At 61.7% G+C, this 221,159-nt stretch carries 234 protein-coding genes, 2 tRNA genes, 1 other RNA gene and 1 riboswitch (1 of these 238 running past the window's edge); of the genes, 109 read left to right on the top strand and 128 right to left on the bottom strand.

The features are described 5' to 3' along the window. The coding region (locus tag BM229_RS08640) for a GTP-binding protein (protein WP_139226272.1) at positions 1–521 on the bottom strand (521 nt) is incomplete at its 3' end. A 163-nt stretch (positions 522–684) separates the two neighbouring features. Then, positions 685–1,263: a hypothetical protein gene (locus tag BM229_RS08645; protein ID WP_243261543.1), complete on the bottom strand. Its 579-nt coding sequence runs from the start codon at positions 1,261–1,263 to the stop codon at positions 685–687. 124 nt (positions 1,264–1,387) lie between these two features. Between BM229_RS08645 and BM229_RS08650 the strand changes: the two genes are divergently transcribed. Continuing rightward, on the top strand, positions 1,388–2,758 hold the full coding sequence (locus BM229_RS08650; RefSeq protein ID WP_093927280.1) for a cytochrome P450: 1,371 nt from the start codon (positions 1,388–1,390) through the stop codon (positions 2,756–2,758). 27 nt (positions 2,759–2,785) lie between these two features. Here BM229_RS08650 and BM229_RS08655 read toward each other — a convergent pair whose 3' ends face one another. Further along, positions 2,786–5,227: a DNA topoisomerase IV subunit A gene (locus BM229_RS08655; RefSeq protein WP_093927281.1), complete on the bottom strand. Its 2,442-nt coding sequence runs from the start codon at positions 5,225–5,227 to the stop codon at positions 2,786–2,788. A 212-nt stretch (positions 5,228–5,439) separates the two neighbouring features. On the opposite strand from BM229_RS08655, the gene BM229_RS08660 reads away from it, so the two are divergent. The 6 genes from BM229_RS08660 (at position 5,440) to BM229_RS08685 (ending at position 9,719) form a co-directional block, all read left to right on the top strand. Beyond that, on the top strand, positions 5,440–6,141 hold the full coding sequence (locus BM229_RS08660) for an SH3 domain-containing protein (protein ID WP_093927282.1): 702 nt from the start codon (positions 5,440–5,442) through the stop codon (positions 6,139–6,141). Between the two features lie 58 nt (positions 6,142–6,199). Then, positions 6,200–7,033, top strand: coding sequence for an SDR family NAD(P)-dependent oxidoreductase (locus BM229_RS08665; protein ID WP_093927283.1), 834 nt, complete (start codon positions 6,200–6,202; stop codon positions 7,031–7,033). 57 nt (positions 7,034–7,090) lie between these two features. Further along, positions 7,091–7,297: a twin transmembrane helix small protein gene (locus BM229_RS08670; protein ID WP_093927284.1), complete on the top strand. Its 207-nt coding sequence runs from the start codon at positions 7,091–7,093 to the stop codon at positions 7,295–7,297. Further along, entirely contained in the window at positions 7,297–7,869 is a 573-nt protein-coding gene (locus BM229_RS08675) for a cob(I)yrinic acid a,c-diamide adenosyltransferase (protein ID WP_093927285.1), read from the top strand. Before BM229_RS08670 ends, BM229_RS08675 begins: the two co-directional genes overlap by 1 nt. 165 nt (positions 7,870–8,034) lie before the next feature. After that, on the top strand, positions 8,035–8,793 hold the full coding sequence (locus BM229_RS08680) for an electron transfer flavoprotein subunit beta/FixA family protein (protein WP_093927286.1): 759 nt from the start codon (positions 8,035–8,037) through the stop codon (positions 8,791–8,793). After that, positions 8,793–9,719 (top strand): electron transfer flavoprotein subunit alpha/FixB family protein, encoded by a 927-nt coding sequence (locus BM229_RS08685; RefSeq protein ID WP_093927287.1) that lies wholly within the window; start codon positions 8,793–8,795, stop codon positions 9,717–9,719. Before BM229_RS08680 ends, BM229_RS08685 begins: the two co-directional genes overlap by 1 nt. Before the next feature lie 78 nt (positions 9,720–9,797). Here the strand turns inward: BM229_RS08685 and BM229_RS08690 are convergent, their stop codons facing one another. Continuing rightward, positions 9,798–10,631 carry a DUF6473 family protein gene (locus tag BM229_RS08690; protein ID WP_093927288.1) on the bottom strand — a complete coding sequence of 278 codons (834 nt, stop codon included), beginning with the start codon at positions 10,629–10,631 and terminating at the stop codon, positions 9,798–9,800. A 157-nt stretch (positions 10,632–10,788) separates the two neighbouring features. Between BM229_RS08690 and BM229_RS08695 the strand changes: the two genes are divergently transcribed. Beyond that, on the top strand, positions 10,789–11,664 hold the full coding sequence (locus BM229_RS08695) for a 3-hydroxybutyryl-CoA dehydrogenase (RefSeq protein ID WP_093927289.1): 876 nt from the start codon (positions 10,789–10,791) through the stop codon (positions 11,662–11,664). Between the two features lie 79 nt (positions 11,665–11,743). Here BM229_RS08695 and BM229_RS08700 read toward each other — a convergent pair whose 3' ends face one another. Genes BM229_RS08700 through BM229_RS08730 form a run of 7 tightly spaced genes read right to left on the bottom strand, consistent with a single transcriptional unit; the run spans position 11,744 to position 17,121 of the window. Further along, entirely contained in the window at positions 11,744–12,628 is an 885-nt protein-coding gene (locus BM229_RS08700) for a lysophospholipid acyltransferase family protein (protein ID WP_208604050.1), read from the bottom strand. Between the two features lie 34 nt (positions 12,629–12,662). Continuing rightward, complete coding sequence (locus tag BM229_RS08705; RefSeq protein ID WP_093927290.1) at positions 12,663–12,932, bottom strand: HPr family phosphocarrier protein; 270 nt, start codon at positions 12,930–12,932, stop codon at positions 12,663–12,665. 16 nt (positions 12,933–12,948) lie between these two features. Further along, positions 12,949–13,341 carry a PTS sugar transporter subunit IIA gene (locus BM229_RS08710; RefSeq protein WP_093927291.1) on the bottom strand — a complete coding sequence of 131 codons (393 nt, stop codon included), beginning with the start codon at positions 13,339–13,341 and terminating at the stop codon, positions 12,949–12,951. Beyond that, the gene (gene rapZ / locus BM229_RS08715; protein WP_093927292.1) at positions 13,338–14,243 is read right to left on the bottom strand and encodes an RNase adapter RapZ; all 906 of its coding nucleotides are present in this window, start codon (positions 14,241–14,243) and stop codon (positions 13,338–13,340) included. Before rapZ ends, BM229_RS08710 begins: the two co-directional genes overlap by 4 nt. Further along, entirely contained in the window at positions 14,240–14,668 is a 429-nt protein-coding gene (locus BM229_RS08720) for an HPr kinase/phosphorylase (protein ID WP_093927293.1), read from the bottom strand. The genes rapZ and BM229_RS08720 overlap by 4 nt, the downstream gene beginning before the upstream one ends. A gap of 20 nt (positions 14,669–14,688) precedes the next feature. Continuing rightward, positions 14,689–16,377: a sensor histidine kinase gene (locus tag BM229_RS08725; protein WP_093927294.1), complete on the bottom strand. Its 1,689-nt coding sequence runs from the start codon at positions 16,375–16,377 to the stop codon at positions 14,689–14,691. A gap of 42 nt (positions 16,378–16,419) precedes the next feature. Further along, positions 16,420–17,121 (bottom strand): response regulator transcription factor, encoded by a 702-nt coding sequence (locus tag BM229_RS08730; RefSeq protein ID WP_093927295.1) that lies wholly within the window; start codon positions 17,119–17,121, stop codon positions 16,420–16,422. Positions 17,122–17,500: 379 nt separating this feature from the next. Here BM229_RS08730 and BM229_RS08735 point away from each other — a divergent pair, with 379 nt between their 5' ends. Further along, on the top strand, positions 17,501–19,099 hold the full coding sequence (locus BM229_RS08735) for a phosphoenolpyruvate carboxykinase (RefSeq protein WP_093927296.1): 1,599 nt from the start codon (positions 17,501–17,503) through the stop codon (positions 19,097–19,099). 75 nt (positions 19,100–19,174) lie between these two features. Here the strand turns inward: BM229_RS08735 and BM229_RS08740 are convergent, their stop codons facing one another. Continuing rightward, positions 19,175–20,083, bottom strand: coding sequence for a LysR family transcriptional regulator (locus BM229_RS08740; RefSeq protein ID WP_244152153.1), 909 nt, complete (start codon positions 20,081–20,083; stop codon positions 19,175–19,177). Between the two features lie 164 nt (positions 20,084–20,247). On the opposite strand from BM229_RS08740, the gene BM229_RS08745 reads away from it, so the two are divergent. Next, the gene (locus BM229_RS08745; protein WP_093927298.1) at positions 20,248–20,604 is read left to right on the top strand and encodes a helix-turn-helix domain-containing protein; all 357 of its coding nucleotides are present in this window, start codon (positions 20,248–20,250) and stop codon (positions 20,602–20,604) included. Positions 20,605–20,721: 117 nt separating this feature from the next. Here the strand turns inward: BM229_RS08745 and BM229_RS08750 are convergent, their stop codons facing one another. The 7 genes from BM229_RS08750 to BM229_RS08780 form a co-directional block, all read right to left on the bottom strand. After that, the gene (locus tag BM229_RS08750; protein ID WP_093927299.1) at positions 20,722–24,177 is read right to left on the bottom strand and encodes a chromosome segregation SMC family protein; all 3,456 of its coding nucleotides are present in this window, start codon (positions 24,175–24,177) and stop codon (positions 20,722–20,724) included. A gap of 159 nt (positions 24,178–24,336) precedes the next feature. Then, the gene (locus tag BM229_RS08755) at positions 24,337–24,627 is read right to left on the bottom strand and encodes a hypothetical protein (RefSeq protein ID WP_093927300.1); all 291 of its coding nucleotides are present in this window, start codon (positions 24,625–24,627) and stop codon (positions 24,337–24,339) included. Between the two features lie 97 nt (positions 24,628–24,724). Continuing rightward, on the bottom strand, positions 24,725–25,285 hold the full coding sequence (locus BM229_RS08760) for a F0F1 ATP synthase subunit B (RefSeq protein WP_093927931.1): 561 nt from the start codon (positions 25,283–25,285) through the stop codon (positions 24,725–24,727). Between the two features lie 15 nt (positions 25,286–25,300). Beyond that, positions 25,301–25,858, bottom strand: coding sequence for a F0F1 ATP synthase subunit B' (locus tag BM229_RS08765; protein ID WP_093927301.1), 558 nt, complete (start codon positions 25,856–25,858; stop codon positions 25,301–25,303). A gap of 90 nt (positions 25,859–25,948) precedes the next feature. Continuing rightward, positions 25,949–26,173 (bottom strand): F0F1 ATP synthase subunit C, encoded by a 225-nt coding sequence (locus tag BM229_RS08770; protein WP_007118046.1) that lies wholly within the window; start codon positions 26,171–26,173, stop codon positions 25,949–25,951. A gap of 64 nt (positions 26,174–26,237) precedes the next feature. Next, positions 26,238–26,999 carry a F0F1 ATP synthase subunit A gene (locus BM229_RS08775; protein WP_067627201.1) on the bottom strand — a complete coding sequence of 254 codons (762 nt, stop codon included), beginning with the start codon at positions 26,997–26,999 and terminating at the stop codon, positions 26,238–26,240. Position 27,000: 1 nt separating this feature from the next. Beyond that, positions 27,001–27,351: an AtpZ/AtpI family protein gene (locus BM229_RS08780; protein ID WP_093927302.1), complete on the bottom strand. Its 351-nt coding sequence runs from the start codon at positions 27,349–27,351 to the stop codon at positions 27,001–27,003. Between the two features lie 240 nt (positions 27,352–27,591). Between BM229_RS08780 and BM229_RS08785 the strand changes: the two genes are divergently transcribed. Beyond that, the gene (locus BM229_RS08785; protein ID WP_067627198.1) at positions 27,592–27,948 is read left to right on the top strand and encodes an ArsR/SmtB family transcription factor; all 357 of its coding nucleotides are present in this window, start codon (positions 27,592–27,594) and stop codon (positions 27,946–27,948) included. A gap of 194 nt (positions 27,949–28,142) precedes the next feature. Here BM229_RS08785 and BM229_RS08790 read toward each other — a convergent pair whose 3' ends face one another. Together BM229_RS08790 and BM229_RS08795 are read right to left on the bottom strand one after the other, a co-directional pair. Then, on the bottom strand, positions 28,143–29,069 hold the full coding sequence (locus tag BM229_RS08790; protein WP_208604051.1) for a DMT family transporter: 927 nt from the start codon (positions 29,067–29,069) through the stop codon (positions 28,143–28,145). Next, on the bottom strand, positions 29,057–29,944 hold the full coding sequence (locus tag BM229_RS08795) for a LysR family transcriptional regulator (protein WP_093927303.1): 888 nt from the start codon (positions 29,942–29,944) through the stop codon (positions 29,057–29,059). Before BM229_RS08795 ends, BM229_RS08790 begins: the two co-directional genes overlap by 13 nt. 126 nt (positions 29,945–30,070) lie before the next feature. Between BM229_RS08795 and BM229_RS08800 the strand changes: the two genes are divergently transcribed. From BM229_RS08800 to rpmE, 12 genes are all read left to right on the top strand, one after another. Beyond that, positions 30,071–30,655, top strand: a complete 585-nt coding sequence (locus tag BM229_RS08800) for an FMN-dependent NADH-azoreductase (protein ID WP_093927304.1) — start codon at positions 30,071–30,073, stop codon at positions 30,653–30,655. A gap of 266 nt (positions 30,656–30,921) precedes the next feature. Next, positions 30,922–32,430 carry a signal recognition particle protein gene (gene ffh / locus BM229_RS08805; protein WP_093927305.1) on the top strand — a complete coding sequence of 503 codons (1,509 nt, stop codon included), beginning with the start codon at positions 30,922–30,924 and terminating at the stop codon, positions 32,428–32,430. Further along, positions 32,427–32,735, top strand: a complete 309-nt coding sequence (locus BM229_RS08810; protein ID WP_093927306.1) for a chorismate mutase — start codon at positions 32,427–32,429, stop codon at positions 32,733–32,735. The genes ffh and BM229_RS08810 overlap by 4 nt, the downstream gene beginning before the upstream one ends. A 43-nt stretch (positions 32,736–32,778) precedes the next feature. Continuing rightward, complete coding sequence (gene rpsP, locus BM229_RS08815) at positions 32,779–33,165, top strand: 30S ribosomal protein S16 (protein ID WP_093927307.1); 387 nt, start codon at positions 32,779–32,781, stop codon at positions 33,163–33,165. 16 nt (positions 33,166–33,181) lie between these two features. Further along, on the top strand, positions 33,182–33,811 hold the full coding sequence (gene bluB / locus BM229_RS08820) for a 5,6-dimethylbenzimidazole synthase (protein WP_093927308.1): 630 nt from the start codon (positions 33,182–33,184) through the stop codon (positions 33,809–33,811). After that, positions 33,811–33,960 (top strand): hypothetical protein, encoded by a 150-nt coding sequence (locus BM229_RS18225; protein ID WP_007118058.1) that lies wholly within the window; start codon positions 33,811–33,813, stop codon positions 33,958–33,960. The genes bluB and BM229_RS18225 overlap by 1 nt, the downstream gene beginning before the upstream one ends. Continuing rightward, positions 33,957–34,484: a ribosome maturation factor RimM gene (rimM, locus tag BM229_RS08825; RefSeq protein ID WP_093927309.1), complete on the top strand. Its 528-nt coding sequence runs from the start codon at positions 33,957–33,959 to the stop codon at positions 34,482–34,484. The genes BM229_RS18225 and rimM overlap by 4 nt, the downstream gene beginning before the upstream one ends. A gap of 15 nt (positions 34,485–34,499) precedes the next feature. Beyond that, on the top strand, positions 34,500–35,291 hold the full coding sequence (locus BM229_RS08830) for a hypothetical protein (protein WP_093927933.1): 792 nt from the start codon (positions 34,500–34,502) through the stop codon (positions 35,289–35,291). Beyond that, entirely contained in the window at positions 35,288–36,076 is a 789-nt protein-coding gene (gene trmD / locus BM229_RS08835) for a tRNA (guanosine(37)-N1)-methyltransferase TrmD (protein WP_093927310.1), read from the top strand. The genes BM229_RS08830 and trmD overlap by 4 nt, the downstream gene beginning before the upstream one ends. Before the next feature lie 59 nt (positions 36,077–36,135). Beyond that, entirely contained in the window at positions 36,136–36,297 is a 162-nt protein-coding gene (locus BM229_RS08840) for a DUF1328 family protein (RefSeq protein WP_082849512.1), read from the top strand. Between the two features lie 250 nt (positions 36,298–36,547). Then, positions 36,548–36,925, top strand: coding sequence for a 50S ribosomal protein L19 (gene rplS, locus BM229_RS08845; protein WP_093927311.1), 378 nt, complete (start codon positions 36,548–36,550; stop codon positions 36,923–36,925). Between the two features lie 11 nt (positions 36,926–36,936). Further along, complete coding sequence (rpmE, locus tag BM229_RS08850; protein ID WP_067262252.1) at positions 36,937–37,158, top strand: 50S ribosomal protein L31; 222 nt, start codon at positions 36,937–36,939, stop codon at positions 37,156–37,158. Between the two features lie 188 nt (positions 37,159–37,346). On the opposite strand, the gene BM229_RS08855 is transcribed toward rpmE, so the two are convergent. After that, complete coding sequence (locus BM229_RS08855; RefSeq protein WP_093927312.1) at positions 37,347–38,030, bottom strand: hypothetical protein; 684 nt, start codon at positions 38,028–38,030, stop codon at positions 37,347–37,349. Between the two features lie 233 nt (positions 38,031–38,263). Here BM229_RS08855 and BM229_RS08860 point away from each other — a divergent pair, with 233 nt between their 5' ends. Beyond that, positions 38,264–39,073, top strand: coding sequence for a division plane positioning ATPase MipZ (locus tag BM229_RS08860; protein WP_093927313.1), 810 nt, complete (start codon positions 38,264–38,266; stop codon positions 39,071–39,073). Between the two features lie 2 nt (positions 39,074–39,075). On the opposite strand, the gene BM229_RS08865 is transcribed toward BM229_RS08860, so the two are convergent. After that, on the bottom strand, positions 39,076–39,960 hold the full coding sequence (locus BM229_RS08865; protein ID WP_093927314.1) for a DMT family transporter: 885 nt from the start codon (positions 39,958–39,960) through the stop codon (positions 39,076–39,078). A 26-nt stretch (positions 39,961–39,986) separates the two neighbouring features. Further along, positions 39,987–40,436: a MarR family winged helix-turn-helix transcriptional regulator gene (locus tag BM229_RS08870; protein ID WP_093927315.1), complete on the bottom strand. Its 450-nt coding sequence runs from the start codon at positions 40,434–40,436 to the stop codon at positions 39,987–39,989. 66 nt (positions 40,437–40,502) lie between these two features. Here BM229_RS08870 and hmgA point away from each other — a divergent pair, with 66 nt between their 5' ends. From hmgA to BM229_RS08905, 7 genes are all read left to right on the top strand, one after another. After that, complete coding sequence (gene hmgA / locus BM229_RS08875; protein WP_093927316.1) at positions 40,503–41,864, top strand: homogentisate 1,2-dioxygenase; 1,362 nt, start codon at positions 40,503–40,505, stop codon at positions 41,862–41,864. Between the two features lie 26 nt (positions 41,865–41,890). Then, positions 41,891–43,144 (top strand): fumarylacetoacetase, encoded by a 1,254-nt coding sequence (gene fahA / locus BM229_RS08880; RefSeq protein WP_093927317.1) that lies wholly within the window; start codon positions 41,891–41,893, stop codon positions 43,142–43,144. Positions 43,145–43,195: 51 nt separating this feature from the next. Beyond that, the gene (locus BM229_RS08885; RefSeq protein WP_093927318.1) at positions 43,196–44,146 is read left to right on the top strand and encodes an MBL fold metallo-hydrolase; all 951 of its coding nucleotides are present in this window, start codon (positions 43,196–43,198) and stop codon (positions 44,144–44,146) included. Further along, a complete protein-coding gene (locus tag BM229_RS08890) occupies positions 44,146–44,400 on the top strand; it encodes a hypothetical protein (protein ID WP_093927319.1) in 255 nt (84 codons plus the stop codon). The genes BM229_RS08885 and BM229_RS08890 overlap by 1 nt, the downstream gene beginning before the upstream one ends. A gap of 10 nt (positions 44,401–44,410) precedes the next feature. Beyond that, the gene (locus BM229_RS08895) at positions 44,411–46,018 is read left to right on the top strand and encodes an FAD-dependent oxidoreductase (RefSeq protein ID WP_093927320.1); all 1,608 of its coding nucleotides are present in this window, start codon (positions 44,411–44,413) and stop codon (positions 46,016–46,018) included. Further along, positions 46,015–46,203: a DUF2783 domain-containing protein gene (locus tag BM229_RS08900; protein WP_093927321.1), complete on the top strand. Its 189-nt coding sequence runs from the start codon at positions 46,015–46,017 to the stop codon at positions 46,201–46,203. Before BM229_RS08895 ends, BM229_RS08900 begins: the two co-directional genes overlap by 4 nt. 235 nt (positions 46,204–46,438) lie before the next feature. Beyond that, a complete protein-coding gene (locus BM229_RS08905; protein WP_093927322.1) occupies positions 46,439–48,118 on the top strand; it encodes an ABC transporter substrate-binding protein in 1,680 nt (559 codons plus the stop codon). Positions 48,119–48,186: 68 nt separating this feature from the next. Here BM229_RS08905 and BM229_RS08910 read toward each other — a convergent pair whose 3' ends face one another. The 7 genes from BM229_RS08910 to clpS all read right to left on the bottom strand — a co-directional run bounded on the left by BM229_RS08910 (position 48,187) and on the right by clpS (position 53,049). Next, positions 48,187–49,122, bottom strand: coding sequence for an acetamidase/formamidase family protein (locus tag BM229_RS08910; protein ID WP_093927323.1), 936 nt, complete (start codon positions 49,120–49,122; stop codon positions 48,187–48,189). After that, positions 49,119–50,087 carry a Gfo/Idh/MocA family protein gene (locus BM229_RS08915; RefSeq protein ID WP_093927324.1) on the bottom strand — a complete coding sequence of 323 codons (969 nt, stop codon included), beginning with the start codon at positions 50,085–50,087 and terminating at the stop codon, positions 49,119–49,121. The genes BM229_RS08910 and BM229_RS08915 overlap by 4 nt, the downstream gene beginning before the upstream one ends. 75 nt (positions 50,088–50,162) lie before the next feature. Further along, entirely contained in the window at positions 50,163–50,594 is a 432-nt protein-coding gene (locus tag BM229_RS08920) for an acyl-CoA thioesterase (RefSeq protein ID WP_093927325.1), read from the bottom strand. A gap of 148 nt (positions 50,595–50,742) precedes the next feature. After that, positions 50,743–50,819, bottom strand: a tRNA-Met gene (locus BM229_RS08925). Positions 50,820–50,908: 89 nt separating this feature from the next. Continuing rightward, positions 50,909–51,709: an SDR family NAD(P)-dependent oxidoreductase gene (locus BM229_RS08930; protein ID WP_093927326.1), complete on the bottom strand. Its 801-nt coding sequence runs from the start codon at positions 51,707–51,709 to the stop codon at positions 50,909–50,911. Between the two features lie 20 nt (positions 51,710–51,729). Next, complete coding sequence (locus BM229_RS08935; RefSeq protein ID WP_093927327.1) at positions 51,730–52,722, bottom strand: class I SAM-dependent methyltransferase; 993 nt, start codon at positions 52,720–52,722, stop codon at positions 51,730–51,732. A 3-nt stretch (positions 52,723–52,725) separates the two neighbouring features. Beyond that, complete coding sequence (gene clpS, locus BM229_RS08940) at positions 52,726–53,049, bottom strand: ATP-dependent Clp protease adapter ClpS (protein ID WP_093927934.1); 324 nt, start codon at positions 53,047–53,049, stop codon at positions 52,726–52,728. 156 nt (positions 53,050–53,205) lie between these two features. On the opposite strand from clpS, the gene BM229_RS08945 reads away from it, so the two are divergent. Then, positions 53,206–53,913, top strand: coding sequence for an HAD family hydrolase (locus BM229_RS08945; protein ID WP_093927328.1), 708 nt, complete (start codon positions 53,206–53,208; stop codon positions 53,911–53,913). Positions 53,914–54,178: 265 nt separating this feature from the next. Beyond that, a complete protein-coding gene (locus BM229_RS08950; RefSeq protein ID WP_093927329.1) occupies positions 54,179–55,639 on the top strand; it encodes a D-alanyl-D-alanine carboxypeptidase family protein in 1,461 nt (486 codons plus the stop codon). A 157-nt stretch (positions 55,640–55,796) separates the two neighbouring features. Here BM229_RS08950 and BM229_RS08955 read toward each other — a convergent pair whose 3' ends face one another. From BM229_RS08955 to BM229_RS08980, 6 genes are all read right to left on the bottom strand, one after another. Further along, entirely contained in the window at positions 55,797–57,377 is a 1,581-nt protein-coding gene (locus BM229_RS08955; RefSeq protein ID WP_093927330.1) for an ABC transporter ATP-binding protein, read from the bottom strand. Next, a complete protein-coding gene (locus BM229_RS08960) occupies positions 57,374–58,480 on the bottom strand; it encodes an ABC transporter permease (protein WP_093927331.1) in 1,107 nt (368 codons plus the stop codon). The genes BM229_RS08955 and BM229_RS08960 overlap by 4 nt, the downstream gene beginning before the upstream one ends. Beyond that, entirely contained in the window at positions 58,480–59,571 is a 1,092-nt protein-coding gene (locus tag BM229_RS08965; RefSeq protein ID WP_093927332.1) for a microcin C ABC transporter permease YejB, read from the bottom strand. The genes BM229_RS08960 and BM229_RS08965 overlap by 1 nt, the downstream gene beginning before the upstream one ends. A 9-nt stretch (positions 59,572–59,580) precedes the next feature. Further along, a complete protein-coding gene (locus BM229_RS08970; RefSeq protein ID WP_093927333.1) occupies positions 59,581–61,512 on the bottom strand; it encodes an extracellular solute-binding protein in 1,932 nt (643 codons plus the stop codon). Positions 61,513–61,652: 140 nt separating this feature from the next. Further along, complete coding sequence (locus tag BM229_RS08975; RefSeq protein WP_093927334.1) at positions 61,653–62,474, bottom strand: alpha/beta fold hydrolase; 822 nt, start codon at positions 62,472–62,474, stop codon at positions 61,653–61,655. A gap of 124 nt (positions 62,475–62,598) precedes the next feature. Further along, positions 62,599–63,099, bottom strand: coding sequence for a c-type cytochrome (locus tag BM229_RS08980; RefSeq protein ID WP_093927335.1), 501 nt, complete (start codon positions 63,097–63,099; stop codon positions 62,599–62,601). A gap of 154 nt (positions 63,100–63,253) precedes the next feature. On the opposite strand from BM229_RS08980, the gene BM229_RS08985 reads away from it, so the two are divergent. Further along, positions 63,254–64,111 (top strand): prephenate dehydratase, encoded by an 858-nt coding sequence (locus BM229_RS08985; protein ID WP_093927336.1) that lies wholly within the window; start codon positions 63,254–63,256, stop codon positions 64,109–64,111. 11 nt (positions 64,112–64,122) lie between these two features. Here the strand turns inward: BM229_RS08985 and BM229_RS08990 are convergent, their stop codons facing one another. Next, on the bottom strand, positions 64,123–64,596 hold the full coding sequence (locus tag BM229_RS08990; RefSeq protein ID WP_093927337.1) for an SRPBCC family protein: 474 nt from the start codon (positions 64,594–64,596) through the stop codon (positions 64,123–64,125). Positions 64,597–64,658: 62 nt separating this feature from the next. Continuing rightward, positions 64,659–65,627, bottom strand: a complete 969-nt coding sequence (nudC, locus tag BM229_RS08995; protein ID WP_093927338.1) for an NAD(+) diphosphatase — start codon at positions 65,625–65,627, stop codon at positions 64,659–64,661. A 155-nt stretch (positions 65,628–65,782) separates the two neighbouring features. Between nudC and BM229_RS09000 the strand changes: the two genes are divergently transcribed. Together BM229_RS09000 and ffs are read left to right on the top strand one after the other, a co-directional pair. Further along, positions 65,783–67,627, top strand: coding sequence for a 5'-nucleotidase C-terminal domain-containing protein (locus BM229_RS09000; protein WP_276326637.1), 1,845 nt, complete (start codon positions 65,783–65,785; stop codon positions 67,625–67,627). Between the two features lie 37 nt (positions 67,628–67,664). After that, positions 67,665–67,762, top strand: an RNA gene (ffs, locus tag BM229_RS09005) — signal recognition particle sRNA small type. Between the two features lie 194 nt (positions 67,763–67,956). Here ffs and ypfJ read toward each other — a convergent pair. After that, positions 67,957–68,790, bottom strand: a complete 834-nt coding sequence (gene ypfJ, locus BM229_RS09010) for a KPN_02809 family neutral zinc metallopeptidase (RefSeq protein WP_093927340.1) — start codon at positions 68,788–68,790, stop codon at positions 67,957–67,959. 62 nt (positions 68,791–68,852) lie between these two features. Between ypfJ and BM229_RS09015 the strand changes: the two genes are divergently transcribed. The 4 genes from BM229_RS09015 to recR all read left to right on the top strand — a co-directional run bounded on the left by BM229_RS09015 (position 68,853) and on the right by recR (position 72,094). Further along, positions 68,853–69,215 (top strand): YidH family protein, encoded by a 363-nt coding sequence (locus tag BM229_RS09015; protein ID WP_093927341.1) that lies wholly within the window; start codon positions 68,853–68,855, stop codon positions 69,213–69,215. A 77-nt stretch (positions 69,216–69,292) separates the two neighbouring features. Then, positions 69,293–71,056 (top strand): DNA polymerase III subunit gamma/tau, encoded by a 1,764-nt coding sequence (locus BM229_RS09020; RefSeq protein WP_093927342.1) that lies wholly within the window; start codon positions 69,293–69,295, stop codon positions 71,054–71,056. A 51-nt stretch (positions 71,057–71,107) separates the two neighbouring features. After that, on the top strand, positions 71,108–71,452 hold the full coding sequence (locus tag BM229_RS09025) for a YbaB/EbfC family nucleoid-associated protein (RefSeq protein ID WP_007118099.1): 345 nt from the start codon (positions 71,108–71,110) through the stop codon (positions 71,450–71,452). 48 nt (positions 71,453–71,500) lie between these two features. Beyond that, complete coding sequence (recR, locus tag BM229_RS09030) at positions 71,501–72,094, top strand: recombination mediator RecR (protein WP_093927343.1); 594 nt, start codon at positions 71,501–71,503, stop codon at positions 72,092–72,094. 91 nt (positions 72,095–72,185) lie between these two features. Here recR and BM229_RS09035 read toward each other — a convergent pair whose 3' ends face one another. The 3 genes from BM229_RS09035 to BM229_RS09045 form a co-directional block, all read right to left on the bottom strand. Then, positions 72,186–73,364 (bottom strand): type III PLP-dependent enzyme, encoded by a 1,179-nt coding sequence (locus BM229_RS09035; protein ID WP_093927344.1) that lies wholly within the window; start codon positions 73,362–73,364, stop codon positions 72,186–72,188. 186 nt (positions 73,365–73,550) lie between these two features. Further along, complete coding sequence (locus tag BM229_RS09040) at positions 73,551–74,672, bottom strand: endonuclease/exonuclease/phosphatase family protein (protein ID WP_093927345.1); 1,122 nt, start codon at positions 74,670–74,672, stop codon at positions 73,551–73,553. 120 nt (positions 74,673–74,792) lie between these two features. Further along, positions 74,793–75,569 carry a DUF1013 domain-containing protein gene (locus BM229_RS09045; protein ID WP_093927346.1) on the bottom strand — a complete coding sequence of 259 codons (777 nt, stop codon included), beginning with the start codon at positions 75,567–75,569 and terminating at the stop codon, positions 74,793–74,795. A gap of 123 nt (positions 75,570–75,692) precedes the next feature. Between BM229_RS09045 and BM229_RS09050 the strand changes: the two genes are divergently transcribed. Beyond that, positions 75,693–76,337 (top strand): ribonuclease T2 family protein, encoded by a 645-nt coding sequence (locus tag BM229_RS09050; protein WP_093927347.1) that lies wholly within the window; start codon positions 75,693–75,695, stop codon positions 76,335–76,337. A gap of 158 nt (positions 76,338–76,495) precedes the next feature. Here BM229_RS09050 and BM229_RS09055 read toward each other — a convergent pair whose 3' ends face one another. Beyond that, a complete protein-coding gene (locus BM229_RS09055; protein WP_093927348.1) occupies positions 76,496–77,506 on the bottom strand; it encodes an NAD(P)H-quinone oxidoreductase in 1,011 nt (336 codons plus the stop codon). A 97-nt stretch (positions 77,507–77,603) separates the two neighbouring features. Between BM229_RS09055 and BM229_RS18050 the strand changes: the two genes are divergently transcribed. Together BM229_RS18050 and BM229_RS09070 are read left to right on the top strand one after the other, a co-directional pair. Beyond that, positions 77,604–78,833, top strand: coding sequence for an AMP-binding protein (locus tag BM229_RS18050; RefSeq protein WP_167360227.1), 1,230 nt, complete (start codon positions 77,604–77,606; stop codon positions 78,831–78,833). Then, the gene (locus BM229_RS09070) at positions 78,830–79,936 is read left to right on the top strand and encodes a thiolase family protein (protein ID WP_093927350.1); all 1,107 of its coding nucleotides are present in this window, start codon (positions 78,830–78,832) and stop codon (positions 79,934–79,936) included. The genes BM229_RS18050 and BM229_RS09070 overlap by 4 nt, the downstream gene beginning before the upstream one ends. Positions 79,937–79,969: 33 nt before the next feature. Here the strand turns inward: BM229_RS09070 and BM229_RS09075 are convergent, their stop codons facing one another. The 4 genes from BM229_RS09075 to BM229_RS09090 form a co-directional block, all read right to left on the bottom strand. Next, entirely contained in the window at positions 79,970–80,515 is a 546-nt protein-coding gene (locus BM229_RS09075) for a biotin transporter BioY (RefSeq protein WP_093927351.1), read from the bottom strand. A 62-nt stretch (positions 80,516–80,577) separates the two neighbouring features. After that, the gene (locus BM229_RS09080; protein ID WP_093927352.1) at positions 80,578–81,174 is read right to left on the bottom strand and encodes an energy-coupling factor transporter transmembrane component T family protein; all 597 of its coding nucleotides are present in this window, start codon (positions 81,172–81,174) and stop codon (positions 80,578–80,580) included. After that, entirely contained in the window at positions 81,149–81,883 is a 735-nt protein-coding gene (locus BM229_RS09085; protein WP_093927353.1) for an energy-coupling factor ABC transporter ATP-binding protein, read from the bottom strand. The genes BM229_RS09080 and BM229_RS09085 overlap by 26 nt, the downstream gene beginning before the upstream one ends. Positions 81,884–81,954: 71 nt before the next feature. Continuing rightward, a complete protein-coding gene (locus tag BM229_RS09090) occupies positions 81,955–82,647 on the bottom strand; it encodes a COQ9 family protein (protein ID WP_093927354.1) in 693 nt (230 codons plus the stop codon). A 110-nt stretch (positions 82,648–82,757) separates the two neighbouring features. Here BM229_RS09090 and rpsU point away from each other — a divergent pair, with 110 nt between their 5' ends. Continuing rightward, positions 82,758–82,964 (top strand): 30S ribosomal protein S21, encoded by a 207-nt coding sequence (gene rpsU / locus BM229_RS09095; protein ID WP_007118112.1) that lies wholly within the window; start codon positions 82,758–82,760, stop codon positions 82,962–82,964. Positions 82,965–83,246: 282 nt separating this feature from the next. Here the strand turns inward: rpsU and BM229_RS09100 are convergent, their stop codons facing one another. Beyond that, the gene (locus tag BM229_RS09100) at positions 83,247–83,705 is read right to left on the bottom strand and encodes an Lrp/AsnC family transcriptional regulator (protein ID WP_093927355.1); all 459 of its coding nucleotides are present in this window, start codon (positions 83,703–83,705) and stop codon (positions 83,247–83,249) included. A gap of 138 nt (positions 83,706–83,843) precedes the next feature. On the opposite strand from BM229_RS09100, the gene ald reads away from it, so the two are divergent. After that, entirely contained in the window at positions 83,844–84,962 is a 1,119-nt protein-coding gene (gene ald, locus BM229_RS09105) for an alanine dehydrogenase (RefSeq protein WP_093927356.1), read from the top strand. Positions 84,963–85,027: 65 nt separating this feature from the next. Here ald and mscL read toward each other — a convergent pair whose 3' ends face one another. From mscL to pheS, 6 genes are all read right to left on the bottom strand, one after another. Next, positions 85,028–85,459, bottom strand: a complete 432-nt coding sequence (gene mscL, locus BM229_RS09110; RefSeq protein WP_093927357.1) for a large conductance mechanosensitive channel protein MscL — start codon at positions 85,457–85,459, stop codon at positions 85,028–85,030. Between the two features lie 126 nt (positions 85,460–85,585). Beyond that, positions 85,586–86,725, bottom strand: a complete 1,140-nt coding sequence (locus BM229_RS09115; protein ID WP_338117465.1) for a histidine kinase dimerization/phosphoacceptor domain -containing protein — start codon at positions 86,723–86,725, stop codon at positions 85,586–85,588. A 159-nt stretch (positions 86,726–86,884) separates the two neighbouring features. Then, the gene (locus BM229_RS09120) at positions 86,885–87,328 is read right to left on the bottom strand and encodes a YtoQ family protein (protein ID WP_093927359.1); all 444 of its coding nucleotides are present in this window, start codon (positions 87,326–87,328) and stop codon (positions 86,885–86,887) included. Positions 87,329–87,345: 17 nt separating this feature from the next. Next, positions 87,346–89,742 (bottom strand): phenylalanine--tRNA ligase subunit beta, encoded by a 2,397-nt coding sequence (pheT, locus tag BM229_RS09125; RefSeq protein ID WP_093927360.1) that lies wholly within the window; start codon positions 89,740–89,742, stop codon positions 87,346–87,348. Between the two features lie 9 nt (positions 89,743–89,751). Continuing rightward, positions 89,752–90,033 carry a YrhK family protein gene (locus BM229_RS09130; RefSeq protein ID WP_093927361.1) on the bottom strand — a complete coding sequence of 94 codons (282 nt, stop codon included), beginning with the start codon at positions 90,031–90,033 and terminating at the stop codon, positions 89,752–89,754. 74 nt (positions 90,034–90,107) lie between these two features. Next, a complete protein-coding gene (pheS, locus tag BM229_RS09135) occupies positions 90,108–91,181 on the bottom strand; it encodes a phenylalanine--tRNA ligase subunit alpha (RefSeq protein WP_093927362.1) in 1,074 nt (357 codons plus the stop codon). A 171-nt stretch (positions 91,182–91,352) separates the two neighbouring features. Here pheS and BM229_RS09140 point away from each other — a divergent pair, with 171 nt between their 5' ends. Then, a complete protein-coding gene (locus BM229_RS09140) occupies positions 91,353–92,027 on the top strand; it encodes a type 1 glutamine amidotransferase domain-containing protein (RefSeq protein ID WP_093927363.1) in 675 nt (224 codons plus the stop codon). Between the two features lie 111 nt (positions 92,028–92,138). Then, positions 92,139–92,351, top strand: a complete 213-nt coding sequence (locus tag BM229_RS09145; protein WP_093927364.1) for a hypothetical protein — start codon at positions 92,139–92,141, stop codon at positions 92,349–92,351. Here the strand turns inward: BM229_RS09145 and BM229_RS09150 are convergent. The 5 genes from BM229_RS09150 to pyk all read right to left on the bottom strand — a co-directional run bounded on the left by BM229_RS09150 (position 92,340) and on the right by pyk (position 96,193). Beyond that, on the bottom strand, positions 92,340–93,536 hold the full coding sequence (locus tag BM229_RS09150; protein ID WP_093927365.1) for a Hint domain-containing protein: 1,197 nt from the start codon (positions 93,534–93,536) through the stop codon (positions 92,340–92,342). The two genes, BM229_RS09145 and BM229_RS09150, sit on opposite strands and share 12 nt — an antisense overlap. A gap of 243 nt (positions 93,537–93,779) precedes the next feature. Beyond that, entirely contained in the window at positions 93,780–94,145 is a 366-nt protein-coding gene (gene rplT, locus BM229_RS09155; protein ID WP_007118124.1) for a 50S ribosomal protein L20, read from the bottom strand. 15 nt (positions 94,146–94,160) lie between these two features. Next, on the bottom strand, positions 94,161–94,361 hold the full coding sequence (rpmI, locus tag BM229_RS09160; RefSeq protein ID WP_067624805.1) for a 50S ribosomal protein L35: 201 nt from the start codon (positions 94,359–94,361) through the stop codon (positions 94,161–94,163). Positions 94,362–94,495: 134 nt separating this feature from the next. Continuing rightward, positions 94,496–94,720 (bottom strand): hypothetical protein, encoded by a 225-nt coding sequence (locus tag BM229_RS09165; protein ID WP_093927366.1) that lies wholly within the window; start codon positions 94,718–94,720, stop codon positions 94,496–94,498. Positions 94,721–94,747: 27 nt separating this feature from the next. Beyond that, positions 94,748–96,193, bottom strand: a complete 1,446-nt coding sequence (gene pyk / locus BM229_RS09170) for a pyruvate kinase (RefSeq protein WP_093927367.1) — start codon at positions 96,191–96,193, stop codon at positions 94,748–94,750. Between the two features lie 152 nt (positions 96,194–96,345). On the opposite strand from pyk, the gene BM229_RS09175 reads away from it, so the two are divergent. After that, entirely contained in the window at positions 96,346–96,657 is a 312-nt protein-coding gene (locus BM229_RS09175; RefSeq protein ID WP_093927368.1) for a DUF1244 domain-containing protein, read from the top strand. Positions 96,658–96,811: 154 nt separating this feature from the next. After that, a complete protein-coding gene (locus BM229_RS09180; RefSeq protein ID WP_093927369.1) occupies positions 96,812–97,822 on the top strand; it encodes a calcium-binding protein in 1,011 nt (336 codons plus the stop codon). Here the strand turns inward: BM229_RS09180 and BM229_RS09185 are convergent. Next, positions 97,819–98,277: a MaoC family dehydratase gene (locus BM229_RS09185; protein WP_093927370.1), complete on the bottom strand. Its 459-nt coding sequence runs from the start codon at positions 98,275–98,277 to the stop codon at positions 97,819–97,821. The two genes, BM229_RS09180 and BM229_RS09185, sit on opposite strands and share 4 nt — an antisense overlap. Before the next feature lie 108 nt (positions 98,278–98,385). Here BM229_RS09185 and BM229_RS09190 point away from each other — a divergent pair, with 108 nt between their 5' ends. Further along, a complete protein-coding gene (locus BM229_RS09190; protein ID WP_093927936.1) occupies positions 98,386–98,829 on the top strand; it encodes a DMT family transporter in 444 nt (147 codons plus the stop codon). 3 nt (positions 98,830–98,832) lie between these two features. Here the strand turns inward: BM229_RS09190 and BM229_RS09195 are convergent, their stop codons facing one another. Genes BM229_RS09195 through dgcN form a run of 3 tightly spaced genes read right to left on the bottom strand, consistent with a single transcriptional unit; the run spans position 98,833 to position 101,665 of the window. Further along, positions 98,833–99,693, bottom strand: coding sequence for a D-amino-acid transaminase (locus BM229_RS09195; protein ID WP_093927371.1), 861 nt, complete (start codon positions 99,691–99,693; stop codon positions 98,833–98,835). 2 nt (positions 99,694–99,695) lie between these two features. Further along, a complete protein-coding gene (dgcA, locus tag BM229_RS09200) occupies positions 99,696–100,661 on the bottom strand; it encodes an N-acetyl-D-Glu racemase DgcA (protein ID WP_093927937.1) in 966 nt (321 codons plus the stop codon). Positions 100,662–100,663: 2 nt separating this feature from the next. Then, on the bottom strand, positions 100,664–101,665 hold the full coding sequence (dgcN, locus tag BM229_RS09205; RefSeq protein WP_093927372.1) for an N-acetyltransferase DgcN: 1,002 nt from the start codon (positions 101,663–101,665) through the stop codon (positions 100,664–100,666). 257 nt (positions 101,666–101,922) lie between these two features. Here dgcN and BM229_RS09210 point away from each other — a divergent pair, with 257 nt between their 5' ends. Further along, on the top strand, positions 101,923–102,882 hold the full coding sequence (locus BM229_RS09210) for an L-malyl-CoA/beta-methylmalyl-CoA lyase (RefSeq protein ID WP_093927373.1): 960 nt from the start codon (positions 101,923–101,925) through the stop codon (positions 102,880–102,882). A 158-nt stretch (positions 102,883–103,040) separates the two neighbouring features. Next, a complete protein-coding gene (locus BM229_RS09215; RefSeq protein WP_093927374.1) occupies positions 103,041–104,003 on the top strand; it encodes an acetyl-CoA carboxylase carboxyltransferase subunit alpha in 963 nt (320 codons plus the stop codon). Here BM229_RS09215 and BM229_RS09220 read toward each other — a convergent pair. Beyond that, positions 104,000–104,446: a GNAT family N-acetyltransferase gene (locus BM229_RS09220; RefSeq protein ID WP_093927375.1), complete on the bottom strand. Its 447-nt coding sequence runs from the start codon at positions 104,444–104,446 to the stop codon at positions 104,000–104,002. The two genes, BM229_RS09215 and BM229_RS09220, sit on opposite strands and share 4 nt — an antisense overlap. A 181-nt stretch (positions 104,447–104,627) precedes the next feature. Next, the gene (locus BM229_RS09225) at positions 104,628–105,278 is read right to left on the bottom strand and encodes a GntR family transcriptional regulator (RefSeq protein ID WP_093927938.1); all 651 of its coding nucleotides are present in this window, start codon (positions 105,276–105,278) and stop codon (positions 104,628–104,630) included. Between the two features lie 125 nt (positions 105,279–105,403). On the opposite strand from BM229_RS09225, the gene BM229_RS09230 reads away from it, so the two are divergent. Then, the gene (locus BM229_RS09230) at positions 105,404–105,697 is read left to right on the top strand and encodes a Dabb family protein (protein ID WP_093927376.1); all 294 of its coding nucleotides are present in this window, start codon (positions 105,404–105,406) and stop codon (positions 105,695–105,697) included. An 8-nt stretch (positions 105,698–105,705) separates the two neighbouring features. Further along, the gene (locus BM229_RS09235; RefSeq protein WP_093927377.1) at positions 105,706–106,827 is read left to right on the top strand and encodes an aminodeoxychorismate synthase component I; all 1,122 of its coding nucleotides are present in this window, start codon (positions 105,706–105,708) and stop codon (positions 106,825–106,827) included. Here the strand turns inward: BM229_RS09235 and BM229_RS09240 are convergent. Then, complete coding sequence (locus BM229_RS09240) at positions 106,824–107,510, bottom strand: M48 family metallopeptidase (RefSeq protein ID WP_093927378.1); 687 nt, start codon at positions 107,508–107,510, stop codon at positions 106,824–106,826. The two genes, BM229_RS09235 and BM229_RS09240, sit on opposite strands and share 4 nt — an antisense overlap. 111 nt (positions 107,511–107,621) lie before the next feature. Between BM229_RS09240 and BM229_RS09245 the strand changes: the two genes are divergently transcribed. After that, a complete protein-coding gene (locus BM229_RS09245; RefSeq protein WP_093927379.1) occupies positions 107,622–107,951 on the top strand; it encodes a TIGR02300 family protein in 330 nt (109 codons plus the stop codon). A gap of 93 nt (positions 107,952–108,044) precedes the next feature. Next, positions 108,045–108,120 (top strand) — tRNA-Ala (locus BM229_RS09250). 295 nt (positions 108,121–108,415) lie between these two features. Here the strand turns inward: BM229_RS09250 and BM229_RS09255 are convergent. Then, positions 108,416–109,180 (bottom strand): sulfite exporter TauE/SafE family protein, encoded by a 765-nt coding sequence (locus tag BM229_RS09255; protein WP_093927939.1) that lies wholly within the window; start codon positions 109,178–109,180, stop codon positions 108,416–108,418. A 142-nt stretch (positions 109,181–109,322) separates the two neighbouring features. Between BM229_RS09255 and BM229_RS09260 the strand changes: the two genes are divergently transcribed. Both BM229_RS09260 and BM229_RS09265 read left to right on the top strand, forming a co-directional pair. Continuing rightward, positions 109,323–111,005: an acyl-CoA dehydrogenase family protein gene (locus BM229_RS09260; protein ID WP_093927380.1), complete on the top strand. Its 1,683-nt coding sequence runs from the start codon at positions 109,323–109,325 to the stop codon at positions 111,003–111,005. Between the two features lie 67 nt (positions 111,006–111,072). Further along, complete coding sequence (locus tag BM229_RS09265; RefSeq protein WP_093927381.1) at positions 111,073–111,465, top strand: META domain-containing protein; 393 nt, start codon at positions 111,073–111,075, stop codon at positions 111,463–111,465. Here the strand turns inward: BM229_RS09265 and recO are convergent. From recO to folK, 12 genes are all read right to left on the bottom strand, one after another. Further along, positions 111,449–112,171, bottom strand: coding sequence for a DNA repair protein RecO (recO, locus tag BM229_RS09270; RefSeq protein WP_093927382.1), 723 nt, complete (start codon positions 112,169–112,171; stop codon positions 111,449–111,451). The two genes, BM229_RS09265 and recO, sit on opposite strands and share 17 nt — an antisense overlap. Continuing rightward, entirely contained in the window at positions 112,171–112,500 is a 330-nt protein-coding gene (locus BM229_RS09275) for a DUF1491 family protein (protein ID WP_093927383.1), read from the bottom strand. The genes recO and BM229_RS09275 overlap by 1 nt, the downstream gene beginning before the upstream one ends. Positions 112,501–112,515: 15 nt before the next feature. Next, positions 112,516–113,424: a GTPase Era gene (gene era / locus BM229_RS09280; protein ID WP_067935569.1), complete on the bottom strand. Its 909-nt coding sequence runs from the start codon at positions 113,422–113,424 to the stop codon at positions 112,516–112,518. Continuing rightward, positions 113,421–114,107: a ribonuclease III gene (rnc, locus tag BM229_RS09285; protein ID WP_093927384.1), complete on the bottom strand. Its 687-nt coding sequence runs from the start codon at positions 114,105–114,107 to the stop codon at positions 113,421–113,423. Before rnc ends, era begins: the two co-directional genes overlap by 4 nt. Beyond that, positions 114,104–114,940, bottom strand: coding sequence for a signal peptidase I (gene lepB, locus BM229_RS09290; RefSeq protein WP_093927385.1), 837 nt, complete (start codon positions 114,938–114,940; stop codon positions 114,104–114,106). The genes rnc and lepB overlap by 4 nt, the downstream gene beginning before the upstream one ends. A 122-nt stretch (positions 114,941–115,062) precedes the next feature. Next, positions 115,063–115,476: a holo-ACP synthase gene (gene acpS / locus BM229_RS09295; protein ID WP_093927386.1), complete on the bottom strand. Its 414-nt coding sequence runs from the start codon at positions 115,474–115,476 to the stop codon at positions 115,063–115,065. Positions 115,477–115,622: 146 nt separating this feature from the next. Further along, complete coding sequence (locus BM229_RS09300; protein WP_093927387.1) at positions 115,623–116,066, bottom strand: PA2169 family four-helix-bundle protein; 444 nt, start codon at positions 116,064–116,066, stop codon at positions 115,623–115,625. A gap of 112 nt (positions 116,067–116,178) precedes the next feature. Continuing rightward, on the bottom strand, positions 116,179–116,931 hold the full coding sequence (locus BM229_RS09305; RefSeq protein WP_093927940.1) for a pyridoxine 5'-phosphate synthase: 753 nt from the start codon (positions 116,929–116,931) through the stop codon (positions 116,179–116,181). A gap of 100 nt (positions 116,932–117,031) precedes the next feature. After that, positions 117,032–117,688 carry a DUF2062 domain-containing protein gene (locus BM229_RS09310; protein WP_093927388.1) on the bottom strand — a complete coding sequence of 219 codons (657 nt, stop codon included), beginning with the start codon at positions 117,686–117,688 and terminating at the stop codon, positions 117,032–117,034. 36 nt (positions 117,689–117,724) lie between these two features. Then, positions 117,725–119,875 carry a RelA/SpoT family protein gene (locus BM229_RS09315; RefSeq protein WP_093927389.1) on the bottom strand — a complete coding sequence of 717 codons (2,151 nt, stop codon included), beginning with the start codon at positions 119,873–119,875 and terminating at the stop codon, positions 117,725–117,727. A 36-nt stretch (positions 119,876–119,911) separates the two neighbouring features. Next, positions 119,912–120,265, bottom strand: coding sequence for a DNA-directed RNA polymerase subunit omega (rpoZ, locus tag BM229_RS09320; protein WP_093738298.1), 354 nt, complete (start codon positions 120,263–120,265; stop codon positions 119,912–119,914). Positions 120,266–120,348: 83 nt separating this feature from the next. Then, positions 120,349–120,936, bottom strand: coding sequence for a 2-amino-4-hydroxy-6-hydroxymethyldihydropteridine diphosphokinase (folK, locus tag BM229_RS09325; protein WP_167360228.1), 588 nt, complete (start codon positions 120,934–120,936; stop codon positions 120,349–120,351). 144 nt (positions 120,937–121,080) lie between these two features. Between folK and BM229_RS09330 the strand changes: the two genes are divergently transcribed. The 5 genes from BM229_RS09330 (at position 121,081) to BM229_RS09350 (ending at position 124,777) form a co-directional block, all read left to right on the top strand. After that, on the top strand, positions 121,081–121,635 hold the full coding sequence (locus BM229_RS09330; protein WP_093927390.1) for a LabA-like NYN domain-containing protein: 555 nt from the start codon (positions 121,081–121,083) through the stop codon (positions 121,633–121,635). Between the two features lie 249 nt (positions 121,636–121,884). After that, on the top strand, positions 121,885–122,625 hold the full coding sequence (locus BM229_RS09335) for a helix-turn-helix transcriptional regulator (RefSeq protein WP_093927391.1): 741 nt from the start codon (positions 121,885–121,887) through the stop codon (positions 122,623–122,625). 61 nt (positions 122,626–122,686) lie between these two features. Then, complete coding sequence (gene ispH, locus BM229_RS09340; protein ID WP_093927392.1) at positions 122,687–123,637, top strand: 4-hydroxy-3-methylbut-2-enyl diphosphate reductase; 951 nt, start codon at positions 122,687–122,689, stop codon at positions 123,635–123,637. 55 nt (positions 123,638–123,692) lie between these two features. After that, positions 123,693–124,157, top strand: a complete 465-nt coding sequence (rnhA, locus tag BM229_RS09345) for a ribonuclease HI (protein WP_093927393.1) — start codon at positions 123,693–123,695, stop codon at positions 124,155–124,157. Then, positions 124,154–124,777, top strand: a complete 624-nt coding sequence (locus tag BM229_RS09350) for a trimeric intracellular cation channel family protein (protein WP_093927394.1) — start codon at positions 124,154–124,156, stop codon at positions 124,775–124,777. The genes rnhA and BM229_RS09350 overlap by 4 nt, the downstream gene beginning before the upstream one ends. Positions 124,778–124,781: 4 nt before the next feature. Here BM229_RS09350 and fmt read toward each other — a convergent pair whose 3' ends face one another. The 4 genes from fmt to def (BM229_RS09370) are packed head-to-tail and all read right to left on the bottom strand — an operon-like array spanning position 124,782 to position 127,238. Beyond that, positions 124,782–125,696, bottom strand: a complete 915-nt coding sequence (fmt, locus tag BM229_RS09355; protein ID WP_093927395.1) for a methionyl-tRNA formyltransferase — start codon at positions 125,694–125,696, stop codon at positions 124,782–124,784. A gap of 35 nt (positions 125,697–125,731) precedes the next feature. Beyond that, on the bottom strand, positions 125,732–126,229 hold the full coding sequence (gene def / locus BM229_RS09360) for a peptide deformylase (protein WP_093927396.1): 498 nt from the start codon (positions 126,227–126,229) through the stop codon (positions 125,732–125,734). Beyond that, positions 126,226–126,723 (bottom strand): peptide deformylase, encoded by a 498-nt coding sequence (def, locus tag BM229_RS09365; RefSeq protein WP_093927397.1) that lies wholly within the window; start codon positions 126,721–126,723, stop codon positions 126,226–126,228. The genes def (BM229_RS09360) and def (BM229_RS09365) overlap by 4 nt, the downstream gene beginning before the upstream one ends. Further along, complete coding sequence (gene def, locus BM229_RS09370; protein WP_067627668.1) at positions 126,720–127,238, bottom strand: peptide deformylase; 519 nt, start codon at positions 127,236–127,238, stop codon at positions 126,720–126,722. Before def (BM229_RS09370) ends, def (BM229_RS09365) begins: the two co-directional genes overlap by 4 nt. Before the next feature lie 96 nt (positions 127,239–127,334). Between def (BM229_RS09370) and BM229_RS09375 the strand changes: the two genes are divergently transcribed. After that, positions 127,335–128,504 carry a MalY/PatB family protein gene (locus BM229_RS09375; protein ID WP_093927398.1) on the top strand — a complete coding sequence of 390 codons (1,170 nt, stop codon included), beginning with the start codon at positions 127,335–127,337 and terminating at the stop codon, positions 128,502–128,504. A 42-nt stretch (positions 128,505–128,546) separates the two neighbouring features. On the opposite strand, the gene BM229_RS09380 is transcribed toward BM229_RS09375, so the two are convergent. After that, a complete protein-coding gene (locus BM229_RS09380; protein ID WP_093927399.1) occupies positions 128,547–128,903 on the bottom strand; it encodes a hypothetical protein in 357 nt (118 codons plus the stop codon). A gap of 173 nt (positions 128,904–129,076) precedes the next feature. Between BM229_RS09380 and BM229_RS09385 the strand changes: the two genes are divergently transcribed. From BM229_RS09385 to mnmH, 7 genes are all read left to right on the top strand, one after another. Continuing rightward, on the top strand, positions 129,077–130,051 hold the full coding sequence (locus tag BM229_RS09385; protein ID WP_093927400.1) for a glutathione S-transferase family protein: 975 nt from the start codon (positions 129,077–129,079) through the stop codon (positions 130,049–130,051). Between the two features lie 90 nt (positions 130,052–130,141). Continuing rightward, complete coding sequence (locus BM229_RS09390; protein WP_093927942.1) at positions 130,142–131,089, top strand: threonine-phosphate decarboxylase; 948 nt, start codon at positions 130,142–130,144, stop codon at positions 131,087–131,089. After that, a complete protein-coding gene (cbiB, locus tag BM229_RS09395; protein ID WP_093927401.1) occupies positions 131,086–131,994 on the top strand; it encodes an adenosylcobinamide-phosphate synthase CbiB in 909 nt (302 codons plus the stop codon). The genes BM229_RS09390 and cbiB overlap by 4 nt, the downstream gene beginning before the upstream one ends. 14 nt (positions 131,995–132,008) lie before the next feature. Then, positions 132,009–133,187 (top strand): lytic murein transglycosylase, encoded by a 1,179-nt coding sequence (locus BM229_RS09400; protein ID WP_093927402.1) that lies wholly within the window; start codon positions 132,009–132,011, stop codon positions 133,185–133,187. Between the two features lie 13 nt (positions 133,188–133,200). Continuing rightward, positions 133,201–133,617: a rhodanese-like domain-containing protein gene (locus BM229_RS09405; RefSeq protein ID WP_093927403.1), complete on the top strand. Its 417-nt coding sequence runs from the start codon at positions 133,201–133,203 to the stop codon at positions 133,615–133,617. 71 nt (positions 133,618–133,688) lie between these two features. Further along, entirely contained in the window at positions 133,689–134,039 is a 351-nt protein-coding gene (locus tag BM229_RS09410) for a RidA family protein (protein ID WP_093927404.1), read from the top strand. Between the two features lie 54 nt (positions 134,040–134,093). Beyond that, positions 134,094–135,149 (top strand): tRNA 2-selenouridine(34) synthase MnmH, encoded by a 1,056-nt coding sequence (gene mnmH / locus BM229_RS09415; protein WP_093927405.1) that lies wholly within the window; start codon positions 134,094–134,096, stop codon positions 135,147–135,149. Here mnmH and selD read toward each other — a convergent pair. After that, the gene (gene selD / locus BM229_RS09420; RefSeq protein WP_420855249.1) at positions 135,133–137,304 is read right to left on the bottom strand and encodes a selenide, water dikinase SelD; all 2,172 of its coding nucleotides are present in this window, start codon (positions 137,302–137,304) and stop codon (positions 135,133–135,135) included. The genes mnmH and selD overlap by 17 nt on opposite strands. A gap of 290 nt (positions 137,305–137,594) precedes the next feature. On the opposite strand from selD, the gene BM229_RS09425 reads away from it, so the two are divergent. The 3 genes from BM229_RS09425 to BM229_RS09435 all read left to right on the top strand — a co-directional run bounded on the left by BM229_RS09425 (position 137,595) and on the right by BM229_RS09435 (position 141,787). Continuing rightward, positions 137,595–139,688 carry a DEAD/DEAH box helicase gene (locus BM229_RS09425; protein WP_093927407.1) on the top strand — a complete coding sequence of 698 codons (2,094 nt, stop codon included), beginning with the start codon at positions 137,595–137,597 and terminating at the stop codon, positions 139,686–139,688. 230 nt (positions 139,689–139,918) lie between these two features. Then, positions 139,919–141,316 carry an aminotransferase family protein gene (locus BM229_RS09430; RefSeq protein WP_093927408.1) on the top strand — a complete coding sequence of 466 codons (1,398 nt, stop codon included), beginning with the start codon at positions 139,919–139,921 and terminating at the stop codon, positions 141,314–141,316. A 207-nt stretch (positions 141,317–141,523) separates the two neighbouring features. Next, positions 141,524–141,787 (top strand): glycine zipper 2TM domain-containing protein, encoded by a 264-nt coding sequence (locus tag BM229_RS09435; protein WP_093927409.1) that lies wholly within the window; start codon positions 141,524–141,526, stop codon positions 141,785–141,787. Positions 141,788–142,037: 250 nt separating this feature from the next. On the opposite strand, the gene nagA is transcribed toward BM229_RS09435, so the two are convergent. Then, entirely contained in the window at positions 142,038–143,168 is a 1,131-nt protein-coding gene (gene nagA / locus BM229_RS09440) for an N-acetylglucosamine-6-phosphate deacetylase (RefSeq protein ID WP_093927410.1), read from the bottom strand. Further along, entirely contained in the window at positions 143,165–144,055 is an 891-nt protein-coding gene (locus BM229_RS09445) for a glucosamine kinase nucleotide-binding domain-containing protein (protein ID WP_093927411.1), read from the bottom strand. Before BM229_RS09445 ends, nagA begins: the two co-directional genes overlap by 4 nt. A 116-nt stretch (positions 144,056–144,171) precedes the next feature. Between BM229_RS09445 and pdxR the strand changes: the two genes are divergently transcribed. The 4 genes from pdxR (at position 144,172) to BM229_RS09465 (ending at position 150,353) form a co-directional block, all read left to right on the top strand. Continuing rightward, on the top strand, positions 144,172–145,635 hold the full coding sequence (pdxR, locus tag BM229_RS09450) for a MocR-like pyridoxine biosynthesis transcription factor PdxR (protein ID WP_093927412.1): 1,464 nt from the start codon (positions 144,172–144,174) through the stop codon (positions 145,633–145,635). Positions 145,636–145,847: 212 nt separating this feature from the next. Beyond that, positions 145,848–148,664 (top strand): molybdopterin oxidoreductase family protein, encoded by a 2,817-nt coding sequence (locus BM229_RS09455; protein ID WP_093927413.1) that lies wholly within the window; start codon positions 145,848–145,850, stop codon positions 148,662–148,664. Positions 148,665–148,713: 49 nt separating this feature from the next. Continuing rightward, the gene (locus BM229_RS09460; protein WP_093927414.1) at positions 148,714–149,478 is read left to right on the top strand and encodes a 4Fe-4S dicluster domain-containing protein; all 765 of its coding nucleotides are present in this window, start codon (positions 148,714–148,716) and stop codon (positions 149,476–149,478) included. Next, complete coding sequence (locus BM229_RS09465) at positions 149,478–150,353, top strand: dimethyl sulfoxide reductase anchor subunit family protein (protein ID WP_093927415.1); 876 nt, start codon at positions 149,478–149,480, stop codon at positions 150,351–150,353. The genes BM229_RS09460 and BM229_RS09465 overlap by 1 nt, the downstream gene beginning before the upstream one ends. Positions 150,354–150,415: 62 nt before the next feature. Here BM229_RS09465 and dapA read toward each other — a convergent pair whose 3' ends face one another. Beyond that, on the bottom strand, positions 150,416–151,291 hold the full coding sequence (gene dapA / locus BM229_RS09470; RefSeq protein ID WP_093927416.1) for a 4-hydroxy-tetrahydrodipicolinate synthase: 876 nt from the start codon (positions 151,289–151,291) through the stop codon (positions 150,416–150,418). 125 nt (positions 151,292–151,416) lie between these two features. Between dapA and BM229_RS09475 the strand changes: the two genes are divergently transcribed. Further along, the gene (locus BM229_RS09475) at positions 151,417–153,381 is read left to right on the top strand and encodes a lytic transglycosylase domain-containing protein (RefSeq protein ID WP_208604052.1); all 1,965 of its coding nucleotides are present in this window, start codon (positions 151,417–151,419) and stop codon (positions 153,379–153,381) included. Here BM229_RS09475 and BM229_RS09480 read toward each other — a convergent pair. Beyond that, on the bottom strand, positions 153,346–154,224 hold the full coding sequence (locus BM229_RS09480; RefSeq protein ID WP_093927417.1) for a DMT family transporter: 879 nt from the start codon (positions 154,222–154,224) through the stop codon (positions 153,346–153,348). The genes BM229_RS09475 and BM229_RS09480 overlap by 36 nt on opposite strands. Then, the gene (mnmC2, locus tag BM229_RS09485) at positions 154,221–154,895 is read right to left on the bottom strand and encodes a tRNA (5-methylaminomethyl-2-thiouridine)(34)-methyltransferase MnmC2 (RefSeq protein WP_093927418.1); all 675 of its coding nucleotides are present in this window, start codon (positions 154,893–154,895) and stop codon (positions 154,221–154,223) included. Before mnmC2 ends, BM229_RS09480 begins: the two co-directional genes overlap by 4 nt. A gap of 58 nt (positions 154,896–154,953) precedes the next feature. On the opposite strand from mnmC2, the gene BM229_RS09490 reads away from it, so the two are divergent. Beyond that, positions 154,954–155,991 carry an NAD(P)/FAD-dependent oxidoreductase gene (locus BM229_RS09490; protein ID WP_208604053.1) on the top strand — a complete coding sequence of 346 codons (1,038 nt, stop codon included), beginning with the start codon at positions 154,954–154,956 and terminating at the stop codon, positions 155,989–155,991. Positions 155,992–156,047: 56 nt separating this feature from the next. On the opposite strand, the gene BM229_RS09495 is transcribed toward BM229_RS09490, so the two are convergent. Beyond that, entirely contained in the window at positions 156,048–156,704 is a 657-nt protein-coding gene (locus BM229_RS09495; protein WP_093927419.1) for a YiaD family glycine zipper/OmpA-like lipoprotein, read from the bottom strand. Positions 156,705–156,836: 132 nt separating this feature from the next. Then, entirely contained in the window at positions 156,837–157,706 is an 870-nt protein-coding gene (locus BM229_RS09500) for a methylated-DNA--[protein]-cysteine S-methyltransferase (RefSeq protein WP_093927420.1), read from the bottom strand. A gap of 109 nt (positions 157,707–157,815) precedes the next feature. On the opposite strand from BM229_RS09500, the gene nth reads away from it, so the two are divergent. The 3 genes from nth to BM229_RS09515 are packed head-to-tail and all read left to right on the top strand — an operon-like array spanning position 157,816 to position 160,039. Next, positions 157,816–158,460 carry an endonuclease III gene (gene nth / locus BM229_RS09505; protein ID WP_093927421.1) on the top strand — a complete coding sequence of 215 codons (645 nt, stop codon included), beginning with the start codon at positions 157,816–157,818 and terminating at the stop codon, positions 158,458–158,460. Then, on the top strand, positions 158,457–159,446 hold the full coding sequence (locus tag BM229_RS09510; RefSeq protein ID WP_093927422.1) for an adenosine kinase: 990 nt from the start codon (positions 158,457–158,459) through the stop codon (positions 159,444–159,446). The genes nth and BM229_RS09510 overlap by 4 nt, the downstream gene beginning before the upstream one ends. Next, complete coding sequence (locus tag BM229_RS09515) at positions 159,446–160,039, top strand: GNAT family N-acetyltransferase (RefSeq protein ID WP_093927423.1); 594 nt, start codon at positions 159,446–159,448, stop codon at positions 160,037–160,039. Before BM229_RS09510 ends, BM229_RS09515 begins: the two co-directional genes overlap by 1 nt. Positions 160,040–160,052: 13 nt before the next feature. Here the strand turns inward: BM229_RS09515 and BM229_RS09520 are convergent, their stop codons facing one another. Both BM229_RS09520 and BM229_RS09525 read right to left on the bottom strand, forming a co-directional pair. Continuing rightward, on the bottom strand, positions 160,053–160,535 hold the full coding sequence (locus BM229_RS09520) for a hypothetical protein (RefSeq protein ID WP_093927424.1): 483 nt from the start codon (positions 160,533–160,535) through the stop codon (positions 160,053–160,055). Then, entirely contained in the window at positions 160,532–161,014 is a 483-nt protein-coding gene (locus BM229_RS09525) for an RNA pyrophosphohydrolase (protein WP_093927425.1), read from the bottom strand. The genes BM229_RS09520 and BM229_RS09525 overlap by 4 nt, the downstream gene beginning before the upstream one ends. 181 nt (positions 161,015–161,195) lie before the next feature. On the opposite strand from BM229_RS09525, the gene BM229_RS09530 reads away from it, so the two are divergent. The 4 genes from BM229_RS09530 to zapE all read left to right on the top strand — a co-directional run bounded on the left by BM229_RS09530 (position 161,196) and on the right by zapE (position 166,443). Then, on the top strand, positions 161,196–163,223 hold the full coding sequence (locus BM229_RS09530) for an NADPH-dependent 2,4-dienoyl-CoA reductase (RefSeq protein WP_093927426.1): 2,028 nt from the start codon (positions 161,196–161,198) through the stop codon (positions 163,221–163,223). Positions 163,224–163,302: 79 nt separating this feature from the next. Next, a complete protein-coding gene (locus BM229_RS09535; RefSeq protein ID WP_093927427.1) occupies positions 163,303–164,244 on the top strand; it encodes a zinc transporter ZntB in 942 nt (313 codons plus the stop codon). A 144-nt stretch (positions 164,245–164,388) separates the two neighbouring features. Next, entirely contained in the window at positions 164,389–165,294 is a 906-nt protein-coding gene (locus BM229_RS09540; RefSeq protein WP_093927428.1) for a LysR family transcriptional regulator, read from the top strand. Positions 165,295–165,384: 90 nt separating this feature from the next. Next, entirely contained in the window at positions 165,385–166,443 is a 1,059-nt protein-coding gene (gene zapE / locus BM229_RS09545; RefSeq protein WP_093927429.1) for a cell division protein ZapE, read from the top strand. 18 nt (positions 166,444–166,461) lie between these two features. Here the strand turns inward: zapE and BM229_RS09550 are convergent, their stop codons facing one another. From BM229_RS09550 to BM229_RS09565, 4 genes are all read right to left on the bottom strand, one after another. Next, entirely contained in the window at positions 166,462–166,647 is a 186-nt protein-coding gene (locus BM229_RS09550; protein WP_093927430.1) for a hypothetical protein, read from the bottom strand. A gap of 95 nt (positions 166,648–166,742) precedes the next feature. Beyond that, positions 166,743–168,014, bottom strand: a complete 1,272-nt coding sequence (locus BM229_RS09555; protein ID WP_093927431.1) for a bifunctional folylpolyglutamate synthase/dihydrofolate synthase — start codon at positions 168,012–168,014, stop codon at positions 166,743–166,745. Next, on the bottom strand, positions 168,011–168,970 hold the full coding sequence (gene accD / locus BM229_RS09560) for an acetyl-CoA carboxylase, carboxyltransferase subunit beta (RefSeq protein ID WP_093927432.1): 960 nt from the start codon (positions 168,968–168,970) through the stop codon (positions 168,011–168,013). The genes BM229_RS09555 and accD overlap by 4 nt, the downstream gene beginning before the upstream one ends. Before the next feature lie 56 nt (positions 168,971–169,026). Further along, positions 169,027–169,926, bottom strand: a complete 900-nt coding sequence (locus BM229_RS09565; RefSeq protein WP_093927433.1) for a CPBP family intramembrane glutamic endopeptidase — start codon at positions 169,924–169,926, stop codon at positions 169,027–169,029. 210 nt (positions 169,927–170,136) lie between these two features. Between BM229_RS09565 and ilvD the strand changes: the two genes are divergently transcribed. The 5 genes from ilvD (at position 170,137) to blaOXA (ending at position 174,576) form a co-directional block, all read left to right on the top strand. After that, a complete protein-coding gene (ilvD, locus tag BM229_RS09570) occupies positions 170,137–171,903 on the top strand; it encodes a dihydroxy-acid dehydratase (RefSeq protein WP_093927434.1) in 1,767 nt (588 codons plus the stop codon). After that, positions 171,884–172,480 (top strand): hypothetical protein, encoded by a 597-nt coding sequence (locus BM229_RS09575; protein WP_093927435.1) that lies wholly within the window; start codon positions 171,884–171,886, stop codon positions 172,478–172,480. The genes ilvD and BM229_RS09575 overlap by 20 nt, the downstream gene beginning before the upstream one ends. A gap of 117 nt (positions 172,481–172,597) precedes the next feature. After that, a complete protein-coding gene (locus BM229_RS09580; RefSeq protein ID WP_093927436.1) occupies positions 172,598–173,371 on the top strand; it encodes a DUF6478 family protein in 774 nt (257 codons plus the stop codon). A 10-nt stretch (positions 173,372–173,381) separates the two neighbouring features. Next, positions 173,382–173,756 carry a hypothetical protein gene (locus BM229_RS09585; protein WP_093927437.1) on the top strand — a complete coding sequence of 125 codons (375 nt, stop codon included), beginning with the start codon at positions 173,382–173,384 and terminating at the stop codon, positions 173,754–173,756. Between the two features lie 31 nt (positions 173,757–173,787). Continuing rightward, positions 173,788–174,576, top strand: a complete 789-nt coding sequence (blaOXA, locus tag BM229_RS09590; protein WP_093927438.1) for a class D beta-lactamase — start codon at positions 173,788–173,790, stop codon at positions 174,574–174,576. A 53-nt stretch (positions 174,577–174,629) separates the two neighbouring features. Here blaOXA and BM229_RS09595 read toward each other — a convergent pair whose 3' ends face one another. Genes BM229_RS09595 through gpmI form a run of 3 tightly spaced genes read right to left on the bottom strand, consistent with a single transcriptional unit; the run spans position 174,630 to position 178,621 of the window. Further along, the gene (locus BM229_RS09595) at positions 174,630–175,967 is read right to left on the bottom strand and encodes a S41 family peptidase (RefSeq protein WP_093927439.1); all 1,338 of its coding nucleotides are present in this window, start codon (positions 175,965–175,967) and stop codon (positions 174,630–174,632) included. A gap of 3 nt (positions 175,968–175,970) precedes the next feature. Beyond that, positions 175,971–177,107, bottom strand: a complete 1,137-nt coding sequence (locus tag BM229_RS09600; protein WP_093927440.1) for a murein hydrolase activator EnvC family protein — start codon at positions 177,105–177,107, stop codon at positions 175,971–175,973. Next, the gene (gpmI, locus tag BM229_RS09605) at positions 177,104–178,621 is read right to left on the bottom strand and encodes a 2,3-bisphosphoglycerate-independent phosphoglycerate mutase (RefSeq protein ID WP_093927441.1); all 1,518 of its coding nucleotides are present in this window, start codon (positions 178,619–178,621) and stop codon (positions 177,104–177,106) included. Before gpmI ends, BM229_RS09600 begins: the two co-directional genes overlap by 4 nt. Positions 178,622–178,789: 168 nt before the next feature. Between gpmI and BM229_RS09610 the strand changes: the two genes are divergently transcribed. The 4 genes from BM229_RS09610 to BM229_RS09625 all read left to right on the top strand — a co-directional run bounded on the left by BM229_RS09610 (position 178,790) and on the right by BM229_RS09625 (position 182,989). Then, positions 178,790–178,969 carry a zinc-finger domain-containing protein gene (locus tag BM229_RS09610; protein WP_067263007.1) on the top strand — a complete coding sequence of 60 codons (180 nt, stop codon included), beginning with the start codon at positions 178,790–178,792 and terminating at the stop codon, positions 178,967–178,969. Positions 178,970–179,091: 122 nt separating this feature from the next. Continuing rightward, positions 179,092–181,890, top strand: a complete 2,799-nt coding sequence (polA, locus tag BM229_RS09615) for a DNA polymerase I (protein ID WP_208604054.1) — start codon at positions 179,092–179,094, stop codon at positions 181,888–181,890. Next, entirely contained in the window at positions 181,890–182,096 is a 207-nt protein-coding gene (locus BM229_RS09620) for a YdeI/OmpD-associated family protein (protein ID WP_093927442.1), read from the top strand. The genes polA and BM229_RS09620 overlap by 1 nt, the downstream gene beginning before the upstream one ends. Before the next feature lie 275 nt (positions 182,097–182,371). Next, positions 182,372–182,989: a glutathione S-transferase gene (locus BM229_RS09625; RefSeq protein WP_093927443.1), complete on the top strand. Its 618-nt coding sequence runs from the start codon at positions 182,372–182,374 to the stop codon at positions 182,987–182,989. On the opposite strand, the gene BM229_RS09630 is transcribed toward BM229_RS09625, so the two are convergent. Both BM229_RS09630 and BM229_RS09635 read right to left on the bottom strand, forming a co-directional pair. Then, positions 182,978–183,742, bottom strand: a complete 765-nt coding sequence (locus BM229_RS09630; RefSeq protein WP_208604055.1) for a hydroxypyruvate isomerase family protein — start codon at positions 183,740–183,742, stop codon at positions 182,978–182,980. The genes BM229_RS09625 and BM229_RS09630 overlap by 12 nt on opposite strands. 18 nt (positions 183,743–183,760) lie before the next feature. Next, entirely contained in the window at positions 183,761–184,336 is a 576-nt protein-coding gene (locus BM229_RS09635; protein ID WP_093927444.1) for a DUF1285 domain-containing protein, read from the bottom strand. A gap of 70 nt (positions 184,337–184,406) precedes the next feature. Between BM229_RS09635 and BM229_RS09640 the strand changes: the two genes are divergently transcribed. From BM229_RS09640 to BM229_RS09655, 4 genes are read left to right on the top strand one after another with little or no spacing between them, the layout of a single operon-like run. Beyond that, the gene (locus tag BM229_RS09640; protein ID WP_093927445.1) at positions 184,407–185,414 is read left to right on the top strand and encodes an AAA family ATPase; all 1,008 of its coding nucleotides are present in this window, start codon (positions 184,407–184,409) and stop codon (positions 185,412–185,414) included. Further along, positions 185,411–186,298, top strand: a complete 888-nt coding sequence (locus tag BM229_RS09645; protein WP_093927446.1) for a DUF58 domain-containing protein — start codon at positions 185,411–185,413, stop codon at positions 186,296–186,298. Before BM229_RS09640 ends, BM229_RS09645 begins: the two co-directional genes overlap by 4 nt. Then, positions 186,295–189,060, top strand: coding sequence for a DUF4159 domain-containing protein (locus BM229_RS09650; RefSeq protein WP_093927447.1), 2,766 nt, complete (start codon positions 186,295–186,297; stop codon positions 189,058–189,060). Before BM229_RS09645 ends, BM229_RS09650 begins: the two co-directional genes overlap by 4 nt. Continuing rightward, positions 189,057–191,099 (top strand): hypothetical protein, encoded by a 2,043-nt coding sequence (locus BM229_RS09655; protein ID WP_093927448.1) that lies wholly within the window; start codon positions 189,057–189,059, stop codon positions 191,097–191,099. The genes BM229_RS09650 and BM229_RS09655 overlap by 4 nt, the downstream gene beginning before the upstream one ends. Here BM229_RS09655 and BM229_RS09660 read toward each other — a convergent pair. The 5 genes from BM229_RS09660 to BM229_RS09680 all read right to left on the bottom strand — a co-directional run bounded on the left by BM229_RS09660 (position 191,096) and on the right by BM229_RS09680 (position 195,945). Beyond that, positions 191,096–191,977, bottom strand: a complete 882-nt coding sequence (locus BM229_RS09660; protein ID WP_093927449.1) for a nickel/cobalt transporter — start codon at positions 191,975–191,977, stop codon at positions 191,096–191,098. The genes BM229_RS09655 and BM229_RS09660 overlap by 4 nt on opposite strands. Then, the gene (locus BM229_RS09665; RefSeq protein ID WP_093927450.1) at positions 191,962–192,612 is read right to left on the bottom strand and encodes a DUF1007 family protein; all 651 of its coding nucleotides are present in this window, start codon (positions 192,610–192,612) and stop codon (positions 191,962–191,964) included. Before BM229_RS09665 ends, BM229_RS09660 begins: the two co-directional genes overlap by 16 nt. 90 nt (positions 192,613–192,702) lie before the next feature. After that, positions 192,703–193,482 (bottom strand): peroxide stress protein YaaA, encoded by a 780-nt coding sequence (gene yaaA, locus BM229_RS09670; protein ID WP_093927451.1) that lies wholly within the window; start codon positions 193,480–193,482, stop codon positions 192,703–192,705. Positions 193,483–193,511: 29 nt separating this feature from the next. Beyond that, positions 193,512–195,557, bottom strand: coding sequence for a DNA helicase RecQ (gene recQ / locus BM229_RS09675; RefSeq protein WP_093927452.1), 2,046 nt, complete (start codon positions 195,555–195,557; stop codon positions 193,512–193,514). A gap of 100 nt (positions 195,558–195,657) precedes the next feature. Continuing rightward, positions 195,658–195,945, bottom strand: coding sequence for a YggT family protein (locus tag BM229_RS09680; protein ID WP_067935215.1), 288 nt, complete (start codon positions 195,943–195,945; stop codon positions 195,658–195,660). A gap of 132 nt (positions 195,946–196,077) precedes the next feature. On the opposite strand from BM229_RS09680, the gene BM229_RS09685 reads away from it, so the two are divergent. From BM229_RS09685 to arfB, 6 genes are all read left to right on the top strand, one after another. Further along, positions 196,078–196,647 (top strand): acyl-CoA thioesterase, encoded by a 570-nt coding sequence (locus BM229_RS09685; protein WP_093927947.1) that lies wholly within the window; start codon positions 196,078–196,080, stop codon positions 196,645–196,647. Between the two features lie 68 nt (positions 196,648–196,715). Beyond that, positions 196,716–198,089: an MFS transporter gene (locus tag BM229_RS09690; RefSeq protein WP_093927453.1), complete on the top strand. Its 1,374-nt coding sequence runs from the start codon at positions 196,716–196,718 to the stop codon at positions 198,087–198,089. After that, on the top strand, positions 198,086–199,030 hold the full coding sequence (gene mepA / locus BM229_RS09695) for a penicillin-insensitive murein endopeptidase (RefSeq protein WP_093927454.1): 945 nt from the start codon (positions 198,086–198,088) through the stop codon (positions 199,028–199,030). Before BM229_RS09690 ends, mepA begins: the two co-directional genes overlap by 4 nt. After that, positions 199,003–199,917, top strand: coding sequence for an esterase-like activity of phytase family protein (locus BM229_RS09700; RefSeq protein WP_093927455.1), 915 nt, complete (start codon positions 199,003–199,005; stop codon positions 199,915–199,917). Before mepA ends, BM229_RS09700 begins: the two co-directional genes overlap by 28 nt. Before the next feature lie 64 nt (positions 199,918–199,981). Then, positions 199,982–200,602: a queuosine precursor transporter gene (locus BM229_RS09705; RefSeq protein WP_093927456.1), complete on the top strand. Its 621-nt coding sequence runs from the start codon at positions 199,982–199,984 to the stop codon at positions 200,600–200,602. Positions 200,603–200,931: 329 nt separating this feature from the next. Beyond that, positions 200,932–201,354 carry an alternative ribosome rescue aminoacyl-tRNA hydrolase ArfB gene (gene arfB / locus BM229_RS09710; protein ID WP_093927457.1) on the top strand — a complete coding sequence of 141 codons (423 nt, stop codon included), beginning with the start codon at positions 200,932–200,934 and terminating at the stop codon, positions 201,352–201,354. Between the two features lie 3 nt (positions 201,355–201,357). Here the strand turns inward: arfB and cobF are convergent, their stop codons facing one another. From cobF to BM229_RS09745, 7 genes are read right to left on the bottom strand one after another with little or no spacing between them, the layout of a single operon-like run. Beyond that, positions 201,358–202,107, bottom strand: coding sequence for a precorrin-6A synthase (deacetylating) (gene cobF / locus BM229_RS09715; protein WP_093927458.1), 750 nt, complete (start codon positions 202,105–202,107; stop codon positions 201,358–201,360). Further along, complete coding sequence (locus BM229_RS09720) at positions 202,104–202,406, bottom strand: DUF1636 domain-containing protein (RefSeq protein WP_093927459.1); 303 nt, start codon at positions 202,404–202,406, stop codon at positions 202,104–202,106. The genes cobF and BM229_RS09720 overlap by 4 nt, the downstream gene beginning before the upstream one ends. After that, positions 202,403–203,128: a uroporphyrinogen-III C-methyltransferase gene (gene cobA, locus BM229_RS09725; protein WP_093927460.1), complete on the bottom strand. Its 726-nt coding sequence runs from the start codon at positions 203,126–203,128 to the stop codon at positions 202,403–202,405. The genes BM229_RS09720 and cobA overlap by 4 nt, the downstream gene beginning before the upstream one ends. Then, complete coding sequence (locus tag BM229_RS09730; protein WP_093927461.1) at positions 203,128–204,450, bottom strand: cobyrinic acid a,c-diamide synthase CobB; 1,323 nt, start codon at positions 204,448–204,450, stop codon at positions 203,128–203,130. The genes cobA and BM229_RS09730 overlap by 1 nt, the downstream gene beginning before the upstream one ends. Further along, entirely contained in the window at positions 204,447–205,232 is a 786-nt protein-coding gene (gene cobM / locus BM229_RS09735; RefSeq protein WP_093927462.1) for a precorrin-4 C(11)-methyltransferase, read from the bottom strand. The genes BM229_RS09730 and cobM overlap by 4 nt, the downstream gene beginning before the upstream one ends. Then, positions 205,229–205,606, bottom strand: a complete 378-nt coding sequence (locus BM229_RS09740) for a cobalamin biosynthesis protein (RefSeq protein WP_093927463.1) — start codon at positions 205,604–205,606, stop codon at positions 205,229–205,231. Before BM229_RS09740 ends, cobM begins: the two co-directional genes overlap by 4 nt. Further along, complete coding sequence (locus tag BM229_RS09745; protein WP_093927464.1) at positions 205,603–206,784, bottom strand: bifunctional cobalt-precorrin-7 (C(5))-methyltransferase/cobalt-precorrin-6B (C(15))-methyltransferase; 1,182 nt, start codon at positions 206,782–206,784, stop codon at positions 205,603–205,605. Before BM229_RS09745 ends, BM229_RS09740 begins: the two co-directional genes overlap by 4 nt. Here BM229_RS09745 and BM229_RS09750 point away from each other — a divergent pair. Next, positions 206,783–207,532, top strand: a complete 750-nt coding sequence (locus BM229_RS09750) for a cobalt-precorrin-6A reductase (protein ID WP_093927948.1) — start codon at positions 206,783–206,785, stop codon at positions 207,530–207,532. The two genes, BM229_RS09745 and BM229_RS09750, sit on opposite strands and share 2 nt — an antisense overlap. Here BM229_RS09750 and cobJ read toward each other — a convergent pair. From cobJ to BM229_RS09800, 10 genes are all read right to left on the bottom strand, one after another. After that, positions 207,508–208,242 (bottom strand): precorrin-3B C(17)-methyltransferase, encoded by a 735-nt coding sequence (cobJ, locus tag BM229_RS09755; protein ID WP_093927465.1) that lies wholly within the window; start codon positions 208,240–208,242, stop codon positions 207,508–207,510. The two genes, BM229_RS09750 and cobJ, sit on opposite strands and share 25 nt — an antisense overlap. Further along, complete coding sequence (gene cobI, locus BM229_RS09760; RefSeq protein ID WP_093927949.1) at positions 208,239–208,970, bottom strand: precorrin-2 C(20)-methyltransferase; 732 nt, start codon at positions 208,968–208,970, stop codon at positions 208,239–208,241. The genes cobJ and cobI overlap by 4 nt, the downstream gene beginning before the upstream one ends. Before the next feature lie 2 nt (positions 208,971–208,972). Next, positions 208,973–209,602 carry a precorrin-8X methylmutase gene (locus tag BM229_RS09765; protein ID WP_093927466.1) on the bottom strand — a complete coding sequence of 210 codons (630 nt, stop codon included), beginning with the start codon at positions 209,600–209,602 and terminating at the stop codon, positions 208,973–208,975. Further along, entirely contained in the window at positions 209,592–210,740 is a 1,149-nt protein-coding gene (gene cobG / locus BM229_RS09770; protein WP_208604056.1) for a precorrin-3B synthase, read from the bottom strand. Before cobG ends, BM229_RS09765 begins: the two co-directional genes overlap by 11 nt. Continuing rightward, positions 210,737–213,979 carry a cobaltochelatase subunit CobN gene (gene cobN, locus BM229_RS09775; protein WP_093927468.1) on the bottom strand — a complete coding sequence of 1,081 codons (3,243 nt, stop codon included), beginning with the start codon at positions 213,977–213,979 and terminating at the stop codon, positions 210,737–210,739. Before cobN ends, cobG begins: the two co-directional genes overlap by 4 nt. Positions 213,980–213,985: 6 nt before the next feature. Then, the gene (gene cobW, locus BM229_RS09780; protein WP_093927469.1) at positions 213,986–215,020 is read right to left on the bottom strand and encodes a cobalamin biosynthesis protein CobW; all 1,035 of its coding nucleotides are present in this window, start codon (positions 215,018–215,020) and stop codon (positions 213,986–213,988) included. Further along, positions 215,017–215,391 carry a DUF1636 family protein gene (locus BM229_RS09785; RefSeq protein ID WP_093927470.1) on the bottom strand — a complete coding sequence of 125 codons (375 nt, stop codon included), beginning with the start codon at positions 215,389–215,391 and terminating at the stop codon, positions 215,017–215,019. The genes cobW and BM229_RS09785 overlap by 4 nt, the downstream gene beginning before the upstream one ends. A gap of 72 nt (positions 215,392–215,463) precedes the next feature. Then, positions 215,464–215,961, bottom strand: a complete 498-nt coding sequence (locus tag BM229_RS09790) for a hypothetical protein (RefSeq protein ID WP_093927471.1) — start codon at positions 215,959–215,961, stop codon at positions 215,464–215,466. Positions 215,962–215,972: 11 nt separating this feature from the next. Beyond that, positions 215,973–216,656: a CbtA family protein gene (locus tag BM229_RS09795; protein WP_093927472.1), complete on the bottom strand. Its 684-nt coding sequence runs from the start codon at positions 216,654–216,656 to the stop codon at positions 215,973–215,975. A gap of 215 nt (positions 216,657–216,871) precedes the next feature. After that, on the bottom strand, positions 216,872–217,042 hold the full coding sequence (locus tag BM229_RS09800; protein WP_082849519.1) for a CbtB domain-containing protein: 171 nt from the start codon (positions 217,040–217,042) through the stop codon (positions 216,872–216,874). A gap of 34 nt (positions 217,043–217,076) precedes the next feature. Continuing rightward, positions 217,077–217,293: riboswitch (cobalamin riboswitch) on the bottom strand. 165 nt (positions 217,294–217,458) lie between these two features. Here BM229_RS09800 and BM229_RS09805 point away from each other — a divergent pair. Next, the gene (locus BM229_RS09805) at positions 217,459–218,469 is read left to right on the top strand and encodes a PAS domain-containing protein (protein ID WP_093927473.1); all 1,011 of its coding nucleotides are present in this window, start codon (positions 217,459–217,461) and stop codon (positions 218,467–218,469) included. A gap of 3 nt (positions 218,470–218,472) precedes the next feature. Here the strand turns inward: BM229_RS09805 and pncB are convergent, their stop codons facing one another. Both pncB and pncA read right to left on the bottom strand, forming a co-directional pair. Next, positions 218,473–219,765: a nicotinate phosphoribosyltransferase gene (gene pncB, locus BM229_RS09810; protein WP_093927474.1), complete on the bottom strand. Its 1,293-nt coding sequence runs from the start codon at positions 219,763–219,765 to the stop codon at positions 218,473–218,475. A 69-nt stretch (positions 219,766–219,834) separates the two neighbouring features. Further along, positions 219,835–220,431 (bottom strand): bifunctional nicotinamidase/pyrazinamidase, encoded by a 597-nt coding sequence (gene pncA / locus BM229_RS09815; RefSeq protein ID WP_093927475.1) that lies wholly within the window; start codon positions 220,429–220,431, stop codon positions 219,835–219,837. A 98-nt stretch (positions 220,432–220,529) separates the two neighbouring features. Between pncA and trhO the strand changes: the two genes are divergently transcribed. Further along, positions 220,530–221,159 carry the 5' portion of an oxygen-dependent tRNA uridine(34) hydroxylase TrhO gene (gene trhO / locus BM229_RS09820; protein ID WP_093927476.1) on the top strand. 270 nt of this gene lie beyond the right edge of the window, so only the first 630 of its 900 coding nucleotides appear in the window; its start codon is at positions 220,530–220,532; its stop codon lies beyond the right edge, outside the window.

Raw genomic sequence — 221,159 nt, forward strand, 5'->3', positions numbered from 1 at the left:
ATCGCCGCCAGAGCGGAACCGGGCACAACGGGGATGTCGTCGCCGGGGTAGTCGTAGGAAGACAGCAACTCGCGGATTTCCATCTCAACCAGCTCAAGCAGCTCTTCGTCGTCGACCTGGTCAACTTTGTTCATGAAGACGACCATGGCGGGGATGCCAACCTGACGGCCGAGCAGGATGTGCTCACGGGTCTGGGGCATCGGGCCGTCGGCCGCGTTCACAACCAAGATCGCGCCGTCCATCTGCGCCGCACCGGTGATCATGTTTTTCACATAGTCAGCGTGGCCGGGGCAGTCGACGTGGGCGTAGTGACGTGCTTCGGTCTCATACTCAACGTGTGCGGTCGAGATGGTGATGCCGCGGGCCTTTTCTTCGGGCGCGCCGTCGATCTGGTCATACGCCTGGAAGTCACCGAAGTACTTAGTGATCGCCGCGGTCAGCGTGGTTTTACCGTGGTCAACGTGGCCGATTGTGCCGATGTTGACGTGTGGCTTGTTACGTTCAAACTTTGCCTTTGCCATGGTGGCGCCCTTTTATTTGAGGGGACCCAACGGGGACCCGAACCCTATCTGGCGGGCGATGTATTGGGTCTGGGCGGTAAAATCAAGCGGGACTTGTGCCTTGGTGCCACTTAAAACCCGCTCTCCCTTGATTGCCGCCCAATTCAAACCGCCATGACCGGGGTTATTTATCCTCTGGCTCCGAGGGGGAAGCCACTGCCCTACCGCCGTTAAACCAGCCCTCTTCGCGGTTTTGTTTCACAAGGTAATTCTCAATCGACTTGGCAGCATTCTGGCTGAGATTCTTCAACTGTTCTTCGGCAGACTTTGTATAGCCCGACCCAACGACCGGCCCCTGATCCAAGGATTCGAACACAGTGATCTGATGCGGCTCGGGGTTCAGCTTCTTGTTCTTGGCGTCATCCCAAACGGTCAGATTAAGGATCAGAATGGATTTCGGCGCAAAGACCAGCGGGACGCCGGGTTGGGCCAACACATAGCCTTCGACGCTGATGCCGAAATGATAGAAGCGCTCCCCATCATAGCGGTCAAACCGCTCGGCGGTGGCGGCCTGAACAGCGGCGGCCAATTCATCCTTACTGACCTCACGGCTCAGCGGGCCTTTTTGAGCCTTGGGGGCGACGACGATATTGTGGTGCAGGTTAAAATCGCCAAGCGGCGTGGGCGCGTCGCCCAAATCAGATGCGCCATTGCAGGCGGCCAGCGTCGCAACAGTCATCAGCACGGCAAGAACACGGATCATTGGCACATCCCCAAGGCGTTAATATCGGCAAAGGGGTAGCCGATGGCCAGAGGCGGCGCAATCATTTGCCGCAGTTGCGCCCCTGCCGCTCCGACCTACCTTGGCAAAGAGTGAGGACATCATCATGACCCAGCCAGAACAATCGCCCGGCCCCCTGCCCGTTCGCGTACCACTTGTCACCGAACCCGTTGGCTTGCTTGGCAGCTTGCAAATGGCGCGGCGCAATGTGCTGAGTATCATCCCCAAGATCGCCACGACCCAGCCCATCGTTTCGGGCAAAACCGGCAAGCGTTGGCACATGGTGATGGATCCCAGTGCTATTCGGGAAATCCTGCTCGACCGGTTAGAGGATTACCCCAAGTCGGACGTGACCAAGAACCTGCTGCGCCCGGCCATCGGGGAATCGCTGTTTATCGCCGAAGGTGCGCATTGGCGCTGGCAACGACGCGCCGCCGCCCCGGTATTTTCGCAACGCAATGTGCGCAACCTTGCCCCGGTGATGTCTCATGCCGCGACCCGCGCAGCCGACCGGATCGCCGCTGCTGGCCCGCGCGCGGTAGATATGCTCGACGAGATGGTCACAACCACCTTTGATGTGATCGGCGATGTAACCTTTTCCGGCGATGGAACCTTTGACCGTGACAAGGTGCATGGCGCGATTGACGATTACATCGCCGAGGCGGGTAAAATCAGCCTGTTCGACATCTTGGGTTTTCCCGCCTGGCTGCCGCGACCGGGGCGGATGATGTCGGGCCAAGCATTAAAGCAGATGAAGGCCATGGCCGACAGCGCCATCGAGGCCCGCGTTGCGCGTGGGCATGAAGGCACGCCCGATTTGCTGGATCTGCTGCTCGAAGGTGTTGACCCCAAGACCAAGCGCAAGATGAATACCGCAGAACTACGTGACAATCTGCTGACCTTCATCGTCGCGGGGCATGAGACCACCGCGCTGACGCTGGCATGGTCGATGTACTTGATGGGTTTTGACCAAGGCATACAGGACCGCGCGCGTGCAGAGGTACAATCGGTGCTACAAGGCCGCGCGTGCACCGGGGAGGACGTGGATCAACTGCCCTTAATCCGAATGATCGTCGACGAAGCACTGCGCCTCTACCCGGCTGCCGGGATCATCTCACGCACGGCGCAAAAGCACGACACGCTTTGCGACCGCGAGATCCGCCCCGGCGACACAGTGATGATCCCGATTTACGCGCTTGGCCGTAACGAACTGCTGTGGGACGTGCCCGACGCCTTCCGGCCCGAGCGTTTTGCCGACCGCAAGGCGATTGACCGCTATGCCCATCTGCCCTTTGGGGATGGCCCGCGCATCTGCATCGGGGCGAGCTTTGCGTTGCAAGAAGCGGTCATCGTTCTTGCCACGCTGCTCGGGCGGTTCAAATTCACCCCGGTGCCGGGCAAAGACCCTGAGCCTGTGATGATCCTGACCCTGCGCCCCGAAGGCGGTGTCTGGATGACGGCAGAGCCGCTGGATTGACCCCACCGCAAAGCGGGGTCAAGCAAATCAGTTGAACTTGTTGTCGCGCGGGAAGCCACGCGGCGCCATCCGGCCAGAACCAGCGCGCTTGCCGGTCCATTCCGCGAGGTCGACCTCTGTGCGGGTTCGCCCTGCGGGGTCTTGCCAGCTTAGCCCCGCCGCACGTTCGAAGGTGGTGGCATCCGAAAGGCCGCCGTCCTTGTACTTTTGCAGGCGAACGCCCTTACCGCGGCCCATTTCAGGCAGCTCATCAAGGCCAAAGACCAGCACTTTGCGGTTCTCGCCCACGGTGGCCACGCTGTCACCCGACACCGGATGACAGACCAGCGCCGCGACACCTTCGCCGCGCACGTTCAGCACCTGTTTACCACTGCGGGTCTGCGCCACGACCTCATCCTCAAGCACGACAAAGCCATCACCCGCTGTGGATGCGACCAGCAGCTTACGCCCCGGCTTGTGAATAAAGAGCGATACGATCTGCACCTCGTTCGGTAGATCGACCATCAGACGCAGCGGCTCTCCCATGCCACGCCCACCGGGCAAATTAGCGGCGGATACGGTGTAAAAGCGCCCGTTCGAGCCAAAGACCAACAAACGATCCGTCGTCTCAGCGTGGAAGATAAAACGAGGGCCATCGCCGTCTTTGAACTTCAATTCGCGGTTCAAGTCGATATGGCCGGTCATCGCACGAATCCAGCCCATTTGAGAGCAGACCACCGTGATCGGCTCACGGTCGATCATCGCCTCGATCGGCACGTCTTCGATTTCGCCCGCAGTCTCAAAGGTCGTCAGTCGCTGGCCGCGTTTGACCCCGTCGATCACCCAGTCCTTGCCGAACTGCTTTTTCGTCGCGCGCAACTGGTCGGCGATTGTGGTCCATTGCAGGTCTTCACTGTCGAGCAGGTCTTCTAGCCCCGCGCGTTCTGACATCAACGTGTCGCGCTCACGTACCAGCGCGTCCTCTTCCAAACGCCGCAATGACCGCAGGCGCATGTTAAGGATTGCCTCGGCCTGCACATCGGACAGTCCGTTTTCGCGGCCCGCATAGCTGTGCGGCACGGCACGGGTGTCACCGCTTTCGGTCAAGACACCGGTTGCCTGTGCTTCGGCATCTGCGATCACCGCCAGCTTGGAGACGTCGACTCCCGCCAGTGGCGAGACATAGGCGCGCTCATCCATGGCACGGGCCAGCGTATCTTGATGCACCCGGCTCCAGTCCTCATACATCAAGGCGGCTTTGGGATCGTCGTCATAACGGATGATCTCAATCACCCGGTCAAGGTTCAAGAAGGCCGTGATCAGGCCCTGCAACACCTCAAGCCGGTGATCGATCTTGTCCATCCGGTGCCGCGAGCGGCGTTGCAGTACCTCGCGCCGGTGGTCGAGGAAAGCGCGCAACACTTCCTTGAGCGAGCAGACCTTGGGCGTCTGCCCGTCGATCAACACGTTCATGTTGAGTGAGAACCGCACCTCAAGATCGGAGTTGCGAAATAGCATCCCCATCAACACTGCCGGATCGACGTTCTTCGACCGGGGCTCGATGATCATGCGAATGTCTTCGGCAGACTCATCGCGAACGTCTGCGAGAATCGGTATCTTCTTGGTCTGGATCAGTTCGGCGATCTTTTCGATCAGCTTGGATTTCTGAACCTGATAAGGAATCTCGGTAACCACGATCTGCCACGCGCCCCGGCCAAGGTCCTCGACCTCCCATCGGCAGCGCAGACGGAATGAACCACGGCCCGTGCGATAAGCATTGGCGATATTTTCCGCAGGTTCTACAATGATCCCGCCCGTGGGAAAATCGGGGCCAGGCACATAGTTCAATAGCGTATCGTCGCGGGCATCCGGCACCTTGATCAGGTGAATGCAAGCATCACAAAGTTCGGCAATGTTATGCGGCGGAATATTGGTCGCCATGCCGACCGCGATCCCCGAAGACCCATTGGCCAACAGATTCGGAAACTGCGCGGGCAGCACGACAGGCTCGGTCAATGTGCCGTCATAGTTCTCGCGATAGTCGACTGCGTTTTCGTTCAGCCCTTCCAGCATGGCCTCGGCCACGGCGGTCATCCGCGCTTCGGTATAGCGCGAGGCAGCGGGATTATCGCCGTCGATGTTGCCGAAGTTACCCTGACCGTCGACCAGCGGATAACGAACGTTAAAATCCTGCGCCAAACGCGCCATCGCATCATAAATCGCGGCATCACCGTGCGGGTGATAGTTACCCATCACGTCACCGGAAATCTTCGCGGACTTACGGAAACCACCTGTGGACGACAGCCGCAGTTCGCGCATCGCAAACAGGATGCGGCGGTGCACCGGCTTCAGCCCATCACGCGCGTCCGGCAATGCACGGTGCATGATGGTTGACAGCGCATAGGTCAGATAGCGTTCCCCCAAGGCGCGGCGCAGCGGCTCGGACAGGTCATTCGGGTCGAGTTCTGGGGGTGTGGTTGTGTCTGACATGACGGGTCTTTTAGCCAAGCCTAGCAGGGCGAGCAAGCGACAGATTCCGCAAGCCTAGTTCTGGAAATATGCCGCTTGCACGGTTTCAAGAGAGAAAAAAGCAATATTTTTGTGCTATGCGGTTTCTTGCCAATTGAAATTGAACCATTCGCGAAGTTTCGCGTTGGTCTTTCAACAGAGACACGATTTTGACAGAAACGGGGAACAGCACAATGAAACGGTTCATCTTTTTGATATTTGGTTTCATGGGCTGGGCTTTCTATGAGATGAGCGGCGGCGCAGATTTCGCACCTGCGGGCGCACAAATGGTAAGCGCCGAAGCCACCGATTCGGCGCTCATTGCCAGCGCGAATGCTGCGGCACCTTCTTCAGACCTTGTTACGGCTGCCGCCGCGAACGCGGCACGCAAAGCTGAAAGCCCGGTCACCCCCTTCGCCCAAAAATCCACAGCGCCCGAACCCGCAGCTACCCGCGTGGCGTTAAACCTGACCACATTGAGCGATCTGCCGCAGGCCAATGACGCCGTGGTGCAAAAGGCTGTTGCCTCACCGGCTGACCGTGCCGGTGCAAAGGTCGTTAAATCCAAGCCGGCGAAGACTTCTGGCGAAATAGTGCAAAATGCATCCTATTCGGTCACAACCACGCAGACGCCCGTTATCCTCCCCAGCCTAATAGATGGCGCTGATAGCGCCGCAACCTATGTAAGCACCACGCAAGCTGAGATCCGCACGGTCAGCGGCACCCGCGTTAATGTCCGCGGTGGGCCCGGCACCAGTTTTGATGTGGTCGGCAAACTAGGCCAAGGAGATGCCGTTGAGGTGATCGAAGACAACGGCGCAGGTTGGGTCCGGTTCCGCAGTGTGGATGGCACAGAAACTGGCTGGATGGCCGACTTCCTGCTCAACAATGGCTAACTTGCCAATCCAATAGCATCGCGCGATGAAGGGCCTTTCAATCGAAGGGCCCCTTTGCATGTCTGCGACCCGTTCCATCCTAATCACTGGCTGTTCCAGCGGCATCGGCTACGCCGCCGCTCATGGCATGCGCACACGGGGCTGGCGGGTTTTCGCAGCCTGTCGGCAACAGGAGGATTGCGACCGCCTCAGCGCCGAAGGTTTCGACGCACCCCGGATCGATTATATCGATGAGGCCAGCATCCAATCTGCCCTCGCCCATGTGCTGGACCAGACGGGCGGTACGCTTGATGCAGTATTCAACAACGGTGCCCACGCCACGCCCGGATTGGTCGAAGACCTGCCCACAGATGCCCTGCGCGAGATATTCGAGGCGAATTTCTTTGGCTGGCACAGCCTGACCCGCGCGGTGATCCCCGTTATGCGCGCACAGGGGCATGGGCGGATCGTGCAATGTTCCTCGGTTCTTGGCATGGTGGCGATGCCGTGGCGCGGGGCGTATAACTCCACTAAATTCGCGCTGGAGGGGCTGACCGATACCCTGCGGCTTGAGATGCGCGGCACGGGGATTGAGTTGATCCTGATCGAACCCGGCCCGGTCACGTCTAAACTGCGTGCCAAGGCAATTCCGCGGTTCGAACGTTGGATCGACTGGCAAAATAGCCCCCGCGCGGCGGAATACGAAGCGACCATGCGCCCCCGGCTCTATGATAACAGCGGCAAGAAAGACCGGTTTGAACTGCCCCCCGAAGCGGTGGTGGCAAAATTGGTTCACGCCGTGGAATCCCCTCGCCCCCGTCCGCGCTATTTCGTCACAACCCCCACCCATATCGCCAATGTTTTGCGGCGCATCCTGCCGACGCGGGCGCTGGATTGGGTCACCAGCCGCTGATTTTGGTTGCGCTACTGCGCCGCGCCTCTACATCTCGGGGCAACGAAAGGACAGCCCATGCCAAATGATCCGTTTTTCGTGATCGTCCTGCTTTCCGTCGTGGCGGTTGCCGTTGTGCTTATGATGGGCCTCGGGGGATTTGCTACGGGGGGCAAGTTCAACAAGCGTAACGCCAACAAGTTGATGCGTTGGCGGATCATCGCGCAGTTTATCGCCGTGCTGCTGATCCTTGCTTATGTCTATCTCCGAGGGGGGACGATCTGATGGTTGTACTGAACAAGATTTACACCCGCACCGGGGATAAGGGCACCACCGCGCTTGGCAACGGTGATCGCGTGGCCAAACACGACGCGCGGGTCGAGGCCTATGGCACCTCGGATGAGTTGAACTGTTTTGTCGGCGTTGCCCGGCTCGAAGCCACCGGCGCCACGGACGAAGCACTGGCTCGCATCCAGAACGACCTTTTTGATCTGGGCGCCGACCTTTGCCGCCCCGATATGGAGGCTGATCGCGATGCGGAATACCCGCCCCTGCGGGTCACCCAAGAACAGGTCGACCGGCTTGAGCGCGAAATCGACGTAATGAATACTGAATTGGAGCCACTGCGCAGCTTCATCCTGCCCGGTGGCCGCGCGCTGGCCGCACATCTGCATGTCTGCCGCACTGTAGCGCGCCGCGCCGAACGGCTGGCAGTGCTGCTGTCGGAACAGACCACAATCAACCCCGCTACCGTCACCTACCTAAACCGTCTAAGCGACTGGTTCTTTGTCGCCGCGCGTATGGCCAACAACGCGGGCCAAGAAGACGTGTTGTGGGTGCCGGGCGCGAACCGTTAAGAAAATAGCGCTAACAGACGAAAAACCGGGAAAACGCCGCGTTCAAAACTGCCTATCTGCCGATTTTGGCCTGTTTTGATCCGATCCGCTTCGTTACACCCGTCTAGAGAATTAGGGAGACCGGGCCAACCAGCCCGCGTCGCAAACTGAGGAGAGAGACCGCTCATGAAGGTACTGGTACCTGTCAAACGCGTGATCGACTATAACGTGAAAGTTCGTGTGAAAGCGGACGGAACGGGTGTTGATCTTGCCAATGTGAAAATGTCGATGAACCCCTTCGACGAAATCGCCGTCGAACAGGCGATTCGTCTGAAAGAAGCCGGTCAGGCTGAAGAGATCGTCGCCGTCTCCATCGGTGTGAAGCAAGCGCAGGAAACCCTGCGCACCGCGCTCGCCATGGGTGCAGACCGCGCGATTCTCGTGGTGGCCTCCGACGATGTCCACAAAGATATCGAACCGCTGGCCGTGGCAAAGATCCTCAAAGCCATCGTCGACGAAGAGCAGCCGGGCCTCGTGCTCTGCGGCAAACAGGCGATCGACAACGACATGAACGCTACCGGCCAAATGCTGTCGGCGCTGATGGGCTGGTCGCAGGCGACATTTGCCTCTGAAATCGCCATCGAAGGCGACAAGGCTAAAGTCACCCGCGAAGTCGACGGCGGCTTGCAGACCATCGAGGTCACCATGCCGACAGTCGTCACTGTCGACCTGCGCCTCAACGAGCCGCGCTACGCTTCGCTGCCGAACATCATGAAAGCCAAGAAAAAGCCGTTGGACGAAAAGACCGCCGAAGATTACGGCGTCGATGTCTCCAACCGCTTGGAAATCGTCAAAACCGTAGAGCCTGCCGAGCGTGCCGCTGGTATCAAGGTCGGTTCGGTTGACGAGCTTGTGGCGAAACTCAAAGAAGTGGGGGCTGTGTAATGGCTGTTCTTCTGATTGCCGAAATCTCCGATGGCGAATTGTCCATGGATGCCACCGCCAAGGCGGTAGCCGCAGCCAAGGCTCTGGGCGACGTGACCGTTCTGGCGGCTGGCAGCTCTGCCGCTGCGGCCGGCGAAGCGGCCTCCAAGATCGACGGCGTGTCCAAGGTGCTGGTCGCCGAAGACCCGATGCTGGGCCACCGACTGGCCGAGGCCACCGCAGCGCTGATCGTATCGCTGGCGGGTGACTATGAGCATATCGTCGCTCCGGCCACCACCGACGCCAAAAACGTGATGCCCCGCGTGGCAGCACTTTTGGACGTCATGGTGATCTCGGATGCTTCCGGTGTTGTCGATGCCGACACATTCGAGCGCCCGATCTATGCCGGTAACGCGGTTCAGACCGTGAAATCCAACGACGCCAAGAAAGTCATCACCTTCCGCACATCGACCTTCGATGCGGCCGGTGAGGGGGGCTCTGCCTCGGTCGAGACCATCTCGGCTGCCGAAAATCCCGGCCTGTCGACATGGGTCGAAGACAAGGTTGCCGAATCCGACCGTCCTGAGCTGACAAGCGCTGGCGTGGTGGTTTCCGGTGGTCGTGGCGTCGGCTCCGAAGAGGACTTCGCGCTGATCGAAAAACTGGCCGACAAACTGGGCGCTGCCGTTGGCGCGTCGCGTGCGGCGGTCGATTCGGGCTATGCGCCGAACGATTGGCAGGTTGGCCAGACCGGCAAAGTTGTCGCCCCCGACCTCTATGTCGCGGTTGGCATCTCGGGTGCGATTCAGCACCTTGCCGGGATGAAAGATTCCAAGATCATCGTTGCGATCAACAAAGACGAAGAATCGCCAATCTTCCAAGTGGCGGACTACGGTCTGGTTGCCGATCTCTTTGATGCCGTGCCTGAGCTGATCGAAAAACTGTAAAGCTCTTCACGTGAAACACCAAAGGCCCGTCAGATTTGGCGGGCCTTTTTTGTTACGGACGCTCCCACCCTGCAGTCTTCAGGACATGTTCTGCAATGCATCGGCCAAAGCAGCGGCAGCGGAGGCATGGGCCATCGGGCCGAGCATCTCTGACGCGGCCTGCACCTCCATCTCGCTTACCACCATCCCAGCGGTGGGTGCGACAGACGGGCATTTGGGGGCAACGACTTCAATCTTAGCGGTCGCATGTTGGGCTACCGCTTCGAACATTTCCCGGGTGACGAAGAGCGGGTCATAGCCCAAGTCCCCCACAGGCTGTTCATCAGTGGCCACCGGCGGGCGGTCGGCTAGCCAAAGCAGCAGCGTCCGTCCTCGGATTTGCCCCAACATCAACCGCATGCGTGCCATCCACGCCTGCTGCAACTCGGTACGCACCGCCTCGAACCGCTCAGGTGAAACCTGCATTAAATGGGTCAGCATGTGGCGATTAAAGTGAAATTCTGAAAAATCCACCTCGCGGTAAATTGTCTGCAACAGGGCCGAAGCGCCGACGAAGCGATCATTCCGGCGCCGATGCACCGAATAGAACCGATTGGTCATATTCTGTGCCCCCATGACCTGAACCACCGTTACATCCGCCTGTGAGGCCGCCTGTGCGACAAAGGGGTCATGGGCGAATGCGTCGATCCCTGCATTGGGAAAGCCAAAATTTACACAAGTCTTTCCTATCGCAGCCTCGACCCGCGCCGGGAAAGGCTGTTCTATGAATTTGCCATAGGTTTCTGTCCCGCCAAGAAAGGCGATGTAAGGCGCCTCCAACCGGCGGCGGGGGCCGCGAAACATCAACTTTGAAGTGCCATAGCGGCACGGTAGATAATCCAGAGGCTCTGGCCCCGGTGCATCATAGGTCATTGAACCCACCTTTATTGTTCACCCAAAGCCAGATTGCACAGGAGGGGCTGCGATTCTCTTAACGGGCAAATTTGCCGATAGATTTCGTAAAGAGCTGCCCTTGCGGCACCCCCGCGACGCGCCCTATTGTGCGCCGAACTCAAGTAAAGGACAGGCCATGGATATCCAGACAATCGGCATCGTGGGCGCAGGGCAAATGGGTAACGGGATTGCCCATGTCATGGCGCTGGCGGGCTATGATGTGCTGCTGAACGATGTCAGCGCCGATGCGCTGGCTAAAGGGATGAAAACCGTCACCGGCAACATGGACCGCCAAGTCAGCCGCGAGAAAATCACCGCCGCCGACCGCGATGCCGCAATGGCGCGGATCACCACAACGCAGACGCTTAGCGACCTAGGCCAGAGCGATTTGGTGATCGAAGCGGCGACGGAGCGGGAGACAGTGAAGCAGGCGATTTTCGAAGACCTGATGCCGCACCTCAAGCCGACAACGATTCTAACGTCGAACACCTCGTCGATCTCTATCACCCGATTGGCCAGCCGCACTGACCGGCCTGAGAAATTCATGGGATTCCACTTCATGAACCCCGTCCCGGTGATGCAATTGGTTGAACTGATCCGCGGCATCGCCACGGATAAGGAGACCTATGACGCCTGCAAAGCCGTGGTGGACCGCTTGGGAAAAACCGCCGCTTCGGCCGAGGATTTCCCTGCGTTCATCGTGAACCGCATTCTGATGCCGATGATCAACGAGGCGGTCTATACGCTTTATGAAGGGGTCGGTAATGTAGAGTCGATCGACAGTTCGATGAAACTGGGCGCGAACCATCCGATGGGCCCGCTGGAACTGGCGGATTTCATCGGTTTGGACACCTGTCTGGCGATTATGAATGTGCTGCATGATGGGCTTGCGGATACGAAATATCGCCCCTGCCCACTGCTGACCAAATATGTCGAAGCCGGTTGGCTGGGTCGCAAGACTCAGCGCGGGTTCTATGATTACCGCGGCGAGAAACCGGTACCGACGCGCTAAACGGGAACGTTGATGGGGGCACTGCCCCCATCACGCCAAAGGCGCGGTTCCCCCGCGGGTATTTTTGAAAGAATGAAGCTTAGTGGGTCAGTGCCAGAGTATGGGCGCGCAGCCACGCCATAAACCCGCGTGGGTCCTCTGCCCAGCGGTCGATCTCTTCCCGGCTGAGGGGATGGCCGACAATTGGGCCTTGGGGTTTGCCGCAGGCATGGGCAATTTCGTGTAGCAGCAGGCCTTGGCGCAGCATCGGGCTGATCTGGTTTGCAATCTGGTAAGCGCGGCTGTTTTGGCCCGGAAAGCGCATCGGCACGACCTGCGCGCCAGACCGGCGGATCATCTTGGCAGTGAAGACATTCCACTCAGCCTCGACCGCCGGGCCCCAGAAGCGTTCAGATGAGGCGACAACCCCTGAAGGAAAAAGCGCGACTACGCCGTCTTCTTTAAGGTGGACCATGGCCTTGGCCCGCATTTCCACGCCCTTGCGCTGTGCGTCGGGGTCATGCGGGAAAGGCACCGGGATCATATAGCTGCCGGCCACCTCGTCGATAGAGGTGAGCAGCGACCGGGTGAGAATGCGGTAATCTGGGCGCACGCGGCCGATTAGATCGGCAAAAATCATGCCGTCGACCATACCGTGAGGGTGATTTGCCACAACGACCACCGGCCCCTTTTTGGGGATACGGTCCAACTGCTCTTGCGGGGTGGTCAGGTCGATCCCCATCGTGTCGAGCGCCGCGCGCCAGAAGGCTTGGCCCGATGGTGTGCCGCGTTGCTCGAACTTGCGGATCAAGCGTAGGATTTTGATTTTTCCGGTAAACAGTTCCATCGCGGAAATGACCCGGGCTTTCCAGGGATCATCAAAGGTTGACGCATAGGAGAGGCTGCGACGGTCGTATTTGGTGAAAGTCACCGTACCGTCGCCTGTCTGAGCCTTATGGGCCGCCATCTTTTGCGCGTCATCCATTTGATCGGAGGATCCTTTTTCCCGCGATGCGGGGTTAGTATCCCTCGCCGAACTTATCCGCCACCAGGGCAGTCAAAGCGTCGGCCAAGGCATCGGCATCGGGACCAGAGGTTTGCACCTCAATCGTGGTGCCACGCGAGGCGCCAAGCATCAACAGCCCCATGATGCTGTCGCCTGAAGCGGACATACCATCCTTGCTGACCTCGGCGCGGGCATCGAAAGCTTCTACCACCTCAACCAATTTGGCGGAGGCGCGCGCGTGCAGGCCTTTTTCGTTTACGATCTTAAGAGAAAATTCGGGCATGACGTCTTGGGGCCTTTTAACCTGCGCTGACATTCTGGCTGTCGATATACTTCTTACCAGCTTCGAGTGCCGCGCGCACGGCATCGGGCACATCCAATTGCCGTGACTTGGCGAGTTTGATCAGCATTGGCAGGTTCGCGCCATAGATAATGCGCCGGTTTTCGGGGCGACATGCCAAGAGGCTGAGGTTTGATGGTGATCCACCAAAAAGATCGGTGACGACCACAACGCCTGCGCCTTGATCCACCGCATCGGCGGCGGCGCAGATCTCGCGTTCTTTATTGGCGCGGTCGTGGTCTGCCTCAATCGCGATGGCGCGCACACCGAATTGGGATCCCACGACATGTTCGATGGCGGCAAGATATTCTTGCGCCAGCCCCCCATGTGCGACGATGACGATCCCGATCACGGCTTGCTTCCTTCACGATGCTGGCGGTCCAGTTCACGGTGCCTAATTGACACCTGCCAGCCCTGCTCTGCAAGGCGCAAAGCGTGGCTTTCCGCCATGGCGACAGAGCGGTGTTGCCCGCCAGTACAGCCAAAGGCGATGGAGATATGGGATTTTCCCTCTTCGCGGTAAGCGGGCAGCAGCAAAAGACTGAGATCGAGAACTTTATCCGCGAAATCCGTGTAACGTTTATCGCCCGCTACATGGGCCGCCACAGCCGCGTCCCGGCCATTGCCGCTGCGCAGTTCAGGCACCCAATAGGGGTTTCGCAAAAAGCGGCAGTCATGCACCACATCGACACCACGGGGCAGACCACGTTTGTAAGAGAAGCTCTGTACCGAAACGGTAAGATGGCGTTGGCCGCCAGGAGCGAACCATTGCTCCACCTCGGCGCGCAACTCATGTACGTTGAGCGTTGTCGTGTCGATCAGAACGTCCGCGCGGGCGCGAATTGCGTGGAGCAATTCTTGTTCTCGGGCGATGCCGTCGGCGGGGCGATCGGCGGGGGCCAGCGGGTGGCGGCGGCGCGTTTCGGAAAAGCGCTGCAACAGTACGTCTGGCGCGCAGTCGAGATAGAGCAGTTCTGCGCTCCACCCCGGTTCGGCAGAGAGGCGGCCCATCAGCTCCAGCACGCCCTCGGTTGAAAAATCACGGTTGCGCGCATCAATGCCCAAGGCCACCGATTGCGCATCGCCGGGTCGGTCGAGCAGCGCAGGCAACAGCCGCAATGGTAGGTTGTCGATCGCCTCAAACCCCGCGTCTTCCAACACATTGAGTGCAGAGGAACGCCCAGCGCCCGAGGGGCCGGTGACAAGGACCAGCCGCCGAGGCGTATGGTCTGTGGAGGGGGTCTGACTGATCAATTCGGTTCTTTCACAGCTGACATATACAGATGAATTGCTGCCGCAAAATGAGCGCTATCGCATTTGTGAAAACAGGGCAATGTGACACCCTGTATCAAGTGGGTATGGCCCTCGGGCAGGCGCCGCTCTTCGGGATGGGCAAGATCAACAGCAAGGGCCAAGGGCACCGGGCCGTGTTCCTCAAGCCGCAAAATTGCCACGTTGCGCGCCTCGATGAGGCCACGAATGTTTTCGGGAACGCTCGCGATTACGTCATCCCCTCTGCGGATTACATCGGTACGGTCATCCGCCACCAGCTTGGCACCGAGGGCGATCAGTTGCAACGCAAGCGCCGATTTGCCAGCGCCCGAAGGGCCAAGGATCAGCACCCCGCGCCCGCCGATGGCCACGCAGCTTGCGTGGAGGTTCTCGCGTTTAATGGTCATTTCTCGGCCTCAAGCCGCGTTTAGGTCGGCAGGCCCACAACGAAACGTGCGCCTAGGGGCTCAGATGTGATGTCAGCTTCGGTTGGGCGAATGTTTTCGGCCCAGATCACGCCGCCATGCGCTTCGACAATCTGTTTGGAGATTGCGAGGCCAAGACCGGAGTTATTGCCAAAATGCTCTTCCGGGCGCTGCGAATAGAAGCGTTTGAAGATCTTGCCAAGGGCCTGTTCGGGGATGCCGGGGCCGGTGTCTTCGACCACGATCAACACGCGATTGGCGCGTTTACGCGCCCAAACGCGGATCGCATCGCCGTCTTCGCAAAAGGAGATCGCGTTGGTGATAAGGTTCACGAAAACCTGCGCAAGGCGCGCTTCAAGCCCATGAACGGTGATCGGCGCGGCAGGCAGATCGGTTATGAAATCAATGCCCTTAGATTTCGCATCTTCACCCAGATACTGGCCAAGATTGCCCAGCATTTGCAGCAGATCGAAGGGCTCTTCCTCTTCCTTGACCAATTCTGAATCAAGCCGTGAAGCATTGGAAATATCGCTAACCAACCGGTCCAGACGCCGTACATCATGTTCAATGACATCAAGCAACTTTTCGCGCTGATCATCGCGTTTGACCATGCGCAGGGTTCCCACAGCAGACCGCAGAGAGGCGAGCGGGTTCTTGATCTCATGGGCCACATCGGCGGCGAATTGTTCGTTGCCATCGATACGGTTGTAGAGCGCCGAAACCATCCCGCGCAACGCGCCGGACAGGCGGCCGATCTCATCGGGGCGTGCGGTCAGATCGGGAATCCGAATGCGGCCTGGGTTCATCTTGCGCGCGTCTTTGTCACGGCCGAGTTCGGCAGCCGCCGACAGGTCAGCCAATGGGTTGGCGATGGTGGACGCCAACACAAGGCTGAGCCCGATCGAGACCAACGTCGCGATGACGAACATCTGCAGCACGCGCTCACGTTCACTGCGCACCAGGCGGTCAATCTCTCCTGCAGCGCTGGCCACGGCGACGACGCCGACCGGGGTATCGCCCTGCATGATTGGCGTCACGACGCTAAACAATGTGCCGCCTTCGATGGCGAGGGTGCCTTCAAGCCGGGTGCCGCCGGATACGCTAGGCGCGACCATGCTGCGGAATTGCTCTTCCAACGGTGGGGTTGCAGCGACTTCTTCAGTACTGAAGGGGGCAGAGACGCGATCCCATAGCCAATTCAGGCCGTCATTGAGCAGGGTCCGCTCCCCTGCCTCTGAAGCGGCGAGCGCTTCGGCTACTGTGAGGCTGCCAGCGGTGCGCGCCACCAGCGTTTCTGCAGGGTCGTAGACAAAGACTTCGATGCCGCCACGCAAATCCAATCCATCAAGCGTGGCGGCCACATCGACACCATCGCCCGTGGTTAGGTTCACCGGCGCGCCTGCGGGAAGCTGCGCTTCGATCACATCGGCAATCAGCTCAGTCTCGGACACCAGCGCCGCGGCACGCTGCATGGCCAGACTGTCACGCGAAGAGTTAAGGTAAAGGATACCCGCAACCAACACGCTAAGCGCAATCAGGTTAAAGGTGATGATCTTGCGCGTTAGCGGCGAGGCACGCAGCGAAAACAGCCCTCGCCGTTCGCGCTTGACCCGAATTTCATCGGGCGCGGCGCTGTCGGGGGTGACCCAATCGTCCCCCAATACAACATCACCGTCCCTACCCACAGCCATGTCCCGCACGAGCTTCCTTTCGACCAGCGTTAACCGCCGGGTTTACTCTTCGTTGTATCTATAGCCGATGCCATAAAGCGTTTCGATCGCCGAGAATTCATCATCGGCGGTGCGCATCTTTTTCCGCAGACGTTTGATGTGGCTGTCGATCGTGCGGTCATCCACATAGACCTGATCATCATAAGCTACGTCCATCAACTGGTCGCGCGATTTCACAAACCCGGGGCGCTGCGCGAGCGCCTGCAACAGCAGGAACTCGGTCACGGTCAGGGACACGTCTTTGCCCTTCCAGCTGACGGCGTGGCGCAGCGGGTCCATCCGCAGTTCGCCGCGCTCCATCACTTTGGTTTCTTCTGTATCGCCAACCTCATTCGTTTCCACCGCATCTTGGCGCCGCAGAAGGGCGCGGATACGTTCGACCAACAGACGCTGGCTGAAGGGTTTTTTGACGTAATCGTCTGCCCCCATACGCAGACCAAGCACTTCGTCGATCTCATCATCCTTGGATGTCAGGAAAATGACCGGCATCGCGGTTTTCTGACGCAACCGTTGCAGCAGATCCATGCCGTCCATGCGGGGCATCTTGATGTCCAGCACCGCCATATCCGGCAGTTTCTTGTTGAATGCGTCCAACGCGGCCTGACCGTCGTTGTAGGTTTCCACTTCGAAGCCTTCAGCTTCAAGAGTCATCGAAACAGATGTCAGGATGTTCCTGTCATCGTCTACCAATGCAATCTTTGACATTGCCCGCTTCCTTATGCTGCTCAATTCGTTCTTATTTTTGGAGTCAGTGATCCCCAATATTAGAGATCGAATCAATCCTTAAGTGCGAATCGTGCCATTGAGATGCACCAATTCGGTCATAATTTGGTTAGGAATGGCTAAATTGCCGCACTTTAATTCCTCACAGATTGATTGAACCCTGCTCTGCAGTCGTCGCATTGGGTCGGGATCTATGCGCATCGAAACAAAGTTTTAGATGGTGGCGCTAACTGTGACAAAGCTGCCTGTTCAACCTTAAAACGCCCGTGTTAAGAGGCTTTCAAGGCCCCCGATGCCCAGGGCAATTGCGCCCGCTCGGACACGTTCTGCGCCGCTCACGCGCTACTACAGGAGACATCACATGACATTTGGACGGGTAAACCCGCAGTTCAGCCTCGAAGATCAACAGATCAGCGGGCTTGGCGATGTCTATTACAACCTGACCGAGCCTGCGCTGGTCGAGGCCGCGTTGAAACGGGGCGAAGGTAATTTGGGCAAGGGCGGTGCGTTCCTTGTTACCACGGGCAAGTTCACGGGCCGGTCACCCAAGGACAAACATGTGGTCAAAACCGACAGCGTGGCCGACAGCATCTGGTGGGAAAACAACGCCGAGATGTCGCCCGAAGGGTTTGACGCATTGTACAAAGACATGGTCGCGCACATGCAGGGCAAAGACTACTTTGTCCAAGACCTCGTCGGGGGCGCGGACCCAAAACACGCGATCAACGTGCGTATGGTAACGGAACTTGCATGGCACGGGCTGTTCATCCGCACAATGCTGCGCCGCCCCGATGCCGAAGCGCTGCAAGACTTCATCGCTGATTTCACCGTCATCAACTGCCCCAGTTTCCAAGCTGACCCGGCCAAGCACAACTGCCGCAGCGAGACCGTTATCGCGATGAACTTCGACCGCAAGATGATCCTCATCGGCGGCACGGAATACGCGGGTGAGAACAAGAAATCTGTCTTCACGCTGCTGAACTACCTATTGCCGGAAAAAGGCATCATGCCGATGCACTGCTCGGCCAACCACGCCACCGGAAACCCCGTTGATACGGCCGTTTTCTTCGGCCTGTCGGGTACTGGTAAAACCACCCTCTCCGCCGACCCCGAGCGCACGCTGATCGGTGATGACGAGCACGGCTGGTCCGACAACGGCACCTTCAACTTTGAAGGCGGTTGCTATGCCAAGACCATTAACCTGAGCCCCGAAGCCGAGCCGGAGATCTACGCGACGACCTCCAAGTTTGGCACGGTGATCGAGAACATGGTCTTCGACCCGAACACATTCGAGCTCGACTTCGACGACGATTCGCTGACTGCCAACATGCGCGCGGCCTATCCGCTGCACTATATCTCTAACGCCAGTGAAAAAGCCGTCGGCGGCCACCCCAAGAACATCATCATGCTGACCTGCGATGCATTCGGCGTTCTGCCTCCGATCGCGCGGCTGAGCCCGGCGCAGGCGATGTACCATTTCCTGTCGGGCTTCACCTCCAAGGTCGCAGGCACCGAGCGTGGCGTGACCGAGCCTGAGCCCACATTCTCCACCTGTTTCGGCGCACCTTTCATGCCCCGCCGACCAGAGGTTTACGGCAACCTTCTGCGTGAAAAGATCGCACAACACGGCGCGACCTGCTGGTTGGTTAACACTGGCTGGACGGGCGGCGCTCATGGCACCGGCTCCCGGATGCCTATCAAAGCCACCCGCGCACTGCTGAGCGCAGCGCTTGAGGGCCGTCTGGCCGACGCCGAGTTCCGCAAAGACCCGAACTTTGGTTTCGATGTGCCTGTTGAAGTGAACGGTGTTGCCGACATCCTGCTTGACCCACGTCGCACATGGGACGATCCGGAATCCTATGACCGTCAGGCGGCCAAATTGGTCAAAATGTTCTCGGACAACTTCGAGCAGTATCTGCCCTATATCGATGACGATGTGAAAGCGGCGGCGATCAACTAATACGCTGCAAACACATTCCAAAAGCAAAGGGCCGCCTCAATGGGCGGCCCTTTTTGCATTAGCCAACGGCATCAACTAACCACCGAAAGTCACCTTCGCATCCAGCGGCATTTCCCGAAGGAAGGTTTCATCCACCCCAACGATATTCACTGATGCGGAACGGTCCACCGCAGCGATCAAGGCAAAGCTCTTGTCAGGATAGCGCCCCGCCATCAGCAAGCGTTTATAGGCCAAAGGCACGGGGGCTCCTCCCTCTTCTCGCGGGATCTGAGTGACCACTTCGTCCAGGCGAACGCCATAGGTCGCCTCAACCTCACGGAAGGGGAAGTTCAACATATTCTCAAACTCCGGCCCGCCGGGAAACAGCTTAAGCGGCCGCCCGATGCTGCTGCGCGCGTTACTCCAGCCCCACCACTGCGTGTAAAACGACTTCTCCCCCACCTCGGTACAAATCCAGCCGTTGGGCGAATCGCGGTAGACCAGCATGTAGGGGCGCATGGCGCGGAATGCTTCGCTTTCCAGTTCCCCTTGGCTCTGTGTCCAAGCCTGAAGCGCGGCTTGCAACATCGGTGACCCACCGTCCCAGATCAGCGACAATGGCTGCTGTTGCTGGTGAAAGCACCAACCGTTCGGCTCTTCATGAGACAGACGCAGCATTCCATCGGCATGGCGGGTTTTACCATCTAGCCACAGCTTGCCTCGATCAAGGATATCGCGTGCTTCCGGCAGCGCCTCTATCCCGACTTTCGTCAGAGAATAGCGCCGGTTCTCGATCGAAAAGAGCGCCGCGCCCATTGTGTCTTCCAGTTGTTGAATATGCCGCCGAACCGTCTGACGCGTGCTGGACAATTGTGCGACCGCATGGCTCAGATTCAAGGTGCTCGCCAGCGTTACAAACGAGCGGATCATTTCGAACAAAAGCGCCGGCGTGGGCTCTTTTTGCCGGGGCTTTGGCGCAGCGTCGACCGGCGCAATATCGGACATATGTTGGTTCATAGGCAAAGCATGGTACATGAATCACCCAACAACGCAACATAATCCATCCACCTAAGGTAAATTGGTTAACACAATTGGGTCAGAACTAGGCAATTGATCCTCAATACATTGACGGTAGTGAATGTAATGCACTCAACCTGAGGTATTTACCCATGTCCCATCCTGTAGACATTCACGTTGGTCGGCGACTCAAGCAAGCCCGCACCCTGCGGCGGCAGTCCCAAACCGACGTTGCGCGTGAACTTAAACTCTCGTTTCAGCAAATCCAAAAGTATGAAATCGGCTCCAACCGGATCGCCGCCAGCCGCCTGCATGAGCTGGCTCGGATACTCGAAGTCACCCCCGGATATTTCTTTGAAGGGCTTGATGATGATACGCCAGAGACCAAGAATGACCCGGCGCTCGATATCGTAAACGCGATTGGCTCCATCAAGGATGACAACGTAAGAGCCCGTATTCTAACGTTTATTGAAGACGTGTCAGGCGTTACGGTCGCCCGCCGGGGCTGATGGCTGCTGCCGCTTCTCGCGCCGACGCACCCGCCGAAGGCGGCAACGAAAGGCGCAGGTTTCACGGCAGGCAGCAGTCACCAAAGCAACAACTCCGGTGTTCGCTTCGAAGCGGCTTCACGCCACCAGCGTTTCAGCTTTCTTAAGGTCGACGGAGACCAACTGGCTCACACCCTGTTCTGCCATGGTTACCCCAAAGAGCCGATCCATCCGCGCCATCGTTACCGCGTGGTGCGTGATGATGAGGAAGCGCGTGTCGGTCTGACGGCACATCTCGTCCAAGAGGTCACAGAATCTGGTCACATTTGCGTCATCAAGCGGCGCATCGACCTCATCCAGCACACAGATCGGCGCTGGATTCGCGAGGAACACGGCAAAGATCAGTGCCATCGCGGTCAATGTCTGCTCCCCACCCGACAGGAGGCTCAGCGTGCTGAGCTTCTTACCCGGAGGCTGGCACATGATCTCCAGCCCGGCTTCCAGCGGATCATCACTTTCGACCATCACAAGGTTCGCTTCGCCACCACCGAAGAGATGGGTGAACAACATCGAGAAGTTCGCGTTCACTTGTTCGAAGGCCGTCAGTAGCCTTTCCCGCCCTTCGCGGTTCAGCCCGGCGATACCGCTTCGCAGGGTCTTGATCGCCTCTTCCAGATCGGCCTTCTCGGCCAGAAGCGCGTCATGCTCTTCGCGAACCTCTTTCGCGTCATCCTCAGCGCGCAGGTTCACCGCCCCCAGCGAATCCCGCTGGCGTTTGTGGCGGTTTACTTCCTCTTCCAATGCTTCGGCTTGGAGGTGCTGCTCCGTACCTAGGTCAAGCGCATCACGTAGTGCTTCGGGGGCAACCTGCCGCTCGTCCTGAATGCGTTCAGCGGCGTGCGACACAGTTTCACGGGCGGCATCGCTGCGCGCTTCGGCCCGCGCACGGGCTTCACGCGCGTCCGAGGCCTGACGTTCAGCGTCACGCTCAGCTTCTGTCGCAGCCTTTAGCGCATTCTCCGCAGCGCCCAGCGTTTCTACCGCACGGGTACGGCGCGTTTCGGCAGCCGTGATCGCGCCCATGAGCTCTTCGCGCTTGGCCGCAATCTCTGCGGGAGCGGCGCTTGCTTGTGAAAGTTCCGCCTCCGAGGCGGTCTTGCGCTCGACCAATTCCGCCGTTCGCTTGCCTGCGGTCTCTAGCCGGTGCCGCCAACCGCTTATCTCTTTCGTCACTTCCTGCGCGCGCCGGACCCGGGATTCGCCCTCTCGGCGCAACTCATCATGAGCAGAGCGGCGCGACATCATGGTGATCCGCGAAGCTTCGACCGCCATGCGAATATCTTCGACCATAGCGCGCGCGGCAGAAAGGTCGTCCAACCCTTCCAGAGTACGCTCGGCGTCGAGTACTTCTGCGCGGGCGGCGATCGCGGCCTCCTCGTGGCGTTTCACCGCAAGGCCGAGGGATTCCAATCGGCTTTGGGCAAGATTTCGATCTGCCTCTGCACGGCTCAGCGCGCGGCCTGCATCAGCGACCTGCCTGTCCGCATCGCGCCGCGCCTCACGGGCACGCTTGTCGGCGTCGGCCTGCTCTGCCAATTGACGCTGTAATGTCTCATGAGCCGCCCGCGCGCCATCGGCACGTTGGCTTGCTTCCTCTAATGCCTGTTTCAATACTTCAAGCCGGTTCAACTGCTGCAGGCGCAGGGCCGCTGCCGATGGCGCGTCTTCGGCCCAAGCGCGGAAGCCGTCCCACCGCCAAAGATCACCCTCGGGCGAAACCAAACGCTGCCCCGGCAACAACTGCGCCTGAAGCTGCGTACCCGCATCGGGATCGACGAGTCCGATCTGGCTCATACGGCGTTCAAGCACCTCAGGCACGGACACATGCTGCGTCAGCGGGGTCACCCCCCCGGGCAGCGGTTGCGCCTCCAGATACCCCGGCAGCACCGACCAGCCGGAAGGCCCATCCGCATCAACCTCAGGCGCGCGCAAATCGTCTGCCAAAGCAGCCCCAAGCGCTTTCTCAAAGCCATGTTCAACCTGCAACCGATCAAGGATCTGCCCGCCCTCGGCGGTATCGCGTTCCACCAACTTCGCCAGCGCCCCAGCTTCCGCCCGCAAGGCGTTGGTTTCGCCCTCCGCCTCTGACCGCTCTGCCCGCGCGTCGGCTTCGCGCGATTGCGTATCGGCGCGGGCTTCCTCGGCGGCCAAAAGGGCGGCATCCGCGGCCGCGGCGGCATCGACGGCCGCCACCTCTGCCTTCTGCGCCGTTGCGAAATCTAACCCGGCCTGATCGAGCGTCGCTTGGCTTTGGGCCACTGCATCGCGGGCTTTGGCGGCCTCTGCTTCCGATTTTTGTAGGGTCTTTCGGCTGTCCTGAAGCAAACGTTCCGCCGAACTGTGACGCGCTGACAACCGGGCGACATCTTCGGTTTGTTGGGCCAAATCCCCCTCGCGGATTTGCAACACGGAAGAGGCCTCACGCGCGGCCTCTCCGGCAGCTTCTAGCGCCTTGTCATGCCCTTCGCCCGCCTTGGCCAATTCCCGCGCTTCCAATTCGAGACGTTCAATCGTTTCCTCGGCGTCGCGGTTCAACCCACCTTCGCGGTCGATATCGCGGGTCAGTTGCGTGATCCGCCCGGATAGCGTTTCGATTAACGCAGCAGCGCGGGATTCCTGTTCGGTCAATGTGTCGCGTTGCGTGGTAAGGCGTTGAAGAACGGCAGCAGAGATCGCCTCTTCTTCGCGCAAAGCGGGCAAAGCGGCTTCTGCCTCTTCGCGCCCTTTGGCGATCTGGCGCACCTGCGCTTCGGCCTCGGCCGCGGACGCGACGCGGGCCCGCAATTCCTCTTCGGATTTGCCGCGTGCATCCTCCGCTTCGCGCCAACGGTGGTAAAGTAGCAGCCCCTCGGCACGGCGCAGTGCTTCGCCGATTTCGCGATAGCGCGCGGCTTGGCGGGCTTGGCGGGCCAGCGTGGCCAATTGGGCAGCAAGCTGTTCGATCACGTCATCGACACGAGCAAGGTTCTGTTCTGCGCCATTCAACTTCAATTCGGCTTCATGCCGGCGTTGATAAAGCCCAGAAATCCCAGCCGCCTCTTCCAAAATACGGCGACGGCTTTTGGGCTTGGCATTGATCAATTCAGCAATCTGCCCCTGTCGCACCAGCGCAGGGCTATGGGCGCCGGTGGACGCATCGGCGAAAAGCATTTGCACATCACGCGCCCGCACGTCTTTGCCATTCACCTTATAGGCACTGCCCACATCGCGGGTGATGCGGCGCACGATCTCTAGTGCGTCTTGTTCGTTAAAGCCCGCAGGCGCCAACCGATCGCTGTTATCCAAATGCAGCGAGACTTCGGCAAAATTGCGCGCCGGGCGCGAGGCGGCCCCGGCAAAGATCACATCTTCCATACCACCGCCACGCATTGCGGTCGGGCGGTTTTCACCCATGACCCACCGCAGTGCTTCAAGCAGGTTGGATTTGCCACAGCCGTTCGGCCCCACAACGCCCGTCAGCCCGTCAGAGATGACGAGGTCGGTCGGGTCCACGAAGCTTTTGAAGCCGGTCAGTCTGAGTTTGGAAAAGCGCAAGTTAGCCCTGCCGTAATTGATTCTTACCTGAGCGGCGAACTTGCCGTTTTGGGAGGGTCCGAGTCAATCAAAAGCCCCAAGGGAAGGGGGGCAATGAGCGGTTATCCACAAGATATTGTCGTCGCGATCAGACGTAGGCCGTCCAAACCGAGCTAGGGCCTAATCACAGTCCAACACACCAATTGCCAATGCCTGATCGCCCAGCACCTCTTTGACATCGCAACCGCTGGCTAGGGCCATTGCCCGGCCTGCCCGCCCCCGGATCGGACCAAACCGCGGGGCATATTGCGCGTTGACGCGCATCGCCTCTGCCCGTTCGCCACGGATCCGCACGTCAAAAACCGATCCATCAACCGTGACCTGTTGGGCGGCTACGCCGCGAAAATCCCGGCTGGGTGCATTGCAGGCCGTCAGCCAGATAGGCATCGTGATGAACAAGAAGAACCGCATGGCTTTAGCCTGCAGTTAGAGGGTTAATAAAACCCTACCATCTAACGAAAAAAGCCCCGGTGAAACCGGGGCTTTCAAAATTCGATGGGGCGCTGGCCTAGTGCAGCTTGGCTTCGACTTGGGCGATGCCATCGTCGATCAGCTTGTTGCCCTGTGCGGCGGTCATCTGCTTGGCGATCACGTCGCGGGCAGCGGCCACAGCAATGGTCACGGCTTGATCGCGGACTTCCTTCACAGCGGCGGCCTCGGCCGAGCTGATCTGGTCCTTCGCGGCGGCCATGCGACGCTCAAGCGATTTGGCCATATCCGCCCGTGCCTGTTCGGCAGCAAGACGGGCGTCTTCCTTGGCAGAAGACACGATACGGTCCGCTTGGTCCTGCACCTCTTTCTGCTTGCGCTCATAGGAAGCGAGCAAAGTCTGCGCTTCTTCACGCAGGGCGCGGGCTTCTTCCAACTCGGTCTTGATGCCGTCGGCGCGTTTGTCGAGCATGCCGATCAACAGCGTCGGCACCTTGAAATAAATCAGGATCCCGAGGAACAGCAGGAAGGCCAGCAGCACGATGAAGTCCGTGTTGCGCAGCGAGAAGAAAGGTCCGGTGGCCGCAAAAGCAGGCGAAGCCACCATGCCAGCGAGCAGGGTCGAAAGTGTCAGGCGCATGGATTTGGTCATGGCTTATCCTTTCATCCGCGCATCGACGGCGGCATCAACGGTTGTAGCATCTGCCGTGCCACCAAGGGCGGCGACAAGCGCTTCTGCGGTGTCCTTGGCAACGGCTTGTACGTTGTCCATGGCGCCCGCGCGAATTTCGGCGATGGCTTTTTCCGATTCCGCCACTTGCGCGGCAATCTCGGCATCGGCCTTGGACATTTCGGCATCCAGATCAGCCTGCATGTCCGCTTTGGCTTGGGCCACGATCTGCTGTGCCTCAGCACGGGCGTCGATCAGGGCCTTGTCATAGGCGGCTTCGGCTTCCTGTGCCTTGACCTTCAGGTCTTCGGCAGCCGCGATGTCATTGGTGATGGTCCCTTGGCGCTCGGCCAGAACCGCACCGATACGAGGCAGAGCCACGCGCGACAGGATCAGGTAGGTGGCGATCAGCGCGAGGATCAGCCAGAAAATCTGGTTGCCCCAGTGATCGAAGTTCAGCTGCGGCATGCCCGGCGTTTCGGCAGCATGGGTCGCAATGCCGGTCGCGTCGGCCAGCCCGTCGCTGGTTGTTACAGTTGCCATCGTGGCTTCTCCTTGGAAACTTTGCCGTTACAGCCGGGCAGACACGGCGATGCGCGCCTGCCCGCTCGTAAGGATTACAGTTCCGAGAGCTTAGACAGCGAACATCAGCAGCAGAGCGACGAGGAACGAGAAGATCCCCAGAGCTTCTGCAAACGCGATGCCGATGAACAGGGTCGCTGTCTGGCTTGCGGCTGCCGATGGGTTGCGCAGTGCGCCGGACAGGAAGTTGGCGGCAACGTTGCCGACACCCAGGGCTGCGATGCCTGTGCCGAGACCTGCGATGCCTGCGCCGATATGTGCGAGTTGACCTTCCATTGGGGTATCTCCTTACGATTGGAAGTTAAAACTTTGACGGGAAGCCCCGCCGTTGTTGGGGTTGTTAGTGTGCGGGGTGCAGCGCGTCCTTGAGGTACACGCATGTCAGGATGGTAAAGACATAGGCCTGGATAAAGGCCACCAGCACTTCGAGACCGTACATCGCGGTAATCGCGAGCACCGACACCGGAGAGATCACTGCGATGGCAGCGAAACCGGCGAAAACTTTGATAACCGCGTGGCCCGCCATGACGTTACCAGCCAGACGAATGGAGTGGCTTACCGGGCGCACGAAGTAGCTGATCAATTCGATGATCGCCAGCACCGGGCGCAGCGCCAGAGGGGCAGAAGACACCCAGAAGAGGCTCAGGAACGCTGCGCCGTTCTTGACGAAGCCCACGACGGTCACGGTGATGAACACGGCCAGCGCCAGCACCACGGTCACCGAGAAATGCGCGGTGGGGGTAAAGGCTGTTGGGATCAGGCCGAGGAAGTTGGCCATCACGATGAACATGAACAGGGTCATGATATAGGGGAAGAACTTCAGCCCCTCTTTGCCGCAGATGTCCTCGACCATCTTGTGGATGAAGCCGTAAGCCAACTCAGCAACCGATTGCATCCGGCCCGGAACGACCGAGCGGCGCGCGCTGCCCAGAACGAGCATCGCGAAAGTGGCCAGAACCGCCAGCGCCATCCAGAAGGTCGCGTTGGTGATGGTGTACCAAGCAACGGAAGCATCATCGCTAAAGAGCGGCGATACGATGAACTGGTCCATCGGGTGGAATTCCAGACCGCCTGTTTCAGCGCCGTTTGTCTCTGTTGCCATCTCAGGCTCCCTCGTCCTTGCCCGAATGGGGCGTATCCTGTTCGGCCGGTTCGGCCTGTTGTTTGCCCTGGATTTCCTCAGCGGTGCGGAGCATCGTCTTCACCCCCGCCGCAAGGCCCAGCATTACAAATAGCACCATGAAGATGGGCAGCGTGCCAAAGAGCACATCAAGCCCGTATCCGATGCCGAAACCGATCCCGAGACCGGCCACAAGTTCGATCACCATCCGCCAAGCCATATTGGCCTGAGAATAATGCTCATCCGCTCGGGGCTTGGGTGCGCCGCGCTGCTTCGCAGCCGCCAGTCTGGCCTCAAGCTGCTCCATCTGCTGCCGTTGGTCCGGGCTGGTCACACCAAAATCCCCTTAGGAATATCTGCTGCGGTGCTACTGTCAGGGCGGGTTAGAGTCAACAACCTTGGGCGCCGCAGGTTTTTCCGCCTTTACAGTAGGTTAGCCGTAGCGAGATGTTGGCGCCCTTGAAACAGCGCCGGCAAATCCCAGTGAAACCGCGCCGGATGCTTATTCAACCCGGTGGTTAAGTTAGCCGCAATGGCCGCTTTCCCACCCCCGCGCCCCGCGCTATGCAGGCACATGACCCAAGACTTAGATCAGGTATTTGCCGCCCTTGCGGACCCCACCCGCCGCGCCATCCTCGCGATGCTGCTGGAGGATGATATGGCCGTGACCGATGTGGCCGAGCCGTTCGAGATGTCGCTGGCCGCGATCTCGAAACATCTGGGCGTGCTGACGGCGGCAGGGCTGATCAGTCAGGAAAAGCGGGGGCGTGTGAAGTGGTGCAAACTGGAACCGGATGCCTTGCGGAATGCGTCGGTCTGGATGCAGGGGTTCGGGCAGTTTGAACCGGTGAACCTTGATGCCTTCGAGCGATTTCTGGAAATCGAACTGCCTGAGACTGCGGAAGGCGTGACGCGCTCAGGGTCTGAGTAGAGAGAGTGATCCCCCCTTGCCACGAGGTAAATAAGACAAGGGGAGGATCAATCGACGGTCAGATGACGCCGAATGCAAAACGCAAAATAGCCAATACCACTACGATCAACCCGATCAGGTAAATAATACTACGCATGGTTGTGTCCTTCACTTTGATTTCACGCCCCAACGCGGGATCACGCGCTCCGGTTCCATCAAATCTGCATCTTTTTGAAATTTTGTGTTTTTTCCGCGCTGTCGTCGCGCAGCAGCAGGTATAGCGCCAGAATGGTCAGTAGAACGCCACCCCAGACCATTCCACCCGGCAGAGCATTGCCAAAGCCCAATTCCCATAGGATCACCCAGCTTGGTGTAAGATAGGTATAGGCCATCACTTTCGCCGAGGGCAGCCGCAGCGCCGCGAATTGCAACAGAACCACCGTGGCCGCCGTGGCAAAGACCGCAACGTATAGAATAGTGATCCAGACCAAGGGGCGAAGCGCACCCCAATCCGTCGCGCGGATATCTTGCCAGCCGTAGAGCCCCAGCAGCACTGTCCCCGCCAGCAGCGTGCCAAAGGTGAACATCACCGCACTTTCACCTCGGTTTAGCCGCCGCACCATCGGGGTATAGAGTGCGTGACTGATGCAGCCGACGAAATAGATCGCCTCCCCCCGGCCGATGTCGAACGCCAACAGCGCCGTGAGGTCGCCGCGAAAGATCACCCAAAGCGCCCCGGCCCCGCCAATCGCCAATGCCAGCGCCATGCGCGGCGTCATGATCTGGCGCATCAAAGCCCATGCAAAGCCCGCCGCCATGACCGGGACGAGGGTAAAGACAGCCGCCGCGGCAACCGGGGGCGCGGTCTTCAACCCTTCAAACATCAGCACGAAATAGAGCGTGAACAGCCCCGCCAGAACGAAATATCGCCAAGGTGCTGCAAAGCCTGCCCGGTTGATATCGCCCCGTCCCCAAGCCAAAGCTCCGACCAATACCGTGGCCAAGGCGAAACGCACGGCGTTCAGCGCCGTCGGCGTGATCTCATTCGCCACCTGCGCCCCGAGCGAGAATGACCCTGCCACCAGCGCCGAAAAACACAGCATCGCCAGATGTCCCTGCGCCGAAGCGCTCAGTCGGGACATGTGACGGCATCCTCGGCATGGTCTTTGAGGAAACGCAGCACCGCCTGCACCTTGCTGGTGCGGTGCAGATCGACATGGGTGACTAGCCACAGCGCGCTGCTCCAGTCAGGGCGCGGGGCATGAATCTCAACCAACTGCGGATCATTGCGCCCCATGGCGGCGGGCAGCCCACCGATCCCTGCCCCGGCCCGCAAGGCGGCCTCCATCGCCGTTCCGCTGGTGCTGCGCCATGTCACGCTTTCCTCAGGCACCGTTGCCCAGAGCCATTTGTGATAGGGCGCGCGACTGTCGCGGTTATCGGCGGCGATGAAGCGGTGCTTGTGGTAGTCCTCCGGCCCCTGCGGAATGCCGAATTGCGCCACGTAATCCCGGCTCGCATAGGCCCCGACCGCAAGTTGCGCATAGGGCTGCACCACATTGTCGGGCTGGTCCGGCGCGGCCCCTGCGCGGATGGCGACATGCGCTTCGCCGTACTCAAGGCGAAACAGTCGATCCCCGATCAGGTAACGCACGACCAACTCAGGGTTCTGGCGCTGGAACTCAGTCAACAATGGCGCCAGTTGCGGGGCAAGGAAATCAAGCGATGTGATCACCAATTCGCCCGACACATCACTGCCACGCCCCTTGATCCGCCCGGCCAACTGGCTGAACTGATCATCCGTGGCCCGCGCCACCCGCAGCAGATCCTCGCCCGCCTCGGTCGCCGTATAACCGCGCGCATGACGCTGGAACAACTTCACGCCAAGCCGCCCTTCCAGCGCGTCGATATGGCGGATCACCGTCGCATGGTGGACTCCCAGAACCTCAGCCGCGCCGCTTACCGTGCCGAGCTGCGCAACCTGATAGGCCGTCCTGATCTCATCCCAATTGTCCATTCACTCACCCTGCCTTCCCGACTTGTGCATTTACGAACATGGTCACGCTCATTCTGGCAGTTGCGTTCGTGAGCACAATGGTCAATTCCATGTCATCAGATTTACCTTGGAACAAGGACCAGCATCATGGCCACTCTGCGCATCGAAACTTCCGTGAACCGCGAGAACTCTGTCACCCGCAAGCTGACAGACCGCATCATTTCCACTCTCGGCGAAAGTGACGTGGTGACCCGCGACATCGCCACCGAACCGCTGCCGCTGATCGATTCCACCTGGGCCAGCGCCCGTGTAAAGCCCGCCGAAGAGCGCACAGCGCTGGATCAAGAAGCCCTCGCCCTGTCAGACGCGCTGGTCGCCGAAGTGCAGGCCGCCGACACCATTGTCATCAGCGCGCCGATCTACAACTTCACCATTCCCGCCTCGCTGAAAGCGTGGATCGACCTGATCGCCCGCGTCGGCGTGACCTTTAACTACACCGCAGAAGGCCCCGTTGGCCTGCTTGAGAACAAGCGCGTGATCGTCGCCTTCGCCTCTGGCGGCACCGGCATCGATTCCGCCGCCGACTTCGCCAGTGGCTACCTGCGCTTTGTGCTGGGCTTCTTGGGCATCACCGATGTGACCTTTGTCGCGGCGGACCAATTGGCCGTTGATGCCGAAGGCACCATCGCCCGCGCCAACGCCCAGATCGACGCGCTGCGCGACGCGGCCTAAGCAGCCTCGCGCTCAGAAACAGCCGCGTCCTGTCACCGGGGCGCGGCTTTGGCTTGGGCTAGCTTTTGCCGCCCGCCCTGCCCGGCTTGACTCGCGCCGCGCCAGCGCGTAAACGCCCCTCAATCTCCGGAAGCATTGCCTTCCGGTCCCGGCATGGCGTCGGGATCGCCCCCAGTCAGCGCGTTGCGCCCACTGGGGCATTTGTGCATTTTCGCGCGCGTCCTTAAATAGGGGCAAGTGCAACCGACCCGAAAGGCCCTGTGCCCATGTTTGAAAATCTCAGCGAACGGCTCTCTGGTGTCTTTGACCGCCTGACCAAACAAGGCGCGCTCAGCGACGAAGATGTCAAAACCGCCCTGCGTGAAGTGCGCGTCGCCCTGCTGGAGGCTGACGTTTCGCTGCCCGTGGCGCGCGATTTCGTCAAAGCGGTACAGGACAAGGCGACCGGCCAAGCGGTGACCAAATCGGTCACGCCCGGCCAGCAGGTTGTGAAGATCGTCCATGACGCGCTGATCGACACGCTGAAAGGCGAAGGCGAACCCGGGGCGCTCAAGATCGACAGCCCGCCCGCCCCGATCCTGATGGTCGGCCTACAGGGCGGTGGTAAGACGACCACCACCGCGAAACTGGCCAAGCGTTTGAAAGAGCGTGACGGCAAGCGCGTGCTGATGGCCTCGCTCGACGTGAACCGCCCGGCGGCGATGGAGCAACTTGCCATCCTCGGCACCCAGATCGGCGTCGACACGCTACCGATCGTCAAGGGCGAAAGCCCCGTCCAGATTGCCAAGCGCGCCAAGACGCAGGCGGGTTTGGGCGGCTATGACGTCTATATGCTCGACACTGCGGGCCGTCTGTCTATCGACGAAGAGTTGATGCAGCAGGTCAAAGCCGTGCGCGACGTGGCCAATCCACGTGAAACATTGCTCGTCGTCGACGGCTTGACCGGCCAAGACGCCGTGCACACCGCCGAGAACTTTGACGAGCGTATCGGCATCACCGGTGTCGTGCTGACCCGGATGGACGGCGATGGCCGTGGCGGTGCGGCTCTCTCGATGCGTGCTGTGACCGGCAAGCCGATCAAGTTCGTCGGTCTTGGCGAAAAGATGGACGCACTTGAGACTTTCGAGCCTGAGCGCATCGCGGGCCGTATCCTCGGCATGGGCGATATCGTCGCGCTGGTCGAAAAGGCCCAAGAAACCATCGAGGCCGAACAGGCCGAGAAGATGATGAAGCGCATGGCCAAGGGTCAGTTCAACATGAACGACCTGAAGATGCAGCTTGAGCAGATGATCAAGATGGGCGGCATGCAGGGCATGATGGGTATGATGCCCGGCATGGGGAAAATGGCGAAACAGGTCGAAGACGCCGGTTTCGACGACAAGATCCTCAAGCAGCAGATCGCCCTGATCCAGTCCATGACCAAGAAAGAGCGCGCCAACCCTGCCCTGCTTCAGGCCAGCCGCAAAAAGCGTATCGCCAAGGGTGCCGGCATGGAGGTCTCCGACCTCAACAAGCTGATGAAGATGCACCGCCAGATGTCCGACATGATGAAGAAGATGGGCAAAATGGGCAAAGGCGGCATGCTCAAGCAGGCCATGAAAGGCATGATGGGCAAGGGCGGCATGCCCGGCGGCATGGACCCCTCCCAGATGGACCCCAAGGCGCTCGAAGCGGCGGCCAAGCAGATGGGCGGCAAGCTGCCCGGCGGTCTGGGCGGCATGGGCGGCGGCATGGGCCTGCCCGGCGGACTCAGCGGTTTCGGGAAAAAGAAATGACCGCGACCGATATGGATACCGCCGCTCGCGCCGCCGAGCTATTGAAAGAGCATCGCGCAAGCATCGACCGGCTCGACGCGATCCTCGTCTATACCCTAGGCGAGCGTTTCAAACACACGCAGGCCGTGGGGAAACTCAAGGCCACACACGACCTTCCCCCGTCCGATCCGGCCCGCGAAGCGGCCCAGATCGAGCGGCTCGAAGATTTGGCGGAAGCAGCGGACCTAGACCCCGCATTCGCCAAGAAGTTCTTGAACTTCATCATCGCCGAAGTCATTCGGCACCACAAAACCCACCAAGAATAGGACGGCCTCCCGTCCCCCCAACCAACCTAAAGGATTACTCACCATGGCTATGAAAATTCGTCTCGCCCGCGGCGGCTCCAAAAAGCGCCCCTTCTACCGTATCGTTGCTGCTGACAGCCGCATGCCGCGCGATGGCCGCTTCATCGAGAAGCTGGGCACATACAACCCGCTGCTGCCCAAAGACAGCGAAGACCGCGTGAAAATGGACGTTGAAAAGATCGAAGCATGGATTGCCAAGGGCGCACAGCCGACCGAGCGCGTTGTCCGCATGCTGGAAGCCGCTGGCGTTCGCGAAAAGACCGAGCGTAACAACCCCAAAAAGGGCACACCGGGCAAGAAAGCCCAAGAGCGCGTGCAGGAAAAAGCCGACAAAGCCGCTGCCGCTGCCGAAGCTGCCAACGCACCTGCCGAAGAAGCTTCCGCAGAATAAGCCGCGAGCGCCCGGCATGGATGCATTCTCTGAAGACTTCCGTGCCGGGCTGCACGACCTGATGCGATGGCGGCGCGACGTGCGCCGCTTTCGCACAGACCCGCTGGACGAGGCACTGGTGCAAACCTGCCTCGACAGCTTTACTCTCGCCCCTTCTGTGGGCCTGTCGGAACCGTGGCGGATCATCCGCGTAACATCCGACACCGCGCGCCAAGCCGCGCTTGAGAATTTCGAAACAGCCAATGCCCGCGCCCTTGCCGGATATGACGGTGACAAGGCCGCACTCTATGCCGGGCTTAAGCTTTCGGGCATGAGCGATGCGCCTGAGCAATTGGCGGTTTACTGTGATGACAGCACCGACAAGGGCAGCGGCCTTGGTGCCGGGACGATGCCTGAGATGCGCCGCTATTCCGTGGTAGGTGCGATCAACTATTTATGGCTCACCGCCCGCGCCCATGGCCTTGGGCTGGGCTGGGTTTCCGTGCTTGACCCTGCGCGGCTGAACCGTGATCTTGCCGTTCCAAAGGACTGGTGGCTGGTGGCCTATCTTTGCATGGGCTGGCCCGAAGACAACAGCCTGACGCCGGAACTGGAAACCAAGGGCTGGGAGACCCGCGCCCCAAGCCTGAAGATCGAGACCCGTTGATGAGAAAACTACTGTTCCTTCTGGCCGTGCTGGTGCTCGGCTTTGTCCTTGGCATCCGCTATGACCGGCAGTTAATGCAGGACGAATGCAAAACCGGTGCCGGGGAATGGACTGGGACGATCTGTGTCAATTCGGAGTTGTTGCAATGAGTGACCAAGACCTGATCTGCGTCGGTGCCATCGCCGGTGCCTACGGCGTGCGCGGCGAAGTCCGCGTGAAAAGCTATTGCGCGGCACCAGAGGATATCGAGACCTACCGCCCGCTTTACACCGAAGACGGCAGCCGGACCTTCAACCTTGCCCTATTGCATCAGGTCAAAAACGGTTTCGCCGCCCGCATTGCCGAAATCACGACGAAAGAAGAGGCCGATGAGAAGCGCGGCCTGTCGCTGTTCGCGGCTCGGGATCAACTGCCAAGCCTGCCGGATGATGAATTCTACCACGCCGATCTGATCGGGCTTGAGGTCTATGATACTGGCGGCACACTGCTGGGGCGGGTGAAGACGGTGCAGAACCACGGGGCGGATGATCTGCTGGAGCTGCAATTGGCGGGCACCTCTGCCACCACCTTCCTGCCCTTCACCAAGGTCGCTGTGCCGACCGTCGATCTTGCCTCGGGCCGGATCGTCGCCGACCCGCCCTTGGGCGTGCTGCCGGATGGCAAGGATGGCTGAGACCGGAGCCGGATGATGCCCCGCCGGATCATCCTGCACCCCGGCTTTCACAAGACCGGGACCAGTTCCCTTCAGGCCATCCTGCGCGCCAACCGCACCGCCTTGAAACCCCATGTCGCGCTGCGCCTGCGCTGGCATATGAAAGACCTGCTGCACGCCACGCGCGGCTATTCCACATGGCGCGATCCGCTCACGCTGTTGAAAGCCGAACATCGGTTCGAGACCCTGCTCGACGGCCTGCCCCAAATGCCGCGCCGCACGCTGATCCTCTCGGCTGAGGAGTTGGCAGGCCACCTGCCGGGCCGGGGCGATCTGGCCGATTACAGCGCCGCACCCGAGTTGCTGGAGATCTTCATCCGCAGCCTGCGCCAGCGTTTTTCCCAAGCCAAGATCATGGTCTACCTCTCCACCCGAGCCCCGGCGGACTGGATCGCCTCGGCCTATTGGGAGCATGTCAAAGCCTCGTCGATGACGCTCGACCTTGCTGACTTTACTGCCCGCTATGCCCCGGCTGCGGACTTGGACGCGATGGTTCAAGAGATCGCCCACCGCCTTCCCTGCCCGGTGCACCATACACGGCTGGAGGATTGCCGCGATCTGCCGCTCGGGCCTGCGGCCCCGCTCCTCGACCTATGTGAGCTACCGCAAGACCTCTTGAAGCAGTTAGCCCTGCCACCGCCCGCAAACCAACGCTTGCCTGCGGATCTTTTGCAGGCTCTGCTTGACGCCAACCGCCAACACGCCGATGACCCCGAGGCGCGCCGCCGCGCCAAGACCGCCCTATTTAAACAGGCAGGAACCGCATGAAACCCACCCGCTCCCATGGTCGCCAAAGCGCACGCCCCAATCTGAAACCTCGTGCCCTGATGCAAGATACGCCCGATTACGCTGATGTCTGGCAGGCGCGGATCGTGACGTTGTTTCCCGACCTCTTTCCCGGTGTGCTGGGCGCCAGCCTGACCGGCAAAGCGTTGCAAGAAGGAAGGTGGCAGCTGCACACCCACGACCTGCGCGATTTTGGCATTGGCAGACACCGCAACGTCGATGACACCCCCGCAGGCGGCGGCGCGGGCATGGTGATGCGCGCTGATGTGGTTGGCCCGGCCTTGGCCCGCGCACAAAGCCATGCGCATGGGCGCTGGCCGATCCTTTATATGTCACCGCGCGGGCGACGGTTCGATCAGGCAATGGCGCGCGATCTGGCCGATTGCGCGGGCGTCACCATGCTCTGCGGGCGGTTTGAGGGCGTGGACGAACGGGTGATCGAGCATTTCGGCATCACCGAGGTGAGCTTGGGCGATTTCGTCATGACGGGCGGCGAATTGGCCGCGCAGGCGATGATTGATGCCACCGTGCGCCTTTTGCCCGGCGTTTTGGGTAATGCCGAGAGTATTGAAGAAGAAAGCCATGCCTCGGGACTGCTGGAACACCCGCAATACACCCGCCCCGCCGAATGGGAGGGGCGCGAGATTCCCCCCGTTCTGATGTCGGGCAACCATGGCGAGATCGCCAAATGGCGGCAGGCGCAGGCCGAAGACCTGACCCGCAGCCGCCGTCCCGACATGTGGGCGGCGCGTGAGAGCAAAGACTAGGCACGCGGAACCCGCCCCCCCGCGATGCGTTGATCCCCCATATTGGAGGGAGAAACCAAATGCTTGAACTTATTCTCATTCTGCTGATCGTCGCGGCCGTCGCGGCACTCTTGGGTTTTGGCCGCGTGTCCGGCGCGGCAATGACCGGGGCGAAGGTGCTGATCGGCATCGTTCTGGTGCTGTTTTTGCTCGTTGTTTTGGGCGTGATCGCGCTGGCCTGAGCTGCTCAGGATCAAGGCGGCACCAACCCCCTTGATCCTGCGACTATTGCCCCCTATACCCCGCTCATCCGGAATCGCTTTGGCGGCTCCGGTGCTTTGCGTTTAGGCGCAAGCGAATAAAGCAATGACGACGATACCTCCGGCGGGGGCCCTGCGATCTTACGATCACGGCGCTGCCTGACAGAACCCGAAGCTCTGGGTCGCGACATAATTTCGTGGAATACCGCGAACATCATAGGAGATAGGTCAGATGAACCTGATCGCAGAGATCGAGGCGGAACAAGTCGCCGAACTGGGGAAAGAGATCCCCGACTTCCGTGCCGGTGATACCATTCGTGTTGGTTTTAAAGTCACCGAAGGCACCCGCACCCGTGTGCAGAACTACGAAGGCGTCTGCATTTCGCGCAAAAATGGCCACGGCATTGCCGGGTCATTCACTGTGCGCAAAATTTCCTTTGGCGAAGGCGTGGAGCGTGTGTTCCCCCTGCATTCGACCAACATCGACAGCATCACCGTTGTTCGCCGTGGCCGCGTGCGTCGCGCCAAGCTGTACTACCTGCGCAGCCGTCGCGGCAAATCCGCACGTATTGTCGAAAACGCTCACTACAAGCCCCGCGCGAACGCATAAAGGACTGGTCGATGAAAACCGATACACATCCCGAATACCACATCATCAACGTCAAGATGACCGACGGCACCGTTGTGGAAATGAAATCGACATGGGGCAAAGAAGGCGACCAGCTGTCGCTCGATATCGACCCTTCCGTGCACCCCGCGTGGACCGGCGGCACTGGCCGCATCATGGACACCGGCGGCCGCGTGTCGAAGTTCAAGAACAAATATGCTGGTCTGGGCTTCTAAACCTTTTCCGTCGTTACGAAAACAAAGGCGCGGCCCCTGCGGGTCGCGCCTTTTGCGTTCTAAAGATCTTGTTGGGATGGGGGCGAGACCGGGCGCTTGGGGCTAAGGTTGTGCACGGTATTTGTGAAAGGATGAATGGAGGGGGGACAGCGTGCGGAATAAAGCAGGCGCGTGTTTGGTTGCGTGGATTACAGGCGGCGTTCTTGCAGGGCGGCTTGGGCGCCAAAACCGTGAAGATGGGACAGCACCGCGCCGTAGGCAATCAGCAGATAGGCCAGAAGTTCAGTTCCTTCTTGGACAGTGGTTTTGACCTGCGGATCATAGGCCGCTCCCATCACTGCTTCCCACAAGGTGCTGGTACCGAAAGTGCGCGAGAAGAACAGCAACAGCACCACGCCAATATAGACAAAGGTGGCAGAACGGGTTTGTAGATGATGCAGCATCGGCAGAAGCGTGGTGCCCCGGTTGCGCCAAGCCACGAAGGTGCCGACCGCCAGCGTCGCAAGCGCGGGATAGAGCCAGAAACCATGCCGGATTCGATCCAGCGCCGCGTCATACTCTCGTAGAAACATGCAGGCAAAGAGGGTTGCCGCCAATGCGAGATAGCCCCGCATCGCAATGTTTTGATAGGCACCCAACACAAAAATGCCCGCGGCGATGGCCAAAAGGGTATTGTGCAGATGCTCGGTAAGGGAGTCTTCGGTGACACCTTCGCCCCATACTGCTGTATCAAGGTAGACAGTGACCGGCACCAGCGCCACCAAAACGCAGACCAGCACCAATTCAGCAAATACCGCGCCCAGCGAGGGCAATACGCCGCGGACGGTGGCAGCTTTGGGGGCACTTGGTTTGCCGGGAGTGTTTTCTACCATTGGGTGCCTCGCCTTAACGCTTGCTTGGGGCCACCCCTGAGGGGCAGCGAAGAGCGGTGGTACACCGCCGGTCCTACCTTGAAAATAGCGTAAATGTACGTGATGTCCAAAAGCGGCAGTGCGGCCACGGTCGGGCGAACTCGCGGCCTCACCACTTTCCAAAGTTGTGAACCCTACATATAGTGCGGTTCAACAATATCCTGCATGAACGGCAGGCGCGAAGGGACAGCAGTATGGCGCATATCATCGTCGTCGGTAACGAAAAGGGCGGCGCAGGCAAATCGACCGTTTCCATGCATGTGGCAACGGCGCTGGCGCGACTTGGGCATAAGGTCAGCGGGTTGGACCTTGACCTGCGGCAACGGACCTTTGGCCGCTATATTGAGAACCGCCGCGATTTCATGCGCGAGTCTGGTCTGACGCTGGCAAGCCCTACTTTGTGTGAGCTACCGGATGTAGAGGCCAGCACCCTACGCCCCGGTGAGAACATGTATGATCACCGTCTAAGCGCCGCCGTGGCGGAACTGGAACCGGACAATGATTTCATCCTGATCGACTGCCCTGGTTCGCACACGCGCCTGAGCCAAGTCGCTCATTCGCTCGCCGATACGCTGATCACCCCGCTAAACGACAGTTTCATTGATTTTGACCTTTTGGCTCATATCGACGCCAATGGGGAAAAGATCACCGGGCCGTCCGTTTATTCCGAAATGGTCTGGAATGCGCGGCAGTTGCGTGCGCAGGCGGGGCTTACCGCCATTGACTGGGTCGTAGTGCGCAACCGTTTGGGTGCGCAGCGCATGGTCAACAAGGAAAAGATGGAGCGGGCGATTGGCAACCTCAGCAAGCGGATCGGATTCCGCACCGCGCCGGGGTTCAATGAGCGTGTGATCTTCCGCGAGCTGTTTCCGCGCGGGTTGACTCTGCTTGACCTCAAAGACATCGGGGTGAAGCAGTTGAACATCTCAAACATCGCCGCGCGGCAAGAACTGCGCGAATTGATCAAGGCGTTGGACCTGCCGGGCGTCACCCCCGACTTTTGAGGTTAGTGATGAGGCAGCGGCGGCACGACACGGCGGCGGCGTGACAGGGCAATGAGGTTCGACAGGAACAGCGCGCCCACGACGATGCCGCCGCCGATCAGCGCGTAGACGCCCGGATCTTCGCCCAGCACCGCCCAGACCAGCAGCGGGGCGAGCACGGATTCCAAAAGCACCAGCAGGCCCACTTCGGCGCTTGAAATATAGCGCGGGCCAAGCGCGATAAGCCCAGCACTGGCCGCCATGAAGATAGCATAGAGCAGCATCTGTGGCAGTTCCTCTACCGGCATCTGCAAAGGTTGTGCCACGGGAAGCAGCGCCAACCCCGCCAGCAGATAGGCCAGCGCAACCGCCGGCACCATGGAGACCGCCCGCGCATGCCGCGCCGCTGTCAGCGCACCCGCAAAGATTGCCGAGATCGCCAATGCCAAGAGATCGCCCGCGCGCGACGCATTTTCGGTCTCGCCTGATCCAAAAGCGATTACTGCCAGCCCGGCGAGCACCGCCGCAATGGTAAAGAACATGCGGCGGGTGATCGGCTCCCCCAAAAAGACCCTACTGTAGATCGCGGCAAAGACTGGGAGGGAGGCAAGGATAAACACCACATTCGCCACCGACGTCAGCCGCACCGCCAGCACGAACCCCACGCCTGCGCATGCGACACCGCCAACATAGATCGCACTGGCCCATCCGGCGCGCCGCAAAGCGCGGAAGGGGGCGGCGCCCTGCGCCAACAACAGCCCCGTGCCAATTGCCAACCCCACCAATGTGACTTTCCAAAAAGCCAGCGTCAGCATCGGCGCATCGATGACCCGCACGAAAAGCGCTTCGGGAACGATGCACATCACCCCGAGAAAGGTGAGCAGGAGGCCTTTGGTTTGATCGGTCATGCGCCATCGGTGGCGTTTTCCGCCGCCTAAGTAAAGCCCCCCGGACCTGCCTCTGATAGTTTGAGCAGCGCCCGCCGCAGCACCTCGGCCTCGGCGGGATCAAGTGCATCCATCAATGCCGCATCATAGCGCCGCGCCACTGCGCGCAGATCGTCATAAGCGGCTTGGCCCTGCCGGGTCAGCGACAGATATTCAACCCGGCGGTCATCCTCATTGCGGGTGCGGTCAACGAAGCGGCGCTCATTCAAACGGTGCACGGCGCGGCTGATCTTGGTTTTATGCATCCGTGCACGCTGGCCGATGTCGCTCGCCGTGAGACGCCCATAGAGCCCAAGATGAAACAGCACCCGCCACTCTGTACGCAGCATGCCGTAGCGATCCTTATAGATCTGCTGAAACTCCAGAGAGGACGCCTCTGCCGCTTGGTTTAGAAGATAGGGCAGGAATTGCTGCAATTGAAATTCGTCAGTTTTCATATCACGCCGCTTGTTAGTTACAAATACAACTATTACAGTTGCAACAGATTCCGCAAGGGGGTGCAGATGACCAACAATTCAAAGCCATCGACGATGACAACCGCGGCCACCACCTCGGGTACGCATCCGGGCTACATGCCCGGTTTCGGAAATGATTTTGAGACAGAGGCCCTGCCCGGCGCACTGCCGCAGGGCATGAACTCCCCGCAGAAATGCAACTACGGGCTTTATGGAGAGCAGCTTTCCGGCACCGCCTTTACCGCACCGTCCCATCAGAACGAGCGTACGTGGTGCTACCGCATCCGTCCTTCCGTCAAACATTCCTCGCGCTACACGCGGATCGACCTGCCCTATTGGAAATCTGCCCCGCATCAGCCGCAGGATGTCACCAGCCTTGGCCAATACCGCTGGGATCCGGTGCCGCATTCCGACGCGCCGCTGACTTGGCTTACCGGCATGCGGACCATGACCACGGCGGGGGATGTGAACACGCAGATCGGCATGGCGAGCCATATCTATCTGGTCACCGACAGTATGGTGGACAGCTATTTCTACTCCGCCGACAGCGAGTTGCTGATCGTCCCGCAGGAAGGCACGCTGCGCTTTTGCACCGAGTTGGGCGTGATGGACATCGCCCCGCAGGAGATCGCCATCATCCCCCGCGGGCTGGTCTACCGTGTCGAAGTGCTTGATGGTCCGGCGCGGGGGTTTGTGTGTGAGAACTATGGCCAGAAGTTCCACCTGCCCGGCCGCGGCCCGATTGGCGCCAACTGCATGGCGAACCCACGTGATTTCAAAACCCCCGTGGCGGCGTTTGAAGACCGCGAGGCGCCCTCGACCGTGACGATCAAATGGTGCGGTCAGTTCCATGAAACCAAGATCGGGCATTCGCCGCTCGACGTGGTGGCTTGGCACGGCAACTACGCCCCGGTGAAATACGACCTGAACACCTATTGCCCGGTGGGCGCGGTGCTGTTTGACCATCCCGACCCGTCGATCTTTACCGTGCTCACCGCGCCCTCGGGCGTCGAAGGCACCGCCAACATCGACTTCGTGCTGTTCCGCGACCGTTGGATGGTGGCCGAAGATACCTTCCGCCCGCCGTGGTATCACAAGAACATCATGTCCGAACTGATGGGCAACATTCACGGCCAGTATGACGCCAAGCCCAAGGGATTCATCCCCGGCGGGATGTCCCTGCACAACATGATGCTGCCGCATGGGCCGGACCGGAATGCCTTTGAGGGCGCGTCGAACGCTGACTTGCAGCCCCATAAGCTCGACAACACAATGTCCTTCATGTTCGAGACCCGCTTCCCGCAGCATCTGACCGAATTCGCCGCCAAAGAAGCGCCCCTGCAGGATGACTACATCGACTGCTGGGAGAGCCTTGAGAAGAAATTCGACGGCACACCGGGCAAGAAGTGACCCGCCTGCCCCCTGAAAGGACCGACATGACCCTGATGAACTCTTGGGTGGAAAGCGCCAACAGCGCTGATACCGATTTCCCCCTCAACAACCTGCCTTATGGCGTTTTCACGACCAATCGGCTGGAAGCGCGCTGTGGAGTGGCGATTGGCGATCAGATCCTCGACATGGCCGCTTTGGAGGAGGAGGGGCTGATCACCCTCACCGAAGAGCCGGTGTTCGATGTGCCCTATTGGAACGATGTGATGGACCTTGGCCCTGCGGCATGGGCGTCGTTGCGTGCGCGGCTGGTGGAGCTGCTCAGCGCCGATGCCCCGGATCAGGCCGCAGTCGCGCCGTATCTGGTGCCGATGGACGAAGCGCGGCTGCTCATGCCGATGATGGTCTCGGAATACACGGATTTCTACGCTGGCAAGCATCACGCGACCAATGTCGGCACGATGTTTCGCGGGGCCGAGAATGCCCTGCCCCCGAACTGGCTGCACATTCCCATTGGCTACAATGGCCGCGCTTCTACCGTCGTCGTTTCGGGGACCGAGATCACCCGCCCCAATGGCCAGCTAAAAGCCCCAGACGCCGATGCGCCGCATTTTGGCCCCTGCCAGCGGCTGGATATCGAGCTTGAGATGGGCGCGATCGTCGGCACTTCGACCGAGATGGGCCAGCCCATCACCATCGACCAAGCAGATGAGATGATCTTTGGCTATGTGCTGCTCAACGACTGGTCGGCGCGGGACATTCAGGCGTGGGAATACCAACCGCTCGGCCCGTTTCAGGCGAAAGCCTTCGCCACCTCGATCTCTCCTTGGATCGTGACCCGCGACGCGCTTGAGCCGTTCCGCACCTCGACACCTGAGCGCGAGAAGGACCTCCTGCTCTACCTGCGCGAAACCAAACCCGGCCTCTATGACATTGACCTGTCGGTGCTGCTCCAGCCCGAGGGCGGCGAGGCCGAGGAGATTGCGCGGACGAACTACCGCGAGATGTATTATTCCGCCGCCCAGCAGTTGACGCATCACGCCTCTTCGGGCTGCGCGATGAACGCGGGCGATCTGCTCGGGTCCGGCACCATCTCCGGCCCTGAGAAATCGCAACGCGGGTCGCTGCTGGAACTGTCATGGGGCGGCAAGGAGCCGATCACCCTCGCAAACGGCAGCCGCCGCAGCTTTGTCGAAGACGGCGACACGCTGACCCTTACCGGCCACGCGCAGGGCGACGGCTTTCGCGTGGGATTCGGCAGATGCACCGGCAAAATCCGCCCGGCAATCGACTTTTCCTGAACACCCAAACGCGCCCTGCACCGCAGACAAACCAAGACAGAAGGACATCACATGGCCAAGCAATTCGCATCCCAAGGCGACATGACCGAAAAGGAAATCTCCTTCACCGAGGTGGGCGAGGGACTTTACGCCTTCACCGCCGAGGGCGATCCAAACTCTGGCGTCATCATCGGCGACGACAGCGTGATGATCATCGAAGCACAGGCCACCCCGCGTCTGGCGAATAAGGTCATCGAATGCGTCCGCTCGGTCACCGACAAACCGATCAGCCATGTGGTACTGACCCACTACCACGCCGTGCGCGTGCTCGGGGCCTCGGCCTTTGGCGCGCAGCAAATCATCATGTCCGAGAAAGCCCGCGCCATGGTTGCTGAACGCGGCCAAGAAGATTGGGACAGCGAATTTGAACGCTTCCCGCGTCTGTTTGAAGGCCATGAAAGCATCCCCGGCCTGACCTACCCCACCACCACCTTCAACGGCCGCATGAGCGTCTATCTCGGCAAGCGCCGGATCGACATTATGCAACTGGGCCGCGCCCATACGGCGGGGGATGCGGTGATCTATGTGCCCGATCAGAACGTCATGTTCACCGGCGACATCGTCGAATACCACTCCGCCTGCTACTGCGGCGACGGGCATTTCCACGACTGGCCCGGCACGCTGGAACGCATCCGCGCCTTTGACCTCGACGCCATCGCGCCGGGTCGCGGCGACGCGCTGGTGGGCCGCGAGATGGTTAATGCCGCAATCGACAGCACTGCAGACTTCGTGCGCTCAACCTACCGTCCGGCGGCCCGCGTGGCCCTGCGCGGCGGCACGTTGAAAGAGGCATGGGACGCCGTGCGCGCCGAATGCGACCCCAAGTTCGGCGACTATGCGATCTATGAGCACTGCCTGCCCTTCAACGTCGCCCGCGCCTATGACGAGGCGCTGGACATCGACACGCCGCGCATTTGGACGGCGGCGCGCGACAAAGAGATGTGGGAGGCGCTGTCGGACTGATGCCGCTGCCCGCGCTTCTTACTGCCCTGATCATACTGGCGCTGGCGCTCTGGTTCTATCTGGTCTTTGCACTGGTGATGGATCACCGCCGCCAAGCTGCGCGCCGGAGCGGGCAGCCCTACGCCGGGCTGCGCGATACGGCACAGGTTTGGTCAAAGATGCTGCGCGCGCCAGAGCACCGCAAGTCGCGCCGACGGGTGACGCTGACGACGCTGGCCTTGCTTGTCCTGCTGCTTTTGCGCGCTCTTGTCTGAGGAAACCGCCATGGCCTATGCCTACACCCCCTTTCCCTACAGCCCCCCGCCCGGCCTCACCGCGCCCGAGCCACGGCACCCGGTGGTGATTGTCGGCGCCGGCCCCATCGGGCTGTCGATGGCCGTGGACTTGGCCCTGCGCGGGGTCAAATCGGTCGTGCTGGATGACAACAATGTCGTCTCGCTCGGCTCTCGCGCGATCTGCTGGGCGAAACGAACGCTTGAGATTTTCGACCGCCTTGGCATCGGTGAGAGGATGCTGGAAAAAGGCGTGACATGGAAAGTGGGCCGCCAGTTTCACGGCGAGAGGGAGGTCTATAACTTCGATCTGCTGCCCGAGCCGGGGCATAAATACCCGGCCTTCGTGAACCTCCAGCAATACTATGTCGAAGAGTACCTTGTTGAACGCGCACAAGATTTCCCCAATCTGATCGACCTGCGTTTTCTCAACAAGGTGACCGATCACAAGGGCCATACCGACCATGTTGAGTTGACGGTCGAGACGCCGGATGGCCCCTACCAGCTTGAGACCGACTGGTACATCGCCTGCGATGGCGCGGGGTCCGCCACCCGCAAACGCATGAACCTGCCTTTCGAAGGCCAAACCTTCGACGAACATTTCCTGATCGCAGACGTAGAGATGGAAACCTCCCCCTTCGGCGACCATGACACGCCCGAGCGTTGGTTCTGGTTCGCCCCGCCCTTTCACAACGGCCAATCCGCGTTGCTGCACAAACAGCCTGACAATATCTACCGCATCGACCTGCAACTTGGGTCAGAAACCGACCCGAAGGCCGAGGCGACCGAAGAAAAGGTTGTACCGCGCTTGAACCAAATGCTGGGCGATGCGCCGTTCCGGCTGGATTGGATGAGCGTCTATAAGTTCCGCTGCGCGCGGCTGGAGAGGTTCGTGCATGATCGCGTCGTCTTTGTCGGCGACAGCGCCCATGTGGTCAGCCCCTTCGGGGCGCGGGGCGGCAATGGCGGGGTGCAGGACGTCGACAACCTTGGCTGGAAACTGGCGGCTGTGGTGCAGGGCGAAGCGCCGCCAAGCCTGATCGAGAGCTATGACATCGAACGCGGACATGGCGCGGATGAGAACATGCGCAACTCCGCCCGCGCGACCAATTTCATGACGCCGAAATCTCCCATCGAAACCCTGTTTCGCAATGAGGTGCTGACCCTCGCCGCGCGTCATCCTTTCGCCCGCAAACTGATTAACTCAGGCCGGTTGTCACAACCCTGCACGCTGGCCCGTAGCCCGCTGCAAACCGCAGGCGACGCCCCCCTGCACCCCGGCAGCGCGTTGATCGACGCGCCGCTGACCGGGCCCGCGGGGGATCGCTGGCTGCTGGGCGAAGTTCAGGGCCAGTTCACCCTGCTCGCCGTGGGCGAGATCACCGCCCCCGACCTCCCCGGCCTTGCCCGGATCGGTATCGATCAATCGCAGGAGGCCTATCCCTGTTTTCAGGGCAAGGATGGCCACGTGCAGCAGCGCTATGGCAGCGGGTTCCTTTATCTGCTCCGCCCCGATGGCCATGTCTGCGCCGTCTTCGACCGGCCCGACAGCGCCCCGATTGCCCGCGCCTTTGACCGTGCGAAAGGAGCCACCGCATGATCCTTGAAGACAACCTCGGCGCCGAGGGCGACAGCGTCTATGCCGCCCTCATGGCCGCCCACGAAGGGCTGAGCGAGGCCGAAAGCCACGCCCTCAACGCCCGATTGGTTCTGATGCTGGCCAATGAACTCGGCGACACGGCGCGGCTTGCGGCGCTTTTCAAAGCTGCGCGCGATCTAGCCTAACCCGCCAGCCTCACCGCGCTTTTCCTCCATGCCCGCGCTTGCCGGGCCGTTTTCCTGCGCTAGCTTGCTGCTCAACTTCCCGCGACAGGCTTGACGCAACGCGCCTGATCGGCAGACTAAACACCCCGCGCCCACCTCAAGAGGCGTTGAAAGCAGGTCAACTGCATCACCTGCCCCACCGTGAAAAGTGGGGATTCGCGATGGCCCGGCCAGCGCACCAACAGAGAGGAAAATCATGGAATTTTTGACACGCACCGGAAAACCGCTGCCGCAATCCGTGCTGAAATCAGCCGAGAACGCCAAGAAAGACCCCGTCAGCAGACGCGAGTTTCTGGCGATTGCGAGCGCATTCGGGGCCACGTCCGCCACAGCCTACGGGATGCTCGGCATGGCCGCGCCCGCGCGTGCGGCGGCCCATGCCAACCTCAAGGAAGGCGGCACCGTGCGGATGCAGATGGAGGTGCGTGCCCTGAAAGACCCGCGCACCTATGACTGGTCGCAAATCGCCAACTTCAGCCGCGGCTGGCTGGAATACCTCGCCATCTGGGAGAATGACGGCACCTTCACTCCGGGTCTGCTGGAAAGCTGGGAGATCAACGACGATGCCACCGAATACACGCTGAACGTCCGCAAGGGCGTGACATGGAACGATGGCACCGCCTTCACCGCGCAGGACGTGGCGCGCAACATCGAAGGCTGGTGCGACAAGTCGCTCGAAGGCAACTCCATGGCGGGCCGTTTCGCCACGCTGGTGGACGAAGAAGCCGGCAAGGCCATCGAGGGCGCGATCGAGGTGGTCGACGATCACACCGTTAAGCTGAAGCTGCCCAAATCCGACATCACGCTGATCCCCGGCATGGCCGACTACCCGGCCGCGATCACACCCGAAGGGTTCGACCCCGACACCATGTTGGACAACCCCAAGGGTACCGGCCCCTACCTGCCGGAATCGCTGGAAGTCGGCGTGAAAAGCGTTCTAGTGAAGAACCCAGACCACACATGGTGGGGCACTGAAATCTTCGGTGGACCCTACATCGACCGTCTGGAATATATCGACTACGGCACCGACCCTTCCGCATGGATCGCCGCCGCCGAGGCCGAAGAGGTCGACGCTTTCTACTCCATGGAAGGCGAATACATCGACGTGATGAGCACGCTCGACGGTTGGGTCGAGAACGAGATCGCCACCGCGGCGACCATCGTGATCCGCCCTAACCAATTGGCCGAAATCGACGGCATGAAGCCTTACGAAGACAAGCGCGTGCGCAACGCGCTGCAACTGGCGGTCGACAACGCCGTGCTGTTGGAACTGGGCTATGCCGGTCGCGGGATCGTGGCCGAAAACCACCATGTCGGCCCGATGCACCCCGAATATGCAGAGGTCGAACCGCCCAAGACCGACCCCGAAGCCGCCCGCGCGCTGATGGAAGAAGCCGGCATGGCGGATTACGAGCATGAGCTCTTCTCGATCGACGATGCGTGGCGCAAGGACACGACCGATGCCGTGGCCGCGCAGCTGCGCGATGCGGGTATCAAGGTCAAACGCACCATTCTGCCCGGCTCGACCTTCTGGAACGACTGGGTGAAATACCCCTTCTCCTCCACCAACTGGAACGCGCGGCCTCTGGGCGTGCAGATCTGGGCGCTGGCCTACCGCTCGGGCGAGGCGTGGAACGAGTTTGGCTATGCCAACCCTGAGTTCGACGCACTGCTCTCCGAGGCGCTGGCCACGGCGGATGTCGACGCACGGCGCGAGATCATGGCGAAGGGTGAGAAGATGTTGCAAGACGATGGCGTCACGATCCAGCCCTACTGGCGCTCGCTCTACAACCACACCCGCGAGGGGTTGGTGGGTGCCGCGCACCACATCGGGTTTGAATACCACCCGGCGCGGATGGCTTGGGCAGAAGAGTGATCTGCCACTAGGTAGAAACGCGAAAGGGCCGCGTCGCTGCGGCCCTTTTTCTTTGCGCGGGACCGGCGTTAACCGCCGATCAGGTCTTTCGCCATCATCATATGCACGCCCTTTTCGCGGTTCACCGTCTGGGTGATGCGCAGATCACCGGCCAGCGAGCAGAGCACATAGGCGTCTTCACGGCTGATCCCCGCGCGCTCAGACACCAATGCGATCATGTCCCGCAAGGCCATCTCAGCGCAGCGGTCAAGGTCGGGGGCCATGCCCATGGTTATAACGTGGGTCGGCGTCTCGGCCTGCGGATAGCTGAGTGTGCGGTCCTTCAATACGGTCAGACGAAAGCGCCCCTGTAGCGCCGTTTCAATCGCCGTGACACAGACTTCGCCATCGCCCTGCGAGCCATGCCCATCCCCGCAGGAAAACAGCGCCCCTTCGTTGAAGATGGGTAGGTAAAGCGTGCTGCCCGCCACCAGTTCCTTGTTATCCAGGTTGCCCCCGTGTTTGCGCGGCTCAATGGTGGCGATCCGACCCCATTCGGGCGGCGGTGCCACGGCCATCACGCCAAAGAACGGAGCCAAGGGCAGTTCCAGCCCCCAAGGCAGCCGGGCGATGCCCCGCTCCGCGTCCAGCGGGATGTTGCTGTGATAGGTCTCGGTGAAATCCTGCGGCAGCGTGCCTGCCAAAGGCCGGATGAAGTTATACCCCCAGTCCTGCCGCAGCGCGACATCGAGGATATCGACCTTCAGCACATCCCCGGGCATCGCGCCTTCGACGGCCACCGGGCCCGTCAGGATATGGCCCGGCATCGGCGGCGGGCCTGCCTTGTGGATGTCGTAGAGTTCGGGCGGAACGTGAAAGCCCTCGGGCGGCAGGCAGTTCGGCGCGCCAGAGACGGTGTTGATAATCACCTCGTCGCCGCTTTGGATGGTCAGCGCGGGCGGGCGGCTGGCCTCGAAATAGCCCCAGTGGCAGGTTTCGGGCGATGACTGCAGTGTGGCGGTCATGACTGCACCCCCCGGTTGGCCAAGATGCCTTCGATCAGCTCTTGCACCCGCAGCGCTTCCTCTGGTGTGGCCAGTCGGCTCGGGCCGCCGTCCATCAGAAGCGCCAAGTCGTCAAGCTGCGCTTTGAGGCTGGTGGCCCGGGTGTCGGTGGGGCTGCTGTTGGTCGGCGCAAATGCCTCTCCGGTCGACAGGGTGTCGATGGCAAACTCCGAGATGCGCCGGCTGGCCTTCGCGCCTTTCACCGTTACCTCCTGCCGGTCTGGCTGCGCGCCGCCAACAGAGCCGAGGATCGAAACCGGCAAGCCCTCTGCATTGACCAGCCGCGCCGCCACATGGGTCTCGCAGAGCTTGTCGTCAGGGTATTCCGCATGGGCCCATTGCAGGGTCAACGGCCCCAATACCCGCTCGCTCAGGAAGAGGAAATGCGAGATCACCTCGCGGGTCATTCCCCCCTCAGCGGCAAAGCGCAGCCAATCCGCATCCACCTGCCATGCGCGGGGCCAGGCCGGATAGGTCACGATGATGTCGATACCACAGAGATCCCCTAGCGCACCCTCTTTGATCGACCGCGTCAGATCGGTCAGCGCCGCCCCTGCTGCTTGGGTGAAATTCACCGCCGCCGGGACGCCTGCAGCCTGCAACTCGGCCACCAACGCACGACTTTCCGCGATGTCCACGCCAAGCGGTTTTTCGAGGAAGATCGCCTTGCCCGCTGCCGCGGCCTCAAGCGCATAGGCTTTGCGCGGCACCGGGGGGCAGGCGAGGTAGACCAGATCGACATCGGCCATCGCCTCGGACGCCGTGGCAGACACTGTCGCACTCGGCGCGACCTCTTGCGCGGCGGCGCAGGCCGCGGGGTCGGGATCCCACATGGTGGTGACCGTGAAGTCGGGGTGCAGCACTATGTTCTCGGCCATGCGCCGCCCCATGATCCCCAATCCGATTACCGCAGTCCTAATCGTCATCTCTGTCTCCCTCGATATGCAGCGCGATAAGACGCTGCAATCAGGGGAACTTCAACTGCTTGCGGGGCGATAGCCTCAGCCGAGGTCGGCGCGGACCAGTGGTTTGATCACGCGGGCCAGCTCTTCGGGGGCGGATTGGCTTTCGAACACGTCCGCGATGGTGAAGACGCAGGTGAACGACCCCTCGAAACACAGCACCCCGTTCTGCCGCGCCTTCATGCCGAAGGTTATGGATTTGTTGCCGAGCCGCGTCGGATAGGTTTCGCACATCAGCTTGTGCCGTGGCGTGACCGGGCTGCGGAAATCCATCGAAAGGTTCACGAAAGGCGTGCCGATATTACGGTCGATCTGAAGCTGAAACCAGCCATCGCCGTCAAAATGCGCCTCCCACCACGCGTTGATCGCATCCAACGCGAAATAGGGCAGCCGCGCCGTATAGGCGATCTGCGCCGGGTCACAATCACCCCAAGTGACGTTGATCTCGTGAACGAAGTTTTCCGTGGTCATAAGGTTGCTTTCAACTGCTCAAGCCCGCAGGGGCGTTGCGCCAGTTCTACCCCTTCCAGCCCTGCGTGCAACCCACGGGCTTCCTGCGATGAAGCAACGCCCATGCGGCCGCAAAATGCTGAATTCATTTTGTAAACAAGGGGGAGGATGGTGGCGTTACCTGGATTTGAACCAGGGACCTAACGATTATGAGTCGTTCGCTCTAACCAACTGAGCTATAACGCCGTGGCGCGTCGGATAAGGCAGCTTCGCATTGGGGTCAAGGGCGAAAACTGGATCATTCCGTTTTTGCCCAAGAAAAGTGCCGCCCCGTCTTAATGCGCCGGAGCCGACACCACGTCGAGCAGAGTGCGTCCGCCGTCAATAGTCATGATCTCGCCGGTCATAAAACCTGAGCTCTCCGCCGCAAGGAACTGCACCGCTTCGCAAAGCTCATTCGGGCCTGCGATCCGGCCAAGCGGCGTATGGGCGCGGATGTTATCGCGCCAGTCACGGTTTTCCGCGACAGCCGCGCGCAGAGAGGCGCTCATTACCGATCCAAAAGAGATCGCGTTCACGCGTATCCGATGCGGAGCCAAAACCAGCGCAAGTGAACGGGTCATCTGCTGCACCGCTGCCGAAGCGATGGAATAGCCCATCATATCCGGCTGGTGCTGCCGCGCAGCGATGGAGCTGAGATTGATAATGGACCCCACCTGTCCCTCGGTCTGACCTTCGGCCTGTTTCATCATGCGCCGCGCCACCTGTTGCGACAATTGCAGCGCCGTCATCAGGTTTTGCTGCAGCAGCGTTTCCACCGAACTGTCATCGATATCCAGCGGGTCAGTGGGCATCACCTGCCGCGAGGCATTCACAAGGATATCCACTTCATCAAAGGCATCGATGGTGGCAGAGACGAGGTTGGCAATGGTCAAACGCTGACGCAGGTCACCGGCAAAGACCCGGATATTGCCCTCATCGGGGGTATCGCCCAACTCTTCCATGAGCTTTTTCTCATTCGAGTCGGCGCACATCACATTGGCGCCCCGGTCGGCCAGATGCCGGGCAATGGCAAGGCCGATGCCGTCTGCCGCGCCGGTGATGATGGCTGTTTTACCAGAGATCGAGAAAGACATCGGGATACCCCCCTAAAGGCTTAGCGGCGGCGGGTCAGCGGGCGCGTGGCATGGAACAGTTTGAACCGCGCATCGCCCCCCAGTTCCGCCACCTGCGCAAAGCGTTTTTTCAGTTCCGCCTCATAGGGCAGATGCCGGTTTGCAACCATCCATAGGTCGCCCTGCACCGATAGCATCCTTGCGGCGGCAGCGACGAATGCTTGCCCGATCTGCGGCTCTGCCGCGCGGCCTGTGTGGAACGGCGGGTTCATCACCACGCTATCCATCCGGTGTGGCGGTTCCCAATGGGTCGCGTCCTCCCAGTGAAAAACTGCCCGGCTGTCAGTCACGTTGTGGCGCGCGCATTCCAGCGCTAGATGCCCGGCCTCGACCAAATGCACGGTCTTCACCTTGGGCCGCGTCAGGATATGCGCCGAGAGGAAGCCCCAGCCCGCACCCAAATCGGCCACCTCGGCCCCAAGGTTGTCAGGAAGCACATCGACCAGCAGCGCCGAGGCCAGATCAACCCCATCCGCCGAGAAAACCCCCGGCGCGGTCCAAAAACCGCCTTCGGTCTGAGCTGGACCCGCTTCCCAATCGGTAAAGAAATCGCTTGAGCCTGCGTCGATCCAGTAAAGCTTTCCATGCGCCTTCGAGATCGGACCTTGCACTGTCACACGCGCGCGCATTTCGCGCAGGATCGAATCTGCGCCATCGGTCTTTTGCCCATCGACCACCACCGGCCCATCGCTCACCGCGCAGGCTTGGGCGATTAGCGCACGCGCTTCGTGTTTGGCACGTGGCAGGCAGACGATGGCGGCGGCATAGCGCCCCTCGACCGAATGCGCAGCGTCATAGCCGCGTGCGGTCCATGCATCATATGCCGGTTTGAAATCGTGAATGATCTTGCAACGGTCCACTGGCAAATCGGCCAAGTCAGCGTCAACAGAGGGCTGAAATACAGCGATTTCGCCTGTTTCGGGCAGGTCCAGCCCACCGCCGTTCAGGGCCAGTTCCAGTCGCGGATCAATCACGTGTTATTCTTCTTTTTCCATAGTACATTGTAGGGGATGTTGATGACGCCGGGCGAAATCCATCACCTGCGCGACCTTGGTCTCGGCGATCTCGTGGCTAAAGACACCGACCACGGCCAGCCCTTTCTTATGCACGGTCAGCATGATCTCAAACGCCTGCGCGTGGTTCAGGCCAAAGAACCGCTCAAGCACCAGAACGACGAACTCCATCGGGGTGAAATCATCATTCAGCAACATCACTTTATAAAGCGGCGGGCGTTTGGTCTTGGGCCGCGTCTTGGTCAACAACTCGGTGTCGTCACCGTCCTTTGGGCCGTCCGCCATCATCAACCGGCCCGGCGCGGGCCGGTCTGCTATCAGGGTCATCCAATCTGCTTTCACGTCGTCACGGTGCATTGCTGCTCCTGCGGCTGGGGGTAGAGCTTGTTCGTCGTGCAGCCGTCTATATAACCCCTGAACCAATTTAGGAAAGAGGCAGCACATATGGGCGGGGCACTCACCACCATCGGTTTCGATGCGGATGACACATTGTGGCATAATAAGCGCTACTTTGCACTCTCCCATGACCGTTTTGCAGCCCTTTTGGCAGAACATAGTGAACGCGACCATCTGATGACCCGCCTTCTTGAGGCCGAACGGCGCAACCTGCCGCACTACGGTTACGGGATCAAAGGCTTCACCCTATCGATGATCGAGACCGCGATCGAGGTGACAGAGGGCAAGGTGCCCGCCGAAGTGATTAACGATTTGCTTGCCGCCGGGCGCGAGATGCTGGCCCATCCGATCGAACTGCTGCCTCACGTGGAAGAGGTGCTGCAAAGTCTTCAAGGCCGATACCGGCTGATCGTGGTGACCAAAGGCGATCTACTAGACCAAGAACGCAAGCTTGCGCAATCCGGTCTGCGGGACCTGTTCGACGCGGTCGAAATCGTCTCCTACAAAACCGAAGCCGCATATCGCCGCATTTTTAAGCACCATGGCGAAGGCGCCGCGCAGGGGCTGATGGTCGGCAACTCACTGGCTTCTGACGTGCGTCCAATGCTCGATGCGGGCGGCTGGGGTGTCTATGTGCCACATGATCTGACATGGGCGATGGAACATGCCGAACCGCCAACCAATTCCCCGCGTTTTGCCGAAATTGAAGATTTATCGGGCCTTTCGGAGACATTGGATCGGATCAGATCGGGGTGATTCATTAGGGCGTAAAAGGGCGATTCTAGGTCACCGTGATCGCCGCCAACTTGCCGCCCAAATTGAGCCTTATTCTCGCCTTAATGCCGCTTATAGTGGGTGATCGTGCACCAGCCTCTACATATTGGAGGGGAGATCCGCCCTTTTTCCGCCTGTCCTATAGATTCGACGGCTTCCGCGAAGCGCCGTCCTGTGCTAACTTTAAACCAATTAATAAATGGTCAGTCGAAAATCGACGGCTTGAGGCAGTAAAAGGCAGGCAAAAATGAAGGCTCGGCGCATTCAGCCGGCCCGTTACGGGCTATTTCTATTCGCAGCAATCTGGGTTCTGGTGATTTTACCGCTCAGCGCGATCGCCGCCCCCTACGCCGCTTATGTCATTGATGCCCGCACCGGCAAAGAAATCCACGCAGAGAACGCCGACACCCGGTTGCACCCTGCCTCCCTGACCAAAATGATGACCCTCTACATCGCTTTTCAGGCGGTAGAGCGGGGGGAACTTTCCCTCGACACCCAAGTCACGATTTCTCAAAATGCCGCCTCGGAGCCGCCCAGTAAACTGGGCATGCGTCCCGGCCAAAAGATCGCCCTACGCTACCTAATTCGCGCCGCCGCCGTAAAATCTGCCAACGATGCTGCCACCGCAATTGGCGAGGCCATCGAAGGCTCTGAGGCTGCTTTTGCCCGCCGCATGAACCGCACCGCCAAACAGCTTGGCATGACACGGACTACATTCAAAAACATGCACGGGCTGACAGAAAACGGCCACCTCTCCACCGCGCGTGACATGACGGCCATGGGCCGTCATTTGCTTTATGATTACCCGCAGTACTACAACCTGTTCTCGCGCATCACTGCCGATGCAGGTGTGCGCAAGGTTTCCCACACCAACCGCCGGTTTCTGGGGTCTTACAAAGGGGCCGACGGGATCAAAACAGGCTATACCCGTGCGGCGGGCTTCAATCTGACCGCCTCGGCTGAGCGAGGCAATGAACGGATCATCGTCACCGTTTTCGGCGGCAAATCCACCGCATCGCGAAACGCCAAAGTGGCCGAACTGATGGACCTCGGCTTCCGCCGAGCGCCATCTTCCGCGCCCCTCAGTAAGCCAGTGCCGCCCGTTTACGCTGATGTCGAAGATGCGCCAGCCGCCCCCGGTGCCGCAGGCAAGACGATCCGCCTTGTGGGGGCAGTTACAGCCTCCAAGCGCCCGCAGCTTCGCCCCCACAGTGAGGTGGTCGTCGTGGCGACCGCAACCGCGCCTGAGGCAACGAGCGTGGTTTCCAACAGCGATATCACCGCAGCTTTACGTGAAGCCGTGCAAACTGCGCCCGCCGCACCAGCTGCCACACCGGAAAGTAAAGACGCCGAAGTCGTCATCGCGTCAGCCCAAGCCTCAGCCCGGCCCGAGCCGCGCCCAAAGGATGTAACGTTGGCCGTCCAGCAAGCGGTTGAGCAGGAAATCGTGACTCGTGTCTCTACCTCCGGCGGCCGCCATTGGGGAGTGAACGTTGGCCGTTTCCCCAGCCGCTATGCTGCTGAAAAGGTGCTGCTAAAGACCGCGCTGGCCGAGATGTCGACGCTCGATGGCACTCTGCGTAAAGTGGTACAGCGCCCGCAGGGTTTCGATGCCAACTTCCTCGGCATGTCCCGCGAAAGCGCCGATCTGGCCTGCCGCCGTCTCGCTGCCCGTAATGTCAGTTGCTTCATGATCGGGCCAAGCTAAGACTGAAGTCCCCCTCCCCCGCTCAGTTTCGCCTGCACGCTAAACTCATGGCCCCAAGCAGTCTTCATCTTTTCAAAAATACCCGCGGGGGAATCGCGCCCTCGGCGCGATGGGGGCAGAGCCCCCCTGCTACCTCCGCTCAGTCAACGACGCCTGCTTATCCGGCCGCCTGCAACAACGCCCGCGTGTACTCGGTTTGGGGGTTGTCATAAAGCGCATCAACGTCGCCATACTCGACCACATCACCGCGCTTCATCACCATCACCTTATGCGACATGGCGCGCACGACCTTCAGGTCGTGGCTGATGAATAAATAGGCCAGCCCGTATTTCACCTGCAGACGCCGCAACAAATCAACGATCTGCACCTGTACCGTCATGTCCAACGCAGAGGTCGGCTCATCGAGCACCAAAAGCTTGGGTCGCAAAACCATGGCGCGGGCAATGGCGATACGCTGGCGCTGCCCACCTGAAAATTCATGCGGGTAGCGGTCCATCGTCAAGGGGTCGAGACCAACCTCCAGCATAACTTCCGCCACCACCTCCCGGCGGTCGCGGCCCTTATCCACTTTATGAATCGCCAGCCCTTCCGAGATGATCTGAAAACAGGTCATACGCGGGCTGAGCGAGCCAAAGGGATCTTGGAACACGATCTGCATGTCAGCACGTAGCTTCCGCAGTTGCCGGGTGGACCATTTACGCACATCCTCGCCGCGAAAGGTCACCTCCCCTTCCGAACCGATGAGCCGCATGATCGCCAGCGCCAGCGTGGTCTTTCCAGACCCGCTTTCGCCGACGATGCCCAGCGTCTCGCCCGCGCGAACTGAAAAGCTGGTGTCATTGACGGCCTGTACATGCCCCACGGTGCGGCGCAGCAGCCCCTTCTGGATCGGAAACCAGACCTTGAGATTGTCGGTGCGCAGCACCTCGGGCGCATCCTCAGCTACAGGCTCAGGAGAGCCCGTCGGCTCGGCACTCAGCAGTTTGCGAGTGTAAGGGTGCTGCGGGTTATCAAAAATCTCAGCCGTGGGGCCTTCCTCGACCACCACGCCCTTTTGCATCACAAACACGCGGTCGGCGATGCGTCGCACGATGCCAAGGTCATGGGTGATGAACAAAAGCCCCATACCCATCTGATCCTTAAGGTCTTTCAAAAGATCAAGGATCTGCGCCTGAATGGTCACATCCAGCGCCGTTGTTGGCTCATCTGCGATCAGGATGTCAGGCTTGTTGGCCAGCGCCATGGCGATCATCACGCGCTGCCGTTGCCCCCCTGAGAGTTGGTGAGGATAGGCCCCCATGCGGCTTTCCGCGTCGTTGATCCCGACCTGTTCTAGCAAGCTTAGCACCCGCGCACGGGCTTCTGCGCCTTGCAGCCCTTGGTGTAGCGCCAGTGATTCCGCCAACTGCTTTTCGATTGTGTGCAGCGGATTGAGCGAGGTCATCGGTTCTTGGAAGATAAAGGAGATGTCGTTGCCGCGCACCTTGCGCAGCAGCGTATCATCCGCGCCGATCATCTGCTGCCCGTCATAGGTGACCGACCCACTGACCCGCGCGCTATCGCCCAAGAGCGACACGGTAGAGAGCGCCGAGACAGACTTGCCCGAACCGCTTTCACCCACCAGCGCCACAGTCTCACCGCGGTTCACGGCAAAGCTCACTCCGCGCACGGCGGGAATCAGTTGACCGTCCTGCCGGAAGGAGACTTGCAGGTCTTTGACGTCCAATAGCGCGGTCACGAAAAGGTCTTTCTGGGGTCGAATGCGTCGCGGATACCTTCAAAGATGAAGACCAGCAGCGACAGCATGATGGCAAAGGTAAAGAAGGCCGAAAAGGCCAACCAAGGCGCTTGCAGGTTCTGCTTGGCCTGTAGCGTCAACTCCCCCAGCGACGGGGCCGAGGACGGCAGGCCGAAGCCAAGGAAATCGAGCGTCGCCAGCGTGGAGATCGTGCCGGTGATGATGAACGGCAGCATCGTGAGCGTCGCCACCATCGCGTTCGGCAGCATGTGGCGCAGCATGATCGTGCCGTTTCTCACACCAAGCGCGCGAGCGGCGCGGACGTATTCAAGGTTACGCGCCCGCAGGAACTCGGCCCGCACCACGCCCACCAGCGCAGTCCATGAGAAGAGCACCAGCAGGATCACCAAAAGCCAGAAACTTCGGCCCAGTATCGCGAACATGATGATGATGACGTAGAGCGACGGGGTCGAGGACCAGATTTCAATGATGCGCTGGAAGATCAGATCGAGCCAGCCGCCGAAGAAACCCTGCACCGCGCCCGCGAGGATGCCGATGATTGAAGCCGCCCCCGTGACGATCAGCGTGAACACCACCGACAGTCGGAAACCGTGAATGACCCGCGCCATGACATCGCGTTTGGTGCCATCGGTGCCGAGCCAATTCTGCCCATTGGGCGGCAGCGGGGCAGCACCAGGGCGGTCGACGGCGGTGTTGAAGGAATAGGGAATGACCGGCCAGAGTGCCCAGCCCTTGTCGATCGCTTCGCCCTCAATTTCGCCATCTTCCGCATCGAGGATATAGCCCTCGGGATCGTCGAAACAGGCATCCAATCCGCCAGTGGCAATGAGGCATTGCACCTCCGGATCGCGATAGGCAGCCTCGGTCTGGAAGTCGCCGCCAAAGGCGGTCTCTGGGTAGAAGTTAAAGATCGGCGTGTAATACTCGCCGCGATAGCTCACCAAGATCGGCTTGTCGTTGGCCACAAATTCAGCAAAGAGCGAAATGCCGAAAAGGATCGCGAAAATCCACAGCGACCAATAGGCTCGCCGGTTCGCAGTGAAATTGCGCCAGCGGCGCTGGTTCAGGGGGGACAGCGCCATCAGCCTTCCCTCTTCTCAAAGTCGATGCGCGGATCGACGAGCACATACATCATGTCCGACAGGATGCCGACGACGAGGCCGATGAGACCAAAGATAAACAGCGTGCCAAAGACGATTGGATAATCGCGGGCTACCGCTGCCTCAAAACCCAAGCGGCCCAGACCGTCGAGACTAAAGATCGTCTCGATGATGATCGAGCCGCCGAAGAAGACCGAGATGAAGACCGCCGGGAAACTGGCGATCACGATCAGCATCGCGTTACGGAAGACGTGCCCGTAAAGCACCTTGCGCTCTGACAGGCCCTTGGCGCGGGCGGTAATGACATATTGCTTTTTGATCTCATCCAGAAAGCTGTTCTTGGTCAGCAGCGTCAGCGTCGCAAAGGCCGAAATCGTCGAAGCCAGCACCGGCAGGGTGATGTGCCAGAAATAATCGGCCACCTTGCCCAAGGGGCTCAGGCTATCGAAATTGTCCGAGGTCAGGCCGCGTAGGGGGAAGACCTGCCAATAAGACCCGCCAGCAAAAAGCACCAAGAGCAGGATCGCGAACAGAAACCCGGGGATCGCATAGGCGGCGATGATCGCGCCCGAAGTCCATGTGTCAAAGCGGCTGCCGTCGCGCACGGCTTTGCGGATGCCGAGCGGGATTGAGATCAAGTGTGCAATGAGCGTCGACCACAGCCCCAGCGTGATCGACACGGGCAGCTTTTCCTTGATCAGATCAATCACCCCAATGGAGCGGAAATAACTCTCGCCAAAATCCAGCCGCACGTAGTTCCACAGCATGTGCAAGAACCGCTCGACGGGCGGTTTGTCGAAGCCGAATTCCTTCTCCAATTCCTCGATCAACTCAGGCGGTAGCCCGCGGGCGCCGACATAGGTGCTGTCAGACCCGCGCGCCATAGTATCAACCCCAGCGTCATTGTTGCCCCCGGCAAAACCGCCAAAGACATCGCCGCCGCCCTGAATACGGGCGATGGCCTGCTCTACCGGGCCACCGGGGACGAATTGCACCAAGGCAAAGTTAACCAACATGATCCCAAGCAACGTCGGAATCACCAGCAACAGCCGTCTGAGAATATATGCACCCATTAGGTCGCTTTACCGCAAGGCGCCCGAGGCGCGCAATTGTTCTGCGCCCTCTTTATCGTACCACCAGAAATCAAGGTAACCCAAGGCATAGGCCGGAATCTCTTCGGGGTGGTCGTATTGATCGTAGTAGGCGACCCAATAGCTGTCGTTGTACCACGTCGGGATCATGAAAAATTCATGCCGCAGCGCCCGGTCAAGCGCCATAAGGGCGGCGTCTTCTTCCTCGGCTGTTTCAGCGTCTAGTGAGGCTTCGATAATCGCGTCCACCATCGGGCTGGCCAGACCAGAAGGGTTAAAGAGCGAGAATTCAGCCGCCTCAGACCCGTAGCGTTGCGACAACCCCGTACCGGTGCCAAGGAAGGCCGCGTAGGCATCGTAGATCATGTCGTAGTCGCGATCACGCTCGCGGGCAGTGTATTGCGAACTGTCCACCTTCTCGAGCCGGGCGTCGATGCCGATAGATGTCAGATTGCCCACGAAATTCTCAATCACGGCAGAAATCGTTGGAGAGCCGGAGGAGTTCATTAGGAAGTTCAGTCGCAGCGGCTCACCCGCCTCGTTGACGCGCATGCCGTTCTGCACGGTCCAGCCCGCCTCTTCCAAGAGCTTGGAGGCTTGCCGCGCGTTGCGACGGTCCAGCAGGCGACTGGAATCGGAGGTATGCGGCACCACGGCAGGCTCGCTCAGCATCTCAGCAGGCACCAGATCACCCAGGCTTTCCAGCAGCGCCAGTTCCGCCCCTTCGGGTGCGCCTTGCGCCATCAGCGGTGTGTCTTGGGTAAAGGAGGCGCGGTGGTTGAACAGCCCGTATTGCAGCGACTCGTTCGTCCACTCAAAGTTAAACATCAGCGCCACGGCTTCGCGCACGGCACGGTCCTGCAGCGCCTCACGTCCAAGATTGAAGATGATACCCGAGGGCGTAGGGGGCGAGCCGTCGGGCAGTTCCGCTTTCACGATATCGCCGTCGGTTACCTTGGAAAAGTCATATCCCGTCGCCCATTTCTTGGAATCGCCCTCAGCCCGGAAGGTGTATTCGCCTGCCTTAAACGCCTCAAACGCCGAGGTGTCGTCGCTGATGATCTCAAGTCGGATACGATCAAAATTCATGCGCCCGCGGTTAATCGGCAGGTCTTTCCCCCAATAGTCGGGATTGCGTTTCAGGACGATCCGTTTGGTCAGATCGACGCTATCTACCATATAAGCACCCGATCCGGGGGGCGGGTCCATCCAGCTGTCTTTCAGGCCATTGCCGGTCTCTTCAAACCACGCTTTCGGCCATGCAGGCACGCCGCCTACCGTCTCAATCAAGCTGCGGCGCGAGATGCCGTCAGCAAAGGTAAATTTGACAGTGTGGTCGTCCAGCGCCTCGACCTTGGGGATGCGCTTGCGCACTGCGTCGGCATAGGATTTCAGCCCCTCGTCCAAGAGTAGGTTGTGCGAGAATACGATGTCATGTGCGGTGACCGGGGTGCCGTCCGAAAACTGCGCCTCGGGGCGCATGTTGAAGATCACCCATGATTTATCTTCAGGGTACTCAAGACTTTCGCACAGCAGACAATAGCTCTCGCCATAGACATCTGCGGGCAGTGGCTCTCCGCTTGGCGCTTCGCCCAAAAGGCTCTCAAAGCCAAAGATCGAAAACAAATGCGCACGGCCCTTGCCGGAATAGGGGTTCATAGAATCGAGCGTGCCGACGAAGGGCAGCGAAATTTCACCCCCTTTGGGGGCATCGGGGTTCACATAGTCGAAATGCTCAAAATTCTCCGGGTATGTCAGATCACCGTAAAAGGAATAACCGTGGCTTTTGATGACCTTCTGCTCCTGCGCCGTTGCTGAACCTGCCAACAAAACAAGCACCGATATCGTCATCGTCGTTAACCATAGTGGAAGGGGGGCAAGGGCCGATGGACGGGTCGCGGCGCGGGTCTGGGCACGGGGCATAGGGCACTCCTTGGCGTGGCATAGTCCGGATCGTAGCGTCATGTAGGCTAACGCTGTGACGCGCCAAGATACAAGTTGCGAATATGTAAGGTTTGGGTCCAGCGGCGGTGTGTCGCGGATGTCGCGATGCGCCCCCGGCGTTATTTACCGTCGATTGTGCGGATCAATGCGTTGATCTCATCCGCCAGCACCTCTGGGTGATCTTCGGGGGTGAAATGCTTACCCTCCGCGATCCGGCGCAGCGGCGCGCTCAAGTCTTTCGCCAAGCGCTCACCATATTCGATCTTTTGGAAATCATCCGCCGCCCCCCAGACGATCCGCGCCGGGATATTGAGTGTAGGAAGCTTGTCTGCGATGGCCTTTGTATCTTCCACATCCAATGACTGCGCCTGCCGCACAAATGCCTCTGCCTCTCCGTGACGTGCGTAGTGCGGGGCGTGCGCGTCAAAGGCGGCCTCTGCGGCAGCGTCAGTTACATGGCCTTTCGAGAACATCGTTTTTAGCAGTTTGTGGAATGAACCATCTGGCGCATGTTTCGTCACGCTGCCGGTTGTGGCCACCGCGCTGACCAAAGGTACGGGCCATGAATCATAGCTGATCGCATTGGTCAGCAGCAGCCCGCTTACCATTTCAGGGTGGCGCACCGCTGCGATCTGCGCAACGCCGCCGCCAAGGTCATGGGCGGCAAGCACCGCACGGTCAATGCCTTGGTCGCGCATCCATGCGACCAAGTAATCCGCCTGTGCTGAAACCGAAATATCGCGTCCTTCGCCCTGCGGGATTGACTCGCCATAGCCCGGCATTTCCCAAGCAAGAACACGTCGGCCCTGAATTTTCGGCGCAACATCACGCCAAAGCGCGGGACATGTAGGAATACCGTGGAGCAGGATGACAGGATCCCCCGCCCCCGTCTCTTCCCAACGCATTTCGATTCCATCGACCGTAGATGTGTGACTTTGCATGGCGCGTCTCCTTTCGGTGTGGACGTTTCATTGCCCAACACCTGCCACAAGAAGTCGTTCCACCCGCCAAAAACGCAAAAGCCGCCCCTTAGGGCGGCTTTTACTCACGCATTGCAGCGTAGACCTAGTTGGAAACGCTTTGCAGGTAGGCGATCACGTCAGCGCGGTCTTCGACTTTACGCAGACCGGCGAAACCCATGGTGGTGCCCGGAGCATAGCCTTTGGGGCTCGTAAGGAAGGCGCTCAGCTCTTCCGGGGTCCAGCTTCCGTCGAGCGAGGTCAACGCACCGGAGTAGCCGAAATCACCAACGGCGGCGATGTCACGGCCAACCACACCGTCAAGGTGCGGACCAACTGCGTTGGACCCGTCAACCTTGTGGCAGGCGGCGCATTTGCGGAACACTTTGGAGCCGCTGTCGGCATCGGCTTCGGCCATCACAGCAGCAAAATCGATCTCTTCGCCGCCTTCGTCACCGCCGGCGTCCGCCACTTCGATCACATAGGACGCTTCCCCATGAGCATCGGCATGGTAAATCTCTTCACCCGCCCATTTGCCCAGCAGAAGCACCAACCAGGCGCCGAATACGCCGGCTGCGATTTTTGTCAGGGTCATTGTATCGAACATGCGTCAGGGTCCATCACTTGGTATTGGTACCATGGGCGGGCCATGGTTCTTGGCATCGTTGCCCGCGTATCTATTGCTTTCCCTTGGCGCAGGCAAGGTGTAGTTACCGCGACCAATTGCCCTTCCCCGCGCCTTTTGCAGCAGGATACGATCCATGACCCCCCAGACCACGCCCCGCATCGCCTTTCAGGGGGCCCTTGGCTCCTATAGTCATGAGGCTTGCATTCGCGCTTGCCCCGACATGGAACCGGTGCCGTGCCAATCGTTCGAAGGGGTTTTTCGCGCGGTCAGCGAGGGTCGTGCGGATCTGGCGATGTTGCCCGTGGAAAACACCACATACGGGCGCGTCGCAGATATTCACCGGCTGCTGCCCGAAAGCGGGCTGCATATCATCGGCGAGGCCTTTGTGCGGGTGCGCATCGCCTTGATGGCCCGCCCCGGTGTGGCACTGGAAGACATCAAACATGTTCGCGCGCATCTGGTGTTGCTGCCGCAGGCCCGCAGCTTCTTGCAAGAACACGGCATCACGTCCGAGCCAGCCGCTGATTCCGCCGGGGCCGCTACCGAATTGGCCGCCACCGAAGGCAGCACCGATGGGGTGCTGGCCGGTGAGGTCGCGGCAGAGATCAACGGCCTTAACGTGCTGGCCCGTGACATTGAGGATATGGACCACAACACCACCCGCTTTTTGCTGATGGCGCCCGAGATTGATCTCAGCCGCAGGGCCGAGCGGATGCTGACCACCTTTGTCTTTGAGGTGCGCAACATCCCCGCCGCCCTATACAAAGCGATGGGCGGTTTCGCGACCAACGGTGTAAACATGACCAAGCTGGAAAGCTATATGGTCGGCGGTTCCTTCACCGCGACACAGTTCTACGCCGACATTGAAGGCCACCCCGAAGACCCGGCGGTGAAACGCGCGCTGGATGAACTGGGCTACTTCACCAATATGCTGAACATTCTAGGCGTCTATCCCGCCCATCCCGACCGGGGTGCACCGACCGGGATGTGACACGCGCGGATTTAGGCCTGAATGCCGCGGGCGTGGCGTTCTTCCATGCCCCGTGCATAATCAGCCACGCGTTCTTTGTATTTCTTGTTCAAGGTCGTCTTGGCCAACTTTAGCGATTGCACCCATAGCCGCGACGAGAGGTTCAAAGGTTTGATTTCTAGCGCCACCAGCACCCGCGTGCTGTTGCGCGACAGGGACATCAGTTCAAACGACATCTGCCCGGCCAGACCCTGCGACATGCTGTCGATCACCATCTCGTTGGGCCGGTCAAAACTGACCATCTCAAGCGTTAACTCCCGGCGCTTGCCGCGCAGGGGGAAAACCGCATTCCATGTCATGCCAACGCCGGGCTTGGGCATGGTATCAACGCGCTGCACCTCGGCCCCGCGCCGCATGGCGGACCGCTCAAAGCTCTCAAAATCGCACAGCATGTCAAATACCGCTTCAATCGGCGCTTCGACGTCTTCTTTGGTCGAGAATTTCATTACGTCCGTTCCAATTCTTCTGCTCGTATTGTTCGTCAAAACCGTGGTGACGGCGGGGCCTGTTAACGCAGTGTATCCGCAAGCCAGTTTTCCAGCAAGAAATGCGCGATGGCCCCGCGCCGGGCGGGCATCAGGCGCGGATGGCTTCCGGCAAAAACGTCCATCATTTCTTCTCGGGTAACCCAAAGCGCGTCTTCGATCTCAACCGGGTCGATGATCAACTCACGGCTGAGAGCTTCGCCAGCGCAGCCCAGCATCAACGACGCCGGGAAAGGCCACGGCTGACTAGATAGGTAATCCACCGCGCCGACCTGTACGCCCGCTTCTTCAAAAACCTCACGACGTACGGCAGCCTCGACCGTCTCGCCCGGTTCAACAAAGCCCGCAAGCAGCGAATACATCCCTTCGGGCCAGCCCGGGGAACGGCCCATGAGAACGGAATTTCCGTGCGTGATTAGCATGATAACCACCGGGTCAGTGCGCGGGAAATGCGCGGCACCGCAACTTGGGCAGACCCGCTGCCACCCCCCCTGCGCCAGATCGGTCGCGCAGCCGCAGCGGGCACAATGGCGGTGAGTTTCATGCCAGCCAAGGATCGCTTTACCGCTGGCTGCCAATTCCGCGTCGCGCGGATCAAGCCACGTCATCACCCGCCGCAATTCGGCAAAGGCCATGTCTTCGCCCAACAGCGGGTGACGCTGCTCGCTAGGGTCGAGGAAGGCACCCAATTGCGATTGATCCAGATCGGCAGGCTGCCAGTTGGAGAGATCGACCGCAAACCGCGCCGCTCCGTCCTCGCGGCCCAGCAAGATCGCTGAGCCATCGGCCTCCTTCAACGCCGGGTGATCCAGAGGCAGCCGCACCAAGGCGGCAGGACGTTCGGGGGTTATCAAAGGCTTGCCGCGCCAAAAAACGATGGCCCGCGCCGCAGGGTCGGCCCGGAGCTGTTCCAGCGCTTCGGCATTGCCGCGCAGCTCGCCCGCACGATCCAGCGCCGAGCCTCCAAAAGTTACCGTTTCCGCATGACGCATGGCGCTCTCCTGACGCGGGTTTTCCGCTTTGGGCCAAGCCATGCCACAGCGCGCGCAATATTGGCAATCCCATCCCCACTTGCCATAGAGGTTGCATTGTGCTCATATAAAAACACCTTAAAGTTGTGTAATTTTAACGAGTGATTACTTTTCCGGTGGACAGACGCTGCTCATATGCCTCGGCCGGTGCAGATCCTCCTGTAGGAACCACCCCGGCTGAAGCACGTCTACGCATTCTCGCCACCACCGATTTACACATGCAAATTGTTGGGCATGATTATGTCAGTGACCGTTCTGTCGGGCATCATGGGTTGGCGGGCATCGCCACGCTTATCCGGACCGCCCGGCAAGAGGCCGCAGCACAAGGTGCGGCTTGCGTTTTGCTGGACAACGGTGATCTGCTGCAGGGCAATGCGATGGGTGACCAACTGGCGCAGATGGCCGTATCCCCCGCGCACCCCGTCATCGCCTGTTTGAATCACTTGCGGTATGACGCCATTGGCTTGGGCAATCATGACCTCGACCATGGGCTGCCGTATCTCCGCGCGGTTGCGGGCGCGCTCGACATGCCGCTGGTATCGACCAACCTGCATCTGACCGAACCCGGCCCATTACGTCACTGGGCCATCGCCACTTGCCCACTGCCGATGGCGGATCACCCTACGGCCGCAACGCTACAGATTGGCCTGCTTTCCGTGCTGCCAACCAAGACGGAAATTTGGAACCGTGATGTTTTGGAAGGCCAAGCCCAAATCACCTGCGCGCTGGAAAGCCTTCGGTCCGCGGTGCCAAGATTGCGGGCAGCGGGGGCTGATCTGATCGTTCTGCTGGCCCATATGGGCATCGCACATCCAGACGAGGCCAAAGTCGAAGAAGACATCTGCGCCTTGGCTCAGGTTGACGGGATCGACGCGGTCATCACCGGCCACACTCACCGCCGCTTTCCAGGGCCGGATCATTCCGAAGGCAGCGGTGTGGACGCGCAGGCCGGGACGCTTTCACGGAAACCCGCTGCAATGCCGGGCTTTGGCGGGTCTGATCTGGCTGTTCTTGATCTTGCACTTAACCGTAATGCGCAGGGACGATGGAGCGTATTGAGCCACGAAAGCCGCCTGCGCTGTAATACCGTCAACACCCTAGCCGACCCTGTTGTGCTGAGTGCCGCACGGCCAAACCACATCGCAATCCGTGCGCAATTGGAAGAGGTCGTCGGCCATACCGACACGGCGCTGCACAACTTCTTCGCGCTTGCCATGCCCACCGCCATTGACGCACTGACCGCCCGCGCGCAGGCCAAGGTGATACGCGAAGGGGTGGCCGGTACGCCCGACGGCGATCTTCCCATCCTCGTCGCAACAGCCGCCCATACGGCAGGGGGGCGTGCTGGGCCGGGACATTTTCTACATATCCCGCCCGGACCGGTACAGCGCCGCCATATCGCCGGACTTGTCCCCTATCGCAACGAAGTCTGGGCGCTGCGCGTCACGGGTGCTGACCTTCGTCAGTGGTTGGAGACTGCGGCAGAGGTTTTTGCCCCGCTGGGGACCGTCGCGGGACCGCTGATTGATCCACACCGTCCGCCCTACCACTTTGATACGATTCACGGTGTAACCTATGAGATCAACCTGCGCCGCCCGCAGGGGGACCGCATCACCGCATTGTCATGGCAAGGCGTGCCAGTGACGGCAAAGCAGAAATATCTATTGGCCACGAACCAGTTTCGCGCAGCCGGAGGGGGGGGATTCGATTGCGCGCCTAAGGCCACTGTGGTGCTGCGCAATCCAATGCCATTGTCGGAGGCGCTGATCACCACCCTCGCCGATCCAAGCGCCGTCCTCTGGCCCGATGCCCCGCCATGGCGCTTCAGCGCTGTGGAGGCACAAGCAATCCTACATACCACTCCCGACGCGCTGCCCTTCATCAAAGAGATCGCGCATCTCTCCCCAAATCCCGGCGGAACAACGCCCTTAGGTTTTGCAGAAATACGGCTTCATCTGTGAGGCTTGCACTTTGGCCCTCTCTCTCCTATATGGGCATTGAGAGGTTGGTGCGGGCAGGCGCCTCGCCAACCCGGTCAGATCCGGAAGGAAGCAGCCGTAACGAGCCCCGCTTGGGTCGTTATCAGCCTCTCACCCAAGCACTATTGCGCAGCAATGGTGCGAGCCCCGGTAGTCGCTTCGCAGAAGCGATGACAGGGGCAAACAGCCAAACTTCCTCACACTGCCCCCACTCAGGATGATGTTCCAGCTCGCCACAATAAAGCGCTCGCCGCTTTTTGCGGTCAGCTGTACGGAGATGGCCCGATGGGGATGGGTTCCCCCTTACCCCATCACAACCGGTCCGCCTTAAACGTATCACACTGCGCCATCTCGCCGCCTTCATAGCCGCGCTCGAACCAACGCGCACGCTGCTCTGACGTGCCGTGGGTAAAGGTATGTGGCTGCGGCACCTGACCGGCCTGACGCTGCAAATGGTCATCCCCGATCATCCGCGCCGCGTTCAGCGCCTCTTCGAGGTCGCCCTTCTCCATCAGCCCTTCGACATTTGACGCCCAGATCCCTGAGAAACAATCAGCCATCAATTCAAGCCGCACGGTCAAGGCATTTGCCTCAACCTCGGAGGACTGCTGCCGCATCCGTGCCACCTGCGGCAGCACGCCAATCTCATTCTGCACGTGGTGCGCGACCTCATGGGCGATCACATAGGCTGCGGCGAAATCCCCTCCGGCACCTAGGCGCTGGTCCAACGTGCGGAAAAACGCGGTGTCGAGATAGGCCATGTTATCTGCCGGGCAGTAGAACGGCCCCGTCGCGCCCGAGGCCCCACCGCAGGCGCTTTGGGTCACATTCTCAAATACAACGAGTTGAGGCGGCGTATAGGTTTCCCCCAATTGTTCTTGGAAGACGCGGCTCCAGACTTGCTCGGTCGTGGTGAGTACGCGGGCAGCAAAATCGACCTGCGGATCTTCGCTGTCGCTCAGCGGACGTGACTGTTGGACCTGACCGCCACTTTGGCCGGTCAGCAGCGGGGTAACGTCAATGCCCGTGAAATAGCCGATTGCCAAAACCGCCAGCACACCGACCAGACCTAGACCCCCTGCCTTGCCCGCCCCACCGCTGCGGCGAATGACATTCTTGCTCCGCCCAATTCCCCGCAACCGCATAAACTGTCCCCGCTATGTCAAAGCTTATTGCCACATGAACGCGCAAAGCGCAGTTTGGTTCAATGAGTGATAAGAATGACCTAGCCGAAGACCGCACCGATTGGGCCGAGGATCGCACGATTCTGGCCAATGAGCGCACCTTTGCGGGCTGGATGCGCACCGGCATGGCAGCCGTGGCCGTGGCGATCGGTCTGCGCGCCGTGTTCGGAGAATTCGAGCCGACATGGGTGGCGAAAGCCGTGGCATCGGTCTTCATCATAGCCGCGCTCTATGTCTATTGGGCCGCGCAGGCGTCGGCGGCGAAAACCCAAAAACGGCTGAGTGACCATCACGCCCATGCCCAGCCCAACAGCCGCATGAAAATCTTGGCGATCCTCCTTGCTTTCGCCTCGGCCGGCGTCGGCGCGATCCTCTGGATGCTCTGAGCATCCCGCAAGCACGGTAGACGCCACGGCGCGGAGCGCCTAGTTTACGGCCTTGACCGAATCCGATCTGGGGCACCATGACAGATACATCCGCCTACCGCGTTCTGGCCCGCAAATACCGGCCCGAAACCTTTGCCGATCTTGTCGGCCAAGACGCCATGGTGCGCACGCTCAAGAACGCTTTTGCCGCCGACCGGATCGCGCAGGCCTTTGTGATGACAGGCATTCGCGGCACCGGCAAAACGACGACGGCGCGGATCATCGCCAAGGGGATGAACTGTATCGGGCCAGACGGCAACGGCGGGCCGACGACGGATCCTTGCGGCGTATGCGAACATTGCACCGCGATTATGGAAGGTCGACACGTTGATGTGATGGAGATGGACGCCGCCTCGAACACCGGCGTCGCCAACATCCGCGAGATCATTGATTCGGTACACTACCGCGCTGCGTCGGCCCGCTACAAAGTCTATATTATCGATGAAGTACACATGCTCTCCACCGGTGCGTTCAACGCGCTGCTGAAAACGTTGGAAGAGCCACCCGAACACGTCAAATTCATCTTCGCCACCACCGAGATCCGCAAGGTGCCGGTGACGGTGCTGTCGCGCTGTCAGCGATTTGACCTGCGCCGGATTGAGCCCGAAGTGATGATTGTTCTGCTGCGCAAAATCGCCACAGCCGAGGGGGCCGAGATCACCGACGACGCGCTGGCGCTCATCACCCGCGCTGCCGAAGGCTCGGCCCGTGATGCGACCTCGCTGCTGGATCAAGCGATCAGCCACGGCGCGGGCGAAACCGGCGCCGAACAGGTGCGCGCCATGCTGGGGCTGGCCGACCGGGGCCGGGTGCTGGACCTCTTTGACATGGTGCTGCGTGGTGACGCAGGCGCGGCGCTGACGGAACTCAGCGGCCAATACGCCGATGGCGCTGACCCAATGGCGGTGCTACGCGATCTGGCCGAGATCACCCACTGGGTGTCGGTCGTTAAAATCACACCTGATGCCGCCGAAGACCCTACAATCGCCCCGGAAGAACGCGCCCGTGGTCAGCAAATGGCCGAGACCCTGCCGATGCGCGTGCTGACCCGCCTGTGGCAAATGCTGCTCAAAGCGCTCGACGAAGTCGCCGCCGCCCCCAACGCGATGATGGCCGCCGAAATGGCCGTGATCCGTCTGACCCATGTGGCCGACCTGCCGTCGCCCGAGGAACTGGTGCGCAAGCTGCAAAACAGCACGCCACCCCCGGCCCCCGGCCCCGTCGGTGGTGGCGGTGGCGGCGGCAACGGCGCGCCCCAAGGCAGCACCGGCGCGCAGGCCGTGCAACACGCCCAGCAGCGCATGGCATCGAACCCCGGTCCACAGGGGCAGACCATCGCCTTGGCGCAAGACCTGAATGCCGCGTTGGCCCGCTTCCCGACATTCGAACATGTGGTTGAGCTGATCCGCGTGAACCGCGATGTGAAACTGCTGGTCGAGGTCGAAACCTGCCTGCAACTGGCCGCCTATCAGCCCGGTCGCATCGAATTCGTCCCCACCGACGACGCCCCGCGCGATCTGGCGCAACGGCTGGGGCAAAAGCTGCAACTCTGGACCGGCAACCGCTGGGCGGTGTCGCTGGTCAACGAGGGCGGCGCCGAAACCATCGCGCAGATCCGAGACGCGCGCGAACTGGCGCTCAAGAAACAAGCCCAAGAACACCCGATGATGCAGGCCGTGTTGGCACAGTTCCCCAAGGCCCGCATCACCGCAATCCGCACCCCCGAAGACATCGCCGCCGCCGCCACGGCAGAGGCGCTGCCCGAGGTCGAAGACGAATGGGATCCGTTCGAGGACGGTTGATCCACGCCCCCTCACGCCACATATAAACGACAACGCAACAAGGAGACCCAGATGCTCAAGGGATTAGGCGGCCTCGGCGATATGGCCGGGATGATGAAAAAAGCGCAGGAAATGCAGGGCAAGATGGCCGAACTGCAAGAGGAGATGCACAACATCACCGTCGAAGGTGAATCCGGTGCGGGCCTCGTCAAAGCGACCTGTAGCGCCAAGGGTGAGTTGAAGGGGCTGGATATCGACCCGTCGATCTTCAACAAAGACGAAAAGGAAGTGGTCGAAGACCTGATCCTCGCCGCCATCAAGGACGCGCAGAGCAAAGCCTCGGAACGCGCGCAGGCCGAGATGAGCAAGCTGACCGAAGGCATGGGCCTGCCCGCAGGTATGAAACTGCCCTTCTAAACGGTTGGGGCGGAAACGCCCCTCCCCCTTCCCCCACAGGTGCCATTCTTGAGCTCTACCCGCGACATTGACGCTTTGATCGAGCTGATGGCGAAACTGCCCGGCCTTGGCCCCCGCTCGGCCCGGCGCGCAGTGCTGCACCTGATCCGCAAACGCGCGCTGTTGCTGACGCCTCTGTCCGACCTGATGCAGACCGTCGCCGCCACGGCGCGCGAATGCCTGAACTGCGGCAACGTGGGCACCGCTGATGTCTGTGACATCTGCACTTCTGAAAGACGCGCCAATGGCGAGCTTTGCGTGGTCGAGGATGTGGCCGACCTTTGGGCGATGGAACGGTCCGGCGTGTTCAAAGGGCGCTATCATGTGCTGGGCGGCACGCTCTCGGCGCTGGATGCCATTGGCCCGCAGGAATTGCGCATCCCGCGGTTGGTGGACCGGATCGATACCGAAAGCGTGAGCGAAGTGATCCTCGCGCTGAACGCCACAATCGATGGGCAGACCACGGCACATTACATCGCGGATCAGCTGGAGGGCCGGGTGCGGCTCACCTCCCTTGCCCAAGGGGTGCCGATTGGCGGGGAGCTTGATTACCTCGACGACGGGACGATCACCGCCGCGATGCAGGCGCGTAAGGCGCTTTAGATCTCACCGGAATTGCAGCCCGGAATCAAAGCGGGCCGCCCGCTCCTCCCAAAGCAGACGGCCCTTTTCCGTGGCGACGCAGATCGTGCCGTCAGAGCACGATCACATCAAGCGGCGGAAATCCGTTGAACCCAACCGAACTGTAGGAGCTTGTGTAGGCTCCGCAAGCGCGAATCATTACTTTATCGCCATCGCGCAGGGCCAAAGGCAGATGAATCGGTCGTTTTTCATAAAGGATGTCCGCCGAATCGCAGGACGGACCAGCCAAAACGCAGGGTCCGGTCTCTTCGCCGTCATGCGGGGTGACGATCTGATAGCGAATCGCTTCGCCTTCAGTTTCCGCCAGACCCGAGAAACGACCGATATCCAGATAGACCCAGCGGTGCAGATCATCCGCGGATTTACGGCTCACCAGCATGACTTCGGCGGCGATGTGACCGGCCTCGGCCACCAGACCACGGCCCGGCTCTGCCATCACTTGCGGCACGTCGCCAAAGCGGGCTTTGACGGCGCGCATCACAGCGGCAGCATAAGCGCGGGGCGCTTCGATGCTTTCGCCGTAAAAGGCCGGGAAGCCGCCGCCGAGGTTCAGCAGTTGCAGGTCATGGCCATCGGCACGCGCGGCATGCCACAGCGGCGCGACTTGATCCAACACCGGGTTCCAGAACTCCGCCTTGCGGGTCTGCGAGCCGACGTGGAAGGACAGGCCGAAGGGCACGAGGCCCACGGCAACCGCGTGGTTCAGCAACGCAGGCAGCGCGGAACCGGCACAGCCGAATTTCCGGCTGAGCGGCCAGTCAGCCATGGAGTTTTCAACGATCAAGCGCAGGTAGACCCGCGCGCCCGGTGCGTGGGCGGCGATTTTGTCAAGTTCGGCTTCGCTGTCAGCTGCGAACAGGGTCACGCCAGCGGAATGCGCGAAAGCAATGTCGGACGCGCGTTTGATGGTGTTGCCGAAGGAGATGTTTTCCGGCTTCGCACCTTGGCTGAGGCAAAGCTCAATCTCTGCCCGCGAGGCCGCGTCAAAGCCAGAGCCTTTTTTGACCAGCAGACGAATGATTTCAGGCGCCGGGTTTGCCTTCACTGCGTAGTGGATATGCGCCTCGCCCAGCCCTTTGTGCAGCGCGTCATATTGCGCGGCGACACGGTCACGGCTGATCACCAGCGTTGGTTTGTCAAAGCTGTTGGCAGCGATATAGGCGGCAGCCGGATCCGCGAATGCAGTGGATGCGGTGCGCAGGGCACCGGGGACTGTAGCGTTCATGGTCATCTCCAAAGAGCAGGTGGGGCTGGTTCCCCGCGTGTCGTTTCAAGAGACGTTACCGTCGCTACATAAACGCGGGTCAGTCAGAGTAGGAACTGACCGGCCAGAGGCGCGTGCGTTGGCGTCTGTAATGCGCCAAATACGCCGTTTTAGGATTCGTACAAGAGGTAAAATTGCCCCTGATGCAGATTGTTAGTTTTGCTCGTCTTCCCAGTCACTGCCGATGGGATCGCGGTCTCTTTTTCGTTCTTCTTTGATCATATCTTTAGTTTCCTTTTCTTCCTCACGGTCGGCACCTTCGGGATCGCTTTCAGCGGCTTCTGTTTCGGCCAAGGCCAGCACAAACCACATCGGGAAGTGATCCGAGCCGATCTTATCAAGCCGGTCCATTTCCAGCAGACGAAACTGCGGATCATGGAACAGGTGATCCAACGGCCAGCGCATCCAAGGCATCGTTGCGCTGAAGGTATTGTACATGCCGCGCCCCACGCGCGGATCCAAAAGGCCCGAAAGCCGCTGGAACCGCCGCGTCGTCGTAGACCACGCCACGTCATTCAGATCGCCTGTCACCACGGCAGGCAGCGAGTCTTTCTCAGCTTCGATACCGACCATCGCAATCTCGCTGTCGCGGCCCTTTGTGTCATGCTCAATCACTGGCGGCTCGGGGTGCACGACATAGAGGCGGAAATCCTCTCCCATTGGCAGATGCACCCGGGCGCGGATCGACGGCACCTCACGCGTTACCAATTCACGGACCTCTACCTCAGACAGCGGCAGCTTAGACATGACACACAGCCCATAGCCATTATCGAGCGGTACATCGATGCGCTGGTCATAATTTTTGCCCAGCCCGTTGTCTAAGGCGTCAATCCAATCCTGATCCACCTCGATGGCCATGAAGATATCCGGCACGCGTGCCTCAACAAGGGCAATAAGTTTGCCATAGTCGCGGTTGGATTTTTTGACGTTCGCAGCCACCAGACTGAACTGGCGGTCCGTCGTTCTGCGCAATTCCGGTGACGCAGCCAACGATTGCTTGTGCCAGATCGGAGTGAACTTGATGATATATAGGGACTGAAGCGCAGCCACGCCCAGCATCAGCGCGATACCCACCATGCCGGAGGGGGTCGTCGCGCCCTGCGTTAGTGCAAAAGCTGCCGCCAGCAGCAATGCCAAACCTAGAAATTGCTCGCGGGGAAATGCCAGCCCCCGGACCGCACCAAACGGCAGCTTGCTCAGGGGCAGAAGACTGCACAGGATCAGCAACGCCGCCACCCCCCAAATTGCCCAATCCAATGCCGTTTCCAAATTCATCCCCCAGCGCGATGCGCCCCTATTTCAAATACAAAACAGGGCGTCGGAGAAACCGACGCCCTGTCACTTTAACACATCCTTGTGGCGAAAGTTCCTTCCGCCGCACCGCTCTGAGGGGGCTTAACCCTTGGCCTTATCCTCGGCGTCGTCATCTTCTTCGGTGCTGTCGGGCAGCGAGAAGAAGCTGTCGGCATCTGAGTAATCGCCCTTCGAGTGATCTTCTTCATCGTCGTCCGTGCTGTTGCCGGAGAGGGTGAATGTTTCCAGACCTTCGATGGCCGTTGGGATCTTGGGCTCGTTATCCATGCCAAGGCTCTGCTCTGTCGACACCAGCTTGCGGCGCTCGTCGTCGTTCATCACTTCGCCCGCAGCGGCCTTTTTCGCGGCAGCCTTTTGCACGGCAGCATCAAGTTCGGATTGTTTGCACAGGCCAAGAGCAACCGGATCGATCGGCTGGATGTTGGAGATGTTCCAGTGCGTGCGCTCGCGAATCGCTTGGATCGTCGGCTTGGTGGTGCCCACCAGCTTGCTGACCTGACCATCGCTAAGTTCGGGGTGGAATTTGACCAACCACAAGATCGACGCCGGACGGTCCTGACGTTTGCTGAGCGGCGTGTAGCGCGGGCCGCGGCGTTTTTCTTCGCCCTCGGCGGCGGCGTTGAACTTGAGCTTCAGCTTGTGCATCGGGTTGTCTTGCGCCGCGTCAATTTCTTCTTGCGTCAGCTGGTTGTTGGCAACCGGGTCAAACCCTTTCACACCCTGTGCAACGTCGCCATCGGCGATGCCCTGCACTTCCAACTCATGCATCCCGACGAAATCGGCGATCTGCTTGAAGCTGATGGTGGTGTTGTCCACGAGCCAAACGGCGGTGGCTTTGGCCATAATAGGTTTTGCCATGTCACTCTCCTAAAAACACAATTTTCCCGTCGCCTGAAAGGCTGTCCTGTCTGGCAGAACGGTCTTCATTGTCGGGGAAGTTGGCGGCTGTATACTAACTCAAACTTCATAAGGAAAGACCCAATGCGGCCACTGCGCGCCTGTCTGCTGATCCTCGGGCTGCTTGCCCCCATCGCCACGCTGGCCGAAGGGGAGCGCTCAGGCGAATTCGATTACTATGTCATGTCTCTGTCTTGGTCACCAAATTGGTGCGAATTGACCGGCGATGCGCGCCAGTCCCCGCAATGCGATGCGGATAAGGACCATGGCTGGACCCTGCATGGGCTTTGGCCGCAGTTCACGCGCGGGTATCCGTCTTACTGTCAAAGCGGTCGGCGCCCGCCCAGCCGCGCACAGACCGGGGCCATGGCCGATATCATGGGCACCGGCGGCTTGGCGTGGCATCAATGGAAGAAACACGGCTCTTGCAGCGGACTGGACCCGGCGGATTATTTCGCCCTTTCCCGAGAGGCTTACGCACGCATCGACCGCCCAGAGGTGTTTCGCAAGCTGGACCGTACCGTTACCCTGCCAGCCGCCGTCGTCGAACAAGCATTTTTGAAAGCAAACCCCGATCTGACCGACCAAGGGATTACCATCACCTGTAGTCAAGATCATATTCAAGAGGCACGCATCTGCCTCTCACGCAGTCTCGACTTCATTCCTTGCGGTCCGGATGTGCGACGCGATTGTAGCCTTGATAACGCTCTGTTCACCCCCCTGCGCTAAAGCATCGAGACAGCTATTGATGTGAAAGCGGGAGAGGCATAATTTCCTCCCCCGCTATCAATTGCCTTACGGCTCTCTCTCCAACACGGGTGATGGCGTCCCATTCCGTGCTTAAAGTAAACGAATAGTTTCTTAACAATTCGTTACTGTCTCAACCTTTACTCATCTTCTTCGGTGCTCAGCTCTCCGCCCACTGTCAAGACGATCTTGCCGATATGGCCACTGGCCTCCATCCGGCGGTGCGCGTCGTTTGCCCCTGAAAGATCATAGGTGCTGTCCATCACCGGGGCCACGCGCCCAGCCTCCAACAGCGGCCAGACGTTTTGCAGCAATTCCTCAGCGATCCGCGCTTTGGCAAGGTCACTTTGGGGCCGTAGGGTCGAACCGGTCATGGTCAGGCGACGTGTCATCAGCGTGACAAAGTTTACCTCTTGCTTGGCCCCCTGCAGGAAAGCGATCTGCACCAGCCTGCCGTCCTCGGCCAGAGCCTTGAGGTTGCGGTTGATATAGCTGCCGCCTACCATGTCGAGGATCACATCCGCACCGCCCTCGGCCTGCAGCACGTCAACGAAATCCGTATCCCGGTAGTTGATCGCCACTTCGGCACCCAACTTCATGCAAGCGGTGCATTTGCTATCCGTGCCCGCGGTCACGAACACCCGCGCGCCCAAGATGCGCGCTAGTTGAATCGCCGTAGTGCCGATCCCGGAAGAGCCGCCGTGGATGAGCACTTTCTCTCCGGCTTTAAGCCCGCCCCGCATAAAAAGGTTGGACCAGACGGTAAAGAAGGTCTCAGGCAAACAAGCGGCTTCTTTCAGCCCCATCCCTTCGGGGATCGGCAGGCAATGCGCGGCGGGCGTCGCCACATACTCGGCATAGCCGCCACCGGGCAGCAGCGCGCAGACCAGATCCCCCGGTGCCAGTGTCGTCACCCCGGACCCGACCTCGACGACCTCACCCGACGCCTCCAGCCCCGGCAGATCACTGGCGGTGGCGGGGGGCGCGTATTTGCCCGCGCGCTGCAGCGCGTCGGGGCGGTTCACCCCGGCATAGGCGACCTTGATGATGACCTGCCCGTGTTTTGGTTGGGGCCGGGGGCGGGTGGTGCCCTGCAGAACGTCCGGACCGCCGGGTTCGGTGATTTCGATTGCACGCATGGTCTGTGTCATGTCTGAAGTATCCTCGGGTCTGGTTTTGCCGCAGCCTAACGGGCGCCCCGTGGGCATGCACCCGGAATTTCCACCCCAGAACCGGAGGGAGGGTCAGATGGCTGTAGAGGATAGATTTGCTTGGGCCGAAGGCGCGCGGCTTTTCGCCGGGGTTCAGGAACTGCTCCGCCCGTCTCTGGGCAACAGCGACGCCTTCCGCCCCCTGCCCGCAACGCCGACGGCCGACGCTCTCGCGGCCCTTGGCGCCGCCATCACCCAACGCGCACCTTTCTGCCTGAGTGACCGTCCCTTGCCGGAAGACCTCACCTGCCCGCCCGGTGTTTTTTTGACCCTAACTGGCGGGGCGTCTGGCCTGCCCAAAGCAGTCCGGCGCAGTCAGAGATCGTGGACCGCCAGCTTCGCGTTCAATGCCGATCGTTTCGCCTTGCGCAGCACCGACAGTGTCGCGGTGCTGGGTCAGCTCAGCCATTCGCTCTCGCTTTATGCCGTTTTGGAAGCGCTGCATTTGGGGCTTGATACCCATGTCTTGGCTCAGCACTCCCCTCGCACTCAGGCGGCGCGCATCTCGAAGGTCGGCGCGACCCTTATCTACGCCACACCGACCCAACTGCGCCTGCTTGCACGCGGAGCCGCCGCGCCGCTGCCTTCGCTTCGGCTGGTGCTTTGCGGGGGCGGTGCGCTGGACGCGGCAACTAGGGCTGCGGTAAAGACCCTCTGCCCCAACGCGGCGCTCCATGTTTTCTATGGCGCTGCCGAGACGAGCTTTATCACCCTTGCAGATGCCGACACCCCCAAAGGATCAGTCGGCCAGCCCTACCCAAGTGTAGAACTGCGCCTGTTGGATGAGAAGAGCCACCCCACATCTGGTGTAGGCGAAATCTGGGTGCGCAGCCCCTATCTGTTCGACGGTTATGCATTGGGCGACAGCCCCGACACCCGCTGGCACGATGGCTTCGTAACCGTGGGCGAAATGGGTGAGTTTGACGCCAACGGACAGCTTTGGATCAAGGGGCGGCGCCAGCGCATGGTGCAGATCGCAGATCAGCTTGTCTTCCCCGAAGCGGTCGAGGCAATGATCGCCGCGCGGGAGGGCACGGTCTGCGCCGTTCTGCCGCGGGTTGACACAATGCGCGGCCAGCAACTGGTGGCGGTTGTCGAAGGCGCAGAAAACCGCGCACAGGCCGAAAAGATCATTGAGACATGCCGCGCGGAACTCGGCCCATTGGCAAGCCCCCGGCGCGTGTATTTTCGCCCCGAGCTACCGCTGCTCCCCTCCGGCAAGCCTGACCTGCGCGCCCTCTCAACTTGGCTGGAGACACAATCATGACCCGCGCCTACATCATCGCCGCCTGCCGCAGTCCGGTCGCACCGCGCGACGGGGCGCTGTCGCATCTATCCCTACCCGACCTCGCCGCCCCAGTGCTTCGGGCTGCACTGTCTCACGCCGGGCTGACGCTTGAACAAGTTGACGAGGTGATTTGCAGCACCGCCATTGGCCCCGGTGGTAACCCTGCGCGCAGCATTGCGCTGGCAGCGGGACTGCCACAGCATGTGGCGGGCCTGAGCATTGACCGGCAATGCGCGGGCGGGCTGGATACGCTGGCGCTGGCACGACAAATGATCCTGAGCGGTGCCGCAGAGGTGGTCGTCGCGGGAGGTGCTGAGAGCTATTCCCGCCAGCCACTGCGCTATCGTACATTCTCCGATAGCCGCCCGCCCGAAGCCTACACCCAAGCGCCCTTTACCCCCTGGCCAGAACGCGACCCCGAAATGGCGCAGGCCGCCGCAGAACTTGGCTTGTCACAAGGCATCACCCGCCAAGCGCAGGATGATTGGGCGGTAGAGAGCCATGCAAAAGCCCGCGCGCATCTGCCGGCGGACACAGAGCTGGTGCCGCTGGCGGGGACCGAAAACGATACATTCACCCGCCGCCTTACCCCCGCGCTCTGCCGCCGCGCCAGAGTGCTGACTGGGGACATCACCGCTGCCAATGCCGCCGTTGCTGCCGACGCGGCGGCCTTTTGCATCGTGGTGTCTGAGCGTGTGACGAGAGAAATCACCGCACCAAAGGTTGAACTTCTTGCCACGGCTACAAAGGGCGGCACCCCCGAAGAGCCGGGGGTGGCCCCGCTAATGGCGATTGATGATGTGTTTCGGCAAAGTGGGCTATCTGCGGGCAATCTTGATGTGGCCGAGATCATGGAAGCCTACGCCGTGCAGGCCATCGCTTGTGTGACTGGCGCAGGAATTGCGCCGGGGATCACAAACCTCGGCGGGGGGGCGCTGGCGCGAGGGCATCCCATTGGCGCTTCGGGGGCAATCAATGCGGTGCGGCTCTGGCATGAGTTGGTGGCGCGGGGCGCAGGCACAGGGCTGGCGGCGATTGCTGCGGCTGGGGGGATCGGCTGTGCCGCATTGATGCGGCTGTAGCGGCCCGTCCCCGATGTGAACGGGCCGATTGTATTAGCTGCGCGACAGCAGGCTTGCAGGGCGCGCCTTGGCCAGACCAGAGGTGATGAAACCCGCCAGCACGGCTTTGATAAGGTCACCGGGGATGAAGGCTTGGACCAGCAGGGTCGCCTCAGGCAGGGTTTTGTTCAGCGTCATCATCATGCCGAAGATGCCAAAGGCATAGACCACAAGGATACCACCCAAGACGGCGGAAACCCCGGCGGCCAGACCCACCGGCGCACTGCGCCACTGGTCCATGATAAAGCCCGTTACGAAAGCACCGATCGGGAAACCAACGAGGAAACCCACGGTTGGCGAGGCAAAGACGCCCAGACCGCCACGGCCCCCAGCCAAAAGCGGCAAGCCAAGAGCAACCAGTGCCACGAACAGCAGAGCCGCAAGGCCACCGCGCCATGCGCCCAGCACCGTGCCACAAAGCATGACGCCCAGCGACTGCGCTGTGATCGGCACGCCGAAGCCAAGCGTGAATTTCGGAATCAAGCCCAGTGCCGCAATCAGCGCGGCGAAGAGGGCGATCATGGTCAGATTGCGTTCCATCGGGAGGGTCCTTGAATTAAAGTTTCCAATGCCTAGGCCAGCCCTCTTCCCCGGTCAAGCAATCACAGCCCGCCCCGCGCGCGCAGCGCCTCGGCCACATGTTCGGCGTCGTCGATGGCCAGCACGGTAAACGGCATAATAATCCGCCACCCCGGTCGCCTGCGCGACCGTGCCCGCCAGGCCAGCGACAGCATCTGCCCCTTGGCCGCCAGTACCGGGGTGAAACGCACCACCAACGCCACGGCCAGTTCAAGGCTACGGGTCCGAACCCCAAAGCGGCGCAGGGGCGCGGCCAGCCAACGCACCACCGCCATCATATCGCTGAGTTTCGTGGTCATGGTCACAAGATTGGCCAGCCCCACAGCGGTGATCATCCGCAACACAATGACAAGACCCGCCTCCGCATCGCGGGTCAGCACATGCCACAGCAAGATCAACGCAACAAAGGGCCAGAGCATCCACAGCCGCCCCAAGCCGCCCTTTAGAAAAGCCCGCCCCGGCAAGGCGTAAAGCAGCAACATTCCAGCACAAAAGGCGATCTGCCAGACCAGATCCTCGATCTCGAATAGCAACAGTGTCGCCGCACAGAGCGCACCCAGCTTGGCCCCCGCGGGCCAGCCGTGGGCGCGGGTCTCAACCGGCGAGGTCAGAGAGATCATCGCTCGCCCCCAGTTCTTTCATCCGCGTCTCAAAATTGCGCAGCACCGGGCGTGGGCTGCCTTGCTGGGCGACCTCGCCGCGCTCCAACCAGAGAATGTGATCGTAGCCCGCCACCGCTGCCGGATCGTGGGTGATATGCACCAGCGTCAGGTCGAGCCCGGCCAAGACCCGTTCAAGATGCAGGCGCGTCGGAATATCGAGCCCGGCAAAGGGTTCGTCCAGCACCAGCACCCGTGGTTGCATCGCCAGAACCGCCATCAGGCAAACCAACTGCCGCTGTCCTTGAGAGAGCTGGTGGATCGACGCCTGTGCCCAATGACGCTTGTCAAACTGACCGAGGATCGCGGCCACGCCACGCGCCGCCTCTGCCTTAGATTGACCCATTTGCAGCAGGCCAAAGGCGATTTCTTCTTCCACAGTTGGGAAGATGATCTGATGGTCGGGGTTCTGGAAAAGGATGCCCACAGCGCCGATGGCACGGCGGCGGTCACGGGCCACGTCGATCCCGCCGATCCGCACCTGCCCCTCATCTGCGGCCACCAAGCCCGAAAGAACCCGCGCGAAAGAGGTCTTGCCCGACCCGTTGCGCCCCACAATCCCGATCCGCGATGCATCGGACCTAAGGCTCACATCACGCAGCACCGAAGTGCCCGCCGGGGTGTAGCTGATCCTGTCGATATCAATGAGCGGAGGGGTCGGACTGGTCATCGGGCGCCTGTGTTAAACCGAGTGCCCCGCCCTACCATCTGCTGCGCGGGCAGGAAAGCCTGCAGGTTGCCTCAGCTAGGCGGCGTCCAGCGCCCCGGCAGATCAGAGTTACGCTGCCCACGCGGCGCTTTGATATGACTCAACAGCCAGTTCGGCCCGGCCATCAGACGGCTCAGCGTCGGGCTGTCGCGCACTTGGGCCTTGAGTTTCTCGATCTGCATTACATCATCAATGCGCCGATCAAGGAATGCCCACGTCGCATGATGCCCCTCACTGGTATCGCCCAGCCAATAGAGCAGGGTCGCGGAATAGACGCCCGACAGTGTGGCCCGTTTGCTGTACCAGTTCACATCGTCCGAGGTATCGCCAAGCGCGGTCCAGATTTTATCGCAGGTTTCCCACAGCAGGCCCGCCCCTTCGGGCGCGTGATGCGGCAGGGCGAAAAGCGTGCTGCCCCGGCGGATCGCCTCACGATCCCCGGCTTCGAGCCGTAGGCGTACGGCCTTGGCGATGCGATCCCTGAACCGGAGCTCCGACAGATCGGCCTGCGCCAAACCTTCGACCATCTTGGCATCGCCGCGCCGGTGATAGGTCACGGCCAGATCGACCGCCCCGCGCGGGCAGACCGCACCGGCCAAGGCCGGGTCCAGACCGCTGTCCTTGATCGCGGCATTGAATGTTGCTGGCGACCAGCCGTCAAACGGCACATGCATCATTGCGGCATCCAGCAATTGGTCCTTTGGGTCGGCCTTGGGCGGTGTCATGGCGGGCTCCTATCGGGGCATGATGGGGTGGACAAACGTGATATAGGCTGTTATAGGCCCATTTCCTGCAATTCCTTGCAACTTTATCCTAGAAAGGTGGTGACAACCACATGCAGGTTAGTGTTCGCGACAACAACGTCGATCAGGCCCTTCGGGCTCTGAAGAAAAAGCTACAGCGCGAAGGCGTTTTCCGTGAAATGAAGCTCAAGCAACATTTCGAGAAACCGTCCGAGAAAAAAGCGCGCGAGAAAGCTGAAGCGATCCGCCGTGCCCGTAAACTGGCACGCAAAAAAGCGCAACGCGAAGGTATGATGTAAATCATTCCCGCGACACGCGACAGATATAGAACCCCCGGTGCCGATGGCAGCGGGGGTTTTGTTTTGTGGGGGGAGAGCAGAGCCGGGCAACGCCAGACCGCGGGATGGTGCCCGGAACTTCAGCAATTGGGCAGTTTATGGCAGCAGCCCATACGCCGGGTCCGCAGGACAGCACTCCGACTTTAAAAGCGCCAGCCCGTCCGGGCGGTCTGGCGCTGCCCGGCGGGCATACGCCCTTTATTCCGGGCTGGTGGCGCGGCGGCGCAGATCGTGTGGAGCCAACTACACGGGCAGCGCCGTCGTCTTACACACCGTCCTAAGCGCAAAACTTGACTGCATCTGCGCCACCCCCGGCAACCGCGCCAAATGCTGGCGATGGATCCGCGCGAAATCCTCGGTGTTCTCCGCCACGATCTTCAGCAGATAATCCGCCGTTCCCGCCATCAGATGACATTCCAACACATCGGGAATGCGCGACACTGACTTTTCAAAGGCCTCCAACACCTCTTCGGCCTGCGCCTGCAGGGTGATCTCAACAAACACCGTCGTCGGCATGCCCAACTTGCGCGGGTCCAGCAGGGCGACATAATCGCGGATATAGCCCTCTTTCTCCAACCGCTGCACACGGCGATGACAAGCCGAAGGCGACAAATGCACCACTTCCGACAATTCGGCATTGGACATCCGCCCGTCGCGCTGCAAAGCGCGCAGAACACGCCGATCAATCTCATCCAAGGCCATATGCGCAATACTTTCGCGTAAAATTTCATTTCTACGCAATGATATTCGATTACCGCCCGGCTTGGCGACCCCAAATTCGCAACGATATGCAAGGCAGATATGATAGTTCTGTCCCACTACGGAGGAGGAGTGACCCCCATGAAAATCGGATGCCCGACAGAAATCAAACCGCAGGAATTCCGCGTCGGCCTGACGCCCAATGCCGCACAAGAAGCCATCGCCCACGGGCATGAGGTTATCGTGCAAGCCGGGGCCGGTGTCGGCGCGGGCTTTGAAGATGCGGATTACACCGCCGCAGGTGCCACCATCATCGACACGGCCGAGGAAATCTTTGCCAGCGCCGATATGATCGTCAAGGTGAAGGAGCCACAGGCGGGCGAACGGAAGATGCTGCGCGAAGGGCAATTGCTCTTTACCTATCTGCATCTCGCGCCCGACCCGGATCAGACGCATGATCTGCTGGCCTCGGGCTGTACCGCGATTGCTTATGAGACGGTGACCGACCGCAACGGCGGGCTGCCCCTTCTGGCGCCGATGTCAGAGGTTGCAGGCCGTCTGGCCCCGCAAGTCGGCGCTTGGACGCTGCAAAAGGCCAATGGCGGCCGGGGCGTTTTGATGGGCGGCGTGCCCGGCGTCGGCCCCGCCAAAGTTATGGTCATCGGCGGCGGCGTCGTCGGCACCCATGCGGCACGCATCGCCGCAGGCATGGGCGCGGATGTGACCGTGCTTGACCGTTCCCTGCCCCGGATGCGCTACCTCGATGATATCTATGGCGGCACCTTCAAAACCGCCTATGCCAGCGCAGGCAACACCATCGAATTGGCACGCCAAGCCGATATGATCATCGGCGCAGTGCTGATCCCCGGTGCCGCAGCGCCCAAGCTGATCAGCCGCGCACAGCTGTCCGAACTCAAACCCGGCGCGGCGCTGGTGGATGTGGCCATTGACCAAGGCGGCTGTTTCGAGACCTCCAAAGCAACCACGCACCAAGACCCGGTCTATGAGGTCGACGGCATCATGCATTACTGCGTGGCCAACATGCCCGGCGCCGTGGCGCGCACCTCAACCATCGCGCTTGGCAATGCCACCATGCCCTTCATGCTGGCGCTGGCAGACAAAGGTTGGAAGCAAGCCTGCGCAGATGATCCGCACCTCAAGGCAGGTCTTAACGTTCACGCGGGCAAGCTGACCTATGCCGCTGTTGGCGAAGCGCTTGGAATCGACAGCATCACCGCCGATCAAGCCATCGCAGGCTAAGCCCAACCCCATATACACAAAAAGGCCCGCCAATCTGGCGGGCCTTTTCATTCCGTAGACACCGCTTAGCGGGTCTTCAATGAATCCCGAATTTCCAGCAAAACATCAAGCTGCGACGGCCCCGTTTTAACCTCAGGTGCCACTTCGTCAGGCTTTTCCGCTGCAGCTTTTACGCGGTTCACAATCTTCACCAACATGAAAACGACAAAGGCGATAATCAAAAAGTTGATCACGGCCATCAAGAACGAGCCATAGGCAAAGACCGACGCCCCAGCTTCGCGCGCCTGCTCTAGCGACGCATTGGCGGGTACATCCCCGGACAGCACAGCATAGTTATTGGTGAAATCCACCCCGCCCGTGAAAAGCCCGATGATCGGGTTAATCAAATCAGCCACCATGGATGACACAATCGCCGTAAAGGCCGCACCCACGATGATACCAACAGCCATGTCCATGACATTGCCCTTGGCGATAAAGTCTTTGAATTCTTGAATCATTGTGTCTGTCCCTATTCTAAGCCAGCCGACTGTCCCGCCGCCATAGACCAATAGTGCGGGCTGACAAAGAAGGCGGTCAATCGTTGATTTAAGCGTGAAGCGGCAAAATTGCCGCTTTCTGCGGTGCTAAGCGCCAAAACAAACGCGCATCAGCGCACCGTCAGCGCCGAAATCAGTCGTGAGCCGCCCATTAAGCTGCTCTGTCGCCGTAGACATCAGCATCCGCCCCAGCCCGGTGCTGTCGGCCCCTGCGACCGTACCGCCATGCCCACGGCCGTTGTCGCGACACTCTAACAGCCAGCCATCCGTCTCAACCTGCCTGCGCAGAGAGATCTTGATCTTTCCTGCCCGGCCTTCGGGAAATGCGTGTTTGATCGAGTTGGCCACAAATTCGCTGACAATCATCCCAACCGCCGAAGCCTGCGCCGCTTGCAACTCGCCCGGATCGGCCTCGCAGAAGATGGTTACATGACCCGGCGCGCCAGCGGCGAGCAGCTTGCTCAACTGCTCAAGGTAAGAGGCGGTCTGCACCTTGCTTTTGCCGCCCTGCCCCATCAGTTCGCTATGCAGCGACGCCACCGCGCCGAAACGGCGTTCAACAAGAGCAAGCACATCCTTGGCGTCCGGGTCTTGCACCTTGCGCGTCGCCATCCGCAACAGCGAGGCGATGGTCTGAAACGAGTTTTTCACCCGGTGATCCATCTCGGCACGCAGGGCCTCTTCGATGCGGATTTTCTTGCGCAACTCAAGTTGCATCATCACGTGACGCGAAAGGGTTTGCAGCGCCTGGCGTTGAAATTCAGTCAGGGTGCGGGGCTTGGTATCCAGCACACAAAGCGTGCCAATCGGCTGGCCGTTCGGCGCGACCAGCTTGGCCCCTGCATAGAACTTTACCCGTGGGTCACCGACATAGAGGGGATTATCCACCGTTCGCGGATCGGCCCCCATGTCCGGAATCTCGGTAAAGTCGCCATCGAGAATGGCATGAGAGCAAACCGATTGATCCAGCGTCGTCTCATGTGGCTCAAACCCGACGCGCGCTTTGAACCATTGCCGCTTTTCATCCACCAAACTGATGAGAGAGACAGGCGTTTCGCAGATCTTCGACGCAAGGTCGACGATATCGTCAAAATCAGCTTCAGCTTCGGTATCAAGGACATTGTAGGAATGCAGCGTCTTTAGACGTTCGTCCTGCTCCGAGGGCGTGTCAGCTAAAATGGGCCTTCTCCTTCCAGTCTTGACCCGCCGCGCAGCCGCGGCGCGGATCGGATATCGCCTGCCGGTGGGGGCAGATCAGGGCCGAAAACCCCCAGCATCTACAGGCTTGGCTCAGAAACCACCGACGTCCAGCAACTCGACCGGATCGATTCGGTCATGTAGCCTTGATAAATGCTAATTTTCGAAGCGCCTAGCCCTGCTGCGGCGTCACCCAGCCAGCGCGCCGGTCAACACATAGCGCAGAATCGCAACAACCTGCGCAGGCTCACTGGCCACGGCAAGAGCTGCTGCATCGACCTCTTTGAGCGCATGCGCATGATCTGCGCTGTGTAGAATGATCAGTGACTTGCCCAAGGCAGCGGCATAGCCCGCATCAAAGGCCGCGTTCCACTGTTTGTACTGATCGCCAAAGCGCACCACGACCACATCCGCCTCGGCAATCGCCTTGCGGGTGCGGATCGCATTGATCTGCGCGCCTTTGCGGTCGTGCCAGAACTTGTCCTCCTCAGCGCCAAGGATCGCCACGCCGCAATCGTCGCTGGCGGCGTGGTCAGTGATGGGCGCCGCGAAAGTCACGTCGAGCCCTTGGGCCCCCGTAATGATCTGTTCGCGCCAGTCGGTATGGATTTCACCAGAGAGGTAGACTTTCATCGCTTCTGTCCTTTGGTTCAGCCGCGCAGCAGGCCGCCGGTGGCTTTGGTGACTTTCTCAACGACCTTAGCACCAACCGCTTCGATATCGGCATCTTTGAGCGTCTTGTCACTCGGCTGCAAACGCACGGTAATGGCGAGGGATTTTTTGCCTTCACCAACGCTGCCGCCGATGAACTCATCAAAGACACGCACGTCTTCGATCAGGCTCTTGTCGGCCCCTTTGGCCGCGTTAACCAGCGTCAGCGCCTCTACATCCGCGTCGACGACAAAGGCAAAGTCACGCTCGACTGCCTGAAGGTCGCTGATCTGCAACGCCGGGCGGGTGGCACCGGATTTGCGCGGCAGCGGCACTTCGGTGGGCCAGATGGTGAAAGCCATTGCCGGGCCTTTCACGTCCATCGCAGCCAACACACGCGGATGCACTTCGCCAAAGACGCCCAGCACCTTTTTCGGGCCAAGGCAGATTTTGCCGTGACGGCCCGGATGCCACCAATCCGCCGCGCCGCGCAGGACCTGCACCTTGGCGGGCGCACCGATGGCGGCCAGCACGGCCTCGGCATCGGCTTTGGCGTCAAACACATCAACCGCACGCGCCGCGCCATGCACGTCACGCGGACCGGTGCGACCCACCAACAGGCCGCTGACCATGATCTGCTCTTCGCCCGGCTCACCGCCGCTGAACGCGGGGCCGACCTCAAACAGCGCCATATCGGCAAAGCCGCGCGCCTGATTGCGGGCGGCAGTTTGCAGCAGACCGGGCAGCAGATCGGGGCGCATATGGCTCATGTCCGACGAGATCGGGTTTTCGAGGCGCGTCTCGTCTGTGCCACCACCAAAGAGCGCAGCAGAGGCTTGGTCGATGAAACTGTAGGTCACACATTCGTTGTAGCCGAGCGCCGCCGCAGTGCGCCGTGCGGTCACGACGCGGCGCTGCATGGGCGAGAGCACGGGGCGCGGCACGCCTGTTGTCAGGCGCGGCAGCGGCTTGCCTTCGAGCTTGGTGAGGGACGCAATCCGTGCAACCTCCTCCACCAGATCGGCCTCACCCTGCACGTCAGGACGCCAGCTTGGCACCTGTGCCATGTCGCCGTCGAGTTGGAAGCCAAGCGCGGTGAGCGTCTGGCGCTGGTCGCTCTCGGGGATCGTCATGCCGACCAGAGATTGCACCTTGGCCGCGTCCAACTTGTAAGCGCGCGACGTGTCCGGCACCTTGCCCGCGACCACGACCTCGGAGGCCTCGCCGCCCGCGTGATCCAAGATCATCCGCGTGGCGTGTTCGATACCATAGGGCGTCCATGCCGGGTCCACACCACGCTCGAAACGATAACGGGCGTCCGAGTTGATCTTGAGCGCACGGCCCGCATAGGCGATCTGAACCGGGTCCCAATAGGCGCTTTCAACAAAGACGTTCACCGTGTCTTCGGTCACGCCCGTGGCCTCGCCGCCCATGATGCCCGCGATGCTTTCCACGCCGCTGTCGTCGGAGATGACCATCTGCCCCGCTTGCAGGGTATAGGTCTTTTCATCCAGCGCCACGATCTCTTCGCCGCCCTTGGCGCGGTGGACGCGCAGGTTGCCTTTGACCTTATCCGCGTCAAAGACGTGCAGCGGGCGGTTGCGGTCAAAGGTGAAGAAGTTCGTCACGTCGACAAGGAAAGAGATCGGACGCAGCCCGATTGCACGCAGGCAATCTTGCAACCACTGCGGGCTGGGGCCGTTTTTCACGCCCCGGATCACGCGGCCATAGAATACTGGACAGCCGTCCAGCGTGTCGTCGTCAATGCTGACGCTGATCGGCGAGGCAAAGCTGCCCTCAACCGCATCGCAATCACGCGGCTTCAGCTTGCCCAAGCCCCGCGCCGCGAGGTCGCGCGCAATGCCGCGCACGCCGAGCGCATCCGGGCGGTTGGGCGTGATGGCGATCTCGATCACCGGGTCGACCTTTGCCGGATCATTCTCGGCCAGCCAGTCAATGAAACGGTCGCCGGGCTTGCCCGAGGGCAGCTCGATGATGCCGTCGTGCTCCTCGCTCAGCTCCATCTCGCGCTCGGAGGCCATCATGCCAAAGCTCTCAACGCCGCGAATTTTGCCGACGCCGATGGTGGTGTCGATCCCCGGCACATAGACGCCCGGCTTGGCCACGACGACGGTGATGCCCGGGCGGGCATTCGGCGCGCCGCAGATGATCTGCATGACGCCTTCGTCGGTTTCCACCTGACAGACGTTCAGCCGGTCGGCATCGGGGTGTTTCTCGGCGGATTGCACATAGCCGAGGGTAAAGTCGGCCAGCTTCGCCGCCGGGTTCTCGACGCCTTCGACTTCGAGGCCGAGGTCGGTGAGGGCATAGGTGATCTCATCAATCGACGCCGTGGTGTCGAGATGGTCCTTGAGCCAGGAGAGGGTGAATTTCATAATCGTTCCCTAATTCTCGTATCGTTTGGCCAGATCGGCCATGTCGCCCATCCGATAAAGTTTGATTTCGCGGATCACCCGCAGGCACGGCTTGGCGGCAAAGAAGATCGAACCAATCAAAAAGAGCCACGTCGCGCTGGTCTGCGTGCTCTCGAAGAAAAACAGCGCCGAACCTACGACAAAGCAGATCGCAGCGCAGAAATCCACAATGGTGTAGGCCATCTCGAACTTCGCATAAAGCGCGCGGGAGCCAGCGCTATTCTCGCGGTTTTCGTGACGAAAGAGTTTCATTCTAGACCTGTGTTGCGATGCGTTACGCAGTTTCTGAGGTTTCTATAGCGACCGTGTCGCGCTGAACGCGTAGCTTAACGCGACAACCCACCATGCAAATTCGGCTGATCCAAGCTCGCGAACCCATAATGCCGCAACCACCGCAAATCTGAATCAAAGAACGCCCGCAAATCCGGAATGCCGTATTTCAGCATCGCGATCCGGTCGATCCCCATGCCAAAGGCAAAGCCCTGCCACTCATTCGGGTCAATCCCGCCCGCCTGCAACACCTTGGGGTGCACCATGCCGGAGCCGAGCACTTCCAGCCAGCCGTCGCCCTCGCCAATACGCAACTGACCGTCAACCCAAGAACATTGAATGTCGACCTCAGCCGAAGGCTCGGTGAAGGGGAAGTGCGACGCGCGGAAGCGGGTTTTGATGCCGTCGATCTCGAAAAAGGCAGCAAAGAATTCCTCAAGCGTCCATTTCAGGTTCGCCATCGAGATATCCTTGTCGATCGCCAGACCTTCGACCTGATGGAACATCGGCGTGTGGGTCTGGTCGTAGTCGGCGCGGTAGACACCGCCCGGGCAGATGATGCGCAGGGGCGCGCCTTCGGCCTCCATGGTGCGGATTTGCACGGGCGAGGTGTGGGTGCGCAGCACGTGGGGGGCGCGCTCGTCGCCCTCGGCACGGGCCATGTAAAACGTGTCCATCTCTGCCCGGGCGGGGTGGTGGCCGGGGATGTTCAGCGCGTCGAAGTTGTACCAATCGGTGTCGATGCGCGGGCCTTCGGCGACCGAGAAACCCATCTCGGCGAAGATTGCGGTCAACTCCTCGGTCACTTGGCTGACCGGGTGGATGCTGCCCTGACGCTGGTGCCGCGTGGGCAGGGTCACGTCGAGCCATTCGCTGCGCAGACGGTCATCAAGCGCGGCATCGCCAAGTGCTGCCTTCTTGGCGGCAAGCGCCGAGTTGATCTCATCCTTCAGCGCGTTCAGCGCGGGGCCAGCGGTCTGGCGCTCTTCGGGGGTCATCTTGCCCAGCTCGCGCATCTTTAGCGCGACCTCGCCCTTCTTGCCGACGGCAGCCAGCCGGATGTCTTCCAATGCGGATTCGTCACCGGCATCGGCGATTTGGCTCAGGTACTTTTGCTTCAGATCGTCCATGACAGGCCCTTGGAATAATACCCCGTCCTGCTAGCCCTCCCGCCTTGCGAATGCAAGCCGTAGGGGTTGTGACGGCATGGGGGAACCACCACCTCTGCTGAGCGTTAGGCCGCATCCCCCGGCGCGCCCTCATGGCAGCGGCGCGCTCAAACTCCCCCGAAAGGAGAGACTATGAAAATCCTGATGGTTCTGACATCGCATGACGAGCTTGGCGACACCGGCAATAAAACCGGCTTCTGGCTCGAAGAATTCGCCGCCCCCTACTACGTCTTCAAAGACGCGGGCGCGGATGTGACCCTCGCCTCGCCCAAAGGTGGCCAGCCGCCGCTTGACCCCAACAGCGACAGCGAAGACGCGCAGACTGATGCCACCCGCCGTTTCAAAGACGACGACGCGGCACAGAAAGCACTCAGCTCAACCAAAGTGCTGGGCGATGTGGATGCGGAGGGCTTCGACGCGATCTTCTACCCCGGCGGCCATGGCCCGCTGTGGGATCTGGCCAATGACGCCGACAGCAAGCGCCTGATCGAGACCTTCTGGGCCTCCGACCGCCCCGTGGGTGCCGTCTGCCACGCGCCTGCCGTGTTCAAAGATACCCAAGCCGACGGCAAGCCGCTGGTCTCGGGCAAGCGCGTCACCGGCTTTACCAACACCGAGGAAGAGGGCGTTGGCCTGACCGATGTGGTGCCCTTCTTGGTCGAAGACATGCTGAAGAAGAACTGCGGCGAGTATAGCAAAGGCGATGATTGGGCGTCTTACGTGCTGGTCGACGGCAAGCTGGTGACCGGCCAGAACCCCGCCTCTTCCGAAGAGGCGGCGAAAGAAATGCTGGCCCTGTTGAAGTGATCGCCAGACAGAAGTGACGACACCGGGGGCGCGCATTGCGTGCCCCCTTTTATCCTATACGGGAACCGCCGATGGACGCGCCGTGTTTTACTCCCGAAAGGAGCCTCCGATATGGCAGACTATGACCGCACCACCGGCGCACCGTGGAGCGAAACAGACCTCGACCAGCTTCGCATCCTCGCGGCAGAAGGTACATCGACCAGCGTGATCGCGGTGCAACTGGGCCGCACGGAAGAGGCGATATCTCACAAATCGTCGCAGGAGGGCATCAAACTGACGCGGGCTAGCCTTAATCCCTATGACCCGAATACCCTAAACAGTTAACAGATTTCGCCCGTTCTTTTTGTGTCGTTGGACAAGTTTCTTTTGCACTGCGCCGGGCGGGATGATATGTGCGTGCGCGCCGAAGGTCGCGGTTTCAACCAGTCCTGAGAAGAGAGCTTCAAATTCTTCACGTTGCGCTGTGCCAATGGTTTTGATGGTGTCCGCATTCAGCAGGAAACTCTCGGTCGGGGCGCCTTCTGCATAGACGACATCGTGGTTTTCAAAGATGAGATGAAAGTACTCTACCCGCTCAACCTTCTCTTCAACAAAGATACCGGGCAATTCGGTAAGCCGGACCGCAGCGACCAGCACGGTCGAAACACCGCACATCCGCTCCACAATACCAGATTGCACCATCATTCGGTGCTGGCGTGAAACGATAAGATCACGTTTGGGCAGTCCGGCCCCCAACGCTCCGGCAGTGATCCGTATTGGGTAAAGCTTGGGGTTCTTTGCAAGTTCGGACGCATCGACACTGCGGCGCAGCCCGGTGACAAGCTTTTGATATTCGCCGCTTTGCGTCAGAATACGCATCCCCGGGGTCAAAACCTCTACAGGAAGATCGCCCATATCGGTTGCGATCAATGTACCCCGTGTGAAACAGGCGACACCCGTAGAGAAGAGATCGCCCTCCTCGCGCATCGTATCAATATCGGAATTCCATTTCAGACGTCCCAGCAGGCCGCCTTCGGGAAGGTCCGAGAAATCAACAGTCATCGTGGTAAACAGATCGCCCGCAGGCGGGCTGCCCGCCAGATTGACGATACCGGAATAGGTTACATCAAGATCGCCAGCTAAATCCTCAGATTCCTCGCCCAGCCGGAAGGGAAATCCACCAAGAGAACCGGGCGTAGAACCGCCGTCTGGCGCGTCCTCCGCCGCAGTGGTCGTGTCAAATACAGAACTGGCAGGCTGTAGGTCAATCTGCATGGATGCCAGTGGTTTGGTGGTCTCAAGATGGTGCCAATCAAAACCGAAAGACATCTCGGCATTGTCACCTACGGCTGCACCGTTTGTGTAAGGGTCTGTCGCATACCACGTCAGCGTTTCACTGGTGCCATCTGCATAGCTAAGCGTAACCCTAGCCCCCTCAAGATCGACGCCGCGCGAACTGGTATCGTCGCGTATCCCATGAACCGACTCATGGGGATCCTCATCTAGCCTATTGATCGTAATTGCGGGCATGAACTTCCCCACCTTTTATAAATTACCTATCGACTGATCAGCATCAATAGCCGGACCCTACACCCAGATGCACTGAGTCGCGGTCTGTCAATAAGCTATCATTGCCCAGGGCTGGGGAAAGGGAATGACCGAAACAAGGGATTATTAAGGCAAGATTGAGGCGGAAACTAAAACGTCATGCCCGCCGAAACGCAAAAAGCCCCGCCAAATGGCAGGGCTTCCGCAAATTCATAACATGTCAGCTTAGGCTGCCAGTGCGTCCTGCGCCTGTTTGACGATCGCGCCAAAGGCTTCGGGCTCATGCACGGCCAGATCGGCCAGAACCTTACGGTCCACTTCGATACCGGCCAGCGACAGACCGTTGATGAAGCGGCTGTATGTCAGCGCTTCGTCGTGGCTGCGCACGGCGGCGTTGATCCGCTGGATCCACAGAGCGCGGAAGTTGCGCTTGCGGTTCTTGCGGTCACGGGTTGCATATTGGTTGGCCTTGTCGACCGCCTGTGTGGCGACCTTAAAGACGTTCTTGCGCCGACCATAATAGCCTTTTGCGGCTTTGATGATCTTTTTGTGACGCGCGTGGGTGACTGTACCACCTTTTACTCGGGACATCTCGGTACTCCTATATCAGCGGGCGTAGGGCATGAAGCCCTTGATGATCTTTGCATCGGGCTCGGACAGTGCTGTCGTGCCGCGTGCGTTACGGATGAACTTGTTGGTCCGTTTGATCATGCCGTGCTGTTTGCCAGCTTGGCTGCCGATGACCTTACCAGTCGCCGAGACCTTAAAGCGCTTTTTGGCGCTCGATTTCGTCTTCATCTTGGGCATTTCCGTCTCCGTCTTTTGAGTTCGGTATAAACACGACTCGGCATGCCACTTTGAGCCGGTCGTGCAGGCTAAGATGCGCCGTATAGGCGCGCTCGGACAAGGATGCAAGAGGTTTTGAGGGGCGCTCGAAGGACCTAGGGTAACAAGTTTGCCGCGACAGAAACAAAGACATCTGGCAGGTTCTCAAACGAATAGCGCCCCGGATTTTCCCGCAATGCGTAAACGATTAGTCCCCCGGCAATCATGATCGTGATGGCCGAGACGCGCGGCGACCGACGGTCGGTCACCGCAGAGAGTATCGAGGGTATCGACAACACCGCTAGAACGATGCCGACAACCATCGCCAAATCAGAGTTCATGCGCACCCTCCCCTTGTTCGGGAAAGGTTACTCTGGATCAGATGCGTAAATCAAACGTTCGTCGCAGGGAGCCACGCGCAGGATATTGGTGCTGCCCGGGACGTTGAAGGGCACCCCTGCTGTCACGACGATGTGATCCTCTGGTCCGGCGTAACCCTCTGACAAAGCAGAGCGTGCCGCGCTGAGGACAGCGAGTTTAAACCGATCATGCCCATCGGTGATGATGCAGTTCGTTCCCCAGCTTAGCGCCAGACGGCGGGCGGTATTCACCAGCGGCGACAGCGCGATGATCGGCACACGGGGCCGTTCGCGTGCGGTCAGCAACGCGGTGGTGCCGGATTGGGTAAAGCAGCAAATCGCTTTGATGTCCGTCGTCTCGGCAATCTCACGCGCGGCGGCGACGATGCCATCGGCCACAGTGGTACGCACAGCGGTACGCGAGGATTCAATGATCTGCGTGTAGGTCGGATCAGCCTCAACTTCCTGGGCGACATTGTCCATCGTTGCCACAGCTTCCAGTGGGTAATCGCCGGCAGCGGACTCGGCGCTCAGCATCACGGCGTCCGCGCCCTCATAGATCGCGGTGGCCACGTCAGACACCTCGGCGCGGGTGGGTATCGGGCTTTCGATCATCGATTCGAGCATCTGAGTCGCCACGATCACCGGCTTGGCTGCCGCGCGGCATTTGCGCACCAGACGCTTTTGGATCGGCGGCACGTTCTGCACTGGCAGTTCCACACCCAGATCGCCGCGCGCCACCATGATGCCATCGCTGACCTCAAGGATCGCCTCAAAACGCTCGACCGCGGCGGGCTTTTCGATTTTGGACAGGATCGCCGCCCGGCCTTTGACCAGATCACGCGCCTCGGTCACATCTTCGGGCCGCTGCACAAAGCTCAGCGCAAGCCAATCGACGCCCAACTCACAAACGAATTCCAAATCTGCCCGATCTTTTTCCGACAGGGCGGCCAGCGGCAGCAGCACGTCGGGCACGTTCACGCCCTTACGGTTCGAAATCACACCGCCTGTCACCACCTCGCAATTCGCGAAATCTGGGCCACAGTCGCGCACCTTCAGACGGATTTTGCCGTCGTTAACCAACAGACTCGCGCCCGCCTCCAACGCTGCGAAAATCTCAGGGTGCGGCAGGCAAACGCGGTTCACATCGCCCGGTGTTTCATCAAGGTCCAGCCGGAAGGCAGCGCCCACTTCCAACGTGGGGCCGACCCCCTCAAACACGCCGACGCGCAGCTTTGGCCCTTGAAGGTCAGCCAAAATACCGATCGCGCCGCCGGTCTCTTTTTCAATCTCACGGATGATACGATGTTTTTCACGGATCTCGTCGTGGCTGCCGTGGCTCATGTTCAGCCGAAAGACATCCGCCCCCGCTTCGTGCAATGCCCCGATCACCTCGCGTGTTTCCGAGGCTGGCCCCAAAGTGGCCACGATCTTTACATTGCGCAAACGTCTCATATCTGTTCCTTCGTATCTATGTCGCCCCACGGGGAATGTTAACGGTAACATCGACTTGTCGATGGCCTACCGTCCCGATGTGTGCCTGTCAAAGGTTTCATCAGAATGACGGCCTAACCCTGCGCCGTCCAGCATTATGAAAAGGAACTGCCATGCCCAGCCAACAAGAGATCGAACTACAAGCCGCCGCCTTTCGCCGGTTGCAAAAGCACCTGATGGAAGACCGGACCGATGTACAAAACATCGACATGATGAACCTTGCCGGATTTTGCCGCAACTGCCTGTCGCGCTGGTACCAAGAGGCCGCAAACGAGCGTGGCATCGAGATGGGCAAAGACGAGGCGCGCGAACTGTTTTACGGGATGACCATGGACGATTGGAAAGCCAATTATCAGACCGACGCGAAGGACAGCCAGAAAGAGGCGTTCAAGACGGCCTTCGAGGAGAATGTCGGAAAGGAGTAAGCGCCTAGCGTTGCGCTTGGCGAAACAATGCTTGCATTCTAAGCGCATTCACCACCAAAACGGAAACAATAAGAGGGCGAGGCGGGCCAAAAACCTTGATCGAAAGCCGTTTTGCGCGGAGCATCATAGCGCCGCTGCCGATCAGGAGTACCTCATGCTAGCCCTCTTCGCCCTTCCCGTCTTGCTTGGCCTTGGCTTGTTTCTTGTCATCGACGACGACACAGAAACCGCAGAGGATACGCCCGACGATCCCACGCCCGATCCCGATGAACCGACCGTCGACCCGCTGGAAGTGCCTGACGATGTTGTGGTCTTCCGCGGCACCCCCGGCGACGACGCCATCATTGCCCGCGACGAAGGCGGCTTTATCGCAGGGCTGCGGGGGGACGACACGATAACTGGAAGTAACAACAGCGACGACATCGCCGGACGCCAAGGCGATGACGAGATCGACGCCCGTGGCGGGAACGATCGGGTTTGGGGCGATGGCGGGGATGACCTTATCAACCTCGGCGACGGGGACGACCGAGGCATTGGCAGCGTCGGCGAGGACACCATTGATGGCGGCGCGGGCGCGGACCACATCAGCGGTGAGGACGACAATGATCTGCTGCGCGGAGGGGCGGGCGACGATACCGTCACAGGCGGATACGGGGACGATCTGATCTACATGGGCGCGGGCGACGACAGCGGCGCGGCCTATGGCGACCGGAGCTTTGGCGACGATACGGTCTATGGCGGCGCAGGCGACGATCTGATCCTCGAAGGGCGCGGGGCCAATCTTCTCTTCGGCGAGGCTGGAGATGACGAGATCCGCGCGCTGGACAACGACGGGCTTGGCGAAGACACCGTTGACGGCGGCGAAGGCGACGACCGCCTCTTCGTAGACTATGGCGATCTGGTCACCGGGGGCGAGGGCGATGACCTCTTCGCGGTCGACAATGTGGGGGATTCGCCGATGGCGCCGGTGATCATAACCGATTTTGATACCGAAGAGGATTTACTGGCTTTCACCGACGTATACGACGCAACCGTCGACTTGCGCTATGATCCTTCCTACGACGCGGTGGTCGCCGCCACGCCGGACTATGTGCTGGCCGTTCTGCAAGGTCTTGGCGACGCGGATATTCCCGATATCTCGGTGGTCAATTTAAGCGCCGCCTAGAACTGATAGAGCACAAGCCAATCGGCCTTGAGCGCGGGGCGCGCGGCACCTTCAATCTCAACCGTGGCAGCAAAGCGCGTCATCAGATCGCCGCGCGCCCGCGTCTGCGCTTCGATTAAAGTAAACCGCCCCCGGATCCGCTTGCCCGAATGCACCGGGGCAATGAAACGCACGCTATCGAACCCGTAGTTAATCGACGCCTTTGCCCCCGCCATCACCGGCAGCGCGCCATAGGCCATGCCCGACATCATCGACAGGGTCAGCATCCCATGCGCCACGGTGCCACCGAAATCGGTTTCTGCTGCGCGGACGGGATCCACATGAATAAACTGATGATCTTCGGTCACATCGGCAAAGGCGTCGATCCGCGCCTGATCCATCATGAACCACGGCGAGACGCCTAATTCGCGGCCCACGGCTGCTTCCATCTCTGCCCGGTCAATCTCGTTGCGCATTTCGGTCTCCTGCTTAGCGCCACCCTAGCCACGATCCCCCGCCCGGCGAAAGCCCTTGCGTCCGGCGGGCCAACTTACATGCTGGGTGAAACCAAAGCGGAGACCTCCATGAACACCCCAATCCTCGCCCTTATCATCGTGGCCGTCGCAGGGGCCGCTGTGGCTTTGCAAACCCCGATCAACGCCGCCTTGGGCCGCAACATTGGCAGCGGGGTCGCCGCGGCGGCGGTTTCCTTTGGCGTCGGTTTCGCGATCCTGCTGGGGGTCTTGTTGCTGCGTGGCGAATTGGGGGCTTTGCCCCGTGCGTTTTCCGCGTCGCCGGTCTTGCTACTGGGTGGCGTGCTAGGCGCGTTCTACGTCTGGTCGGTGCTCTGGGCGATCCCGACGCTGGGGGCGCTGACCGTGATCTCAGCCCTGATCCTTGGCCAGTTGAGCGCGGCGCTGGTGATTGATGCGACCGGGCTTTTGGGTCTGACGGTACAGGCTATCACCCCCACCCGCATCGCCGCCGCCGCGCTGGTGGCGGCGGGGCTGGTTTTATCGCGGTTCTGAGCGTCAGATCGCGGTTTTGCGCATCTCTTCGAGATAGATTTCGCGCAGACGGGGCGCCAATTTGCCCGGCGTGCCGCTGCCGATCTTGGCCCCGTCGATCTCCACCACCGGCGTCACGAAAGCGCTGGCCGAGGTCACGAACGCTTCATCCGCCTGCTGCGCCTCTTCGATGGTAAAGTTCCGCTCTTCCACCTGCATCTGCGCCTCGCGGGCCAGTTCCAGCACCGCCTTGCGGGTAATGCCGTGCAGGATGTCGTTCGAGGTCTCGCGCGTCACGATCTTATCGTCCTTGACGATATAGGCGTTGTTCGACGTGCCTTCGGTGACGAAACCGTCTTCGACCATCCAAGCGTCTTCGACACCGGCTTTCTTGGCCATCATCTTACCCATCGACGGGTAGAGCAGCTGTACCGTTTTGATATCGCGACGGCCCCAGCGGATGTCTTCGATGCTGATGACGCGGATGCCATCACGGGCGGCAGGGTTGTCGGCAAGCCCCGGTTTCGACTGGGTAAACAGCACTAGCGACGGCGCAGTGGTGTCGGGATCGGGAAAGGCGAAATCGCGGTCACCATCCGACCCGCGCGTGACCTGAAGATAGATCAACCCGTCTTTGATGTCGTTCAGCCGCACCAGCTCGCGGTGAATCTCCAGCAGCTCTTCAGTGGTGGCAGGCGCGCGCATGTCGAGCTCGTTCATCGAGCGGGTCAGCCGTTCGGCATGGCCGTCAAAAGCGATAAGCTTGCCATCCAGCACGCTTGTCACCTCATAGACCCCATCGGCCATCAGGAAACCCCGATCAAAGATCGAGACCTTGGCTTGATCCTCGGGCAGGTATTCGCCGTTTACATAGACAGTCCGCATGGTCACCCCCAAAGCGCTGCGGCGGGGGGATGCACGCCCGCGCCGTCAAATTTCAAAGCATTGTCGCGGTCTTCGGCCAGAAGCAGCGGGCCGTCAAGGTCCACGACCTTTGCGCCTTGGGCGACCAGCGTTGCCGGGGCCATCGCCAGCGACGACCCGACCATGCAGCCAACCATAACATCAAAGCCTTCGGCCCGCGCCGCATCGCGCAGCGCCAGCGCTTCGGTCAGCCCGCCGGTCTTGTCGAGCTTGATGTTCACCACATCGTATTTGCCCTTGAGGCCCGGCAGGCTGGCGCGGTCATGGCAGCTTTCATCCGCGCAGACGGGCACGGGGCGATCCATGCCCAAAAGCGCGTCGTCGTCCCCTGCGGGCAGGGGTTGTTCGACCAATGCCACGCCAAGGCGCACCAGATGCGGCGCAAGGTCGGCATAGACCTCAGCCGACCAGCCCTCATTGGCGTCGATGATGATGGTGGCATCGGGCGCACCCGAGCGCACGGCTTCGAGCCGGGGCATGTCGTCGGGGGTGCCGAGCTTGATCTTCAGCAGTGGCCGATGGCTGTGCTTCGCCGCCTGCGCGCGCATCGCCTCGGGTTCGTCCAGCGAGAGGGTATAGGCCGTGACCTCCGGCCCCGGCGCGGTCAGCCCGGCCAGTTCCCAGACCCGTTTGCCGGCGCGTTTGGCCTCCAAATCCCAGAGCGCGCAGTCGACCGCGTTGCGTGCGGCCCCGGCAGGCAAAAGGTCATAGAGCGCTTGGCGGGTGATATCGCCGGGCAAGCCGTTAATCTCAGCCGTGACCGATTCGAGGGTCTCGTCATAACGCGCGTAGGGCACGCACTCGCCCCAGCCGGTCACGCCGCCTTCGGTCACGCGGACGGTCAGCACCTTGGCCTCGGTCCGCGAGCCGCGGCTGATGGTAAAGACCTGCGCCAGTTTGAACGTATCAGCGGTAACGTCGATCTGCATGGTCACAGCGCCGCCAGTGCATCGGCCAGCCGCGCAGCCCCTTGGCGGAAGGGATCGACCGCAGGCAGGCCAAGACGCTCTTCGACCTCGGCCAGATAGGCATCCGCCTCGGCCTCAGACATGTGGTAGGTGTTGACCGAGATACCAACGACCTTGCAATCGGGGTTGGCCACCTGCGCCAGTGTCAGAGCCACATCACGCACCGCTTCCATGCTGGGCAGGGAGTATTCCGGCAGGCCGCGCATATGGGTCCGCGTGGGCTCATGGCAGAGGATCAGCGCGTCGGGCTGGCCGCCGTGGATTAGCGCCATGGTCACGCCTGAGTAGGAGACGTGGAACAGGCTGCCCTGCCCTTCGATGATGTCCCAATGGTCATCGTCATTGTCGGGGGTGAGATATTCCACCGACCCGGCCATGAAATCGGCGATCACCGCATCCAGCGGCACGCCTTCGCCGGTGATCAGGATGCCGGTCTGACCCGTGGCGCGGAAGGTGCTTTTCATGCCCTTTTCGCGCATCGCCTCGTCCAGTGCCAAAGCCGTGTACATTTTCCCGACCGAGCAATCGGTGCCCACGGCCAAGACCCGCTTGCCGCTGCGTTTCTTACCGTCGGCGATGGGATATTCGACGCTGGGCACGCGCACGTCATGCAATGTGGTGCCGCTCGCCTTGGCGGCGGCGACCAGATCGGCTTCGTTGCGCAGCAGGTTGTGTAGGCCCGAGGCAATGTCGAAGCCCATGTTCAGCGCCTCAATCAGCACTTCTTTCCAAGCCACGCTGATCTTGCCGCCACGGTTGGCGACGCCGATGACCAATGTCTCGGCCCCCGCCTCACGCGCTTCGGCCAGCGTCATGTCTTGCAAGCCGAGATCGGCCTTGCAGCCTTCCATGCGGAACTGACCGACCGCGTTGTCGGGGCGCCAGTCCTTGATGCCTTGGGCGACCTTGGCGGACAGAGAGTCAGGCGCGTCGCCCAGAAAGAGCAGATAGGGGGTTTTGATCATGGCAAGCCTCCGGCATTGAATTTGTCCGCATATTGCGCGCGAGAATACGCAAGTGCGTGGCGTTGTCGACGCATCTGCATGCAAATGGGCAGCATTTCCCGCAAATTACCGTTGACTGCGCAAAAATCGTGCGCCGCCTTGGCCTGTCTCGAAAAACATCGAAATGCTGCGACTGCGAAAACCTTCTTGCGATTGACGGCGCAATTTCATACCAGAATTAAGACGCATGATGAAACAAAATTACCCATAGGTGCCCCATGAGCTTCCGCATTCAGCCTGCCGCCCCTGCCCGCCCGAACCGCTGCCAGTTGTTCGGCCCCGGCTCCCGCCCGGCGATCTTTGAAAAGATGGCAGCGTCGGATGCCGATGTGATCAACCTCGACCTCGAAGACAGCGTGGCCCCCTCGGACAAGGACAGCGCGCGCGCCAATATCATCAAGGCGATCTCGGAGATCGACTGGGGCAAGAAGACACTTTCGGTCCGGATCAACGGGTTGGACACGCCCTATTGGTACCGTGACGTGGTGGAACTGCTGGAGCAGGCGGGCGAGCGGCTCGACCAGATCATGATCCCCAAGGTGGGCTGCGCGGCGGATGTCTATGCCGTCGACGCGCTGGTGACGGCGGTCGAAACCGCCAAGGGGCGCGAGAAGAAGATCAGCTTTGAGGTCATCATCGAATCCGCCGCCGGTATCGCCCATGTGGAAGAGATCGCCGCCTCTTCTCCGCGTTTGCAGGCGATGTCGCTGGGGGCCGCCGATTTCGCCGCCTCCATGGGCATGCAGACCACCGGCATCGGCGGTACGCAGGAGAATTATTATATGCAGCGCGGTGAGCAGAAGCATTGGTCCGACCCATGGCACTGGGCGCAGGCCGCGATCGTCGCCGCCTGCCGCACCCATGGCGTGCTGCCGGTCGACGGGCCGTTTGGCGACTTCTCTGATGACGAGGGCTTCCGCGCACAGGCGCGCCGCTCGGCCACGCTGGGTATGGTAGGCAAATGGGCGATTCACCCCAAACAGATCGCGTTGAGCAACGAGGTGTTCACACCCTCGGAAGAAGCCGTCGCCGAAGCGCGTGAAATCCTTGCCGCGATGGAAGAAGCCAAGGCGAAGGGCGAAGGGGCGACGGTCTATAAGGGGCGTCTGGTGGACATCGCCAGCATTAAACAGGCCGAGGTTGTGGTGCGGCAGTCCGAGATGATCGCCGGGGGCTGAGCGACTGCGGCCAGCCGCCGGGGGCGCTGCCCCCGGACCCCCGCGGGTATCTGAAAAAGGATGAAGTGGTAAGGGCGTGCGCTTGCCTGCTTGGCAAACCCGCGTTGCAAACCGGCGCGCGGCGCTCCATATACGAAAGCAACTAGCCGGAGCATGCAATGACCCAATATCTGGATTTCGAAAAACCACTGGCCGAGATTGAAGGCAAGGCGGAAGAGCTGCGGGCGCTGGCCCGGTCCAACGAAGAGATGGACATCACCGACGAGGCCCGCGCGCTGGATAAAAAAGCCGCTGGGATGCTGGAAGACCTCTATGGGTCGCTGACGCCTTGGCGCAAATGCCAAGTGGCGCGTCACCCCGAACGTCCACATTGCAGAGATTACATCGAGGCGCTATTTACTGAGTTCACACCGCTGGCCGGGGATCGCAACTTTGCTGACGATCTGGCCGTGATGGGTGGGCTGGCACGTTTTAATGACAAGCCGGTCATGGTTATCGGCCATGAGAAAGGCAATGATACCAAAAGCCGGATCGAGCGAAACTTTGGCATGGCCCGCCCTGAGGGTTATCGCAAGGCGGTGCGTTTGATGGAATTGGCCGATAAGTTTAATCTGCCCGTTGTCACCATCGTGGACACGCCGGGTGCTTACCCGGGCAAGGGTGCCGAAGAGCGCGGCCAATCCGAAGCGATTGCCCGTTCGACCGAGAAATGCCTGCAGATCGGTGTACCGTTGATCAGCGTGATCGTCGGCGAGGGTGGCTCTGGCGGGGCGGTGGCTTTTGCCACGGCGAACCGCGTCGCGATGTTGGAGCATTCGGTCTATTCCGTCATCACGCCCGAAGGCTGTGCGTCGATCCTGTGGAAAGACAGCGAAAAGATGCGCGAAGCCGCCGAGCAGATGCGCCTGACCGCCGAAGAGCTCAAGACGCTCGGCGTGATTGATCAGATCATTCCTGAGCCTATGGGCGGCGCGCATCGTCACGCTGCGCAATCCATCAAGGCCGTAGGCAAAGCGATTGAGACGATGCTTAAAGACCTTGACGGTAAAGATGGCAAAACGCTGATCAAAGACCGCCGGAGCAAGTTCCTTGAGATGGGCCGCATGGGACTGGCGGCCTAGGCCAGCCGCCGCCGAAAACGCGGATCAGGGGTGATCTGGTCAAAACCGGCGGCGCGGTAAAAACTCTGCGCGCGCCGGTTTTGCGTACCCGTCCCTACAGTGACATAGCTACACCCCTGCGCCTCAGCGTGCTCCAGCGCGGCCGCCACCAACGCTTTGCCTATGCCGCGCCCACGCGCGGTATCGCAGACAAAGAGATGGTGCAGGTCCATGCCCCTTGCGCCGAATTGCAACTGCGTCTGGGGGCAAAGCGCGGCATATCCATGCAGCCCCGTCGCACCTTCGGCCACCAACAGCGTCACCCAAGGGGCTTCGCCGAGACAGTCACGTTCCAGCGCGGCCAGTGTCAGCGTGGCCGTGTCGCCGTGGTAGGCGGCCAGCGCATGGGCGAGATCAAGAACCATTGGTAAGTCGGATTTAACGGCAGGTCGAATGGGGGGCATATTGTCTCTCTTTGTGGCTACCACAGGGAGACAAGCAAAGCCGCGCTGTGGCGGCTTGGGGTATAGGAAAAGGGCCGCGCCGATTAGGAGCGGGGATAATAGACTGTTTTGAGGCAGGTCTGTTCCATGACTATGTCATGCGCTTGTGCCGACCGGCTGTCAAGCGGAGGCTGAGCCTGGGTTAGCTTGCCAGCATCCGCAGGCCTTGGGTCACATCCGAACGCACCGCCAGCCGCAGCCCCGGCTCATCCCCTGCGCGCAGGGCGGCGATGATCAACCGATGGAAATGCGGCGGCTCTGTCCGGCGCAGGCGGCCATAGAGCGCGCGCATGGTGGGGCCGAGTTGCAGCCAGACGGTCTCTGCCATGGCGAGCATCGCAGGCGCCTGTGCCCGCAGGTAAAGCGTTCGGTGGAATTCCAGATTGGTGCGGATGTAGCTGACCGCATCGCGGTGGGCCACGGCCTCGGCGATATTGGTGTTGATCGTCTGCATCCGCTCAATCAGCGCCATATGCGCGCGTGGCAGGGCACGCGAGGCCAGTTCAACCTCCAGCAACGCCCTGAGCGCTGCCAATTCCTCAATCCGCTCGTTGCTGAGTTCGGGCGTAGAAATGCGCCCCGAGGTCGACATCGTCAGCGCCCCCTCAGCCGCGAGCCGCCGCACCGCTTCGCGGGCGGGCGTCATCGAGACCTCATATTCCTTACCAATACCGCGCAGGGTGAGCGCATGACCGGGCGGCAGATCGCCATGCATGATCCGCGCGCGTAGGCGGCGGTAGACACGATCATGGGCCAGCGGCGTGGCCTCGACAGGGCGGGGGCTGAGGTTCATGATGCGCTTGTGATCACAAATGAGCCACCCGTCAAGCGCGGCATTTTGAGACCACGGGCCAATCACCCGTTGTCGCGGCCCCTGAGGCGATTTATCCGGGTTCAAACCGCTAAAGGAGATGCGCCTTGACCAAACGAAATTTCATCCGCCACGTGGTCTTTTTCTCAGCCAAAGACCCCAAAGACATTCCCGCAATTGTAGCGGGGCTTTGGAAACTGGCCGATATCCCCCATTCAACAACTTTCGAAATCTGCGAGAACACCCGTGTTGATGCGCTGTCAGGGGACGTGGATGTGGTGGTTTACGCCGAGTTCCCCGATGCGGAGGCACTTGCCGCCTATAAGGCGCATCCGATCTATCAAGAATCCATCGACATCGTGCGCCCCCTACGCGACATACGCATGCCTGCGGACTTTTAAGGCGCGAGATGTCTGCCCCCTGCGTCCTTTTTGACACCGGCCCGCTGGGGCAAGGAACGGCCTTTCGAGCGCCGCAGCGGATCATCAGCGCGCAGTCGCCCGAGGACGTGCCAGCAGCCTTTGCCGCGCTCGAAAAAGCGCAGGCAGAGGGCGCGTGGCTGGCGGGCTATGCAAGCTATGAGTTGGGTTACCTCGGGTCGACAAAACTGTGTGATTTGATGCCTGCCGAGCGCGGGCTGCCCCTGTTGCACTTCGGGGTGTTTGATGGGCCGGAGCCGCACAGCTTTAAGGATGACGTGGGCGCGGCCAGTCTATCGGCCCTAACCCCGGATTGGGACTTTGCCCAATATGAAGCCGCCTTTATGCAGGTGCAGGATTACATCACTGCCGGGGATATTTATCAGGCCAATCTGACCTTCGGGTTGGAGGGTCGCTATAGTGGCACGCCTGCCGCCCTTTATGCCCGACTTCGCCAGCGTCAGCAGGTTGAGCATGGCGCATTTGTTGACCTTGGGGGGCCGGTGTTGCTGTCACGCTCGCCCGAGTTGTTCTTTGCGCTGACTGCCGATGGCCACCTGACCGCGCGTCCGATGAAGGGCACCGCGCGGCGCGGGCAAGATGCTGTTGAGGATGCCAAGCTGCGCGCCGACCTCGCCGCTTCGGAAAAGAACATGGCGGAAAACCTGATGATCGTTGATCTGCTCCGCAACGACATAAGCCGGATTGCAGAGGTGGGCAGCGTTGAGGTGCCGAAGCTGTTCGAGATCGAGACCTATGATACCCTGCATCAGATGACTTCGCGCATCACGGCACAGGTTTTGCCTGAGACGCGACTGACAAATATTTTCCACGCGCTTTTCCCCTGTGGCTCCATCACCGGTGCGCCCAAGATCCGCGCCATGCAGATCTTGCGCGCGTTAGAACCTGCTCCACGCGATGCCTATTGCGGCGCTGTTGGCTGGGCTGCGCCCTCAGGGGCGATGCAGTTCAACGTGGCGATTCGCACAGCGACCTGCCACGCCGATGGACGGCTGCGGCTAAATGTAGGTGGTGGTGTAGTGCATGACAGCACAGCCGAGGATGAACATGCCGAGGCTTTGCTAAAGGCACGGTTCGCGACCCTGCCCTAGAACCGATAACGATGCAGCCCCCCGCCATGGTCGCGCAGCCATTGGCGGGGGGCTTGATAATCACCGTAAATCCGCGTGACCTCGGCCCAGAACGCCGGGGAATGGTTCATCTGCGCCAGATGAGCGACCTCATGGGCGGCGACGTAATCCAGCACTTCGGGCGGTGTCATGATCAGCCGCCATGAGAACATCAGCCCACCATCACTGGTGCACGATCCCCAGCGGGAACGCGTATCGCGCAGGGTGATCCGATTGTAGGGCTTGCCCAGCAATGCCGCGTAATCGTCACAGGCGCCAGCCAACCGGTCCCGCGCCACTTCGCGCAGATGTGCTGCAAGCCGTCTGCCAATGCTGTCGTCCGGACCGGGCACGAGAATCTCTTCGGGACCGATCCGCACGCCGCGCCCCTGCCCGCTGCGCACCTTAAGAACCTTACCGCCCACAGGCAGCTCAGCCCCCGGTGCGACAATCACGTCTTCGCCCCGCGCGGCAAGGTGTTGGCGAATCCAGTCTTGCTTGGTCTCGGCAAAGGTCAGCGCTTCACGCTCGGCCAAGCGTTTGGGCATGGTCAGCGTCACCCGCCCATCCAACTGCGAAATGCGTAAAGAGATGCGCCGGGCACGGGCCGAACGGCGCAAGATCAACGGAATCGGCGGGTTGCCGGGCAGCACAGGGTCTTTCATTACCGGAGCAACGTCCCTAGATAGAGGCCAAAGCCTTTGACAGTGCCCCCCTCATATGGCACTTGGCCGGAATCATCTACACGCAACAGCAATATTATAAAGGGGTGTTTCATGCCCAACGAAGAATGGGGAACCAAGCGCCTGTGCCCCACTACGGGCAAGCGCTTCTATGACCTCAACAAGAATCCGATCATCAGCCCCTATACGGGCGAAGAGGTCGCGGCCGACAACTCCAAGTCCCGCATGATCGCGGCAGATGCCGAGGATGCGGTCACAGCCAAAGCCAAGAAAGGCGATAAGGCAGACGACGATTCCCTCGTGGATGACGACGATACAGTTGATGTGGATCTGGACGACGATCTGCTGGACGACGACGATGACGACGAGGATACAGTTCCCCTCGACGATATCGCCGAAGTCGCGTCAGACGACGAAGACTAATTAATCGGCGGCGGGTTCAATTTTCTGCTTGATCCCGCCGCCGCCAGCGCCTAGTTAGCGGCGCATAACGACCCGGATCACACGATCCACGATGGGGCCTTAGCTCAGCTGGGAGAGCGCCTGCATGGCATGCAGGAGGTCAGCGGTTCGATCCCGCTAGGCTCCACCAAGCCTTTTGCAAAGCAAAAGGCGTCGCGCGACAGTCGCTTCGAAGAAGCGATGAGAGCGCAGCGCAACAGCCCATACAAACGATACAACGCTATCTCGCAACTGCAAACGATGCTCGGCGAGCAAAATCTGTAGGCTACCCCCTGCCTACTGCTCGGCGATCTGTCTCGCCTCTTGTCACTATGCCGCGCTCATGATGTGCATTGCCTAGGGCACACCAAACCTTGCCAAATCGCAAACCCATTGGGATAGGCAGATGAGAGCCGGTCGCGCCCTACGCTCACGACCAGTCCCGCTCAGAACAACGCGCGTCGGATTAAATTCAGCCCTGCAACCATCAGCACCAGCAGCGTCATCTTGCGAAACAGGACCGGATCGACCCGATCCATCACCATGCTGCCAAGCCAAACGCCCAGCATCACAGGCGCAAGCAACAGTGCCGAGAATGGCCAAGTCTGCGCGTTCAGCACACCCGATCCCATATGCGCCCCAAGCAGCGCCACCGCGCCCAGCCCATAAATCACCCCCTGAATCCGCATCTGATCGTGCTTTGGGGTGCCAAGCGCGGTCAGATACGCAACCGTTGGCGGCCCCCAAACGCCGGAAACGCCGCCGACCGCACCAGCAAACGCGCCGACACATGCTTCGACCCGCGTGGAACGTTTCGCCAGATGAAACTTATACTTCGACAATTGCAGCAGCGCGAAAAAGACGATCGGAACACCAATGGCCAGCAGCATTGCCTCCTCGGGAATCACCCGCACCATCTGGGCAGAAAGAACCAAAGTGATGCCGCCGCAGAGCAGAAATACCCAGAACAATCGAATGGAACCTGCCGCCGCCCTCGGACCTTGGCGCAAGGCCTGAAAGGCATTGGCCAGAACCGTCGGCAGGATCAAACCAGCTAGGGCCAAATCTGGCGCCATGAAGGTCGTTAGGCCGGAAATCAAAACCAACGGCAGGGCGAATCCGACAACGCCTTTGACGAAACCACCGCAAAGACCAATGGCCAAAGCTGCGTAAAATTCAAACGGGGTGAGAAAGGGGAAAATACTGTTCATGCCGTTACATAGCAGGCCCGACGGCAGCCGCACGAGCAAATTTTCTACGCAATATAAAAACAAAAATAGGCATTGAAACGTATCTTTGTTGTGCTGCAACTGCGAAGGCGCTATGTCTGGCCCAAGCAAGAAAGGACAGATCATGGCACATGACGGTCAGGATATGACGATGCATAGCGTAATTCTCGACGATCTGATCGGGCTGACCGGCGCGGCGCTCCCGCCGCTGGACCGGCTGCTCCAGAAAGCCACTGCCGCCGTCCGCGCGCAGGTGAGCGAGGGGGATCGCGTCTCGGCCAAGCTGATCGAGGCCAACCAGACCGCAGCGCACGGGCTTGCGTGGCTCGCCACCTATGTGCAGGCGCTACGCCAGATGCAGCTTTGGGCCGAGCGCCTACAGGGTGACGGGCGCTTTGGCGAGGTCGAAGAACTCCTACACCAGATCGCCTTTGGCGAATACCTTTGCCAGATCCGTGGCGGCATCCAGATGAACCAAGGCGAAATGCTGCGTCTGCAAGATCTGGGGCTGAGCGCTGAGGACGAAGCCACGCTTGACGATCCGGCGCTCACCACTCTGACCCGCAGCGGCAACACGCAGGCCGCGCGCAGCCGCTTGGTTGAACTCATGCAGGAACGCAGCGCCGATGTGACCTTCGGCGTCAGCGGCCTTGATGAAGAGCTTGAGATGATCCGCGACCAATTCCGCCGCTACGCGGTCGAGAAGGTCGAACCCTATGCCCATGACTGGCATCTGAAGGACGAATTGATCCCCATTGAGGTGATCGAAGAACTGGCCGAGATGGGCGTCTTTGGCCTGACCATTCCCGAAGAATACGGCGGGCTGGGCCTGACCAAAGCGTCGATGTGTGTGGTCAGCGAAGAACTCTCTCGCGGCTATATCGGCGTCGGCTCCCTCGGCACCCGGTCGGAAATCGCGGCGGAACTGATCCTCTGCGGCGGCACTGACGCGCAGAAAGAGAAATGGCTGCCCCGCATCGCCAGCGCCGAGACTTTGCCCACGGCGGTCTTTACCGAGCCGAACACCGGCTCGGACCTCGGCAGCCTGCGCACCCGCGCGGTAAAGGACGGCGACGACTACAAGGTCACCGGCAACAAGACATGGATCACCCATGCGGCGCGCACCCATGTGATGACACTGTTGGCGCGCACCGATCCGGAAACCACAGACCACCGCGGCCTGTCGATGTTCTTGGCCGAAAAGACCCCCGGCGACGATGCCAACCTCTTCCCCACCCCCGGCATGACCGGCGGCGAGATTGAGGTGCTCGGCTACCGCGGGATGAAGGAATACGAACTCGGCTTTGACGGGTTCGCGGTGAAGGGCGAGAACCTTCTCGGCGGCGAAGAGGGGCGCGGCTTCAAACAACTGATGGAGACGTTTGAATCCGCCCGCATCCAGACCGCAGCCCGCGCCATTGGCGTGGCGCAATCGGCGCTCGATATCTCGATGCAATATGCCCAAGACCGCAAGCAATTCGGCAAGGCGCTAATCAACTTCCCCCGCGTGTCGGGCAAGCTGGCGATGATGGCGGTGGAACTAATGATCGCGCGGCAGCTGACCTATTACAGCGCCTTTGAAAAGGACGCGGGCCGGCGCTGCGATGTCGAAGCAGGCATGGCGAAACTGCTCGGCGCGCGGGTCGCTTGGGCCGCTGCTGACAACGGCTTGCAGATCCACGGCGGCAACGGATTCGCGCTGGAATACAAGATCAGCCGGGTGCTTTGTGACGCGCGTATCCTGAACATCTTTGAAGGAGCGGCGGAGATCCAAGCGCAGGTTATCGCGCGCCGTCTTCTGGGCTGACGCTCCGGGGTTGCAAGCGCCGCTTCTGTCAGAGACATAGGCGGCGTTCCCAGCCAAAGGACAGCCCATGCGCAGCTTCTTGATCCTCGCCGCCCTCAGCGCCCTGCCGCAATGTCAGAGCGACGAAACCGTCCGCGCCTACGGGGCGGGCGACAAGACATGGACCTTGGTGGAACTGGACGGCACCCCCTTCGACGCCCGCGCCACGCTGACCTTCCCAGAGACCGGCAAGATTGCCGGAGAAGCGCCCTGCAACGCCTATAGCGCCGCGATGACTGTGCCCTACCCGTGGTTTGACGCGGGTCATATCGCCGCCACGCGCCGCGCCTGCCCGGACCTCGCAGCAGAGACGGCGTTTCTGAATGCTTTAGGAGAGGTGACCATCTCGGATGTATTGGGCGACACGCTAATCCTGTCGGATGAAAGCAACGAACGACTGATCTTCAAAGCCGCCGACTGAAGGCATCGATAAAGCGCGCGCGGGCTTCCGGTAGGGGTTTGCCCCCCAGATCGCGCGCCAGATGCGCGGTCAGGAAATGGCCCGTCGTGACAAGCCCCTGCGCAATCTCAGCATCGCTCCCCGTGCCGCCGCGCAGGACTGTCGGCAATGGCAGCAAACGATCCGCCCACTCCCCCGCGCCTTTGGCGGAGACGGCGCGGCCCGACTTGGGCGAGACATAGATCAAGTCTTCGCTCACCCCAGTTACCGCGCAGCTTTCCAGATCAAGCGCATAGCCCATCTCTTCCAACAGACGCAGTTCCCATTTCAGATAGGCCAGCGGCCAGACCTCCCCCTGCCCCAACATATCAAGCAGCGCTTCGGTGCGGCGGTAGAGCGCCGGATGCGGCTCGCGTTCGGGCAGACAAAAGGCCAAAAGCGCGGTCACCGCGTTCAACCCCGCCAGCGCCAGACGGTTCTGCATGGCCACCGCAGCGCGGCTGCGCAGCGGCTCGACGGTGAAGGCGCCGATATGATCCTCCAACCGCGCGCGCCATGCCACGTCAAGCTGTGCGCCGGGTTGCAGACTGGGCGCAATCTTGCGGCTGGTGCCTCCGCGGACGATCCCAGCGTGGCGGCCTTGTTCGGGGGTGAAGACCTCAATGATGGCAGAGGTTTCGCCATGTCGCCGCGCGCTCAGCAGGATGCCTTGATCGCGCCACTCCATCAGGCCAGCCCCGGTTCGTCTAACAAGTGACGGCCTTGGCGATCTTCCACCTCAATCACCCAAAGGTCGGGATCGAACCCGCGCTGGCGGGTGACAGTGGCATCAACCTCGGCCTCGTCGCCTGCGGCCAATTCGATCCATTTCCTATCGCCGGTCATCAGATCGAAAGAGCGTTGGAACAGCACCGCGCGGCCATCAAGCGTTGCCAGCTTCACCAGCACCGCACCGCCGGTGTCGTCACCATGGGCGACGACGAAAGCCGGAATGTCCTGCAACCGCAGCCGGGTGAGATAGGCGTCGACCCAGAAACGCGCGGTCAGGCGGGGCATGGCTGGCCTTTACGCTCAGTCGTTGCCATCTTTGAAATCCAAGCCCATCTCGGAATAGCGCTCGGCCTCTTCCAGCCAGTTGGCGCGAACCTTGACCTGCAAGAACAGATGCACCTTGCGGCCCAAGAACTCTTCGAGTTCCTCACGCGCCGCCTTGCCCACGGCCTTGATCGTCTCGCCCTTGTTGCCCAGCACGATGCCCTTGTGCCCATCGCGGATCACATAGACCAATTGGTCGATCCGGGCAGAGCCGTCCTTGCGCTCTTCCCAATTCTCAGTCTCGACGGTGAGCTGATAGGGCAGTTCCTGATGCAGGCGCAGGGTCAGCTTCTCGCGGGTGATCTCGGCCGCGATATTGCGCATCGGCAGGTCGGCGATCTGGTCTTCGGGGTAGAGCCACGGGCCTTCCGGCACCTCTCCGGCCAGCCACTGGCGCAGCGTGTCGATACCGTGGCCACGCTCGGCGGAGATCATGAAAGTCTCGGTGAAATCAAAGGCTGCATTCATCTTTTCGGTCAGACCCAGCAACACAGGTGCTTCAACGCGGTCGATCTTGTTGATCGCCAGCGCCACGCGGCGGCCCTTGGCGATGTTGCCAAGCTCCTCAAGGATACGCTCAACGCCCTCGGTCATGCCACGGTGCGCTTCGATCAAAAGCACGATCACATCGGCATCGGCAGCCCCGCCCCAAGCGGCAGCCACCATGGCACGGTCAAGCCGGCGGCGCGGTTGGAACAGGCCGGGCGTGTCGACGAAGACAAGCTGCGCGTCGCCCTCCATCGCCACGCCGCGGATGCGGGCGCGGGTGGTCTGGACCTTATGGGTCACGATCGAGACCTTGGCCCCCACCATCCGATTCAACAGCGTGGATTTGCCCGCGTTGGGCTCTCCGATCAGGGCGACGAATCCGGCACGGGTGGTCATGAGTTCTTCTCCAATTGCCGCAACAGCGTGGTGGCGGCGGCCTGTTCGGCGGCACGTTTTGAGGGCGCGGTGGCGGCGGCTTCGGCGCCGTTGTCCAGCCGCGCGGTAATGGTAAAGACCGGCGCATGGTCGGGGCCGCTGCGGTCGGTCTGGACATAGCGCGGCGGGGTCAGGCCGCGTGCTTGTGCCCATTCCTGCAACGCGGTTTTGGCGTCGCGGGCGTCTTCTTTAACCGTCTTCAGCCGGTTGCCCCACAGCCGCAACACGAGGTCTTTGGCCGCGTCAAACCCGCCATCCAGATAAACGGCGGCAATCACCGCCTCGATAGCGTCGCCCAACAGCGCCTGCTTGCGCCGCCCGCCCGAAATCATCTCAGACCGGCCCAATTTCAGCACCTTGCCTAGATCAATCTCACGCGCGACATCGGCGCAGGTTTCCTTGCGCACCAATGCGTTGAACCGCGGGGCCAACTGCCCCTCGGTCGCGCCGGGATCCAGCGCCAGCAGCGCCTCGGCCATGACAAGGCCCAGCACCCGGTCGCCCAGAAACTCCAGCCGCTGGTTGTCGTCGCGGTTGGCCGAGGACATGGAGGCATGGGTCACCGCGCGAACCAGCAGTTCCGGCTTGCCGAAGTGATGGCCGATCCGCGCCTCGAAGGCTTTGAGGTCTCCGCTTAGCTTCATCTGACAGCTTCGAAGAAACGGTCGCTGCGCCATGTCCAGAAGAACAGCATCGAACGCCCGGCAGAGCTGAACACAATGCGGTCTGCACGGCCGATGAGGTTCTCGAAGGGCACGAAACCCACGCCACCCGCACGCTGCGCCAGACGGCTGTCGGCAGAGTTGTCGCGGTTGTCGCCCATAAAGAAGTAATGCCCCTCAGGCACGGTATAGACGCCCGTGTTGTCCGACTGTTGGTTGGTGATGTTCAAGATCGGATGCGAAACACCATTGGGCAACGTTTCGATCTGGCGGCTTTTGACGCAGGTGCCGCCTTGCCCAACGGGGCCGTTTTCGCAGCGCGGACGCAGTTGTTGTGGACCTTGGGGGGCCATGACCTCTTCAAAGGTGCCTGCATCCTCAACTTTGACCGGGGTGCCGTTCAGGCTGATGACGCCGTTTTGAATCTGCACCTTGTCCCCCGGCAGACCGATCAGACGCTTGATGTAGTCGCGGCCCGACACGGGATGACGGAAGACCACCACATCGCCGCGCTCAGGCTCGGACCCGAAGAGACGCTCATTATCGCCGTCGAACACTCCGCAGACATCCTTGGCGTCAATCTCGATCCCGACACCGGGGAGCATCAGGCTGGGGCAAGACGCATAGGAATAGCCGTAAGCCATCTTGTTCACGAAAAGGAAATCGCCAATCAGCAGCGTCTCTTTCATTGAGCCGGAGGGGATCCAGAAGGGCTGGAAGAACAGGGTCCGAAAGACACCGGCGATCAGCAGCGCCCAGAAGATTGTCTTGATGGTTTCGACAAAGGCGTTGCCGGTTTTTTCCTTAGCGGCCATGCGGCGCTCCTGACATATCGGTTTGGGGTTACATGCGGGGCCGTGCGGGCCAAGTCAAGGGAAGCAGGGCCGGATCGGCCTGCCCCGCATGCATATGACGCGAAACGGCGGGGCGCGCCAGTCTAACTGGCCGGATCGGCAAGAGGGCGCGCTTCGATCACCACGAAAGCCTGCGCCCAAGGGTGATCGTCGGTCAGGGTAACATGGATGATCGCCTCATGCCCCGGCGGGGTCATCGCGGCCAGACGGTCGGCGGCCCAGCCTGTCACCTCCATTACGGGTTGGCCGGTGCGCAGATTGCTGACCGCCATGTCGCGCCACGCAATGCCCATGCGCAGCCCGGTGCCAAGCGCCTTAGAACACGCCTCTTTCGCGGCCCAGCGTTTGGCATAGGTGCCCGCTACATCGCGGCGGCGCTCGGCCTTGCGCTGTTCCACGTCAGTAAAAACACGATTGCGGAAGCGGTCGCCAAAGCGGTCGAGCGTGCCTTGGATACGCTCGATATTTGCCAGATCAGTACCGATGCCGAGGATCATTGGGGCCATTCTTATCGCGTGACGGGGCCGATGCGCCCTTTGCCCTCAATAGATCATGCGGCGGGGCCGAGGAAAAGCAGCAATACGACGAGAAAACGCCGCCTCGCTGGGGCGGGACGGCGTTAACTTATGGCAAGGCGCGGCGCTTAGGCGACGGCGTGGCGGGCCTTCTCGGCTTTCGCTTCGTCAATGGCGCGCTGAACCGAGGCACGCTGCTCAGTCAGGAACTCATAACCGGGGCGGCCAGCGGTGGCTTTGATCGCATCGTCGTAGTTTTCGACCAATGCGGATTCGCCGTTGATGATCTCATTATAGACGGCTTCGTCGTCGCCAGTCACAGCGTCACGCAGCTTGACCCAGCCCCGGTGCGCTGATGCGGCGACGGAGCCCTCTTCAGAGACATCCACGCCATCGACGCCCAACTGGCGGTGCAGCTCGGTGTGGAACTTCTCGCGCTCAGCGATGCGCTGATCGAAGAAGCCAACGAAAGCAGCCTCGTCAGAGACTTCTTTGCGGGATTCGCGATAGCCGTCGCGGCTGTCGATCAGGCGGGTGTGCAGTTTTTTCAATGTGTCGATATGGTCGCTCATTGGTGCCTCCTAGGTTTTGTTAACCAGTCTGGCAGCACAACGCGGCAAAGCGGATCTGGGTCCAAGCAGGGGCAGCGCATGAGTGCCTTTCCGCCGCCCCAGCAAGCGTCGATTACCCGTCGCGGGCGTCATCCATCAGGCGGCGCATTTCGGCGATTGCAGGCTCCAAACCAAGAAAGATCGCCTCTCCGATCAAGAAGTGACCGATGTTGAGTTCGCGCACTTCCGGAAAGGCGGCGATGGGGGTCACGGTGTCATAGGTCAGCCCGTGGCCTGCGTGAACCTCAAGCCCCAAGGAAGCCGCAAAAGTCGACATGTCGCGCAGTTTCTTCAACTCGACATCGGCCTCGTCCCAGCGGCCTTCGGCGAAGGCGTCGCAATAGGCGCCGGTATGTAGCTCAATCACCTCGGCCCCGATGCGGTTGGCTGCTTCAATCTGGGCAGGTTCTGCGGCAATGAAGATCGACACGCGGCTGCCCGCTTCGCGCAGCGGTGCGATAAAATGGGCCAGTTTGTTTTCTTCACGCGCAACTTCCAGTCCGCCTTCGGTTGTGCGTTCTTCGCGTTTTTCCGGCACGATGCAAACGGCATGCGGTTTGTGCCGCAGGGCGATCTTTTGCATCTCGTCGGTGGCTGCCATCTCAAAGTTGAGCGGGACGGAAAGCACCTCCATCAACCCTTCGATATCGGCGTCAGAGATATGCCGCCGGTCTTCGCGCAGATGCGCGGTGATGCCATCGGCCCCGGCCTTTTCCGCAATCTTGGCAGCGCGCAATGGGTCAGGGTACGCCCCGCCCCGCGCGTTGCGCACGGTCGCCACGTGGTCGATGTTCACGCCCAATCTCAGCTTTGGTTGGTCAGCCATGTTGTTTCCTCTCGCATCATTGGCGCGACCATAGGTCGGAATTTTTGCCAACCCCATAGGGAGAAGCCCTTTTTCCGAAAAATTGATGCAAGGCGGCGATTCAGTCGGCGTGGCGCTTGGCCTCGGCCCGCTGCGAAGCCTTGTGTTTTAACGCCTCAAACTTGGCCTTGATCATGCCGCGCCGCCGCTTTTGATAGGCGCGCAGCACCGGAACAGAGATATAATAGGCAATTGTGGCGCAGATCATCCCCGGCAGGACGCCCCCAATCAGATAGGGGTAGAACACCTGATGGAAAAAGATCGTCAGCCCCGACCAATCCATGCTGTCATCTGTAAAGATCGCGAAAAAGTTCTCTTGAAGGTCGCGCCCTGCATCAAGGAATTTGCCACCAAATGACCGATGCGCCGTTGGGGCCACGGGCGCACCAAGAATCCAGTGACCGGTTTGCAGGGCAGCGATGCCGATGGGAACATAGGTCAACGGATTGCCGAAAAAGGTGGCCATAAGCGCAGCGAGGATATTCGCACGCATCACCCGCCCGATTAGCGCCGCCACGATAAAATGCAGCCCGTAGAACGGCGTAAAGGTCGTAAAGACCCCAGCCCAGATGCCCCGCGCGATACGCTCTGGGCTGTCAGGCAGCCGCCGCATCCGGTGTTTGACATAGTGAAACGCACGCGTCCAACCGCCGCGCGGCCACAGAAACTCGGCCAGCGCGCGCAGGGTCGGTTTCGGATCGCGGCGTTTGAAAATCAAGAATCAGGTCCAGTATCGGCGTTTCGTCTGCGCGGGTCAGGCGGTCTTTTCGACAGTCTTTCCTATGCTCATATTGCGGTGTCTGCTGACATCGGCGACCTCACTTTCGGCTTCGAGCGTGGACATGAGCGAATGCAGATGACTCACGTCTCTGAGGTCCACATAGACCACCAACCGGTAAAAGTCAGGCTTACGCTCCACAAACTCCAAATCAGAGATATTGGCCGAGGCCTCGCCGATCAAGGTACAGACCCGCCCCAAGACGCCCGCGCCATTGCCGATGGTGATGTCTAGCGCGCATGTATAATCCGCCGGATGGCTGCCATCATGCCAGCGCAGGTCAAGCCAGCGGTCGGGCTGGTCTTCATATTCCGACAAGCGGTCACAGTCGATCGCGTGAACAGTCACCCCCTTGCCGCGGAAGGTGATGCCCACGATGCGTTCGCCCGGTAGCGGCGTGCAGCAAGGCGCGCGGTCAAAGCTCTGGCCCGGCTCCAGCCCGACCACGGCGCGGCGCACGTCGATCTGCTCGCCCTTTTGCGGTGCAAGATCGGGATAGACGGATTCGACCACTTCGCGGCCCGTCAGTTCGGAACTGCCAAGCCGGGCAAGCACCTCGTCGGGGCCATTGAGCCGCATGTTCTTAGCGACAGTGTGCAGCACCTTATCGGTGACCTTCTTGCCCACCTGAGCGAAAGCCGAGCGGGCCAATTCCCGCCCTAGCTTGATAAAGCGTTCGCGGTCGACCTCACGCAGGGAACGCCGGATCGCCGATTTGGCTTTGCCAGTGGTGGCGATGTCGAGCCAAGTGGCCTGCGGTGTCTGGCCCTGCGCGGTGGTGATCTCAATCGACTGGCCGTTCTTGATCCGCGTCCAGAGCGGCACGCGCATCCCATCGACCTTGGCCCCCACGCAGGCATTGCCGATCCGCGTATGGATCGCATAGGCGAAATCAATCGGGGTCGCGCCGCGCGGCAACTTCACCACATCGCCCTTGGGCGTGAAGCAGAAGACTTGGTCGGCGTACATCTCAAGCTTCACCGCTTCGAGGAAATCCTCATGGTCGGTCTCGGCGTCGAACTGTTCGGTCAACTGGCTGATCCACTTGGCGGGATCAACAGCAAAGGGGTTCCGGCTCCGCACGCCGTCGCGGTAGGACCAATGCGCTGCAACGCCGGTTTCGGCCACGTCATGCATCTGCCGGGTCCGAATTTGCACCTCAACCCGCTTGCCATCCCGCCCCGAAACGGTGGTGTGGATAGATCGGTAGCCGTTGCTTTTGGGCTGACTGATGTAATCCTTGAACCGTCCCGGCACCGCACGCCAACGCCGGTGGATCGCGCCAAGCGTGCGATAGCAATCTTCCTCGGAGGCGGTAATCACGCGAAAACCGTAAATGTCGGACAGGCGAGAGAAGCTCTGCTCCTTCTCCTCCATCTTGCGCCAGATCGAATAGGGCTTCTTGGCCCGGCCAAAGACTTCGGCCTCAATATCCGCCTTTTCCAACTCCACGCGCATGTCGCCCGTGATCCGCTGGATCACATCGCCAGTGTCGCGTTGCAGGGTGATGAAACGCCGGATGATCGACGCGCGCGCCTCGGGGTTAAGCACGCGAAACGCGAGGTCTTCCAACTCTTCACGCATCCATTGCATGCCCATACGGCCCGCCAGCGGCGCATAGATGTCCATCGTCTCCCGCGCCTTTTTGACCTGTTTGTCGGGGCGCATGGATTTGATCGTCCGCATGTTGTGCAGGCGGTCGGCCAGTTTCACAAGAATGACCCGCAGGTCCTTGGACATCGCCATGAACAGCTTGCGAAAGTTCTCGGCCTGTTTGGTTTCGGTCGAGTTGAGCTGAAGGTTCGTCAGCTTGGTAACACCATCGACCAATTCGGCAACTTCACCGCCAAAGAGGCTCTGAACCTCGGCGTAAGACGCTTTGGTATCTTCGATCGTATCATGCAAAAGGGCGGTAATGATCGTCGCATCATCAAGCTGCTGTTCCGTAAGGATCGCAGCGACGGCAACGGGGTGGGTAAAGTAGGCCTCGCCGGAATGGCGAAACTGGCCATCATGCATCCGCGCGCCATAATCAAAGGCTGCGCGGATCAGTGGTTCGTTGGTACGGGGATTGTAGCCTTGAACGAGAGCGATCAGGTCGTCGGCAGTAATGTCGGCGCTGTTCATGCCATCTGCCTCATAGCCCCGGCCGGGGCGCGGGGGTTACCCCTGCCCCTGTGCGGCCATCAACTGGCGCAGCAACATTTCTTCGGACATGCTGTCTTCTTCAGGCTTGTCCTGCTCGGCACCCATCAAAAGCGCCATTGCATCTTCTTCGGGCTCATCGACTTCGATCTGGCTCTGGTTGCTCTCGATTAGACGCTCACGCAGATCGTCAGCCGACTGTGTTTCGTCAGCAATCTCGCGCAGGGAGACAACAGGGTTTTTGTCGTTGTCGCGGTCAACGGTCAGCGGCGATCCGGCAGAGATCTCGCGGGCGCGGTGCGCGGCCAGCATGACGAGTTCGAAACGGTTCGGAACCTTATCCACACAATCTTCGACGGTGACGCGGGCCATGAAGCCTCCAATATCTCATTTGCTGCCAGAAGTGCGGTGTTTAGGCCGCTTCGGGCAGATTTACAAGTCACTATTACATAGGATTACATAGACCGCACGTCGGCGCGATCCCGCTCAGACACGCCTTCAAGCAGCACGCGCACGGGCTTTCCTAACAATGGATGCACCCAATCGGGAGCCACATCGGCCAGCGGCACCAAAACAAAAGCGCGATCTTGAAGACGGGGGTGGGGCAGGATCAACTGTTCAGGCGCACGACCAATTTGCGCATCAAGCGGCAATTCGCGCCACATCTTGTGGGTATTACGGTCTGGCAACACAATATCGTCACAGGCCAGTAAATCCAGATCCAGCGTGCGCTGCCCCCATCGCTGCACCCGCTCCCGGCCAAACTGCGCCTCGATACGGTGCAATACGCCAAGCGCCTTTTCAGGACCCCAAGGCGCTTCGATCCGCACGGCGGCGTTCACATAATCCGGCCCCGCCCCTGCGGGAAAAGCCGGAGTGTGGTAAAATTGGCTGGTGGCACGAATCACCGCACCTGATGTTTGCAACAGCTTCAGAGCGGCCTTCAAGGTTTCCTGCGGCTTACCAACCGAAGATGCAAGGTTCCCACCGAGCGCAATCAGAAGGCTATGCTTTCGTATAGGTGCCCTACTGCTTAATTCCATACCCTCAGGGCCTTGCGACATTGTTAAAAAACCTTAGTTATGCACCCAGATGTGGGGGCATCGCCACACGTCACGGTTTTCTTAATCCGCGACAGTTATAGATCAAACCGGGAATACGGCGAAGCCTGCCGAAAGGATAGATTAATGTTCTACAAAGATGAGCGATTGGCGCTATTTATAGATGGTTCCAATCTCTACGCCGCGGCCAAGTCGCTCGGCTTCGACATCGATTACAAACTGCTGCGGCAAGAGTTCATGCGCCGTGGCAAGCTGCTGCGTGCATTCTATTACACTGCGCTGCTTGAAAACGATGAATATTCGCCGATCCGCCCGCTTGTTGACTGGCTAAACTACAACGGCTTTTCCATGGTTACCAAACCGGCCAAGGAATACACCGACAGCATGGGCCGCCGTAAAGTCAAAGGCGACATGGATATCGAACTGGCCGTAGATGCCATGGAACTTGCGCCGCGCGTGGATCATATCGTGATCTTCTCAGGCGATGGTGATTTCCGTCCGCTGGTCGAAAGCCTGCAACGTCAAGGCGTACGCGTCTCTGTCGTATCGACGATTCGCAGTCAGCCGCCGATGATCTCCGATGATCTGCGCCGCCAAGCCGACAACTTCATTGAGCTTGACGACCTGCGCGATGTCATTGGCCGCCCCCCACGTGATCCGATGCCGGCTCCACAAAGCTGACCGCAGATCGCCTTTTTATTGCCCTGAACAACTCCGCTGATCGCGGAGGTTGAATTTCTGCGTTTTGCTATCAGGAAAGTGTGGATACGAATAACAGGCCAGAGACGTCGCCGTCACTGGCCTGTGAAATTTCTAAAATACCCCAGGGAAGATACAATACAGCACATGAACCCATGCGTTCCCCTTGATCCAATAGTACTTGTTCCCGTAGAAGTAGACGACCCCCCTAAATAGGGGGTAAAGTGAGGGATGATGCTCGTCGATGTCGCAGTACGGCTGGAAAAACTACAAGATATCGACACACTTTGGGATGGGATCGTAGCGGCACTCCGAGAAATCGGCTTCACCCATGCACTCCATATCAGTGTGGGCGCCGACTTTAAAAATGCGCAGCTGCTTTGCACCATCCCCGATCTCTATAAAAACCTCCCGCCCGAAGATGACCCGTTTCTGCATCACTCGTGCAACAGCTATGAGGTGTTGATGATCGGGCAGGCCTTTGTACATCTCTATCCCGATGTCACGCCCTCCGAACATTCCCTTATCGCGCGTGCAGCGCGAGCGGGGCTTCACGCTGCTTTTGCCGTACCGATGCGTCTGCAAGGGTCTGAACGCTTTGGCGGCTTTGTGATCGGCAACGGGATGGCGGCGGAAGAGTTTGAACAAACTTTCCACGACATCGCCGAAGAGTTGCGCCTGTTCTGCCTGCTGATGCACCGGCGCATCGAAGACCTTGTCGGGGCAGAACTACTGCCCCTCCCCGATAGCCCCTCTGCTTTTGATAAGCTCAGCCCGCGCGAAGCCGAAGTGGTTAATCTTTTGGCGCATGGTTATAGCCGCCAACAAACGGCACATCACTGCAACCTGTCGATTCACACCGTGTCGGACTACGCGAAATCCGGCTATCGCAAGCTGGGCATCCGTAACCGCGCTCAAGCCGCCGCACTTGTGCATGGGGCTGGAAGCGAGGCTGCGCCCAAGAAAGGCTGACGGGCTGGACGAAGCGCGCCCAAGCCCTTACCTCTGCGCCAAGCCGTTCGGAGACTTCGCCATGACCAACACGCCCCTGACCCTCTACCTCGCCGCACCGCGCGGATTCTGCGCGGGCGTGGATCGGGCGATCAAGATCGTCGAAATGGCGCTCGAAAAATGGGGCGCGCCAGTCTATGTGCGCCATGAGATCGTGCACAACAAATTCGTCGTCGACGGGCTGCGCGACAAGGGCGCGGTCTTTGTCGAGGAACTGTCGGAATGCCCCGACGACCGCCCGGTGATCTTCTCCGCACATGGCGTGCCGAAATCCGTGCCCTCCGCCGCGCAGGCGCGCAATATGATCTATGTCGATGCCACCTGCCCGCTGGTCTCCAAGGTCCATATCGAAGCACAGCGCCATGCCGATGCAGGGCTGCAGATCATTATGATCGGCCACGCGGGCCACCCTGAGACGGTCGGCACAATGGGCCAATTGCCCGATGGCGACGTGTTGCTTGTTGAAACCCCCGACGATGTGGCCGGGGTCGCCGTGCGCGATGAGGCCCGTCTGGCCTATGTCACCCAGACCACGCTCAGCGTTGACGACACTGCCGATATCGTGGCGGCCCTACAGGCACGCTTCCCCGCCATCATCGGCCCGCACAAAGAAGACATCTGCTACGCCACGACCAACCGTCAGGAAGCGGTCAAAGCCATGGCGCCCAAATGCGACGCGATGCTGGTGGTGGGCGCGCCGAATTCGTCGAACTCCAAACGTCTGGTCGAAGTCGGCGCCCGCGCGGGCTGCGCCTATGCGCAACTGGTGCAACGAGCGGACGACATCGATTGGCGCGCGCTTGAGGGGATCGGCAGCATCGGCATCACCGCAGGCGCATCGGCCCCCGAAGTGCTAATCAACGAGGTGATCGACGCCTTCAAAGCCCGCTATGACGTGACCACTGAACTGGTCGAAACTGCGCAGGAAAACGTCGAGTTCAAGGTGCCTCGCGTCCTGCGCCAACCCGCCTGATTGACCGCCGCGCGCCAGCCGCCTACACCGCGTTGAAACCGCGACGGGAGCCGACATGCCAGACCTTTACGCCTACACAGACGGAGCCTGCTCGGGCAATCCCGGCCCCGGCGGCTGGGGCGTGCTGATGCGCGCGATGGACGGTGACAAGATCGTCAAAGAACGCGAGCTGAAGGGCGGCGAAGGCCAGACCACCAACAACCGCATGGAACTGATGGCCGCAATCTCGGCGTTGGAGTCGCTCAGCCGCGCGACTGAGATCACTATCGTGACCGACAGCAACTACGTCAAAAATGGCATCACTGGCTGGATCTTTGGTTGGAAAAAGAACGGCTGGAAAAATGCCGCCAAGAAGCCGGTTAAAAACGCCGAACTTTGGCAACGGCTGGACGCGGCGAACGCGCGGCATAATGTGACGTGGAAATGGGTTAAGGGCCACGCCGGCCACCCCGAAAACGAACGCGCCGACGAACTGGCCCGCGCGGGCATGGCCCCCTTCAAACCGGGCGGCAAGAAGTGACCCTGCTGGCCCTGCTCGACTATGCCGCCGTGCTGGTCTTTGCCATCACCGGTGCGCTGGTCGCCAGCCGTGCGCAGCTTGATATCGTGGGCTTTGCCTTTATCGCCTGCCTGACCGCCGTCGGCGGCGGCACGATCCGTGACCTGCTGCTCGACCGCAATCCGATCTTCTGGATTGAAACGCCCAGTATGCTCGGCGTGGCCATCGTGGCGGCGCTGGTGGTGTTTTTCACCGCGCATTTTCTGGAAAGCCGATTTCGCACGCTCATTTGGCTCGACAGTCTCGCGCTTGCCGTCGCTGTCGCGGCGGGCGTGGGTGTGGCGATGTCCCAAGAGCAATCCGCACCGATCATCATCGTCATGGGCATGATCACCGGCTGCATGGGCGGGCTAATGCGCGATGTGGTCGTCGGCCAATTGCCACTGGTGCTGACCCAAGGGGAACTCTACGCCACGGCCGCTCTGTCTGGCGCTGCGGTGGCGGTACTGCTGTCACCCTATTTCGACGGCAGGCTCTATCCGCTGCTGGCCTGTGCCGTGACGACTTGGGTGCTTCGGGCCGGATCGCTGTATTTCGGCTGGCACTTGCCAGTCTACAAAAGCACCCCGCCGAAAAGCTGACGCCTCAGCCTTCGCCCAAGCGCCGCCCCACCGCGATCTGCGCGCCGCGCTGAAACACATCCGCGTCCTGCGCTCCCTTGCCCGCGCGCTGCAAGCGCGTAAGTCGCACGGCACCCTCGCCGCAGGCAATGCGCAGATCATCCGACAAGACCTCACCCGCAGCACCTGTGCCTTCGTCCAGCACCGATCCCAGCACTTTGACCCTTTGTCCGTCAATCTCGAACCACGCCCCGGGAAAGGGTGAAAGGCCACGGATCAGCCGATCCACCTCAACCGCAGGGCGGGTCCAGTCGATCTTGGCCTCGGCCTTGTCGATCTTGGCCGCATAGGTGACGCCTTCTTCGGGCTGGGGCTGCGGGGTAAGCTGCAACAATTGCGACAGCGCCTTGTTGATCGCCACCGCGCCCATGGCGCTCAGCCGGTCGTGCAGTTCGGCCGTGGTCTCAGCCGCACCGATCTTGGTCTCTTCGCAGAGCAGCACGGGCCCAGTGTCCAACCCCGCTTCCATTTGCATGATGCAAACGCCGGTCTTTTCATCCCCCGCCATGATCGCACGGTGGATGGGCGCGGCCCCGCGCCAGCGCGGCAGCAGGCTTGCGTGGATGTTCAGGCAGCCCTGTTTCGGCGCGTCCAGAATGGCCTGCGGCAAGATCAGACCGTAGGCCACGACCACCGCCGCATCTGCATCAAGCTCGGCGAATTCTTCCTGCGGTTCGGGGTGTTTGAGCGAGACCGGATGGCGCACCAGCAGACCAATCTCCTCGGCACGTTGCTGTACCGGGCTGGGGCGGGGTTTCTTGCCGCGCCCGGCGGGGCGTGGCGGCTGGCAATAGACCGCGCAGATGTCATGCCCAGCCTGCACCAGCGCATCGAGGATCGGCACCGAAAAATCGGGCGTGCCCATGAAGATCAGTCGCATCTGTTCACTCCTGACGGACAGCGCCTTTTGGGCTGTCAGCCGTTCTGTTTACGTGCCTTGCGCAACAGCATGTCACGCTTGGTTTTGCTGAGGTTGTCGAAATACATCTTGCCCGCCAGATGGTCGATCTGGTGCTGCACGCTCACCGCCTCAAGCCCGACGAAATCACGCTCAACCTCCGAGCCCGTCTCATCCAAAAAGCGCACCTTCACGCCGCGGGGGCGGCGGATAACAGCGCTGAAACCGGGCAGGTTCGGACTGGCCTCCTCATAAGGATGCAGCACGGCAGAGGCATCGATAATCACCGGGTTCGCCAGCCGGATGCGCTTGTTATGCGCCTCGGAGGCATCAACCACCGCAACCTGTAACATCTCGCCGATCTGCGGCGCGGCAAGGCCGACGCCGGGCATGGCGTCCATCGTCTCGATCATGTCATCCCAAAGGGTGCGGATTTCATCCGTCACCGCCTCAATGGATTCGGCGGGGCTGCGCAGGCGTTTATCGGGCCATGCAACGTAGCGGCGTAGGGTCATTGGGCGTTGAACTCCGCAATCTTGGCGGCGCGGGTTTCCGCGTCAAGGTGATCGAATGTCACCACACCGTCGAGGTGGTCCATCTCATGCTGCGCGATCAGCGCGGCGGCGCCTTCAAAACTCTGCACATAGCGGCCACCGTTCAGCCCGATCCAAACCATCTGCACCTGCGACGGGCGCGAGATATCGGTACTGATGCCGGGGATGCTGAGGCAGCCTTCTGTATTGATCACACGCTCTTCGCCGATCTCTTGAAACATTGGGTTGATGCAGACCAGCGGGTCGGATTTACCCTTTTTCCAGCCCGCATCCATCACGAAAATCCGCAGCATTGCGCCCACCTGCGGCCCGGCAAGGCCCCGCCCCGGTGCGGCATACATCGTCTCAAGCATATCGGCGGCGAGACGCTCGATCTCTGGCGTGATCTCTTCGATCGGCGCGCAGGTCTCGGCCAGACGCGGGTCGGGCCAGCGGAGAACCTCCAGCACACTCATCCGCGTGCCAACTCGCGCTTCAGTTTCACCATCTTGCGGGTGATCATCTGGCGCTTCAGCGGCTTGAGGTAGTCGATGAACAGCTTCCCGTCGAGGTGGTCGATCTCATGCTGCACGCAGGTCGCCCAAAGCCCGTCGAAAGCCTCCTGCTGCTCTTTCCCGTCGCGGTCGAGCCAGCGCACCTCGACCTCAGCCGGGCGGGTCACATCAGCGTATTGCTCAGGAATGCTGAGGCAGCCTTCTTCATAGGTGCTGAGGTCATCCGAAGAGGCCACAATCTCCGGGTTGAACATCAACAACGGGCGCGGCGCTTCGCCCTCTTCCTTGACGCAATCCAGAACGATCACACGGCTCAGCACGCCGATCTGCGGCGCGGCAAGGCCAATGCCCGGCGCGTCATACATGGTGGTCAACATATCATCGCCCAGCACGCGCAGCTCGTCGCTGAGATCGGCGACAGGGGCTGCGGCTTTCTTGAGCCGTGGATCGGGGTGCAAAAGGATCGGGCGTTTCATCCCGCTCATTTAGGCCATGCCCGTGCATCGCGCAACCGGGGGCTTGCAGCGCCTGTGGCAGCCGTTAGCTTGGCCGCAATATCAGGAGAGACCAGCATGAGCTTTGACGACATCATCGACCGGCGCGGCACCCATTGTTCGAAATGGGACAAGATGGAGGCGATCTATGGCGTGCCTGCAGACACGGGCATCGCCATGTGGGTGGCCGATATGGATTTTCGTCCGCCCCAAGTGGTGCAGGACGCGCTTCAGGCCCAGATCGACCACGGGGTGCACGGGTATTTCGGCGACGACAGCGAATACCTTGCCGCGATCCAATGGTGGATGGAAAACCGTCACGGTTGGAAGGTCGACGCCGATGCGATCTTTACCACGCACGGTCTGGTGAACGGCACCGCCATGTGCGTCGATGCCTTCACCCAGCCCGGCGATGGGGTGGTGCTGTTCACCCCGGTCTATCACGCCTTCGCCCGCGTGATTAACGCCGCCGAGCGTCGCGTGGTGGAATGCCCGCTGACCAATGCCTCGGGCCGCTACGAGATGAATTTCGACGCCTATGACGCCCTGATGACCGGAGATGAGAAAATGGTGATCCTCTGCTCGCCGCATAACCCCGGCGGGCGTGTCTGGACCCGCGAAGAACTGCAAGGCGTGGCCAATTTCGCCAAGCGGCACGATCTGGTGCTGGTCTCGGATGAGATCCACCATGATCTGGTGATGCCGGGGCACAAGCACATCCCCATGGCACATATCGACGGGATCGAAGACCGTCTGGTGATGATGACCGCCACGACCAAGACGTTCAACATCGCGGGCGGCCATACCGGGAACGTCATCATTCACGACCCCAAACTGCGCGGGCGCTTTGCCCGGCGCATGGCGGCCTTGGGCGTGTCGGCCAACTCCTTTGGGCTGATTATGGCAACCGCCGCCTATACGCCCGAAGGGGCCGCTTGGGTGGATGAGCTGACCGCCTATCTCGATGGCAACCGAAAGCTCTTCGACGACGCGGTGAACGCGATTCCGGGGCTACGCTCGATGCCGCTGGAATCGACCTATCTGGCTTGGGTGGACTTTTCCGGCACCGGCATGGCGCCTGCGGAATTTCAGGAGCGTGTCGAGAAAAGTGCCGCCATCGCTGCGAACCACGGCGCGACATTTGGCACCGGCGGCGAAAGCTTCATGCGTTTCAACCTCGCCACGCCACGTGCACGGGTTGAAGAAGCTTGCAACCGGCTCGCCAAAGCCTTCAGCGATCTGCAATAATTGAAAGACGGCGCGGCGGAAGTGACCCGCCGTGCTGCTCCTTCAGGCCCGGCTGTCTTCGATCAGGCCCAGTGGCGAATCTGCGACACGTTCGAAATCAAGCGCCGGGCGGTCTGCCACGGCAGTCGCGCGCTTGAACTCATACTGCATTTCGCCTGCGTCTTCCTCGCTCGCCACGATCAAACATTGGAACAGATGCAGGCTGCCATCATAGAGATCGACCAGCCCGCGTAACTTGGGCGCGTCTTCGGCATCAACGGAAAAACCGGTCTTCCACATGCGCAGCACGCGGTAGACATCACCGCCAACCTCAAGCCGCAGGCGTGACCCTTTGCGCAGGCTTTCCATGCGCGCGGCATCAAGACCCGCTTGTATTTCCTTAGTCAGAAATTCTTCCATGATCTTCCCCCCGCTGATGCCTTCTAAGCTGGGCTAAAACGTAGGAAATTCAAGTTAAGAATTGATGACGTTTCGGCAGCCTGCGCCAGCGCAGGGCGACTGCGCGCGCATGAAGATGTGCAGTCCGCGCGTGTGGCCCTAGATATACCCTCAAATGCGCAAAGGAGAACAAGATGGGCCTTTTGGTTGACGGAAAATGGCAAGACAAGTGGTATGATACCAAATCCTCAGGTGGCAAATTTGAACGCAGCGAAGCGCAGTTTCGCAACTGGGTGACCGCCGATGGCAGCGCTGGTCCCAGCGGTGAGGGCGGGTTCAAGGCAGAATCGGGGCGCTATCACCTCTATGTCAGCTATGCCTGCCCTTGGGCGCATCGCGCGCTGATCTTTCGCCAGTTGAAGGGGCTAGAGGATCATATCGACGTCTCGGTCGTGCATCCCGACATGCTGGGCGAAGGCTGGACCTTTGATGATGACTTCCCCGGTGCCACCGGCGATACGCTCTTCGGCCTGCCCTATGCCCGCGACATCTACTCCCGTGCCGATCCCAATTTCACGGGCCGCGTCACCGTGCCGATCCTCTGGGACAAAGAGCGCGGGTCCATCGTCAACAACGAGAGCGCCGAGATCATCCGCATGTTCAACAGCGCCTTTGATGAGCTCACCGGCAATAGCGATGACTACTACCCCGCCCCCCTCCACGACCGCATCGAAGAGGTAAACGCTCGCGTCTATGACACGCTCAACAACGGTGTCTACAAAGCCGGTTTTGCCACCACGCAGGAGGCCTATGACGCCGCCGTGCATCCGCTCTTCGATACATTGGATTGGATCGAAGACATCCTGTCGCAGAACCGCTACCTCGCGGGCGACAAGATGACCGAGGCCGACTGGCGGCTCTTCACCACGCTGGTGCGCTTCGACAAGGTCTATCACCTGCACTTCAAGTGTAACCGCAACCGGATCGTCGATTACCCGAACCTCTGGGCCTATACGCGCGAACTCTATCAGGTGCCGGGCGTGGCCGAGACGGTGAACTTCGACCATATCGTGCGGCACTACCACTACAGCCACGACACGATTAACCCGAACCGGATCATCCCGATCAACCCAGTGCTGGATTTCGACGCGCCGCACGGGCGCGGCTGATCCCTCCTCTCCCTGCCTGCCTTGCGGAAGGCGCTTGATCGCGCAGCGCTTTTGCGCTTTCACCGCAGCAAGAACGGCAGGGGGACGATGATGCAACAGCCAGACCAGCGCGACCACGGCGGCGGTGTCGATGCGGCAGCGGCGCGTTTTGGCGGGCAGCGGTCGGAGTGGATCGACCTTTCCACCGGGATCAACCCCGCGCCCTACCCGATACCTGCCCTGCCTGCGGGCGCATGGACCGCCCTCCCCGACGCCGCGGCGCAAGACGCGCTGCTGACCGCCGCCCGCGGCTTTTGGCAGGTGCCCGAAGGCGCCGCGATCCTCGCCGTGCCGGGGGCCTCCTCGGCCATCGCGCGGATCCCGGCGCTGGCCCCGAAGGGCCGCGTGCGCATCCCCGGGCCGACCTACAACGAACATGCCGCCAGTTTCGCCGAGAACGGCTGGCACGTGGTCGAGACGGGCGAGACCGAGGCCGCCGTTCACGTCCACCCCAACAACCCCGACGGGCGGTTGTGGCCCTTGGCAGAGACAACAGCCCCGCTCAGCATCATCGACGAAAGCTTTTGCGACATCACGCCCGATGCCACCCTGATGGCGCAGGCCACGGTGCCCGGCGGGCTGATCCTCAAGAGCTTTGGCAAGTTCTGGGGGCTGGCCGGGCTGCGGCTGGGGTTCGTGATCGGCGATCCGGCCTTGGTGGCGCGGCTTGAACAGATGCTGGGGCCGTGGCCGGTCAGCGGCCCCGCGCTCCATATCGGCGCGGCGGCGCTGCGCGATGAAACATGGGCCGAGGCCACGCGGGCGCGGCTGGGCACTGATGCCACGCGCCTCGACGGGCTGATGACCACAGCAGGCGCGCAGATCGTCGGCGGCACCCCGCTTTTCCGGCTCTATGAGGTCGATGACGCGCAGGCTTGGCAAACCCGCCTCGCAAGGCACCATATCTGGAGCCGCGTCTTCCCCTACAACCCGCGCTGGCTGCGCCTTGGCCTGCCGCCCTCAATAGGTTGGACGCGGCTAGAGCGGGCGCTGGCATGAGCACGGCGGCGGTTCTTGCGCTGGCCATGCTGCTCGACGCGGCCCTTGGAGAACCGGAATGGCTCTGGCGGCGCTTGCCGCATCCGGCGGTGCTGATGGGGCGGCTGATCGGCTGGGGGGATCGTCGGCTGAACCACGGCCATTCGCGGCGAGCCAAAGGCGTGGCACTGCTGCTGGCGCTGATGGTCGGGATGGCGTGCCTTGGCTGGGTGCTGAGCCTTCTTGGTCCGCTCGTCGAGGTCATCATCGCCGCGATCCTACTTGCGCAACGCTCCCTCGTCGAACACCTCCGCACGGTGGCCGACGGCCTGCGCCAGTCGCTGCCCGCTGGCCGCCGCGCCGTGGCGATGATCGTCAGCCGAGACACCGCTGCGATGCCGTCAGACGCTGTGGCACGCTCGGCCATCGAAAGCGGCGCGGAAAACCTTAGCGACGGCATCATCGCGCCTGCCTTTTGGTTCTTGCTGGGCGGACTGCCGGGGCTGTTGGTCTATAAAATCGTCAATACCGCCGACAGTATGATCGGCTACCGCACCCCGCGCTACGCCGATTTTGGCTGGGCCGCGGCGCGGATGGACGACCTTCTGAACCTTGCCCCCGCACGGCTCACCGCGCTGCTGATCGCCCTGCCCAGCGGGGTGCTACACCACTGGCGCGACATCAAGGCCGACGCGGCGCTGCACCGCTCGCCCAATGCCGGTTGGCCGGAAGCCGCCATGGCGCGGGCCATAGGTGTGGCCCTCGCCGGTCCGCGCAGCTATGATGGGCAGGTGCAGCAGTTTCCTTGGGTGCACGGCGCGGGGGCGCGCGTCATCGGACCTCAGGAGATCGATGCGGCCATCACCCGCCTCTGGCAGGCATGGTTGGTGATGTGGGCAATCGCCCTAGTTCTGGCCTGTCTTTGACCAAGAGGATATCCATGCGCCCCACGTTTCTTGCCGCCGCACTCGCGGCGCTCACCCTTCCCGCCACCGCCTATGCGCAAACAGCCTGTGGCGGTGATTTCTCCAGCTTCATCGCGGATGCCAAAGCTGAGGCCGTGGCCAATGGGGCTGACCCTGCCACCGCCGATCGGTTTTTTGCTGGCCTACGCCAAGACCCCGCCGTGCTGCGCGCGGATCAGGCGCAGGGCGTATTCCAAAAGCCCTTTATCGAATTCTCGCGGCACCTGATCTCCAACGACCGGATCAACCGAGGCCGTGCCAATGGCGAAAAATACGACGCGGTCTTTGACCGGGTCGAAGCCGAATATGGCGTCAGCCGTGGCGTACTGCTGGCCTTCTGGGCGTTCGAGACTGACTACGGCGCGATCCAAGGCGACTTCAACACCGCCAACGCGCTGGCGACCCTTTCCCATGACTGCCGCCGCCCCGAGTTGTTCCGCCCGCAGCTTTTTGCGGCTTTCGAGCTTTTCGAGCGCGGCGAGTTTGATCCGGCCACCACCACCGGCGCTTGGGCGGGCGAGATCGGCATGGTGCAAATGCTGCCGCGCGACATCATCGAAAACGGTGTGGACGGCGACGGCGATGGCGAAGTCTCGCTGAAAACCTCTGCCCCCGATGCGCTGCTGTCAGGTGCTAAAATGCTGCAAAGCCTTGGCTGGCGCGCGGGGGAACCTTGGCTGGCCGAAGTCACCCTGCCGCAAGATTTCGACTGGTCGCAAAGCGGGTTGGAGACCAGCAAACCCAACAGCGAATGGCAGGCCATGGGCGTCTCCCCGCGTAATGGGCCGCTGGCCAAAGGGCTGACCGCCTCGGTCCTGCTGCCACAAGGGCGCGGCGGACCGGCCTTTATCGCCTACCCGAATTTCCGGGTCTATTTCGAATGGAACCAAAGCTTTACCTACGTCATGACTGCCGCCTATTTCGCCACGCGGCTGGAAGGTGCACAGGTTTTCGACGCAGGCAATCCGCAACCGGGGCTTAGCGGCGACGCGATGAAAACGCTTCAGCGCAAACTTCAATCCATGGGCTATGATGTGGGTGATGTAGATGGCATCCTCGGCTCCGGCACCCGTGCCGCCGTCCGCGCGGAACAGGCCCGTCTCGGCCTCCCCGTCGATGGCTGGCCCACGCCCGACCTGCTGAACCAACTGTAAGGAGACGACCCCGATGGCCCTCAAGAAAACCGCCGCCGAAATGGTGTCCGAGGCCCGCGCCCGGATCGAAGAGATCGACAGCACTGAGGCCATCGCCATGCTGGACGACGAGAATGTGCAATTCGTTGACCTGCGTGACCCCCGCGAACGCGAGCGTACCGGGTTCATCCCCGGTGCCTTCCACTGCCCGCGCGGGATGTTGGAGTTTTGGGTCGACCCCGACAGCCCCTATTTCAAAGAGGTCTTTGCCCAAGACAAGAAGTTCATCTTTCACTGCGCCTCTGGCTGGCGCTCGGCCATCTCGGTCGCGACGTTGCAAGATATGGGCTTTGACGCCGCACATCTGAAGGACGGTTTCGGCGGATGGGAAAAAGCGGGCGGCCCAAAAGAGGGCGGCCCAGAAGCAGGCGGAAAGGCTGAGAAGGCCTGATACGCGGCCTTTGATCTGGCCTCCCTCACGCAAAGCTGCCACAAGTTTTGCAACGTCAAAGGAGAGACAGAATGACCGAGATCAAACGCCATCACACCAACACCCGCATGAGCCAAATCGTCGAGCATGGCGATGTGATCTACCTTGCCGGTCAGGTCGGCACGGCGGGTGCGGATGTGGCGCAGCAGACCCAAGATTGCCTTGATAAGGTCGACGCCCTGCTGGCCGAAGTCGGCAGCGACAAGACCCGAATCCTGCAATCGACCATCTGGCTGGCCGACATGGCCGATTTCGCGGCGATGAACGCCGTTTGGGACGCTTGGGTGCCCGAAGGCAACGCCCCCGCACGCGCCTGTGGCGAATCCAAACTCGCAACGCCGGAATATCTGGTCGAAGTGCTGGTGATCGCGGCCAAGGCCTGAGCCATTGCCCTGCGTCCTGTCACGGGGCGCGAGGCTTTTGCCGGACCCCTGAATATGACTCCCTGCACCCTCACCGCTCTGTCGAACCTTGCCACGCTGAACGTCGACACGATCATCGACGTGCGCGCGCCAATGGAGTTTGCCGAGGATCACCTGCCCGGCGCAATTAATCTGCCCGTGCTGTCGGATGCAGAGCGGGCCGAGGTCGGCACGATTTACAAACAAGTCAGCCCCTTTGACGCTCGCAAGATCGGTGGGGCACTGGTGGCGCAGAACACGGGCCACCATTTACAAACCGCACTGGCAGACAAAGACGGCGGCTGGCAACCGCTGGTCTATTGCTGGCGCGGGGGGCAGCGGTCGGGGGCGTTCTCGACGATCCTCGATCAGGTCGGCTGGCGTGTGCAACTTCTGCGCGGCGGCTATCGCAGCTATCGGCGCTTGGTGGTCGCGGCGCTCTACGACACGTCCCTTCCGCATCGGCTGATGCTGATCGAAGGCGGCACCGGCACGGCCAAGACGCGGCTGCTGCATCATCTGGCGCAGGCGGGCGCGCAGGTGCTTGACCTCGAAGGGCTGGCACAACATCGCGGGTCGCTGTTTGGCGCGGTGGACGGCGGCCAACCGCATCAGAAAATGTTTGAGACACGTTTGGCTCAAGCGCTAGCCCCGCTTGATCCCGCGCAGGTAACTTGGGTCGAGGCGGAAAGCAGCAAGATCGGTGGCATTACCCTGCCTCCCGCGCTCTGGGCTGCGATGCTCGCCGCACCTCGGGTCGAGATCGCCGCCCCCTTGGCCGCACGGGCGCATTTCCTCTGTCGCGCCTATGACGATCTGACGACGGACCCTGCTTTGCTCGAAGACCGTATCGACAAGCTGCGCCCCTATCACAGCGCAGAGACCATCGCGGCATGGCAGACCCAGGCCCGCACGGGCGATTGGGCCATGCTTGCCGAAGGTCTGATTGGTCAACATTACGACCCGCGCTATGCCAAAGCCGCCAGCCGCAATCCCGCGCCGATAGAGCGGTTGGTGCTCGACACACTCGACGATACCCCCTTGGCCGAGACCGCCGCCGCGCTGAACGCCCGGTTTACGTCAGGCGCATAGAGGGGGCACCGGCCTCTAGGCGACCGATGATATGGCCCGTGAGCCCCGCCTCTTCCAGCTGCGCCTGCGCCACGTTTGCCGCCGCCTCTGGCAAGGCCGCCAGCAGCCCCCCGGCAGTCTGTGGGTCGTGGAAAAGCGGGTTCACCGGGCCTGCGGTCTCTATCGGAGCATCGGCCTGATTGACCGGTAAAAGCGACGATGCCACCCCCCGATCCGACAGCGCCTGCGCGCCGGGATAGAGCGGGACCGCTTTGCTCCAAAGCTCGGCCGCCAGTCCGGACGCCCGGCAGATCGCCTGCACATGACCGGCAAGGCCAAAGCCTGTCACATCTGTCATCGCATGAGCGCTTGCCAAAATCTCTGCCTCTCGCACCTGCGGCGTGGCCATCGTACCAAGCGCGTCGGCCACCATCCGCCCCGGCGCGCTGCCCGCCATATGTCCGGCAAGGATCACGCCCGATCCGATGGACCGGGTGAGCAAAAGCACATCCCCCGGCTGCGCGCCGCCGACACCGATGGGCATGTCCTCCCGCGTGCCGGTGACCGTAAATCCTATGGTCAGTTCCGCGCCCATGGTGGTGTGCCCGCCCACAATCTGCGCGCCTGCTGCCGCCATCACGTCCTGCGCGGCCGCCGCGATCTCTCGCAACGTGCGGGCCTGCAATGCGGGCGACATGCGCGGGATGATGATCGAGCTCAGCGCCACCTGCGGTTTGGCTCCCATCGCCCAAACATCGCCCAAGGCATGAACCGCCGCGATCCGCGTCATCAGCGCCGAATCTTCGATAAAGCCGCGCAGGTGATCCGTGCTCATCACCTGAAAGCCGCCGCCCGGCTGCCGTAGGATGGCCGCGTCATCGCCCGCCCCGGTGATGACATCGCCAGAAACCGGCGGTTGCACCTCGGCCAAAAGGTCTCCTAGCACAGCGCCGCCCACCTTTGCGCCGCAACCGCCACAAAGCGGCTTGCCTGCCAGCGCTTCCTGTACGCCAGATGCCGCCGGACTAGTCAGCGCGGGGCCTATCATCTCAGGCAAGTCGTCAAGCTGATCCATGAACTTGCGATCAATGCGGTCCTTCCACTGCCAAAGCAACGCGCCGCCAAGGGCCAGCCCGTTTCGCTCAGCCACGGCGGATTTTCCACCCAGCGAGATCAGCTTGAGGTAATGTTTCTGCGGTTTGAACACCCGCCGTGCCCCGCCGCTTAGCGCAGCGCGCAGGTTATCATGCAGCACCGGCGCTGCCCGCACGGCAAAAACCCCAGCCTTGGGGCGCGGCGTGGCCTCCATATGCGCACAGTCGCCCACGGCGAAGAGTGCGTCGTCATACACGACACCCAAGTCTGCCCCGACACGGATGAACCCCTGATGAAGCGGCAGATCAGTCTGTGCGAGCCAGCCATGCGGCACCGCCCCTGCAGCGCCCACACAAAGCGCAGCCGGGATCGACGCGGCCCCGTCCAAGATGACCGCCCTATCGGTGATCCGCGCCACTTTGGCATTCAGCGTGAGACCTACCCCCAAGTCCTCCATGCGGCGTCGGACCATCGCCTCGGTCCGACGGGCCATGCCGGAAAGCTGTGGCCCGTGTTCCACCACCGTCACGGCAGGCTGCACACCCGCTTGGCGCAGCGCAAAAGCCATCGCCATGGCAAGCTCACAACCCGCCACACCGCCGCCAAGCACCGCCACCTCGGGCGGCTGTTCGCCCGCCTTGACCGCTGCCAGAAACTCACGCCAGCGCGCGGCATAGACATCAAGTGGTTTGGCCCCGACCGCGTAGTCGGCAAATCCCGGCAAGTCCATCTTGGCCGTGATCCCTATGTCGATCGAAGCCACGTCATAGGCTACGGCCCCCCGCCCTTCGACCGTGATCTCCCGCGCCGCGCGGTCGATGCCGGTCGCCGCCTCAAGGATCAGCCGCGCCCCGGCGTGGCGGCACAGGCGCATCAGGTCGATCTCCAACTCATCCCGCCCGTAGTGCCCGGCGATATGACCGGGCAGCATGCCGGTATAAGGCGCGGTGGGGCCGGGATTGATGACCGTCAGCCGCGCGCCGGGCAGCGGGTCCATCCCCCATTTGCGCAGCACGAGGGCATGGGCATGGCCACCGCCCACCAGCACCAGATCCCGCGTCAGGGGCAGATCGCTTTGCACCAGATTGCCTCACTCTCTCTTTTTGCCTCGGTCATAGCTAACCGAAGCCGCTCGGCCGCGCCATTGGCCTGACCGAGATGTGAGCGGATCGGACCAGAGCTAAAATGGCACTTCCCCGCCCATTCGGGCCTCCAAACCCGCCAAACAGGTAAAAAGGGTGACAATTCACCCCAAAACCCCCATGTACATTCCATCCCCGACCCTCTACCGACGGTCGGATTCCTTTGCCGTGGCTGGTAGCACCCCACGTGCCCGCCCCCCGCACAAACGTTCAAGACAGGACAGCCTTCGTGATCCAGACTATTGCCGATGCCCTTGCCCAACAGGGTTATGAAACACTTACCGCCGTTCAGGAGGCCGTCACAGACCCTGCGCTGAATGATCAAGACCTTCTGGTTTCGGCCCAAACCGGGTCCGGCAAGACGGTGGGCTTTGGCCTTGCCATCGCGCCAACACTCTTGGGCGACGACACCCATTTCGGCCAAGCAGGCGCACCGCTGGCGCTGATCATCGCCCCCACACGCGAATTGGCGATGCAGGTCAGCCGCGAATTGACGTGGCTTTACGGCAAAGCGGGCGCAGTGGTTACCACCTGCGTCGGCGGTATGGACACCCGGACCGAGCGCCGCGCGCTGGACCGTGGCGCGCATATCGTCGTCGCCACGCCGGGCCGCCTGTGTGACCACATCAAACGCAACAACATCAACCTCGACGCGATCCGCGCCGTGGTGCTGGACGAAGCGGATGAGATGCTCGACCTCGGTTTTCGCGAAGACCTTGAGTTCATCCTCTCCGAATCCCCCGAAGAGCGCCGCACGCTGTTGTTCTCGGCCACTGTGCCCGCCGCCATCGCCAAGCTGGCGAAGTCCTACCAGCGCGATGCGCAGCGCATCACCACTGTGAGCGAAGCCAAACAGCACAGCGACATCGAATACCGCGCGCTGAACGTGCACCCACGCGACATTGAAAATGCCATCATCAACGTGCTGCGCTTTTACGAGGCCAAAAACGCCATCGTGTTCTGCAACACCCGCGCCGCCGTGGCGCGTCTGACCACGCGCTTTACCAACCGGGGGTTTTCGGTCGTGGCGCTGTCGGGTGAGTTGACGCAATCCGAGCGGACCAACGCGCTGCAAGCGCTGCGCGACGGGCGTGCGCGGGTCTGTATCGCCACCGATGTCGCCGCCCGCGGCATCGACCTGCCGAACCTTGAACTGGTGATCCACGCCGATCTGCCCAGCAACTCCGACACGCTGCTGCACCGTTCGGGCCGCACAGGCCGCGCCGGGCGCAAGGGTGTTTCCGCGCTGATCGTGCCTGCGAAACTGCGCAGCAAGGCGAACCGTCTGATCGGTGGCGCGAAGCTGAAAGTGGAATGGGCGGCACCGCCCTCCGCCACCGAAGTCAACGCCGCAGACGAAGCCCGCCTGCTGGCCGATTCCGCATGGTCCGACCCGATCCCGGAAGACGCCGAAGGGTTTGTCGCCAATCTGGTCGAGCAATTCTCGGCAGAGCAACTCGCCACCGCCTTCGTTAACCTCTACCGCGCCCGCCAATCCGCGCCGGAAGAGCTGGCCGAACCCGGTGCGCCCGGCGACGACAAACCGCGCCCGGCCTTTGGCAAGTCGGTCTGGTTCTCGATCTCGACCGGCCGCAACGACGGGGCCGAGCCGCGCACGCTGCTGCCGATGCTGTGCCGTCGCGGCGACCTGACCAAAGACGATATCGGCGCGATCCGTGTGCAGGGCAGCCATAGCTTTGTCGAAGTACTGGAAACCTCTGTTCCCGGTCTGCTGAGCGCACTTGGCGGCGACATGAAGCTGGAAGAAGGCGCGGTGCTGACGCAGCTCGACAAAGCCCCCGATCTGGCCCGTGGTCCGAAACCGGGCGGCAACCGTGGCCCCAAGCCGGGTGGCGGCTACAAGGGTGATCGCGACCGTGGCCCGCGCCCGCCGCGTGATAACTACGATCCCGATGCCGCCCCCGCCCCCCGGAAACCCCGCGCCAAAGCGGCGGATGGCCCCGGTGCGGCGTCGTTCGACAAGCCGAAATACGACAAGCCCAAGTTCGACAAACCGCGCGCACCCAAGGGCGAGCGCCCGCCAAAGTCCCACAAGACCGAGCGCAGCCCGATGAAGCCCGGCGCCACGCCCAAGCCAAAGTCTGGCGGCGAAACCACCGCCAAGCCCAAGGCGAAAGCGGTGTGGAAAAAAGAAAAGCCCGCAGGCGACGCACCGCGCAAAGGCAAGGGCAAGCCGACCTCCTCGGCCACCACGCCCGGCGGAGAGAAGTCGTACAAACGGGCGTCCGACCCGTCCAAACGCTTCACCCCGCCGAATAAGATCGGCAAGCAGGGCGGCAAGGGCGGCCCGAAATCGAAATAAGACAAAACGCCGGGGCATCACCCCGGCGTTTTTGCATAAGGCCCCGGACTCTTTAAAAAAGTCCGGCCCGATTTCTTTGAAAGAAATCGGCGCCCACAGCTGGCCTTAAGGAACAAACCCAACTGGCACTACTTGCGGTGCGAATTTCGCGGTGATGTGTTACGCACATTCCCCGCCTCTGCGCGGGCTTCATTCGTGGGTTCGCCCACCCGCACAGAAAGGTTTGCCCCATGGACGGCAATTTTAACGAGAACGACATCTCCCGCGTTGTCGAAGCCGACCGCGCGCATATCTGGCATCACCTGAGCCAGCACAAACCCTATGAAACGACCGACCCACGCATCATTGTCGAAGGCAAGGGCATGCGTGTCTGGGACCAAAAGGGCAAAGAGCACCTTGATGCCGTGTCCGGTGGTGTCTGGACGGTCAACGTGGGCTATGGCCGCGAAAGCATCGCCAATGCCGTGCGCGACCAGCTGATCAAGCTGAACTATTTCGCCGGGTCCGCAGGCTCGATCCCCGGCTCTCATTTCGCCGAGAAACTGCTGGATAAGATGCCGGGTCTCGACCGCGTCTACTATTGCAACTCCGGCTCCGAGGCGAATGAGAAAGCCTTCAAAATGGTGCGCCAGATTGCGCACAAACGCTATGGCGGCAAGAAGCACAAGATCCTCTACCGCGACCGCGACTACCACGGCACCACCCTCGGCTGCCTCTCGGCGGGCGGGCAGGACGAACGCAACGCACAATACGGCCCCTTCGCGCCGGGGTTCGTGCGGGTGCCGCACTGCCTTGAGTACCGCAGTTTTGAGCAAGACGGCGCGCCACAGGAAAACTACGGTGTCTGGGCTGCCGACCAGATCGAGAAGGTGATCCTGGCCGAAGGGCCGGAAACCGTTGGCGCGCTTTGCCTAGAGCCGGTGACCGCAGGCGGCGGCGTGATCTGTCCGCCCGATGGCTATTGGGAGCGGGTGCAAGAGATTTGCCGCAAGTATGACATCCTTCTGCATATCGATGAGGTCGTCTGCGGCGTCGGCCGCACCGGCACATGGTTCGGCTATCAGCACTACGGCATCCAGCCAGACATGGTGACCATGGCCAAGGGCGTCGCCTCAGGCTATGCCGCCATCGCCTGTCTGGTCACCACCGACGCCGTGTTTGACATGTTCAAGGACGATGCCAGCGATCCGCTGAACTACTTCCGCGACATCTCGACCTTTGGTGGCTGCACCGCGGGGCCGACCGCGGGCATCGAGAATATGAACATCATCGAACGCGAGAACCTGTTGGAGAACACCACCAACATGGGCCACTACATGTTGGATCAGTTGCACGCGCTTGCCGACAAACACGGAGTGATCGGCGATGTGCGCGGCAAGGGGCTGTTCCTTGGGGCGGAGCTGGTCACCGACCGCGACAGCCGCGCCCCCATTGAAGAAAAGCGCATTCAAGCCGTCGTGGGTGACTGCATGGCCCAAGGCGTCATCATCGGTGCCACCAACCGCTCGCTGCCGGGCAAGAACAACACGCTGTGTTTCTCTCCGGCGCTGATCGCCTCACGCGATGATATTGATGAGATCATCGCCGCGGTGGATGGCGCATTGGGCCGGGTCTTCGCTTCGGCGTAAAACCGCGCCTTCAGGCGCGCGACAGGCAGCATCGGTTGACCCGGTGCTGCCTTCGTCTATCTAAAACCATGTCTTGCCCGAACATGACATCGCCTCGAAAAATTACTGCGTTTTACCGCGCTGGAAGTTTTTCTGAAAATGTATCGCTTTCGTGGGAACCTCTTCCAATCCCCCCGCGTTGGCAAATGAGTAAACTGGGAGAAAGACATGAAGAAGTTTCTTATCGCAATTCCGATGATCGCTGGTCTCGCCGCTTGTGATGGCACCACCTCCAACCAAGGTGCTTTGACAGGTGCGGCTCTCGGTGCTGCCACCGGTGCTGCCGTTTCAGGCGGTGATGATAAAGTGCAGGGTGCAATCATTGGTGGTCTCGCTGGTGCCGCTGCTGGTAACTACATCGGCCAGACACAATCCGGCAAATGCGTGTACCAAAACTCCAATGGTCAGCGCTACACCGCAGCTTGCCCATAAGCGGCTGACATCGCGCGTTTCCGCGCCAAGGGGGGGCTTCGACCATCGGTCTGAGCTCTTTTTTGTTTCTGCACCGATCCTACCCGCCCGCCCATTCTTAGCTGCCTTGCGAATTGAACCTAACAGGGCATCCAGCGCCTGATTGGCGCGGAAGGGGATATGACAAGCCTGAGCGATAGCGCGGTTGCTGATATCTTCAAACGCAGCATCCTCAATCGTCGCGCCATTCTGCTGGCGGCTGTTCACCGGGCTAAGCCAGAACGCGCACCGCGCCACTTTCAGGATCGTAATGGACCAATGGCTGGCCTGCGGTCTCGACTTGGCCCAGCCCTCTTGCGTCACGCAGCAACGCCAACGGACCCGAGATCGCCTGCGCCAGCGCGGCCTCAAGCGGTATGCCCACAGCGTGAGTCAGGGTATGCACCGCACGCCCCATCTCAAGGTCTGCGCCAGCCAATGTGCCATCTGCCAACGTCAGTCGCCCCTCTTTGCGGTACACCTCCCGACCATTCAGCATGAAGGAGGTGATATCCGATCCCGCAGTCGCCATCGCATCACTAACGAGAAAGACCCCCTGCGCCTTGGCTGTTAACGCATTGCGCATGCTGGCTGGGTGTACATGGATGCCGTCCGCGATCAGCCCTGCATGAACCCCGCCCCGCGCAAGTGCTGCACCAACCAAACCCGGCGCGCGGTTGGTCATCTGGCTCATTGCATTGAACAGATGAGTGACACAGCCCGCGCCCGCGTCAAAGGCCGCAATGCAGCTCTCATAATCCGCATCGCTATGGCCCAGCGAAACAATCACCCCCGCCTCAGCCATCGCGCTGATCTGTGTGTTGCTGGTGTTTTCCGGTGCAACCGTGACCATGAGGTTCGGCAGCCGTTTGGCCGCGCGCAAGATCAAAGCAAGGTCCGCTTCCTGCATCGGACGGATCAACGCTCCGTCATGCGCCCCTTTGCGCGCAAGTGACAAATGCGGGCCTTCCAGATGCAGCCCGATGATTCCCGGCACGCCAATGGCGATGGCGTCTACCGTGGCCTCAATCGCGGCTTGGGTTCTGTCGGGCGTGTCGGTGATCAGTGTGGGCAGGAAGCCTGCCACCCCCGTGCCGCGATGCGCCCTTGCGATCCGGCGCAACGTGGCCACGTCTGGTGTGTCGTTGAACATCACCCCGCCGCCGCCGTTGACCTGAAGATCTATGAAACCGGGGCAAAGCACACCGCGCTCCAGCCCCGCCGCCGGTGTTCCCTGCGGCACCTCACGCGGATCAAGCATACGGCGGCTGCCGTCCTGCAGTTGTGCCAGCACACTTCCGCGGTGCAGCCGCGTGCCATCGTGAATGTCGGCCCCGGTGAAAACCTTGACGATCTCAGTCATGGCAACGCCTCTTCTGCCGTGGCCTTGCACAGCAGATGAAACGCCCCGTCCAGCGCCGCACCCTGTGGTTTGACCAGTCCCGGTAGATGATCTTTGGGCAGGAAGTCCGCGTAATGCGGGCCAATCCCACCCAGCAGGCAAAGTGGATCGCCTGGTGTGAAATCCAACGCCTTTAACGCGCGGATGTAATAGGCGGCCCCCTCTTGCATCAACGCCTGCGCATGGCGATCCGATGCTTTTGCTGCCGCGATCACTTTGGGCGCGAAAGCCGCATAATCCCCCGGCTTTGCCGTCAAGCTAAACGCAACCAGCGCCGATGGATCATCGCCAAACTCTGCCAGCACCGCCCGGGTTAAATCACTATGCGGCATCAGCCCATCATAGCACTGAAGGGCTTGGTTCATTGCCCTGTAGCCCAGCCATGCGCCCGAACCTTGGTCGGCCAGATGAAACCCCCAACTCCCGGCATAACGAAACGCCACGCCATCGGTTGCCGCGACGATGGTGCCCGTGCCGATGGCCAGCACCCAGCCTGCGCCCCCTTCACCAAGTGCGCCGACAACGCAGGCCGGGCGGTCGTCATCTGCGATGATCCGCTGGAACGGCAGTGCCGCGCGCAGACGCGCCTCATCCCGCGCCTTGTCCATCCCCGCCAAGCCCACGAATGCCGTCGCATCCTTCAAAGCCGAAAGGGGCAGCCCGGCCTCAACCGTGGCACGCTCCACCGTCTGGCGGATATTCATCAAAGCCTGCTCTGGCTCGTTGCCGATATTCGCACGCCCCCCTGCGGCGCGGCCAAGGATACCGTCATGGCGCGTGCCGACAGCCACGCGGCAACCGGTGCCGCCGCCGTCCACGGCGATCAAGAGAGGGGCAGAATTCTTCATGCTGTACTTCTAGGTGAGCGGCAGGGAGAACGGAAGTGCACGCCGCACCGGCAGGTTAAGTCGGCAGCCTATGATGCCAGATTGAACTCTGACTAAGGCCAGCCTAACCTCGCGCAATGGCCCTGCCCGTTGAAACCTTTTTCCTGCGCCCCGATGCACAAGGCACCCTGCAACAGCAGATCCAACAGATGATCGCCCAAGGCATTCTCTCGGGTCGGTTTCAGCGGGGGGAGAAGCTGCCCTCCACCCGAAAGCTCGCCGCGCATCTTGGCGTCAGCCGGATCACGGTAACCATCGCTTATACCGAGCTTTTGGCGAATGATTACCTCAGTTCGCGCGGGCGGTCGGGGTATTTCGTTTCTGACAACGCGCCTGCGCCCCCAGCCTTTGCCCCAATGGCCAAGGTGGACGACGCCATCGACTGGTCGCGTGCCATTGGTCAACGGTTCAGCGGCAACGGGCTGTCGGGCAAAGCGCAAGATTGGGCCAGCTACCGCTATCCGTTCATCTACGGGCAAGCCGATCCGACGCTTTTTGACCACGCCAACTGGCGGCTTTGTGCAGTCCAAGCTTTGGGTCAACGTGATTTCACCTCGATGACCACCGATTACTACGACCAAGACGACCCGCAGTTGATCGAGTTCATTGTGCGAAATATTCTGCCCCGGCGCGGTGTCTCGGCACGGCCCGATCAGATTCTCATCACCCTCGGTGCGCAGAACGCGCTGTGGCTGACCGCCCAAGTTCTGCTGACCCAACGCCGCCGCGCCGTATTAGAAGATCCGTGTTACCCGGCGCTGAGTGGCATCCTCAGCCAATCGCGCTGCCACATAACCCCCGTCCGCGTGGATCAAGACGGCTTGCCCCCCGAGGCGATCCCCCCTGACACGGATGTGATTTTCACCACGCCCAGCCACCAATGCCCGACCAATGCGACCATGCCGATGGACCGCCGCCGAGCGCTCTTGGCCCGCGCCCGCGCGCTTGAGGCGCTGATCGTTGAGGATGACTATGAATTTGAGATGTCTTTCCTCAAGCCCGCCTCGCCCGCACTGAAATCGCTCGATGACGAGGGGCGAGTGATCTATGTCGGCAGCTTCTCCAAATCGCTTTTTCCAGGGCTGCGGCTGGGATATCTGGTGGGGTCTGAGCCATTTATCCGCGAGGCGCGCGCGCTGCGGGCATCGGTGCTGCGCCACCCGCCGGGGCATATCCAACGCACCGCCGCATATTTCCTGTCATTGGGCCATTACGACGCCCAGATCCGCCGCATGGGGCTGGCCTTGCACGAACGCCGCCGCATTATGGAAGGGGCGCTGGAACAGCATGGCCTGCGCGTCTCAGGGCGCGGAGCCTATGGCGGGTCATCCTTTTGGATGCGTGCACCCGAAAGCGTGGACAGTGCGCAATTGGCCGAAAACCTACGCGCCCGCGATGTGCTGTTCGAACCTGGCCATGCATTTTTCATAGGTGACGAGAAGGCCAAGAATTACTACCGATTGGCCTATTCCTCAATCCCCGCAGCACGGATCAACGAAGGGGTCGGCCTGATCGCGCAAGAAATCGACCGCCTGCGCTGATACGGCTCGATCGTCTCGTGACGCTTCTGTTGCACCGGATCAACCGCATCACCTTCAACCGCGGGCATAGGCGAGAATGATCAGAAGGAGAAGGAAAAGGTTCTTGCAACCCTCTGCTAGGCGGGAAATATTCCCAATTAGATCCGCACACCCGCCGAAGAGAAACATATCGCGCGCCAAGCGCTCACCTTGCTGAAAGACCCAGCCCGCCCATGACGCATTCCCAGCCGCCGCTTGATCTGTCGCCCAAGGTCTCGGACGAGGTTCGCAAGACCACCTGCTACATGTGCGCCTGCCGCTGCGGCATTAACGTCCATATGAAGAAGGGCAAGGTCGCCTATATCGAAGGTAACCGCGACCACCCGGTGAACCAAGGGGTGCTCTGCGCCAAAGGCTCGGCCGGGATCATGCAACACAACTCTCCCGCGCGGCTGCGCAACCCTATGAAACGGGTCGGCCCGCGAGGTTCCGGCGAGTTTGAGAGCATCAGTTGGAAAGAGGCGCTGCAAATCGCCACCGACTGGCTGAAGCCGCTGCGCCGCGAAGCGCCGGAAAAGCTTGCCTTCTTCACCGGGCGCGACCAATCGCAGAGCTTCACCTCACTTTGGGCACAGGCTTTCGGCACCCCGAATTATGCGGCCCATGGCGGCTTCTGCTCGGTCAACATGGCCACCGCTGGCATCTACACGATGGGCGGCGCGTTTTGGGAGTTTGGCCAGCCCGATTGGGATCACACCAAGCTGTTCATGCTGTTTGGCGTGGCCGAGGACCATGACAGCAATCCGATCAAGATGGGTCTGGGCAAGCTGAAGAAACGCGGCGCGCGGGTCATCGGGGTGAACCCGATCCGCACCGGGTACAACGCCATTGCCGATGATTGGGTCGGCATCACGCCCGGCACCGATGGGCTGTTCATTCTGTCGCTGATCCATTGTTTGATGAAGGCCGGGCGCATCGATCTGGATTACCTCGCGCGCTACACCGACGCGCCGGTGCTGCTGAACAGCGACCGGAAATCGCCGGAGTATGGCCTGCAACTGCGCAACGCGGACGGCAAAGCGCTGGTGGTCGACCGCAAGACCGGCAAGCTGACCCCCTTTGACCAACCTGGCGTGCGCCCCGACCTTGCAGCCACCTACCGAACGGCGGGCATTACGCATCGCCCGGTCTTTCACCAGATGGCCGAGCAATACCTTGGTGAGGAATATACCCCCGAAGCCGTGGCCGACCGCTGTGGCATCCCCGCGCCGCGCATCCGCGCCATCGCCGCCGAACTGGCCCGCGTCGCCTTTGACGAAGCGTTCGAGCTTGAGCACGAATGGACCGACTTTCGGGGCGAGCATCACAAGACGATGACAGGCCGCCCGGTCTCTTTCCACGCCATGCGCGGGATCTCGGCCCATGCAAACGGCTTCCAGACCTGCCGGGCGCTGCATGTGCTGCAGATCATCCTTGGCACCGTCGAAGTGCCCGGCGGTTTCCGTTTCAAGCCGCCCTACCCCAAGCCTGCCACCGCGCACCCCAAACCACATTGCAAAGCCACCCCCGACGCGCCGCTCGACGGGCCGCATCTGGGTTTCGTTCAAGGCCCCGAGGATCTGGCGCTACGCGCCGATGGCAGCCCCGCGCGGATCGACAAGGCGTTCACATGGGAAAACCCGATGTCGGCCCACGGGCTGATGCATATGGTGATCTCCAACGCCCATGCAGGCGATCCCTATAAGATCGACACGCTGTTCATGTATATGGCGAATATGTCGTGGAACTCGTCGATGAACCCCGGCGGGGTGATGGAGATGCTGACCGATACCGATGACAACGGTGACTACGTCATCCCTCGGATCATCTACTCCGATGCCTATTCCTCGGAAATGGTCGCCTATGCGGACCTGATCCTGCCCGACACGACGTACCTTGAACGGCACGACTGTATCTCACTGCTCGACCGCCCAATCAGCGAGGCCGACGCCGCCGCCGATGCGATCCGTTGGCCCGTGGTGGAGCCCAACCGCGATGTGCGGGGGTTCCAATCGGCGCTCTGCGATCTGGGGGCAAAGCTTGGCCTGCCGGGGTTCGTGAACGAGGATGGCAGCCAGAAATACAAAGACTACGCCGACTACATCACTAGCCACGAACGCCGTCCGGGCATTGGCCCGTTGGCCGGGTTTCGGGGCAAGGACGGCAAGGATGTCGGGCGGGGGGAGCCAAACCCCGAGCAGATTGACCGCTACATCGAAAACGGCGGCTTCTTCGTCAATCACATCCCCGAGGGCGCGAATTACTACAAGCCGTGGAACGCCGCCTATCAGGATTGGGCCGTCGGCATGGGCATCTATGACGCGCCGCAGCCCTATCTGTTTTCGCTCTACGTCGAACCGCTGCGTCGTTTTCAATTGGCCGCCGAAGGTCATGGCAAACGCCAGCCGCCCGAGCATCTGCGCGACCGGATCAAGCAAACAATGTCGCCCCTGCCAATCTGGTATGAAAGCGACCCCGAGGGCGCTGAGGGCTATAACGTCCACGCGCTCACCCAACGCCCGATGGCGATGTACCATTCATGGGGCAGCCAGAACGCTTGGCTGCGGCAGCTGCACGGGCACAACCCGCTCTACCTGCCGACCGCGATCATGCGCCAGAAGGGGCTGAAGGACGGCGACTGGGCGCGGGTGACCTCTCCGCATGGCGGGATTACCGTCCCGGTGATGGAGATGGCGGCCCTGAACCCGAAGACGGTCTGGACATGGAACGCCATCGGCAAACGCAAAGGCGCATGGGCGCTGGACCGCGACGCGCCGGAGACGACCAAGGGCTTCTTGCTCAACCACCTGATCCACGAATTACTGCCACCCAAGGGCGACGGTCTGCGGTGGTCAAACTCCGACCCGATCACCGGGCAGGCCGCGTGGTTCGACCTCAAGGTGCATATTGAAAAGACCGAGGCCCCAGCCGAGGCGCAGCCAGAAATCCCGGCGCAGCGCTCTCCCGTCCCGCCTGCGCCGCGCGACATTGCGTGGAAGGTGGGCAAATGAGTGCTTCCCGTCCGCGCGCTGCACACAAGACCCTTCAGGACCGCCAGCCATGACCACGCTCCCGCAACAGACCGACCGCAAACTCGGCCTTGTGATCGACCTTGATACCTGTGTCGGCTGCCATGCCTGCGTGATCTCCTGCAAAGGCTGGAACACCGAAAACTACGGCGCGCCACTGTCAGACCAAGACGCCTATGGCGCGGACCCGTCGGGCACCTTTCTCAACCGCGTGCACAGCTATGAGGTGCAGCCCGAGGCCGGTGCCGCGCAACTCGTCCACTTCCCGAAATCCTGCCTGCACTGCGATGACGCGCCCTGCGTGACCGTCTGCCCCACGGGGGCGAGCTACAAGCGGGTTGAGGATGGCATCGTGCTGGTCAACGAAAGCGACTGCATCGGTTGCGGCCTCTGCGCATGGGCCTGCCCCTACGGCGCGCGTGAAATGGATCAGGCCGCGGGCGTGATGAAGAAATGCACCCTCTGCGTCGACCGTATCTATAACGAGAACCTGCCCGAAGAAGACCGCCAGCCCGCCTGCGTCCGCACCTGCCCCGCTGGCGCACGGCACTTTGGCGATCTGGGCGACCCCGAAAGTGCTGTGAGCCAGTTGGTGGCCGAGCGTGGCGGCGTGGACCTCATGCCCGAGCAGGGCACCAAGCCAGTCAATAAATACCTCCCGCCCCGCCCGCGCGATCAGTTGCAAGGCCCAGAGGACAGCGGCGAGATTGACGTGCTGGCCCCCTTCCTAGCCCCGATCGACAGCGGCCCCAAAGGGTTCCTCGGCTGGCTTGACCGCACCTTGGAGAAGCTCTGATGCATCCGGCACCCTCTGTTATTCTGTTCAGCAGCCTGTCGGGTATGGGGTTTGGCTTGCTGGCGTGGCTTGGCATCGGCCTGCCTGCCGTGACCGGCTGGGTGGCCTTCGTCTTTTTCGCGCTGGCCTATCTGCTGGCGGTGGGCGGATTGATTGCTTCGACCTTCCACCTTGGCCATCCCGAACGCGCGCTCAAGGCTTTCAGCCAGTGGCGCAGCAGTTGGCTCAGCCGGGAGGCTTGGGCCTCGGTCGCGGCTTTGCTCACCATGGCGGCCTATGGCGCGGGGCTGGTGTTTTACGACACGCGGCTTTGGCCGCTGGGGCTGCTAGGCGCGGCGCTGTCATTGCTGACGGTGCTGACCACGGCGATGATCTATACCCAGATGAAAACCGTGCCGCGCTGGCACAGCGTGATGACGCCGCTGAACTTCTTGTCGCTTAGCATTGCGGGGGGCGCGTTGCTGGCCGGACAGGTGACGGCGGCGATGGTGCTTCTGGTGCTGGCGGGGGCGGTGCAGATCGCCACATGGTGGCGCGGGGATCGCGCACTTGCGGCGTCGGGCAGCGATATCGCCACAGCGACGCGGCTGGGGGAAAAGGGCAGCGTCCGCGCCTTTGAACCGCCGCATACTGGCAGCAATTACCTGCTGCGAGAGTTCGTTTATCAAATCGGACGCAAACACGCGCTGAAGCTGCGGGTGATCGCGATTACGCTTATGGTGCTGCTGCCGCTTCTGCTGCTCTTGTCGCCCGTGTTCCACCACCTTGCCGCTGCCCTCGCGGTGCTCAGCCATGCGGCGGGGGTGCTGACCTCACGCTGGCTGTTCTTTGCGCAGGCGGAACATGTGGTCGGGATTTACTACGGCAAACGCTGAACGCAAAAGAGGGGGTGCCTCCACCCCCTCTCGCATTCTAATTCACAGCTTAAAAAGCAGTCTTAGTTCATCAAACCCGCGTGGCGCAGACCCGCATCGACCAGTTCTTTGGTCGGGTCCGTCAGTTCCGTGAGCGGCAGACGCACCTCGTCGGAACAGAGATCCAACCGCGACATGGCGTATTTCACGCCCACCAACCCCGGCTCGGTAAAGATCGCCTTGTGCAGCGGCATCAAACGGTCCTGAAGCTCCAGCGCCTTGGCGTAATCACCCTCAAGGCAGGCCGCCTGCATCTGAGCGGAAAGGCGCGGTGCGACATTGGCAGTGACCGAGATACAACCAACGCCGCCTTGAGCGTTGAACCCATGCGCAGTGGCGTCCTCGCCGGACAGCTGGCAGAAATCCGGGCCGCAGGTGATGCGCTGATCGCAGACGCGCGCCAGATCGCCGGTGGCGTCCTTGACGCCGACGATGCGCGGCAGTTGGGCCAGTTCGCCCATCGTCTCGGGCATCATATCGACGACGGAACGACCGGGGATGTTGTAGATGATGATCGGCAATTCGCAGCAATCATGCACGGCGGTGAAATGCGCCACCAGCCCGCGTTGCGTCGGCTTGTTGTAATAGGGCGTCACCACCAGCAGCGCATCCGCGCCGACCTTTTCGGCGTGGCGGGCAAGGCGGATGCTTTCGACCGTGTTGTTCGACCCGGCACCGGCGATGACCGGGATGCGGCCCGCGACGGCTTTGACCACCTCTTCGACGACGGTCTCATGCTCGGCATGGCTCAGCGTCGGAGATTCGCCCGTGGTGCCGACGGGGACAAGCCCGCTCGACCCTTCGCCGATGTGCCATTCGATAAGTTTCTTGAGCGTATCCAGATCCAGCGCGCCGTTGCGAAACGGCGTGACGAGGGCAGGCAGAGAGCCTTTGAACATGTGCACGCTCCTTAAGTGCTGGCCGGCGGAAAACCGGACTGGATGAAGGCTTTCGCGGGCGCTAATGTTTGATAAACGTCGCTCGAGCCATATGTTGCAAGGCTCTAGCCCCGGAGACGTAGGAAATGCAAGCGATGACGCGCCTGATGGCGATCCTCATAAGTATTTTTGTCCTGACCGTGCCTGCCGAAGCGCAGCGCCCGCGCCCTTTGGGCTGGGCGATGGATGCGATGCGCAGCGGCAATTGGGACGCGGCTGCGGCCTTGGCCGCCCGGGATGGGCAGGTCGCCGTTGACGTTATCGAATGGCACCGGCTCCGCGCCGGGCGGGGCAGCTATGCGGAGGCACGAGATTTTCTCGCCCGCAGGCCCGATTGGCCGGGCGAAGAGTACCTGCGCAAGCAAACCGAAGAGGCCGTGATCGAGCAATCCGGCAGCGACATACTGGCGTTCTTTTCGGCCATGGCTCCGCAGACCCCGCGCGGGGTGCTGGCCCATGCCAAGGCGCTAATCGACAGCGGCCAGCGCGGCGAGGCCGAGGCGAACCTCGTTTTGGCGTGGCGCACAATGCCGATGAACGCCACCAGTCAGGCGCTGTTTGTCGGGGCGCATGGCAGCCTTCTGGCACCACATCACGCGGCACGGCTGGAAGAGATGCTTTGGCAGCGCGAGCATTCCGAAGCGCGGCAGATGTTCGATCTAGTCCCAAGCGCCGACAAAGCACTGGCCGAGACCCGCATCGCCCTGCAAAAGCTGGAAAGCGATGTGAACGCCAAGATCGACGCGCTGCCCGCCTCCAAAGCTGACGCGCCGGGGTTGGCGCATGACCGCTTTGAATGGCGTATCCGCAAAGGGTTTGGCGATGATGCCAAAGCCTTGCTGCTACAGCGCTCTACCTCTGCCGCGGCTCTCGGTCAGCCGCCCAAATGGTCTAACCGTCGCCGCGCCATGGCGCGCGATGAAATGCGCAATGGCGACCCGAAAACCGCCTATCAGATTGCATCGCAGCACTTTCTGACCAGCGGGTCGGACTTTGCCGATCTCGAATGGCTTTCAGGCTATATTGCCTTGCGCTTTCTGAACGACCCAACCACCGCATTGGGCCATTTCCAGAACCACGACAACGCCGTGGAATCCCCGATCAGCCAAGGCCGCGCAGGCTATTGGCAAGGCCGCGCGCTGGAGGCGATGGGCGATGCCGAAGGGGCTGCCCGGGCCTATGCCATGGGGGCGAAGTTTCAGACATCCTTCTACGGTCTTCTGGCCGCTGAGCGTGGCGGCATTCCCTTCGACGAAAAGCTGACGGGCGCGGCCCCTGCCCAAGACTGGCAAACATCCCCGCTCGCCCGCGCGCCCTTGTTCGAAGCCGGGCTGCTGTTGCAAGCCTCGGGTGAGCTGTCCACCGCAGAGCGGTTCTGGACCCATCTGGCAGAGCAACTGGTGCCCGAAGACATCGCCCTGCTGGGGCAGGCGGCGATCGCCGTGGGCCAGCCACATATCGCCGTGATGATCGGCAAACGCGCGGCGCAGCGCGGGTTGGAAGTGCCCGCCCCCTATTATGCGCTCCACAGTCTGGTCGAGAAAGACCTGCCGATGGCCACTGAAATGACCCTCGCCATCGCGCGCCGCGAAAGCGAGTTTGACCCGAACGTGCAAAGCGGTGTCGGCGCGCGTGGGTTGATGCAGATCATGCCGGCCACGGCGAAAGACGTGGCGCGCGATCTGGGCATCTCTAGCCAGCACACGACAGACCGTCTGATCGCCGATCCTGATTACAACGCCCGCCTAGGCGCGACCTATCTGTCGCAGATGGCCGGGCTTTTCGACGGCAATGTCTCCATGATGTCGGCGGCCTATAACGCAGGCCCCAGCCGCCCGCGCCGCTGGATGTCGACCTATGGCGACCCGCGCAAAGGTGAGATCGACATCGTCGATTGGATCGAGACGATCCCCTTTCGCGAGACGCAGAACTACGTCATGCGGGTGACCGAAAGCCTGCCCGTCTACCGCGCCCGTCTGGGCAAAGACCCGCTGCCGATCCCCTTTAGCGAAGAGTTAACCGGGTCGACGCTGAAGGCGTTCGCGCCATAGGGTGAACAGCCCCGCCGCCACGATCATGCCTGCGCCCAGCACCACGCTCGGGCGCAGCACTTCGTTAAAGACCGACAGGCCGATGATCACGGTAAAGATCAACTGCGTATAGGCGAAGGGCTGCACGGCGCTCGCCTCGGCCACCTCGTAGCAGCGGATCAGCAGCCAATGGCCGGTGACCCCGGTGATGCAAAGCGTCCCCATCAACAGCCAATTGCCCGGTGTCATCGGCTCCCAAAACCAGACGCCCACGGCGGTCATCACCGCCGCCCCGGTCACGCCGGTCCAGAAGAAACTCGTCGCCGTATTGTCACGCCGCGCAACATAGCGGGTGAGCAGCCCGTAGACCGCGAACATCGCCGCCCCCGCCAGCGGGATCGCGGCAGCAGGGTCCACCACCCGAAGCCCGGGTTGCAGGATCACCAGAACACCGATGAAACCCACACCAATTGCGGCCCAACGTCGCCAGCCAACCTTTTCACCCAAGATCGGGCCCGAGAGCGCCGCCACCAGCAGTGGATAACAGGTGAAGACAGCATGGCTTTCCACCAGCCCAAGGATCGTGAACCCCAGCACCATCGTGCAAATCTGCGCCGACAACAGCACGCCGCGCAGGATTTGCACCGCAGGCTGGGTGGTCGCGGCGGCTTTGCGGATGCCACCCGCCTTGCGCAGCGCCAGCGCGATGACGAAAGCGGCAAAGAACCAATAGCGGATCATCACCACCATCAGCACATTGTAATTCTCGGCCAGATGGCGCGACAGCCCGTCTTGGACGGCAAAAACCATCGTTGTGGCGATCATCAGCATGATGCCGAGCGGGATATTGTTGGACTGGCTCATGCGGGCATCCGCGCGCGGGTCATATGGCGCTTGCGGCCATAGCCGGGGATGCGGGTGACCTCGAAACCGCCTGCGCTAAGCGCGCGACGCACGAAACCTGCGGCGGTATAGGTTGCGGCGGTACCGCCCGGCGTGGTGTGGCGGGCAACCTCGGCCATCAGAGCATCGCCCCACAACTCCGGGTTCTTGGCGGGGGAGAACCCGTCGAGGAACCAAGCATCGGCCTGCCCCTGCCAAGCCGGAAGGGCCTGCCGCGCATCACCGATGATGATCTCGGCGCGCAGACCGGGCAGTTCCAACACGCCGCCGGTGCCATCCCACGCCGCCGTCAACGCATCGCGCCGCCCGTCAAGCGCCGGAAAGGCCGCATGGGCCTGCGCCATATCCTCAGGCCGCATAGGGTAGGCTTCGAAACTGGTGAAATGCAACGGCCCTTGGTGGCCCGCCTGCATCCAAGCATCCCACGCCAGCAGCAGGTTCAGCCCGGTGCCAAAGCCCAGTTCGGCGATGTGAAAGCCGGGGCGGAACCGCTCTGGCAGGTCATTGCCCGCCAGAAAGACATAAGCCGTTTCCGCCGCGCCGTCCTCTAGGCTGAAGTAGGGATCATCGAACTGGGTCGAGACGGGCACTTGGCCCGCGCGCCACGTGATCTGGGCATTCTGGTCTGGCACGGTAGGTCCTGCTAGAGGGAGAGTGAAGTCGCGCAGACACTGCGCAAGCTGGCGGGGAATGGCAATGGTGGATGTAACCGTAAGAGGGGCCGGAATTTTTGGCCTGTCGGTGGCTTGGGCCTGCGTCTTGCGCGGGGCGTCGGTGCGGGTGGTCGATCCGGCAGGCCCGGCAGCAGGCGCCTCGGGCGGAATCGTGGGCGCGCTGGCGCCGCATGTGCCGGAGAATTGGAGCGCCAAGAAAGCCTTTCAGCTTGGAAGCCTGCTCAGCGCCGAAGCCTTCTGGGCCGAGGTGGAGGCCGAGGGCGGTCGCGCGCCCGGCTATATCCGCAGCGGGCGGTTGCAGCCCGTGGCGGATGACGCGGCGCTCGCGCTGGCGCGGCAACGGCAAGACACGGCAGCCGAGCTATGGCAGGGCCGTGCCCGCTGGGAATTGATCCGCGCCGAGGATCGCGATTGGGCCCCGCACAGCCCCACCGGCTGGCTGATCCACGATACGCTGAGCGCCCTCGTCCACCCGCGCCAAGCCTGCGCGGCGCTGGTGGCGGCCTTGGCGGTGAGAGGCGTTGAGATTGTGGCCGAGGCCCCCGAGGCGGGCCAGACCCTCTGGGCCACCGGCGTCGCGGGTTTGGAGACGCTGAACGCGGGCCACCCGCGTCTGGTTGGCGCAGGGATCAAGGGCCAAGCCGCGCTCTTGCAGCTCGACCAAGGCGGCGCGGCGCAGCTTTTTGCCGATGGGGTGCATGTGATCCCGCATTTGGACGGCACGGTGGCTGTCGGCGGCACGACTGAGAGAGAATATGACACCCCCAACAGCACCGATGCGCAGCTTGACGCGGTGATCGCCAAGGCCCGCGCGGCGGTGCCTGCATTGCGAGACGCGCCGGTCGTCGAACGCTGGGCCGAGCTGCGCCCCCGCAGCCGGAGCCGCGCACCGATGCTGGGCGCATGGCCGGGCAATCCGGGGCATTACATCGCCAACGGCGGCTTCAAAATCGGCTTCGGCATGGCCCCCAAAGTGGCAGAGGTGATGGCCGATCTTCTGCTCGAAGAGCGCGATGCCATCCCCGAGGGTTTTAGAGTCGAAGACAACCTCTAGGCCAAAGAAAAACCCCGGCCAGTGGCCGGGGTTCTCTGTCACTTTCAACGTGCGGTTTAGCGCGCGTTGGGCAGGATCACGATCTCGACCCGGCGGTTCTGCGCTTTGCCTGCGGCGCTCAGGTTGCTTGCCACGGGCTGGCTTTCGCCCCGGCCGAATGTCTGCAAACGCTGCTGCGGCACGCCGTTGGACAGAAGGATGTTGCCCACGGCTTGTGCACGACGCTCGGAAAGCTGCTGGTTGTAGGCCGCTTCACCATCGCTGTCGGTGTGGCCGACAACTTGCAGGGTGGAGTTCTGATAGATGTTCACGTTCTGCGCCAATGCGGCCAGATCGTCACGCAATGCGGGTGATACGCTGGTGCTGTCGGTCGCGAACAGGATATCCTGCGGCAGTGTCACGATCAGACGGTCGCCAGTGTTGGTGATAACAACACGGCTGTCCATCGCGGCGCGCAGCTCTGCCTCTTGTTTGTCGAGCGAGTAACCAACGCCCGCGCCCAAGGTGCCACCGATCAATGCGCCTTTGAGGGCACCTTTGCCGTCACCTTCAGAAATCGCGCCAGCAAGGGCCCCGACGCCCGCACCGATCAAAGCGCCATTCTTGGTCCGCTGGTTGGGATCGCCATTGCCGGGCTGCAGTGGCTGCGTACACGCACCCAGTGTCATCGCGCCAGCCAGTGCGGCGGCCAAAGTCATCTTCGAAGAAATCATGTCTACTGCCTTCATGTTTGCGGGCCCCGTTCGGGCGGGGCATCTTGACGTGAACGCAATATAGACATGCAAAGTTCCCGCGAACATTACATATAACCGTTATTCGGCAGAAACCCGCCCAGCAGCCGCAGTTTAGGCTTCCGCTCGCGCGGCCTCAAACGCCAGCATGGCCCGTTTGACCGGCAGGCCCCAGTGATATCCACCCAAGCCCCCGCTCTTGCGCAATGCGCGGTGGCAAGGGATCAACCAACTTACCGGGTTGCGCCCTACGGCGGTCCCTACAGCGCGTACAGCACGGGGGCTGCCGACGGTCTGCGCAATCTCGGAATAGGTGGTCACCTGCCCCGAGGGGATGCTCAGCAGCGCCTCCCAAACCTTGATTTGAAAGGGTGCTCCGATAAGGTACAGCGGCGCTTTGGCCTCCGGGTCTTTTTGCATCCCAAACGCGGTGTCGACCCATGGGCGCAGCCGGTCGGGTGCTTCGACGAAATCGGCCAGCGGCCACCGGCCGCAAAGGTCCTCCATCGCTGCGTCCTCTCCCACCTCCGATGACAGGGCCAAGCCGCAGATGCCTTTGTCGGTGCCCATCACCAGTGTCGGGCCAAAGGGGCTGTCGAACCACCCCCAATAGATCGTCAGCCCGGCTCCTTTGCGGGCGAACTCACCGGGGCTCATCGCCTCCCAGCGCAGGAACAGGTCATGCAACCTCCCGCTGCCCGACAGGCCCAACTCGTGCGCCGCCGCCAGCGTCGTAAAGTGATCGCGCAGCATGACCTTGGCTTGATCCAGCATAAGATATTGCTGGTAGCGCTTGGGCGACACCCCCACCCAGCGCGAGAACAGCCGCTGGAAGTGCGCGGCGGACATGCCCATTTCCCCGGCGATCCAGTCCAGTTGCTTGGGGTCTTCGGCCTCGTCGATCAGGGCGATGGCGCGGCGCATCACCTGATAGTGGTAACCCTGATCTTCGGGCGCGGGGGATATCTGTGCGATCTGTGTCATGCCCCTAGATTAGCCACGCCCCCGCCCCCGCGCGACCCGTTTCTTGCGCCAATGTATCGCAGCCCGCCCCCGCTTGCCCTGCCGCGTCATTCATCGCATACCCAGAGCCATGGCCCGCCAACTTGATTATCATACCATCCGCGAGATTTTCGCACGCTTCCAACAGGCAGAGCCTGAGCCCGAGGGCGAGTTGGAACATGTGAACGTCTATACGCTGGTTGTGGCCGTGGCGTTGAGCGCGCAATCGACCGATGCGGGCGTCAACAAAGCCACGCGCGAGCTTTTCAAAATCGCCGACACCCCGCAGAAGATGCTGGATCTGGAGGTTGAGGGGCTGATCGACCATATCAAGACCATCGGCCTCTACCATCAGAAAGCTAAGAACGTCATCAAGCTGAGCCAGATCCTAGTCGACGATTACGACGGCGAGGTGCCCAATTCCCGCGCCGCACTGCAATCGCTACCGGGCGTGGGGCGCAAGACGGCGAATGTGGTGCTCAATATGTGGTGGGGCCAGCCCGCGCAGGCGGTGGACACGCATATCTTCCGCGTTGGAAACCGCACCGGCATCGCGCCGGGCAAAACCGTCGACACAGTCGAGCGCGCGATTGAGGACAACATCCCCGCTGATTTCCAGCGCCATGCCCATCACTGGCTGATCCTGCATGGCCGCTACCACTGCAAAGCCCGCAAACCCCTGTGCCGCACCTGCATCATCCGTGACCTGTGCCAATACGAGGACAAGACAGAATGACCCAATACGAAGTGGTTGGCATCGGCAACGCCGTCGTCGACGTGATCTCCCATGCCGATGACACTTTCCTTGCCGATAACGGCATCGAAAAGGGCATCATGCAGTTGATCGAACGCGACCGCGCCGAAGACCTCTATACCGCGATGCAAGACCGGGTGCAGACGCCGGGCGGCTCGGTCGCCAATACCGTCGCTGGCGCGGGCGCGCTGGGCCTCAAGACCGCCTTTATCGGGCGGGTGCGCGATGATGATCTGGGCCAGTTCTATGCCAAGGCGATGACCGATATCGGGATCGATTTCGTCAACGCCCCCGTGGCCGAGGGGGAGAACCCGACCTCGCGCTGCATGATCTTCGTCACCCCGGATGGGGAACGGTCGCTGAACACCTATCTCGGCATCTCGACCGGGCTGACCTCGGCCGATGTGCCGCAGGCGGTGACGGAGAAGGCCAAGCTGATGTTCCTCGAAGGGTATCTCTTCGACCACGAGGCGGGCAAAACCGCCTTTCGCGAGGCCGCGCGCGCGGCGACGGCGGGTGGCGGCATGGCGGGCATCGCCATCTCCGACCCCTTCTGCGTGGAGCGTCACCGCGACGACTTCCTCGCGCTGATCGAAAACGATCTGGGCTATGTCATCGGCAACGAAGCCGAGATTCGCGCCCTTTGGGAGACCGATGACACCGAAGCCGCACTGGCCAAAACCGCTGAGATTTGCCCGCTGGTGGTCTGCACCCGGTCGGGCGACGGGGTCACGCTGGTACGGGGCGAGGAACGGGTCGACGTGCCGGTCGAAAAAGTCGTGCCGGTAGATGCCACTGGCGCAGGCGACCAATTCGCGGCGGGCTTCCTCTATGGCCTTGCCACGGGCCGCGATCTCGAGACCTGTGGCCGCATGGGCAATATCTGCGCGGGCGAAGTGATCCGCCACATCGGCCCCCGCCCCCAGACCGACATCATGGCGCTGTTCAAGGCCGAAGGGTTGGTTTGATGATTGAAAGCGGCTTTCACGATGTTCCCCCCGGCAAACTTGCGGTGGTGGTGACCCATTTGGAAATGGACGCCAAACCCAGCTTGCGGGACGTTCTGCCGCCCGAGGGTGTGACCTTTCAAAAGGTCACACCGACGCTCGACTGGTTTCGCGACATTTTCCGGCGCGTCGGGATGGATTGGCTCTGGTACGGGCGGCTCAAACTGAATGACGCGGCCCTCTCTGCGCTGCTGCAAGACCCGGCGCGAGACTTCTACACGCTGACCCGCGATGGCAAGGATGAGGCGCTGCTAGAGCTGAACTTCCCCGAAGATGGCAGCTGCGAGCTGGCCTATTTCGGGCTGACCTCGGCGCTGATCGGCAGCGGCTCGGGGCGGTTTCTGATGAACCAAGCGATCACGCTGGCATGGAAAAAACCAATCAACCGGCTGCACCTGCACACCTGCACCAACGACAGCCCGCAGGCGCTTGGCTTTTATATGCGCTCAGGCTTCATCCCCGTCCGCCGTCAAGTCGAGATCGACGACGATCCGCGTCTCACAGGGCTGCTGACGCGCGATGCGGCGCCGCAAGTGCCACTTATCGAGGTATAAGACCGCCGCCGGATCACCGAACCGGCGTGCACTCCGCCCCTTGGAAACAGGCGATCACCTTGTCGACCATGGCAGGTTTCGGAGAGCCGAAAAGGTCGCCCCCACAGGGGTTGCTTTCCAGTGCATAGGCACCATCCGGTTTGCGTTCGAGAAAGGCCAGAACGTCCCCTTCCTCGGCAGAGCCGCACCACGGGCCGAAACACAGGACATTGAGCACCAAGGGCTGGTCAAAGGGCACGTCAAAGCCCTCTTCCGACAGCGCCTTGCCGCTGATCTGTGCCCGGATCGGCGTCTCTTCGGGCGGGTTGATCCCGATGGTGCCGCCCTTCGGCAGGGCGCTCGCGTCAAAGGTCAGACGCCCCTGCACCACGACATAGCTTTCCTCGGCCTTAGCCGCCCGTTGATAGGTCGCCTCGACCGAATGGGGCAGGCAACTGAGCGCAAGCGCGGGTAGCGGGGCCAAGGTGGCGAGGGCGCAGGCGATGATCCGTGTCATAACTTTTCCTCAAACTCTTCAAGAACCGCCGCATAGACCGCACGTTTGAACGGCACGATATTCGCGACCAGTTGATCTGCGGGCATCCAACGCCATTCCGAGAATTCAGGCTCGGCCGTCTGGATATTGACCTGATCGTCCTGCCCCAGAAAACGCATGAGGAACCATTTTTGTTCCTGCCCCCGGTAGCGGCCCTTCCAGATGTTGGGCACCAGTTCATGGGGCAGATCATAGGGCAGCCAGCTTGTCGTCTCGGCTTCGATCCGCACCAGATCGCGGGGAATGCCGGTCTCTTCCTCCAACTCGCGCAGGGCCGCATCGCGCGCGGCCTCGCCCTTGTCCACGCCGCCTTGGGGCATCTGCCATGCGTCCTGATCCCGGTCGCGCCGCTGGCCGACAAAGACCTCGCCCTCGGCATTTACCAGCATCACGCCGACGCAGGGGCGGTAGGGCAGTTTGGCAATCTCTTCGGGGGTCATGAGGGCAGGTCTCCTGAATGGCGTTCACGAGGGAGTTAGCACGACCACGGCGCGGCTCAAAGCGGTCACATTGCGGCTTTGACGTTTCGGCACCGGCATCCTTGACGCCGCGTTTCGCGTGACTTGCCCTGCCGTTTCCGATGGTGTCACAGTGACCCAGCCCACCCAGAAAGGTAAAGCCATGTCCGACTATCCCCACCTGCTTGCCCCGCTCGACCTTGGTTTTACCACGCTGAAGAACCGGTTGCTGATGGGCTCGATGCACACCGGGCTGGAAGAGACGGGCGATTGGAACCGCGTGGCGGAGTTCTATGCGGCACGGGCGCGAGGCGATGTGGGGCTGATGGTCACCGGCGGCATCGGGCCGAACCGCGAAGGTGCCGTGGCCCATGGCGCGGCAATGATGGTCAGCCAGAAGGACGTGGACAACCACAGCATCATCACCCAGCGGGTGCATGAAGCGGGCGGCAAAATCGCCATGCAGATTCTCCATGCGGGCCGCTATGCCTTCACCCCCGAGTGCGTGGCCCCAAGCGCGATCAAATCCCCCATCTCCATGTTCGCGCCCAAAGAGTTGGACGAGGAAGGCATCGAGAAACAGATCGGTGACATCGCCGCCTGCGCCCTGCGCGCGCGGGAGGCGGGCTATGATGGGGTCGAGATCATGGGGTCAGAGGGGTATTTCCTGAACCAGTTCCTCGTCACCCATACCAACAAGCGCGAGGACCGCTGGGGCGGTTCCTATGAAAACCGCATGCGCCTGCCGCTGGAGGTGGTGCGCCGCGTGCGCGAAACGGTGGGCGAAGATTTTATCCTGATCTACCGCCTGTCGATGATCGACCTCATCCCCAACGGCTCAACCTTTGAGGAGGTCGTGCAACTGGCCCAAGAGGTCGAGAAGGCGGGCGCCAATATCATCAACACCGGCATCGGCTGGCACGAGGCGCGCATCCCCACCATCGCCACCTCTGTCCCCCGCGCGGCGTTCTCTTGGGTGACGAAAAAGCTGATGGGCAAGGTGGGCATCCCGCTCATTACCTCCAACCGGATCAACACACCCGAGGTCGCCGAAGAGATGCTGGCGGAAGGCTGCGCCGATATGGTCTCCCTCGCCCGCCCGATGCTGGCAGATGCCGACTTCCTCGCCAAAGCCAAGGCAGGCAAGGCCGACCAGATCGCCCCTTGCATCGCCTGCAACCAAGCTTGCCTCGACCATACTTTCGGCGGCAAGATCTCCACCTGCCTTGTGAACCCACGCGCCTGCTATGAGACGGAGTTGCGGATTGAACCGGCAGCGGCGGCGAAATCCGTGGCCGTGGTCGGTGCTGGCCCTGCGGGCTTGTCTGCCGCGATTACTGCTGCCGAGCGCGGCCATAAGGTCACCTTGATAGACCGCGCGAGCGAGATCGGCGGGCAACTCAACCTCGCCAAGCAAGTGGCGGGGAAAGAGGAGTTCTGGGGCTTGGTCGATTGGTATCGCACCATGCTCAAGGTCCATGACGTGACCGTACAGCTAGAGACCGAAGCCACCGCCGATGCGCTCAGCGGCTTTGACGAGGTGATCATCGCCACCGGCGTGGTGCCTCGCGATCCGCAAATTCCGGGGCAAGACGGCGGCAATGTCGTGAGCTACATTGATGTGCTGAACGGCACGGCAAAGGTCGGCCAGCGCGTCGCCGTGATCGGTGCGGGCGGTATCGGCTTTGACGTGTCGGAACATCTGGTGCACGATGGCGAGAGCAGCACGCTGAACCTGCCAGAATGGATGCGCGAATGGGGCGTCACCGATCCGGGCGAGCATCGTAGCGGGCTGGCCCCCGAAGGGCCACAGCCCCCCGCGCCTGCGCGGCAGATCACCATGCTGCAACGCAAGACCAGCAAACCCGGCAAAGGCTTGGGCAAAACCACGGGCTGGATTCACCGCGCCTCCCTCACTATGCGCAACGTGAAGATGATGGCGGGCGTGAACTACGAAAGTATCGACGAACAGGGGCTGCACATTTCCTTTGGCGAGGCGCGGGAGAACCCCACGCTGATCGAGGCCGACACCATCGTGCTCTGCGCCGGGCAACTCTCTGACCGGAGCCTTGCCGACACGCTGGAGGCCCGTGGCACCCCCTGTCACGTCATCGGAGGTGCGGATGTGGCCGCAGAACTCGACGCGAAACGCGCGATCAATCAAGGCACACGCCTGGCCTCTGCCCTCTAAGTCCTTGGTGCGCGCGCCCTTGCACCCGGCGCGCGCAACCCGCAAAATCACCGCAGCGTCTGCCAGCCCATAGGTGATTATGCCCCTCTGCGTCTTCGACATATATGATGACGGCACCACCTCGGTGCCCGAAGATAGCCATCTAACCGGGCCTGCGCGCTACCGTTGGTGGCATTACGACATGGCCGATCCGGCGCTGGAACCGTGGCTGGCCGAACATTTGCCGGAGATTCCGGCAGGCGCTCTGCTGCAACCGGAAACCCGACCGCGCTGTGATGAGTATGAGGACGGTCTGATCCTCAATCTGCGCGGCATCAACCTGAACGAAGGGCAGCAGGCCGATCAGATGGTCTCAATCCGCATGTGGGTCACGGATGCGGTGGTGATCACGGTGCGGATGCGCCGGGTCTTTGCCATTGATGAACTGCGGACGCTCGCCACCCAAAACAATGCCCCGCGCCAGCCCTCTGCCTTTTTGGAGGCGCTGGTCTCAAGGCTGACCGCACGGGTCCAGACCGAGGTTGCCCGGCTGGCGGACCGCACGGCATTCTATGAGACCGATCTCGAAGACCTTAGTACCCCGCCGCCCAAAGACCTGCCCGTCACCCGCCGCAGCACGATCAAACTGGAGCGCTACCTCGCCCCGCAGCGTGCGGCACTGGAGCGGTTGGCGCAGTTGGACCTGCCCTTGGTGCCGGATGTCGATTCGATGAAACTGCGCGAACTGGCCAACCGTACCGCCATCGTGGTGGAGGAGTTGGACGCCCTTCAAGAACGCATCGTTACCGTCCAAGATGAGCACGACAACCAAGTCGCGCAACGCCAAGCGCGGCATGGCTATGTGCTGTCCATCGCCGCTGCCGTCTTCCTGCCGCTGGGGTTCCTGACAGGGCTTTTCGGCGTGAACGTGGGCGGGATGCCGGGGGTGGACGACCCGCGCGCCTTCGCGATCCTTTGCCTTGCCATGGTCGGCCTCGCCGCCATCATGCTGGCCGTGTTGAAATGGCTGCGCTGGCTGTGACGGGCGCGGAAACCGATTGTTCTGCCGTTTCCATGCCATGAACGATCCCCGCAAAGACCACGGGACTGTCTTGTCTCTGCCCCGATCCTGCCTGAATTACAGCCCATAGCTGTTCCCAACAAGTTTAATGCGAAGGGACAGGCAATGGACCGCCTTACGGAAATGGAAGCGTTTGCCACAGTTGTGGATCAGGGTGGTTTTACCGATGCTGCCAAGAAGATGGGGATCTCGAAATCCGCTGTTTCAAAGCATGTGTCATCGCTAGAGGCCCGCCTTGGCGCGCGGCTGCTCAACCGCACAACCCGCCGCGTCTCACCTACCGAGATTGGCCTTGCCTACTATGACCGCGCCCGCCGAGTGCTGAACGACGCAGGCGAAGCCGATGCGCTTGTCACCTCGATGCAATCCGCACCCTCGGGCCTGCTGCGGATTTCGGTGGCAACAGACTTTGGCGTGAATCATCTATCCCCCGCGCTGTCGGATTTCCTCTCGGATTTCCCTGACATCACAGTGAATATGGTGCTGAACAATCGCTATGTGGAACTGATCTCAGAAGGCTTCGACATGGCCGTGCGCATCGGAGAGTTGGAGGACAGCACCCTACGCGCGCGCAAGCTGACTGAGACCACCAAACGTATGATCGCCAGCCCGAAGTATTTCGAGCAGTATGGCCGCCCGGAAAAGATCGACGATCTGAACAACCACAAGCTGCTGCATTACTCGAACCAATCCTCGGGCAATGTCTGGAAACTGACCGCGCCTTCGGGGGAAAAGCGGCAGGTCCGTACCGCAGGATGGCTGTCGGTCAATGACGGGCAAAGCCTGCTTAACGCCGCGATTTCGGGGCTGGGCATCGCCTATTTGCCGAGCTTTCTGTACTCTGAGGCGATGGAAAAAGGCTTGGTAGAAGACGCAATCCCCGAGCTGCCACTTGAGACCCAAGGCATCTATGCCGTCTATCCCCCGGGCCGGTTCACCCAGCCCAAGGTCCGCGCCTTTATCGATTTTCTGGTGCATGAGTTCGCCGAGAAGGGTCCGACGGACTGGTAAACGCTCAGGCCCGGAATCAAGCCGCAGGCGCCGGGCCATCTCCACAAGTCCACCTTTCCTATCCCCCAGCAGCACGCTATCTCTCCCGCCATGAGAAATATGCGCGAGACCTATGCCCAGCTTGTCGCTGAGGGCAAACTCAAGGCCGATCCGGCCCAAGAAACCGTGATGGCGGAGTTTGACCGCATCCGCGATGCTCTGGCCAACCCACCGAAGAAGAGCTTTTTCCGCAAAGCCCCCGAACCGCCCAAGGGCCTGTACCTTTGGGGCGGCGTGGGGCGCGGTAAGTCGATGCTGATGGATATGTTTGTGGCGCATCTGCCCGACATCCCTGCACGACGGGTGCATTTCCACGCCTTCATGCAAGAAATCCACAACGCCATGCACGAAGTCCGCAAGACCGGGGTGGATGACGCCATCGCCCCCGTTGCCCGCGACGTGGCCGAGAGCGTGCGCCTGCTTGCTTTCGACGAAATGCAGATCACCGACATCACCGATGCGATGATCGTGGGCCGCCTGTTTGAGGCACTCTTCGCCGCTGGGGTCGTGGTCGTGACGACCTCCAACCGCCTGCCCGACGATTTGTATAAAAACGGCATCAACCGCGAAGTCTTTGTGCCGTTTATCGAGCTGATCAAAGAGCGGATGGTGGTGCATGAATTGGTCAGCCCCACCGACTACCGCCAAGACCGGCTGGCGGGCTCGCAGGTCTATTTCACCCCAGTGAACGCGGAAAGCCGCGCCGCGATGAATGCGGTTTGGGACGATCTGGCAGGAACAAAGGGCGAGCCGCTGACGTTGCATGTCAAAGGCCGCGAGGTGGTGATTCCCGCTTTTCACAACGGCATGGCCCGCGCCGGTTTCCACGCGCTTTGCGGACAGCCGCTGGGGGCTGCGGATTACCTTGCGCTGGCGCAGAATGTGCGTGTGCTACTGCTAGACGATATCCCCAGCCTTGGCCGCTCAAACTTTAACGAAGCAAAGCGTTTCGTCACCCTGATTGATGCGCTCTACGAAGCGAAAGTCCGGTTGATCTGCTCTGCCGCAGCGGCCCCAGAAATGCTTTATACTGAAGGCGAAGGCACGTTCGAATTTGAACGCACCGCGTCACGTTTGCGCGAAATGCAAGGTGAGGATTGGGGGCGTTAACAGCCCACCAATCTTAAATCAGGAATCGCCGACTGACTGCATGTGCAGGTCGTTGCCCTGTAAGATGGGGTGATAAGGCCGTTCAACCTCATAAAGCCACCACAGGCCGCCCGCGATAATTGCGACACCTATGGCCATGAAGATAAATTGATATTTCCGTGCATCGTCCTGATCGTGACGCGCCGACTGAATAAAATTGCGCATGGGACACCTCGGTCAAATTCGAAAGGGGAGACTTCCTTTCACCAAGATACACCATATCTGCATCGCACAGCAGCCGGGCCACCAAATATGGTTAATTAGACGCTTTCCCGCAACACGCTACCGGCAAGGTAGAGTGAGCCACAGATTAACACACGTGCATGGGGTTCGCGGGCGATAATCGCCTCCAACGCAGCGGTGACGCTTTCGGCTTCGGCCGTCTCAAACCCTACCTCTCGGGCCGCGTCCGCCGTCGCTTGGGCGGGCAGAGTTGCCGCTTCTCCGGGGATGGAAACAGCGGTAAGGCTCGCGGCCTCGGCAGCCAAGGGGCGCAGGTACCCGGCGATGTCTTTGGTGTTCAACATCCCACAGATCAGATGCGTAGGACGTCTGGGCATCTCTGCCAACGCAGCGGCCAAAGCCAGCCCCGCCGCGGGGTTGTGTCCGCCATCCAGCCAAAGCTCGCCCTCGGGCGCTTTGCCCGCCAGCGGCCCGTCAGACAAACGCTGCATCCGTGCGGGCCATTGTGCCTGAGTTACCGCAGCCTCACAAGCCTCTGGTCCGATGCCCAAGTGCCGTAGGGCAGCCAACGCGGCACCGGCGTTCAGGATCTGATGCGCACCCAGCAAATTAGGGCGCGGCAGATCAAGTAACCCGGTCTCATCTTGATAGACCATGCGCCCGGCTTCTGGGCCGACATGCCACTGTTGCCCATAGGCCAAAAGCGGTGCGCCAAGTTTCGCGGCGCGGCCTTCGATGACCTCAAGCGCGATCTCTTCCTGCGGGCCAACCACGCAGGGCACCAGCCGCTTGATGATCCCGGCCTTCTCGCCTGCGATCTCTGCCAATGTGTCGCCTAGATACTGCTGATGATCGACCGAAACGGGTGTGATTACCGTCAACACCGGATCAATGACATTGGTTGCATCCAGCCGCCCGCCAAGCCCGACTTCCAATAGCGTGTAATCGGCAGGCACCCGCGAAAAGGCGAGGATCGCGGCACAGGTTGTGATCTCGAAATAGGTGATCTCTTCGCCGTTGTTTGCGGCGTGACATTCATCCAGCACAGCAGCCAAATCAGGCTCTGAGATCAACTGCCCCGCCACCCGGATACGCTCGTGAAACCGCGCCAAATGAGGCGAGGTATAGGCATGAACTGTCTTGCCAGCTGCCTCTAACCCCGCGCGGATTATGGCTTGTGTCGACCCTTTGCCATTGGTTCCAGCGATATGGATAACCGGCGGCAGGTCGTTTTGGGGATTGCCCAACGCTTCAAGCAGCCGCCACATCCGGTCCAACGTCAGGTCGATGATTTTGGGGTGCAGCGCCATCATCCGTTCAAGGATGACGTCCGATGAAGGCGTGCTCATTTCTTTTTGCGCGTTTCGACGGGCAGATCGGCACTGGCCTGAACGGCGGCAGCGGCCTCGGCCACTTCGACCTCTTCAGGGGCGGGCAGATCGCCCCGCACCGCAGGCGTCAGCCCCATCAACATCCGCGTGATGGTAATTAACTCATCGCGCATTTCCGTCCGCTTGGTCACCCGGTCAAGCATCCCGTGGTCGAGCAGGTATTCGGCCCGCTGGAAACCCTCGGGCAGCTTTTCGCGGATCGTTTGTTCGATGACGCGCGGGCCAGCAAAACAGATCAACGCGTTCGGCTCCGCGATATGTACGTCGCCCAGCATCGCATAAGACGCGGTGACGCCGCCCGTGGTCGGATGTGTCAACACGACGATATAAGGCAGCCCGGCCTCTTTCAGCATCTGCACAGCAACCGTGGTGCGCGGCATCTGCATCAGGCTGAGGATACCTTCTTGCATCCGCGCGCCACCGGCGGCGGAGAACAGGACCAGCGGGCGTTTCAGCTTCACGGCCTCTTCGGCAGCAGCAATAATCGCATTGCCGACATACATGCCCATGGAACCGCCCATGAAGGAGAAATCCTGCGCACAGGCAACGATCGGCGTGCGGCCCATTTCGCCTGTGACGACCAGCATGGCTTCATGCTCACCCGTCTGCTTTTGCGCGGCTTTCATCCGATCAGGATAGCGTTTCTGGTCTTTGAAATGCAGCGGGTCGGGTGTCGGCGCAGGCACCTTCACCTCGCTAAAGATACCACCGTCGAACAGCGCTTTGAACCGCGCACGCGGGCTGATGTGCATGTGGTGGCCGCAGTTGGTGCAGACGTTCAAATTGTCCGACAGCTCGCGGTGAAACAGCATGGTGCCGCATTCATTACACTTGGTCCACAGATTGTCCGGCGTCTCGCGGCGCGAGAAGATCGAGTTGATTCGCGGGCGGACGTAGTTTGTGATCCAGTTCATTGGCAGGCCTCTGCTGTGGTTCCGTCCCAGATAATCCCCGCACCGGGAAATTGCAATCAGCGGCGTATTGCCAGTCGCGCCGCCAGCCATGAGACCAGCATAAGCGCAAAATCAACCGGCAACCATGTGCGGATCGCCGCTGCATCATCCATCGAAAAGGGCGTCAGGTACAACGCCAGCCCGGAAAGATCATCCGGCAAAGAGACAATCAAAATGGCTGAGACATTGTTCCAAAGATGCACGGCAATGGCAGGCCCAAGCGAGCCGGAACGCGCAGTGAGGTCTGCCATCAAAATCCCGAACACCCCAGCCCAAAGCGCCACCATCAGCGCATTCTCCCCCGCCTCGGCAGGCAGGTAGTGACCAAGAGCGAAAAGCGCCGAGGGCAGCACCATCCAGATCAACGGAGAGTTGAACCGTGCCGCCAGTTGCTGCTGCACATAGCCGCGAAAGACGATCTCTTCGGCGCTGACCTGCACCAGCACGGCAAGCAGCGACAGCGGCAAGAGCAGCAACCAACGGCTCAAGGGCAGGTTCGGCGTCAAATCGCCGCCCATGTCCCACGGCGGCAGGATCAGCAACATAGCCCCAAGGGTCAGCATCGCAACAGAGACCGCCCGAAAACTGGGCCAAAGCCGCCCCGGCACGCCCAAAAGGCTGCTCGCATTGCGCTGGTGCACGATCCGCACCGTCACACCAACGGCCATCGCCATTGTACCGAAGCTGAACAGCAGCAGATACATCGCCTGCGGCGTGGCGCCTTTCAGCAGGTTGCCGTGCAGCGATGCCGCCGATGTTCCTGCGAAGGCATAGATCGTCTGGAAGTAAAACTCGTTCAGCGTGACATAGGCCACCACCGCCACGAACAACCCCAAGAAAAACCGCCAAAGCGCCGATGACGGGCGCGCGGGCGCGACAAATTCCGCATGGGCGCTGTAATCGGGCCGCCAAGTCATGAGCGGCGCAGGTCAGATCGGGGGTGGTTCTTGCAGAGCATATGCCGGACCTTCACGCTTGCGGGCGGCTCCAACCGGCCGCGTCAGAAGGTCAGAACCTATGCCCTAACACGCTGCAATACAACAGTTCCCCGGCCTCATATGCGCCAAAGCCTTGCAGCACCGCCCCTGCCCGACTATTCCATTCAAGACGTTTCAAGGAGCCCACCGATGTCCACCACCCCACGCTTCGACAAATCCCGGCTGCCCAGCCGCCATGTGACCGAAGGCCCGGCCCGCGCGCCGCACCGGTCCTATTACTACGCAATGGGCATGACCGAAGAGGAAATTCACCAGCCGCTGGTGGGCGTCGCCACCTGCTGGAACGAAGCAGCGCCCTGTAACATCGCGTTGAACCGTCAGGCGCAGGCCGTAAAAGTGGGTGTGCATGCCGAACAGGGCACGCCACGCGAATTTACCACGATCACCGTCACCGATGGCATCGCGATGGGCCATGAGGGCATGCGCTCCTCGTTGGCTTCGCGCGAAGCGATTGCCGACACGGTTGAGCTGACCATGCGCGGCCATTGCTATGACGCGATCGTGGGTCTCGCGGGCTGTGACAAATCCCTGCCGGGGATGATGATGGCGATGCTGCGGCTGAACGTGCCGTCGGTCTTCCTCTATGGCGGGTCGATCCTGCCGGGAAAAGCGCCTGCCGGGGCCGATGTGCCAGAAGATTTCGCCACCCGTGATTTGACCGTGCAGGACATGTTCGAAGCCGTGGGCCGCTTCCAAAACGGCACCATGTCGCAGGCCGCATTGGATGTGCTTGAGCGCGTCGCTTGCCCCTCCGCTGGCGCTTGCGGGGGCCAGTTCACCGCCAACACAATGGCCTGCGTGTCAGAGGCCATCGGCCTTGCGCTGCCCAACTCCTCGGGCATGCCAGCGCCCTACGAGAGCCGCGACGCCTATGCCGAGGCCTCGGGTGCCGCGGTGATGAACCTGATCGAAAAGAACATCCGTGCGCGTGACATCTGCACCCGCGAAGCCTTTGAGAATGCCGCGCGCATCGTGGCCTGCACCGGTGGCTCCACCAATGCGGGGCTGCACCTGCCCGCCATGGCCCATGAAGCCGGAATCGAGTTCTACCTTGAAGACGTTTGCGAGATCTTCCGCGACACGCCTTACTTCGTCGATATGAAGCCGGGCGGCGCTTATGTGGCCAAGGATCTCTACGATGCGGGCGGAGTGCCGGTGGTCATGAAGGAACTGCGCAAAGCGGGTCTGCTGCACACCGACTGCCTGACCGCCACAGGCCGCTCCATCGGTGAGGAACTGGACCGCATCGACCGCGAAGCCGACGGCAAGGTGATCCACTCGGTCGCCAATCCGATCAGCAAGACCGGCGGTGTCGTGGGCCTGAAAGGCAACCTCGCCCCCGAAGGCGCCATCGTGAAAATCGCGGGCATGTCGGAAGAAGACATCGTCTTCACCGGCCCGGCGCTGGTGTTTGAATGCGAGCAAGACGCCTTTGAAGCCGTGCAAAACCGCGCCTATTCCGAAGGCGACGTCTTCGTCATCCGCAACGAAGGCCCCGCAGGCGGCCCCGGTATGCGTGAAATGCTGGCGACCACGGCAGCACTTTCGGGTCAGGGCATGGGCAAGAAGGTGGCTCTGATCACCGATGGCCGCTTCTCGGGTGCGACACGTGGTTTCTGCGTGGGCCACGTTGGCCCCGAAGCCGCGCACGGCGGGCCGATTGCCCTGCTGAAAAACGGCGACATGATCACCCTCAATGCCATCACTGGCAGCATCAGTGTTGATCTCAGCGATGATGAACTGGCCGAGCGTCGCAAAGATTGGGCTGGCCCCCGTGAGACGAACTACCAAAGCGGCGCGCTGTGGAAATATGCCAAGCTCGTTGGCCCCACTTACCTCGGTGCTGTGACACATCCGGGCGCTCAGGCCGAGACCCATGATTACATGGACCTCTAAAAGCCCATTCGCGGCGCTTGCGTTGCTTACCCTGTCCGCCTGCGAAGGCGGTCAGGGTTTCTCCCTTGGCGGCAGTACCGGGGCGGCAGAGGAACCTCTGCGCCAAACCATCCTTGCCGATGGGGCGGTGCAAGTCGTCCCGCCGCAGGGTTATTGCATCGACCGCAAAAGCCTTAAAAGCCGCTTTGCCCTAATGGCCCGCTGCGATGCGCTTGGCCTGCCCGATGTTGTCACCGCCGCACCTCTGGGCATCCTGACCCTTGCGTTGATCGAAACCGAACCCGACGCGCCGCTGCCGACGCCGCAACAGGTGGCCAAAGCCGCCGGATTGACACAAGTCCAAGAGACCGGGAGCCCCGATGGGGCCACAATTTTCGTCGCCCAAGGGCCGGTGCCCGCCGAAGGCATGTCAGGCCGCCACTGGCGCGGCACGGCGCGGATCGGCGGCCATATCGCCAGCGTCACCCTTTATGGTGCGCCACAAAGCCGCGCAGTTTCGGAAGAAGGGCGCGAATTGGTGGCTGATCTGATCCAGCAAAGCCGAACCAAAAGCGAAGGCCTTGGGGCCGGGTCATGACCGGCCCGTTGTTTCCAAATCGGCAACACTGCCCGTCACTGGAAACAATCGGCAAGCTATTTAATTGAACGAAACCTTCGCCTTGCGTAGGCTGCTGGGAAATAAGGGGCGCAAGTCATGGTCAACTTTCGCAGCGGTTATCTAGAGGGCAGGTTTTACGCCCGCGCGCTGCAACGCTGGGCGCGCGCCGCGCGCAAAGCTGCCACCGTTGACCTTGCCACTCTACGCCGCCAGCGCAGCCGCGCCCGCTTGCTGCGCGCCCAGCTCGATCAGTTGATCCACCGCGCCGACGCACGGCTGGCCCTGCCCGCCATTGGTGCCACCGGATTCCCCAAACCGCATAACGCCGATTGGGCGTGGCGGCCTGAGCTTTGGCGCGGGCCGTTGCCGACGCCCGGCATCTCGGCCGTTGAAACCAAATCGATGCTGGGCGCGGAAGTGACCCTTTTCCACGACTGTGCACAATCGGAACTGACCCTGCGCCAATTGCGCAATCTGCGCGAAGCTGACCTCGCCCCCTATGGCCTGCAACTCGACGTGTTCAAATTCGACGGGTCTTTCCTATCGCTGGTGATTGACCTGCCAGATGATGCCGCTTCCGGATTAAAGCGCCGCCACCTGATCCGCATGGATGCGATCGTGCAGTTGGAACACCCGCTTGAGATCTTTGCTCGGCTCAACATTCGCCACGGTCCAAATACCGAACAGATTGTTCGCGAACTGCCCGCAGACATGGAAAGCATCAGCATCGAGTTTGATCTCGCCTATACCAACCTCAACGAAAAACGGATCGAGGCGGCATGGATCGATCTCATTTTTGAGGGGCCGGACATGAACCAAGTCGTGCTGCGCGACCTCACCTTCTCCCGCCGCCCCCGCGCCCAAATCTAGGACCCCCGTGATGAGCCGATTTGACCTGACCAAAACCGTGCTGCGCCAAGGCGTCTGGCAGGGCGTGTTGACCGCCAAGGGCGGGACGGAGGCACCGCAGGTTAACGTGACACACCAAGGCTCTGAACTCGCTGGGGTCATGTTGACCGCTGCTGAGACGGCGGGTGAATGGCACCTCTCAATCCCCATCCCGACTGAGGTGATCGCCGATGGGGTGCAAACCCTGCTTATCACCGAACAGACCAGCGGCGTGCCGTTGGGGCATGTAACCCTGATCGCCGATGAAGCGCTTGGTGATGACATCCGCGCCGAGATGGACCTGCTGCGCGCCGAACTCGACATGCTGAAACGCGCATTTCGTCGCCATTGTCGCGAGACGGATTAACCCCCTATCAAACCCGGCGAAAGGCTGCCCCATGCGCGTATTCCGCTCTTTGCTTTTGTCCTTCGCCATGGCCTTGCCCGCCTCAGCCGAGACACTGTGTACGCTGTTGATCGACGCCCCCACCGGCGCGACCCTGTTGGAAGAAGGCGACTGTGACCGTCCCGTCACTCCGGCATCGACTTTCAAACTGCCACTGGCGGTGATCGGCTATGACACGGGGCTTCTGATCGACGCCGAAACCCCGGTTTTCAGCTACCGAACAGGCGATCCCGACTGGGGCGGTGCGCCGTGGCGGCAGGACACGTCTCCCACCGACTGGCTGCGCTATTCAGTGCTGTGGTACTCGCGCCGGCTGACGCATGAGTTAGGCCCTGACAGACTCGCACACTATGCGCGGCGCTTTGGCTATGGCAACGCGGATTTCAGTGGCGATGCGGGCCAAGACAACGGATTAGACCGCGCTTGGATCGCCTCTTCGCTACAGGTTTCCTCACGCCAGCAAGCGGTCTTTCTACGCGCGCTGCTGCGCGACGCCCTGCCCGTATCTCCTGCTGCCATGCAAAAGGCCCGCGCGATTGTCGAACGGCGAGACGTGGGCGGATGGCAGATCAAGGGCAAAACTGGCGCGGCCTTCCCCCGACGTGCGGACCGCAGCTTTGACTATGCCCGCGGTTGGGGGTGGTATCTGGGCTGGGCCGAAAAGGCGGATCGGCAGGTGGTCTTTGTCACCCTTACCCAAGCAACCCAACGCCAAGACGGGTCTCCGGGCAATCTGACCCGCGATGCGTTTCTCAACGAATGGCCACGCCAGCTTGACTAACAAAAAGCCCCGCTGCTGCCAGCGGGGCTTTTCGCGTTTCGGGAAAGGCCCCGTTACTCGTTCGGACCCAAAGCCGACAGACCCTTGAGGATGTCGATGGCATAGGCCAACTGGTAATCCTCTTCGCGCAGTTCGGCCGCGATGCGGGCCTTTTCCCGATCATCTTCGATCTGTTTGATCTGATCGTCGGTCAGGCTGTCATTGTTCAACCGCCCGCGCAGATCAGCTTCCGAGCGCAGGGGACGTGCGGACAATGCCTCGTCTTCCTCGGTCTCCGGTGCTGCTGGGGGCTGGGCCACAACGATGTCAGGTGACACGCCAAGCGCTTGGATCGAACGTCCCGATGGCGTGTAATACCGCGCCGTGGTCAGGCGCATGGCCCCGTCCCCGCGCAGCGGCATGACGGTCTGGACCGAGCCTTTGCCAAAGCTCTTGGTGCCGATGACGATGGCGCGGCGGTGGTCCTGCAAGGCCCCCGCGACGATTTCCGAGGCAGAGGCAGAGCCACCGTTGATCAGCACAACGATCGGTTTGCCCATCGCGAGATCACCCGGCGTGGCATTCACCCGGTCGCCATCTTCGATGTCGCGGCCACGGGTGCTGACGATCTCCCCTTCTTCGAGGAAGGCATCCGAGACGGCAATCGCCTGATTAAGCAAACCGCCGGGGTTGTTGCGCATGTCGATTACGATGCCGTTGATATTCTCAATGCCCCCCGCATCTTCGATCTGCTCTTCCAGCCCCTCTTTCATCTTGGGATAGGTCTGCTCATTAAATGTGGTCAGACGCAGCACGGCAGTTTGGCCCACGGTGCGGGCGCGCACGGCGGTCAGTTGGATCGTGTCGCGCACGATGGACACGTCAAAGGGCTCCGGCTCGCCTTCGCGCACCACGGTGATGATGATCTCAGACCCAACCGGCCCGCGCATTATCTCGACCGCGTCATCAAGGCCAAGGCCCAGCAGGCTTTCGCCATCAACGTGGGTAATGAAATCACCGGCCTCAATCCCTGCTTCGGCGGCAGGTGTTTCGTCGATGGGTGAGACGACTTTGACGAAACCTTCTTCTTGGGTGACCTCAATGCCCAGACCGCCAAATTCGCCGCGCGTCTGCTCGCGCATCTTCTCGGCGTCCTTGGGCGAGAGGTATGACGAATGCGGATCAAGCGAGGTCAACATGCCGTTAATCGCGGCTTCGATCAGGTCACCGGGTTCGACATCTTCGACATATTGCGCACGGATGCGTTCGAAAATATCGCCAAAGAGGTCGAGCTGTTCATAGACGTTTGTCGTCTTCTCAGCCTCTTGCGCCAACAGCGGTCCGGCGATCTGAGTGGTTGCCACCACCCCCGCGACCGTGCCTGCAACGGCTGCCATCACGAATTTCTTCATCTGCTATCCATCCTTGTCGGTGCGGAACCAATCTGCCGGGTCCTGAGGTGTATTGTCTTGCCTGACTTCTATATAGAGCGTTTCTGTGCGGTCAGTGCCAGTGCCTTCACCATTTGGTGACATCTGAGAACTTGTGCCGCTTTCCGGCCCGCCCATCAACCCAATGGGTGTGCCACCGGCAATCACCTGCCCGGCTTGGCCGTAAACGATATCCAGCCCCGCCAGCACAAACAGCGTGTCGACCTGCGGCTCAAGGATCACGACATTGCCCAGATCAAGCAGCGGCCCCACGTAACGGATCGTCGCCGCCGAGGGGCTGGTGACAATGGCGCGGGGGCGGGTGGCAAGGATCATGCCGGGCCGCGTCACCCCCGCCGAATCCGTCTCTCCAGCTTTGCGGATCACCAGCCCCAGCGCAGGCAAGGGCAGATCGCCCACCTGCCCGTCGAGGTTCACCGGCGCAGGCTCCACCGCGCCGGTCGTGATCTCGGACAGGCCGCTGGCAAAGCCATCCAGTGTCTCGGTCGAGGCGATGAGGATCGCGGTGCGCACCGGGTCTTCGGTAAAGCGCATCGGCAGATCAGTGCGGTTGGCCATGGCCTGATTGAGCGCGGTGCGCGCGGCCTGAAGCTCGGTCAGCCCCTCTTGCAGGCGCTGCGCCGCATCGGTTTGCAACGCGCGCAGGGTCTTGATGTCTTCGTAATCCTGCCGCAGCGCATCGGCGCGGGCGTTGAGCGCGGGCGTCAATTCAGCCAGCAACATGCCCGCGCGGGCGGTGCCCATCGGACCATCGGGGTGCAGCAGCACCACGGGCGAGGGATCACCACCGATGCTTTGCAAGACGCCCAAGAACTGCGCCACCTCGCCCTCGCGCGCCTGTAGCTTGCGGCTCAGCTGTGCCTCGTTGATCGCCGCCTGCCGCAGACCCGCGCGCATTGCCGCGAGCCCCGCCTCAAACGCTTGAATCGTTTCGGTCAGCGCCTGCACCCGGTCACGCGCCCCATCGGCTTGATCGAGCCGTGTCGACGCCGCCTCCAGCGCCGACGCCGCCGCGCGCGCCTCTGCTGCGGCCTCTTCGGCCTGCGCCTGTGCCATCAGGGGCAGACAGGCAAATAGGACAGCCGCGGCAAGCTGTTTCATGAAAGCAGGCTTTTCCCGGTCATTTCTTCGGGCTGCGGCAGGCCCATCAGATCAAGCACCGTGGGCGCCAAATCGGCCAACCGCCCATCGCGCAGGGCGGCCCCTTCGGGCGCGCCCACCGCCACCACCGGCACGGGGTTAAGGGTATGCGCCGTATGCGCGCCGCCGGTCTCAGGGTCGATCATCATCTCGCAATTGCCGTGATCCGCCGTGACGATCATCGCGCCGCCCGCCTTCTCCAACGCTGGCAGCACGCGCCCCAGCCCTGCATCCACTGCCTCACATGCCGCGATGGCCGCCGCCAGATCGCCGGAGTGGCCGACCATATCAGGGTTGGCGTAGTTCACCACGATAAGGTCATAGCCCGCCTCGATCGCCTGCACGAATTGATCCGTCACCTCGGCGCAGGACATCTCGGGCTGCATGTCATAGGTCGCCACATTGGGCGATTGGGGCATGTTGCGGTCCTCCCCCGTGGCCGGAGTTTCGACGCCACCATTGAGGAAAAAGGTCACATGCGGATATTTCTCGGTTTCGGCCAAACGGAACTGCCGCAGCCCCTGCTGCGCCACCCAATCCCCCAGCGTGTTTTTGATGTCCGGCTTGGGATACATCGTGGTCATATAGGCGGCGTGGTCTTTGGAGTATTCCGCCATGCCCATTAGCGCCGCCCAATCGGGGCGCGGGCCGGTGTCATAGGCGTCGAACCCCGGATCGCCCAAGGCCGCCATGATTTCGCGCGCGCGGTCGGCGCGGAAGTTAAGGCAGAAGAGCCCGTCGCCCGTCGCCGCGCCCGCATAGCCGTCGATCACACTAGCGGCAAAGAACTCATCCGTCTCGCCCCGCCCGTAGGCGGCCTGCACCGCTGCGCGGGCGTCGGGAAACGCCTGCCCGTCGCCGCGCAGAATTGCCGCCGAAGCCTTGCCCACCCGGTCCCAACGAGTGTCGCGGTCCATCGCGAAATAGCGCCCGGTCACGGTGACGATCTTCACGGCCTCGGGCAGCGCCGCCTCCAGCGTCTCGAAATAGCCAAGGGCAGAGGACGGCGCCACGTCGCGCCCATCGGTCACCGCATGGATCACCACCGGCAGTCCCGCCGCATCCAGCGCGCGGGCGGCGGCGATCATATGGCTCAGATGCCCATGCACCCCACCGTCCGAGACGACGCCCATTAGATGCGCCGTGCCGCCCGTCTCTTGCAGCTTAGCGATAAAACCCCGCAGCCGCTCATTCTCGGCAAAGCTGCCCTCTTCGATGGCAAGATCAATCTGCCCCAGATCCATCGCCACCACCCGGCCCGCGCCGATATTGGTGTGGCCGACCTCGGAATTGCCCATCTGCCCGCGCGGCAGGCCAACGTCAGGGCCATGGGTGATGAGCTGCGCCTTTGGTCCCGTCTGCATAATCCGGTCGAAATTCGGCGTCTTCGCCAGCAGAGGCGCGTTGCCCTCAGGCAGCTCGCTCAGGCCCCAACCGTCAAGGATGCACAATACGACAGGTTTGGGGGCGCTCATCAGACTGTTGCTCCGGCTTGGTGGCTGTTCAGCGCCTTTTACCCCTTGTGGGCTGGCACTTGAACCACTTTGTGCACAAGCCTCCCATTCCCGCGCAGAGGCCTTGCCCCGCGCGCCTGCTTTGGTCATAACGAGTGGCAACTTTCGCCTGAGCCGAGGACCAACTCCATGACCCTGCAAGCGCCCGAAACCCGCATCGTGAACACTTGGCGCGTGGCCTGCGACGGCAGCGAAGGCGCGCTTGGCCACCCGCGCGTCTGGCTGCAAATCCCACAAGACCGCGGTTGGGTCGAATGCGGCTATTGCGACTGTAAATTCGTCCATGCGGATTTCGAAGGCAAAGTCTGAGCCTTTCCGGCCCCCTCTGAACATCTGAACCGACGGCACGAACCTGCCCGCGCGGCGCATTGGCGTCTGGCCGTGGGCCATGCTTCGTGGCAAAAGGGTCGCCAACCCAGCGGAGCATTCCTATGACATTCGGCAAAGGCCACCACCTGCATCTGATCGACGGCTCTGCCTTCATCTTTCGCGCCTATCACGCCCTGCCGCCGCTGACGCGCAAATCCGACGGCATGCCCATCGGCGCCGTAGCAGGCTTTTGCAACATGCTGCACCGCTATGTTGAGGGCAACACCGGCCCCAATGCGCCCACGCATGTCGCCGTGATCTTCGACAAGGGCAGCCACACTTTCCGCAACGACATGTACGACCAGTACAAGGCCAACCGCGAGGCCATGCCCGAAGACCTGCGCCCGCAGATCCCGCTGACCCGCACCGCGACCGAGGCGTTCAACATCGCCTGCAAAGAGCTTGAGGGCTATGAGGCTGATGACATCATCGCCACCCTCGCCGTACAGGCCCGCGCCGCCGGGGGGCGCTGCACGATCATCAGCTCCGACAAGGATCTGATGCAGCTTGTCGGCGACGGCGTGGAAATGCTGGACGCGATGAAGAACAAGACCATCGACCGCGATGGGGTGTTTGAGAAGTTCGGTGTCTACCCTGACCGCGTGGTGGATGTGCAGGCGCTGGCGGGCGATTCGGTCGACAACGTCCCCGGCGCGCCCGGCATCGGGATCAAGACGGCGGCGCTGTTGATCAATGAATACGGCGATCTGGATGCGCTGCTTGAACGCGCGGGCGAGATCAAACAGCCCAAACGCCGCCAGACCCTGATCGACCATGCCGAGCAAATTCGCCTAAGCCGCAGCCTCGTCCTGCTGGACGAAAACACCCCCCTCGACTTCACCATCGACGACCTCGAAGTGCGCGACCCCGATGCCGACCAATTGCTCGGCTTCCTGTCCGAGATGGAGTTCCGCACACTGTCAAAGCGTGTAGCCGAAGTGCTGGGCCGTGAAGCCCCCGCCATCCCCGACGTGCCAGCGCCCGACGTGGCGGACGCACCGCAGGTCGCGGATGTGCCCTTCGATCACAGCAAATATGATCAGGTCAGCGACGCCGAAGCGCTGCGCGTCTGGCTCGACCGGATTTATGAGGTCGGCTATGTCGCGGTCGACACCGAAACCACGGGCCTGAATGAGATGACGGCGGAATTGGTCGGCGTGTCGCTCTCCGTCGAGCCGGGGCAGGCCTGCTATATCCCGCTGACCCACAAGGCCAGCCGCAGCGATGATCTGTTCGGCTCCGATGACCTAGCACCCGGCCAGATGCCGATTGAGGAAGCGCTGCAACTGCTGACTCCGATGCTGGAGGATCCTGCGATCCTCAAGATCGGGCAGAATATGAAGTACGACGGCAAGATCTTTGCCCAACTCGGCATCACTGTCGCGCCCATCGACGACACGATGCTGATGTCCTACGCGATGCACGCCGGCCTGCACGGGCATGGGATGGACACGCTCTCGGAACGTTACCTCGGCCACACGCCCTTGCCGATTAAACCGCTACTCGGCAGCGGCAAATCCGCCGTGACTTTCGACAAGGTGCCAATGGAAGACGCGGTGCCCTATGCCGCCGAGGATGCCGATGTCACCCTGCGCCTGTGGAAACTCTTCAAGCCGCAGCTGCACCGCGCCGAAGTGACCAAAGTCTATGAAACGCTTGAGCGCCCGTTGGTGTCAGTGCTGGCGCAGATGGAACGTTCGGGGATACTGGTCGATCGCGATACGCTCAGCCGCATGTCCAACGCTTTCGCCCAAAAAATGGCGGGCCTAGAGGCTGATATTCACGAGCTGGCCGGAGAGACGTTCAACGTCGGCTCCCCCGCGCAGCTGGGTGAAATCTTGTTTGGCAAGATGGGCCTTGAGGGCGGCAAAAAGGGCAAGACCGGCAAATATTCCACCGGCGCGGATGTGCTGGAGGATCTGGCGACCGAACATGACCTCGCCCGCCGGGTGCTGGACTGGCGGCAGCTGTCCAAGCTGAAATCGACCTATACCGACGCGCTGCAAGACCATGTGAACGCCGATACGGGTCGGGTGCACACCTGCTATTCCATCGCCGGGGCGGCGACGGGGCGTCTGGCCTCGACCGATCCGAACCTGCAAAACATCCCGATCCGTTCCGAGGAAGGCCGCCGCATTCGCGAGGCTTTCGTCGCCCCCGAGGGCAAGGTGCTGGTGGCACTGGACTACAGCCAGATCGAGCTGCGCATCCTCGCGCATATCGCCCAGATCGACGCGCTTAAAGAAGCCTTTGCACGCGGCGACGACATCCACGCCATGACAGCGTCCGAGATGTTTGACGTGCCGATGGATCAGATGACCCCGGAAATTCGCCGCAACGCCAAGGCGATCAACTTCGGCGTGATCTACGGCATCTCCGGGTTCGGCCTCGCGCGCAACCTGCGCATCCCGCGGGCCGAGGCGCAGGGCTTTATCGACCGCTATTTCGAACGTTTCCCCGGCATCCGCACCTATATGGACGACACCAAAGCCTTCGCCAAAGAGCACGGGTTTGTGCAGACGCTCTTTGGCCGCAAGATCAACACGCCCAACATCGGGGCCAAGGGGCCGCAAGCCGGTTTCGCCGCCCGCGCCGCGATCAACGCGCCGATCCAAGGCACCGCCGCCGACGTGATCCGCCGCGCCATGGTTCGGATGCCCGAGGCCATCGCCGATCTGCCCGCGACGATGCTGTTGCAGGTGCACGATGAACTGCTGTTCGAGGTCGAAAAGGGTGCCGAAGACGCGCTGATCGCCGCCGCGCGTGAAGTGATGGAAAACGCCAATGATCCGGTGGTCAAGCTGGATGTGAAGCTGATCGTCGACGCCGGCGTTGGTGCCAACTGGGCGGAGGCGCATTGATGGATCATACAGACCTCCCCGAAGACCTCGCCCAAGCGTTGGAGGAGACCGGCGCACGGGCGGGCTGGGACGGCTACAGCGATGAGCTGCGCGACGATGCGCTGGCATGGATCGACAGCGCGCGGACCACGACGGCGCGGTCGAAACGGGTGGACGACGTGGCGCGCTTTGCCGGTAAAGGGCTTCCGCCGACACCGTTTCAGTGAGAGAGAGGGCCATCGCCTGCCCGCGGGTCGGCGATCCCAACGCTCGTTCATGCCTCTTTATAGTTCAGCCATGATGTGACTTAGCTAAGTTGCGCCAAGCCTCGCCAAATCGCCTACCCGGTCGCACTTGAGGTGCGCCCATCATATAGCGGCACGCCTTTGGCGTGACGGGCGGGCAGGCGCTGGCCCGGCGCCTGCGGCTTGATTCCGGACCGGATGGCATAGATCGTCGTCTGCGCATAGAATCTCGGACCTTTTGCCGCTATTCACACACCATGACTCCAATCCTCTACTCCTTCCGCCGCTGCCCCTATGCCATGCGCGCCCGCCTTGCCATTGCTGCCGCGCAAACGCCCGTTCACCTGCGCGAAGTCGTCCTGCGGGACAAACCGCACGCCTTCCTCGACGCCTCGCCCACCGCCACCGTACCCTGCCTCGTGACGGACGAGGGCCCTATCGACGAAAGCCTCGACATCATGAAATGGGCGCTGGCCCAGAACGATCCCGAAGGTTGGTGCGACATGCCGCCCGAGGGGCACGATTGGATCGCCCGCGCCGACGGCCCGTTCAAAGACGCGCTGGACCGCACCAAATACGCCACCCGCTATCCCAATGTGGACCCCGAAGAACAACGCGCCAAGGCCGCCGCCTTTCTCCAAGACCTCGACGCGCAACTGGACGATTGGATTTTCGACCGTCCCACGCTGGCAGATTACGCGATCCTGCCCTTCGTGCGGCAGTTCGCCTTCATCGACCGTGACTGGTTCGACGCGCAGGATTGGCCCGCCCTGCGCGGCTGGCTCGACCGGTTCCTCGCCTCGCCCCGGTTCGAAAGCGTGATGAGCAAATACCCCCAGTGGCAGCCCGACGATGCGCCGGTGTCATTCCCCTAAGGCGGCCACCCATTCAAGCGTCTTCTCTGTCGCCACGCCCGGCGCATACTCCCCGCTGACAAAACCGTCATAGCCCGCCCGAAGCGCGGCGAAGAGCCCGTCGAAATCGACTTCGCCACTGCCCGGCGCCCCGCGCTCTGGCGCATCACCTAGCTGCACATGGCGGATAAGGCGGCGGTATTCCTCAAACACCGCGACAGCATCGCCGTGGATCATCTGCGCGTGAAAACTGTCGAACTGCAGCGCCACATTGGGCGCGTCCACTGCCACGAGCAGCTCTGCCGCCTGAGCATAATCGTTCAGGAAATAGCCCGGCTTGGCCTGCGGGCAGAGCGGCTCAATCATCAACGTGACCCCCGGCGGCGCCTCGGCGGCGGCATAGCGGAGGTTCGCCATAAAAGTCTCTGTCGCCGCTGCCCCCTCGGTCTCTCCGGCCATGACATGCACCATTCTGGGCCGCAGCGCGTCGACATAGCGCCAGACGCGGCGCATATCATGGGCAAAGCGTGCCTCCCCGCCCGGAATGGCCGCGAAACCGGGCTGACCGCCGGTATAATTCGGCGGTGGGGCATTGATCAGGGCAAGGGTTAACCCGTTGCGCAGCAAGGCGCGCTGCGTCTCTTTCGCGGGGATGCCATAGGGAGACAACACTTCGACCGCGCCAAACCCCGCCTCTGCCGCCGCGTCGAACCGATCCAGATAGGGCAGGTCCGACCAGAGCAGCGACAGGTTGGCGGCAGGTATCAGCGGCATTTCGGGCTTTCGATGGCTTTACGGCAGGTCTTCCGACGGAATGATGCCAAAGAATTCTCCGCCGGACCAGACACCAAACCAACCGCCGCAGTGCACACCCAGATCGACCAAGCGGTAAAAGCTTTTGCGGTCAATCAGCGCCTCAAGGTTTCGACGCACCAGCACATAGGGCGACGGCTCACCCGTTTCCTCATCGCGCACGACGCGGATCGGATGCTCCGGCCCCGCTTCGGCCACGTCGCCCAGATTGGTGATAAACCGCAACTGCTGCGCCTCGCCCGCGCCTTCGGCCTCAAAATCCACGGCGACAAAGGGCGCATCTTCGACCGTGATGCCCACCTTCTCGACCGGGGACTTGAGGAAATAGTCATCCCCCTCGCGCCAGAGAATCGATGCGAACAATTTGACCAATTCGATCCGCCCAATCGGCGTGCCTTGGTAGAACCACGTCCCATCGCGTTTGATTTGCATGTCCAGATCGCCGCAGAATTCCGGGTTCCACTTCTCAAGTGGCGGTGTTCCGCGCGTTTTTGCGGCCTTGGCGGCTTCGATCAGGCTATCTGCACTGGGTGTCACGGTATTTTGTCCGCTCATTGGTTTTGCCATTCCCTTTGGTCGCGATACACTTACACCTGAAAGATATAACTCCGGGGAAAGAAATGTCATGGCCGAAGCGGATGATCTGATCGCGCAAATCGAAGCGCTGACCGAAAAACTGGGCGAGGCCAAGCAGTCGATCACCGGGCGGTTTGTCGGGCAAGAGCAGGTCGTGGACCTCGCCCTCACGGCTCTGCTCTGCGGTGGCCACGGGCTGCTGATCGGCCTGCCGGGCTTGGGCAAGACACGTCTGGTCGAGACCTTGAGCACCGTCATGGGCCTGCACGGCAACCGCGTGCAATTCACCCCCGATCTGATGCCCGCCGATATTCTGGGCTCCGAAGTGCTTGATACCGCGCCCGATGGCAGCCGCGCCTTTCGCTTTATCGAAGGGCCGATCTTTTGCCAGCTTCTGATGGCGGATGAGATCAACCGCGCCAGTCCGCGCACGCAATCCGCACTTTTGCAGGCGATGCAGGAAAAGACGGTGACTGTGGCGGGCCAAGACCGCGCATTGGGTCAGCCCTTCCACGTGCTCGCCACGCAAAACCCGATCGAGCAAGAAGGCACCTACCCGCTGCCCGAAGCACAGCTTGACCGTTTCCTCGTGCAGATCGACGTGGCCTACCCCGACCGCGCGACGGAGCGGGACATTCTGATCGCCACAACCGGCGTCGAAGATGGCGCGGTGCGTCCTGTCTTCACTACCGAAGACCTGCTGGCCGCACAAAACCTGCTGCGCCGGATGCCCGTAGGCGACAGCGTGGTGGAGCTGATCCTTGACCTTGTCCGCGCCTTCCGCCCCCATGAACCCGAGGCCACCCAGCCCGTGCGCGAGAGTGTTGCTTGGGGCCCCGGCCCCCGTGCCGCGCAGGCGCTGATGTTGACGGTCCGCGCCCGTGCGCTGCTGGAGGGGCGGCTTGCCCCCTCTGCCGAAGACGTGCTGGCGATGGCCCGCCCGGTGCTGAGCCACCGGATGGCGTTGAACTTTGCCGCCCGCGCACGCGGCGAAAGCCTGCAAGGGCTGATCGACGCCACCGCCGGTCAATTGATCGGGAAAAAGGCCGCCGCGTGACCCATTCCCCCCTAACCCTCAGGGCCAACGCCGAGGGCGAGGCGGCCCGGTTGCCAGCGCTGCTAGCGCGGGCCGAGCAACTGGCAGGTGCTGTGCTGCCCGGTGCCCATGGCCGCCGTCGGGCAGGGTCTGGGGATGATTTCTGGCAATACCGCCCCGCGCAAATGGGGGACAGCCGGCGGATGGTCGACCACCGCCGCTCGGCGCGCGGCGATCAAGAGTTCGTGCGCGAGCGGGAATGGCAAATTGCGCAGTCGGTCATGCTTTGGGTCGATCAGGGCGCGTCGATGCGCTTTGCCTCTGACAAAGGGCTGCCCGATAAGGCGGATCGCGCGCGTTTGCTTGGTCTCGCGCTGTCGATCCTGCTGCTGCGCGGCGGTGAACGGGTGGGCCTTACCGGCGCCGCCCTGCCGCCCCGGCGCGGCAACCCGCAGATCCTGCGTCTGGCCGAATTGCTCTGCCAAGAAGACACCCGCGAATATGCCCCGCCCGAACACCGCGGCATGATCCCCCATGCGCGGGCGATCTTTATCTCGGATTTCTTGGGCGACCTCGACCCCGTCCGCACCGCGCTGACCAAAGCCGCTGACCGCGGCGTGCGCGGCGTGCTTTACCACCTGCTCGACCCAGCAGAGGAAGCCTTCCCCTTTGCGGGCCGTACCATTTTCGAAAGCGTCGGCGGCACGCTGCGCCATGAGACGTTGAAGGCGAATGACCTGCGCGACCGCTATCTCGACCGGCTCGCAGCGCGCAAAGATGAATTGCAACAACTCTGCGTCCGCACCGGCTGGCGCTACGGGCTGCACCACACGGATGCGTCGGCGCAATCGGCGCTGCTGTGGCTCTATGGCGCGTTGGACGCGCGACAAGGGAGTGCGGCATGAGCGTTTTCGGCGGCATTGGTTTCACCGCGCCTTGGCTTCTGCTGGCCCTGCTGGCGCTGCCGATCCTGTGGCTGATCCTGCGTGCCGTGCCCCCGGCCCCGATCCGCCGCCGCTTTCCCGGTGTGGCGCTGCTCTTGGGTCTGGCGGATGACGAAAGCACGACGGACCGCACCCCGTGGTGGCTGCTGCTACTGCGGATGCTGGCCGTGGCTGCGATCATTGTTGGCCTTGCCGGGCCGGTCCTGAACCCGCAGGCCGAGGCGGAACAGGGCAGCGGCCCCCTATTGATGGTGCTTGATGGCTCATGGGCCGGAGCCAGCGGCTGGGACCGCAAATTGACAGCTTTAGACGCGCAACTGACCCGCGCCGGACGAGCCGAGCGGACAGTGGGCATCCTGACACTGACCGACCCGCAGGTGCCAACCTTCCAATCCGCTGATGTGTGGCGCAGCCGCCTTCCCGGGCTTTCCCCCGCGCCGTGGCAGCCTTCCCCAGCTGAGATCGCCCGCGCAACCGAAATCATGGCAGACCTGCCCGGCTTTGACACGATGTGGTTCAGCGATGGCTTGGACTATCCGGGCCGCGATGACCTGCGCACCGCGCTGCAATCCAAAGGCGCGGTGGAGGTGCATCAATCGGCGAGCAATGTCATCGGCATCGCCCCCGCCGTCTACCAAGATGGCGCAATCGACTTGACCCTGCGCCGCGCCATTCCCGGCCCGGAGCGCGAGGCCGTGGTGCAGGCCCATGGTCGCGACCCCGCAGGCAATGCCCGCATTTTGGCCACCGCCAATGCCAGTTTCGAGGCGGGCGCGACCGAGGCCACCACCTCCCTGTCGCTGCCCGCCGAACTGCGCGCGCGACTGACCTCCTTCGACATCGCAGGACAACGTTCTGCCGGGGCGCGTACCTTGGTCGATGACGGGCTGCGCCGCCGTGAGGTCGCGCTGATCAGCGGGCGCGGGGCGCAGGAGGGGCTGCAACTGCTCTCTCCGCTGCATTACATTGAACAGGCGCTGGCTCCGAATGCAGACCTGATCGACGGCACGCTGACCGATGTTCTGCCCGCCAACCCCGATGTGATCGTGCTGGCCGATGTGGCCACCCTCAGCCCCGCCGAAGCAGAGCCGCTGCAAGAGTGGATTGACGCGGGCGGTATGCTCATTCGCTTCGCCGGACCGCGCATTGCGGCGAGTGACGTCAGCCGCATCGACGAAGACCCGCTGATGCCCGTGCGCCTGCGTGCCGGGGGGCGCAGCGTGGGCGGAGCAATGTCTTGGGGCGAGCCGAAGGCGCTGGCCCCGTTCCGCAACGGTTCTCCCTTCTTCGGCCTGCCGGTGCCAGATGACGTGACCGTTTCCGCGCAGGTCGTGGCGCAACCGGACCCGACACTGGCCGACCGGGTGATTGCGTCGCTGAGTGACGGCACGCCGCTGGTCACGCGCAAGGCCGTCGGTCAGGGGCAGATCGTACTTTTCCACGTCACCGCCACGGCGGAATGGTCGACCCTGCCGCTGTCGGGCCTTTTCGTGCAGATGATGGAGCGGCTGGCTGTGTCCTCTGGCGCCAGCACGCCCGAGGCCGGTAGCCTTGAGGGCACCACATGGACCCCGCTCCGGGTGATGGACGGTTTCGGCACCCTGTCGGAGGCGGGCAACCTGCCCGGTGTCGCGGGGCCAGAGCTGATCTCGGCCCCCGCGGACCCCGCCCTGCCGCCCGGCATCTATGGGTCTGAAGAGCGTCGGTTGGCGCGCAATGTGTTGACTGCTGAGACCAAGCTCACCCCCGCCACATGGCCATCGGATGTGCCGCTGCGTGGTCTTGCGCTACCGCCCGAACAGCCGCTGGCCGCAGCGCTTCTGAGCCTCGCGATCCTGTTGCTGGTCGCCGATGTGCTGGCCTCCCTCGCCCTTTCGGGGCTGCTGCTGCGCCGCTCGGCTGGTAAGCTGGCGCTCATCTTGGGGCTGGGCCTGCCCCAGATGGGGGACGCGCAGGAGACTGACCCCGAAAGCTTTGCCGTGCGCTCCGCCTCCGAAGTCACGCTGGCCCATGTGCTGACCGGGAATAGCGACGTTGACGAGGTCGCCCGCGCCGGGCTGACCGGCCTGTCGGATACGCTTTATTTTCGCACCACGGTAGAGCCTGCCCTGCCTACAGGTGTCGATTTGGAGCAAGACGAACTCGCCTTTTTCCCGATCCTTTATTGGCCCGTCACCCCTGACCAACCGCAGCCCTCAACGGAGGCTTATGGCAAGCTGAATGACTATCTCCGCTCGGGCGGGTTGATCCTGTTTGATACCCGCGACGCAGATATCGCAAGCTATGGTGCCGCCAGCCCGAACGGGCGCAAGCTGCAGGAATTGGCCGCCCCGCTCGACATCCCACCGCTTGAGCCGCTGCCCGGCGACCATGTGCTGACCCGCACCTTCTATCTGCTGCAGGACTACCCGGGCCGCTACACCAGCCGCGATGTCTGGGTGGAGGCCGCGCCGCCCGATGCCGAACGGATCGAGGGAATGCCGTTTCGCAACCTTAATGACGGGGTGACGCCGGTGGTGATCGGGGGCAACGATTGGGCCGCCGCTTGGGCCGTGCGCCGCGATGGCGCGCCGCTGCTGCCCATCGGGCGCGGCTATGCCGGAGAGCGGCAGCGCGAACTGGCCTACCGCTTTGGCGTGAACCTTGTCATGCATGTGCTGACCGGCAACTACAAATCCGATCAGGTCCATGTGCCTGCGCTGCTCGATAGGTTGGGCCAATGACCGGAACCGTGCTTTTCGACCCGCTGATCCCGGTGCCACTGCTGATTGGGCTGGGGGTGCTGGCCGCCTTTGGCATTCTGCTGGCGCTTTGGCGTGGGCTGTCAGGCTGGGCGCTGCGCGGATTGGCGGCAGCGGTGGTTTTGGCGGCGCTCGCTGGCCCCTCCTACCAGACCGAAGACCGCGCGCCGCTGAGCGACATCGTCCTGCTGCTCGAAGACGAAAGCGCCAGCCAGCGGCTTTCCGACCGTGCCGATCAAACCAATGCCGCCGCCGAGGCGATGGCCGCCCGCATCACTGCACGCCCCAACACTGAACTGCGCCGGATCACCGTGCCCGACGGTGCAGAGGACGCGGGCACACGGCTGATGACCACCTTGGCTGATGCACTGGCCGAAGAGCCACGTTCGCGGATCGCGGGCATTTTGGCAGTCAGCGATGGCCGGGTGCATGACGCGGACCTGCCGCTTGACCTGCCCGCGCCGCTGCACCTGCTGCAAACCGGTCGGACCGCGGATTGGGACCGCCGCCTGACCGTCCGCAACGCTCCGGCCTTTGCCATCATCGGTGAGCCAGTGACCCTGACCCTGCGCATCGACGATCTGGGCGCTGCGCCCGAGAGTGATGGGCTGACCCAGCTTGATATCTCTGTCGACGGCGAGGAACCGCTAAGCTTTAATGTCCCTGTAGGCCAAGACATCGACCTGCCCGTCACCCTGCCCCACGGCGGGCGCAATGTGATCCGCTTTTCCCTGCCTGAAGCCGATGGAGAACTGACCGACCGCAACAACGCCGCGCTGATCCAGATGAACGGTGTGCGCGACAGGCTGCGCGTGCTGCTGGTCTCGGGCGAGCCGCATCCCGGGGGGCGCACATGGCGCAACCTGCTGAAGTCCGACAGCGCGGTCGATCTGGTGCATTTCACGATTCTGCGCCCGCCCGACAAACAGGATGGCGTGCCGGTGAACGAGTTGTCGCTGATCGCCTTTCCGACGCGCGAATTGTTCATGGACAAGATCGACGACTTTGACCTCATCATCTTTGACCGCTATCAGCGGCGCGGCATCTTGCCTGCGCTCTACCTCGATAACGTGGCGCAATATGTGCGCAAGGGCGGCGCGGTGCTGGTCGCAGCGGGGCCGGATTTTGCCAGTGCCGATAGCCTCTACCGGTCGCCGCTTGGCACGGTGCTGCCCGCCACCCCCACCGCGCGGGTGCTGGAGGAAGCCTTCCCCCCCGTCGTGACCGACATCGGTCAGCGCCATCCCGTGACATCCGAACTGCCGGGCAAAGGCGACTGGGGCCGTTGGCTGCGCCAGATCGACGTGACGGCTGAGCGTGGCGATGTGGTGATGAGCGGCGCAGACGACCGCCCGTTGCTGGTGCTTGACCGCGTCGACGAGGGCCGCGTGGCACTGCTAGCCTCAGATCATGCGTGGCTGTGGAACCGGGGCTATGAGGGCGGCGGCCCGCAGTTGGAACTACTGCGCCGTCTGGCCCATTGGATGATGAAAGAACCCGAGCTTGAGGAAGAGGCGCTGACCGCCACCGCCCAGGGCCGCACCATGCGCATCACCCGCCGCACCTTGGATGAAACCGTGCCCCCCGTCACCATCACCGCCCCCGATGGCAGCACCACCGAAGTGCCCCTCTCCCCCGCTGGTCCGGGCCGTTTTGTGGATGAATTCACGGGCGAAGAAATGGGCCTCTACCGATTGGAAAACGGGGAGGAGGTGACTGTCATCGGCCTCGGCCCTGCTGCCCCGCGCGAGTTTATTGAGACGATTGCCAGTGACGAAGCCCTGCGCCCGGCGATCGACAGCCTGCGTGGTGGCGTGGCGCGGGTGGAGGATGGGCTGCCGCGCCTGCGCGACGTGCGCCTCGGCCGTCCGGCTGCCGGACGCGGTTGGCTGGGGCTGACCCCCCGTGGTGCTTATGAGACCCGCGATGTGCGGCAAACGCCGCTGTTGCCGGGGTGGTTGGTGTTGTTGCTTTCGGCCCTGTTCATCATTGCCGCTTGGCTGCGCGAAGGCCGCCGTTAAAGCGCGCGAAGCAGCAGCCCGCCCGCGAGCGTGACGACGATAAGCCCTGCCGTTAGCTCTGCCACCGCCGCGGCCTGTGCCAAGCGCGGCGATCCGGCGAGCCCACCAAGCACCCCCGCCCGCAACCCCGTGGCGGCAAGACCGGTGGCGATGGTGATCAATCCGGTGCCAAGGGCCATGGCGAAAGCGCCCAAAACACCGACACCGCCGATGCCCATATGCCAAGTGATAACCAGCACAAAAAGCGCCCCGGTGCAGGGGCGAATGGCGATCCCGGCAATCAAAAGCAGCGCATCACGCAGGCTGCCCGCCTGCTGGACCTGTGCCAAGCTTGGCCCATGGGCATGACCGCAATGGCCGCAGACCGCTTCGCTATGCGCCGCCTTCTCCTGCCGCGCATGACGCAGCCCGCGCCAGATCAGCCAAAGCCCGATAAGGACAATCGCGCCATAGCTTGCCGGAGCCATGATGTCCTCGGTCACGCCCACCAGCGCCTCGCGGCCAAGGCCCAAAAGCAGGATCCCCGCATAGACCAAGACCACCGCCGTCACCGCTTGACCCAGCGAGGCGGCCAGAGCGATCAGCGACAGCCGCAGCATCGGCACAGAGCGCGCCAGCCCATAGCCGCCAATCACGATCTTGCCATGCCCCGGCCCTGCCGCATGCACCACGCCGTAGGCAAAAGACGCCAGCAGCACCGTCCAGAACGCCGCCGTATCGCCGCCCCGCGTGGCGCGCAGCCCGCTGGCGATGCTGTTTTGAAACCCGCGTTGCTGCCCTGCGGCCCAATGGGCAAGGGCGTTGAACCCGCCCGTCCACCACAGCGCCGCCAGCGCCAGAAGGGTCGCCAATGCCGCCAGCGCTATGATGCGTCGCATGTGATCACCACCTCATTGGCCAAGGCTTCACCGATCTCCGGCAGGCCCACATCGCTCGGATCGGTATTCGCGTCCAAGGCGCTCAGATCCTGTTGAAGTTCGCGCAGATCGGCGTTCATCTCTGGCATTTTGACCCGCGCGCGACAGGCGTCATCGCCTTGCACGGTCACCTTCTGGGTCACCTCATAGGCGGTGTAATAGGTCGGGTCATAGGGTTTGATGACCAGCCCGTTCGCGTCAGGCGCATCGCCCTCGACCGCCCGCAGATGGCTGGTGATGATCCGGCCCTCGGAAAAGGTCGTCGCCACCTCTTGCGAGCTGGAAAGCGCGATCTCTTCACCGCCGTTCAGCAAGACCGTATCGCCGTTGAACCCTTCGATCCACTGCATGTCGAACCCGTTGAGTGAGGCCACCTCTGGCTCGGTCAACACGCCATCGTAATCGGGGTCGAGCCCGCGATCCTCGGTCACCAACAGAGAATAGAATTCGTCATAGGCCCATGTGATCCGCAGATGGGTCAACCGCCCCTCGGCATCGACAATCACCTCAAGCCCCGTATCGACAAAGATATGCGGATGCGCGCCAAGCGGTGTGGCGCAGGCAAGAAGGGCGGCGGTAACAAGCGGGTATTTCATGGCGCTAGGTCTACCCCCCTTCGCCATGCGCGGCAATTGCCCGGCGGGTGGCATATGGCGGGATCGCGCGCATTGCCCCCCGCCCCCAGATCAGGTCGACGGATAGGGCCGAACAAAGACCGGACGCTCGGGGGTCGAGGCATCGGGCTGATAGGCATAGCCGCCGCTGTCGAAATCCTGCAAACCTTCGGGATCATTCACCCGGTGCTGCACGATATACCGCGCCATGGCGCCGCGCGCTTTCTTGGCAAAGAAGCTGACGATCTTCGGCCCCTTACCGTCGCCCTTGTCTTCCATGAACTGCGGGGTGATCACTCGCAGTTTCAACGCTTTGAGTTCTACCGCGCCGAAGTATTCTTGACTGGCGCAGTTCACCAGAACATCGCTGCCGGTTGCCTCGGCCTGCGCGTTCAGCGCCTTTGACAGGCTGTCGCGCCAGTAGTCATAAAGATTGCCACCGCGGCGGGTTTTGAGCTTGCTGCCCATCTCCAGCCGGTAGGCTTGGATCGCGTCGAGCGGGCGCAGCACGCCGTAAAGGCCCGACAGGATGCGCAGGTGCTCTTGGGCATAGGTCATCTCGTCGGCATCAAGGCTCGCGGCCTCCAGCCCCTGATAGGTGTCGCCTGCAAAGGCCAACGCGGCGGGGCGGGTGGTGTCGGCAGCGGGCTCGGCCTCAAACGCCTGAAACCGGTCGCGGTTGAGCCGCGCCAGATCGTCGCTCAGCCCCATCAGGTCTTTGAGGTTGCCCAAGGTGAGATTACGCGCCGTGGTCGCGAGCCGCACAGCGTCTTCCTGAAAATCAGGCTGGGTGACGGCGACATCGCGCTCGGCCCAATCAAGGCGTTTGGCGGGGGAAATAACGACGAGCATGGCAGTCTCCTTGGGGCGTTTCGGGTGATCTAGCCCGCGTCGCGCAAAACGTCCAGAAAGGCGGGGCCAAAGCGTTCGGCGCGTTTGTCGCCGAGCAAGCGTTCAATCGCGGAACTGTCGGCGCTGCGCAGTTGTGCGACTTTGGCCAGCATCGCGGCAGAACAGCTCAGCGGCTTTTCGGTGCCTTGTTCGCCGCGCGCCAGATCGGCCTGCACCTGCAACAACTGGTCATAGACATTGCCCGCATCGCGGCCCGCCAGTTTACGCCGGGCCTTATGCATCGGCTGCGCTTCGCCGTTGATGACCTCAAGGAAGGCGGCGCCGTAGTTTTCCAACTTTTTCGCGCCCACACCGCCGATACGGGCCATGGCATCTAGGTTTTGCGGACGCGCTTCGGCCATTTCGATCAGAGTGCGGTCGGTGAAGATGATATAGGCAGGCACGCGCGCCGCCTCGGCCAATGCGCGGCGCTTGGCCTTGAGCGCCGACAGCAAGGGCGCGTCTTCATCGCTGACCATCGCTTTAACGGCAGGTCGGCGATTGGCCCCTGCCGCCTTGATCGTGTCCCGCCGCAGGTTGATCGACGCCTCACCGCGTAGGATCGGCAGGGCGGCATCGGTCATGCGCAGGGCCCCGTGGCGTTCGGCATCGGGGCGGACAAGGTCATGGCCCATCATCTGCCGGAACACGGCCTGCCATTCATTACGGCTGTATTCGCCGCCTACACCGTAGGTCGGCAGAGATTGGTGCCCGCGTTGGCGGACCTTGTCAGTCTCATTGCCGAGCAGGATGTCGATCAGATGCCCCGCACCAAACCATTCGTCGGTGCGCAGCATGGCCGAGAGCGCTTTGCGCACTGCCGTGGTGCCGTCGAACACATCCGCGGGCGTATCACAGAGGTCGCAGCGCCCGCAGGTGATTTCGGTCTCGTCAAAATAGCCCAGCAAGGACTGGCGGCGGCATTCCAGCGCTTCGGCCAAACCGAGCAGCGCGTTCAACCGGCCATGATCCGCCGCGCGGCGTTCGGGTGGGGCGAGCCCCTCGTCGATCTGGCTGCGGCGCAGGCGGATGTCGTCGGGGCCAAAGAGGGTCAAGGTTTCAGCCGGGGCACCATCACGCCCGGCGCGGCCAATCTCCTGATAATAGGCCTCAATCGACTTGGGCAGATCCGCATGGGCGACCCAGCGGATGTCGGGCTTGTCGACCCCCATGCCAAACGCCACCGTGGCGCAGACGATCAGCCCGTCTTCCTGCTGAAAGCGCCGCTCAGCGATGCGGCGGTCTTCGGCCTCCATCCCGCCGTGGTAATGCAGTGCCGTTTGCCCCTGATCGCGCAGCGCCTTGGCAAGCCCTTCGGTCTTGGCCCGCGTGCCGCAATAGACGATGCCCGACTGCCCCTTGCGCGCGGCGGCGAAGTTCAGGATCTGATCGCGTGGTTTGTTTTTAGCGGCAAAGGCGAGGTGGATGTTGGGCCGATCAAAGCCGCGCAGGAAAGCGCGCGGGGGCGTCCCGTCGAACAGCTTTTCGACAATCTCAACCTGCGTTTCGGCGTCCGCCGTGGCGGTGAAGGCCGCCAGCGGCACGCCGAGCGTGCGGCGCAATTCACCGATGCGCAGGTAATCGGGGCGAAAGTCATGGCCCCATTGGCTGACGCAATGCGCCTCGTCCACGGCGATGAGATTGACGCCAACGCGCCGCAACATGCCCATGGCCGAGCCTGCGGCGAGCCGCTCCGGTGCCATATAGAGCAGTTTGAGCGTGCCCGCCTCCAACGCTTCCCAAACCGCATCTGTCTCTTCCGGCGTGTTGCCCGAGGTCAGCGCGCCCGCCGCGACGCCAGCTTCTTGCAGGCTGCGCACCTGATCGCGCATCAGGGCGATCAGCGGGGAGATGACCACCGTCACCCCCTCGCGCATCAGCGCAGGCAGTTGGAAACACAAAGATTTACCGCCGCCCGTGGGCATGATGGCGAGCACGTTCTCGCCCTCGGTCACCGCCTCAACAATCTCTTGCTGGCCGGGGCGAAACCCGTCGAAACCGAATACATCACGAAGAAGCGTGGCAGCGCCTGTCATGGGGAACCTGTAAGATTGTCTGCTCTTTTCATGCAGACTCCCACACTAACAAATCGTGAACAAGGCTAGATACGCGCGGTATAATCTCGCAAGCGGCGCGTCAGTAGAAGGCTGCGGCGTTGTTGGTCAGCACGATCCGCGCGACGGCCACGGCGATCAGCACGATCAACGGTGCCAGATCCAAACCACCCATCGGCGGAATCACATTGCGCACGCGGCTATAAACCGGCTCTAGAATGCGGTTCAGCCCGTCCCAGATTTGCGCAACCAAGGGCTGGCGCAGGTTCAGCACCTGAAAATTGATCAACCAAGACATGATGACATGGGCGATGACAATGAACCAAACGATGTTCAAAAGCAGCATCAGGATCTGGAACAGTGACGTCATGGAATATCCCCTTGGTGTGACGCAAGACAGTTAAGCGCCCCGTCCGCAAAGGGCAAGAGTGCCGCGACGTATATGCTTGACCGCGCAGCGCTTCCGCCGCAGATCGACACCGTCACGACAAAGGAAAGCCCCATGTTCCCGATCATCCGCATGGCCAAAGACGTCATCGTCGCCGCGCGGCAGGCGCCGCTGGAAAACCTGACCGACACCCATGTCAGCCATCACATCTGCTGGCCGCATGACCTCGATATTTGGATGGAGCTGAACAACGGGCGGGCGCTGTCGCTCTATGATCTGGGCCGCACCGCCATGGCGCAGCGTGCCGGGTTGATTACGCTGCTTCGGCAGAACAAATGGGCGATCACAATCGCAGGCTCAAGCACCCGGTTCCGCCGCCGCATTCGCATATTTGAGAAGTTCGAGATGCGCAGCCGAACGCTGTGTTGGGATGACAAGTTCATCTATCTGGAACAATCCATGTGGAAGAAGAACGGCGAATGCGCGAGCCATGTGCTGTATCGCTCTGCCGTGACCGATCGCAATGGTTTGATCCCGCCGGAAAAGGTGCTGGGCGCTATGGGGCGGCAACAACCTTCGCCAGAGGTGCCGAGCTGGGTGGCCGAATGGATCCGCGCCGACAGCCATCGTGCTTGGCCGCCAATGCAGGACGCAGGCACCAGTCCTCAAGCCCCCGCCGGTTAAGCCACGCTTGCGCCTTGTCCCGCGCCCTGCTCTAACTCAAACCGAGGCAGGCCGCGAAGGGGCGCATTATGGCAGAGATCACGCGGCGCAAGCGCATCTGGGGATGGTATTTTTTCGACTGGGCCAGCCAGCCCTATAACACCCTGTTGCTTACCTTCATCTTTGGCCCCTATTTCGCCCAGACCGCGACCAATGCGCTGGTCGAAGGCGGGATGGACCTCAGCGCCGCCAAAGCGCAGGCGCAGGCTTATTGGGGTTATGGTCTGGCGCTTGCGGGCATTGCGATTGCGATTTTGGCCCCGGTGTTGGGGGCTGTCGCGGATTCCTCCGGGCGGCGGATGCCTTGGCTCTGGCTTTTCTCGGTCATGTATGTGGTGGGCGCAGGCGCGCTGTGGTGGACTGCCCCGGCAGATTTCTCAATGCTTTGGGCGCTGTTTTTCTTTGGCATCGGCCTGATCGGGATGGAGTTTGCCACGATCTTTACCAACGCCTATCTGCCCGAGTTGCACCCCGACGCGGATGAGCGGGGGCGCATTTCGGGCGATGGCTGGGCCTTTGGATATGCAGGTGGGGTACTGGCGCTGATTGCGATGATTGCCCTGTTTCAAAGCGGCGCGAATGGTCGCACCATGGCAGGGCTTACGCCGCTGTTCGGATTGGACCAATCAACCAAGGCTGACACACGCATCGTCGGCCCGATGGCGGCGATCTGGTATGCTGTTTTTATGATCCCCTTCTTCCTTTACATAAGCGACACACCGAAGCCCGGTGCTGTACGCTATCGTGTGGGCGCGGGTCTGTCGGATCTGCTGCGCACCCTGCGCGGTCTGCAAAAGCATCCCTCATTGCTGGCCTATCTTGGCTCCTCCATGTTCTACCGCGATGCGCTGAACGGGATGTACACCTTCGGCGGGGTCTATGCGCTTGGCGTGCTGGATTGGTCGATCCAAGAGATTGGCATCTTCGGCATCCTTGCCGCCATTTCCGGCGCGGTGTTCTGCGTGCTGGGCGGGCGCATTGACCGGCGCATCGGCCCGATGCCGGTGATCGTGGCCTGCTGCATCATTCTTATCGCAACGGCCTGTCTCATCATCTCTTTGGGGCCAAATTCTGTCATGGGCGTTTCTTTGCCAGAGGGGTCTGCCCTGCCCGATATCCTGTTCTATGTCGCGGGTGCCTCCATCGGGGCGGCGGGCGGTGCGCTGCAGGCGTCTTCGCGTAACATGCTGACACGGCAAGGAAACCCCGAGCGGATGACCGAGGCTTTCGGCCTCTATGCGCTGTCGGGCAAGGCCACATCCTTCCTCGCCCCGGCGCTGATCGGGCTGACAAGTGACCTCACCGGCAGCCAACGGCTTGGCATCACCCCTGTCGTAGGGCTTTTCATCATCGGATTGATCCTGTTAGCCTGGGTCAAACCCAAGGGAGATTTCGCCACATGACGCTGCTTCGCACCCTGACCTCCGTGGCACTGGCCTTTGCGCTCGCCTCTTGCGGGGGCGACCGGACCGAAACCGATATCAGCGGCGAAAAAGTCGCCCTGCCCACCATCGGGTCATCGGGCGGCGCGCTGAGCAACGTGGAGGCCAAGCGCCTGTTCGGGGCCAAGAATTTCGCCTCCGCTCAATCGCCTGCCGCCTATGGCAGCTACTCCAAGGGCTGCCTTGCCGGGGCGGAACAACTGGCAGAAACGGGGCCGACATGGCAGGCCATGCGCCTATCGCGCAACCGCAACTGGGCACATCCTGAGATGATCGATATGGTCAAAATGCTCAGCCGCAAAGCCGCACAACAACCGGGTTGGGAAGGCGTCTATGTCGGCGATATGAGCCAACCGCGCGGGGGGCCTATGTTGACAGGCCACGCCAGCCACCAAATGGGGCTGGATGCTGATATCTGGATGCTCCCGCCAAAGTCGCTGAACCTCAGCCGGGCGCAACGTGAGAATATCTCGTCGATCTCCATGCGTCGTTCCAGCGGGGCCTATGTGAATTCCTCTTGGACCCCTGCGCATCACGAAGTCATCAAGGCCGCGGCCCAAGACCCCCGCACCGCGCGCATCTTTGTTTTCCCCGGTGCCAAGGTTCAAATGTGCGCGGATGAGAAAGGTGACCGCAGTTATCTGCGCAAGATCCGTCCTTGGTATGGGCACCACTACCATTTCCACATCCGCATCGCTTGCCCCAAAGGCGCGCGCGGCTGCGTGGATCAGGTGCCACCCCCACCCGGTGACGGCTGCGCCGATGCGCGGCAATGGCAGGCGAACATCCTGAACCCGCCAAAGCCCGATCCGAATACGCCCAAGACCACCCCCAAGCCCAAGCGCGAACTGCTGCTTGCGGACCTGCCTGCGCAATGCAACGCCGTCTTGAACGCAAACTGATCCGCGCCTTCCTACCGCTTTGTTTGCTGATGTCCTGCGCGGCCCCCGCCGCGCAGACACAGCCGGTGGTGCAGGTGGACAGCGTGCTGACATGGGCCCACCCGGCCCCGTGGTTTGGCGGTTTTTCGGGTGTTGAGGTAAACGCGGATGGCACGCGGCTTACCGCCGTCTCTGACCGTGGGCGCGTCGTGCAGGCCCGCATGCTGCGCAAGGATGGCCGTTTGGTCGCTGTCGAACTTGACAAACACACACCCCTCAAGGGGCCAAAAGGCAACGCCTTGCGTGATAAAATGCGTGATGCTGAAGCGCTGGCGCAGGATGACACTGGGCAGCTTTATGTGGCATTCGAACACAGCCATCACGTGGCCCGGCTCGACCCTGAAAGCGGGGTCACCATGCCGTTGCCCAAACACAAAGATTTCGCTCGGTTCGAACCGAACGCGGGGATGGAGACGCTGGCCGCCCACCCTGACGGGCGGCTCTTTACCATGCCCGAACGCTCCGGAGCCGAAGACCGCCCCTTTCCGCTTTATGCCTTTGACGGCAAGATATGGTCGATTGTCGGAGAGATCCCGCGCCGAGGCCCTTTTCTGCCTGTGGATGCGGACTTTGCCGAAGATGGCACGCTATACCTTTTGGAGCGCACGGTGACGCCGCTGGGGTTCCGCAGCCGCATTCGCAGTTTCGACCTCACCGCACCAAACCTTGGCGAAACCACCCTGCTGACCTCGGGTCCCGGTCAATATGACAACCTCGAAGCGCTCAGCACTTGGCAAGACCCGGGAGGGCAAACGCGGCTTACCTTGCTGTCGGACGATAATTTTTTCCCGGTGCAGCGCAATGAGGTCGTTGAGCTGATCCTTGCCAAACCGGGTTCCGAAGACTAAAGACCGTTCCGTCTGCGATCCCCGCAGGCCAAGTCGCCGCACCCTTGCACAAAACGGTTCACATATGACACGCACCTATCTCCCCGGCATTCTTGCCATGGCCGCCATCGTCGTGGCCTCGAATATCCTTGTTCAGTTCCTCTTTGGCCAATGGCTGACCTGGGGCGCTTTCACCTATCCGCTGGCTTTCCTCGTCACCGATGTGATGAACCGCCTTTACGGGGCCTCCGCCGCCCGCCGGGTTGTGCTGGTGGGCTTTGTCGTCGGCTTGATCTGCTCGCTGATCGGCACCCAGATCATGGGCGAATTCGGCCCGCTGGTGACCATCCGCATCGCCGTCGCCTCAGGCACGGCCTTCCTCGTCGCGCAACTGCTTGACGTGACTATCTTCAACCGCTTCCGCGATGGCGCGTGGTGGCGCGCGCCCTTGGTCAGCACGCTGATCAGCAGCGCGATCGATACCGCGCTGTTCTTCTCCATCGCCTTTTCGGCCAGCCTGTCGTTCATCCACCCCGCCACCGATGTGGCATGGGCGACCGAGGCTTTGCCGCTGTTGGGCGCGGGCCCCGTTGCGCCGCTTTGGATCTCGCTCGCCGTGGCGGATTGGTCGGTCAAACTGGCCATCGCGCTGATTGCGCTGATCCCCTTCCGGCTGCTGACAGCACGGCTGACAGCCCGCGCATAAGACCGGCGGCAAGGGGCCACCACCTTGCCGTCGCACCTTCAAGAAAACGCTTTGCGAATTTCAAAACCTGTGCAACGCTCAGGGTGAGTTCAACAAATGTAAAGGAGGTGATCCAGTGTCAAGAAAGGTATTGGAGCGAGGTGTCGGAACAGCCAGCGGGGTTTCCTGCTAGGGCAGCCCCTGGCAGTGCAACCACCTGGTGGACATCGGTCTAACCGATCCCCCTCCTGAAACCATTCGATTGGGCCGTTCCGCAAGGGGCGGCCCATTTCGCATTCCCCCTTCACCCTCACCGCGCGGGCTGGCATGTTGCGGGGCAAGGAGAGTTCATGCTGCACATCAACGATGACATCGCTATTCAAGATTGGGAGCTGACGGAAAGCTTCATGCGCGCCTCCGGCCCCGGCGGGCAGAATGTGAACAAAGTTTCCTCGGCGGTAGAATTGCGGTTCGAAGCCGCCACCTCGCCCTCCCTGCCGCAGCCCGTCAAAAACCGACTGCGCCGTTTGGCCGGGCGGCGCTGGACCACCGAAGGCGCGCTGGTGTTGCAATGTGACGAAACCCGCAGTCAGGCGCGCAACCGCGACTTGGTGCGCGAGCGGCTGGCCGAGCTGATCCGCACCGCCCTCACCCCGCCCAAACGCCGCATCGCGACCCGCCCGACGCTGGGGTCGAAGAAGCGCCGCCTCAAGGCCAAGAAGGTGCGTGGCGAGGTTAAGGCGATGCGCGGTAAGGTCGATCCAGATACCTGAACCTTAGCCGCGCCGCAGCAGATAGATATCCATGATCCAGCCATGCGCCGCCCGAGCAGCGGCACGGGTGGCGATGATATCTTCGGCAACCTCCGCCAGCGGGCCATGGCGGATGATCTCTTCGGCCATGCCGACATAGGCGCCCCACCAGATCGTCACGCCCGCAGGCTCCAACGTCTGAAATGCGCAGTCGCCATCCAGCATGATGACCAACGTATCGACCCCCTCGGGCCAGCCGTGATCGCGCAACTGCCGCCCGGTGGTCACCATAAAAGGCGCACCGATTTCATTCAGAGGGATCGCATGAGACGCGGTCAGCCCTTGCAGAGACGTGATACCGGGGATCACGGTCATGCGCGGTGCGGGGTCGAGCCGCGCGGCGATGCGCAGGGTGCTGTCATAAAGCGACGGATCGCCCCAGACCAACAGCGCCACCCGCCGGGCGGACGGATGCTGGGCCATCGCCCCGCGCCACGCATCGGCAATCGCGTCATGCCACTGGTCGACGCGGGCGCGATACTCCTCAATCGCAGGGTCGCGCACGGGCAGATCGAAGCCGACGATCTGCACCGCCTCGTTGGTCAGCACCTCGTCGCAGATACTGCGCCGGAGACCTGCCAAATCGTCCTTGCCCGCGCCCTTTTGCGGGATCAAGATCAGGTCTTGCGCGTTCATCGCCCGGATCGCCTGTAGCGTCAGATGCTCAGAGTTGCCGGTGCCGATGCCGATCAATGTCAGTTCCAGATCAGTCATCCCGGTATCCTCGCGATTGCCTTTAAACGCAGCCCGCCAAGCACCCGCGCATCGGGGAATTTCCCATCGGCAGAGGAGGCATAGAGCGTCACGAAACGGCGCAGGTCATCCAAGTCGGTTTCCGTGATCTCTCCGAACAGATAGGCCACCTTGCCCGGCGCGCGAAAGGCGACCGTTTGCGCCCGCGTACAGCCCGACATACAGTCGATGCCCTCGACCTCCACATCAGACAATCCGGCGCGGACAACGTCCAGAAAACCACCATCGGCGGTGCAGGATGTGCAAACGAAAGCCTTCACGCCTCGAACTCGGCCAAAGGCCCGTAAAAGATCAGCGCGGGCGTGGTGCTGCTGGCGCTCTCCAGGTGGCGCGCCAAAGTTTCGATGGTAAAGCGCTGCACCTTCTCCGCCGGGGTCGAAACCGCCTCGGCCAGCAGCGCGGGCGTGGTGCCGGGCAACCCGTGTTCGATCAGCCGCGCGGCAAGCCCGGCAAAGGTGCGTTTGCCCATATAGACCACGGTGGTCGCCATCGGATCGGCCAAGGCGGCCATGTTCACGTCATGGGGCAACTCTCCGGTCACATCCGCTCCGGTGATGAACTGCACGCGCCGCGCGGTCATGCGGCGTGTCAGCGGGATGCCTGCGGTAGCGGCGGCGGCAGAGGCGGCGGTCACGCCCGGCACGATCTCGAAAGGAATATCCGCTGCCCGCAGCGCGATGATCTCTTCCTCCAGCCGCCCGAACATGCCGCTGTCCCCGGATTTCAACCGCACGACATTCAGCCCGGCCTGAGCATGATCGACCAAGACCCGGCTCACATGGTCTTGCTTTGGCGAGGCGCGCCCGGCCCGTTTGCCGACACCAATCAAGTCCGCATCGGGCCGCGCATGCTCTAGAATCGGGCCCGCGCTGAGGTCGTCAAACAGCACCACATCAGCCGCTTGCAACCGCGCCACGGCCTTGACGGTCAGCAGTTCCGGATCGCCCGGACCGGAAGAAACGAAGGAAACAAAGCCCCCCATCACAGCGCCGCGATCATGTGAAAGAAGGTGCCCGTGGCACGCCCGCCCCCGGCGAAATCGCGGACGGAACCAGTCTCAGGCACTTCAAGGTCGTTGGCGTCGGTGATGCGGGCCAGCGGGGCGTCTGGCTCGGCAAGGATCGTGGCATAATGGAACTCATGCCCGCGCAACTCGGCGCGTGCCGAATGGCCGGGGATCGGCGCGTTGAGGTCGGCCTGACGGTAGCCCAGATGCATCTTGCGTTTGGCGAAAGAGGTCTCCAGCCCCAGAAGCCCCGCCATCTCATGCCGGGTGCCTTCCTTGTCGATGAGGCCCGCGCCCATCGCCATATAGCCCCCGCATTCGCCATGCACGGGGCGCGTCTCGGCGAAGTCGCGCAGCCCTTTGCGGAAATGCGCGGCGGCGGCGAGTTTCCCGGCGTGGAGTTCAGGATAGCCGCCGGGCAGCCAGCAGCAATCGGCGCTGTCGTCCGGTGCCTGATCTGCCAGCGGAGAAAAGGGCAGAATCTCTGCCCCCGCCGCCCGCCATCCCGCCAGCAAATGCGGATAGACAAAGGCAAAAGCGTTGTCCTGCGCCAGCGCAATGCGCTGTCCGGGCGGGGTGATCTGTGCGGGCGCGGGCGGGTTCTGCAAGGTGCCCCGCGCGGCGGCCCGAAGCGCCGGGATATCGACATGCGCGGCCACGAAAGCCGCTGCCTGTTCCAGCAGATCGGGCAGGTTTTCCTGCTCTCCGGCCTGCACCAGCCCGAGGTGCCGCTCGGGCATTTCGATCTCGACCCGGCGCGGCAGCGCGCCGAAAACCTCGATGCCCACGGCCTCCATCCCCGCGCGCACCAGCGTCTCATGCCGGGGGGAGGCGACGCGGTTCAACACCACGCCCGCTAGTTCCACATCGGGCCGCATCTCGCGAAAGCCAAGCGCCGTGGCCGCCACCGATTGCGCCGCACCCGACACATCCAGCACCAGCACCACCGGCCAGCCCATCAGCGCCGCGACATCCGCGCTCGCCCCATTGCCACAGGCACCCGGTTTGGCGACGCCATCAAACAGCCCCATCGACCCTTCGCCCAGGATCAACTCGGCTCCATCGGCATTGCCGACCAGCCCTTCGATCCGCGCGCGGTCCATCGACCAACTATCGAGGTTGAAAGACGCCCGGCCAGAGGCCGCCGTGTGAAAGGCCGGGTCGATATAATCCGGGCCGCTTTTGAACGGCTGCACCGCGACGCCTTCGGCGCGCAGCGCGGCCAGCAGGCCGAGCATCAAGGTCGTCTTGCCCGTGCCGGAAGCGGGAGCAGAGATCAGCAGGCCGGGGGGGATCATGAGAAGGTCTCCGGAAAGCGCGGCTCGGCCCCGACGGGGCGGAAGCGGCGGTCATAATCAGCGGCGTAAAGGCGGCTTTCGCCGAAATCTTCGGCTCCGATGGCATGGCCCACGAGGATCAGCGCGGTACGGGCCATTTCCTCGCCGACCTCTGTGCGCAGGGTCGCAAGCGTCGCCTTGACGATGCGCTGATCGGGCCAGCTTGCACGCCAGACCACGGCCACGGGGCAATCGGCACCGTAATGCGGGGTCAGTTCTTCGACGACTTTATCGAGCACATGCACCGACAGATGGATGGCCAGCGTCGCGCCGGTGCGGGCGAAATTAGCGAGCGTTTCCCCTTCGGGCATCGCCGTAGCGCGGCCCGAGGTGCGGGTGAGGATTACCGATTGCGCCACGCCCGGCAGGGTCAATTCGGCTCCCAATTCTGCCGCCGCAGCGGCAAAGGACGGCACCCCCGGCGTTACGTCATAGGCGATGCCCATCTCGCGCAACCGGCGCAACTGTTCGCCCATCGCCGACCAGACTGACAGATCGCCAGAATGCAGCCGCGCCACGTCATGCCCTGCGGCATCGGCGGCGGCGATCTCTTCCATGATGTCGTCCAGCGACAGCCGCGCGGTGTTAACGATCCGCGCGCCCTCGGGGCAGTGGCTCAGGAGCGCGTCGGGCACCAGCGATCCGGCATAGAGGCAGACCGGGCAGGCCGCGATCAGGTCGCGCCCGCGCAGGGTAATGAGATCCGCCGCCCCCGGGCCCGCTCCGATAAAATGTACAGTCACGGTGTTTTTCCTTTCGTCTCGGCAATCGCCGCTGTGGCCATGGCATCGCCTGAAACTACGCGCTCGGCAACCAATACGGCTCCCGGTCCGGCGGCGGCCAATGCGGCGGCTTCCGAGAGTGACCCGGTGCCGAAGCGGTCTTCGATCCGGGCCGATTGCGTGGGGGTTATCATGCGGGCCAAGTCTTCGGTGGTGATGCCCAGCCCCGGCACGCCCAACTCTTGCGCGAATTCGCGGAAGACGGTGGCGCGGGCCTTGGCGGCTTCGGTCACCAGCGCATCGAACTTGAGGCCATCTGGGTTGGCCCGCGCCAGCGCATCGCGCAGAGATGCCACGCTTGCCGCGCCCCGAAATCCGATCCCGGCCATCCTCATAGTGTTACGCTCCATTGTACCACGGGCCGCAGGGGCTGCCAGCCGCGCATCCGGCCCAAAGGTGCGGCCTGCGCCAGTTCGATCCGCAAAAGACTGCCCCCATGCGCCGCGTGAAGCTGCGCCAAGAGCGCTTCGGTTTCCAGTGTCACCCCATTAGCGACCAGCCGCGTGCCCGCTGGTAGCGCAGGCAAGAGGGCATCGTAAAGTGCCGCGTTGCCACCGCCGCCAACAAAGACCACATCCGGCAGAGGCTGCCCCGCCCAGACCTCTGGCGCGCGGCCATGGGCAGCCTGCATCCGGGCGTTCAGGCCAAAATCTGTGATGTTGCGGGCGATATTCTCCACCCGCGCCGCGTGCTGCTCAAAGGCGATTGCGCGTCCACCGGCAAGACAAAACTCCACCGAGACCGAGCCGCTGCCTGCGCCGATGTCCCACAGCAGGTCCCCGGGCCGGGGGGCGAGGGCCGAAAGCGTCAGCGCCCGTACCGGCGCTTTGGTGATCTGCCCGTCGCTGGCGAAATGGTCATCCGGCAGGCCGGGGGTGCGCGGCAGGCCGATGGCCTCGGTTAATTCCACCCCGACCGCCACTGGCGCTTGCACATCCGTCAGATCGAAGCCATCCGCCTGCACCGCGCGCAGCCGCGCATCGGGGCCGCCAAGCCGTTCGGCCACATGCATTTGCGCCGTACCTGCGCCCTGTTCGCAGAGGAAGCGTGCCAATGCCGCAGGCGCATCCCCATCGCGCAGCAAGCAGATCATCCGCCCCTTGGGACGCAACACACCGCGCAATTGCGCCAGCGGTGCCGCGTGCAGACCGTGGCAAGTGACTTCCTCCAGCCGCCAGCCAAGCGCATTGGCCACCAGCGAGAAGGTCGAAGGCGCGGGCAGGCTGTGCCATTCGTCGGGGTCCAACGCGCCGACGATGCTGCCGCCCGCGCCAAACCAAAAGGGATCGCCCGAGACCAGCATCGCCACCCGCTTGCCCCGCTCGGCCAGCACCGGCTCGACCGAGAAGGGCACCGGCCACGCCCGCCCGCGCGTGCCTGCGTCTGCCCGTTCCAAATGACGCGGTCCGCCAAAGATCACCTCGGCCTCTGCCAGTGCCGCGCGGCTTGCCGGGGGCAAGGCATCCGCGCTATCGTCGGGCATTCCAATGATGCTGAGCCAAGGGTCACCCATTATGCGCGTCCTTCTTTTGGGTGGCACCACCGAAGCCAGCGTCCTTGCGCGCGCCTTGGTCAAAGCCGAGATCGACGCCGTGTTTTCCTATGCCGGACGCACCGACAGCCCGGAGGCCCAGCCCCTGCCCACCCGCGTCGGCGGGTTTGGCGGCGTGGCCGGGCTGGTGACCTACCTCAAGGCCGAGGCGATCACCCATGTCGTCGACGCCACCCATCCCTTTGCCGCGGGGATGAGCAACAATGCCTTCGTCGCCTGCGCCCGACAAGACCTGCCGCTGGTGCGGTTCGAGCGCCCCGCGTGGGAGCGGCAGGAGGGGGACAACTGGACCTTCATGCCTGACCTCGCCGCGCTGCCCGCCGCCCTGCCCGACAGCCCGGCGCGGGTGTTTCTGGCCATCGGCAAGCAGCAACTTGCGCTTTTCGCCGCGAAACCGCAGCACCGCTATCTGCTGCGCCTCGTCGATCCGCCACGCGATCCGCTGCCGCTGCCCCGGGCAACGGTGGTGCTGGCGCGCGGGCCCTTCGACGTGGCGGGGGATACCGCGCTGATGCAGACCCATGCGATCACCCATGTGGTCGCCAAGAACGCCGGTGGCAGCGGCGCGCGGGCCAAGCTGGATGCAGCCCGCAGCCTTGGCCTGCCGGTAATCTTGGCCGAGCGACCGAAACTGCCGGGCGAGGTGGCCGCCAATGATGTGACCGAAGTGATGCATTGGCTACATCATACCGCGCTGCGCGGCGTATAGACATAGCGTCCGACCCGCCGTGTCGCGGAATTGCCGACGATCACCACAGTGCGCATATCCGCCATCTCGGGCGTCGCCTCGCCCAAGGTGACGGTGTTGAACGCCTCTTCGGGCGTGGTCACGGCGCGGGCGAAGGTGATGAGCCGGTCCGGCCCGCATTCGGCCCGCAGGATGTCCAATGCCTCGGCGAACTGATGCGGCCGCGACTTGCTGCGTGGGTTATAGAACGCCATGGCGAAATCCGCCCGCGCGGCCATCCGCAGACGGTGCTCGACCATCGTCCACGGCTTGAGATTATCGCTGAGGTTAATCGCACAGAAATCATGACCCAAGGGCGCACCGAGCCGCGCCGCTGCTGCCAGCATCGCTGTAATGCCGGGCAGCACGCGGATGTCGACGCTCTCAAACGCCGGGTCACGCTCCACCGCCTCGAACACGGTTGAGGCCATGGCGAAAACGCCCGGATCACCCGAAGACACCACCACCACCCGCGCGCCGGCTTGCGCCAGTTGCAGCGCATGGGTCGCGCGGTCCAGTTCCACCCGGTTGTCGCTGGGGTGCAGCGTCAGCCCCGCGCGCGGGGCGACGCGGGCGACGTAAGGGATATAGCCGATGACATCGGTGGCCTGCGCCAGCGCCTCGGTCACCTCGGGCGTGACCAGCGCGTCGTCACCGGGGCCGAGGCCCGCGATATGGAGAATGCCGCTCATGTGTCTGCCTCCGGCCTGCGGCCTTGGCCATGGACCAAGACGATCGCGAAATAGGGGCAGTCGTCATCCGCCACGTCAGAGAGCCGCGCCACCCGCTGATCGGGCATGGTGCCGCGTTCGACCAGCCAAGCGTCATCCAGTTTGCCCGCCGCCGCGAGTGCTCGGCGCACAGTTGGCAGGTTGCGGCCCGTCTTCATCACCACCAGCGCATCGGCGCGTTTCATGTGGTCGGTCAGTTCGGCCTCGGGCAGTGTGCCCATCAGCACGGTCATCACGTCATCGCCCCAAGTGAAGGGCGTATCCAGCGCATTCCAACAGCCCACCATGCCGGGAATCGCGGGCAGCACCTCAACCTCGGCGCGGCCCTGAAGCCGCGTGTGCAGATGCATGAAGGAGCCGTAAAAGAAGGGGTCACCCTCACACAGCACGACCACTTCGTGATCTTGCGCCAGCGTTTCCAAACGGTCGGCCCATTCCTCGTAAAAAGCGACCATCTGGGCGCGATACTCGGGCGAATCGAAGCGCAATTCCGTGGTGACGGGATACTCCATCGCATATTCCACCACGTCATCGCGCAACATCCCCTCAACGATCCGGCGCGCCTGCCCCGCACGGCCTTTCTTACGGAAATACGCCAGATGCCGCGCGCCGCGAATGGCGCGGTCGGATTTCACGCTCATCAATTCCGGGTCGCCGGGGCCAAGGCCCGCACAGATAACCTTGCCCATCTTCATTCCACCCTGCTTGCCAGCGCGTTCACCGCCGCCACGGTGATCGCCGAGCCGCCCAAACGCCCCTGCACGATCATCGAAGGCACTGGCAAATCCTGCATCAACGCCTCTTTTGATTCCGCCGCGCCGATGAAGCCCACGGGGCAGCCGATGATCGCCGCCGGGCGCGGGCAATCGGGGTCTTCGAGCATGTTGAGCAGGTGAAACAGCGCCGTCGGCGCATTGCCGATGGCCACCACTGCACCTTGCAGATGCGGCCGCCAAAGTTCCAGCGCGGCGGCTGAGCGGGTGTTGCTCATCTTCGCAGCCAAGTCCGGCACCGAAGGGTCGCGCAGGGTGCAGATCACGTCATTCTCGCGTGGCAAGCGTTTGCGGGTGATGCCTTCGCTGACCATATAGGCGTCGCAGAGGATCGGCGCGCCGTCTTCCAGCGCCGCCCGCGCGGCCACGGCCATGCCTTCGGAAAAGCGGATGTGTTCCTCCAGCCCGACCATGCCGGCGGCGTGGATCATGCGCACGGCGACGATCTCTTCTTCGGGGGTGAAACGCGCTAGCGCCGCTTCGGCGCGGATGGTGGCAAAGGACTGGCGGTAAATCTCGGCACCGTCGGTGATATAGCTATGGGGCATCGGCGGACTTTCTAAGGTGAGAGGCGATGGCGGCGGGGGTTAGCCCGCGCAGATCAGGGGCCGCATCGGCGCGGCCATTGCGGATGAGGTCATATTGGTCCGGCGCAGTGGCGGTCAGGGTGAAGTCCGTGGCGCGCGGCGCGGCGCAGCCCTTGGCGCAGCCGGAGACATGCAGGCGTTGCCCCTTTGGCACCACGGCAGCAAGGTGCCGCGCCAGCCCGCGCGTCTCGCCCCGGCCCTGTGCGCAGCCGGGTGCGCCGATACAGGAGACGACGCGCAAGAGCGGGTCGGCGGCATCGGTGATGAGGCTGGGCAAGTCGGGGAGTTCGGTGGCACCTTCGATCAGCACCATCCGCCACGGAGTCAGACGCAAAGGGCCGAGGTCGGCAAGGGCGGTGAGCGTTTCCGCGTCCATCTGACCAAAAGCGCAGGCGACGAGCGCGCCTGCTGGATAAAGGCCGAGCGTCGGTGTGCTGAGGCCGCTTTGACGGGGATGGTCGAAACCCGTTGGCAGGGTCGCCCCCGTCTCCAAAGTGCGCGCGGCGCGGGTGGCCCCCTGCGCGCGAACCCATGCGGCCAACGCGATGGCCTCAGCCACGGCGGTATCGCGGGAAACCGGTTTGCCCAATGCCGCCCCCTCGGCGCAAAGCAAAAGCTGCCCGCCCGCCGAGCGCTCAAAGCGAATGTCGGCGGGGTCTGCCTGCAACACCGGTTGCGCCCCAGCATCGACCGCATAGCCGAATTTGCTGGAGACATCGGGCAGCGCGTGGCTCTGCGCGGCGCCGGTCAGTTGCCGGGTCAGATGATCCGTATCATCACCCGCCTGCCAGAAGGGCGTCACCATGAGGTTGCGCCGTCGCTCGGTGTGCTCGTTGGCGTCGATCAGCGCCAACGCGCGAAGCGCGTCAATCAGCTCCTCATGCCGTGCGGGATCAATCCCGCGCAGTTGCAGATTGCCCCGGTTCGACAGGTCAAGTATCCCGTTGCCATAGCGCAGCGCCAGCTCCGCCACGCCCCGCGCTTGAGCCGGGGTCAACCGCCCCTGCGGCACCCTGAGGCGGACCACCAGCCCATCGCCCGACAGCATTGGCCGCAGCGCGCCGGGGCACCAGCCCTTGATGACGGGTGCTAGGCTCACTCCACCCCGTCCAACGCGGCTGAAATCGAGTTGCGGCGGGTCACCCAGAGCCCCGCCTCGCGCAATGCGGCGAAACGGTCGCGCATGGCCTGCAAGGCGGCGGGGTTCTCGGCCTCCATAAAGGCCACCAGATCGTCACGCCCCAGCGTTGCGTCGAAATAAAGGTCAAAGAGATGCGCAGGCACTTCGCGGGTCAGATGCGCAAAGGCAGCAAGGTTGTCGAGCGTCGCTGCCACCTCTGCCGCGCCGCGAAAACCATGGCGCATCATGCCGCTGGCCCAGCCGGGATTGGCCGCACGGGCGCGGACGACGCGGGCGATTTCTTCGGGCATCGACCGCGCGCGCGGGCTGCCTGCGCGGGTGTGGTCAAGGTGGTACATCGCGGGCTTCTGCGCGCCCAGATGCGCCATCGCGGCGGCAAAGCCGCCTTCGTGGCTGGCATAGTCCGAGGCGAGCAGGATATCGCTTTCGGCCAAGTCCTGCACATGAGCAAAGCCATCGGCGCGGTGCAACTGCGCCTCCAGCGCGGCGCGGTCCTGATGCGCTTCGCCTTTGGAGTTGATTGCCCATTCGGAGCCGCTCAGCCACGCCTCTCCCGCCGCGGCGCGACCGGCGTCGGAATAATCCTGCAAAGCCGCTTCCATGTTGACGCCGTAAAGGCCCGGCTTGGGGCCAAAAACGCGCGGCGTGCGGGTGAGATAGGGGTTCATATCCGGCGCTTCTTCACGTTCAGTCAATGCTGCGGCGCCTGCCTCGAAGATCTGCCCCAGCCCCGGAAACACATCCCGGAACAGGCCCGAGATGCGCAATGTCACGTCAATGCGCGGACGGTCCAGCAGGGTCAGTGGCAGCACCTCAAAGCCCGAGACACGTTCGCTGCCGTCGTCCCATTTCGGCGCAAGACCCGCGAGATGCATCGCCATGGCGACCTCTTCGCCTGCCGTGCGCATGGTGGCCGATCCCCAAAGGTCAATCACCAGCCCCCGCGGCCAATCGCCGTTGTCTTGCAGATGCCGCCTAAGAAGCTCCTCGGCCAGTTTCACGCCCTGCGCATGGGCGGCCCGGCTGGGCACGCCGCGCGGATCAACGGCATAGAGGTTGCGCCCCGTGGGCAGCACATCCGACCGCCCGCGATAGGGCGAACCCGACGGGCCAGCAGTAACGCGCCGCCCCGCAAGCGCGGTCAGCAGCCCGTCCCATTCGCCCTCCCCCGCGCCAAAGATGTGCAGGCCATCGCCGTATTGGCTTTCTTTGATGTCGCAGACAAAGGCGTCGATCCGGGTCAGCGCCTCGGCCGAGGAACTGGCGGCATCGAGGCCAAGGTCATCTTCGACCCCCGCCGCCTGCGCCTCGGCGCGGATCGTGTCGACCAGCCGGTCGCGGCGCGATGGGTCGAGCCCATCGGCGGTGGAATATTCGTCCAGCAGCCGTTCCAGCCGCAAAAGCCCCTCGGGCGTTTCGCTGTCTTTCAGCGGCGGGGGCAGATGGCCGAGCGTCACCGCGCCGATGCGCCGCTTGGCCTGTGCCGCCTCCCCCGGATCGTTGACGATGAAGGGGTAGATCACCGGCAGATCGCCGGTCAGCGCCTCAGGCCAGCAATCGTTTGACAGGGCCACGGCCTTGCCCGGCAACCATTCCAGCGTGCCATGCGCGCCGACATGCACCAGCGCGTGATGCCCCTGCGCGCGCAGCCAGAGGTAGAAGGCCACATAGGAATGCCGCGGCGTGCGGGCGAGGTCATGATAGCTGTCTTCGCGATCCGTCAGATCGCCGCGCTCGGGTTGCAGCGCGACGAGCGCGTTGCCGCAGGCTTGGGCCGCGAAGTGAAAGGCGCCGTCCTGAGCCAGCGGGTCATCCTCGGCCTGCCCCCATGCCTGCGCGAGGTCATCGCGCAGCGCCTGCGGCAGGCTGGCCAGAGCGGCACGGTAGTCAGCCAGCGGCCATGAGATGCGCTGCTCGGTGAGGCTGCGGCCAAAGCCGATCTGCGGCGTGACGCTATAGCCTTCGCCCGCCAGCCGCATCAGCATGTCTTCGACGCTGGCCAAAGCATCCAGCCCGACCGCGTGGGCCAGTTGATCGCCCCGCCCCGGATAGGTCGAGAGCACCAGCGCCAGTTTGCGCTCCGCGGCCGGGCTCTGCGCCAGCCGTTGCCAGCCCAGCACGCGGGCGACGACAGCCTCGATCCGCGCCTCTTCGGCGCGGTGAGCAAAGCGGGAGTATTGCAGATCGGGATCGCGCTTTCCGGGGCTCTTGAAGCTGACAACGCCGCCGAAGATGCGGCCATCGACCTCGGGCAGGACCACATGCATCGCCAAATCGGCGGGCGAGAGGCCACGCTCGCTTTCGTCCCAATCGCGCCGCCGCGCGGTGGAGAGGGCCACCTGAAACACCGGGCAGCCCGGCGCATCGAGCGGGGAGGTGCCATCATCGCCGCGCCCCGAAAAGGCGGTGGCGTTGACGATGGCCACGGGCTTCATCGCCGCCAACGCATCGTCCAGAAAGCTCCGCGCGGGATCGGATTTGAGCGAGGGCACGAAAAGCCCGATGGCGTTCAGTCCCGCCGCCCGCAACGCGCGGATCAGCGCGTCGACAGGCGCAGTATCGGCGGCTAGAAGGTAGCTGCGGTAGAAGGTAACGGCGACGGTATCTCCTGCCACGTCGGCAAAAGACACCACGCCCTGATCGGGGGCGTAATAACCGCAGTCAGGCACCGTTTTCGTGCCCATGACGGGGCCGGCATAGAAGCCCGCCGCCAGTGCCATCTGCGCCAGTGCGGCCTGCGCCGCCACCGGGCCGCCCGCGTCACAGAGATGCGCAAGACGGCGAATCGTGGAAACCGGCAAAGTCGAATGGGCGTCCAGCCCCGGATCTTCGCGCCCATCGGCGGGCAGCACGGCCAGTGCAATGTCATTCCGGCGGGCGAAATCTTGGACCTGCATGATGCCGTAGGGCCAATAATTCTCGCCCCCGATAAGGCGGATCAGGATGCCCTTGGCCCCGGTCAGCGTCTGTTCGATGTAGTTGTCGACCGAGGCCGGGTGCCGCAGCGCCACGAGGTTGCACAGCCGCAGCGAGGGCAGCTTGCCCTCCTTGCCGCCGCCGCGATGCCAGCCTGCCGCGAAAGCCCCAAGGTCACTGTCGGAAAACGACAGCACCACCAGATCAGCGGGCGTTTGACCCGGATCATAGGGGGTGTCGGTATCCTCCAACCCGTGGCTTTCGCGAAAGACGACATGCATGCGCGGTTAGGCTCCCAATACGTCGCGGATCGCGGCGAGATTGATGTCGTCATGTTCAGCGATGACCACCAAATGCCCCGCGCGCGGATCACTGCCCCAAGGGCGGTCGAACTGCTGACGCACCCGCGCGCCCACGGCCTGCACCAACAGGCGCATCGGCTTGCCCTCGACCGCGACATAGCCCTTCACGCGCAGGATGTTCTGCTCGCGCGCGAGCCGCTCGATCGAGGCGACCAGCGCATCGACATCCGCCACTTCCGGCATCGGGATCACCACGGTTTCGAAATCGTCATGCTCGTGATCGTCGTGGCCATCATGATGCGAGGGGCGCGCGGCGAGATCGTCTTCGGCAGCGGCGTTGAGGCCCAGCACGACCTTGGGATCAATCACGCCTTCGGTCATCTCAAGGATCGGGATCTCACGCGGGCTTTCGTCTTCGATCACCTTGCGGGCTTTGGCAAGCCCATCGGGACCGGCCAAATCGGCCTTGGACATCAAGATGATATCGGCGCAGGAGATTTGATCTTCGAATACCTCAGAGAGCGGGGTTTCGTGGTCGAGGCTGTCATCGGCCAGACGCTGCGCATCTACCGCAGCGACATCAGCGGCGAAAGTGCCCGCCGCCACGGCCTCGGCATCGGCCAGCGCGATCACGCCATCGACGGTGATCTTCGAGCGGATCGCGGGCCAGTCAAAGGCCTTAAGCAGCGGTTTCGGCAGGGCCAGCCCTGAGGTTTCGATCAAGATGTGATCAGGGCGGGTCGGCAGGGCCATCAGCGCTTCGATGGTCGGAATAAAGTCATCTGCCACGGTGCAGCAGATGCAGCCATTGGCCAGCTCGACGATGTTTTCAGCCGGGCAATCCTCAATGGCGCAGGATTTCAGGATGTCGCCATCCACGCCCACGGTGCCGAACTCATTGACCAGAACGGCAAGGCGACGTCCGCCTGCATTGGTCATCAGGTGGCGGATCAGCGTGGTTTTACCTGACCCGAGAAAGCCGGTGATGACGGTAACGGGAATTTTGGCGAGATCGCTCATGAGGAAGGCTCCTGCGGCAGGGTCAAAGGGGGGATACGCGCAAGGCTTTGCTTGCGAAAGATGACCGGGCGTTCGCGCCATGGCACCAGCCCGTCTTGGGTGGCGGCATAGGCGGCGGCTCCGGCAAGGATGTCGGCGGCGTCTTCCTTGGTCAAGCGGCCATAGACATAGGACCATTTGCCCGGCGCAGACAGCGCCACGGCGGCCCCCTGCGAACAGGCGGAAAGACATTGCACCGGCACGATGGTCACGCCCTCGGGCGCGCCTGCGGCGTCGAGGGCGGCGTGAAGCTGCGCGCCGGGGCGCGGGGCGTCTTCCTCCAGCACCTCACCGGCGCGGCAGGTCATGCAGACATGTAGAGTTGCGCTCATTGATCTTGTCCCATCGGGTTATGCGTGCCGGGTATGCGCTCCGGCGCGCTATGAAAAGGGGAAGCGGGGCGATTATTCAACTGTCAGCACCTCGCGCGCGGTAATCGGCGCACCGTTTACCGCCAAGGGGCGGTGGTCATTGGCGTTAAGCGTGACCTCTACCGTGACCTCGCCTTTGGGCAGATTGGGCAGATGCAGCCATGGGCCGTAGAGCCGCCCGATCTTGGCACCGTTGACATAGACATGGGCATGGCCCTCGCCCGGTTGGTTGTCCCCGCTGGCGTTTTGCGGGGCAAAGGCGAAGCCGTCGGTTTCCACGAAAAGGTTATGGCCTGACATTGGGTCAGGTGTCACGCGGACCGCGAGGCTGGGGGCGTCTTCGGCGGCGAGGGCGATGGGTTGGCCGTGCATCCGCGCGTGGTCTGCGCCGCCGTGGTCCATCCCGCCATGGGCGGCAGAGTCGCCATGGTCATGGCCGTCGAAGGTCACCCCGTTGCTTGCGGCGATGGCAAAACCGATGCCACCGCCAAAGACCAACCCGATGGCGAAAAGCGCCAGTGATCTGTCCATCCTGACCTCCCTCAGGCGCTGCGCGCGCCCTCACGTTGCCAAAAGAACCCGGCGAAACTGCCCAGGAGCACCCATGCGGCAAGGCCGATGCCAAGCGCCCGAGCGGCGAATAGTGCGCCGATTTCGGTGGGCACCGGGCCGCTAAAGCTGTCGGGTTCCGGTGCGCCGACGACATGCGGGGCCATCAGCAGCACCGCCGCGCCGATCCACGCGCCCCAGCCAGTGCCAAAGGCCAGCAGCCAGAGCGCCACCAGCGCCGCCCCGGCGGTGGCGAACCACCAGATCTGCCGTGAGGTGATGTCTGCGGCGGCCACGCCGGGCACCTCGGGCGCAAGGCTGAACCCCGGTGCGAGGTGGAAGGCCACGAAGCCCGCCACCCCCCAAAGGATGCCCCAGCGGCCATCAATCACCGCACCGCGCTCTTCGCCAAGGCTCATCGCGGCGAGCAGGATTAGCGCATAGGCGGTATAGGTCAACATGGTGAAAATCAGGCTCAGCCCATCGCGTACGGCATCGAAACCGGGCAGATCGGGGTGCGCAGATACGGCGTCCGCACCAAAATGCACCAGCGCGCCAGTCTCATAAAGCTCGGCATGAAGCAGCACGGGCTGCACGAAATAGAGTTGTAGCAGGCCGGTCAGCAAACCGGCAGAGGCCCCTGCAAAGAGGGCGGAAGTCAGAAAACGTGAAAACATCGCAATGATCCTTGGATGCGAAATGATACTCAGCGCCGCGCGAAACGCGGACCGAGGACATTACCCAGCCTCAAGATGTGCCAAAGCCCTCCCGACGCAGCGAACGGCGGGCGCGGGCAAAACAGCGAAAGGCAGGCATTGATAGAAAGGCAGAATCAAAAATAACCGGACTGCGTGATGGCAGCCCGGACCCCTGTGAAACCGAACACGGGCGCTTAGTGGCAGGGAAAGCCTGTCGCGTGGCGCACGTCATGGGCGGCATCATGCAGTGCTGCGGCCTGCACATGGCCGGTCAGCGCCATCAAAGCCACACCCAATACGGCGGCAAACAGCGCCGGTACGAGTTTGCTGCGCGTGGCACCGGCGGTCTTAATCATTGTCGTCATCTTCATTCTCCTTACCGTCACACCCGACGGCATCTAGCGTTTCATTTGCTTGGCAGGTCTCCTGGCTCGCGGGTCGTGGCCTTTGCCCGCCTTCCCCGTCCAAAAGGACAAGTGGCACGAGGGGCATTGGCTCACCGCTTACAGTCGCGGGGGCGGCTTCGGCTTCGGGGTCTTGCGACCCCTTACTGAATTCCCTTTTCGGTCCCACACCCAAAGGCGCTTTTCGGGACACCAAGCGGGTTCAATTACGCATTTTCGACCCTTCATGACAAGCCGCATTTATTCAGTCTGGCAAAACCCTATGGCGCATACATCATCTAGTAGACAAATATGGACCAAACCCCAGCATGCCGGTTGACCCAAAAGCCACGCACGAGGCACATTGTCGGCCAGTTTTAAGCGAAGGGCGGGAATTTATGAACGATAAGACGGTCTCCGCCGGTCGCCCCACCCTGACCGATGACGTTCTGGGCAAGGTTGTGCGCTACGCCCGCTTGCCGCTGTGTATCACCGACCCGACCCTGCCGGACAACCCCATCGTCTATGTTAATGAGGCTTTCACCGATCTCACCGGCTATGGTTTAGAAGAGATCGTCGGCCAGAACTGCCGCTTCTTGCAAGGGCCGGAGACGACACCCGAGAGCGTCGAGATGGTGCGCGAGATCCTTGAGGGCCGCCGGGTCGACACAGTTGGAATCGTGAACTACCGCAAGGATGGAAGCCGCTTTCTGAACGCCCTGCAGTTAGGCCCGATCAATGACGAAGACGGCAATCTCATCTACTTCTTCGGCTCGCAACTCGATGTCTCCGAACGCCGACGGTTAGAAAGCGAGCACCGTAAACTGGCCGATGATGAGTTGCTGCACCGCCTGCGCAATATCGTAAACGTCATGACCGCCATGGTCCGCTTGACCGCCCGGGAAGAGCCAACCCCCGGGGCTTTTGCCGACAAGGTCATTGAGCGCCTTTCCGCATTGGGTGCTGCGCATTTCGACACGATTGGCCGCAGTGACCAGCAAGAGGTGGATTTCGAGACGTTAATGGGGCCGATCATGCGGGCCTATACCTCAGCAACCGAAGAGCAGATCACCCTCTCCGGAGACAACCCGCTGATATCGCATCGGCTTGTCTCACCCCTGACGCTGGCCCTGCATGAACTGGCGACGAATGCGGTGAAACATGGATCGCTCAGCACGGAGAACGGGCAGGTATCGCTGGACATCGCAATCCTTCAAGCGCCTGCACGTCTGCGTTTCGTCTGGCAAGAAATCGGGGGGCCGAGGGTGACCAAATCCGACCGCGACAGCGGGTCGCGGATTATCCAATCGCTGACCCGCGCGGTCGGTGGCACTTTGCACTATGACTGGCAGCCCGAAGGATTGATCGCCACGGCGGAATTCCCGATGACCGCCATGGCGGACGGCTGACCGTTAGACGATCACCTGCTGCGCGGTCTGTTCGCCCACACCGAAAACCCGCTTGTAGCGCGCGATCTCATCCGCCGGGCCCATCGCCTTGTTCGGGTTGTCCGAGAGTTTGACCGTAGGCCGCCCGTTGGCGCTGACCGCTTTGCAGACAAGGCTGAACGGCGCCAGCGCATCGTTCGGCACCAATCCGCGGAAGTCATTGGTCAGCAAGGTGCCCCAGCCGAAGGAGACCTTGGCCTTGCCCGCGAACTGCGCATGCAACTCCTTAATTTTGTCTACGTCGAGCCCGTCGCTAAAGATCACCCGCTTGGTCGTCGGATCCTCCCCCCGCGCGCGCCACCAGTCGATGGCCGTCTGCGCCGCTGTGGCCGGATCACCGCTGTCGACGCGGATGCCGGTCCAGCCCGCCAGCCAGTCGGGCGCGTGGTCCAGAAATCCCTTGGTGCCATAGGTATCAGGCAGGATGATCCGCAGATTGCCGTCGTGTTCGTCGTGCCAATCCGACAGCACGTCGTAAGGTGCGCGGGCAAGCTCGGCATCATCATCGGCCAAGGCAGCATAGACCATCGGCAACTCATGCGCGTTCGTACCAATCGCCTCTAGCTCACGCATCATGGCAATGCGACAGTTAGAGGTGCCGGTGAACGCATTTCCCAGCCCCTCATGCATCGCCTGCACGCACCAGTCTTGCCAGAGGTACGAATGCCGCCGCCGGGTGCCAAAGTCCGCAATCGAGAGGTTATCCACCTCGCGCAGCGCTTCGATCTTTTCCCAGACGCGGGTCATCGCGCGGGCGTAAAGCACCTGAAGCTCGAACTTGCCCATCGGGTCCAGCGCCGCGCGGCTGCGCAGCTCCATCAGCACCGCCAGCGCGGGGATCTCCCACAGCATGACCTCGTGCCACTTGCCCTCAAAGGTCAGCTCATATTGATCGCCCTTCCGCTCCAGATGGTAGGGCGGCAGGCGCATGCCTTCGAACCACTCCATGAAATCGGGACGGAACATCTGGCGCTTGCCGTAGAAGGTATTGCCGCGCAGCCAAGTGCTTTCGCCCCGGCTGAGGCTGAGCGAGCGAATATGATCGAGTTGCTCGCGCAGCTCCCCCTCGTCGATCAGCTTGGCCAGCGGGATGTGGGTGGAGCGGTTGATCAGGCTAAAGGTAACCTGCGTGTCCGGCTTGTTGCGAAACACCGATTGGCACATCAGCAGCTTATAGAAATCCGTGTCGATCAGCGACCGCACGATGGGGTCGATCTTCCACTTGTGGTTATAGACGCGGGTGGCGATGTCGACCATGGGAGGTTCCTTATTGCATGCCCCTTCATGCCAAGGGGGCGGGCAGATGGGCAAGTGGAAAGCGGCGGCTCAGGCCAGCGTGACCCCGGCGGCGCGCATCCCTTCGCGGGATTGGCCAAGCGATCCGTCCAAATCAATCGCGCGGCACAGGTCTTCGCGCACATCGACCTTGAACCCAAGTTTCGCCGCATCCACTGCCGAGAAGTTCACGCAGAAATCCAGTGCCAGCCCGACCATCGTCAGCCGTTCAATCCCGCGGGTGCGCAGGTAACCTTCAAGCCCCGTGGGGGTGCTGTGGTCATTCTCAAAAAACGCCGAATAGCTGTCGATGTCTGGATTATAGCCTTTGCGAATGATCAGATCGGCCCGGTCTGTTTGCAGATCAGGATGGAACTGCGCGCCGATGCTGCCTTGAATGCAGTGATCGGGCCAGAGCACCTGCGGGCCATAGGGCATGGTGACAACTTCATAAGGCGCATTGCCGTCATGCGAAGACGCGAATGACGAATGCCCCGCCGGGTGCCAGTCTTGCGTCAGAACAACCGCGTCAAACTCGGGCATCAGCGCATTGATGCCGCGCAAAATCTCATCGCCTTGCGGCACTTCCAGCGCGCCACAGGGGCAGAAATCATTTTGGACATCGATCACGATCAGGGCATGGGTCATGGGCATTCTCCTTAACGAAAGGGGTAGGGCTGTGCATGGGGTAGGTCAATGGCACGCCCCGGATTGAGCTTTGCGCCCGAAGCGCTTATTTGACGCTCATGTATACCATTGCCGCCCTATATCACTTCACCCGCTTTGAGGATCCCGTCGCGCTCAAGCCTGCGCTGCTGGCGCTTTGCGAGACGCAATCGGTCATGGGCACGCTGCTTTTGGCCCCCGAAGGTGTGAACGGCACCATCGCCGGGCCGCGCACCGGGATCGACGCGGTGATCGCCCATCTGCGCGCCCTGCCCGGCTGCGCGGATCTGGAGTGGAAAGAAGCCACCAGCGACAAGCCGCCCTTTGGCAAGATGAAGGTCCGCATCAAGCGCGAGATCGTCACCATGGGCCAGCCCGATGTCGATCCGCGCGCTAAGGTGGGCCATTACGTCGACCCCAAAGAGTGGAACGAATTGATCCGCTCGCCCGATGTGGCGGTGATCGACACGCGCAACAACTACGAAGTGGCCATCGGCACCTTTGAAGGCGCGGTCGACCCGCAGACCGAAAGCTTCGGCGAATTCCCCGAGTGGTGGGAGGCGAACAAAGACCGCTTCCACAACAAGAAGATCGCGATGTTCTGTACCGGTGGCATCCGTTGCGAGAAATCGACCAATTACCTGATTGGTCAGGGCGTTGAGGATGTCTTTCACCTCAAAGGCGGCATCCTGAAATACCTCGAAGAGGTG

The organism is Sulfitobacter dubius, from assembly GCF_900113435.1.
GTDB lineage: Bacteria > Pseudomonadota > Alphaproteobacteria > Rhodobacterales > Rhodobacteraceae > Sulfitobacter > Sulfitobacter dubius.

What these genes read in the sequence shown, in the direction of transcription:
- BM229_RS08735 (WP_093927296.1), top strand. Translation starts at nt 17,501, where the DNA reads ATGACATTTGGACGGGTAAACCCGCAGTTCAGCCTCGAAGATCAACAG.
- BM229_RS09625 (WP_093927443.1), top strand. Translation starts at nt 182,372, where the DNA reads ATGACTCCAATCCTCTACTCCTTCCGCCGCTGCCCCTATGCCATGCGC.
- recQ (WP_093927452.1), bottom strand. Translation starts at nt 195,557, where the DNA reads ATGACAGGCGCTGCCACGCTTCTTCGTGATGTATTCGGTTTCGACGGG.
- BM229_RS09020 (WP_093927342.1), top strand. Translation starts at nt 69,293, where the DNA reads ATGACAGATACATCCGCCTACCGCGTTCTGGCCCGCAAATACCGGCCC.
- BM229_RS09180 (WP_093927369.1), top strand. Translation starts at nt 96,812, where the DNA reads ATGCTAGCCCTCTTCGCCCTTCCCGTCTTGCTTGGCCTTGGCTTGTTT.
- lepB (WP_093927385.1), bottom strand. Translation starts at nt 114,940, where the DNA reads ATGGCCGCTAAGGAAAAAACCGGCAACGCCTTTGTCGAAACCATCAAG.
- dapA (WP_093927416.1), bottom strand. Translation starts at nt 151,291, where the DNA reads ATGTTCAAAGGCTCTCTGCCTGCCCTCGTCACGCCGTTTCGCAACGGC.
- pheS (WP_093927362.1), bottom strand. Translation starts at nt 91,181, where the DNA reads ATGGACGATCTGAAGCAAAAGTACCTGAGCCAAATCGCCGATGCCGGT.
- BM229_RS09245 (WP_093927379.1), top strand. Translation starts at nt 107,622, where the DNA reads ATGCCCAACGAAGAATGGGGAACCAAGCGCCTGTGCCCCACTACGGGC.
- BM229_RS09075 (WP_093927351.1), bottom strand. Translation starts at nt 80,515, where the DNA reads ATGGAACGCAATCTGACCATGATCGCCCTCTTCGCCGCGCTGATTGCG.
- def (WP_067627668.1), bottom strand. Translation starts at nt 127,238, where the DNA reads ATGAAACGCCCGATCCTTTTGCACCCCGATCCACGGCTCAAGAAAGCC.
- BM229_RS08765 (WP_093927301.1), bottom strand. Translation starts at nt 25,858, where the DNA reads ATGGCAACTGTAACAACCAGCGACGGGCTGGCCGACGCGACCGGCATT.
- BM229_RS09330 (WP_093927390.1), top strand. Translation starts at nt 121,081, where the DNA reads ATGTTCTACAAAGATGAGCGATTGGCGCTATTTATAGATGGTTCCAAT.
- BM229_RS08775 (WP_067627201.1), bottom strand. Translation starts at nt 26,999, where the DNA reads ATGGCAACAGAGACAAACGGCGCTGAAACAGGCGGTCTGGAATTCCAC.
- rpoZ (WP_093738298.1), bottom strand. Translation starts at nt 120,265, where the DNA reads ATGGCCCGCGTCACCGTCGAAGATTGTGTGGATAAGGTTCCGAACCGT.
- BM229_RS08990 (WP_093927337.1), bottom strand. Translation starts at nt 64,596, where the DNA reads ATGAAATTCTCGACCAAAGAAGACGTCGAAGCGCCGATTGAAGCGGTA.
- BM229_RS09640 (WP_093927445.1), top strand. Translation starts at nt 184,407, where the DNA reads ATGGCCGAAGCGGATGATCTGATCGCGCAAATCGAAGCGCTGACCGAA.
- BM229_RS08810 (WP_093927306.1), top strand. Translation starts at nt 32,427, where the DNA reads ATGACCGCGACCGATATGGATACCGCCGCTCGCGCCGCCGAGCTATTG.
- BM229_RS08980 (WP_093927335.1), bottom strand. Translation starts at nt 63,099, where the DNA reads ATGTTCGATACAATGACCCTGACAAAAATCGCAGCCGGCGTATTCGGC.
- BM229_RS09620 (WP_093927442.1), top strand. Translation starts at nt 181,890, where the DNA reads ATGGATCATACAGACCTCCCCGAAGACCTCGCCCAAGCGTTGGAGGAG.
- cobF (WP_093927458.1), bottom strand. Translation starts at nt 202,107, where the DNA reads ATGACTGATCTGGAACTGACATTGATCGGCATCGGCACCGGCAACTCT.
- BM229_RS09080 (WP_093927352.1), bottom strand. Translation starts at nt 81,174, where the DNA reads ATGATCTCTCTGACCTCGCCGGTTGAGACCCGCGCCCACGGCTGGCCC.
- BM229_RS09555 (WP_093927431.1), bottom strand. Translation starts at nt 168,014, where the DNA reads ATGAGCACGCCTTCATCGGACGTCATCCTTGAACGGATGATGGCGCTG.
- BM229_RS09410 (WP_093927404.1), top strand. Translation starts at nt 133,689, where the DNA reads ATGACCGAGATCAAACGCCATCACACCAACACCCGCATGAGCCAAATC.
- BM229_RS09045 (WP_093927346.1), bottom strand. Translation starts at nt 75,569, where the DNA reads ATGGCAAAACCTATTATGGCCAAAGCCACCGCCGTTTGGCTCGTGGAC.
- cobJ (WP_093927465.1), bottom strand. Translation starts at nt 208,242, where the DNA reads ATGAGCGGCATTCTCCATATCGCGGGCCTCGGCCCCGGTGACGACGCG.
- BM229_RS09015 (WP_093927341.1), top strand. Translation starts at nt 68,853, where the DNA reads ATGAGTGATAAGAATGACCTAGCCGAAGACCGCACCGATTGGGCCGAG.
- BM229_RS09595 (WP_093927439.1), bottom strand. Translation starts at nt 175,967, where the DNA reads ATGAAGAAATTCGTGATGGCAGCCGTTGCAGGCACGGTCGCGGGGGTG.
- blaOXA (WP_093927438.1), top strand. Translation starts at nt 173,788, where the DNA reads ATGCGCGTATTCCGCTCTTTGCTTTTGTCCTTCGCCATGGCCTTGCCC.
- BM229_RS08725 (WP_093927294.1), bottom strand. Translation starts at nt 16,377, where the DNA reads ATGGCTGTGGGTAGGGACGGTGATGTTGTATTGGGGGACGATTGGGTC.
- BM229_RS08755 (WP_093927300.1), bottom strand. Translation starts at nt 24,627, where the DNA reads ATGCGGTTCTTCTTGTTCATCACGATGCCTATCTGGCTGACGGCCTGC.
- BM229_RS09660 (WP_093927449.1), bottom strand. Translation starts at nt 191,977, where the DNA reads ATGCGACGCATCATAGCGCTGGCGGCATTGGCGACCCTTCTGGCGCTG.
- BM229_RS08895 (WP_093927320.1), top strand. Translation starts at nt 44,411, where the DNA reads ATGGCCTATGCCTACACCCCCTTTCCCTACAGCCCCCCGCCCGGCCTC.
- BM229_RS09600 (WP_093927440.1), bottom strand. Translation starts at nt 177,107, where the DNA reads ATGAAACAGCTTGCCGCGGCTGTCCTATTTGCCTGTCTGCCCCTGATG.
- BM229_RS09650 (WP_093927447.1), top strand. Translation starts at nt 186,295, where the DNA reads ATGAGCGTTTTCGGCGGCATTGGTTTCACCGCGCCTTGGCTTCTGCTG.
- BM229_RS09130 (WP_093927361.1), bottom strand. Translation starts at nt 90,033, where the DNA reads ATGAAACTCTTTCGTCACGAAAACCGCGAGAATAGCGCTGGCTCCCGC.
- BM229_RS09475 (WP_208604052.1), top strand. Translation starts at nt 151,417, where the DNA reads ATGCAAGCGATGACGCGCCTGATGGCGATCCTCATAAGTATTTTTGTC.
- BM229_RS09465 (WP_093927415.1), top strand. Translation starts at nt 149,478, where the DNA reads ATGCATCCGGCACCCTCTGTTATTCTGTTCAGCAGCCTGTCGGGTATG.
- BM229_RS09690 (WP_093927453.1), top strand. Translation starts at nt 196,716, where the DNA reads ATGGCAGAGATCACGCGGCGCAAGCGCATCTGGGGATGGTATTTTTTC.
- BM229_RS09145 (WP_093927364.1), top strand. Translation starts at nt 92,139, where the DNA reads ATGGCAGACTATGACCGCACCACCGGCGCACCGTGGAGCGAAACAGAC.
- rnhA (WP_093927393.1), top strand. Translation starts at nt 123,693, where the DNA reads ATGCCAGACCTTTACGCCTACACAGACGGAGCCTGCTCGGGCAATCCC.
- rplS (WP_093927311.1), top strand. Translation starts at nt 36,548, where the DNA reads ATGAACCTGATCGCAGAGATCGAGGCGGAACAAGTCGCCGAACTGGGG.
- recO (WP_093927382.1), bottom strand. Translation starts at nt 112,171, where the DNA reads ATGGAGTGGCGCGATCAAGGCATCCTGCTGAGCGCGCGGCGACATGGC.
- rpsU (WP_007118112.1), top strand. Translation starts at nt 82,758, where the DNA reads ATGCAGGTTAGTGTTCGCGACAACAACGTCGATCAGGCCCTTCGGGCT.
- BM229_RS09635 (WP_093927444.1), bottom strand. Translation starts at nt 184,336, where the DNA reads ATGAGCGGACAAAATACCGTGACACCCAGTGCAGATAGCCTGATCGAA.
- BM229_RS09530 (WP_093927426.1), top strand. Translation starts at nt 161,196, where the DNA reads ATGTCCGACTATCCCCACCTGCTTGCCCCGCTCGACCTTGGTTTTACC.
- BM229_RS08700 (WP_208604050.1), bottom strand. Translation starts at nt 12,628, where the DNA reads ATGGATGACGCGCAAAAGATGGCGGCCCATAAGGCTCAGACAGGCGAC.
- BM229_RS09215 (WP_093927374.1), top strand. Translation starts at nt 103,041, where the DNA reads ATGACCCAATATCTGGATTTCGAAAAACCACTGGCCGAGATTGAAGGC.
- BM229_RS09300 (WP_093927387.1), bottom strand. Translation starts at nt 116,066, where the DNA reads ATGAGCGACCATATCGACACATTGAAAAAACTGCACACCCGCCTGATC.
- BM229_RS09190 (WP_093927936.1), top strand. Translation starts at nt 98,386, where the DNA reads ATGAACACCCCAATCCTCGCCCTTATCATCGTGGCCGTCGCAGGGGCC.
- fahA (WP_093927317.1), top strand. Translation starts at nt 41,891, where the DNA reads ATGACCCTGATGAACTCTTGGGTGGAAAGCGCCAACAGCGCTGATACC.
- BM229_RS09025 (WP_007118099.1), top strand. Translation starts at nt 71,108, where the DNA reads ATGCTCAAGGGATTAGGCGGCCTCGGCGATATGGCCGGGATGATGAAA.
- accD (WP_093927432.1), bottom strand. Translation starts at nt 168,970, where the DNA reads ATGAACTGGATCACAAACTACGTCCGCCCGCGAATCAACTCGATCTTC.
- BM229_RS09335 (WP_093927391.1), top strand. Translation starts at nt 121,885, where the DNA reads ATGATGCTCGTCGATGTCGCAGTACGGCTGGAAAAACTACAAGATATC.
- BM229_RS09705 (WP_093927456.1), top strand. Translation starts at nt 199,982, where the DNA reads ATGACACGCACCTATCTCCCCGGCATTCTTGCCATGGCCGCCATCGTC.
- BM229_RS09460 (WP_093927414.1), top strand. Translation starts at nt 148,714, where the DNA reads ATGACCACGCTCCCGCAACAGACCGACCGCAAACTCGGCCTTGTGATC.
- BM229_RS08670 (WP_093927284.1), top strand. Translation starts at nt 7,091, where the DNA reads ATGCCAAATGATCCGTTTTTCGTGATCGTCCTGCTTTCCGTCGTGGCG.
- BM229_RS08660 (WP_093927282.1), top strand. Translation starts at nt 5,440, where the DNA reads ATGAAACGGTTCATCTTTTTGATATTTGGTTTCATGGGCTGGGCTTTC.
- BM229_RS09490 (WP_208604053.1), top strand. Translation starts at nt 154,954, where the DNA reads ATGGCAATGGTGGATGTAACCGTAAGAGGGGCCGGAATTTTTGGCCTG.
- BM229_RS09035 (WP_093927344.1), bottom strand. Translation starts at nt 73,364, where the DNA reads ATGACCATGAACGCTACAGTCCCCGGTGCCCTGCGCACCGCATCCACT.
- BM229_RS08720 (WP_093927293.1), bottom strand. Translation starts at nt 14,668, where the DNA reads ATGACCATTAAACGCGAGAACCTCCACGCAAGCTGCGTGGCCATCGGC.
- dgcN (WP_093927372.1), bottom strand. Translation starts at nt 101,665, where the DNA reads ATGATCAAAACCCCCTATCTGCTCTTTCTGGGCGACGCGCCTGACTCT.
- BM229_RS18225 (WP_007118058.1), top strand. Translation starts at nt 33,811, where the DNA reads ATGAGAAAACTACTGTTCCTTCTGGCCGTGCTGGTGCTCGGCTTTGTC.
- BM229_RS09685 (WP_093927947.1), top strand. Translation starts at nt 196,078, where the DNA reads ATGTTCCCGATCATCCGCATGGCCAAAGACGTCATCGTCGCCGCGCGG.
- ald (WP_093927356.1), top strand. Translation starts at nt 83,844, where the DNA reads ATGAAAATCGGATGCCCGACAGAAATCAAACCGCAGGAATTCCGCGTC.
- BM229_RS09665 (WP_093927450.1), bottom strand. Translation starts at nt 192,612, where the DNA reads ATGAAATACCCGCTTGTTACCGCCGCCCTTCTTGCCTGCGCCACACCG.
- rpsP (WP_093927307.1), top strand. Translation starts at nt 32,779, where the DNA reads ATGGCTATGAAAATTCGTCTCGCCCGCGGCGGCTCCAAAAAGCGCCCC.
- BM229_RS09730 (WP_093927461.1), bottom strand. Translation starts at nt 204,450, where the DNA reads ATGATCCCCCCCGGCCTGCTGATCTCTGCTCCCGCTTCCGGCACGGGC.
- BM229_RS09315 (WP_093927389.1), bottom strand. Translation starts at nt 119,875, where the DNA reads ATGAACAGCGCCGACATTACTGCCGACGACCTGATCGCTCTCGTTCAA.
- BM229_RS09175 (WP_093927368.1), top strand. Translation starts at nt 96,346, where the DNA reads ATGCCCAGCCAACAAGAGATCGAACTACAAGCCGCCGCCTTTCGCCGG.
- BM229_RS09500 (WP_093927420.1), bottom strand. Translation starts at nt 157,706, where the DNA reads ATGACACAGATCGCACAGATATCCCCCGCGCCCGAAGATCAGGGTTAC.
- BM229_RS09515 (WP_093927423.1), top strand. Translation starts at nt 159,446, where the DNA reads ATGATTGAAAGCGGCTTTCACGATGTTCCCCCCGGCAAACTTGCGGTG.
- BM229_RS09655 (WP_093927448.1), top strand. Translation starts at nt 189,057, where the DNA reads ATGACCGGAACCGTGCTTTTCGACCCGCTGATCCCGGTGCCACTGCTG.
- BM229_RS09790 (WP_093927471.1), bottom strand. Translation starts at nt 215,961, where the DNA reads ATGGACAGATCACTGGCGCTTTTCGCCATCGGGTTGGTCTTTGGCGGT.
- BM229_RS09740 (WP_093927463.1), bottom strand. Translation starts at nt 205,606, where the DNA reads ATGAGGATGGCCGGGATCGGATTTCGGGGCGCGGCAAGCGTGGCATCT.
- nudC (WP_093927338.1), bottom strand. Translation starts at nt 65,627, where the DNA reads ATGCGTCATGCGGAAACGGTAACTTTTGGAGGCTCGGCGCTGGATCGT.
- BM229_RS09140 (WP_093927363.1), top strand. Translation starts at nt 91,353, where the DNA reads ATGAAAATCCTGATGGTTCTGACATCGCATGACGAGCTTGGCGACACC.
- BM229_RS09795 (WP_093927472.1), bottom strand. Translation starts at nt 216,656, where the DNA reads ATGTTTTCACGTTTTCTGACTTCCGCCCTCTTTGCAGGGGCCTCTGCC.
- BM229_RS09745 (WP_093927464.1), bottom strand. Translation starts at nt 206,784, where the DNA reads ATGGGTGACCCTTGGCTCAGCATCATTGGAATGCCCGACGATAGCGCG.
- BM229_RS08745 (WP_093927298.1), top strand. Translation starts at nt 20,248, where the DNA reads ATGTCCCATCCTGTAGACATTCACGTTGGTCGGCGACTCAAGCAAGCC.
- BM229_RS09385 (WP_093927400.1), top strand. Translation starts at nt 129,077, where the DNA reads ATGGGCCTTTTGGTTGACGGAAAATGGCAAGACAAGTGGTATGATACC.
- BM229_RS09630 (WP_208604055.1), bottom strand. Translation starts at nt 183,742, where the DNA reads ATGCCGCTGATACCTGCCGCCAACCTGTCGCTGCTCTGGTCGGACCTG.
- BM229_RS09765 (WP_093927466.1), bottom strand. Translation starts at nt 209,602, where the DNA reads ATGCCCCATAGCTATATCACCGACGGTGCCGAGATTTACCGCCAGTCC.
- BM229_RS09255 (WP_093927939.1), bottom strand. Translation starts at nt 109,180, where the DNA reads ATGAACAGTATTTTCCCCTTTCTCACCCCGTTTGAATTTTACGCAGCT.
- BM229_RS08800 (WP_093927304.1), top strand. Translation starts at nt 30,071, where the DNA reads ATGGCCACTCTGCGCATCGAAACTTCCGTGAACCGCGAGAACTCTGTC.
- rimM (WP_093927309.1), top strand. Translation starts at nt 33,957, where the DNA reads ATGAGTGACCAAGACCTGATCTGCGTCGGTGCCATCGCCGGTGCCTAC.
- cbiB (WP_093927401.1), top strand. Translation starts at nt 131,086, where the DNA reads ATGAGCACGGCGGCGGTTCTTGCGCTGGCCATGCTGCTCGACGCGGCC.
- BM229_RS09185 (WP_093927370.1), bottom strand. Translation starts at nt 98,277, where the DNA reads ATGCGCAACGAGATTGACCGGGCAGAGATGGAAGCAGCCGTGGGCCGC.
- BM229_RS08945 (WP_093927328.1), top strand. Translation starts at nt 53,206, where the DNA reads ATGGGCGGGGCACTCACCACCATCGGTTTCGATGCGGATGACACATTG.
- BM229_RS09275 (WP_093927383.1), bottom strand. Translation starts at nt 112,500, where the DNA reads ATGCCCCGCCTGACCGCGCGTTTCTGGGTCGACGCCTATCTCACCCGG.
- BM229_RS09580 (WP_093927436.1), top strand. Translation starts at nt 172,598, where the DNA reads ATGGTCAACTTTCGCAGCGGTTATCTAGAGGGCAGGTTTTACGCCCGC.
- pheT (WP_093927360.1), bottom strand. Translation starts at nt 89,742, where the DNA reads ATGAAATTCACCCTCTCCTGGCTCAAGGACCATCTCGACACCACGGCG.
- cobA (WP_093927460.1), bottom strand. Translation starts at nt 203,128, where the DNA reads ATGGGGGGCTTTGTTTCCTTCGTTTCTTCCGGTCCGGGCGATCCGGAA.
- BM229_RS08675 (WP_093927285.1), top strand. Translation starts at nt 7,297, where the DNA reads ATGGTTGTACTGAACAAGATTTACACCCGCACCGGGGATAAGGGCACC.
- BM229_RS09040 (WP_093927345.1), bottom strand. Translation starts at nt 74,672, where the DNA reads ATGAATTTGGAAACGGCATTGGATTGGGCAATTTGGGGGGTGGCGGCG.
- BM229_RS08790 (WP_208604051.1), bottom strand. Translation starts at nt 29,069, where the DNA reads ATGTCCCGACTGAGCGCTTCGGCGCAGGGACATCTGGCGATGCTGTGT.
- BM229_RS08785 (WP_067627198.1), top strand. Translation starts at nt 27,592, where the DNA reads ATGACCCAAGACTTAGATCAGGTATTTGCCGCCCTTGCGGACCCCACC.
- BM229_RS08965 (WP_093927332.1), bottom strand. Translation starts at nt 59,571, where the DNA reads ATGGGTGCATATATTCTCAGACGGCTGTTGCTGGTGATTCCGACGTTG.
- BM229_RS08870 (WP_093927315.1), bottom strand. Translation starts at nt 40,436, where the DNA reads ATGAAAACTGACGAATTTCAATTGCAGCAATTCCTGCCCTATCTTCTA.
- BM229_RS09430 (WP_093927408.1), top strand. Translation starts at nt 139,919, where the DNA reads ATGGACGGCAATTTTAACGAGAACGACATCTCCCGCGTTGTCGAAGCC.
- def (WP_093927396.1), bottom strand. Translation starts at nt 126,229, where the DNA reads ATGACCCTACGCCGCTACGTTGCATGGCCCGATAAACGCCTGCGCAGC.
- BM229_RS09150 (WP_093927365.1), bottom strand. Translation starts at nt 93,536, where the DNA reads ATGCCCGCAATTACGATCAATAGGCTAGATGAGGATCCCCATGAGTCG.
- BM229_RS08695 (WP_093927289.1), top strand. Translation starts at nt 10,789, where the DNA reads ATGGATATCCAGACAATCGGCATCGTGGGCGCAGGGCAAATGGGTAAC.
- BM229_RS18050 (WP_167360227.1), top strand. Translation starts at nt 77,604, where the DNA reads ATGGCTGTAGAGGATAGATTTGCTTGGGCCGAAGGCGCGCGGCTTTTC.
- BM229_RS09525 (WP_093927425.1), bottom strand. Translation starts at nt 161,014, where the DNA reads ATGACCCCCGAAGAGATTGCCAAACTGCCCTACCGCCCCTGCGTCGGC.
- BM229_RS08920 (WP_093927325.1), bottom strand. Translation starts at nt 50,594, where the DNA reads ATGACCACGGAAAACTTCGTTCACGAGATCAACGTCACTTGGGGTGAT.
- BM229_RS09785 (WP_093927470.1), bottom strand. Translation starts at nt 215,391, where the DNA reads ATGAGCGCAACTCTACATGTCTGCATGACCTGCCGCGCCGGTGAGGTG.
- BM229_RS08760 (WP_093927931.1), bottom strand. Translation starts at nt 25,285, where the DNA reads ATGCGCCTGACACTTTCGACCCTGCTCGCTGGCATGGTGGCTTCGCCT.
- ypfJ (WP_093927340.1), bottom strand. Translation starts at nt 68,790, where the DNA reads ATGCGGTTGCGGGGAATTGGGCGGAGCAAGAATGTCATTCGCCGCAGC.
- pdxR (WP_093927412.1), top strand. Translation starts at nt 144,172, where the DNA reads ATGGCCCTGCCCGTTGAAACCTTTTTCCTGCGCCCCGATGCACAAGGC.
- BM229_RS09305 (WP_093927940.1), bottom strand. Translation starts at nt 116,931, where the DNA reads ATGGCTGACCAACCAAAGCTGAGATTGGGCGTGAACATCGACCACGTG.
- BM229_RS09565 (WP_093927433.1), bottom strand. Translation starts at nt 169,926, where the DNA reads ATGACTTGGCGGCCCGATTACAGCGCCCATGCGGAATTTGTCGCGCCC.
- BM229_RS09480 (WP_093927417.1), bottom strand. Translation starts at nt 154,224, where the DNA reads ATGAGCCAGTCCAACAATATCCCGCTCGGCATCATGCTGATGATCGCC.
- pncA (WP_093927475.1), bottom strand. Translation starts at nt 220,431, where the DNA reads ATGACCCATGCCCTGATCGTGATCGATGTCCAAAATGATTTCTGCCCC.
- BM229_RS09090 (WP_093927354.1), bottom strand. Translation starts at nt 82,647, where the DNA reads ATGACACCGCCCAAGGCCGACCCAAAGGACCAATTGCTGGATGCCGCA.
- BM229_RS08915 (WP_093927324.1), bottom strand. Translation starts at nt 50,087, where the DNA reads ATGACGATTAGGACTGCGGTAATCGGATTGGGGATCATGGGGCGGCGC.
- BM229_RS09210 (WP_093927373.1), top strand. Translation starts at nt 101,923, where the DNA reads ATGAGCTTCCGCATTCAGCCTGCCGCCCCTGCCCGCCCGAACCGCTGC.
- BM229_RS08860 (WP_093927313.1), top strand. Translation starts at nt 38,264, where the DNA reads ATGGCGCATATCATCGTCGTCGGTAACGAAAAGGGCGGCGCAGGCAAA.
- BM229_RS08830 (WP_093927933.1), top strand. Translation starts at nt 34,500, where the DNA reads ATGCCCCGCCGGATCATCCTGCACCCCGGCTTTCACAAGACCGGGACC.
- BM229_RS09055 (WP_093927348.1), bottom strand. Translation starts at nt 77,506, where the DNA reads ATGACACAGACCATGCGTGCAATCGAAATCACCGAACCCGGCGGTCCG.
- BM229_RS09455 (WP_093927413.1), top strand. Translation starts at nt 145,848, where the DNA reads ATGACGCATTCCCAGCCGCCGCTTGATCTGTCGCCCAAGGTCTCGGAC.
- BM229_RS08665 (WP_093927283.1), top strand. Translation starts at nt 6,200, where the DNA reads ATGTCTGCGACCCGTTCCATCCTAATCACTGGCTGTTCCAGCGGCATC.
- ilvD (WP_093927434.1), top strand. Translation starts at nt 170,137, where the DNA reads ATGTCCACCACCCCACGCTTCGACAAATCCCGGCTGCCCAGCCGCCAT.
- nth (WP_093927421.1), top strand. Translation starts at nt 157,816, where the DNA reads ATGGCCCGCCAACTTGATTATCATACCATCCGCGAGATTTTCGCACGC.
- BM229_RS08890 (WP_093927319.1), top strand. Translation starts at nt 44,146, where the DNA reads ATGCCGCTGCCCGCGCTTCTTACTGCCCTGATCATACTGGCGCTGGCG.
- ispH (WP_093927392.1), top strand. Translation starts at nt 122,687, where the DNA reads ATGACCAACACGCCCCTGACCCTCTACCTCGCCGCACCGCGCGGATTC.
- BM229_RS08865 (WP_093927314.1), bottom strand. Translation starts at nt 39,960, where the DNA reads ATGACCGATCAAACCAAAGGCCTCCTGCTCACCTTTCTCGGGGTGATG.
- hmgA (WP_093927316.1), top strand. Translation starts at nt 40,503, where the DNA reads ATGACCAACAATTCAAAGCCATCGACGATGACAACCGCGGCCACCACC.
- BM229_RS09400 (WP_093927402.1), top strand. Translation starts at nt 132,009, where the DNA reads ATGCGCCCCACGTTTCTTGCCGCCGCACTCGCGGCGCTCACCCTTCCC.
- BM229_RS09680 (WP_067935215.1), bottom strand. Translation starts at nt 195,945, where the DNA reads ATGACGTCACTGTTCCAGATCCTGATGCTGCTTTTGAACATCGTTTGG.
- rpmI (WP_067624805.1), bottom strand. Translation starts at nt 94,361, where the DNA reads ATGCCCAAGATGAAGACGAAATCGAGCGCCAAAAAGCGCTTTAAGGTC.
- BM229_RS09540 (WP_093927428.1), top strand. Translation starts at nt 164,389, where the DNA reads ATGGACCGCCTTACGGAAATGGAAGCGTTTGCCACAGTTGTGGATCAG.
- BM229_RS08650 (WP_093927280.1), top strand. Translation starts at nt 1,388, where the DNA reads ATGACCCAGCCAGAACAATCGCCCGGCCCCCTGCCCGTTCGCGTACCA.
- BM229_RS08680 (WP_093927286.1), top strand. Translation starts at nt 8,035, where the DNA reads ATGAAGGTACTGGTACCTGTCAAACGCGTGATCGACTATAACGTGAAA.
- BM229_RS09085 (WP_093927353.1), bottom strand. Translation starts at nt 81,883, where the DNA reads ATGACCAGTCCGACCCCTCCGCTCATTGATATCGACAGGATCAGCTAC.
- BM229_RS09510 (WP_093927422.1), top strand. Translation starts at nt 158,457, where the DNA reads ATGACCCAATACGAAGTGGTTGGCATCGGCAACGCCGTCGTCGACGTG.
- BM229_RS09220 (WP_093927375.1), bottom strand. Translation starts at nt 104,446, where the DNA reads ATGCCCCCCATTCGACCTGCCGTTAAATCCGACTTACCAATGGTTCTT.
- era (WP_067935569.1), bottom strand. Translation starts at nt 113,424, where the DNA reads ATGACCACCCGTGCCGGATTCGTCGCCCTGATCGGAGAGCCCAACGCG.
- BM229_RS09120 (WP_093927359.1), bottom strand. Translation starts at nt 87,328, where the DNA reads ATGAAAGTCTACCTCTCTGGTGAAATCCATACCGACTGGCGCGAACAG.
- fmt (WP_093927395.1), bottom strand. Translation starts at nt 125,696, where the DNA reads ATGCGACTGATCTTCATGGGCACGCCCGATTTTTCGGTGCCGATCCTC.
- BM229_RS08930 (WP_093927326.1), bottom strand. Translation starts at nt 51,709, where the DNA reads ATGTCTTTCTCGATCTCTGGTAAAACAGCCATCATCACCGGCGCGGCA.
- BM229_RS09550 (WP_093927430.1), bottom strand. Translation starts at nt 166,647, where the DNA reads ATGCGCAATTTTATTCAGTCGGCGCGTCACGATCAGGACGATGCACGG.
- pyk (WP_093927367.1), bottom strand. Translation starts at nt 96,193, where the DNA reads ATGAGACGTTTGCGCAATGTAAAGATCGTGGCCACTTTGGGGCCAGCC.
- BM229_RS09235 (WP_093927377.1), top strand. Translation starts at nt 105,706, where the DNA reads ATGTCTGCCCCCTGCGTCCTTTTTGACACCGGCCCGCTGGGGCAAGGA.
- BM229_RS09225 (WP_093927938.1), bottom strand. Translation starts at nt 105,278, where the DNA reads ATGAACCTCAGCCCCCGCCCTGTCGAGGCCACGCCGCTGGCCCATGAT.
- BM229_RS08740 (WP_244152153.1), bottom strand. Translation starts at nt 20,083, where the DNA reads ATGTCCGATATTGCGCCGGTCGACGCTGCGCCAAAGCCCCGGCAAAAA.
- BM229_RS08730 (WP_093927295.1), bottom strand. Translation starts at nt 17,121, where the DNA reads ATGTCAAAGATTGCATTGGTAGACGATGACAGGAACATCCTGACATCT.
- BM229_RS08855 (WP_093927312.1), bottom strand. Translation starts at nt 38,030, where the DNA reads ATGGTAGAAAACACTCCCGGCAAACCAAGTGCCCCCAAAGCTGCCACC.
- acpS (WP_093927386.1), bottom strand. Translation starts at nt 115,476, where the DNA reads ATGATCCTCGGCATCGGTACTGATCTGGCAAATATCGAGCGTATCCAA.
- zapE (WP_093927429.1), top strand. Translation starts at nt 165,385, where the DNA reads ATGAGAAATATGCGCGAGACCTATGCCCAGCTTGTCGCTGAGGGCAAA.
- clpS (WP_093927934.1), bottom strand. Translation starts at nt 53,049, where the DNA reads ATGATGGCGGACGGCCCAAAGGACGGTGACGACACCGAGTTGTTGACC.
- BM229_RS09535 (WP_093927427.1), top strand. Translation starts at nt 163,303, where the DNA reads ATGCCCCTCTGCGTCTTCGACATATATGATGACGGCACCACCTCGGTG.
- BM229_RS08910 (WP_093927323.1), bottom strand. Translation starts at nt 49,122, where the DNA reads ATGACCGCCACACTGCAGTCATCGCCCGAAACCTGCCACTGGGGCTAT.
- BM229_RS08900 (WP_093927321.1), top strand. Translation starts at nt 46,015, where the DNA reads ATGATCCTTGAAGACAACCTCGGCGCCGAGGGCGACAGCGTCTATGCC.
- BM229_RS09520 (WP_093927424.1), bottom strand. Translation starts at nt 160,535, where the DNA reads ATGACACGGATCATCGCCTGCGCCCTCGCCACCTTGGCCCCGCTACCC.
- BM229_RS09435 (WP_093927409.1), top strand. Translation starts at nt 141,524, where the DNA reads ATGAAGAAGTTTCTTATCGCAATTCCGATGATCGCTGGTCTCGCCGCT.
- BM229_RS08685 (WP_093927287.1), top strand. Translation starts at nt 8,793, where the DNA reads ATGGCTGTTCTTCTGATTGCCGAAATCTCCGATGGCGAATTGTCCATG.
- yaaA (WP_093927451.1), bottom strand. Translation starts at nt 193,482, where the DNA reads ATGCTCGTCGTTATTTCCCCCGCCAAACGCCTTGATTGGGCCGAGCGC.
- polA (WP_208604054.1), top strand. Translation starts at nt 179,092, where the DNA reads ATGACATTCGGCAAAGGCCACCACCTGCATCTGATCGACGGCTCTGCC.
- BM229_RS08905 (WP_093927322.1), top strand. Translation starts at nt 46,439, where the DNA reads ATGGAATTTTTGACACGCACCGGAAAACCGCTGCCGCAATCCGTGCTG.
- BM229_RS08840 (WP_082849512.1), top strand. Translation starts at nt 36,136, where the DNA reads ATGCTTGAACTTATTCTCATTCTGCTGATCGTCGCGGCCGTCGCGGCA.
- BM229_RS08690 (WP_093927288.1), bottom strand. Translation starts at nt 10,631, where the DNA reads ATGACCTATGATGCACCGGGGCCAGAGCCTCTGGATTATCTACCGTGC.
- BM229_RS08885 (WP_093927318.1), top strand. Translation starts at nt 43,196, where the DNA reads ATGGCCAAGCAATTCGCATCCCAAGGCGACATGACCGAAAAGGAAATC.
- BM229_RS09265 (WP_093927381.1), top strand. Translation starts at nt 111,073, where the DNA reads ATGCGCAGCTTCTTGATCCTCGCCGCCCTCAGCGCCCTGCCGCAATGT.
- BM229_RS09240 (WP_093927378.1), bottom strand. Translation starts at nt 107,510, where the DNA reads ATGAAAGACCCTGTGCTGCCCGGCAACCCGCCGATTCCGTTGATCTTG.
- BM229_RS08705 (WP_093927290.1), bottom strand. Translation starts at nt 12,932, where the DNA reads ATGCCCGAATTTTCTCTTAAGATCGTAAACGAAAAAGGCCTGCACGCG.
- def (WP_093927397.1), bottom strand. Translation starts at nt 126,723, where the DNA reads ATGAGTGTGCTGGAGGTTCTCCGCTGGCCCGACCCGCGTCTGGCCGAG.
- ffh (WP_093927305.1), top strand. Translation starts at nt 30,922, where the DNA reads ATGTTTGAAAATCTCAGCGAACGGCTCTCTGGTGTCTTTGACCGCCTG.
- pncB (WP_093927474.1), bottom strand. Translation starts at nt 219,765, where the DNA reads ATGGTCGACATCGCCACCCGCGTCTATAACCACAAGTGGAAGATCGAC.
- BM229_RS09445 (WP_093927411.1), bottom strand. Translation starts at nt 144,055, where the DNA reads ATGAAGAATTCTGCCCCTCTCTTGATCGCCGTGGACGGCGGCGGCACC.
- BM229_RS09610 (WP_067263007.1), top strand. Translation starts at nt 178,790, where the DNA reads ATGACCCTGCAAGCGCCCGAAACCCGCATCGTGAACACTTGGCGCGTG.
- BM229_RS09495 (WP_093927419.1), bottom strand. Translation starts at nt 156,704, where the DNA reads ATGATTTCTTCGAAGATGACTTTGGCCGCCGCACTGGCTGGCGCGATG.
- BM229_RS09195 (WP_093927371.1), bottom strand. Translation starts at nt 99,693, where the DNA reads ATGCGGACTGTCTATGTAAACGGCGAATACCTGCCCGAGGATCAAGCC.
- BM229_RS09260 (WP_093927380.1), top strand. Translation starts at nt 109,323, where the DNA reads ATGGCACATGACGGTCAGGATATGACGATGCATAGCGTAATTCTCGAC.
- BM229_RS09390 (WP_093927942.1), top strand. Translation starts at nt 130,142, where the DNA reads ATGCAACAGCCAGACCAGCGCGACCACGGCGGCGGTGTCGATGCGGCA.
- BM229_RS09050 (WP_093927347.1), top strand. Translation starts at nt 75,693, where the DNA reads ATGCGGCCACTGCGCGCCTGTCTGCTGATCCTCGGGCTGCTTGCCCCC.
- BM229_RS09800 (WP_082849519.1), bottom strand. Translation starts at nt 217,042, where the DNA reads ATGACGACAATGATTAAGACCGCCGGTGCCACGCGCAGCAAACTCGTA.
- BM229_RS09380 (WP_093927399.1), bottom strand. Translation starts at nt 128,903, where the DNA reads ATGGAAGAATTTCTGACTAAGGAAATACAAGCGGGTCTTGATGCCGCG.
- BM229_RS08975 (WP_093927334.1), bottom strand. Translation starts at nt 62,474, where the DNA reads ATGCAAAGTCACACATCTACGGTCGATGGAATCGAAATGCGTTGGGAA.
- BM229_RS09575 (WP_093927435.1), top strand. Translation starts at nt 171,884, where the DNA reads ATGATTACATGGACCTCTAAAAGCCCATTCGCGGCGCTTGCGTTGCTT.
- rplT (WP_007118124.1), bottom strand. Translation starts at nt 94,145, where the DNA reads ATGTCCCGAGTAAAAGGTGGTACAGTCACCCACGCGCGTCACAAAAAG.
- BM229_RS08770 (WP_007118046.1), bottom strand. Translation starts at nt 26,173, where the DNA reads ATGGAAGGTCAACTCGCACATATCGGCGCAGGCATCGCAGGTCTCGGC.
- gpmI (WP_093927441.1), bottom strand. Translation starts at nt 178,621, where the DNA reads ATGAGCGCCCCCAAACCTGTCGTATTGTGCATCCTTGACGGTTGGGGC.
- BM229_RS08960 (WP_093927331.1), bottom strand. Translation starts at nt 58,480, where the DNA reads ATGGCGCTGTCCCCCCTGAACCAGCGCCGCTGGCGCAATTTCACTGCG.
- nagA (WP_093927410.1), bottom strand. Translation starts at nt 143,168, where the DNA reads ATGACTGAGATCGTCAAGGTTTTCACCGGGGCCGACATTCACGATGGC.
- BM229_RS08950 (WP_093927329.1), top strand. Translation starts at nt 54,179, where the DNA reads ATGAAGGCTCGGCGCATTCAGCCGGCCCGTTACGGGCTATTTCTATTC.
- BM229_RS09405 (WP_093927403.1), top strand. Translation starts at nt 133,201, where the DNA reads ATGGCCCTCAAGAAAACCGCCGCCGAAATGGTGTCCGAGGCCCGCGCC.
- cobI (WP_093927949.1), bottom strand. Translation starts at nt 208,970, where the DNA reads ATGGGCAAGGTTATCTGTGCGGGCCTTGGCCCCGGCGACCCGGAATTG.
- BM229_RS09805 (WP_093927473.1), top strand. Translation starts at nt 217,459, where the DNA reads ATGAACGATAAGACGGTCTCCGCCGGTCGCCCCACCCTGACCGATGAC.
- BM229_RS09700 (WP_093927455.1), top strand. Translation starts at nt 199,003, where the DNA reads ATGCAACGCCGTCTTGAACGCAAACTGATCCGCGCCTTCCTACCGCTT.
- BM229_RS08985 (WP_093927336.1), top strand. Translation starts at nt 63,254, where the DNA reads ATGACCCCCCAGACCACGCCCCGCATCGCCTTTCAGGGGGCCCTTGGC.
- mepA (WP_093927454.1), top strand. Translation starts at nt 198,086, where the DNA reads ATGACGCTGCTTCGCACCCTGACCTCCGTGGCACTGGCCTTTGCGCTC.
- BM229_RS08970 (WP_093927333.1), bottom strand. Translation starts at nt 61,512, where the DNA reads ATGCCCCGTGCCCAGACCCGCGCCGCGACCCGTCCATCGGCCCTTGCC.
- trmD (WP_093927310.1), top strand. Translation starts at nt 35,288, where the DNA reads ATGAAACCCACCCGCTCCCATGGTCGCCAAAGCGCACGCCCCAATCTG.
- mscL (WP_093927357.1), bottom strand. Translation starts at nt 85,459, where the DNA reads ATGATTCAAGAATTCAAAGACTTTATCGCCAAGGGCAATGTCATGGAC.
- folK (WP_167360228.1), bottom strand. Translation starts at nt 120,936, where the DNA reads ATGGAATTAAGCAGTAGGGCACCTATACGAAAGCATAGCCTTCTGATT.
- rnc (WP_093927384.1), bottom strand. Translation starts at nt 114,107, where the DNA reads ATGAAGCTAAGCGGAGACCTCAAAGCCTTCGAGGCGCGGATCGGCCAT.
- BM229_RS09375 (WP_093927398.1), top strand. Translation starts at nt 127,335, where the DNA reads ATGAGCTTTGACGACATCATCGACCGGCGCGGCACCCATTGTTCGAAA.
- cobW (WP_093927469.1), bottom strand. Translation starts at nt 215,020, where the DNA reads ATGAGCGATCTCGCCAAAATTCCCGTTACCGTCATCACCGGCTTTCTC.
- BM229_RS08645 (WP_243261543.1), bottom strand. Translation starts at nt 1,263, where the DNA reads ATGATCCGTGTTCTTGCCGTGCTGATGACTGTTGCGACGCTGGCCGCC.
- cobN (WP_093927468.1), bottom strand. Translation starts at nt 213,979, where the DNA reads ATGCATGTCGTCTTTCGCGAAAGCCACGGGTTGGAGGATACCGACACC.
- rpmE (WP_067262252.1), top strand. Translation starts at nt 36,937, where the DNA reads ATGAAAACCGATACACATCCCGAATACCACATCATCAACGTCAAGATG.
- dgcA (WP_093927937.1), bottom strand. Translation starts at nt 100,661, where the DNA reads ATGCAGATCGACGTTACCGCTGATACGTTCAAACTGGCGCAGGTCTTT.
- bluB (WP_093927308.1), top strand. Translation starts at nt 33,182, where the DNA reads ATGGATGCATTCTCTGAAGACTTCCGTGCCGGGCTGCACGACCTGATG.
- BM229_RS09070 (WP_093927350.1), top strand. Translation starts at nt 78,830, where the DNA reads ATGACCCGCGCCTACATCATCGCCGCCTGCCGCAGTCCGGTCGCACCG.
- BM229_RS08655 (WP_093927281.1), bottom strand. Translation starts at nt 5,227, where the DNA reads ATGTCAGACACAACCACACCCCCAGAACTCGACCCGAATGACCTGTCC.
- BM229_RS08795 (WP_093927303.1), bottom strand. Translation starts at nt 29,944, where the DNA reads ATGGACAATTGGGATGAGATCAGGACGGCCTATCAGGTTGCGCAGCTC.
- mnmH (WP_093927405.1), top strand. Translation starts at nt 134,094, where the DNA reads ATGACTCCCTGCACCCTCACCGCTCTGTCGAACCTTGCCACGCTGAAC.
- BM229_RS09585 (WP_093927437.1), top strand. Translation starts at nt 173,382, where the DNA reads ATGAGCCGATTTGACCTGACCAAAACCGTGCTGCGCCAAGGCGTCTGG.
- BM229_RS09100 (WP_093927355.1), bottom strand. Translation starts at nt 83,705, where the DNA reads ATGGCCTTGGATGAGATTGATCGGCGTGTTCTGCGCGCTTTGCAGCGC.
- arfB (WP_093927457.1), top strand. Translation starts at nt 200,932, where the DNA reads ATGCTGCACATCAACGATGACATCGCTATTCAAGATTGGGAGCTGACG.
- BM229_RS09165 (WP_093927366.1), bottom strand. Translation starts at nt 94,720, where the DNA reads ATGAACTCTGATTTGGCGATGGTTGTCGGCATCGTTCTAGCGGTGTTG.